The sequence below is a fragment of the Halarcobacter ebronensis genome, from assembly GCF_013201825.1.
In the GTDB taxonomy this organism is placed as follows: Bacteria; Campylobacterota; Campylobacteria; order Campylobacterales; family Arcobacteraceae; genus Halarcobacter; species Halarcobacter ebronensis.
The window spans coordinates 1,095,757-1,326,442 of the sequence record NZ_CP053836.1 but is presented as its reverse complement, the minus strand read 5'-3'; the positions used below and the strand labels follow the sequence as shown (position 1 = coordinate 1,326,442).

At 29.3% G+C, this 230,686-nt stretch carries 223 protein-coding genes, 1 tRNA gene and 1 pseudogene (2 of these 225 running past the window's edge); 77 read left to right on the top strand and 148 right to left on the bottom strand.

Features of this window, described 5'->3' with window-relative positions:
• Both selA and selB read left to right on the top strand, forming a co-directional pair.
• Positions 1–485: the final stretch of an L-seryl-tRNA(Sec) selenium transferase gene (gene selA / locus AEBR_RS06475; protein WP_129087601.1), read on the top strand. 865 nt of this gene lie to the left of the window's left edge; the window shows 485 of its 1,350 coding nt (coding positions 866–1,350); its start codon lies off the left edge, out of view; the stop codon is at positions 483–485.
• A complete protein-coding gene (gene selB / locus AEBR_RS06470) occupies positions 478–2,310 on the top strand; it encodes a selenocysteine-specific translation elongation factor (protein WP_129087602.1) in 1,833 nt (610 codons plus the stop codon). Before selA ends, selB begins: the two co-directional genes overlap by 8 nt.
• 17 nt (positions 2,311–2,327) lie before the next feature.
• Here selB and AEBR_RS06465 read toward each other — a convergent pair whose 3' ends face one another.
• Positions 2,328–3,662 (bottom strand): SLC13 family permease, encoded by a 1,335-nt coding sequence (locus tag AEBR_RS06465; protein WP_128982940.1) that lies wholly within the window; start codon positions 3,660–3,662, stop codon positions 2,328–2,330.
• A 268-nt stretch (positions 3,663–3,930) separates the two neighbouring features.
• Between AEBR_RS06465 and AEBR_RS06460 the strand changes: the two genes are divergently transcribed.
• Together AEBR_RS06460 and AEBR_RS06455 are read left to right on the top strand one after the other, a co-directional pair.
• Positions 3,931–4,311, top strand: a complete 381-nt coding sequence (locus AEBR_RS06460) for a PAS domain-containing protein (protein WP_129087604.1) — start codon at positions 3,931–3,933, stop codon at positions 4,309–4,311.
• Positions 4,312–4,321: 10 nt separating this feature from the next.
• Positions 4,322–5,575, top strand: a complete 1,254-nt coding sequence (locus AEBR_RS06455; RefSeq protein ID WP_129087605.1) for a methyl-accepting chemotaxis protein — start codon at positions 4,322–4,324, stop codon at positions 5,573–5,575.
• A 22-nt stretch (positions 5,576–5,597) separates the two neighbouring features.
• Here the strand turns inward: AEBR_RS06455 and mog are convergent, their stop codons facing one another.
• The 7 genes from mog to AEBR_RS06420 form a co-directional block, all read right to left on the bottom strand.
• Positions 5,598–6,137 carry a molybdopterin adenylyltransferase gene (gene mog, locus AEBR_RS06450; protein ID WP_129087606.1) on the bottom strand — a complete coding sequence of 180 codons (540 nt, stop codon included), beginning with the start codon at positions 6,135–6,137 and terminating at the stop codon, positions 5,598–5,600.
• Positions 6,134–6,646: a pimelyl-ACP methyl ester esterase BioV gene (bioV, locus tag AEBR_RS06445; RefSeq protein ID WP_172658863.1), complete on the bottom strand. Its 513-nt coding sequence runs from the start codon at positions 6,644–6,646 to the stop codon at positions 6,134–6,136. The genes mog and bioV overlap by 4 nt, the downstream gene beginning before the upstream one ends.
• A complete protein-coding gene (locus tag AEBR_RS06440; RefSeq protein WP_228712187.1) occupies positions 6,636–8,114 on the bottom strand; it encodes an AAA family ATPase in 1,479 nt (492 codons plus the stop codon). Before AEBR_RS06440 ends, bioV begins: the two co-directional genes overlap by 11 nt.
• Positions 8,074–9,342: a tRNA (N(6)-L-threonylcarbamoyladenosine(37)-C(2))-methylthiotransferase MtaB gene (gene mtaB / locus AEBR_RS06435; RefSeq protein WP_129087607.1), complete on the bottom strand. Its 1,269-nt coding sequence runs from the start codon at positions 9,340–9,342 to the stop codon at positions 8,074–8,076. Before mtaB ends, AEBR_RS06440 begins: the two co-directional genes overlap by 41 nt.
• 6 nt (positions 9,343–9,348) lie before the next feature.
• Positions 9,349–11,046, bottom strand: coding sequence for a mechanosensitive ion channel domain-containing protein (locus AEBR_RS06430; RefSeq protein ID WP_129087608.1), 1,698 nt, complete (start codon positions 11,044–11,046; stop codon positions 9,349–9,351).
• Entirely contained in the window at positions 11,043–12,083 is a 1,041-nt protein-coding gene (gene aroB, locus AEBR_RS06425) for a 3-dehydroquinate synthase (RefSeq protein WP_129087609.1), read from the bottom strand. The genes AEBR_RS06430 and aroB overlap by 4 nt, the downstream gene beginning before the upstream one ends.
• 170 nt (positions 12,084–12,253) lie before the next feature.
• Complete coding sequence (locus AEBR_RS06420) at positions 12,254–12,895, bottom strand: DsbA family protein (RefSeq protein ID WP_129087610.1); 642 nt, start codon at positions 12,893–12,895, stop codon at positions 12,254–12,256.
• 156 nt (positions 12,896–13,051) lie between these two features.
• Here AEBR_RS06420 and AEBR_RS06415 point away from each other — a divergent pair, with 156 nt between their 5' ends.
• Positions 13,052–13,816, top strand: coding sequence for a sulfite exporter TauE/SafE family protein (locus AEBR_RS06415; RefSeq protein ID WP_129087611.1), 765 nt, complete (start codon positions 13,052–13,054; stop codon positions 13,814–13,816).
• 192 nt (positions 13,817–14,008) lie between these two features.
• Complete coding sequence (locus AEBR_RS06410; protein WP_128982920.1) at positions 14,009–14,458, top strand: Fur family transcriptional regulator; 450 nt, start codon at positions 14,009–14,011, stop codon at positions 14,456–14,458.
• A 97-nt stretch (positions 14,459–14,555) separates the two neighbouring features.
• Here the strand turns inward: AEBR_RS06410 and AEBR_RS06405 are convergent, their stop codons facing one another.
• Together AEBR_RS06405 and AEBR_RS06400 are read right to left on the bottom strand one after the other, a co-directional pair.
• Positions 14,556–15,242 (bottom strand): phosphatase PAP2 family protein, encoded by a 687-nt coding sequence (locus AEBR_RS06405; RefSeq protein ID WP_129087612.1) that lies wholly within the window; start codon positions 15,240–15,242, stop codon positions 14,556–14,558.
• Positions 15,223–16,827, bottom strand: coding sequence for a phosphoethanolamine transferase (locus AEBR_RS06400; RefSeq protein WP_129087613.1), 1,605 nt, complete (start codon positions 16,825–16,827; stop codon positions 15,223–15,225). The genes AEBR_RS06405 and AEBR_RS06400 overlap by 20 nt, the downstream gene beginning before the upstream one ends.
• A gap of 250 nt (positions 16,828–17,077) precedes the next feature.
• On the opposite strand from AEBR_RS06400, the gene AEBR_RS06395 reads away from it, so the two are divergent.
• The 3 genes from AEBR_RS06395 to AEBR_RS06385 all read left to right on the top strand — a co-directional run bounded on the left by AEBR_RS06395 (position 17,078) and on the right by AEBR_RS06385 (position 18,498).
• Complete coding sequence (locus AEBR_RS06395; RefSeq protein ID WP_129087614.1) at positions 17,078–17,458, top strand: tautomerase family protein; 381 nt, start codon at positions 17,078–17,080, stop codon at positions 17,456–17,458.
• A gap of 3 nt (positions 17,459–17,461) precedes the next feature.
• A complete protein-coding gene (locus AEBR_RS06390) occupies positions 17,462–17,863 on the top strand; it encodes a cupin domain-containing protein (RefSeq protein WP_129087615.1) in 402 nt (133 codons plus the stop codon).
• Between the two features lie 71 nt (positions 17,864–17,934).
• Positions 17,935–18,498 carry a TetR/AcrR family transcriptional regulator gene (locus AEBR_RS06385; protein WP_129087616.1) on the top strand — a complete coding sequence of 188 codons (564 nt, stop codon included), beginning with the start codon at positions 17,935–17,937 and terminating at the stop codon, positions 18,496–18,498.
• A gap of 110 nt (positions 18,499–18,608) precedes the next feature.
• Here AEBR_RS06385 and AEBR_RS06380 read toward each other — a convergent pair whose 3' ends face one another.
• Both AEBR_RS06380 and AEBR_RS06375 read right to left on the bottom strand, forming a co-directional pair.
• A complete protein-coding gene (locus AEBR_RS06380; protein WP_129087617.1) occupies positions 18,609–20,438 on the bottom strand; it encodes a sensor histidine kinase in 1,830 nt (609 codons plus the stop codon).
• Between the two features lies 1 nt (position 20,439).
• On the bottom strand, positions 20,440–21,114 hold the full coding sequence (locus tag AEBR_RS06375) for a response regulator transcription factor (RefSeq protein WP_129087618.1): 675 nt from the start codon (positions 21,112–21,114) through the stop codon (positions 20,440–20,442).
• A 146-nt stretch (positions 21,115–21,260) separates the two neighbouring features.
• Here AEBR_RS06375 and AEBR_RS06370 point away from each other — a divergent pair, with 146 nt between their 5' ends.
• The 3 genes from AEBR_RS06370 (at position 21,261) to AEBR_RS06360 (ending at position 27,124) form a co-directional block, all read left to right on the top strand.
• A complete protein-coding gene (locus tag AEBR_RS06370; protein WP_129087619.1) occupies positions 21,261–22,577 on the top strand; it encodes a tetratricopeptide repeat protein in 1,317 nt (438 codons plus the stop codon).
• Between the two features lie 9 nt (positions 22,578–22,586).
• Positions 22,587–24,113: a FecR family protein gene (locus tag AEBR_RS06365; RefSeq protein ID WP_129087620.1), complete on the top strand. Its 1,527-nt coding sequence runs from the start codon at positions 22,587–22,589 to the stop codon at positions 24,111–24,113.
• A 914-nt stretch (positions 24,114–25,027) separates the two neighbouring features.
• Positions 25,028–27,124, top strand: a complete 2,097-nt coding sequence (locus tag AEBR_RS06360) for a TonB-dependent receptor (RefSeq protein ID WP_172658862.1) — start codon at positions 25,028–25,030, stop codon at positions 27,122–27,124.
• Positions 27,125–27,240: 116 nt separating this feature from the next.
• On the opposite strand, the gene AEBR_RS06355 is transcribed toward AEBR_RS06360, so the two are convergent.
• From AEBR_RS06355 to AEBR_RS06335, 5 genes are all read right to left on the bottom strand, one after another.
• Positions 27,241–28,227: a helix-turn-helix domain-containing protein gene (locus tag AEBR_RS06355; protein WP_129087622.1), complete on the bottom strand. Its 987-nt coding sequence runs from the start codon at positions 28,225–28,227 to the stop codon at positions 27,241–27,243.
• Positions 28,228–28,478: 251 nt separating this feature from the next.
• Positions 28,479–28,554: transfer RNA gene (locus AEBR_RS06350), tRNA-Glu, on the bottom strand.
• Between the two features lie 56 nt (positions 28,555–28,610).
• Positions 28,611–41,855 carry an Ig-like domain-containing protein gene (locus tag AEBR_RS06345; protein ID WP_172658861.1) on the bottom strand — a complete coding sequence of 4,415 codons (13,245 nt, stop codon included), beginning with the start codon at positions 41,853–41,855 and terminating at the stop codon, positions 28,611–28,613.
• Between the two features lie 116 nt (positions 41,856–41,971).
• Positions 41,972–44,161 (bottom strand): type I secretion system permease/ATPase, encoded by a 2,190-nt coding sequence (locus AEBR_RS06340; RefSeq protein WP_129087624.1) that lies wholly within the window; start codon positions 44,159–44,161, stop codon positions 41,972–41,974.
• Between the two features lie 6 nt (positions 44,162–44,167).
• Positions 44,168–46,387: a TolC family protein gene (locus tag AEBR_RS06335; RefSeq protein WP_129087625.1), complete on the bottom strand. Its 2,220-nt coding sequence runs from the start codon at positions 46,385–46,387 to the stop codon at positions 44,168–44,170.
• Positions 46,388–46,506: 119 nt separating this feature from the next.
• Here AEBR_RS06335 and AEBR_RS06330 point away from each other — a divergent pair, with 119 nt between their 5' ends.
• Positions 46,507–48,237, top strand: a complete 1,731-nt coding sequence (locus tag AEBR_RS06330) for an HlyD family type I secretion periplasmic adaptor subunit (RefSeq protein WP_129087626.1) — start codon at positions 46,507–46,509, stop codon at positions 48,235–48,237.
• On the top strand, positions 48,234–48,842 hold the full coding sequence (locus tag AEBR_RS06325) for a response regulator transcription factor (protein WP_129087627.1): 609 nt from the start codon (positions 48,234–48,236) through the stop codon (positions 48,840–48,842). Before AEBR_RS06330 ends, AEBR_RS06325 begins: the two co-directional genes overlap by 4 nt.
• 3 nt (positions 48,843–48,845) lie before the next feature.
• Here the strand turns inward: AEBR_RS06325 and AEBR_RS06320 are convergent, their stop codons facing one another.
• The 18 genes from AEBR_RS06320 to AEBR_RS06235 all read right to left on the bottom strand — a co-directional run bounded on the left by AEBR_RS06320 (position 48,846) and on the right by AEBR_RS06235 (position 68,497).
• Positions 48,846–49,289 carry a Sua5 YciO YrdC YwlC family protein gene (locus AEBR_RS06320; RefSeq protein ID WP_129087628.1) on the bottom strand — a complete coding sequence of 148 codons (444 nt, stop codon included), beginning with the start codon at positions 49,287–49,289 and terminating at the stop codon, positions 48,846–48,848.
• Positions 49,289–52,528: a carbamoyl-phosphate synthase large subunit gene (carB, locus tag AEBR_RS06315; RefSeq protein WP_129087629.1), complete on the bottom strand. Its 3,240-nt coding sequence runs from the start codon at positions 52,526–52,528 to the stop codon at positions 49,289–49,291. Before carB ends, AEBR_RS06320 begins: the two co-directional genes overlap by 1 nt.
• Positions 52,529–52,657: 129 nt before the next feature.
• On the bottom strand, positions 52,658–53,329 hold the full coding sequence (locus tag AEBR_RS06310) for a HesA/MoeB/ThiF family protein (protein WP_129087702.1): 672 nt from the start codon (positions 53,327–53,329) through the stop codon (positions 52,658–52,660).
• A 125-nt stretch (positions 53,330–53,454) separates the two neighbouring features.
• On the bottom strand, positions 53,455–53,727 hold the full coding sequence (locus AEBR_RS06305) for an addiction module antidote protein (protein WP_129087630.1): 273 nt from the start codon (positions 53,725–53,727) through the stop codon (positions 53,455–53,457).
• Positions 53,724–54,020, bottom strand: coding sequence for a type II toxin-antitoxin system RelE/ParE family toxin (locus AEBR_RS06300; protein WP_129087631.1), 297 nt, complete (start codon positions 54,018–54,020; stop codon positions 53,724–53,726). The genes AEBR_RS06305 and AEBR_RS06300 overlap by 4 nt, the downstream gene beginning before the upstream one ends.
• A gap of 145 nt (positions 54,021–54,165) precedes the next feature.
• The gene (locus tag AEBR_RS06295; RefSeq protein WP_129087632.1) at positions 54,166–54,786 is read right to left on the bottom strand and encodes a Fic/DOC family protein; all 621 of its coding nucleotides are present in this window, start codon (positions 54,784–54,786) and stop codon (positions 54,166–54,168) included.
• Positions 54,758–54,910: a hypothetical protein gene (locus tag AEBR_RS06290; protein WP_164969501.1), complete on the bottom strand. Its 153-nt coding sequence runs from the start codon at positions 54,908–54,910 to the stop codon at positions 54,758–54,760. The genes AEBR_RS06295 and AEBR_RS06290 overlap by 29 nt, the downstream gene beginning before the upstream one ends.
• Positions 54,911–54,942: 32 nt before the next feature.
• Positions 54,943–58,002: a type I restriction endonuclease subunit R gene (locus AEBR_RS06285; protein WP_129087633.1), complete on the bottom strand. Its 3,060-nt coding sequence runs from the start codon at positions 58,000–58,002 to the stop codon at positions 54,943–54,945.
• A gap of 10 nt (positions 58,003–58,012) precedes the next feature.
• Positions 58,013–58,996 (bottom strand): RhuM family protein, encoded by a 984-nt coding sequence (gene rhuM, locus AEBR_RS06280; protein ID WP_129087634.1) that lies wholly within the window; start codon positions 58,994–58,996, stop codon positions 58,013–58,015.
• The gene (locus AEBR_RS06275) at positions 58,997–60,307 is read right to left on the bottom strand and encodes a restriction endonuclease subunit S (RefSeq protein ID WP_129087635.1); all 1,311 of its coding nucleotides are present in this window, start codon (positions 60,305–60,307) and stop codon (positions 58,997–58,999) included.
• Positions 60,304–62,523, bottom strand: a complete 2,220-nt coding sequence (locus tag AEBR_RS06270) for a type I restriction-modification system subunit M (protein WP_129087636.1) — start codon at positions 62,521–62,523, stop codon at positions 60,304–60,306. The genes AEBR_RS06275 and AEBR_RS06270 overlap by 4 nt, the downstream gene beginning before the upstream one ends.
• A 599-nt stretch (positions 62,524–63,122) precedes the next feature.
• Positions 63,123–63,578 (bottom strand): type II toxin-antitoxin system PemK/MazF family toxin, encoded by a 456-nt coding sequence (locus AEBR_RS06265; protein WP_129087637.1) that lies wholly within the window; start codon positions 63,576–63,578, stop codon positions 63,123–63,125.
• Positions 63,575–64,237 (bottom strand): RadC family protein, encoded by a 663-nt coding sequence (radC, locus tag AEBR_RS06260; RefSeq protein WP_129087638.1) that lies wholly within the window; start codon positions 64,235–64,237, stop codon positions 63,575–63,577. Before radC ends, AEBR_RS06265 begins: the two co-directional genes overlap by 4 nt.
• Before the next feature lie 78 nt (positions 64,238–64,315).
• On the bottom strand, positions 64,316–64,540 hold the full coding sequence (gene xseB, locus AEBR_RS06255; protein WP_129087639.1) for an exodeoxyribonuclease VII small subunit: 225 nt from the start codon (positions 64,538–64,540) through the stop codon (positions 64,316–64,318).
• Positions 64,537–65,643 carry a homoserine O-acetyltransferase MetX gene (gene metX / locus AEBR_RS06250; RefSeq protein WP_129087640.1) on the bottom strand — a complete coding sequence of 369 codons (1,107 nt, stop codon included), beginning with the start codon at positions 65,641–65,643 and terminating at the stop codon, positions 64,537–64,539. The genes xseB and metX overlap by 4 nt, the downstream gene beginning before the upstream one ends.
• A 4-nt stretch (positions 65,644–65,647) precedes the next feature.
• Entirely contained in the window at positions 65,648–66,907 is a 1,260-nt protein-coding gene (locus tag AEBR_RS06245) for an O-acetylhomoserine aminocarboxypropyltransferase/cysteine synthase family protein (protein ID WP_129087641.1), read from the bottom strand.
• A gap of 66 nt (positions 66,908–66,973) precedes the next feature.
• Complete coding sequence (locus AEBR_RS06240) at positions 66,974–67,420, bottom strand: protein tyrosine phosphatase family protein (protein ID WP_129087642.1); 447 nt, start codon at positions 67,418–67,420, stop codon at positions 66,974–66,976.
• Between the two features lie 69 nt (positions 67,421–67,489).
• Positions 67,490–68,497 (bottom strand): adenosine deaminase, encoded by a 1,008-nt coding sequence (locus AEBR_RS06235; RefSeq protein WP_129087643.1) that lies wholly within the window; start codon positions 68,495–68,497, stop codon positions 67,490–67,492.
• 157 nt (positions 68,498–68,654) lie between these two features.
• On the opposite strand from AEBR_RS06235, the gene AEBR_RS06230 reads away from it, so the two are divergent.
• The 4 genes from AEBR_RS06230 (at position 68,655) to AEBR_RS06215 (ending at position 71,180) form a co-directional block, all read left to right on the top strand.
• Positions 68,655–68,915 (top strand): hypothetical protein, encoded by a 261-nt coding sequence (locus AEBR_RS06230; RefSeq protein WP_129087644.1) that lies wholly within the window; start codon positions 68,655–68,657, stop codon positions 68,913–68,915.
• Between the two features lie 133 nt (positions 68,916–69,048).
• Positions 69,049–70,128: a YeeE/YedE family protein gene (locus AEBR_RS06225; RefSeq protein ID WP_129087645.1), complete on the top strand. Its 1,080-nt coding sequence runs from the start codon at positions 69,049–69,051 to the stop codon at positions 70,126–70,128.
• Between the two features lie 132 nt (positions 70,129–70,260).
• Positions 70,261–70,512 carry a hypothetical protein gene (locus AEBR_RS06220; RefSeq protein ID WP_129087646.1) on the top strand — a complete coding sequence of 84 codons (252 nt, stop codon included), beginning with the start codon at positions 70,261–70,263 and terminating at the stop codon, positions 70,510–70,512.
• A gap of 53 nt (positions 70,513–70,565) precedes the next feature.
• Entirely contained in the window at positions 70,566–71,180 is a 615-nt protein-coding gene (locus AEBR_RS06215; protein ID WP_129087647.1) for an ACP phosphodiesterase, read from the top strand.
• Between the two features lie 6 nt (positions 71,181–71,186).
• On the opposite strand, the gene AEBR_RS06210 is transcribed toward AEBR_RS06215, so the two are convergent.
• From AEBR_RS06210 to AEBR_RS06200, 3 genes are read right to left on the bottom strand one after another with little or no spacing between them, the layout of a single operon-like run.
• Positions 71,187–71,612 (bottom strand): GNAT family N-acetyltransferase, encoded by a 426-nt coding sequence (locus AEBR_RS06210; RefSeq protein WP_129087648.1) that lies wholly within the window; start codon positions 71,610–71,612, stop codon positions 71,187–71,189.
• Positions 71,613–71,623: 11 nt separating this feature from the next.
• Positions 71,624–72,559, bottom strand: a complete 936-nt coding sequence (locus AEBR_RS06205) for a matrixin family metalloprotease (protein ID WP_129087649.1) — start codon at positions 72,557–72,559, stop codon at positions 71,624–71,626.
• A gap of 9 nt (positions 72,560–72,568) precedes the next feature.
• Entirely contained in the window at positions 72,569–73,180 is a 612-nt protein-coding gene (locus AEBR_RS06200) for a LysE family translocator (RefSeq protein WP_129087650.1), read from the bottom strand.
• Between the two features lie 175 nt (positions 73,181–73,355).
• Between AEBR_RS06200 and AEBR_RS06195 the strand changes: the two genes are divergently transcribed.
• Positions 73,356–73,778: an FKBP-type peptidyl-prolyl cis-trans isomerase gene (locus tag AEBR_RS06195; RefSeq protein ID WP_129087651.1), complete on the top strand. Its 423-nt coding sequence runs from the start codon at positions 73,356–73,358 to the stop codon at positions 73,776–73,778.
• 1 nt (position 73,779) lies between these two features.
• Here the strand turns inward: AEBR_RS06195 and AEBR_RS06190 are convergent, their stop codons facing one another.
• The 10 genes from AEBR_RS06190 to AEBR_RS06145 form a co-directional block, all read right to left on the bottom strand.
• The gene (locus AEBR_RS06190; RefSeq protein WP_129087652.1) at positions 73,780–74,670 is read right to left on the bottom strand and encodes a polysaccharide deacetylase family protein; all 891 of its coding nucleotides are present in this window, start codon (positions 74,668–74,670) and stop codon (positions 73,780–73,782) included.
• 58 nt (positions 74,671–74,728) lie between these two features.
• A complete protein-coding gene (locus tag AEBR_RS06185; RefSeq protein ID WP_129087653.1) occupies positions 74,729–75,322 on the bottom strand; it encodes a hypothetical protein in 594 nt (197 codons plus the stop codon).
• Positions 75,323–75,331: 9 nt separating this feature from the next.
• Positions 75,332–76,381 (bottom strand): lipase family protein, encoded by a 1,050-nt coding sequence (locus AEBR_RS06180; protein ID WP_129087654.1) that lies wholly within the window; start codon positions 76,379–76,381, stop codon positions 75,332–75,334.
• Between the two features lie 102 nt (positions 76,382–76,483).
• Positions 76,484–76,795 (bottom strand): cupin domain-containing protein, encoded by a 312-nt coding sequence (locus AEBR_RS06175; RefSeq protein ID WP_129087655.1) that lies wholly within the window; start codon positions 76,793–76,795, stop codon positions 76,484–76,486.
• Between the two features lie 53 nt (positions 76,796–76,848).
• Positions 76,849–77,259 (bottom strand): DoxX family membrane protein, encoded by a 411-nt coding sequence (locus tag AEBR_RS06170; protein ID WP_129087656.1) that lies wholly within the window; start codon positions 77,257–77,259, stop codon positions 76,849–76,851.
• A 110-nt stretch (positions 77,260–77,369) separates the two neighbouring features.
• Positions 77,370–77,645: a hypothetical protein gene (locus AEBR_RS06165; RefSeq protein ID WP_129087657.1), complete on the bottom strand. Its 276-nt coding sequence runs from the start codon at positions 77,643–77,645 to the stop codon at positions 77,370–77,372.
• 140 nt (positions 77,646–77,785) lie between these two features.
• The gene (locus tag AEBR_RS06160) at positions 77,786–78,238 is read right to left on the bottom strand and encodes a cupin domain-containing protein (RefSeq protein ID WP_172658860.1); all 453 of its coding nucleotides are present in this window, start codon (positions 78,236–78,238) and stop codon (positions 77,786–77,788) included.
• Between the two features lie 166 nt (positions 78,239–78,404).
• A complete protein-coding gene (locus AEBR_RS06155) occupies positions 78,405–78,929 on the bottom strand; it encodes a hypothetical protein (protein ID WP_129087659.1) in 525 nt (174 codons plus the stop codon).
• A gap of 191 nt (positions 78,930–79,120) precedes the next feature.
• Positions 79,121–79,477: a hypothetical protein gene (locus AEBR_RS06150; RefSeq protein WP_129087660.1), complete on the bottom strand. Its 357-nt coding sequence runs from the start codon at positions 79,475–79,477 to the stop codon at positions 79,121–79,123.
• 114 nt (positions 79,478–79,591) lie between these two features.
• Entirely contained in the window at positions 79,592–80,548 is a 957-nt protein-coding gene (locus AEBR_RS06145) for a D-2-hydroxyacid dehydrogenase family protein (protein WP_129087661.1), read from the bottom strand.
• A gap of 194 nt (positions 80,549–80,742) precedes the next feature.
• Between AEBR_RS06145 and AEBR_RS06140 the strand changes: the two genes are divergently transcribed.
• Complete coding sequence (locus AEBR_RS06140) at positions 80,743–81,255, top strand: hypothetical protein (RefSeq protein WP_129087662.1); 513 nt, start codon at positions 80,743–80,745, stop codon at positions 81,253–81,255.
• A gap of 96 nt (positions 81,256–81,351) precedes the next feature.
• Here AEBR_RS06140 and catB read toward each other — a convergent pair whose 3' ends face one another.
• The 3 genes from catB to AEBR_RS06125 are packed head-to-tail and all read right to left on the bottom strand — an operon-like array spanning position 81,352 to position 83,367.
• Entirely contained in the window at positions 81,352–81,984 is a 633-nt protein-coding gene (catB, locus tag AEBR_RS06135) for a type B chloramphenicol O-acetyltransferase (protein WP_129087663.1), read from the bottom strand.
• A 21-nt stretch (positions 81,985–82,005) separates the two neighbouring features.
• Positions 82,006–82,779 carry a class I SAM-dependent methyltransferase gene (locus tag AEBR_RS06130; RefSeq protein WP_129087664.1) on the bottom strand — a complete coding sequence of 258 codons (774 nt, stop codon included), beginning with the start codon at positions 82,777–82,779 and terminating at the stop codon, positions 82,006–82,008.
• 42 nt (positions 82,780–82,821) lie between these two features.
• Positions 82,822–83,367, bottom strand: coding sequence for a dienelactone hydrolase family protein (locus AEBR_RS06125; RefSeq protein WP_228720445.1), 546 nt, complete (start codon positions 83,365–83,367; stop codon positions 82,822–82,824).
• Between the two features lie 195 nt (positions 83,368–83,562).
• On the opposite strand from AEBR_RS06125, the gene AEBR_RS06120 reads away from it, so the two are divergent.
• On the top strand, positions 83,563–84,168 hold the full coding sequence (locus AEBR_RS06120) for a TetR/AcrR family transcriptional regulator (protein ID WP_129087666.1): 606 nt from the start codon (positions 83,563–83,565) through the stop codon (positions 84,166–84,168).
• A gap of 54 nt (positions 84,169–84,222) precedes the next feature.
• Positions 84,223–84,531 carry a hypothetical protein gene (locus AEBR_RS06115; protein ID WP_129087667.1) on the top strand — a complete coding sequence of 103 codons (309 nt, stop codon included), beginning with the start codon at positions 84,223–84,225 and terminating at the stop codon, positions 84,529–84,531.
• Between the two features lie 25 nt (positions 84,532–84,556).
• Here AEBR_RS06115 and AEBR_RS06110 read toward each other — a convergent pair whose 3' ends face one another.
• The 6 genes from AEBR_RS06110 to AEBR_RS06085 all read right to left on the bottom strand — a co-directional run bounded on the left by AEBR_RS06110 (position 84,557) and on the right by AEBR_RS06085 (position 89,760).
• Complete coding sequence (locus AEBR_RS06110) at positions 84,557–85,174, bottom strand: hypothetical protein (RefSeq protein WP_129087668.1); 618 nt, start codon at positions 85,172–85,174, stop codon at positions 84,557–84,559.
• A gap of 131 nt (positions 85,175–85,305) precedes the next feature.
• Positions 85,306–85,755: a hypothetical protein gene (locus AEBR_RS06105; protein WP_129087669.1), complete on the bottom strand. Its 450-nt coding sequence runs from the start codon at positions 85,753–85,755 to the stop codon at positions 85,306–85,308.
• The gene (locus tag AEBR_RS06100) at positions 85,755–86,444 is read right to left on the bottom strand and encodes a DUF4198 domain-containing protein (RefSeq protein ID WP_129087670.1); all 690 of its coding nucleotides are present in this window, start codon (positions 86,442–86,444) and stop codon (positions 85,755–85,757) included. The genes AEBR_RS06105 and AEBR_RS06100 overlap by 1 nt, the downstream gene beginning before the upstream one ends.
• A gap of 235 nt (positions 86,445–86,679) precedes the next feature.
• Entirely contained in the window at positions 86,680–88,563 is a 1,884-nt protein-coding gene (locus tag AEBR_RS06095) for a glycoside hydrolase family 17 protein (RefSeq protein ID WP_129087671.1), read from the bottom strand.
• Positions 88,564–88,736: 173 nt separating this feature from the next.
• Complete coding sequence (locus AEBR_RS06090) at positions 88,737–89,108, bottom strand: hypothetical protein (protein ID WP_129087672.1); 372 nt, start codon at positions 89,106–89,108, stop codon at positions 88,737–88,739.
• 328 nt (positions 89,109–89,436) lie between these two features.
• Complete coding sequence (locus AEBR_RS06085; protein ID WP_129087673.1) at positions 89,437–89,760, bottom strand: hypothetical protein; 324 nt, start codon at positions 89,758–89,760, stop codon at positions 89,437–89,439.
• A gap of 1,083 nt (positions 89,761–90,843) precedes the next feature.
• On the opposite strand from AEBR_RS06085, the gene AEBR_RS06080 reads away from it, so the two are divergent.
• Positions 90,844–92,760 carry a methyl-accepting chemotaxis protein gene (locus AEBR_RS06080; RefSeq protein WP_129087674.1) on the top strand — a complete coding sequence of 639 codons (1,917 nt, stop codon included), beginning with the start codon at positions 90,844–90,846 and terminating at the stop codon, positions 92,758–92,760.
• An 8-nt stretch (positions 92,761–92,768) separates the two neighbouring features.
• Here AEBR_RS06080 and AEBR_RS06075 read toward each other — a convergent pair whose 3' ends face one another.
• From AEBR_RS06075 to rpmJ, 10 genes are all read right to left on the bottom strand, one after another.
• Positions 92,769–93,116, bottom strand: coding sequence for a rhodanese-like domain-containing protein (locus AEBR_RS06075; protein WP_129087675.1), 348 nt, complete (start codon positions 93,114–93,116; stop codon positions 92,769–92,771).
• A 345-nt stretch (positions 93,117–93,461) separates the two neighbouring features.
• Positions 93,462–93,989 carry a hypothetical protein gene (locus AEBR_RS06070; RefSeq protein ID WP_129087676.1) on the bottom strand — a complete coding sequence of 176 codons (528 nt, stop codon included), beginning with the start codon at positions 93,987–93,989 and terminating at the stop codon, positions 93,462–93,464.
• Positions 93,990–94,214: 225 nt separating this feature from the next.
• A complete protein-coding gene (gene guaB / locus AEBR_RS06065) occupies positions 94,215–95,660 on the bottom strand; it encodes an IMP dehydrogenase (RefSeq protein ID WP_129087677.1) in 1,446 nt (481 codons plus the stop codon).
• A 23-nt stretch (positions 95,661–95,683) separates the two neighbouring features.
• Entirely contained in the window at positions 95,684–97,042 is a 1,359-nt protein-coding gene (gene gatA / locus AEBR_RS06060; protein ID WP_164969503.1) for an Asp-tRNA(Asn)/Glu-tRNA(Gln) amidotransferase subunit GatA, read from the bottom strand.
• Positions 97,043–97,195: 153 nt separating this feature from the next.
• A complete protein-coding gene (rplQ, locus tag AEBR_RS06055) occupies positions 97,196–97,546 on the bottom strand; it encodes a 50S ribosomal protein L17 (protein ID WP_128980988.1) in 351 nt (116 codons plus the stop codon).
• A gap of 13 nt (positions 97,547–97,559) precedes the next feature.
• On the bottom strand, positions 97,560–98,558 hold the full coding sequence (locus AEBR_RS06050; protein ID WP_129087678.1) for a DNA-directed RNA polymerase subunit alpha: 999 nt from the start codon (positions 98,556–98,558) through the stop codon (positions 97,560–97,562).
• A gap of 18 nt (positions 98,559–98,576) precedes the next feature.
• Positions 98,577–99,203, bottom strand: coding sequence for a 30S ribosomal protein S4 (gene rpsD, locus AEBR_RS06045; protein ID WP_129087679.1), 627 nt, complete (start codon positions 99,201–99,203; stop codon positions 98,577–98,579).
• Between the two features lie 10 nt (positions 99,204–99,213).
• Positions 99,214–99,606, bottom strand: coding sequence for a 30S ribosomal protein S11 (gene rpsK / locus AEBR_RS06040; protein ID WP_129087680.1), 393 nt, complete (start codon positions 99,604–99,606; stop codon positions 99,214–99,216).
• Between the two features lie 9 nt (positions 99,607–99,615).
• Positions 99,616–99,984 (bottom strand): 30S ribosomal protein S13, encoded by a 369-nt coding sequence (gene rpsM / locus AEBR_RS06035; protein ID WP_128980980.1) that lies wholly within the window; start codon positions 99,982–99,984, stop codon positions 99,616–99,618.
• Positions 99,985–99,986: 2 nt separating this feature from the next.
• Complete coding sequence (gene rpmJ, locus AEBR_RS06030; RefSeq protein WP_004509205.1) at positions 99,987–100,100, bottom strand: 50S ribosomal protein L36; 114 nt, start codon at positions 100,098–100,100, stop codon at positions 99,987–99,989.
• A gap of 388 nt (positions 100,101–100,488) precedes the next feature.
• Here rpmJ and AEBR_RS06025 point away from each other — a divergent pair, with 388 nt between their 5' ends.
• A complete protein-coding gene (locus AEBR_RS06025; protein WP_129087681.1) occupies positions 100,489–100,857 on the top strand; it encodes an HIT family protein in 369 nt (122 codons plus the stop codon).
• Here AEBR_RS06025 and pepV read toward each other — a convergent pair.
• The 6 genes from pepV to AEBR_RS05995 all read right to left on the bottom strand — a co-directional run bounded on the left by pepV (position 100,854) and on the right by AEBR_RS05995 (position 106,750).
• A complete protein-coding gene (pepV, locus tag AEBR_RS06020) occupies positions 100,854–102,254 on the bottom strand; it encodes a dipeptidase PepV (RefSeq protein WP_129087682.1) in 1,401 nt (466 codons plus the stop codon). The genes AEBR_RS06025 and pepV overlap by 4 nt on opposite strands.
• 80 nt (positions 102,255–102,334) lie before the next feature.
• Positions 102,335–103,135: a transporter substrate-binding domain-containing protein gene (locus AEBR_RS06015; protein WP_129087683.1), complete on the bottom strand. Its 801-nt coding sequence runs from the start codon at positions 103,133–103,135 to the stop codon at positions 102,335–102,337.
• Between the two features lie 288 nt (positions 103,136–103,423).
• Positions 103,424–104,089, bottom strand: coding sequence for an amino acid ABC transporter permease (locus tag AEBR_RS06010; RefSeq protein WP_129087684.1), 666 nt, complete (start codon positions 104,087–104,089; stop codon positions 103,424–103,426).
• A 1-nt stretch (position 104,090) separates the two neighbouring features.
• Positions 104,091–104,843, bottom strand: a complete 753-nt coding sequence (locus tag AEBR_RS06005; RefSeq protein ID WP_129087685.1) for an amino acid ABC transporter ATP-binding protein — start codon at positions 104,841–104,843, stop codon at positions 104,091–104,093.
• Positions 104,844–105,179: 336 nt separating this feature from the next.
• On the bottom strand, positions 105,180–106,247 hold the full coding sequence (gene leuB, locus AEBR_RS06000) for a 3-isopropylmalate dehydrogenase (RefSeq protein ID WP_128980968.1): 1,068 nt from the start codon (positions 106,245–106,247) through the stop codon (positions 105,180–105,182).
• A 2-nt stretch (positions 106,248–106,249) separates the two neighbouring features.
• On the bottom strand, positions 106,250–106,750 hold the full coding sequence (locus AEBR_RS05995; protein ID WP_129087686.1) for a 3-isopropylmalate dehydratase small subunit: 501 nt from the start codon (positions 106,748–106,750) through the stop codon (positions 106,250–106,252).
• A gap of 167 nt (positions 106,751–106,917) precedes the next feature.
• Here AEBR_RS05995 and rpoD point away from each other — a divergent pair, with 167 nt between their 5' ends.
• Complete coding sequence (gene rpoD, locus AEBR_RS05990; RefSeq protein ID WP_129087687.1) at positions 106,918–108,816, top strand: RNA polymerase sigma factor RpoD; 1,899 nt, start codon at positions 106,918–106,920, stop codon at positions 108,814–108,816.
• A 5-nt stretch (positions 108,817–108,821) separates the two neighbouring features.
• Positions 108,822–109,508 (top strand): hypothetical protein, encoded by a 687-nt coding sequence (locus tag AEBR_RS05985; RefSeq protein ID WP_128980963.1) that lies wholly within the window; start codon positions 108,822–108,824, stop codon positions 109,506–109,508.
• Here the strand turns inward: AEBR_RS05985 and AEBR_RS05980 are convergent.
• The 4 genes from AEBR_RS05980 to hemL are packed head-to-tail and all read right to left on the bottom strand — an operon-like array spanning position 109,480 to position 111,968.
• Positions 109,480–110,034: a hypothetical protein gene (locus tag AEBR_RS05980; protein WP_228712188.1), complete on the bottom strand. Its 555-nt coding sequence runs from the start codon at positions 110,032–110,034 to the stop codon at positions 109,480–109,482. The two genes, AEBR_RS05985 and AEBR_RS05980, sit on opposite strands and share 29 nt — an antisense overlap.
• Complete coding sequence (locus AEBR_RS05975; RefSeq protein ID WP_128980959.1) at positions 110,027–110,338, bottom strand: AtpZ/AtpI family protein; 312 nt, start codon at positions 110,336–110,338, stop codon at positions 110,027–110,029. Before AEBR_RS05975 ends, AEBR_RS05980 begins: the two co-directional genes overlap by 8 nt.
• A 7-nt stretch (positions 110,339–110,345) precedes the next feature.
• The gene (gene ppnP / locus AEBR_RS05970) at positions 110,346–110,672 is read right to left on the bottom strand and encodes a pyrimidine/purine nucleoside phosphorylase (protein ID WP_129087689.1); all 327 of its coding nucleotides are present in this window, start codon (positions 110,670–110,672) and stop codon (positions 110,346–110,348) included.
• A 12-nt stretch (positions 110,673–110,684) separates the two neighbouring features.
• Positions 110,685–111,968 (bottom strand): glutamate-1-semialdehyde 2,1-aminomutase, encoded by a 1,284-nt coding sequence (hemL, locus tag AEBR_RS05965; RefSeq protein WP_129087690.1) that lies wholly within the window; start codon positions 111,966–111,968, stop codon positions 110,685–110,687.
• 77 nt (positions 111,969–112,045) lie between these two features.
• On the opposite strand from hemL, the gene AEBR_RS05960 reads away from it, so the two are divergent.
• Both AEBR_RS05960 and AEBR_RS05955 read left to right on the top strand, forming a co-directional pair.
• Positions 112,046–112,843 carry an energy transducer TonB gene (locus tag AEBR_RS05960; protein ID WP_129087691.1) on the top strand — a complete coding sequence of 266 codons (798 nt, stop codon included), beginning with the start codon at positions 112,046–112,048 and terminating at the stop codon, positions 112,841–112,843.
• Between the two features lie 71 nt (positions 112,844–112,914).
• Entirely contained in the window at positions 112,915–113,835 is a 921-nt protein-coding gene (locus AEBR_RS05955; protein ID WP_129087692.1) for a methylenetetrahydrofolate reductase, read from the top strand.
• Between the two features lie 14 nt (positions 113,836–113,849).
• Here the strand turns inward: AEBR_RS05955 and AEBR_RS05950 are convergent, their stop codons facing one another.
• From AEBR_RS05950 to phsA, 6 genes are read right to left on the bottom strand one after another with little or no spacing between them, the layout of a single operon-like run.
• A complete protein-coding gene (locus AEBR_RS05950) occupies positions 113,850–114,668 on the bottom strand; it encodes a cache domain-containing protein (RefSeq protein ID WP_129087693.1) in 819 nt (272 codons plus the stop codon).
• Positions 114,658–115,830 (bottom strand): sensor histidine kinase, encoded by a 1,173-nt coding sequence (locus AEBR_RS05945; protein ID WP_129087694.1) that lies wholly within the window; start codon positions 115,828–115,830, stop codon positions 114,658–114,660. The genes AEBR_RS05950 and AEBR_RS05945 overlap by 11 nt, the downstream gene beginning before the upstream one ends.
• Positions 115,814–116,479: a response regulator transcription factor gene (locus AEBR_RS05940; protein ID WP_128980945.1), complete on the bottom strand. Its 666-nt coding sequence runs from the start codon at positions 116,477–116,479 to the stop codon at positions 115,814–115,816. Before AEBR_RS05940 ends, AEBR_RS05945 begins: the two co-directional genes overlap by 17 nt.
• A 44-nt stretch (positions 116,480–116,523) precedes the next feature.
• On the bottom strand, positions 116,524–117,492 hold the full coding sequence (gene nrfD / locus AEBR_RS05935; RefSeq protein ID WP_129087695.1) for an NrfD/PsrC family molybdoenzyme membrane anchor subunit: 969 nt from the start codon (positions 117,490–117,492) through the stop codon (positions 116,524–116,526).
• Positions 117,485–118,054: a 4Fe-4S dicluster domain-containing protein gene (locus tag AEBR_RS05930; protein WP_129087696.1), complete on the bottom strand. Its 570-nt coding sequence runs from the start codon at positions 118,052–118,054 to the stop codon at positions 117,485–117,487. The genes nrfD and AEBR_RS05930 overlap by 8 nt, the downstream gene beginning before the upstream one ends.
• Before the next feature lie 9 nt (positions 118,055–118,063).
• A complete protein-coding gene (gene phsA / locus AEBR_RS05925) occupies positions 118,064–120,358 on the bottom strand; it encodes a thiosulfate reductase PhsA (RefSeq protein ID WP_129087697.1) in 2,295 nt (764 codons plus the stop codon).
• A 153-nt stretch (positions 120,359–120,511) separates the two neighbouring features.
• Here phsA and AEBR_RS05920 point away from each other — a divergent pair, with 153 nt between their 5' ends.
• From AEBR_RS05920 to AEBR_RS05890, 7 genes are all read left to right on the top strand, one after another.
• Positions 120,512–121,777 carry a coproporphyrinogen III oxidase family protein gene (locus AEBR_RS05920; protein ID WP_129087698.1) on the top strand — a complete coding sequence of 422 codons (1,266 nt, stop codon included), beginning with the start codon at positions 120,512–120,514 and terminating at the stop codon, positions 121,775–121,777.
• A 474-nt stretch (positions 121,778–122,251) separates the two neighbouring features.
• Complete coding sequence (locus tag AEBR_RS05915) at positions 122,252–123,223, top strand: IS110 family RNA-guided transposase (protein ID WP_129088458.1); 972 nt, start codon at positions 122,252–122,254, stop codon at positions 123,221–123,223.
• Positions 123,224–123,997: 774 nt separating this feature from the next.
• Entirely contained in the window at positions 123,998–124,894 is an 897-nt protein-coding gene (locus AEBR_RS05910; protein WP_129087342.1) for a hypothetical protein, read from the top strand.
• A gap of 1 nt (position 124,895) precedes the next feature.
• Positions 124,896–126,635, top strand: a complete 1,740-nt coding sequence (locus AEBR_RS05905; protein WP_164969487.1) for an RNA-directed DNA polymerase — start codon at positions 124,896–124,898, stop codon at positions 126,633–126,635.
• Positions 126,636–126,750: 115 nt separating this feature from the next.
• Positions 126,751–128,106, top strand: coding sequence for a hypothetical protein (locus AEBR_RS05900; protein ID WP_129087340.1), 1,356 nt, complete (start codon positions 126,751–126,753; stop codon positions 128,104–128,106).
• A 78-nt stretch (positions 128,107–128,184) separates the two neighbouring features.
• Complete coding sequence (locus AEBR_RS05895; protein ID WP_129087339.1) at positions 128,185–128,400, top strand: hypothetical protein; 216 nt, start codon at positions 128,185–128,187, stop codon at positions 128,398–128,400.
• 20 nt (positions 128,401–128,420) lie between these two features.
• Positions 128,421–128,981, top strand: a complete 561-nt coding sequence (locus tag AEBR_RS05890) for a hypothetical protein (protein WP_129087338.1) — start codon at positions 128,421–128,423, stop codon at positions 128,979–128,981.
• A gap of 128 nt (positions 128,982–129,109) precedes the next feature.
• Here AEBR_RS05890 and speB read toward each other — a convergent pair whose 3' ends face one another.
• Together speB and AEBR_RS05880 are read right to left on the bottom strand one after the other, a co-directional pair.
• A complete protein-coding gene (gene speB, locus AEBR_RS05885) occupies positions 129,110–129,961 on the bottom strand; it encodes an agmatinase (RefSeq protein WP_129087337.1) in 852 nt (283 codons plus the stop codon).
• The gene (locus AEBR_RS05880) at positions 129,961–131,067 is read right to left on the bottom strand and encodes an FtsW/RodA/SpoVE family cell cycle protein (protein ID WP_128980931.1); all 1,107 of its coding nucleotides are present in this window, start codon (positions 131,065–131,067) and stop codon (positions 129,961–129,963) included. The genes speB and AEBR_RS05880 overlap by 1 nt, the downstream gene beginning before the upstream one ends.
• A gap of 19 nt (positions 131,068–131,086) precedes the next feature.
• Between AEBR_RS05880 and AEBR_RS05875 the strand changes: the two genes are divergently transcribed.
• From AEBR_RS05875 to AEBR_RS05845, 7 genes are all read left to right on the top strand, one after another.
• Complete coding sequence (locus AEBR_RS05875) at positions 131,087–132,073, top strand: RluA family pseudouridine synthase (protein ID WP_129087347.1); 987 nt, start codon at positions 131,087–131,089, stop codon at positions 132,071–132,073.
• Complete coding sequence (locus AEBR_RS05870) at positions 132,021–133,298, top strand: fibronectin type III domain-containing protein (protein ID WP_228712179.1); 1,278 nt, start codon at positions 132,021–132,023, stop codon at positions 133,296–133,298. Before AEBR_RS05875 ends, AEBR_RS05870 begins: the two co-directional genes overlap by 53 nt.
• 4 nt (positions 133,299–133,302) lie before the next feature.
• Positions 133,303–134,499, top strand: a complete 1,197-nt coding sequence (trmB, locus tag AEBR_RS05865; RefSeq protein ID WP_129087336.1) for a tRNA (guanosine(46)-N7)-methyltransferase TrmB — start codon at positions 133,303–133,305, stop codon at positions 134,497–134,499.
• A complete protein-coding gene (locus AEBR_RS05860; RefSeq protein ID WP_128980925.1) occupies positions 134,496–135,158 on the top strand; it encodes a cell division ATP-binding protein FtsE in 663 nt (220 codons plus the stop codon). Before trmB ends, AEBR_RS05860 begins: the two co-directional genes overlap by 4 nt.
• Positions 135,145–135,963 carry a cell division protein FtsX gene (locus AEBR_RS05855; RefSeq protein WP_128980923.1) on the top strand — a complete coding sequence of 273 codons (819 nt, stop codon included), beginning with the start codon at positions 135,145–135,147 and terminating at the stop codon, positions 135,961–135,963. The genes AEBR_RS05860 and AEBR_RS05855 overlap by 14 nt, the downstream gene beginning before the upstream one ends.
• The gene (locus AEBR_RS05850) at positions 135,956–137,251 is read left to right on the top strand and encodes a murein hydrolase activator EnvC family protein (RefSeq protein ID WP_129087335.1); all 1,296 of its coding nucleotides are present in this window, start codon (positions 135,956–135,958) and stop codon (positions 137,249–137,251) included. The genes AEBR_RS05855 and AEBR_RS05850 overlap by 8 nt, the downstream gene beginning before the upstream one ends.
• A 62-nt stretch (positions 137,252–137,313) precedes the next feature.
• Positions 137,314–139,152 carry a GGDEF domain-containing protein gene (locus AEBR_RS05845; RefSeq protein ID WP_129087334.1) on the top strand — a complete coding sequence of 613 codons (1,839 nt, stop codon included), beginning with the start codon at positions 137,314–137,316 and terminating at the stop codon, positions 139,150–139,152.
• Positions 139,153–139,220: 68 nt separating this feature from the next.
• Here the strand turns inward: AEBR_RS05845 and AEBR_RS05840 are convergent, their stop codons facing one another.
• From AEBR_RS05840 to hypB, 17 genes are all read right to left on the bottom strand, one after another.
• Complete coding sequence (locus tag AEBR_RS05840) at positions 139,221–140,408, bottom strand: tetrahydrodipicolinate N-succinyltransferase N-terminal domain-containing protein (RefSeq protein ID WP_129087333.1); 1,188 nt, start codon at positions 140,406–140,408, stop codon at positions 139,221–139,223.
• A gap of 69 nt (positions 140,409–140,477) precedes the next feature.
• Positions 140,478–142,325: a primosomal protein N' gene (locus tag AEBR_RS05835; protein WP_129087332.1), complete on the bottom strand. Its 1,848-nt coding sequence runs from the start codon at positions 142,323–142,325 to the stop codon at positions 140,478–140,480.
• Entirely contained in the window at positions 142,322–142,753 is a 432-nt protein-coding gene (locus AEBR_RS05830; protein ID WP_129087331.1) for a hypothetical protein, read from the bottom strand. Before AEBR_RS05830 ends, AEBR_RS05835 begins: the two co-directional genes overlap by 4 nt.
• A 3-nt stretch (positions 142,754–142,756) precedes the next feature.
• Positions 142,757–142,966 carry a hypothetical protein gene (locus AEBR_RS05825; RefSeq protein ID WP_128980910.1) on the bottom strand — a complete coding sequence of 70 codons (210 nt, stop codon included), beginning with the start codon at positions 142,964–142,966 and terminating at the stop codon, positions 142,757–142,759.
• A complete protein-coding gene (locus tag AEBR_RS05820) occupies positions 142,956–143,159 on the bottom strand; it encodes a cell division protein ZapB (protein ID WP_129087330.1) in 204 nt (67 codons plus the stop codon). Before AEBR_RS05820 ends, AEBR_RS05825 begins: the two co-directional genes overlap by 11 nt.
• Positions 143,160–143,210: 51 nt before the next feature.
• Positions 143,211–143,615: a TerB family tellurite resistance protein gene (locus AEBR_RS05815; protein WP_128980906.1), complete on the bottom strand. Its 405-nt coding sequence runs from the start codon at positions 143,613–143,615 to the stop codon at positions 143,211–143,213.
• 86 nt (positions 143,616–143,701) lie between these two features.
• Positions 143,702–144,397: an ABC transporter ATP-binding protein gene (locus AEBR_RS05810; protein ID WP_128980904.1), complete on the bottom strand. Its 696-nt coding sequence runs from the start codon at positions 144,395–144,397 to the stop codon at positions 143,702–143,704.
• Positions 144,390–145,157 (bottom strand): ABC transporter ATP-binding protein, encoded by a 768-nt coding sequence (locus AEBR_RS05805; RefSeq protein ID WP_129087329.1) that lies wholly within the window; start codon positions 145,155–145,157, stop codon positions 144,390–144,392. Before AEBR_RS05805 ends, AEBR_RS05810 begins: the two co-directional genes overlap by 8 nt.
• Positions 145,154–146,194: a branched-chain amino acid ABC transporter permease gene (locus AEBR_RS05800; RefSeq protein WP_129087328.1), complete on the bottom strand. Its 1,041-nt coding sequence runs from the start codon at positions 146,192–146,194 to the stop codon at positions 145,154–145,156. The genes AEBR_RS05805 and AEBR_RS05800 overlap by 4 nt, the downstream gene beginning before the upstream one ends.
• A 2-nt stretch (positions 146,195–146,196) precedes the next feature.
• Positions 146,197–147,093, bottom strand: a complete 897-nt coding sequence (locus AEBR_RS05795; protein WP_129087327.1) for a branched-chain amino acid ABC transporter permease — start codon at positions 147,091–147,093, stop codon at positions 146,197–146,199.
• A 110-nt stretch (positions 147,094–147,203) separates the two neighbouring features.
• Positions 147,204–148,319 (bottom strand): ABC transporter substrate-binding protein, encoded by a 1,116-nt coding sequence (locus AEBR_RS05790; protein WP_129087326.1) that lies wholly within the window; start codon positions 148,317–148,319, stop codon positions 147,204–147,206.
• 120 nt (positions 148,320–148,439) lie between these two features.
• Positions 148,440–148,781, bottom strand: coding sequence for a hydrogenase/urease nickel incorporation protein HypA (gene hypA, locus AEBR_RS05785; RefSeq protein ID WP_128980894.1), 342 nt, complete (start codon positions 148,779–148,781; stop codon positions 148,440–148,442).
• Between the two features lie 117 nt (positions 148,782–148,898).
• Positions 148,899–149,897, bottom strand: a complete 999-nt coding sequence (hypE, locus tag AEBR_RS05780) for a hydrogenase expression/formation protein HypE (RefSeq protein ID WP_129087325.1) — start codon at positions 149,895–149,897, stop codon at positions 148,899–148,901.
• Positions 149,887–150,606: a glutamine amidotransferase gene (locus tag AEBR_RS05775; RefSeq protein ID WP_129087324.1), complete on the bottom strand. Its 720-nt coding sequence runs from the start codon at positions 150,604–150,606 to the stop codon at positions 149,887–149,889. The genes hypE and AEBR_RS05775 overlap by 11 nt, the downstream gene beginning before the upstream one ends.
• Positions 150,607–151,731, bottom strand: coding sequence for a hydrogenase formation protein HypD (gene hypD / locus AEBR_RS05770; RefSeq protein WP_129087323.1), 1,125 nt, complete (start codon positions 151,729–151,731; stop codon positions 150,607–150,609). It lies immediately after the preceding gene.
• Between the two features lie 2 nt (positions 151,732–151,733).
• Complete coding sequence (locus AEBR_RS05765; protein ID WP_129087322.1) at positions 151,734–152,018, bottom strand: HypC/HybG/HupF family hydrogenase formation chaperone; 285 nt, start codon at positions 152,016–152,018, stop codon at positions 151,734–151,736.
• A 52-nt stretch (positions 152,019–152,070) separates the two neighbouring features.
• Positions 152,071–152,886 carry a hydrogenase nickel incorporation protein HypB gene (hypB, locus tag AEBR_RS05760; protein ID WP_129087321.1) on the bottom strand — a complete coding sequence of 272 codons (816 nt, stop codon included), beginning with the start codon at positions 152,884–152,886 and terminating at the stop codon, positions 152,071–152,073.
• Between the two features lie 138 nt (positions 152,887–153,024).
• On the opposite strand from hypB, the gene AEBR_RS05755 reads away from it, so the two are divergent.
• The 6 genes from AEBR_RS05755 (at position 153,025) to AEBR_RS05730 (ending at position 157,897) form a co-directional block, all read left to right on the top strand.
• Positions 153,025–154,134 carry a DUF808 family protein gene (locus AEBR_RS05755; protein WP_129087320.1) on the top strand — a complete coding sequence of 370 codons (1,110 nt, stop codon included), beginning with the start codon at positions 153,025–153,027 and terminating at the stop codon, positions 154,132–154,134.
• Positions 154,131–154,775: a hypothetical protein gene (locus AEBR_RS05750; protein ID WP_129087319.1), complete on the top strand. Its 645-nt coding sequence runs from the start codon at positions 154,131–154,133 to the stop codon at positions 154,773–154,775. Before AEBR_RS05755 ends, AEBR_RS05750 begins: the two co-directional genes overlap by 4 nt.
• A gap of 61 nt (positions 154,776–154,836) precedes the next feature.
• Entirely contained in the window at positions 154,837–155,724 is an 888-nt protein-coding gene (locus tag AEBR_RS05745; RefSeq protein ID WP_129087318.1) for a hypothetical protein, read from the top strand.
• Entirely contained in the window at positions 155,721–156,986 is a 1,266-nt protein-coding gene (locus tag AEBR_RS05740) for an HD domain-containing phosphohydrolase (protein WP_129087317.1), read from the top strand. The genes AEBR_RS05745 and AEBR_RS05740 overlap by 4 nt, the downstream gene beginning before the upstream one ends.
• Positions 156,987–157,122: 136 nt before the next feature.
• Positions 157,123–157,416 carry a DUF3817 domain-containing protein gene (locus AEBR_RS05735; RefSeq protein ID WP_129087316.1) on the top strand — a complete coding sequence of 98 codons (294 nt, stop codon included), beginning with the start codon at positions 157,123–157,125 and terminating at the stop codon, positions 157,414–157,416.
• A 1-nt stretch (position 157,417) separates the two neighbouring features.
• A complete protein-coding gene (locus AEBR_RS05730; protein WP_129087315.1) occupies positions 157,418–157,897 on the top strand; it encodes a DUF420 domain-containing protein in 480 nt (159 codons plus the stop codon).
• On the opposite strand, the gene hypF is transcribed toward AEBR_RS05730, so the two are convergent.
• The 14 genes from hypF to AEBR_RS05660 form a co-directional block, all read right to left on the bottom strand.
• Positions 157,894–160,113 carry a carbamoyltransferase HypF gene (hypF, locus tag AEBR_RS05725; RefSeq protein WP_129087314.1) on the bottom strand — a complete coding sequence of 740 codons (2,220 nt, stop codon included), beginning with the start codon at positions 160,111–160,113 and terminating at the stop codon, positions 157,894–157,896. The two genes, AEBR_RS05730 and hypF, sit on opposite strands and share 4 nt — an antisense overlap.
• An 18-nt stretch (positions 160,114–160,131) precedes the next feature.
• A complete protein-coding gene (locus AEBR_RS05720) occupies positions 160,132–161,757 on the bottom strand; it encodes a hypothetical protein (RefSeq protein WP_129087313.1) in 1,626 nt (541 codons plus the stop codon).
• Entirely contained in the window at positions 161,741–162,304 is a 564-nt protein-coding gene (locus AEBR_RS05715; RefSeq protein ID WP_164969486.1) for a HyaD/HybD family hydrogenase maturation endopeptidase, read from the bottom strand. Before AEBR_RS05715 ends, AEBR_RS05720 begins: the two co-directional genes overlap by 17 nt.
• Positions 162,301–162,972: a Ni/Fe-hydrogenase, b-type cytochrome subunit gene (gene cybH / locus AEBR_RS05710; RefSeq protein WP_128980871.1), complete on the bottom strand. Its 672-nt coding sequence runs from the start codon at positions 162,970–162,972 to the stop codon at positions 162,301–162,303. The genes AEBR_RS05715 and cybH overlap by 4 nt, the downstream gene beginning before the upstream one ends.
• Positions 162,973–162,981: 9 nt before the next feature.
• On the bottom strand, positions 162,982–164,712 hold the full coding sequence (locus AEBR_RS05705) for a nickel-dependent hydrogenase large subunit (RefSeq protein ID WP_129087311.1): 1,731 nt from the start codon (positions 164,710–164,712) through the stop codon (positions 162,982–162,984).
• A 5-nt stretch (positions 164,713–164,717) separates the two neighbouring features.
• On the bottom strand, positions 164,718–165,875 hold the full coding sequence (locus AEBR_RS05700) for a hydrogenase small subunit (protein ID WP_128980867.1): 1,158 nt from the start codon (positions 165,873–165,875) through the stop codon (positions 164,718–164,720).
• A 395-nt stretch (positions 165,876–166,270) separates the two neighbouring features.
• Positions 166,271–167,806 carry a Kae1-like domain-containing protein gene (locus tag AEBR_RS05695; RefSeq protein ID WP_129087310.1) on the bottom strand — a complete coding sequence of 512 codons (1,536 nt, stop codon included), beginning with the start codon at positions 167,804–167,806 and terminating at the stop codon, positions 166,271–166,273.
• Positions 167,797–168,372 (bottom strand): HyaD/HybD family hydrogenase maturation endopeptidase, encoded by a 576-nt coding sequence (locus AEBR_RS05690; RefSeq protein ID WP_129087309.1) that lies wholly within the window; start codon positions 168,370–168,372, stop codon positions 167,797–167,799. The genes AEBR_RS05695 and AEBR_RS05690 overlap by 10 nt, the downstream gene beginning before the upstream one ends.
• A 135-nt stretch (positions 168,373–168,507) precedes the next feature.
• Complete coding sequence (locus AEBR_RS05685) at positions 168,508–169,233, bottom strand: cytochrome b/b6 domain-containing protein (protein WP_128980861.1); 726 nt, start codon at positions 169,231–169,233, stop codon at positions 168,508–168,510.
• Between the two features lies 1 nt (position 169,234).
• Positions 169,235–170,971: a nickel-dependent hydrogenase large subunit gene (locus AEBR_RS05680; protein ID WP_216843183.1), complete on the bottom strand. Its 1,737-nt coding sequence runs from the start codon at positions 170,969–170,971 to the stop codon at positions 169,235–169,237.
• A complete protein-coding gene (locus AEBR_RS05675) occupies positions 170,971–172,212 on the bottom strand; it encodes a hydrogenase small subunit (RefSeq protein ID WP_129087307.1) in 1,242 nt (413 codons plus the stop codon). The genes AEBR_RS05680 and AEBR_RS05675 overlap by 1 nt, the downstream gene beginning before the upstream one ends.
• A gap of 268 nt (positions 172,213–172,480) precedes the next feature.
• A complete protein-coding gene (locus AEBR_RS05670; protein ID WP_129087306.1) occupies positions 172,481–173,836 on the bottom strand; it encodes a nickel-dependent hydrogenase large subunit in 1,356 nt (451 codons plus the stop codon).
• Between the two features lie 366 nt (positions 173,837–174,202).
• The gene (locus AEBR_RS05665) at positions 174,203–175,129 is read right to left on the bottom strand and encodes an NADH-quinone oxidoreductase subunit B family protein (RefSeq protein WP_129087305.1); all 927 of its coding nucleotides are present in this window, start codon (positions 175,127–175,129) and stop codon (positions 174,203–174,205) included.
• Positions 175,083–175,673 carry a TetR/AcrR family transcriptional regulator gene (locus AEBR_RS05660; protein ID WP_172658859.1) on the bottom strand — a complete coding sequence of 197 codons (591 nt, stop codon included), beginning with the start codon at positions 175,671–175,673 and terminating at the stop codon, positions 175,083–175,085. The genes AEBR_RS05665 and AEBR_RS05660 overlap by 47 nt, the downstream gene beginning before the upstream one ends.
• A gap of 192 nt (positions 175,674–175,865) precedes the next feature.
• On the opposite strand from AEBR_RS05660, the gene AEBR_RS05655 reads away from it, so the two are divergent.
• Genes AEBR_RS05655 through AEBR_RS05630 form a run of 6 tightly spaced genes read left to right on the top strand, consistent with a single transcriptional unit; the run spans position 175,866 to position 181,473 of the window.
• Positions 175,866–176,642, top strand: a complete 777-nt coding sequence (locus AEBR_RS05655; RefSeq protein ID WP_129087304.1) for a DeoR/GlpR family DNA-binding transcription regulator — start codon at positions 175,866–175,868, stop codon at positions 176,640–176,642.
• Positions 176,642–177,715 (top strand): ABC transporter ATP-binding protein, encoded by a 1,074-nt coding sequence (locus AEBR_RS05650; protein ID WP_129087303.1) that lies wholly within the window; start codon positions 176,642–176,644, stop codon positions 177,713–177,715. The genes AEBR_RS05655 and AEBR_RS05650 overlap by 1 nt, the downstream gene beginning before the upstream one ends.
• A gap of 27 nt (positions 177,716–177,742) precedes the next feature.
• On the top strand, positions 177,743–179,011 hold the full coding sequence (locus AEBR_RS05645) for an ABC transporter substrate-binding protein (protein ID WP_129087302.1): 1,269 nt from the start codon (positions 177,743–177,745) through the stop codon (positions 179,009–179,011).
• Between the two features lie 8 nt (positions 179,012–179,019).
• On the top strand, positions 179,020–179,883 hold the full coding sequence (locus AEBR_RS05640) for a carbohydrate ABC transporter permease (protein ID WP_172658858.1): 864 nt from the start codon (positions 179,020–179,022) through the stop codon (positions 179,881–179,883).
• A 7-nt stretch (positions 179,884–179,890) separates the two neighbouring features.
• Entirely contained in the window at positions 179,891–180,688 is a 798-nt protein-coding gene (locus AEBR_RS05635; protein ID WP_129087300.1) for a carbohydrate ABC transporter permease, read from the top strand.
• Entirely contained in the window at positions 180,688–181,473 is a 786-nt protein-coding gene (locus tag AEBR_RS05630) for an HAD-IIA family hydrolase (RefSeq protein WP_129087299.1), read from the top strand. Before AEBR_RS05635 ends, AEBR_RS05630 begins: the two co-directional genes overlap by 1 nt.
• Positions 181,474–181,485: 12 nt before the next feature.
• On the opposite strand, the gene AEBR_RS05625 is transcribed toward AEBR_RS05630, so the two are convergent.
• Positions 181,486–184,062 carry a bifunctional aconitate hydratase 2/2-methylisocitrate dehydratase gene (locus AEBR_RS05625; RefSeq protein WP_129087298.1) on the bottom strand — a complete coding sequence of 859 codons (2,577 nt, stop codon included), beginning with the start codon at positions 184,060–184,062 and terminating at the stop codon, positions 181,486–181,488.
• Between the two features lie 333 nt (positions 184,063–184,395).
• Between AEBR_RS05625 and AEBR_RS05620 the strand changes: the two genes are divergently transcribed.
• Positions 184,396–184,839 (top strand): YiiD C-terminal domain-containing protein, encoded by a 444-nt coding sequence (locus AEBR_RS05620; protein ID WP_129087297.1) that lies wholly within the window; start codon positions 184,396–184,398, stop codon positions 184,837–184,839.
• Here the strand turns inward: AEBR_RS05620 and yddG are convergent.
• A complete protein-coding gene (gene yddG, locus AEBR_RS05615; protein WP_129087296.1) occupies positions 184,826–185,722 on the bottom strand; it encodes an aromatic amino acid exporter YddG in 897 nt (298 codons plus the stop codon). The two genes, AEBR_RS05620 and yddG, sit on opposite strands and share 14 nt — an antisense overlap.
• A 105-nt stretch (positions 185,723–185,827) precedes the next feature.
• On the opposite strand from yddG, the gene AEBR_RS05610 reads away from it, so the two are divergent.
• Entirely contained in the window at positions 185,828–186,634 is an 807-nt protein-coding gene (locus AEBR_RS05610; protein WP_129087295.1) for a M48 family metallopeptidase, read from the top strand.
• Positions 186,635–186,639: 5 nt separating this feature from the next.
• On the opposite strand, the gene AEBR_RS05605 is transcribed toward AEBR_RS05610, so the two are convergent.
• Positions 186,640–187,347, bottom strand: a complete 708-nt coding sequence (locus AEBR_RS05605; protein WP_129087294.1) for a YebC/PmpR family DNA-binding transcriptional regulator — start codon at positions 187,345–187,347, stop codon at positions 186,640–186,642.
• 211 nt (positions 187,348–187,558) lie between these two features.
• Between AEBR_RS05605 and AEBR_RS05600 the strand changes: the two genes are divergently transcribed.
• Genes AEBR_RS05600 through AEBR_RS05580 form a run of 5 tightly spaced genes read left to right on the top strand, consistent with a single transcriptional unit; the run spans position 187,559 to position 192,240 of the window.
• A complete protein-coding gene (locus tag AEBR_RS05600) occupies positions 187,559–188,407 on the top strand; it encodes an MlaA family lipoprotein (protein ID WP_129087293.1) in 849 nt (282 codons plus the stop codon).
• 2 nt (positions 188,408–188,409) lie between these two features.
• Positions 188,410–188,982 (top strand): Tgt2/MlaC family protein, encoded by a 573-nt coding sequence (locus AEBR_RS05595; protein WP_228712178.1) that lies wholly within the window; start codon positions 188,410–188,412, stop codon positions 188,980–188,982.
• 9 nt (positions 188,983–188,991) lie between these two features.
• A complete protein-coding gene (locus tag AEBR_RS05590; protein WP_129087292.1) occupies positions 188,992–191,463 on the top strand; it encodes an efflux RND transporter permease subunit in 2,472 nt (823 codons plus the stop codon).
• Positions 191,464–191,468: 5 nt separating this feature from the next.
• Complete coding sequence (locus AEBR_RS05585) at positions 191,469–191,663, top strand: zinc ribbon domain-containing protein (protein ID WP_129087291.1); 195 nt, start codon at positions 191,469–191,471, stop codon at positions 191,661–191,663.
• A gap of 1 nt (position 191,664) precedes the next feature.
• A complete protein-coding gene (locus tag AEBR_RS05580) occupies positions 191,665–192,240 on the top strand; it encodes an LOG family protein (protein WP_129087290.1) in 576 nt (191 codons plus the stop codon).
• A gap of 18 nt (positions 192,241–192,258) precedes the next feature.
• Here the strand turns inward: AEBR_RS05580 and AEBR_RS05575 are convergent, their stop codons facing one another.
• Together AEBR_RS05575 and AEBR_RS05570 are read right to left on the bottom strand one after the other, a co-directional pair.
• Positions 192,259–194,490 (bottom strand): methyl-accepting chemotaxis protein, encoded by a 2,232-nt coding sequence (locus AEBR_RS05575; RefSeq protein ID WP_129087289.1) that lies wholly within the window; start codon positions 194,488–194,490, stop codon positions 192,259–192,261.
• Positions 194,491–194,498: 8 nt separating this feature from the next.
• A pseudogene (locus tag AEBR_RS05570) lies at positions 194,499–194,885 on the bottom strand (PAS domain-containing protein).
• Positions 194,886–195,326: 441 nt separating this feature from the next.
• Between AEBR_RS05570 and AEBR_RS05565 the strand changes: the two are divergent.
• Positions 195,327–195,734: a ModE family transcriptional regulator gene (locus AEBR_RS05565; RefSeq protein ID WP_228711990.1), complete on the top strand. Its 408-nt coding sequence runs from the start codon at positions 195,327–195,329 to the stop codon at positions 195,732–195,734.
• A gap of 68 nt (positions 195,735–195,802) precedes the next feature.
• A complete protein-coding gene (locus AEBR_RS05560; protein WP_129087288.1) occupies positions 195,803–196,438 on the top strand; it encodes an HAD family hydrolase in 636 nt (211 codons plus the stop codon).
• Here the strand turns inward: AEBR_RS05560 and AEBR_RS05555 are convergent.
• Positions 196,424–197,539 (bottom strand): pyridoxal phosphate-dependent aminotransferase, encoded by a 1,116-nt coding sequence (locus AEBR_RS05555; RefSeq protein WP_129087287.1) that lies wholly within the window; start codon positions 197,537–197,539, stop codon positions 196,424–196,426. The genes AEBR_RS05560 and AEBR_RS05555 overlap by 15 nt on opposite strands.
• Positions 197,540–197,868: 329 nt before the next feature.
• Here AEBR_RS05555 and AEBR_RS05550 point away from each other — a divergent pair, with 329 nt between their 5' ends.
• Together AEBR_RS05550 and AEBR_RS05545 are read left to right on the top strand one after the other, a co-directional pair.
• Positions 197,869–198,615 carry a hypothetical protein gene (locus tag AEBR_RS05550; protein ID WP_129087286.1) on the top strand — a complete coding sequence of 249 codons (747 nt, stop codon included), beginning with the start codon at positions 197,869–197,871 and terminating at the stop codon, positions 198,613–198,615.
• A gap of 75 nt (positions 198,616–198,690) precedes the next feature.
• Positions 198,691–199,158, top strand: a complete 468-nt coding sequence (locus tag AEBR_RS05545; protein WP_129087285.1) for a ferritin-like domain-containing protein — start codon at positions 198,691–198,693, stop codon at positions 199,156–199,158.
• 18 nt (positions 199,159–199,176) lie between these two features.
• Here AEBR_RS05545 and AEBR_RS05540 read toward each other — a convergent pair whose 3' ends face one another.
• The 6 genes from AEBR_RS05540 to AEBR_RS05515 all read right to left on the bottom strand — a co-directional run bounded on the left by AEBR_RS05540 (position 199,177) and on the right by AEBR_RS05515 (position 203,773).
• Positions 199,177–199,470, bottom strand: coding sequence for a hypothetical protein (locus tag AEBR_RS05540; RefSeq protein ID WP_129087284.1), 294 nt, complete (start codon positions 199,468–199,470; stop codon positions 199,177–199,179).
• Positions 199,470–200,636 (bottom strand): hypothetical protein, encoded by a 1,167-nt coding sequence (locus AEBR_RS05535; RefSeq protein WP_129087283.1) that lies wholly within the window; start codon positions 200,634–200,636, stop codon positions 199,470–199,472. The genes AEBR_RS05540 and AEBR_RS05535 overlap by 1 nt, the downstream gene beginning before the upstream one ends.
• A 101-nt stretch (positions 200,637–200,737) precedes the next feature.
• Positions 200,738–201,298, bottom strand: coding sequence for a TlpA family protein disulfide reductase (locus AEBR_RS05530; protein WP_129087282.1), 561 nt, complete (start codon positions 201,296–201,298; stop codon positions 200,738–200,740).
• An 8-nt stretch (positions 201,299–201,306) separates the two neighbouring features.
• Complete coding sequence (locus AEBR_RS05525) at positions 201,307–201,735, bottom strand: disulfide bond formation protein B (protein WP_129087281.1); 429 nt, start codon at positions 201,733–201,735, stop codon at positions 201,307–201,309.
• 62 nt (positions 201,736–201,797) lie between these two features.
• Positions 201,798–202,823, bottom strand: a complete 1,026-nt coding sequence (mltB, locus tag AEBR_RS05520) for a lytic murein transglycosylase B (protein WP_164969485.1) — start codon at positions 202,821–202,823, stop codon at positions 201,798–201,800.
• Positions 202,824–202,846: 23 nt separating this feature from the next.
• On the bottom strand, positions 202,847–203,773 hold the full coding sequence (locus tag AEBR_RS05515) for a methyltransferase domain-containing protein (RefSeq protein ID WP_129087279.1): 927 nt from the start codon (positions 203,771–203,773) through the stop codon (positions 202,847–202,849).
• A gap of 139 nt (positions 203,774–203,912) precedes the next feature.
• Here AEBR_RS05515 and AEBR_RS05510 point away from each other — a divergent pair, with 139 nt between their 5' ends.
• A complete protein-coding gene (locus AEBR_RS05510) occupies positions 203,913–205,289 on the top strand; it encodes a PhoH family protein (RefSeq protein ID WP_129087278.1) in 1,377 nt (458 codons plus the stop codon).
• 72 nt (positions 205,290–205,361) lie between these two features.
• Positions 205,362–205,721 carry a hypothetical protein gene (locus AEBR_RS05505; protein WP_129087277.1) on the top strand — a complete coding sequence of 120 codons (360 nt, stop codon included), beginning with the start codon at positions 205,362–205,364 and terminating at the stop codon, positions 205,719–205,721.
• Here the strand turns inward: AEBR_RS05505 and AEBR_RS05500 are convergent.
• The 5 genes from AEBR_RS05500 to AEBR_RS05480 form a co-directional block, all read right to left on the bottom strand.
• The gene (locus AEBR_RS05500) at positions 205,718–206,311 is read right to left on the bottom strand and encodes a pentapeptide repeat-containing protein (protein ID WP_129087276.1); all 594 of its coding nucleotides are present in this window, start codon (positions 206,309–206,311) and stop codon (positions 205,718–205,720) included. The two genes, AEBR_RS05505 and AEBR_RS05500, sit on opposite strands and share 4 nt — an antisense overlap.
• Positions 206,312–206,319: 8 nt before the next feature.
• Positions 206,320–206,700: a thioredoxin family protein gene (locus AEBR_RS05495; RefSeq protein ID WP_129087275.1), complete on the bottom strand. Its 381-nt coding sequence runs from the start codon at positions 206,698–206,700 to the stop codon at positions 206,320–206,322.
• 123 nt (positions 206,701–206,823) lie between these two features.
• Positions 206,824–207,105, bottom strand: a complete 282-nt coding sequence (locus tag AEBR_RS05490) for a peptidylprolyl isomerase (protein WP_128980784.1) — start codon at positions 207,103–207,105, stop codon at positions 206,824–206,826.
• Between the two features lie 43 nt (positions 207,106–207,148).
• Positions 207,149–208,516, bottom strand: coding sequence for an ATP-dependent RNA helicase DbpA (gene dbpA / locus AEBR_RS05485; protein WP_129087274.1), 1,368 nt, complete (start codon positions 208,514–208,516; stop codon positions 207,149–207,151).
• A gap of 1 nt (position 208,517) precedes the next feature.
• Complete coding sequence (locus AEBR_RS05480) at positions 208,518–209,054, bottom strand: DedA family protein (RefSeq protein ID WP_129087273.1); 537 nt, start codon at positions 209,052–209,054, stop codon at positions 208,518–208,520.
• Between the two features lie 548 nt (positions 209,055–209,602).
• Here AEBR_RS05480 and AEBR_RS05475 point away from each other — a divergent pair.
• Positions 209,603–210,754: an EAL domain-containing protein gene (locus AEBR_RS05475; RefSeq protein WP_164969484.1), complete on the top strand. Its 1,152-nt coding sequence runs from the start codon at positions 209,603–209,605 to the stop codon at positions 210,752–210,754.
• Positions 210,744–211,541 carry a diguanylate cyclase domain-containing protein gene (locus AEBR_RS05470; RefSeq protein ID WP_164969483.1) on the top strand — a complete coding sequence of 266 codons (798 nt, stop codon included), beginning with the start codon at positions 210,744–210,746 and terminating at the stop codon, positions 211,539–211,541. The genes AEBR_RS05475 and AEBR_RS05470 overlap by 11 nt, the downstream gene beginning before the upstream one ends.
• Here AEBR_RS05470 and AEBR_RS05465 read toward each other — a convergent pair.
• The 8 genes from AEBR_RS05465 to AEBR_RS05430 form a co-directional block, all read right to left on the bottom strand.
• Positions 211,531–212,451 (bottom strand): 5-oxoprolinase subunit C family protein, encoded by a 921-nt coding sequence (locus AEBR_RS05465; RefSeq protein ID WP_129087270.1) that lies wholly within the window; start codon positions 212,449–212,451, stop codon positions 211,531–211,533. The two genes, AEBR_RS05470 and AEBR_RS05465, sit on opposite strands and share 11 nt — an antisense overlap.
• A complete protein-coding gene (pxpB, locus tag AEBR_RS05460; protein ID WP_129087269.1) occupies positions 212,448–213,131 on the bottom strand; it encodes a 5-oxoprolinase subunit PxpB in 684 nt (227 codons plus the stop codon). The genes AEBR_RS05465 and pxpB overlap by 4 nt, the downstream gene beginning before the upstream one ends.
• Positions 213,131–213,862 (bottom strand): 5-oxoprolinase subunit PxpA, encoded by a 732-nt coding sequence (locus tag AEBR_RS05455; protein WP_164969482.1) that lies wholly within the window; start codon positions 213,860–213,862, stop codon positions 213,131–213,133. The genes pxpB and AEBR_RS05455 overlap by 1 nt, the downstream gene beginning before the upstream one ends.
• A gap of 42 nt (positions 213,863–213,904) precedes the next feature.
• Positions 213,905–215,239, bottom strand: a complete 1,335-nt coding sequence (locus AEBR_RS05450) for a TRAP transporter large permease (RefSeq protein WP_129087267.1) — start codon at positions 215,237–215,239, stop codon at positions 213,905–213,907.
• Entirely contained in the window at positions 215,232–215,714 is a 483-nt protein-coding gene (locus AEBR_RS05445) for a TRAP transporter small permease subunit (protein ID WP_129087266.1), read from the bottom strand. Before AEBR_RS05445 ends, AEBR_RS05450 begins: the two co-directional genes overlap by 8 nt.
• A 4-nt stretch (positions 215,715–215,718) precedes the next feature.
• Positions 215,719–216,675 carry a TRAP transporter substrate-binding protein gene (locus tag AEBR_RS05440; RefSeq protein WP_129087265.1) on the bottom strand — a complete coding sequence of 319 codons (957 nt, stop codon included), beginning with the start codon at positions 216,673–216,675 and terminating at the stop codon, positions 215,719–215,721.
• 74 nt (positions 216,676–216,749) lie between these two features.
• The gene (locus AEBR_RS05435) at positions 216,750–217,436 is read right to left on the bottom strand and encodes a response regulator transcription factor (RefSeq protein ID WP_129087264.1); all 687 of its coding nucleotides are present in this window, start codon (positions 217,434–217,436) and stop codon (positions 216,750–216,752) included.
• A 3-nt stretch (positions 217,437–217,439) separates the two neighbouring features.
• Entirely contained in the window at positions 217,440–218,957 is a 1,518-nt protein-coding gene (locus AEBR_RS05430; protein WP_129087263.1) for a cache domain-containing protein, read from the bottom strand.
• Between the two features lie 106 nt (positions 218,958–219,063).
• Between AEBR_RS05430 and AEBR_RS05425 the strand changes: the two genes are divergently transcribed.
• Entirely contained in the window at positions 219,064–219,864 is an 801-nt protein-coding gene (locus AEBR_RS05425; RefSeq protein ID WP_129087262.1) for a DUF4197 domain-containing protein, read from the top strand.
• 13 nt (positions 219,865–219,877) lie between these two features.
• Here the strand turns inward: AEBR_RS05425 and AEBR_RS05420 are convergent, their stop codons facing one another.
• Complete coding sequence (locus AEBR_RS05420) at positions 219,878–220,498, bottom strand: hypothetical protein (protein ID WP_129087261.1); 621 nt, start codon at positions 220,496–220,498, stop codon at positions 219,878–219,880.
• Complete coding sequence (locus tag AEBR_RS05415) at positions 220,488–221,042, bottom strand: hypothetical protein (protein WP_129087260.1); 555 nt, start codon at positions 221,040–221,042, stop codon at positions 220,488–220,490. Before AEBR_RS05415 ends, AEBR_RS05420 begins: the two co-directional genes overlap by 11 nt.
• A 139-nt stretch (positions 221,043–221,181) precedes the next feature.
• Between AEBR_RS05415 and AEBR_RS05410 the strand changes: the two genes are divergently transcribed.
• Positions 221,182–221,574, top strand: coding sequence for a NifB/NifX family molybdenum-iron cluster-binding protein (locus tag AEBR_RS05410; RefSeq protein WP_128980753.1), 393 nt, complete (start codon positions 221,182–221,184; stop codon positions 221,572–221,574).
• Positions 221,575–221,577: 3 nt separating this feature from the next.
• Here AEBR_RS05410 and AEBR_RS05405 read toward each other — a convergent pair whose 3' ends face one another.
• Positions 221,578–222,528, bottom strand: coding sequence for a tetratricopeptide repeat protein (locus AEBR_RS05405; protein WP_129087259.1), 951 nt, complete (start codon positions 222,526–222,528; stop codon positions 221,578–221,580).
• Between the two features lie 82 nt (positions 222,529–222,610).
• On the bottom strand, positions 222,611–223,090 hold the full coding sequence (locus tag AEBR_RS05400; protein ID WP_129087258.1) for a GNAT family N-acetyltransferase: 480 nt from the start codon (positions 223,088–223,090) through the stop codon (positions 222,611–222,613).
• A 201-nt stretch (positions 223,091–223,291) separates the two neighbouring features.
• On the opposite strand from AEBR_RS05400, the gene AEBR_RS05395 reads away from it, so the two are divergent.
• The 5 genes from AEBR_RS05395 to AEBR_RS05375 are packed head-to-tail and all read left to right on the top strand — an operon-like array spanning position 223,292 to position 228,349.
• Entirely contained in the window at positions 223,292–223,717 is a 426-nt protein-coding gene (locus tag AEBR_RS05395; protein ID WP_129087257.1) for a MarR family winged helix-turn-helix transcriptional regulator, read from the top strand.
• Between the two features lie 4 nt (positions 223,718–223,721).
• Positions 223,722–225,152, top strand: a complete 1,431-nt coding sequence (locus tag AEBR_RS05390) for an efflux transporter outer membrane subunit (protein ID WP_129087256.1) — start codon at positions 223,722–223,724, stop codon at positions 225,150–225,152.
• On the top strand, positions 225,139–227,244 hold the full coding sequence (locus AEBR_RS05385; RefSeq protein WP_164969481.1) for an FUSC family protein: 2,106 nt from the start codon (positions 225,139–225,141) through the stop codon (positions 227,242–227,244). The genes AEBR_RS05390 and AEBR_RS05385 overlap by 14 nt, the downstream gene beginning before the upstream one ends.
• Positions 227,244–227,444 carry a DUF1656 domain-containing protein gene (locus tag AEBR_RS05380; RefSeq protein WP_129087254.1) on the top strand — a complete coding sequence of 67 codons (201 nt, stop codon included), beginning with the start codon at positions 227,244–227,246 and terminating at the stop codon, positions 227,442–227,444. Before AEBR_RS05385 ends, AEBR_RS05380 begins: the two co-directional genes overlap by 1 nt.
• A gap of 8 nt (positions 227,445–227,452) precedes the next feature.
• Positions 227,453–228,349: an efflux RND transporter periplasmic adaptor subunit gene (locus AEBR_RS05375; protein ID WP_129087253.1), complete on the top strand. Its 897-nt coding sequence runs from the start codon at positions 227,453–227,455 to the stop codon at positions 228,347–228,349.
• Between the two features lie 10 nt (positions 228,350–228,359).
• Here the strand turns inward: AEBR_RS05375 and AEBR_RS05370 are convergent, their stop codons facing one another.
• Positions 228,360–229,178: a LysR family transcriptional regulator gene (locus AEBR_RS05370; protein ID WP_129087252.1), complete on the bottom strand. Its 819-nt coding sequence runs from the start codon at positions 229,176–229,178 to the stop codon at positions 228,360–228,362.
• A gap of 170 nt (positions 229,179–229,348) precedes the next feature.
• Complete coding sequence (locus AEBR_RS05365) at positions 229,349–230,092, bottom strand: sulfite exporter TauE/SafE family protein (protein WP_129087251.1); 744 nt, start codon at positions 230,090–230,092, stop codon at positions 229,349–229,351.
• A gap of 152 nt (positions 230,093–230,244) precedes the next feature.
• Between AEBR_RS05365 and AEBR_RS05360 the strand changes: the two genes are divergently transcribed.
• Positions 230,245–230,592 (top strand): DUF6172 family protein, encoded by a 348-nt coding sequence (locus tag AEBR_RS05360; protein ID WP_129087250.1) that lies wholly within the window; start codon positions 230,245–230,247, stop codon positions 230,590–230,592.
• Positions 230,593–230,655: 63 nt separating this feature from the next.
• On the opposite strand, the gene AEBR_RS15485 is transcribed toward AEBR_RS05360, so the two are convergent.
• Positions 230,656–230,686: the final stretch of a nucleotidyltransferase domain-containing protein gene (locus AEBR_RS15485; protein WP_228712177.1), read on the bottom strand. Its footprint extends 161 nt past the window's final position; 31 of the gene's 192 nt are visible here — the last part of the coding sequence; the start codon falls outside the window, past its right edge — the gene reads right to left on this strand; the stop codon is at positions 230,656–230,658.

Here is a 230,686-nt window from a genome sequence, read left to right as displayed (position 1 = left end):
GTTCTGTTCAAGCGGGAATAATAGTTGGAAAGAAAAAATATATTGAAAAACTAAAAAAGAATCAACTTCTTAGAATGTTAAGGGTTGACAAACTAACTTTAGCGCTTTTAGAAGAGAATATGAAAGCCCTACTTTTAGAAAAATATGAAGAGATTCCAACACTTAAGATGTTATTTAAAACTACTGATGAATTAAAAGAAAATGCTACTAAATTAAAAAATGAGATTGACTCTTTATGTAAATGCTCTCTTGTAAATACATCAACACTAATAGGTGGAGGAACAACGCCAAATCAAAGAATCCCTTCTGTTGCACTTAGTATTCAAATAAAAAATTATAAACCTAATAAAATAGAACAACTATTTAGAGAAAATAAAATTATTGGACGAATTGAAAATGATAAGTTTTTACTAGATTTTAAAACTATTCAAGATGATGAGATAAAAATAATTGTAGAAAAAATTAAAGAGATAATAAATGGCTAATTATATAATAGGTACTTGTGGTCATATTGACCATGGGAAAACTTCACTTATCAAAGCTTTAAATGGTTTTGAAGGAGATAGCACAAATGAAGAGAAACAAAGAGGAATCACTATTGATTTAAGCTTCTCAAATATGAAAAGAGATGATAAAAATATAGCTTTTATTGATGTACCAGGACATGAAAAACTTGTTAAAAATATGATTGCTGGTGCTTTTAGTTTTGATTGCGTTATGATTGTTGTTAGTGCAAATGAGAGAATCAAACCACAAACAGTTGAGCACCTTGAAATTCTAAATCTATTGGGTGTTAAAAATGCAGTTTTAACTATTACAAAAAAAGACTTAATAGAAGAGTCTGAACTTGAATTTGCAATCAGTGAAATTGAGGAGTTTATTAAAGAGTTTGATTTTAATCTTCTTTTTACATCTGCTGTTTCAATTTATGATGAAAAATCTATTAATGATTTAAAAGATAGACTTTTTGCATTAGATGCAAGTACAAAAATTGAAGAGAACTTTTTTAGATATTATGTTGACAGAATATTTTCAATACAAGGAGCAGGAACTGTTGTAACAGGAACTGTTTTGGGAAAACCTATTAAGTTAGAAGAGAAAGTTTTTATTTGTGATACTAAAAAAGAGGCAAAAATAAAGAAACTTCAAGTTCACGGTAAAGAGGTTGAAGAGTCAAATATTTCAAATAGAACAGCTATAAATTTGGCAGGAATAAAAAAAGAGGAGATTCAAAAAGGATTTGTAATCTCTAAAAAAGGATATTTAAGAGGTTTTTCTATTATTGATATCTCTTTTAATACTTTAAAAAACAAAAGTTTAAAACACAATACAAACTACTCAATATTTATTGGCTCAAAAAGAGTTGAAGGAAAAGTTTTACTTTTCAATAATTTAGATTCACTTGAAAGTGGTTTTGCAACCCTTAAGCTTGAAGAAGAGATTTTTAGTATCTATAAAGAGAAACTTATAATTAGACAAGGAAATCATACAATAGCAGGGGCAAAAATTTTATCTCCTATCTCTGATCCATTAAAAAAGAGTCAAAAACTTCAGTTATTACAAGTTTTAGAAGAAGAGAATATTAACCAAGCATATAAAATACTTCTTGATGCACATAAGAAAGGTTTGGGACTTATCTCATCTGCTCAAAGATTTGCCCTTAATCATGAAAAAGCTTTAGAGTATGCAAAAGAGTTGGAAGATGTATTTATAGATGAACAAGCTTTAATTATTTATCCTATTGAGACAAAAGAGTTAATAAAGGATTTTATTAAAGAGATATATATGAAAAATCAGTTTGCATTTTTATCTAACCAATCAATTGCTTTAAGACTTAAGTGGGCAAGTCAAAACTTTATTCAAATTGCTCTAAATGAGTTAGTTAAAGAGAACTTTTTAGTAATGGATCAAGCTTTATATAAAAATCCAAATATAACAATTGACTTTAAAACTTCTTTGGAAACACAAATATTAAAGAGATTGGAAAATGAGAGTATTACTCCAACTGCACCATATAATATCTATGATGAGATGGATTTAGATAGAAAAGTTGGTGATGATATTTTAAAATCTTTATGTAACAAAAAAGTGGTATTAAGACTGCAACATAATATATTTATCCATGCTCAAAGCTTAACAAATCTCGTAAATGAGATGAAAAAAATTATAAAACAAGATGGATATATTGATCTTCAAAATTTAAAAGACAAATATCCAATAAGTAGAAAATATCTAATTACATATTTAGACTATCTTGATAATTTTTCTGAGATTAAAAAAGAGGAGGATAAAAGAGTATTTATAAAATAAAATACTCTTTCTATCTTCTATAAAGCATATTGCCAATAAAGAAGTGCAATAGCTGTAATACTTAAAATTCCTAAAATATTAAATATCATTCCAAATTTTGCCATATCTTTTACTTTTACAGCACCACTACTCATTGCAATTGCATTTGGTGGGGTTGCTATTGGAAGCATAAAGGCATAAGAGGCACAAATTGTTGCAACAAGAAGAATAAGTGTTGTATCAATATTTGTAACTTGGCTTAATGAGTAGATTATCGGAAGTGCAATTGAGATTAATGCTGTATTTGAAGTGATCTCTGTTGTAAAAGTAATTAGTGCAGCTACAAGCATTATTAAAAGTATAACTGGTAAATTTGTTAACTCTAAAAGATATTTTGCAATCTCTAAAGCTAAACCTGTTGAAGAGAAAGCTGCAGCTATAGAGAAACCAGCACCAAAAAGGAAAATTATCTCATAAGGGATTTTTTTCATATCTTCCCACTCTAAAAATCCAACTTTTGGGACTAACATCAAAAGTCCGTAACTTAATAAAATACCTTTTTCATTTAATCCCAAACCTGAATAATATGGTTCAATTTTTGAATTTACCAAAAGAAGAAGAACTAAAGAACCTAAAATATATAGAAGTCTTTTTTGATCTTTTGTAAGTTTCTCTTTATGTGATAACTCTGCATCAAATCTAATATCATTTACTCCTATTGAAAGAAAGAAAGGGATTATCAATAACATAAAAAAAGCTAAAGGAGCTGTTAAAAATATCCATTTAATAAATGGTATTGCCTCTAAGGCATGTTGATCCATAAATCCAAGAAGGATTAGATTTGGTGGAGTTCCAATAGGAGTTACAATTCCACCTATACTTGCTCCATAGGCAATAGATAAAACTAATCTCATTTTTAGTTTTATATTATCTGTTAAATACATAGCAATTGGTATCAACAAAAGAGCTGTTGTAGTATTAGAAATAAGAGAACTTAAAAAAGCAGCTGTAATTGAAAGGGAAAATAAAATTCCTCTTGGTGTATTAGGAAAAAGTGTTAACAATTTATTTGAAATATACACATGAAGATGGGTCTTTTGGGTAGCAATTGCAATTATAAAACCACCTAAAAACAAAAAGATAATTGATTTTGAGTAATTTAAAGAGGTTGCTTCAGTACCTAATATACCAAAACTAGGGAAAAGGACAATGGGTAGCAAAGATACAACCCCTATAGGCAAAGCTTCATTTGTCCAAAGAACCACTAGCATAACAATCAATGCCAATAGTATTGAATGTTGTGTATTAAATGCAATAGTTGCCAAAAAATAACTAGCAAAGGTAAGAATTGCAGTAAATAAAATTTTATTCATATATTGCCTCATTTTGTTTTTTATTTATATTAAGTAAAAAAACTTAAAAGTAAAGCCAAATTTGATAAAAATAGAAAACTATTTTTAAAATAGTGTAAAAACTTAATAAAAAAATTAACTTATATATAATTAGTGCATTTTATTTACATATTATAACTTTTAAACAACTAAATAAATTAAATATGAAATAATATTATAATTTACACTTAATTGTCATTAAAGCTAAGAAATAATATTCTAAGTAATATTATTCTTCAAGGACTTTGAAATGCATGAAGTTAAACTCGACAGAAAAATAATGATTGTTTCAGAAACCGACGCAAAGGGAACAATTCTCTATGCCAATGAAGATTTCTGTAAAATATCTGGTTATACAAAAGAGGAGCTTATTGGCAAACCTCACAATGTGGTAAGGCATCCAGATATGCCAAAAGCTGCCTTTAAAGATTTATGGGAAACAATACAAAGGGGCGATATCTGGAAAGGTATAGTTAAAAATAAAACAAAAAATGGTGACTATTATTGGGTAAATGCAACTGCTTATCCTTCTACTAGCCCAAATGGAAATAAACGATACATCTCAATAAGAATTATGCCAACCAAAGAAGAGATTGAAAAAGCAGAAAAACTCTACAAAACCCTAGATTAAAGGATTAGCAATGTTTTTATTAGATAAATCAAAAAATAAGCATATTTTTGGTGCCCTAAAATTAATAGATGAGTATATAAAAAATGAGATAAACTCTATTGAAATAGTAGATTCAACTCTTGATAAAGATAGAAAAAAGATTATGGATACTATTCAAGAATTAGCCAAAGTAATTGAATCAAAACAAACAGAAGATCTAACACTTTATGGTGAAGTAATGCTTGCCACTGAAAAATTATCAGATGGATATACTGATGATAAGATTAGTATAATAACGAGTAATGAAAAACTAAATTATATTGCAAAATCAATCAATATAATGACCGAAAAAATTGATAAAAGTATAAGTGAGATATGTAGTGTTTTAAAAGAATATAGTCACCAAAACTATATGGATTCTATTGATGAAAAGTTATTTAAAGGTGGAAAATTAAAAGAATTAACATTGGGGATAAACTATCTAAGAAGTGAAATTACAAAAAATCTAAAAAACTCCTATGACACTTGTATGATTTTAAAAAAAGAAGCAAAATTATTACAAAAAGATTCATCTTCTTTATTTGATGCAACCTCCTCTCAAGCTGTTGCCCTTGAAGAAACATCAGCTGCAATTGAAGAGATAACAGCTACAACTTCAAACAATACTAAAACAGCACAAATGATGTCACAACAAGGAAAAATTGTAAAGGGTTCTGTTGATAGAGGATTAAATCTTGCAAAAAGAACTGTAACATCAATGAATGAGATAAATGAATCAACAAATTTAGTAAATAATGCAACAAATATTATTGATCAAATTGCCTTTCAAACAAATATTCTCTCACTTAATGCCGCTGTTGAAGCAGCAACTGCTGGTGAAGCTGGAAAAGGTTTTGCTGTTGTTGCCCAAGAGGTTAGAAATCTTGCTACAAGAAGTGCTGAAGCAGCAAAAGAGATAAAACTTCTTGTGGAAACAGCAACAAAAAAAGCAGATGAAGGTAAACATATTGCCGATGAGATGATAAAAGGTTATGAGGAGATTAATAGTAATATTGGGAAAACAACAGTTTTAATAGAAGAGGTATTAACAGCTTCACAGGAACAAGAAAATAGTATTATTATGATTAATAACTCAATTACCCAAATTGATACACTCACTCAAAAAAATGCAATAACTGCCCAAGATGTAAAAGAGATATCAATGGAGATAAGCAAAATTGCAGATCAAAATGCTGAATTAGTAAATAAAGCAAAATTCCAAGGGAAAAAAGAGATTAACACTTAAGAGATAATTCTCTTAAGTATTTTTATTTTTGTTTTGGTCTAAAAGGTTTAATAACCTCTTCATTACACTCTAAATATGGACCTTTCATCAGATCTATACAATATGGAATAGCTGGGAAAACAGCATCTAGACACTCCCTTATCGATTTTGGTTTTCCTGGAAGATTTACTATTAGAGAACTTCCTCTAAGACCTGCTGTTTGTCTAGATAAAATTGCAGTTGGTACAAATTTTAATGATTCGGCTCTCATAAGTTCACCAAATCCTGGCATCATTCTATCACAAACAGCTTCTGTTGCTTCTGGTGTTACATCTCTTTTAGCTGGTCCTGTACCACCTGTTGTTACAACTAAACAACACTCTTCATTATCAACTAAATCTTTGAGGGTCTCTTCAATAGTTTTTTGATCATCTTCAATACATCTATAAACACTCTCCCAAGGAGAAGTTAAATATTCATTCATAGTATCTTCAATAGCTTTCCCTGAGATATCTTCATAGATCCCTTTACTAGCTCTATCTGAAGCGGTTATTATTCCAATTTTTGCTATTTTTTTATTCATAAAATATGTCCTTTATCTTTTATATAATATACAGTTGCAAACTCTTTAAAGAACTCTTTTGCACTATTTGCATCAATAATTTTATCTTTTGCTCCAAGATAAACTTCTATTTTAATGCCTCTTTGTAGAAGCATTTCTAATTTCTCTTTATCCCATGTATAATTTAAAAGTTCATCAAGCTCTTCATAAGTTCCTGCTTTTAGATAGTTATACATCTTCATATTAGAAGGATAGGCAATATTTTTTAAAAAAGTTTCCATATAATCACTACTATTTTTTTTAAAAAACATTAGTTGCAACCTCTTCTCTTTTTTATCAAAATTATGGAAAAAAGCTGGAGAAAAGAGTTGTAAAGTATCTACTCTTTTTGTACTCTTTAAAGCATATTCAAATGCTTTTATTGCTCCATAAGAGAACCCTGTAATTGTAAAATCATTTCTAATTAGATATTCACTAAAAAGTTCACTTTCGTTTTCTAAACAAAAGCCTGAAAAATATCTAAAGCTCATTTGTATCAATCACTTCATTTTTTAACATAAGTTCTTTTAATCTATCTATTGTTGTAACATTTTGAGATAACTCTGTTCGTAGATTGTTTCTTACCTCTTCAATTAAAACTTCAATATCTTTTGCCATTTTGTATTCATCAACAATCTTATTAGCTAAAGAGTAGGCTTGTTCTATATCATAAGAGTTAATTGCATATTTTTGTTTTTTTATTACTTCTACTCCTATTGAACCAGCTAGATATCTTTTTATATTCTCTAAAAGTTGATTATATGAAGGATAGACTAAATCTAAAGTTGAAACTTTTTGATCCAATAAAGCAACTTTACTTTTTGTTATAAAAGCTTTACTTGCTTGATAAATAGCCAAAATCTCTTTTTGCTCTTCATCTAAAAGAAGTGTCTCTTTTTTTCCAAATTCCAATTTATTTTTTGCAACTTCTATATCTGATTGATTAAGAACTTTTGCATCCCTTTTTATCATATTTAAAAGAGCTTCATTTACCAATGTTGCAAGGGCAGCAGAAGAGAATCCAGAAGTTAAAGATGCTAACTTATCCAAATCAAATTCAAAATGTTTTCCTTTTAGATAAAGTTCTAAAATCTTTTTTCTATCCTCTATATTTGGTAGATTTAAAAACACCCTTCTATCAAATCTTCCAGCTCTAAGTAAAGCCTCATCTAAAACCTCGATTTTATTTGTTGCAGCTATTACAATAACTCCAGAATCACCTTCAAACCCATCCATTTGTGTTAAAAGTTCATTTAAAGTTGATTCTCTCTCATCATTTGTTTTTCCACCTCTTTTTTTACCAATTGCATCAATTTCATCAATAAATACAATAGCAGGAGCACTCTGTTTTGCTTTCATAAAAAGTTCTCGTACTTTTTTTGCACCCATCCCAACATAAATTTGAACAAAACTTGCACCACTTTGATAAAAAAACGGAACCTCTGCTTCCCCTGCAACGGCTCTTGCAATAAGGGTTTTACCAACACCAGGAGGTCCAACTAAAAGTACACCTTTTGGAAGTTTAACTCCAAACTCAAAATATTTTTTTGGTTTATTTAAAAAATCAACAATCTCTTCAAGTTCAGCTTTTACTTCGCTAATTCCAGCAACATCTTTAAATGTTGTTGTAGAGTTAACAGCACTAATATTTGAGCTAATCTGCTCTTTTGATTCTTGCGCTTGATCTAATTCTTGAGAGAAACTTTTATCATTACTATTTTTTTTGATAAATGTTTGAAGTTTTTTTTGTTTTATTTTTGCAAAGATAGCAAAAGCAAGCAAGAAAAGAAGAAAAACAATTCCAAAATAATAAGAGTTTGTTTTTATATGTTCACTACTTTTATATAAAGTATATAAAAAAAGCACCAATAAAATAATAGCTGATAGAGCCATTAACTTCATATTTTTATCTAGTTTATTATTTGAATTCTGCGACATTTTTATCTCTCTTTGCTTCATACTTCTCTATAGTTATCCAATCCCCAACTAAATCAGCACTACTTTTAACTTCAATATGATTAAAGTGTTGATCAAGCCCAACATAAACACCATCTTTATATGACTCAATTAATATATTCAAACTCTCTTTATTGTTTTTTCTAAAGTTATAATTTTTTTCATCTATTATTCCAACGAGTTCATTGTATCTAAGTTTTGCCACATCACCTTTTACAATATCTTTCATGGTTGCACTTGGTGTTCCATCCCTTTTTGAATAGGTAAAAGCATGAATATGTGTCAAAGGAAATCTTTGTAGATTTTCCATTGCTTCTCTCCAAAGCTCATCTGTTTCACCTGGATGTCCAACTATAAAATCAGTTCCAAGGGCATAACCTTTCTCTTTTAAAAACTCAAATAGTTCTAAATCAGATAAAACCTTGTTTCTTCTATTCATAATCTCTAACATCTTTTTAGAAGTGTGTTGTAAAGCAATGTGAAGATGTTTTGCCATAAAAGGTTCATCTATTATCTCTTTAAACTCATCATCAATTTGGATTGGTTCAATGGAACCTAATCTAACTCTTCTAACACCTTTTATTTGAGATATTTTTTTAAGCAATTTTGCTAAAGAGGTATGTTGTTTTTTACCATAACTTCCAACATTTGTTCCAGTTAGAATAAACTCTCCAAAACCATTACTAGCTAAAGTTTCAATTTGTTCTAAGATATTACTCTCTTTATAACTTCTTGCATCACCTCTTACATAAGGGATAATACAGTATGAACATCTAAAATCACACCCCTCTTGTATTTTAATAAATGCCCTACTTTTACCTACAAACTCTTCAACTATAGTTTCATCAATATGGGTTAAATCACCTGCATCAAAAAATCTCTCATTTTGTTGAAGAAGCTCATTTATATGCTCTTTTTGGCTATGCCCAAATAGTGAATCTATTTTATTCTCTTTAAAAAGGTTCTCCCCTTTTGTCCAAACTCCACACCCTGTAAAGATAACCCTTGGAGGTTTTTCAAATCTATTTAGTGAGTTTATATAACCCCTTGCTGTACTATCTGCACTATTTGTAACAGTACAAGAGTTGATAACTACAATATCTGCCTCTTTTTCATTTTGGGTAACCTCAAAATCTTTTAGATTGCTCATCATAACTTGAGTATCAAAAAGATTTGTTCTACATCCAAAGGTTTTAAAAAAAACTTTTTGTTTAGTTGTTGAAAATTGCATAAACTCTTATACCTCTGGTAGATCTGCTGGAGGAGTTCTAAAGTTTTGCGCCCCGTCTCCAACATTGATAGTTTGTGTTGGGTATGCAATTGTTATATCATCCTCTTTCATAAAGGCTTCTAAAATCTCAGGAGACATTGTACTTCTTAAAACTAAAGCTGCATATGAATTTGTAAGATACCAAGATGAAATTACAATCCCATAAGGTTCAACAAAAGTATATACTCTTGGCTCAACTCCAGTAGCTCTTAACTGATACTTATTTCTCATTTTAGAGAGCTGTTTTCTTGTAATATCAGTATAACCTTTTGAGTAGTGTTTTAATATCTCTTTTGCTATATGTTGTGCTTTTTTATAGTTTGAATCAAAGGTAATTGTAATATCAATACCATCCCAAACAGTTCTAAGTCCAGAGTGTGTATAGTTTGCAATCATTTCTGAAAAAATATAGTTGTTTGGAATAAAAAAGATTCTTCCTGTTCTTCTATTTACCATATAAGAAGTTAATGTAATATCTTCTCTAATTGTAATTTTAAATAAAGAGATATCCAAAACATCTCCCACAACTTGTTGACCATCCCTTGTAACTTTTATTCTATCTCCCACATGAATTGATCCAGAAGTTACTATTACAAGCCATCCAAAAATAGACATAAACCAATCTTTTAAAGCAATAGCAATCCCAGCTGATGCGAATCCTAAGATTGTAACTAGATATGAAACATTATCAATGTATGAAAAAAGTACAACAATTAAAACAAAAAAAACCAAAGTAAAGTTGATAACTTTATTTGTCATATAGTAGTTTTCATTTTGTGAATAATACTTTTTAAGACCAAGTTTTATTAAAAAAGTTAAAATAAAAAATACTACGATTATCAAAGCTATATTAAAAATCTTTTCAACTTGAATAGAGATTTGAGATTTTGTTTCTAAAATCACTTGTTCAATCTTTCTTGTATAAACCTCTTCTGTTGTTGAAACAATCTCCAAAACCATTGTGAAATCTTTTTTCTCTTTATCTAAAAAATTTATCTCATCTTTATATTCAGTTTTTGGATCAAGATTATATAACTCCAAATATGCATAAAGTTTCTCTTCCAAAAGATTTGTTAATTCTCTAATTCTTTTTTCAACAGAAACAAACTCTTTTTTATTTGTTTCTAGTTTTTTTATATATGAAAAAGCATTTATAATTCCAAATGGATTTTTAATAGACTCATAATTCTCTATCTCAGGGGGATTTATAAGGGAACCAATTGGGGAACCTTTGTATTCTGAAATAAGTTCAAGCTCATTCTCTTTGATTCTTATTTTATTTGTTAAATTGTGAAGTTGCTCTTCATTTTTATTTTTTGTATTTTTTAAACTCTCTTTTAACTCCGCTAACTCTTCAGTTATTTTTATATAAGCATTATAGTTGCTATATCTTTTTAAAAGAATACTATCTTTGACTTTTTCATCTATAGAGGAGATTTTACTTTTTAGTTCTGTAATTTGTGCTTCTAATAAAGCTCTTTTTTCATCTTCAATTTTCTTCTTCTCTTCCTCTTCAAGTTTTGCTTGCTGTTCAGCTTTTTTCTCTTTTTCAATTTGAACCAAATCTTGAAGTTTATTTGAAACAATATTTGAGTTCTTTTCTTGGGCATTTAAAGAACCAAAACAAAATATTGCTATAAAAAGCACAACTAAAATATTTTTCACTTTAAAAAACCTTTTAAAACTTCTATTACTATATCTTTTGAAATCTTATCTGTGATTTCACAATCCCCAATCCCCTTTGGAACAATAAATTTAATTCTATTATCCAATGACTTTTTATCTAAAAAGAAATGCTCATAAAAATCCTCTACATCTTTGATTTTATATTTTGTGGGAATATCATATTTTTCTAAAACTTTTTTTACTCTAAAAGCTTCATCTTCACTCATAAGTCCTACTTTAACAGCAAGTTCATTTGCCATAACCATACCAATTCCAACGGCTTCACCATGTAAATAGGTATTATAGTTTGTCTCATTTTCTATAACATGTCCAAAAGTATGACCATAGTTTAAAGCTGCTCTTAAACCTTTCTCTTTTTCATCTTGCGATACAACCCAAGCTTTTGTCTCAACTGATTTTTTAATGGCAATTTTAATATTCTCTTCACTATTTAAATCATTTTCTTCAAGCCAGTTAAAAAACTCTTTGTTAAAAGTTACTGCCATTTTTACTATCTCTGCAACTCCTGCACCAAACTCTCTTTTTGGCAGAGTTGAAAGGAAATAAGGATCAATATAGACTGCAATTGGTTGATGAAAAGCACCAACTAAATTTTTTCCATATTTATTATTTATACCTGTTTTACCCCCAACACTTGCATCAACTTGTGACAACAAAGTTGTAGGTATTTGAATAAAATCGATTCCCCTTTGGTAAATTGAAGCGGCAAAACCTGTCATATCACCAATAACTCCACCACCAAAAGCAATAAGAAGAGAACTTCTATTTAATTTATGTTCAAAACAGTGAGCTAAAATACTCTCAATTGTACTCATATTTTTGTACTTTTCCCCATCAGGAATAGTTACAACACTTAACTCTTTTGCATCTAATTTATCTATCAAATAGTCTAAATGAAAACCACTAATTGTTGGGTTTGTAACCACAACAACTTTTCTATCAAACGCCATTTTTTTCAGGCTATCTATTGTTATATCATATGAAGTATTATCTGGTAAGGTAATATTTACAATCATTAAAATTCCGTCTATTATAATTTACTTGATACTATCTTATTTTTATTGAAAATGTACTGAAATTGGGCTTTATATTAAAGTTTATAGCTATATTAAAGTTTTAGTAAAAGGAGGTTTTAAATATTAAAAAAAAGTTTTCAAAACCTAAAAAAGGTTTTGAAATTTTAAAGTTATAGATGTGAATCAATAAGTTTTACTAAATTGTCCCAACCAAAAACTTTTAGCTCTTCACCATTTACAAAATATGATGGTGTTTTATCAATTTTTAATTTTTCGACATCTTCTAAATCTTGTCTTATGATCTCATCTGCTTTATCTTCATTCATAAAAAAGGCTAATTTATCCATATCAAGACCTTTTATATTTGGAAGAAGTGCCCATAGTTTTTGGGGATTTACCACATGATTTTCAATCCATTGTGATTGAGTTTTAAACATATACTCTAAAGTCTCGATAAATAAACCTTGTTCTCTAGCACCTTCCAACATTTTAACTGCATAATTTGAGTTTTTATGAAAAGGGGCATATCTTAAAACTAATTGCATTTTACCCTCTTTCTCTTTCATCAACTCTTCAACTTTTTCATAAAAATATGCACAAGCACCACAAGCTGGGTCAAAGAATTCTACTATTTGAACTTTTGCTTTTTTATTTCCAATTACATAAGAGTAAGGTTTTTGAAGAAGCCAAGCCTGCTCATCTGAAATTTTTGTTACTGAAGTTTGTTTTGAGTTTTTGTATAAATAACCACCAATAAAGAACAATCCTAAAAGAATCAGGACTGAAAAAATAACTAATTTTCTATTTTGCATATCTACTCCGATTAAAATTTGGTAGATTTTAGCAAACTTATGTGTAGTAAATATGTATAAGCACTATTTATTTTTTTTATATCTATAGATTATATACAAAAAGTAGCAGTAATTTATTTCTAATTGGATATAATAACGTTTTTTTAAGGAATAGATATGGAAATGGTGACTGATATATCAATATCATGGATTTTAATTTTTATTTTTGTTGGCTTTATAGCAGGTTATATAGACTCAATTGCTGGTGGTGGTGGAATGATACAAGTTCCTGTTCTACTTTATAGTGGAATACCTCCTATTTTTGTTTTAGCAACAAATAAAATGGCAGGAATGTTTGGTGCATTAATGGCAACAATAAAATACTCTTCTAGTAAAAAAGTAAATTGGAGAGTTGTTTCAATTGCAATTATTCCTTGTCTTTTGGCTTCATATTTAGGAAGTAGTCTTGTAATGTATATTCCTGAATATATAATCCAATGGGCAATTTTAATCTCAATTGCTATAGGGATGATTGCACTATTTAAAAAGAGTAAACATTTAAAAGAAGAGAATACAGAATTAACTAATAAAAATATTGTTTTAGCTACAGCTCCTATTGGTTTTTATGATGGTTTATTGGGACCTGGAACAGGTACTTATCTTACAATATCAATGAAAAAGTTTCTGCATTTGGATTTTTTAGTTTCAACAGCTTCAACTAAACCTCTTAATTTTGCAACAAACTTTGGTTCAGTTGTAGCTTTCTTCTTTGCAGGAAAAATTTTATGGACAGTTGCACTTCCAATGGCTTTAGCAAATATAATAGGTTCTTATGTTGGTAGCCACTATGCAATAAAAGGTGGAGAGGGTTTTATAAAAAAAATTTTAGTTTTAGTACTTGTTTCAATGCTTTTTGCAAACATTCTAAAGATGATCTTTTAGTCCAGAAATAGTGCATTATTTATCTTTTTATAGTAAATAAATTTAATAATTATCATTCAATTATTGTTAAGTTTTTGCTTGTATAATTTTATGAACCTGAGTAAAAATAAAGAAATTTTTTGATATTAAGTTATCTGTTTTTCTTATATTTAATGGTTCAATTATAGATAATAAGTACAGGAAAACTTAACAATGACAATTGCTGAAGAAAAAAAATTTGAAGCTTTTTTAAGTGAATTTAAATCACTTATTTCAAAAAAAGGATTTAAAAACACTGTTCAAAAAGATGCAGTACTTAAAATACTATATTTTAGTAATGAGCATTTAAGTGCAGAAGAGATTACAAAAAAAGTTCAAGATGAATTTGACTTAGATATAGGTATTGCAACTGTATATAGAAGTCTTAATTTTTTTGAAGAGATGAATGTGGTTGAAGCCCTTGATATTGGTGATGGAACTAAAAGATTTGAGTTTAAAGTTGAACAACACCATGACCATATGGTTTGTACACAATGTAGTGAAATCATTGAGTTTTCAGACAATTTTATAGAACTGAATCAAATAAAAATTGCAGAAAAAAATGGCTTTATTTTAAAAGATCATGTTATGACAATTTATGGTTTGTGTAAAAACTGTCAATAGATAATATCATTATAAAAATAGAACCTTTTTAATATAAAACCTTCTAAACCACTTACAACAAAGTAAAAGAAAAGCAACTCCTATTAAGGAGCGCTTTTTAGAGTTGTTTTACCTTTGAAAGAGATTTGACAATAATCAAAATCTCAAGCCATGCAATTAGCATTGTTATTATTGTATGACTTAAAAAATGATCTCCAATTATCATCTTATAAACTCCCATTATCCATCCGATTGAAACTGCTACGCCAAGAGCTATAAATCTATTTTCTCTTTTTTTAAAAAGGAAAAAAAGTGACATCAAAGCAAAACCTCCACTTGCATGTCCTGCAGGCCAGCATCGTATTTTCCCCTCTTGAACAAAATCTTTGGGATAAGAGTCAAAAACTTTTATATCAGGGTAATTTCCTCCAAAATATTCAATATTTTTTGGACAAGGAGTATTTGTACTATTTTTTAAAGAGATTACTGTCATTGGAACTATAATAGCTGAAAGAACTATAACTATCATTCCAAATCTATACTCTTTTATAAAATCTCTTTTCCAAAAAAGTATTAAAATAAACAGAACTATAACAGCAAAAATAATAAGTGCTTTTTTAAGTCCAGTATAAAGGATGAACTTGGATATTGGTTCTGTTGCATCCCAAATCCAAGTTGCTGTTTTAAAGTCATAAAAAAAGCTTTGAAATGCTATATCCAAATTGGTAAATTGAAAAAGTGCTAATACAAAAATCAGTAAAATAGCTGTGACAACTATCTGTTTATTAATCAACTCTTGATTCATTTAATATATCCATCTCTTTTTTATAACTTTTTGTTTCAACTTCAAATAATCCTAACAATGTATGAAAAAGATTGTCTTGGGTAAATTCTCTATTTGAATAACTCCTAACTTTTTCAAGATCATAATCTTCTCTCATTTCCCCCTCGCCTAGCCATAAAACCGCTGGAATATGTTTTTGAACTTCAGGAGCTATCATATAAGGCATTCCATGAAGATAGATACCATTTTCTCCCAAACTCTCTCCATGGTCACTTAAATATATCATTGCTGTTTCATATTTTTTTGAGTATGGTTTTAAAAAGTTTATAACCTTTGATAGGAAATAATCAGTATATAAAATTGCGTTGTCATAGGCATTGTTTATCTCTTCATTTGTACAATTTTGAAGTTCATTTGTTTTGCACACAGGGGTAAACTTTTCAAACTCTTTTGGATATCTTTTATAGTAAGCTGGTCCATGATTCCCCATTTGATGAAGAACAATCAATATATCTTTTCCTTTGTTCTTTTCAATATATTTATCAAGTCCTACAAGCATACCTTCATCTCTACACTCTTTATCACAAATTGTATTGTTTTTTGGTGTTTTATAATCTTCATAATCAACTCTTAAAGCTACACCTTTTGAATCTGAGTTGTTGTCACGCCAAAGAATCTTAATATCTTTTGTATCATTTAATACATCTAAAATATTTTCAGTCGAAACACCTTTTTCATAATCATAATCACTCTTATCATAAATTGAAAACATACAAGGAACTGAAACGGCTGTAGATGTTCCGCATGAGTACATATTTGAGAAGTTTATAATCTCTTCTTTTTTTAAAAGTGGATTTGTCTCTTTTGTATAACCATTTAATGAAAATCTATCTGCTCTTGCAGTCTCTCCCACAACAAGTATAATTAGCTCTTTATCTTCACTCTCTTCTTCTACAACTTTTGCATCCTCTCCAATAGTTTTAAACTCCTCTTTTGCCCCTTTACTTAAACTACTAACATATTTACCAACACTATATATCCAGTATGTTGGGTTAACATTATATCTAAGAGGTTTATGCTCCCTAAAAAATGATGAATAAAACTTGCTAAAACTAAAGATTATTATTGCTATTAATAGCAGACTTAGGATTATAGAATTCATCTTTGAGATAAGCTCTTTTTTTCTTGAAGTATAATAAATTTTAGTTTTGTAAATAAGAAATGCAGGTAAAAGCCCCAAAAAGAAAAAGTAAATAAGCAATTTGAAATTAAATAGATCCATTGATTCATTTAAGTTTGTTTGTAGAGTATTTCTTATCATCTCCGTATCAACAACTATGCTATAACTATCCATAAAATAGGCAACAAAAGATGAAACAATAACAACTATTAGTAATAGAGGTTTTATCAAATATTTAAAACCAAATAGTGCAAACAGAAAATTGTTTAATAAAAAAACAATAACTACAACTGAAAATATATTTATATAATTCATACCTTCCAAAGGATAAGCATCAAGCAAACTTCTGAAAAAAGTAAAATTATAAAATAATGTAAGATAAAGTGAAACCAAAAGTATTAATTTTGTTCGGCTGATTGTTAACATTTAACTCCTTTAAAAATCAAATATTAACAGCCAATAATAAATCAGCGATAAATAAAAGGTTAATGAATAATATATGATATAAATTAAAAAGGCTATTTGTTCTATTTTTATATTAATTAAGATAAGTATTTTACTTTGAGATTATTTATGTTTTAAAATATTTTTAATTTAGTATTGACAAAAGAAAACTAAAAGCGTACAATTTCTACAGACAGACCGGTCTGTATTTTAATTTAAAAGGATTTATAATATGCCATTCGTAAGAATATATACAAATACAAAATCAAAAGAAGAAAAAATGAATATATCTGATTCGATTCATTCTTCACTAATGAAACACTTTCATATTCCATTGAAAGATAAATTTCATGTATTTACACAAGTAAATAAAGAAAACTTAGTATTCCCAGATGAGTATTTAAATGTAAAATATAAAGAGATAATCTATATAAATATTTTATGTAAAGAGGGAAGAACAATAGAACAAAAGAAAAATCTATACAAAGCTTGTTCAGAAGCTATAGAAAAAAGTACTAGTTATTCAAAAAGTAGTGTTTTTATATCAATAAGTGAAACATCTATAGAAAACTGGAGTTTTGGAGATGGACTTGCTCAAATGTTGGAGATATAAAAGATGCAAGACATTATAAATATAGAACATGCACTAAAAAATGCAGTTTATGATGAAAAAGTTGGTATAAAAATCTCATCTTTGATTGAGGGTGAAACTTTTAATTTATATGCTTTACAAATCAAATCAAAAAATAAAATTGGTGCACACTATCATCAAAAGGGAAATGAAACTTACCAAATACTAAAAGGTGAAGGAATAATGATCTTAGGAGAAGAACAAAACGGTAAAATAAATTGGCAACAACCAAGATATATAAAACAAGGAGAATGTATAAATGTAAAAGCAAAACAAGTACATCAACTAATAAATACAAGTGATGAGAATCTTATTTGTATTGCTGGATGTAGTCATACACATACCTCAATTGATAGATTTATCGTCGAGGATTATGTTGACAATTAAATCAAATAAATATATACTCCTTTCTACAGACTAAATAGTCTGTAGAAAATTTAATATAAAGATATTAAAAAATGAGTTCGTTAAGAGATAAAATATTAGATATTGCATATGAAGAGATATATACAAATGGTTATAATGCAACAGGTCTTAGTACAATACTAACAAAATCAAATGTTGCAAAAGGTGGATTTTATCACCATTTTAGTTCTAAAAAAGAGTTAATAATAGCAATAATAAATGAAAGAATTTATCCTCAAACAATAAAAAAATATGAAAGCTTAGAAACACTAAAAAAAGACAAACTAAAAGAACTTCTAAAAATACTAGAATTAAGAAAAAATAATTTTGATAAAGGGTGTCCTTTAGGAAACCTTATCTTAGAGTTATCAAATATAGATGAAGATATATCAAAAGCCTTACAAGAGTGTATAAACTCATGGCAAAGTATTTTTGAAAATTGTATAAAAGATGCTATAAAAAATAAAGAGATAAAAAATGATATAGATGTTTACTCATCATCTTTATTTATCATATCTACTATTCAAGGTGGACTACTTTTATCTAAACTTTCAAAATCAAATAAAGAATATATCAAATGTATAGAGTGCTTATATAAATACTTTTTCAAACTTTAAAATTAGTTTAGATGCAAAGAATAAATATAAAATTAAAATATTTGTTTATTGTTTAATGCCAAATCATTATCATCTTCTGTCCCCTATTTCAAAAAGAGGCTTTCAATTTTTTAAATAACTATTTTAAAAGATAAGCCCTCATTTTTATTTTCTGCTGTTATTTGACCATTTAGCTTTTGAGAAACTATCTCTTTTGCTAAATACAAACCTATTCCCGTAGAAGAGCTCTCTGAAAAATCTTTTTCAAATATCTTTTCTATAAAATCTTTACTTACTCCACCTGCATTATCTTCAAAAATAATTTCGAGTTTATTTTCTATTTCTTTTACAAAAATTCCTATTTTAGGATTTTTTATCTTTCGTCGTTCAAAAGCTTTTAGGGAGTTTTCAAATAAAATCATTAACACATTTAGAAAATAGTTTTTCTCTATTTTTATTTTTAGCTTATCATTACAATCAAAACTTATCTTAATATCTTTTTTTATAAACTCCTTTTCCATAAGTCTTATTACATAGTTTATCTCTTCACAAAACTCAACTTCTTCAATATTTTTTTCTTCTTTATAAAAATGCAACTGCCCAAGGGCTGTCTCTTTTAAGTAAGAAGTTGTCTCTTTTATAATTTTAAGATTATTATCAATAATTGTATCTATATTTTTATCTTTGAATTCACGAGCAGCTTCTATATAAGTGATACTGCTATAAATATTATTTATAGGTTCTTTCCACTGATGGGAGATATTTACCATGGTTTGCCCTATAAAACTAAGTTTTGAATATTCACCTAAAAGTTCAATATTTTTCTCATTTCTTTCTCTCATTACATATACAGAATAAATCAACCCAATAGCTAAAACCATATCTTGCCCAATGGCTCCTATTGAAATGAAGTAATATAAAAAACCTTCATATTTTAAAATACCAAAAGCGACGAGTATATACAAGACTCCAAAAAAGAAGTAAACAATATTTGCCAATAAATAAAAAATAGAACCATCTTTTTTTAAAAGAAACATTCGAATTGAAAATATCAAAATAGTAAACATAAGTAAAAAGATAATCAAAACATAAAATTTACTAAAATAAAATACATCAGGATAAATACGATAAAAGAACTGTGTGAAAGCAAAAATAGTAAGTAAAATAATAGATATTTTTATAATTATTTGTGTAATTTTAAATTCATTTTTTTGGATATTGAAAAAATATAAGGGAAACAAACCAAATAAAATCATTGCAAAAGCAGGAATAAAAAAGGTGAAAAATTTATTTAAATCAAGTGGAATACCCAATTGATATAAAAATCCAGCTATGGTAAGTTGAAAAATTCCAACAGATAAGGTAAATAAAGAATAAATTAAAAAATGCTTCTTTTTAAAAATAAAATAAAGAGTAAAACCAAGAACAATCATCACAAGTAAAATACCGGTAAAAAATGCGTATATCAATCCTTGAAGAAAATAATACGTTTCAAAATCTTTGATATTAACTATATTCCACCTTATTTCCATAGTGCCATAAGTTTTTTGTTTTATAAATATCTCTACTTTTTGTAAAGGTTGAAGTTCAATATCAAAGTAAGAAATCCTAAAATCATTCTCTCTTTTATTATGTTCTCTTAGATTTCCTAGTTTGTAAGTTTTTGTTATTTGATTATCTTTTACTAAAAAAACATCAATTAAATTTATTCCTGCCATTTTATTATTTATTCTTTTTTTTAAATTCTGTTTTGTGTTATTTTTTAAATCGATTTTTATCCAAACAGAACTTTTTATTATCCCTAAATTGTACTCTTTTATAGGAATAAAATCATCTTTGTGCTTCATTATCTCTTGTATATTTAAAGAGTTATTCGTATCTACAAAATACTTTTCTACAACATCTAAATCATGGGCAAAAATTGAGGTAATAAAAATAAAAAATAAAATAAAAAACTTCATGCTATCTTTTCAACCAATATCCCATATCTTTTACATTTTCTATAAGTTTGATATTTAGTTTTTTATTTATATTATAAACTGAATTTATCAAAGATTTTTGATTAGTTGATTCTAAAATATATAGAAGGTCATCATATTTAATAACTTGATTTTTATATCTAAAAAGATATTCGATAAGTTTTATTTCATAAGAGGTAAATTTATACTCTTTTGAGTCATCAATGAAAGTCTTTTTTAATCTATCGTAAAAAAGAGTCTCAGTAACATAGTACCTTAGTAGCTCCTTTTTTTCTAAACTTTTCACAAATTTATTTAGAACACCTTTTAATTCATTCAAACCATAAGGTTTGACAAGATATTCCAAAAGATTTAAGCCAATTGCATTTTTGAGTTTAACTTTATCATCATAAGAACTTATAATCATAGCAGATATTTCATCATCCTTTTCTCTTATTTTTGACAAAAATTCATAACCATTCATAATAGGCATATCATAATCTACTATTAAAAGATGACACTCTTTTTTATTATATACCTCTAATGCTTCTTCTCCATTATGAGCTATAAATACATTCTTAAAATAATATTCCAAAGTCTTTTTGATATTTTCACAAGCTTGAATATTATCATCTACATTTAATACATTTAATTCTTTTAATATATCTAAGTTATTCATAGAATAGATTATATCATTAAAAAAAATAAAAATAAAAATAGATTCTAAAATTTACAAATCTTTTGCTTTTCTAATGATTTTGCAATGATTTTGAGTTGCTAATATTTAACTATTAAAAATTATTTCACAAAAAAGAAGTTTCCTAAATGACAAAAAAAATATTATTTCTAACACTTTTTATAACATCACTACTGTTTTCAAAAGAGAGTTTAACCTCATATGATCAAGCAGTAAAACTGTTTAATGAAAGAAACTATAAAGAAGCTTACGAAATATTTATTTCTTTATCAAAAAATGATTTGGAAAATCAAAATCTAAACTTCTATCTTGGAAGATGTAAATATGAGCAAGGTGAATATGATATAGCAATAAGTTATTATGAGAGAATACTTTTTGCTCAACCAAATAATCTAAGAGCAAGAATAGAAATAGCCCAAAGTAATTTGATGCTAAAAAACTATACTCAAGCAATAAAAGATTTTAATTTTGTTTTAGTAAATGCAAATACTCCAGCTGATGTAAAAAAGAGTATTGCATCAAGACTTATTTACATAAAACAAACTATGCAAAAACATTTTATAAGTGGAGCTTTAGTATTTGATCTAAGTTATGATTCAAATGTAAATAACTCAGCAACAGCAGGTGAATACTTAGTTTTTGTACCCCAATTAGGAACTGATTTAACTTTAAATAATGATGCTAAAGAAGAATCTGATTATTATTATGATGTGATTGCTGTTATAAACCATGTATATAAATATAATGAAAATTTCTCCTTAAATAATAGCCTTGTAGCTTATACCCAAGATTATGATACTAAAAAAGATAGTAATATTGATGTTATCTCATTTACTTCTACTCCTACCTTTTACAAAGGAGCAAATAAATATGGCATTGGACTTGGAATAGATTATGTTAGATACAATGATAAAGACTATTTAAAAAACTATAATTTAATATTTTCAAACTCTCATATTTTTGCACAAACAACTTTAAATGATATTACTTTTAAACTAAGTAAAAAACTCTATGACCAAGAAGAAGATAAACAAAAAAGTGCCTATGTATTTGATTTAACAAATAGTTTAAAATATAAAACAGAAAACTTTGGACTTTTTACTTTAGATACTTCATATAGCAAAGAGTTAGAAATATATGAACAAAGAACAGATATAAGTAAAGAATCATTTGAAATAGGCTTAGAAAATAGTTTAGCTTTACCATATAAATTTAATCTGAACACAAATATAAATAGTAAAAAAGTAATCTATAGGGATAGGGATGTTAACTTTTTATCGAGAAGAGTTGATAAGATAAATAGTGTCTCTATTGGAATAAGTAGACCAATAAAAGAAAACTTAATCTTTGCCCTAAAAGGAACAGTTACAAACAATATGTCAAACCAAGCACCCTTTGATTATAAAAAACAAGTTATTAAATCTTCATTGATTTATACATTTTAAGGATTTAACATGAAAAAAATACTCTTATTACTTTTTATCCTTGCAAACTTTTTATTTGCTAGTATAGGACAAATAACAGCTTTAGTTGGTGATATTAAAATCTCTAGGGATTCAAATACTATCCTAGCTAAACTTGGAGAGAAATTAGAAAAAGATGATGTTATAAATTCTTCTAAAGGCTCTAAAGCACAAATTACCATGAATGATAATACTATTATTACTATAGGACAAAATTCTACTTTAAATATCTTTGATTATGTTTATGATGCAAATAAACCAGAAGACTCTAAGGCTAGCTTTGGCTTTATGAAAGGCTCTTTTAAATCTATTACTGGAGCAATAGGTAAAATCAATAAAGAGAGATTTAAGCTTAGAACTAAAAGTGCAACTATTGGTATTAGAGGAACTACTATTATAGGAAATCAACAAATCATTATTTGTACTGATGGTGCTATTAGTGTTACTGCAAATAATTTTACTGTTAATGTTGATAAGCAAGAGTTTACAAGACTTCCACAAGGTAAAGCCCCAACTCCTCCAGAGTCTTTAGAACAAGATACCTTAGATAGTGTTCAAAAAGGTTTAAATGCTAAGTCTAGTGATAGTACAGAGTCAACAGAAACTAAAGAGAGCACTACTTCTACTGAAGAAGAAAAAGCAGGAGCTAAGGATGATGAAGATGGAACCCTTACACCTAGTAGTGAAAATGACGGAACTACGCCTAAAGAAAAGGTTACACCTCCTAAAGAAAATATTACTACACCTCCTACAGTTTTAGAAGATACACCTCCTCTTAATCCTGAAAAACCTGAGATTCAGCCTGATATCCCTACAGAACATACTAGTTTTTCTGGTTTTTCAACACTTGGGTATGTAATTACAGCAAAGGATGATGGAAATTCTTATTCTCTTCAAACTGGAGAAGTGGGGAAAAATGAAAATGGCTCTCTGATAATTATAAATAACCAAAATATTACTGATGCTGCTTTTACGGAAATAAGTACTTACTCTTATATAACAACAGATGAGAAATTCCTAGCAGATGGAACATGGCTTTCAGTAGAAAATCCTTATAACAAAACATATTGGATTGCAGGTGTTAAAACTGATACAAGTTATATAAGTAGTTTAATAAATAATACTTCAAAAACTACTAAATCATTTGATACCGATATTGCTGGATATATAGGTGGATATATAGTTGATAATAATACTTTATACGACATTGATAGCGGTGGTTCATCTTTGAACTTTAAATTTGATTTTGGTGCAGGGATAAACTCTTTTACAGGGAGTATGAACTTAAAATATGGTGTGATTAATGATGAAAAAAACTATGACATAGGGTTTAATAATGGCAAAATAAATAGTTCAGGTTATTCATCAAAATTAACTCATGAAAATAACCCTATAAATGGAAGCTTACATGGTTCTTTTTTTGGAAGTGGAATGGAAACAAGTGCAGGAAACTTTAACTTTGATGATGAAACAAATAATATACAAGGGGTTGGGATATTTTTAGCTACACCTAAATAAAAGGGATTAAAAAAATAAAAAATACCATCGCCACTTCATCACAAACTGGGAAAGCTATAAATTTCCAGTGTAGGGGATATTTTATGTAACCTTATTATTGAGTTCACTAATTTTCCCTAATACTTTATACAATAATTCTTTATTTTTTGGTATAACTATAAGATGTAAGACAGTAAGTCTTACATTGAGTAAATATGAGTTCTTTATAGCATTGATAATCATCATTTTTAAAAAAAATATTCTGTAAGCGAACACCTCTTTGTGTTACATGATGGGGAGTATTTGGAAGTACGATTCTTCTTATTCTTGCCATTTTAATCTCCTTAATTTTAGGTATAAAAAAATGATACAAAAATTAAATCTATCTATTAAAAATATTACAATTTGCAATTAATTAGTATCCTGTCCCCGGATTTTTAAAAAAGCTGGTGAACTTTCTTATGCCAGTAACAGCTGTTGCTTACTTAAAACTTGGGCTATGGGGTTAAAGTTTAATGAATAAAATAGCCATTCTATAGTAATTTTAGATTGGCGACCCCAGGATGATTCGAACATCCGTGTTCAGGAGGAAATCCACTTTTTTTATGTTTCCTTAAGATGTATTTTAGTTCTTTATAGCCCTAAAATAGGGTCTTCTATTTTCTCTTAACTTTTTATGATATATAATAATTCTTACAAAGGTGTCACCCAAAAGTGTCACCTGTTTAACCTTATATAAAGAAATTAATACATTTTATTAGAATGAAAATTATCATATATGTCTTAACGACAAGACAATTAATTATTATTTTAATTATTAATAATATCTACAAATTTTAACATTTAACAATACAAATAATCCCTATAACGTTATTAAGAATATTGATAATTAATTTCATTTATATTATTCTAATTTTTTAATTTTAGGAGAAAAAATGACAAAAAAAATATTGAAAGTAATCAAGATTCTTATTATCATGACAAATATTGTTTTTGCTGACAATGATATAGAGAACCTTGAAAATGTAACTGTAACTGCAAATAAAATAGAGGAAAATATTCAATATATTCCACAAAGTATAACTGTACTTGACCATGAAGAGATTGAAGCAAAAGAGATAAAAACTATTTCTGATGTAATCAATGAAATCCCAAATATGACTTCAACTCCAGACAGAGGTATAAAAGTAAATTTTAGAGGAATAAATGCTTCACTATTTACAGAAAATAATCCTGTTGTAGTTTATATAGATGGTATTCCAATATCTGCCAAGAGGTCTTACATTACTTCTTTTGAGAATATTGAAAGAGTTGAAGTTTTAAGAGGACCACAAAGTACACTTTATGGTAAAGATGCCATAGGTGGAGTTATAAATATAATAACAAAAGAGCCTAACAATGAAACTAATGGAAGTATTGGATTTGAATATGGAAGTGATAATTATATGAGAAATACTTTTAATATAAATACACCAATAATAAAAGATAAACTTTTTTTTAATATAAATGGTGACATATTTTCTGACAATGGATGGATAACTAATACTTATAATGGAGATGATAAGGCAGCAAAAGAAAATAATAGAAATTTTAGTACCTCTTTATATTATAAAGTTACAGATAAATTATCTACCAAATTAGTATTAAAAAATAATCGAAGTAAAAATTATGGATTTAATGGATATGGTATTGCAACAATAGATCCTTTTGGTACGCCTATTTATCCTAATTTTTCTGATTTTAAAAGAGATGCTGCAGAAAATCATGGTTTTGAAATGTCATCATATGAAAAATATACTATTAATTCTCAAGCTCTAAGTATAAAATATGATAATGAAAATTACACTTTTAATTCTACTACAACACATAGTAAAACTAATGTAAATGGTAAATATGATGCGGATTACACAAATGGTACTTATTTAGATAATTCAACTATGTTCAATGATGAAACTGCAGATAATTATTCACAAGAATTTAGAATATCAAATAAACAAGATAATGGTATTCGTTGGTTAGGAGGTATTTATTTAGATACAGAAGATAAAAATTATGATCCATATGGAACTCATACTATAATGTATGGTACTGACATAGGGAAAACTAATATGAAATCAAACTTAGATAGTGATACACAAGCAATTTTTGGTCAAGCTATAATACCTTTAGATGAGCAATTTGACTTAACTTTAGGGGCAAGATATCAAAGGATTAAGAAAAAAATAGATTATGAATATTATAACAATAATGTTAAACTACTTGGATATAATAGCGAAAAAACTTGGAATACTTTTATTCCTAAAATTGCATTAGATTATAAATTAAATGATAATTTTTCACCATTTATTTCAATTTCTAGAGGATATATGCCAGGTGGATTTAATACAGCTGCCACTACTTCAAATATTGATGATAATACATTTGAGCCACAACAATCAACAAATTACGAAATGGGAATAAAAGGAGATTTTAAAGATTTCTACTTTACCGCTTCTTTGTTTAGAATGGATATAAAAGATATTCATGTTTATAGAAGACTAACATCTGGGCAAGTTTATACAGATAATGCAGATAAAGCACATTCACAAGGGATTGAATTTGATTTTCACTATTTCCCCACTTCTAATTTAGAAATTACAGGGGCCTTTGGTATTATACAAACAGAATATGATTCTTATAATGTAGGGGATTATAATTTTAGTGGGAATAAAATAGAAACAACTCCATCTCATACTGCAAATTTGAGTATTATATACAATAACCCAAGTGGTTTTTATGCACGTACAGATGTAAGGAATCAGGGATCAATGTATTTTTATGATGATTTAAATAAAAGTTTTGTCAAAGAAGACAGTTATACTTTAATTAATGCCAAAATCGGTTACAAATTTTCTGATTGGGATATCTATATATTTGGTAAAAATTTAACTGATGAAAAATATATAAATATGTATGAAACCAATAGCTATTTTTCATATGCATCTTTTGGAGATCCAAGATTTTTTGGATTGGGCATAAAATATACATTTTAAAAAGATTAGGAGGGAAACTTCTAATCTTTTAAAGATAAATAATTTATTTCAAAATATACAATCAAAACAGACAAATATTTTAGGATTACTGAATGGAAAAACATAATATAAATATATTAAATAAAAACTTTTTTTTGATTTTTTTTTACTTGTGCAGGAGTTAATCCAAAATGTTCTTTAAAAATTTTACTAAAATGGCTAACATTTTTATAGCCAACCATGTAAGAGACTTCATTAATATTTATTTCATTATTCATAAGTATTTTTTTAGCTTCATTGAGCCTATACTCTTGCAAAAACCCAAATACTGTGTTCCCAAAAAGCTTTTTAAACCCCTTTTTCAATTTGTATTCATTAATTGCAGATTGATGCGCAATCATTTTTAATGAAGGAGGATTTGCAATGCTTTCTGTTAAAATATCTTTTGCTTTAAACAAAGATTTAATATCTTTAGAACTAAAATAAATATTTTCTTCTAAATGTAATTTTTTTATGCTATTTACTGTTGTATAAATCAAATCAGTAATTTTTGATTCTAAATACAATTCTTGCAATTTTCCTTCTAAAAAAAATAATGTTGGCAATTCTTCTAAAATTAAATTTTGTTTTATACTAATAGGCATTTCAAATTTTATTGAAAATCCATCTACGTCATATAATGTTTTTTTAGATGAATAATTTATAATTAAATCATCAAGTATCTGGTTTTCAAATAAAACATAGTGTGTACAATATTTTTTGTTTGCTAAATATTTATTTAGTGATTCAAAATTTTCACTAATTTTTCCAATTACATAGTGTTTAGGTTTAAAAATGAATTCATTATTTTTATCAAATTCTTGGATACTGCTACTACTATAAGAATCATTAAACATTATAAAAGTTACATCTTTAAATTCATGTTTTGATTCTAAAATGATGTCATCTTTAAAATATGCTTTGAATAACATATAAGAGATACCAAAACTTGTTCGATAATGTTTAAGAGAGTTATCAAAAAAATTTTTGTTTTTAAATTTTATACTTTTTTTTTGTGCTATATCTAATGGATATATTTTTTCCATTTTATCTAAATATACTTTGCGTTCTAACAAAATTGACATAAGAGTCCTTATATAATAATGATTATCAATGTTATTATATATTATTCAAGCTTTTTTATACTTTAATATTATATATGTTCATGTAAAACCAAAATATCTTGGTTCTTTATAGCCTAAAATAGTCTCTTCTATTTTTCTTTACTTTTTTATAACATATAATAATTCTTACAAAGATGTCACTCAAATAAACCTTAAATAATTTTGTCAGTGTGATAAATGAATAAAATAGCCATTCTATAGTAATTTTAGATTGGCGACCCCAGGATGATTCGAACATCCGTGTTCAGGAGGAAATCCTGACGTCCTTGGCCTCTAGACGACGGGGTCATTAAATAAAAGATTGAAATTATATAAAAAAGGTCTTTAAAAAGACCTTTTTTTCTCTATTGATGATGATTATTTGAGTCATCAAATGAACTATCATTCATATCCATATCTGCTCTTAGATTGTCTCCACTTTCTTGTAATGCTTTAAATGGATCATAATCATTTGTAGAACTTGAACTTCCATCATCTGTAGATTGAGAATCACCTAATGGTGAGTCTGATGAATTTGCTGCCATTCTATCTGCTTCTGTTTCACCTAAAAGATTTGACAGACTTTCATCTGTATCATCTTGTTGTAACATATCAGACAATTCAATATTATCAATATCTCCATCATCTTGACTTAAACTTCCATCATCAGCTTCTGACATATCAGCAACTTTATCAAAATCTAATTCTAAGTTATCGAAATCAACATCAGTTGTTGTATCAATAGGTCCTTCACTATTTACAACTACACTTGCTGTATCGTCCCCACTTGTTGCTGTAACACTTGCATTAATATCATTTAAAGAGTCTTGAGCCAATTCAGTATCACTAACTAAAGTTACAGAAGCATCATGGTTAGCATCAGTTTGAATTGTATAACTTCCATCATCATTTGCTTGGATTTCATTTCCATTGCTATCTAATAAAACTGCACCTTGAGGTATATTATTAAGGGTTATATCGCCTAGTTGTGATTCACTTCCATCCTCTAAACTGGCATTTAAATCAATAGTATATTGGTATGATTGTGAAGCGTTTAGATATTGTTCTGCAAGGGAACCATCACCTATATAAGAACCATCTCCAAAAACTATTGCTTCAGCACTTGTTACTGTACTCCATTCACCACCTTGTACCCATTTAGAATAACCATTGTCAATTACTTGAAAATCTCCTGATACTATTCTATAATTTCCAAAACCATAATCTACTACATAATAATCGCTTGGATTACCTTCTAATTTAAGGACATCATCTCCAAATCCAAGATTAATATTTGAACTTCCTACATCTCCTAATTGAACATAGTCATCACCTAAACCTGTATTAATATTTCCACCACTTAATTTTCCATCAATAATAACTTTGTCATTATCTGATCCCCAAATACCAGATGTATCAATTGTAGTTTGAGAAACATTTCCTTCCACATATATTGTGTCATCTCCACTTCCCATGTTAATGTTTGCATTATTAACACTTGCAGCAGTGAGAGTATCATCTCCTCCATTCATATATATTCCCGCTGAACGTACATCTTTAAAATCAACAGTACTATCTGAACTTCCATCAATTAATGAATTATTATAAAAATTATTAGTTCCATTTGCTTCAAGCGCATCACCAAGAGAACCACCAACAACAGTTACATCTCCTATATTCATATCTAAAGTAGGAATATCAACTAAATCTGGTACATCAACCAATGCACTATCAGTTGCAGTATTTGTATCTCCACCATTTGTTTCTGTTCCTGTTGCAACAATTCCCAATTCAAAATCATCTATTCCTGAAGGAACAATAAGTGTTAAGGAATCGGCAATTGAAGTATCACCTTGTGGTATTACTATAGTCCAAGTACCATCACCATTATCAATACCTTCACTTAAAGTAGCACCTTCTGGTACTCCTGTTATAATTACACTTAAAGTTTCACTTCCATCTATATCAGATAAAGCTGCACTTATATCTACAGAGTAAGCATGTCCTACTACTTCAGTTTCGCTGGTCATATTTGGCTCAACTTCTACTTCTTGTGATATATAAGGAATTTCACCAGGTATTTCAGAAGGATCAACTTGTTCAGCTGGAGCATCAACAAGAACAGATTCTGTATAAGTTTCAGTCTCTGTAACCTCTTTTGTCCATCCAGTTTCACCTTCATATACAACTTGAATATTTTTAACATCTATTACTTCGTCATCTGCAGTTGAAGCAACCATAAAATCAAGTTGAACTTGTCCATTATCATCTAAATATACTTGATATTCATAAGTAAAGCTTTCATTATTATCCCATCCTATATAACTAACATCATCAGATTCATATGTTGAAGAGTTGCTATTATTTGAGTAGAAATTTACATCTATTTCTTTACCATTTGCACTTACACTAAAGTAGTCATTTGTACTTGTTACATTGTTATCCCAACTTCCTTTTACAGTCAAATCTACAGTAATAGTTACAAGTCTATTTGCCATATCAGGACCAAAATCAAAAACTTGACTTGTCTCATGGTCTTCAGGGTTAAATCCATCAACTTTACTATTTCCAATATTACCAATATTGTTTATATCTGCTGTTTGAGTTATAACTTGATACTCATTTGAACTCCAAGTGATTCCTGCATCTGCCATTGCTTCATAATCAGGAACTAACCCTCCAGCTTCAACAGTAACTGTTTCAGGTAAACCTCTTCCACTTATAGACTCAACTTCAACATTTGAACCATATGAAGTCAATCTAACAGAGCTAAACTCTTCACCAATACCATAACCTCTCTCTCCATCACCTGCAGGGAAAGTAGTTCTTGTTCCTATTACATCACCATTTTCATCTAAAAACTCTATTTTTAGAGTTCCACTATTAAAGTTGTTAAAATCAAGTTCAATATTTTTTGTTGGTTCATCTAACTCAATTGTTGTTGGACGCCAAGTTTGCACAACACCAACATCTTGAGTAAATTCTTGACCCAAACTTTCAAAAGTTGTTGTTTCAGTTGCAACTTTCATAATAGGTTCAACATCAACTACACGAGTAACTTCTCTTGTCATCTCTTGTTCAACAAGAACTTTTGGTGCATCTTCATTTATTTTAAAGAAGTTTCCATTACTATCAATTGTATATCCCATCTCTCTTAGAGCTGCAGTATCAATTTGTGAAGTCTCTTGCATTTGATAGTAGTTACCATCTCTTTCATAGATTCCTTCTGCTTCATTTGCAGATGTATCTACAACCTCTTCTTCATCTATAACATTAGTTGCAGCACTAACTTCTATTGAAGCAGTTAAAGAGTCTGCTTGTGTATCAAAAGAGGTAAAAGTTCCGCTACCTACATCATAAGTTCCATCTTCAAACTCTATTGTTTCTACATTTCTAAGCTCAATTGTGTCACCTATACCATCGCCATTACTGTCACTAGCAGAACTTTCTGTAACAATTACATTTCCATTTGCATCTGTAGTAAGGGTATAGTTAGACATATTTCCACCAAAAGTAACAGTATCATTACCATCACCAGCATCAATAACTAAAGAGTCATTTGTATCATTATTATCACTTGTAACTGTTCCATTTTCATTTGTTCCAGAAAGTATAGCATCAGTATTGATTGTATCATTTCCAGCTCCTGTCATAATAAAGTCATCAGCTGATTCTGTATTTGTATTTGACCAATTACCATGCCAATAGTGTGTAGTGTCTGTTTGCGCTGTTTCATTACCTGCTGCATCAGTCTCAGTTACACTAAAGAACTCATTATCATTCACTTTAGTATTGTTAAGATTTGAGATATCTACACTCCATGTTCCATCTTCTTGAACAGTTGTTGATGCGACTGCATTTCCATCTTCATCATATAAAGTAATTGTATTCCCACTTTCTGCGCCAGTACCAACCATAGTTACTGATGAATAATCACCATTATTGTCAATGATATTTGTAATCTCTAAATTAGTTGTATCACTTGCTGTTGTATCTATAGTAATTGTCTCTGTAGTTGAGTTAGTATTCCCTGCTAAATCTGTAGCTGTTATTGTTAATGCTTGCTCTCCGTCTGGTAATTCAGTTGTTGTAATAGAGTAGTTTCCATTTTCATCTGCTACTACACTTCCAACAATAATACCACTTGCGGTTGTAATTACAACAGTAGCTCCAGCTTCAGTTGTACCATTTATAGTTGGAGTATTGTCGCTTGTGATATTGTCACTATTACTTACTCCTGTATCACTTGCAGCATCTAAGTCAGAACTAATATCAACTGTTGTATCTACACTTATATCTCTTGAACCTTCACTTGTTACACTATTACCTGCTGCATCTGTTGATACTACATCTACTTCTACACTATTATCTGCTAGTAAATCACTTGTTGCTACATCAACACTATATGTTCCATCTGCTTGTACTGTTGTTGTATAATCTGTCCCATTTACACTTACTGTTACACTATCTCCAGCTTGGATATCTCCACCTGTTGCTGTCCCTGATACTGCAATTGTTTCTGCTCCTGATTCACTTGCATTGATTACATCATCACCTGCTATTGTATTTACTGTTACTGTTCCTGATTCTGCTTCTAAATCTACACTTATATCTCTTGAACCTTCACTTGTTACACTATTACCTGCTGCATCTGTTGATACTACATCTACTTCTACACTATTATCTGCTAGTAAATCACTTGTTGCTACATCAACACTATATGTCCCATCTGCTTGTACTGTTGTTGTATAATCTGTCCCATTTACACTTACTGTTACACTATCTCCAGCTTGGATATCTCCACCTGTTGCTGTCCCTGATACTGCAATTGTTTCTGCTCCTGATTCACTTGCATTGATTACATCATCACCTGCTATTGTATTTACTGTTACTGTTCCTGATTCTGCTTCTAAATCTACGCTTATATCTCTTGAACCTTCACTTGTTACACTATTACCTGCTGCATCTGTTGATACTACATCTACTTCTACACTATTATCTGCTAGTAAATCACTTGTTGCTACATCAACACTATATGTCCCATCTGCTTGTACTGTTGTTGTATAATCTGTCCCATTTACACTTACTGTTACACTATCTCCAGCTTGGATATCTCCACCTGTTGCTGTCCCTGATACTGCAATTGTTTCTGCTCCTGATTCACTTGCATTGATTACATCATCACCTGCTATTGTATTTACTGTTACTGTTCCTGATTCTGCTTCTAAATCTACACTTATATCTCTTGAACCTTCACTTGTTACACTATTACCTGCTGCATCTGTTGATACTACATCTACTTCTACACTATTATCTGCTAGTAAATCACTTGTTGCTACATCAACACTATATGTCCCATCTGCTTGTACTGTTGTTGTATAATCTGTCCCATTTACACTTACTGTTACACTATCTCCAGCTTGGATATCTCCACCTGTTGCTGTCCCTGATACTGCAATTGTTTCTGCTCCTGATTCACTTGCATTGATTACATCATCACCTGCTATTGTATTTACTGTTACTGTTCCTGATTCTGCTTCTAAATCTACACTTATATCTCTTGAACCTTCACTTGTTACACTATTACCTGCTGCATCTGTTGATACTACATCTACTTCTACACTATTATCTGCTAGTAAATCACTTGTTGCTACATCAACACTATATGTCCCATCTGCTTGTACTGTTGTTGTATAATCTGTCCCATTTACACTTACTGTTACACTATCTCCAGCTTGGATATCTCCACCTGTTGCTGTCCCTGATACTGCAATTGTTTCTGCTCCTGATTCACTTGCATTGATTACATCATCACCTGCTATTGTATTTACTGTTACTGTTCCTGATTCTGCTTCTAAATCTACGCTTATATCTCTTGAACCTTCACTTGTTACACTATTACCTGCTGCATCTGTTGATACTACATCTACTTCTACACTATTATCTGCTAGTAAATCACTTGTTGCTACATCAACACTATATGTCCCATCTGCTTGTACTGTTGTTGTATAATCTGTCCCATTTACACTTACTGTTACACTATCTCCAGCTTGGATATCTCCACCTGTTGCTGTCCCTGATACTGCAATTGTTTCTGCTCCTGATTCACTTGCATTGATTACATCATCACCTGCTATTGTATTTACTGTTACTGTTCCTGATTCTGCTTCTAAATCTACACTTATATCTCTTGAACCTTCACTTGTTACACTATTACCTGCTGCATCTGTTGATACTACATCTACTTCTACACTATTATCTGCTAGTAAATCACTTGTTGCTACATCAACACTATATGTTCCATCTGCTTGTACTGTTGTTGTATAATCTGTCCCATTTACACTTACTGTTACACTATCTCCAGCTTGGATATCTCCACCTGTTGCTGTCCCTGATACTGCAATTGTTTCTGCTCCTGATTCACTTGCATTGATTACATCATCACCTGCTATTGTATTTACTGTTACTGTTCCTGATTCTGCTTCTAAATCTACACTTATATCTCTTGAACCTTCACTTGTTACACTATTACCTGCTGCATCTGTTGATACTACATCTACTTCTACACTATTATCTGCTAGTAAATCACTTGTTGCTACATCAACACTATATGTCCCATCTGCTTGTACTGTTGTTGTATAATCTGTCCCATTTACACTTACTGTTACACTATCTCCAGCTTGGATATCTCCACCTGTTGCTGTCCCTGATACTGCAATTGTTTCTGCTCCTGATTCACTTGCATTGATTACATCATCACCTGCTATTGTATTTACTGTTACTGTTCCTGATTCTGCTTCTAAATCTACGCTTATATCTCTTGAACCTTCACTTGTTACACTATTACCTGCTGCATCTGTTGATACTACATCTACTTCTACACTATTATCTGCTAGTAAATCACTTGTTGCTACATCAACACTATATGTCCCATCTGCTTGTACTGTTGTTGTATAATCTGTCCCATTTACACTTACTGTTACACTATCTCCAGCTTGGATATCTCCACCTGTTGCTGTCCCTGATACTGCAATTGTTTCTGCTCCTGATTCACTTGCATTGATTACATCATCACCTGCTATTGTATTTACTGTTACTGTTCCTGATTCTGCTTCTAAATCTACGCTTATATCTCTTGAACCTTCACTTGTTACACTATTACCTGCTGCATCTGTTGATACTACATCTACTTCTACACTATTATCTGCTAGTAAATCACTTGTTGCTACATCAACACTATATGTTCCATCTGCTTGTACTGTTGTTGTATAATCTGTCCCATTTACACTTACTGTTACACTATCTCCAGCTTGGATATCTCCACCTGTTGCTGTCCCTGATACTGCAATTGTTTCTGCTCCTGATTCACTTGCATTGATTACATCATCACCTGCTATTGTATTTACTGTTACTGTTCCTGATTCTGCTTCTAAATCTACACTTATATCTCTTGAACCTTCACTTGTTACACTATTACCTGCTGCATCTGTTGATACTACATCTACTTCTACACTATTATCTGCTAGTAAATCACTTGTTGCTACATCAACACTATATGTCCCATCTGCTTGTACTGTTGTTGTATAATCTGTCCCATTTACACTTACTGTTACACTATCTCCAGCTTGGATATCTCCACCTGTTGCTGTCCCTGATACTGCAATTGTTTCTGCTCCTGATTCACTTGCATTGATTACATCATCACCTGCTATTGTATTTACTGTTACTGTTCCTGATTCTGCTTCTAAATCTACGCTTATATCTCTTGAACCTTCACTTGTTACACTATTACCTGCTGCATCTGTTGATACTACATCTACTTCTACACTATTATCTGCTAGTAAATCACTTGTTGCTACATCAACACTATATGTCCCATCTGCTTGTACTGTTGTTGTATAATCTGTCCCATTTACACTTACTGTTACACTATCTCCAGCTTGGATATCTCCACCTGTTGCTGTCCCTGATACTGCAATTGTTTCTGCTCCTGATTCACTTGCATTGATTACATCATCACCTGCTATTGTATTTACTGTTACTGTTCCTGATTCTGCTTCTAAATCTACGCTTATATCTCTTGAACCTTCACTTGTTACACTATTACCTGCTGCATCTGTTGATACTACATCTACTTCTACACTATTATCTGCTAGTAAATCACTTGTTGCTACATCAACACTATATGTCCCATCTGCTTGTACTGTTGTTGTATAATCTGTCCCATTTACACTTACTGTTACACTATCTCCAGCTTGGATATCTCCACCTGTTGCTGTCCCTGATACTGCAATTGTTTCTGCTCCTGATTCACTTGCATTGATTACATCATCACCTGCTATTGTATTTACTGTTACTGTTCCTGATTCTGCTTCTAAATCTACGCTTATATCTCTTGAACCTTCACTTGTTACACTATTACCTGCTGCATCTGTTGATACTACATCTACTTCTACACTATTATCTGCTAGTAAATCACTTGTTGCTACATCAACACTATATGTTCCATCTGCTTGTACTGTTGTTGTATAATCTGTCCCATTTACACTTACTGTTACACTATCTCCAGCTTGGATATCTCCACCTGTTGCTGTCCCTGATACTGCAATTGTTTCTGCTCCTGATTCACTTGCATTGATTACATCATCACCTGCTATTGTATTTACTGTTACTGTTCCTGATTCTGCTTCTAAATCTACACTTATATCTCTTGAACCTTCACTTGTTACACTATTACCTGCTGCATCTGTTGATACTACATCTACTTCTACACTATTATCTGCTAGTAAATCACTTGTTGCTACATCAACACTATATGTCCCATCTGCTTGTACTGTTGTTGTATAATCTGTCCCATTTACACTTACTGTTACACTATCTCCAGCTTGGATATCTCCACCTGTTGCTGTCCCTGATACTGCAATTGTTTCTGCTCCTGATTCACTTGCATTGATTACATCATCACCTGCTATTGTATTTACTGTTACTGTTCCTGATTCTGCTTCTAAATCTACGCTTATATCTCTTGAACCTTCACTTGTTACACTATTACCTGCTGCATCTGTTGATACTACATCTACTTCTACACTATTATCTGCTAGTAAATCACTTGTTGCTACATCAACACTATATGTCCCATCTGCTTGTACTGTTGTTGTATAATCTGTCCCATTTACACTTACTGTTACACTATCTCCAGCTTGGATATCTCCACCTGTTGCTGTCCCTGATACTGCAATTGTTTCTGCTCCTGATTCACTTGCATTGATTACATCATCACCTGCTATTGTATTTACTGTTACTGTTCCTGATTCTGCTTCTAAATCTACGCTTATATCTCTTGAACCTTCACTTGTTACACTATTACCTGCTGCATCTGTTGATACTACATCTACTTCTACACTATTATCTGCTAGTAAATCACTTGTTGCTACATCAACACTATATGTTCCATCTGCTTGTACTGTTGTTGTATAATCTGTCCCATTTACACTTACTGTTACACTATCTCCAGCTTGGATATCTCCACCTGTTGCTGTCCCTGATACTGCAATTGTTTCTGCTCCTGATTCACTTGCATTGATTACATCATCACCTGCTATTGTATTTACTGTTACTGTTCCTGATTCTGCTTCTAAATCTACACTTATATCTCTTGAACCTTCACTTGTTACACTATTACCTGCTGCATCTGTTGATACTACATCTACTTCTACACTATTATCTGCTAGTAAATCACTTGTTGCTACATCAACACTATATGTCCCATCTGCTTGTACTGTTGTTGTATAATCTGTCCCATTTACACTTACTGTTACACTATCTCCAGCTTGGATATCTCCACCTGTTGCTGTCCCTGATACTGCAATTGTTTCTGCTCCTGATTCACTTGCATTGATTACATCATCACCTGCTATTGTATTTACTGTTACTGTTCCTGATTCTGCTTCTAAATCTACACTTATATCTCTTGAACCTTCACTTGTTACACTATTACCTGCTGCATCTGTTGATACTACATCTACTTCTACACTATTATCTGCTAGTAAATCACTTGTTGCTACATCAACACTATATGTTCCATCTGCTTGTACTGTTGTTGTATAATCTGTCCCATTTACACTTACTGTTACACTATCTCCAGCTTGGATATCTCCACCTGTTGCTGTCCCTGATACTGCAATTGTTTCTGCTCCTGATTCACTTGCATTGATTACATCATCACCTGCTATTGTATTTACTGTTACTGTTCCTGATTCTGCTTCTAAATCTACACTTATATCTCTTGAACCTTCACTTGTTACACTATTACCTGCTGCATCTGTTGATACTACATCTACTTCTACACTATTATCTGCTAGTAAATCACTTGTTGCTACATCAACACTATATGTCCCATCTGCTTGTACTGTTGTTGTATAATCTGTCCCATTTACACTTACTGTTACACTATCTCCAGCTTGGATATCTCCACCTGTTGCTGTCCCTGATACTGCAATTGTTTCTGCTCCTGATTCACTTGCATTGATTACATCATCACCTGCTATTGTATTTACTGTTACTGTTCCTGATTCTGCTTCTAAATCTACGCTTATATCTCTTGAACCTTCACTTGTTACACTATTACCTGCTGCATCTGTTGATACTACATCTACTTCTACACTATTATCTGCTAGTAAATCACTTGTTGCTACATCAACACTATATGTCCCATCTGCTTGTACTGTTGTTGTATAATCTGTCCCATTTACACTTACTGTTACACTATCTCCAGCTTGGATATCTCCACCTGTTGCTGTCCCTGATACTGCAATTGTTTCTGCTCCTGATTCACTTGCATTGATTACATCATCACCTGCTATTGTATTTACTGTTACTGTTCCTGATTCTGCTTCTAAATCTACGCTTATATCTCTTGAACCTTCACTTGTTACACTATTACCTGCTGCATCTGTTGATACTACATCTACTTCTACACTATTATCTGCTAGTAAATCACTTGTTGCTACATCAACACTATATGTTCCATCTGCTTGTACTGTTGTTGTATAATCTGTCCCATTTACACTTACTGTTACACTATCTCCAGCTTGGATATCTCCACCTGTTGCTGTCCCTGATACTGCAATTGTTTCTGCTCCTGATTCACTTGCATTGATTACATCATCACCTGCTATTGTATTTACTGTTACTGTTCCTGATTCTGCTTCTAAATCTACACTTATATCTCTTGAACCTTCACTTGTTACACTATTACCTGCTGCATCTGTTGATACTACATCTACTTCTACACTATTATCTGCTAGTAAATCACTTGTTGCTACATCAACACTATATGTCCCATCTGCTTGTACTGTTGTTGTATAATCTGTCCCATTTACACTTACTGTTACACTATCTCCAGCTTGGATATCTCCACCTGTTGCTGTCCCTGATACTGCAATTGTTTCTGCTCCTGATTCACTTGCATTGATTACATCATCACCTGCTATTGTATTTACTGTTACTGTTCCTGATTCTGCTTCTAAATCTACGCTTATATCTCTTGAACCTTCACTTGTTACACTATTACCTGCTGCATCTGTTGATACTACATCTACTTCTACACTATTATCTGCTAGTAAATCACTTGTTGCTACATCAACACTATATGTCCCATCTGCTTGTACTGTTGTTGTATAATCTGTCCCATTTACACTTACTGTTACACTATCTCCAGCTTGGATATCTCCACCTGTTGCTGTCCCTGATACTGCAATTGTTTCTGCTCCTGATTCACTTGCATTGATTACATCATCACCTGCTATTGTATTTACTGTTACTGTTCCTGATTCTGCTTCTAAATCTACGCTTATATCTCTTGAACCTTCACTTGTTACACTATTACCTGCTGCATCTGTTGATACTACATCTACTTCTACACTATTATCTGCTAGTAAATCACTTGTTGCTACATCAACACTATATGTCCCATCTGCTTGTACTGTTGTTGTATAATCTGTCCCATTTACACTTACTGTTACACTATCTCCAGCTTGGATATCTCCACCTGTTGCTGTCCCTGATACTGCAATTGTTTCTGCTCCTGATTCACTTGCATTGATTACATCATCACCTGCTATTGTATTTACTGTTACTGTTCCTGATTCTGCTTCTAAATCTACACTTATATCTCTTGAACCTTCACTTGTTACACTATTACCTGCTGCATCTGTTGATACTACATCTACTTCTACACTATTATCTGCTAGTAAATCACTTGTTGCTACATCAACACTATATGTCCCATCTGCTTGTACTGTTGTTGTATAATCTGTCCCATTTACACTTACTGTTACACTATCTCCAGCTTGGATATCTCCACCTGTTGCTGTCCCTGATACTGCAATTGTTTCTGCTCCTGATTCACTTGCATTGATTACATCATCACCTGCTATTGTATTTACTGTTACTGTTCCTGATTCTGCTTCTAAATCTACGCTTATATCTCTTGAACCTTCACTTGTTACACTATTACCTGCTGCATCTGTTGATACTACATCTACTTCTACACTATTATCTGCTAGTAAATCACTTGTTGCTACATCAACACTATATGTCCCATCTGCTTGTACTGTTGTTGTATAATCTGTCCCATTTACACTTACTGTTACACTATCTCCAGCTTGGATATCTCCACCTGTTGCTGTCCCTGATACTGCAATTGTTTCTGCTCCTGATTCACTTGCATTGATTACATCATCACCTGCTATTGTATTTACTGTTACTGTTCCTGATTCTGCTTCTAAATCTACACTTAATGATGTAGCGCTAATCTCTTCAGATACATTACCAGCAGCATCACTTAATTGTGCAGTTATTGTTGTATTTGGTTCAACATTGAAAGTTATTCCATCTGCTATATCATCAGCAGTTAAAATAATAGTTGTTTCAACTCCATTAATTGTATAAGTTAAAGTATCACCAATTTGTGATCCTGTTACTGAAATTGTTACACTAACAGTTCCATCTTCACCTAACTCTTCAGCATTATAAATTCCATCACCATTTAAATCTGCATTTTCAATAGTTATTGTAGGTGTTGCAATTGATGTATCTAAATCTGGAGTTTCTGGTGTATTTGGAGTTGTATCTTCAGTTGGAGTCTCTTCATTATTTATAGCAGTATTATTATTTCCAGTTGCTGCTGTTACTTCTTCTGCTCCACTACTAGGTGCTGCTTGAGAATCAAGTTCTAAATTATTGTTAGTAATAGCTGAATTTAACTGTTCACTCTCTAAATTAACAACATTATTATTTTGTTCAGCTAAATTATCATTTAATACCACTTCTTCTAGTTGGTTATTGATATAATCTAGGCTAGCTAAATCACTTATTTGTGTTATTGACTCTTCAAAGGTTCCTTCATTAAAAAATGTACTATCAAGATTAAAGGTAACTGGTCCAGTTACTTCTACTTCTCTTCCATCTTCAAAGATTATCTTTGCAAATTCATGAATTGTTAGTATTCCACCATGATCAGAAATTTCATCTCTGTTTTTTAAAATTTCCTCATTTGTACCATCTAATGTTACTAAACCTCTAATGTCTGTGATTCTTGCAATAGCCATAATAGATCCTTTCTATTTTATTCTTACTATATGTTATAAGAATCGGCTATTTTTGTAAAGTATACTTTGGTATAAATTGTTAGTTAAATTATTAGTTTTACTTAGTAGAAAGAGTACTATTTTCTACTAAGTTTGTTTAAAATCATATCTTTTTTGCCATCAAGGACAATTTTACCATCTTCTAAAACTATTACTCTATCTACAAGTCTTAAAAGAGAAGTCTTGTGCGTTACTAAAATTACAGTTTTATCATCTTGATAGGTTCTTATGCTATTTATAAATTTTGTTTCCGTTGAAGAGTCCATAGAGCTTGTTGGTTCATCAAACAATACTATAGGATATGGCAATAAAATTGATCTTGCAATTGCAATCGCTTGTTTTTGTCCTCCTGAAAGATAAGAACCTCTTTCCCCCACAGGCATATCAAGACCTTTTGGATGTTTATTAACAAAATCCAATACTCCACTAATATTTGCTGCTTCTAAAATCTTATCATCATCAATATGTGGTGTTCTATATACAATATTCTCTTTTACTGTTCCATCAAAAAGAAGGCTCTCTTGAGATACATAGGCTATATTTTTTCTAAGTTCAGAAGGGTCAAGCTGTTTAATATCAATATTATCAATTAATATTGAACCATCATCTGGATGATACAAAGATACAAGTAGTTTTTGAATTGTACTTTTCCCTGATCCAATTTTTCCAATAATAGCAATTTTTTCTCCAGGTTCAATGCTAAAAGAGATATTATTTAAAGTACTTTTATCTGCATTTGGATAGGTAAAAGATACATTTCTAAAATCAATTTTCCCTCTATACTCTGGTCTTGCAACAAACTTTTTACCCTGAGGGTGTTCAACAGGAAGATTCATAATATCATTAAGTGCTTCATATGTTGTTTTTGTATGTTGAAAAGTTGAAAGCAAAGATGAAACTTGTCCCATAGGAGAGATTGATCTTGATGAGATAATAATAGTTGCAATAAGTCCTCCCATAGAGAGATTATTATCTGCAATCATATATGTTCCAATAATTACAAGAGCAACAGTATTTAACTGAACTAGAAAAGAGGTAACAGAGGTAATAGATGATGATATCATCTTAGATTTAATACTCTTATCAGCAATTTTTGAAGTTGCCTCTTCCCATCTCCATTGTGAATATCCAGTTGCACCAAGAGACTTAATAGTCTCAATAGAAGAGAGACTCTCAATCAAAACTGCATTTTTATTTGAACCTGCATCATAAGACTCTTTGATACTATTTGCAAGTTTTAATTTTGCATAATAAGTATATATCAAAATAATTACAATAATACAAATTGGCACCATTACAAGAGCACCACCAATAAAATAGATTGCAGTTAAAAAGATAAAAATAAAAGGAATATCAATCAAAAGAGCAATTGTTGAAGAGGTTAAAAACCCTCTAATACTCTCAAACTCTTTTAATACATTTGCTAGTGACCCAACTGAGTTTGGAACAGAAGACATTTTTAGGTCAAGAACTTTTTCAAAAATTATTGATGAAGCAATAATATCTGTCTTTTTTGCAGCAGTTTCCAAAAAATATGAACGCAAAAATTTCAAAGCAATATCAATAACATAGATTACCAAAACTCCTATTGCTAAAAGCCAAAGGGTATCTTTTGCATTATTTGGAATAACTCTGTCATACACATTCATTGTAAAAAGTGGAGTAGAGAGTACAAAAAGGTTTATAAGAAGTGAAGCAATAATTACATCCCTGTAAACATCTCTTACAATCTTAACACTTCCCCATAACCAGTGGCTCTCTTTAATACTTGAAAGGGCTGAATCATTCTCTTTAAACTCAAGCTCTTTTTTAAGCAAAATTGCAAAGTTATAGTATCTTTTTTCTAACTCTTCAATTGGAACAACACTCTCAACATTTGAGGCTTCAGGAAGAGTTATTCTTGCATTTTTCATCTCATCATCAAAACCTAAAAGAATACAAGCTTCCAACTCATCATTTTTATTACCATTATCAAGAAGTAAAATACATGGTAATAACAAAGGGTTTATTTTTTCTAATTTTGTTCTTAAAACTTTTGTTTTAAATCCAGCCTTTGCTGCTGCTCTTGAAAAAAGAGAACGCGAGTTATATTTTGAAAAAAGAATTGGAGTATTTCTTCCCTCTTCCACAGGAAGTCCTGCTATTAAAGAGTCTTTTGAATAAGGTCTTCCATTCATTTTACAAAAGATTGCCAAACAATCTAAAATAGAATCCTCTTTTTTATACTCTTTAATAGAGTTTAAATTTAATTCGTCACTACTTTGCATACTTTATTAAATGCTCCCTGCTTGAATAGAGTTATTATAATCTTCTGGGTGATATTTTTTATATAATTTCTGTTTTATACTCACTCTTTCAACTCTTGGTTGATTTCTTTTTAACTCAGAAGGCAAGTTATCTAAAGCTTTAAGAGCCTCATTTTCATTTTCATATATTCCCATCATAATCTTTTGAAGAGGGTTTTCATATCCAAAACTAAAAAAGAAAGCACTATTACTTATATTATATTTGTCAATAAAATTTTGTGCACTTTTTTGGCTATTTGAAAGGGCTAAATTAATAGTATATTTTCCATTTGAAGCCAATAAAAATCTTTGTTTAAAAGAGATGTTTTCTCTTTTTTCTTCTGTTTCATCTTTAGAAAAAGAAACTCTTTTTATTTGTGCTTCTCTACTTTTTGCAAAAAACTCTTTATCCTCTTTTGGTAAATTGTTTCCATGATATTTACTATATAATTTCTGTTTTATAGAGATTTTTTCAATCTTAGGCATATTACTTTTTAATGAAGCATTTAAGTTGTTTAAAGCCTCTTGTACCTCTTTTTCACTATCATATATTCCCATCATAATCTTAATATATTTATTCTCTTTACCAAAACTAAAATAGAAAGCATTTGAGTTTAAATCATATCTATCCAAAAATCCTTGTGCATTTGCTTCACTATAAGCAAGAGCCAAATTAATAGTATATTTATCTTTTGAAGCCTTTAGAAATCTATCTTTAAAATCACTTTGTGTTAACTCTTGGCTAAAAGAACTTTTTTCTATTTGAGGTACTTTTTCCTCTTTCATATCAACATTTTTAACTTGTGGTTTTATTATCTTATATTTATTTGAATCCAATTGTGAATCATCATCATAGTTATAACTTGGATTTTTTAAGATATCCAAGGTTTCACTATCATACTCTTCTCCTGTTTTTAGAGTTGGAAGTTTATCCATCAAAGAATCAGGAAGTTTTCCAATACTAGCTAAAAGATTATATTTTGCATAGAGCAAATCATAACTATTTGAAATCAAATCTTTTTTAACATCTATATACTCAATATACTCTTCAAGAAGCGTATTCAAATCTTTTAATCCTAAATCAAACTCTTTTAACATAGAATCAAAAATATCTTTTTTTACTACAATATACTGTTTTAGACTTCTGTTTTTTTCTCTATTTAATTTATAACTATTCCAAGCTAGTCTAACACTATTTTTAATCTGATATTCGCTTTTTGTAATAAGATATTTTTTCTCTTTTATATTTTGTAAAGCTTTTTTAACAGCAGCTGTATCTCTTCCACCATTATAAAGATTGTAACTAAGTTCAAATCCCAATGAATACTCATTATACTCTTGGTCATCTTCTGCATGTTGAGAATTGTCTAAATTGTATGTACCCACAAAATTTACTGTAGGATAAAACTCTTTATTTGCTTTTTTCTCTTCTGCAATGGCTACATCCAGATTTGCTTTTGCAACATTAACTGTAGGATTTTCTCTTAAAGCTGTTGTAACAGCTTCATCTAAACTCTCTGGTAATTTGGTATAAAAAGAGGGTTTTATAAGCTCAGAAGAGTCAAAATCTTTTTGAATATAATATTTAAGTCCTTCTAGTGACTCTTTTAAATTTATTCTTTGAGTATCAACATTCACCCTACTTTCAGCCAAATTTCCTTTTACTTGGTCAAACTCAAGTTTTGTTCCATAACCCAATTCAATTTTTTTATAAACTTTTTTAAAAATATCTTCACTAATTGTAACACCTTCATTAGTTGCACTAAGAAGATCTTTGTCCCTTAAAACATTTATATAACTTTGTACATAATTTTGTGCCAAATTATTTTGGCTCTCTTTTAAATAATATACCGCTGAGTCATAGGTCTTTTTTTGTAGTTGCTTCTCATATTTTGATTCAAAACCGTCAAATACTGGTTGAGTTACTTCAAATTTATACTCATCAGATTTTGAAGAAGTGCCATCCCCTGGGGTTTTATGGTCTTCGGTTCTTTTTGTTGTTTTTGCATTTGCGGTAAAGTCTAAAGTTGGATAGAGTAGTGAATTTGCAATATCAATATCATACTCAATGTTTTTTAAATTGTTCTCATTTACTTTTGAGTCCATATCATTTTCAATAGCTAATAAATAACCATCTTTTAAACTAAAAGCAGATGCATTTGTTAGATTTAGTAGAAATATAGTAGAAATTAGAATGACTTTTTTCACATTTACCTCCAAGACTCTACAAAATTGTAATAGATATTACCAAATCTTTATATATTTTTTTATAAAATTATTTGATATTTTTAATATTTTAATAATTTTATCTAACCTTAAGGATAGAAGTGGATCAACTATATGATGAACAACTAACAAAAAGTTTCAGATTTCAAAACAGAGAGCTTCTTGACACCTATGTTATTCTTGCTGTTACAAACAAAGATGGTGTGATTAAACACGTAAGTACTCAATTATGTAATACTTTTGGTTATAAACCCTCTGAAATTTTGAATCAGCCTTATACTTTTTTAATAAAAAAAGACTCAATTACTAACTTCAATAACCAATTTGAAGATGAAAAAGTATTAAAGACTATCTGGAAAGGTGAATTAAAACATGCCTCACATAGAGATGCAACAATTTGGACAGATACAGTTATAACTCCACTATTCAATGATGATAATGAACATATTGGATTTATTCTAGCAAGCCAAGATATAACAAAAGAGAAAACATTAAAAAGAATTAATGAAGAGAACCTATTAAAAAAGAAACATGACAGGGTTGTTCTTGATTTTATGCCTTCACTCTCTTCTGCTGTACTTCTTAGAACTCCAAGTGGTTTACATAAAGTATTATGGTTAATCTCATTTACTGTTCTGTTTTTATTAGCTTGGTCGTACTTTTCAAAAATTGATGATATTGTAAAAACCCAAGGTAAAATAATAACAACCACAAATATTCAAACAATCTCTTCACTAAATGGTGGAGTACTTAAAGAGAGTTATGTAAAAGAAGGTGACCACGTAAAAAAAGGTGACCTATTATTCAAACTATCTGATTTGGATTATAAAAAAGATTTTGATAAAAACAGATTTAATCAAATGGCACTTTTAGCAAAAATTGCAAGATTAAAAGCTCAATCAGAAGGTACAAAAATAGAGCTTAATAATGAAGTTGTTGCATTTGATAACTCAATTATGCAAAATGAGATTGAGCTATTTAATACAAATAAGAAAAAATTTGAAGCTTCAATTCATATACTAAATGAGCAACTTACACAAAAACAAAATGATTTATCTGATGCTTATAAAAATCTTGAGATAAATGAGAGCAATTATGAACTTATAGAGAATGAGATGAAAATAAAAGCACCTCTTGTTGAAGAGATGATTATTTCAAGAGTTGAGCTTTTGGATCTAAAAAGAAAAAGAAACGACACAATTGCTGAACTAAAAAAAATCAAAGGTTCTATCCCTACACTTAAATCAGCAATTAATGAGATTAAAAGAAGTATTGAAGAGACAACACAAACTTACTACTCAAGTTCAAAAGATGAGTTAGTTGTTGCATATAACGACTTAAATCAAGTGAAAGAAGACCTAAAATTTTTATCTGAAAAAATCACTGAAACACTTATTAAATCACCAAATGATGGTGTTGTAAATAAAATAAATACAAAAACAAAAGGTGAAGCTGTTTCCCCTGGAGTTGTAATTGCTGAAATTATTCCTGAAAGTAAATATGCCCTTGCAGAAGTCAAAGTTGACCCAGCAGATATTGGATTTTTATATATAGGGCAACCAACAAGACTTAAACTTAAACCTTATGATTTCTCACTTTATGGAGCTGTAAATGGAGAGATTAGTTATATCTCTGCTGATACATTAAAAGATGAAACAGATGAGAAAAAAGAGGTTTATATTGTACATATTAAAGCAGATACTAAATATTTAAATAATAATAAAAAATTAGAGATAAAACCTGGTATGTCAGTTGATGCTGATATTATAACAGGTAAAAAAAGTATCTTAGATTATATCTTAAAACCAATAGTAAGGTCACTAGAAATATGAAAATAGTTCTCTTTTCAAAACAATCATTTTTGGTAAATGAGGCAAAAAAATCTATTCATTTAGAGGATTTTTCTTTTGTTAATAAAATAGAGAATCTATTTGAAACCTTGAATTCAAATACAATTTTACTCTATCATATTGATTGTGATGATAATTCTGAAGAGAATTTAAAAGAGATAAAAGAGGATTTTGAAAATATCAAAATTGCTATTTTTAGAAACAATACAAATAATATTGAAGGTTGTAGTCTCTTAAAAAAAGGTTTTAAAGCCTATGCTCATGCTATGTCAAATATCAATATTATTGAAGATATTATAAAAGCTATTTCAAATGGAAATATTTGGATGTATCCAGAATTAATGCAATTTCTAATCTCAAGTGTGCCTGTTGAAAATCAAAATGAAAAAGAACTTTTAAAAGAGCTGACACCTAAAGAGTTGGAAGTTTTAGAGCTAGTTGCCCAAGGGTTAAATAATGCAAAAATAGCTCAAACTTTGGATTTGGCAGAAGTTAGTGTAAAAAAATATATTAGTTCTCTTTTTAAGAAATTGGATAAAAAAGATAGACTATCTTTGGCACTTTTGTTTAAAAGTATCTCAAAATAGTATTTATCTAATTTTTTTTAGTTTTCTTTTGTTTAATTTATAAATTGAAGATGAGATTTTTTCACTAAATCCATCTTTAGTTAAAACCTCAGTATCACAATTTTCTAAAGCAAACTTCTCATCAAATTTAGTTCCAGTAAGATTTGCAGAAGTTGAATATAAAGAACCTACTTTTTTCATAAAATCATAAAAAGCACCATCTTTTTCAATAACTCTAAATGATTTTAAATTTGGATAAATAAAAGTTGTTTTCATAGAATTTCTCACCCTTTTTCTATGCTCTTTGGGAACTCTTGTTAAGCTATTCAGTGTTGAAAAACTATCAACAGTTTGAAGCATTTTTTGAGAAAGAGGTCTTTGCTTTATTTTTGAGAGTTTCTCATCATTAGCTGATGAGAAACCTACAGTAGTGTCTGTCTGTATTAAATAAACGCTATTTTTGTCCATTAGTCATTTAAAAACTCTTGGATAGATTTAACACCTACTCCATTTTTTTGTTTTAAAGCTTTCATAGCTTCAACACAAGCTAAAGCAGCTGCTGCTGTTGTAACATAAGGGATTCCACCTTTTAACACTGCTCTTCTAATATTTTTACCATCATCTTTTGATGACTCTTTATTATCACTTGTATTAAAAGCAAGTGCAATCTCACCATTAGTGATTGAGTCAGTAATATTTGGTCTACCTTCACTTATTTTAAGAACTTTTTCACACTCAATTCCAGCATCTTTTATAACCTTGTATGTTCCACCAGTAGCTACCACTTTGAAACCTTGGTCAACTAAACCTTTTGCTATTTGAGCTGCAAACTCTTTATCTAAATCACAAAGAGAGATAAATACTTTTCCTTCAAGTGGAAGGTCATTTTTAGCTGCACTTTGAGATTTTGCATATGAGATTCCAAAACTCTCAGAGATACCCATAACTTCACCAGTTGATTTCATCTCAGGAGTTAATATCATATCAGACCCGCTTAGTTTTGTAAAAGGAAATACTGCCTCTTTAACTGCAATATGATCTTTTAAAATAGGTTTTAATACTCCATTATCTTCCCATACTAAATCAGCATTATATGTATCAAGAGCATTTCTTAAACTCTCTCCCCACATAACTCTAGTTGCAACTTTTGCCAATGGCATACCTGTTGCTTTAGATACAAAAGGAACAGTTCTAGATGCTCTTGGATTTACCTCAATTAGATAGATTTGACCTTTATGAATAGCATATTGTGTATTCATAAGACCAACAACCCCAAGACCTAAAGCCATATTTTTTGTTTTTACTTCAAGCTCTTTGATTAACTCATCGCTAATTGATACAGGTGGTAAAGAACAAGCTGAATCTCCTGAGTGAACCCCTGCTTCTTCAATATGTTGCATAATTCCACCAATATAAACCTCTTTTCCATCACAAATACAATCAACATCAAGTTCAATTGCTCTATCAAGGAATTTATCAATAAGTACTGGTGCATCATTTGATACTGAAACTGCTTCATCCATATACTGTTTTAACTCAGAAGTTGTATAAACAATTCTCATACCTCTTCCACCAAGTACAAAAGATGGTCGAACTAAAACTGGATAACCAATTCTTTCAGCTATTGCTATTGCCTCTTCAACTTCAACTGCTGTTCCATTATCTGGCTGTAAAAGTCCAGCTTTTGTAACAAAGCTTGAGAACTTCTCTCTATCCTCTGCTAAATCAATTGTTGCAGCTGTAGTTCCTATAATTTTTGCTCCTGCTTCTGTTAGTGCATTTGCAAGTTTAAGAGGAGTTTGTCCACCAAAGTGAACAATAACACCATCTGGATTCTCTTTTTCAATAACACTTCTAACGTGTTCAAAATCAATAGGTTCAAAATATAGAATATCTGAAGTATCATAATCTGTTGATACCGTTTCAGGGTTACAGTTGTACATAATTGTTTTTACACCCATCTCATTTAGTGCAAAAGAGGCATGAACACAACAGTAGTCAAACTCAATACCTTGACCAATTCTGTTTGGTCCTCCACCAATGATTAAAACTTTTTTATCTGTTTCAGTTTTTCTAGTTGGAAGACCTTTTGTGATATTTGTAGTTGAGTAAAGATATGGTGTTAAAGCTTTGAACTCAGCTGAACAAGTATCAACTTCATTGTATTCAAAATCAACACCTAAAACTTTTCTAGCTTCATAGATATCATTCTCTTTTTTTCCTATAAGTTTTGCAATCATCTTATCTGAGAAACCATTTGATTTGATTTTTCTCATTTTGATTTCATCTGTTAAAATAGATTCATCAATAGATTTTTCTAATTCATAAATCTCTCTAAATTTCGATAAGAACCAAGGATCAATAGCACATAATTCAAAAATCTCTTCATTTGTTAAACCATGTCTCATACCATCCATTAAGTATCTTAATCTATCAGCATTTGGTCTTCTAATCTCAGCTTTGATTTTGTCAATATTTGTACAGATTGGATCAAATCCTACAATTCCTGTCTCCATAGAACAAAGTGCTTTTTGAATAGACTCATTAAATGTTCTACCAATAGCCATAGCTTCACCAACAGATTTCATACCTGTTGTAAGTGTTGAGTCAGCTTTTGGAAATTTTTCAAAAGTAAATCTTGGAACTTTAGTAACAATATAGTCAATAACTGGCTCAAAAGATGCAGCAGTTCCTGTAATATCATTTGTGATTTCATCTAAAGTAAAACCAACAGCAAGAAGTGTTGCTATTTTTGCAATAGGATAACCTGTTGCTTTAGATGCAAGAGCTGAAGATCTTGAAACCCTTGGATTCATCTCAATTACAATCATTCTTCCAGTTTCTGGATTGATTGCAAACTGAACATTTGAACCTCCTGTATCAACACCAATCTCTCTTAAAATGGCAAATGAAGCATTTCTCATCTCTTGATACTCTTTATCTGTAAGAGTAAGTGCAGGTGCTATTGTTACAGAGTCACCTGTGTGAACTCCCATTGGATCAAGGTTTTCAATAGAACATACGATAATACAGTTATCTTTTCTATCTCTGATAACCTCCATTTCGTACTCTTTCCATCCTAGCATTGACTCCATAATTTCAATTTCATTAATTGGAGATGCTTCAATACCAGCTTTTGCTAAAGCTTCAAACTCTTCCATATTGTATGCAACACCAGAACCACCACCTGCTAGAGTAAAAGAAGCTCTTGAGATAACTGGGAAACCAATCTCTTTTGCAACTCTCATTGCCTCCTCTACCGTATATGCATTTGCACTTTTTGGTAAATCCATACCAATTTTTATCATCGCTTCATTAAAAAGATGTCTATCTTCACCTTTTTTAATTGCATCAGGATGAGCTCCTAAGAATTTAACTCCCTCTAACATCCCTTTTTCGTACATTGAAGTTGCAACATTAAGTGCTGTTTGTCCTCCCATTGTTGGTAAAATAGCATCAATATTCTCTTTTTCAATTATCTTTGCAACAACCTCTTCTGTAATAGGCTCAATATATGTCTTGTCTGCAAACTCTGGATCAGTCATAATAGTAGCTGGATTTGAGTTGATTAAAACTACTCTATACCCTAACTCTTTTAATGTCTTTGTTGCTTGTGTTCCAGAATAGTCAAATTCGCAGGCTTGCCCAATAATAATTGGCCCCGAACCAATAAGTAAAATAGATTTTATGTCTTCTCTTTTTGGCATTTAAGTTCCCCGTATATTTCTTATAATTTCCATGTTAAAAATCCGCATAGTATATCCAATAAGCCCTTAAATTTTTGTTAGATGAAAAGAAGAAAAAGAGTGAAATCAGTATCTATTTTTGATACTGATTTATTTAGTTGGAAGTTTAAATCTTTTGCTCTCTAAAACACCTTCATCTGTAAAAGAAAGATAATATAAAATATCTTTTTTAACTGGAAGTCCAGTTAGATGTCTAATAGCTAGATTTGCTTGAAGTGAAGCTATGTGCATAACAATAGGACAAGCGATACCATTTGGTTTTCTATCATTTACAACAAAAATTGCTTCATAAGAGGCTTTTTCAAAAAAACAAACTTGCCCATGAAACTCTTCAACTGTACCATAAATCCAAGGTTGATTTTTATTTATGCAATATTCATTTATGGCTGCTCTTGTTGGAAGATTATCTGTTGCATCAATGATTAAATCAAAAGTCAAATCTCTTTTTGCAAAATCTTGGAAAGACTCTTTATATGCTGTAACTTTTGTATAAGGGCATCTACTTTCCATAAGCTCTTTTAGCACATCAGCTTTATATTTTCCATCATCACCAACTTTAAAACCTATTTGTCTGTGAATATTGTGAACGCCAACCTCATCAAAATCCACTAAAATAAACTCACCAATTCCAGAAGCACCAAGGGCAATACCTAAAGAACACCCTAAACCACCACTTCCTATAATTGCTACTTTTTTATCTTGTAATGAATCTTGCGTCTGCTCACCCCAAAGTTTTATCTGTCTGTTGAAAAATTCATGCATCTCACTCATAATAATCCTTAGTAAATTAGTAATATTTTTTCATATCTATATGTATAATAATAGCAGATTTTTATTAAAGTTAAATGACCTAAATCAAAGATAAAAGTTGAGTAAATTAGTGTGGTTTAAGCCACGGCTTGGAGTTTTATTCCTAAAGAGTTTAGAACCTTTAGTACTGTTTCAAATTTTGGCTTTGAACCCTTTGCAAATGTTTTATATAGACTCTCCCTACCCAGTCCTGTATCTTTTGATATTTCAGTCATTCCTTTTGCTTTTGCAATATATCCTATGGCATTTAGAAGTTCATCCATATCACCATCTTGTAAAACTTGTGATAAATACTCTGCAATAATCTCTTTTGAATCCAAATAGTTAGAGATATCAAAATCTTTTATCATTTTAACTCCTTTAGCACTTTTATTGCTTTTTCTATATCTTTAGCTTGAGTTGACTTATCTCCACCAAGTAGAAGTATAATTATCTCTTTATCTCTAATTGTATAATATACTCTATATCCTGCACCAAGTGTAAATCTAAGCTCCGAAAGCTCATCACATAAACTTTTGTGGTCACCAAAGTTTCCATTCTTCATTCTTTCAATTCTACGAAGAATAGCTACTTTTGCTTTAATATCTTTTAGTTTATACAACCATTTACTAAAATACTCAGTCTCTCTAATCTTATATGTCATGATTGTATCCTATAAGATACACTTTGTCAATAAGTCTATCTTTTAAAATTTTAAAAGATATTAACCTATTCTCAACTTTTTATAAAAATATATATCAAAATGTAATATTTTTAATTATATTTTTGTTTTGGTTGACTATTTTGGATTACAAATTAAGTTTATTTAACCCATTAAAAATTATTTTTTCAAATCCAGATTCATCTGCATATTGAACACACTCAATAGCACAATCAATATATTGTTTTGGTGTTACGGTCGAATAATCTATAAATCTATATCCATTGTATGCAACAATCATATCAAAAAACATTCTTGTAATTCTTCCATTTAGTTCATAAAATGGGTGTAATGCATTTATTTCACACTTATAATAAGCTATTTTTTTAGCAAACTCTTGTTTGGATTTATTTTCATAATCTTTTAAGTAGTTATCATTTTTAAGTTCTTCAAATATCTTTTTTGATGAACTTTCTACAAAAGAGCCTTGACAAAATCTACTTTCACCTTTTGCCATATTAAAATCTCTATAAGCCCCTGCCCACTCATATAAGGATTCAAAAGTTCTTTTATGTAAAGATATAAAATAGTTTTCATCAAAAAGTGTTTTTTCTGTTAATTCTTCATAAAAAATATTATAAGCATCTTCTATAAGCTCTTTTTCTATTTCATGGATAAGTTCACTATTTCTAATATCAAACTTGTTTTTAGGTATATCAGTACCTTCATAGTAAAAAGAGTTATCTTTTAGCTGATACTTTGATGCCATACTTTTTTCTCACAATTTTAGCTTCATCTTTTACTTTTTTTGAAGCTTCAGAATATCCTTCAATATGTTGGGTAGTATCTACTATCTTTTTTATATTTTGTTTGTCTAATACTTTTTTTGTCATATTTTTCCTTGAAATATATTATAACAAAACTTTTAATTATACTCTGGTTTAGGTTGGGCTACTAATTGGTTATAATTATATTTTTTATTATTTGCATATCTTTTAGCTTCTTCTAGCAAAATATCAAATATATATTCATTATATCTATTTTGAAAACTACCTTCATTGTTCATGTATATTTTAAATATCTCTGTATTTGCTCGTATAAAAGTTTGCATTATCTCTTTTACTTTTTTATCACTTGCATCTTTTGCATTATCCCTTGAACTATTTGCAATTGTTTCAATTACTGCAGTATTATTTCTTAGTTCATTTGGTATCTCTTTTACTAATACTTCTTGTACCTTGTCAGGATTATCCCAAGGGATATTCCCAAACCTATCATTAAAGGCTTTTAGAATATTGTCTAATGTATCTAATTCTTCTTCATTTAATCCACCACCAATACTTACAGGAACTGGTTCTATAACTCCTATGCTATCATCTAAAGCTATTTTTTTTGTTCCTTCATCAATTAGCTTATAACTATCCATATCAATAGCTTCTAGAATATTCTCATCTTCTTCTTTATCATCATCTATTTTTAACTTTGTAACCAATAGTTTGAGATATAACCACATCTTTTCCCAAGTTTGGTTTTCAAAATCTATAACTTTAGATAGATAACTATAAGTTCTTAAAAATGATTTAGCATTGCTTTTAAATTCAACTTTTTCTTTTAGTGATAACTCATCATCAAAATAAGTAACTGATTTATTGATTATCTTTTCTAAAGCACCTCTATCTTGTTCTTTTCCATAATAGACACTAAATAATTCATCTAAATCTTGTTCTTCATAAACATGTGTATTTTCTAAATCATCTTGCAAATCATTTAGTTTATTTACATCTGTTTCTTCACTTAATACTGTGGTTGAATAATAGTTTTTAAAAGCCTCTTTTATATCTTCTGTTTTATTAAAGAAGTCCAATACAAAAGTATCTTTCTTATATGGTTTTTTAGCTCTATTTAGTCTTGATAGAGTTTGTATAGCTTGTACTCCATCTAGTTTTTTATCCACATACATTGTATGTAAAAGTGGTTCATCAAAGCCTGTTTGATATTTATTTGCAACAATCAAAAATCTAAACTCATTTTTCTTAAACTGTTTTGGGATATTGTTATTACCATCTTCAAAACTGTTCATCGAGTTTTCTGTGTAATCTATACCTTTATATGTTTTCTTTCCTGAGAATGCAACTATTGCTTTACAAGGCATTTTTAACTCAATTAAATACTCATCAAAAGCTTGTTTGTATTTTATAGCAGATTCTATGCTTTTTGTTACTACCATTGCTTTTGCTTTTCCATTTATTAAAGTTCTTACTTCACTTAAAAAATGGTCAATCATAATTCTAGCTTTTTGTTTGATAGAGTATTCATGTGCTTCTACATAACTTCGTAGTTTTTTTTGTGCCTCTTTGGTATTAAATGTTGGGTTGTTTTGTACTGCTTTTACAAGCTTATAAAAGCTTTGGTATGTTGTATAGTTTCCTAATACATCTAAAATAAACTCTTCTTGTATGGCTTGTTTCATAGAGTATGTATGAAAAGCATAAAAGCCTCCATCCTCTTTTTTCTCACCAAATATTTCCAATGTTTTATTTTTTGGTGTTGCAGTAAAAGCAAAATATGAAGCGTTTGAAAGCATTTTTCTATTTTGAATAAGTGCAGAGATTAACTTTTCATTGTCTATCTCTCCAAACTCATCTTTTATCTCTTCTAAGTTTACATCTGATAACACTGCATTTAAACTTTTGCTAGTCTCTCCACTTTGTGAAGAGTGTGCTTCATCTATAATAATTGCAAATTTTCCATCTGTTATACTATCCATTTGTTTTAATACATATGGAAAAGTTTGTATAGTAGAGATAATTATTTTCTTCTTATTTGCCAAAGCTGTTTGAAGTTGATTTGTTTTACTATCTCCACCATTTTCCATAATAGCACCTACTACTTTTGGATTTTCTGCGAAGCTTATGACATTGTTTCTTAGTTGTTTATCTAAAACTGTTCTATCAGTAACTATGATAATACTATTAAAAATATTTTCATCTTCACTATTATGAAGTGCTACTAACTGATGAGCCAACCAAGATATAGAGTTACTTTTTCCACTTCCTGCACTGTGTTGGATAAGATATCTTTTTCCTATTCCGTTATCTTTTACATCTTTTAAAAGATTTCTTACTGCCATTAGTTGGTGGTATCTTGGGAAGATTAGTTTTTGAGTTACTTTTTTTGTATCTTCATCCTCTTCATCGATTAGTTTTACAAACTTATCTACAATATTTGATAAACTATTTTTTTGTAAGATTTCATTGTAAATATAACTTGTTTTAATCCCATCTTCACTTTCAGGATTTCCTGCTCCAAAAGGTTCAAATGGTTTTCCATCATTAAGCCCTTTATTAAAGGGTAAGAAAAATGTTTTTCTACCAGAGAGTTTAGTACACATATAAACACTATCTGTATCCATAGCAAGATGTAAAAAACATCTCTTAAAATTAAAAATCTTATCTTTTGGGTCTCTATCGTTTTGATATTGTCTTATGGCATCTTTCACAGCTTGTTTTGTAAAAGCGTTTTTAAGTTCAAAGGTTATAATAGGAAAACCATTTAGAAAAATCACTAAATCAATTCTGTTTTTATGTTCAGTAGTATAAATCAACTCTTCACATACACTAAAGATATTTTCATCATAGTTTTTATTGTCTTTTTCATTTAGTTTACTAACAGGTTTTGAATAGAAGAGTTTTACAGTTTTATCAAAGTATTTTACACCTTTTTTTAAAGTGTTTACGATACCTTCTTTTTGGATTTTTTTATCAACTCTATTTAAAAAAGCTTGTTTGCCTTTTGAGAGTATCATCTCATATATATCTTCTTGGGTTTGTTTTAAAAACCTAAAAAGATGCTCTTGATTTATACATAAACTTTTATCAAAATCACTACTAAATGAGAGTTCATAGTCTTGACTTTGGGTAAGCTCTTTTAAAATAAGTTTTTGAAATCCTCTTTCACTTGTATCAACTGTTTCTAAACTTGCCATAAAATATCCTCTATTTTAGTTTTTTTATATCCTCTTCTAACTCTTTTAGACTTTGTACTTTTTCTACTTGTTTTTTGTTTTCTTTATATTTTTTATACTCTAATTCACTTTTTTCTTTTGCTATATGATGAGATATTTTACCAGCATTTTTCAAAAGTTCTCTTCCATTCATAGATAAAATCAAATCAAGTCTTTCAATCCAATCTTTCATATACATAGGTGTTTGCTGATTTGCCATCGTTTCTGCAAAAGCTAAGTATTGTTCTACCAAAAGTCCTAGAAGTTTTATCTCCTCTTCATTTAAATAGTTTTTTGCAACACTTACATCTTTTTTTGTGATATTTTTATTTTCACCATCATATGAGCTCATACCTAAAAGTGGTTTTGTTATATCTACACGATTGTGTACAAGTTCGGCTGCTGTTTGAGAAGATACTGCCCATAAAAGTTTGTTTTGAACTATTTTGAAAAACTCTACTGTTTTTTCATCTTTTGGATTATAATCTATACTTGTCATATAGATATCTTTGATTTTTTGATAAAAAAACTTCTCACTAAGTCGTATCTCTCTAAGACGATTTTGAAGCTCATCAAAATATGACATTTGATTGCCATTTTTAAATCTATCATCATCTAGAACAAAACCTTTTGTGATGTACTCTTTTAGCTTTTGATTTGCCCAGATTCTAAACTTTGTACCAGTGTTTGAACGAACTTTAAAACCTAAAGCTATAATAACATCCAAGTTATAATACTCAACACTGTAGTTTTTACCATCATTTGCAGTTGTTCGGAAATTCCGAACAACTGAATTTCTATCTAACTCTTCATCTTCAAAAATAGCTTTTATATGCTCACTTATGGTTGATTTAGCCTTGCCATACAGCTCACATATTTGGGATTGACTTAGCCATATAGATTCATCTTCAAATCTTACATCAACTTTGATATTTCCATTTTGGTTTTTGTAGATTAAGATGTTTTGATTTTCCATTTAAGATACCTTTATTTTCCCAGTAACTGCACTGCTTATAAGACTTTGTTTATACTCATCTAGTAATTTTATCTCATCCTCTTTTGTGCTTATCACTTTATCTATTTTTGAACTCTCTTTTTCTATGTATTCTACTATTTGTTGTTGTTCTTGTTTTGGAGGAATTGGAATCAAATTAGATAAATAACTATTTATATCCAAATTTTGTATACCTGTTGTTTGTTTAATACTATAAATTACTATTTTATTGATATATAAAATATGAAACATTAAAACTAGAAAATTAGATATTATTTTTTTATCAATTATTTTAATTTTATTCATAAAATTTGAACATACTGCATCATAGTCTAAATTAAATTTAACTACTCTACCAACTGGAGTTTTTTCACCACCTCCAGATTTTTCTATTATCAAGTCTCCTTTTTTCAAAACTCTATTATTACGTTCATTATGTAGAATATTTCTAATAGTTAGATTTTTATCAGAAAAATTAAAATTATTATAATCCATATCTGCTACTCTTACACATATAATATCAGATGAGTTTAACTTTTTTTCATTTCCCCAAATACCACCAACAGTATATGTTATTAATCTTTTTATTTTTATTACTTCCCAATGTTTTGGTATTTTTCCAAGCCACTCTATACCACTCTCTTTATACTCTACCTTTGGGTCTAAGCCTTTTGTAACTGCTTGGTTTATAAGTGAGTTTTTTTTCTCTTTTAAAAGCTCTATTAACTCTTTTTGTTTAAAGATATAATTATCTACCTGCTCTAGTTTTTCATCTAAAAAATTGGCAATAGCCTCTTGCTCGTTTTTTGGAGGTAAAGGTAAAAAAAAGTTATTAAATTCTTCAGAAGCAAATCTCCATCTTCCAAGTTGGGAACTTCCTTGTCCTTGAGCATAAAATATTTTATTTTGATATCCCATTTGCATTAAATATAAAAAATATTTTGGAGCACTTTCTTTTTCAGTTAAATAAAAAACTCTATAATCAGGACTTGTTACTCCATCATATTTTGAAATATCAACATAACCTGTTAATAAGTCCATGTGATTCATTGCAAAATCGCCTTTTTTTACTAACTGATATTTAGAGTAATCCATAGAAAGTTGTCCTCCACCACTTTCTATATCTTTAATTTTAATACCTTGTTGCGTTATAGATAAGACATCAAATCCTACAGTACCTGCAATTTGTTTTTTTATTTTAAATATATATTTTATTTTCTTATTTTCCCAATGACTAGGTATCTCGCCAAGCCACTCTATGCCACTTGATTTATATGAATCATACTTTATCATAAACCCAACTCTTTAAGCAGTTGTGCTGAACTTTCAAAGGCTTTTTTTATATCCTTTTCTATCTTTTCTACATCTCTTAGAGGTGTAAACTTATAAAACTGTTTGGTAAAGCTTATTTCATAGCCTTTTAGAGTTTTATCTTTGTTTATCCAAGCATCATCTACATGGGGTAGAACTTCACTTTTAAAATACTCTTCAATATCCTCTTTTAAAGGAATATTTTCATAATCTCTTAGCTCACTATCACTCTCATACTCTACAAAGTTTCTACCCTCTACAAATAGTCCATAAAGTTCTGGCTCTTTTTCTACACTTGATTTATGTACTTTTTTTATAACTTTTTTTATAACTTTTTTTGCATTTTCATCTTTTGAAGAGATTGCATTTAGTATCTTTTTCTTTTCATTTGCACTTAGTTTTATATCTAACTTTTTAAGCTCTTTATCAAAATCTTTTATAAAAAGATTATAGTCCATAAAGATTTCCTCTTTAAATACTTCAAAAAGCTTATTTGCAATATCTTGTAAATATCTTTGATTTTCCCAAAGTTTTATATCAAGTAGTTTTTTTAGTTCTGCTGGTTTTACTTTGATTTCATTCTCTTCAAAATATTTCTCGATAGCTTTTTTCTCATCTTTTAAACCAATATAAACCTTGTCTTGATATCTTTCATAAATTAGCTTCATAAGTTCAGTCAAAGCACTGTCAAATCGTAAACTTTCAATAGCTGTAAGAGTAAACTGCACTTTTAATCTCAAAGGTCTTTCAACTGTGATTTTGTAGTATCCAAAATCTTCATTATCAAAGATTTTACTTTGTTGTGTAGGTTCAAAATCCAAATATAAATCAGTGATTTGTTTGATATGCTCTTTTTTTAGTTCATAAGATTTACTTCCAAGTGATTTTCTCATCTTTGAGTAGATTTCTGTAGAGTCTATTAGTTGAACTTTTCCTTTTCTTTTTTTATCTTTTCTATTTGTAAGTACCCAAATATATGTATTAATACCCGTATTGTAAAACATATTTTTAGGAAGTCCAATAATAGCTTCTAATAAATCATTTTCAATAATATATTTTCTTATCTCACTCTCACCACTTCCTGCATCTCCTGTAAAAAGAGAACTTCCATTGTGAACTGAGGCTATTTTACTTCCAAGTTCAGTTGAGTCTACCATCTTTGAAACCATATTCATAAGAAACAGAAGCTGTCCATCACTGCTTCTTGGAACACCCACATAAAATCTTGGGTCATGTATCTCTTTTTTGTCTCCAACTATATAGTCATAGTCATTTTTCCAACTCTTTCCATATGGTGGGTTTGATAACATAAACTCAAATTTTTTGGTAGGGAAACCATCTCTTGATAGAGTTGAACCATGATAAATATGCTCTGGATTTTTATCTTTGATAAGCATATCTGCTGTACAAATAGCGTAAGTCTCACCTTCACTCTCTTGTCCATAAAGAGAAAAGTTCAAAGTATCGTTTAACTCATGTGCAAATTTTTCTGACTCTGTAAGCATTCCACCACTTCCACAACATGGGTCATAGATACTAAGTTGTTGATTATTTTTAAGTTTGTCTTTTATAGGAAGGAAAACTATATTTGTCATAAGACTTATAATCTCTCTTGGGGTAAAATGTTCTCCCGCTTCTTCGTTATTTTCTTCATTGAACTTTCTTATAAGCTCTTCAAAAACATATCCCATACCAAGATTTGTAAGAGCTGGAAGTTTTTCCCCTTTTGTATTTAAAGAGATATTCGGACTAAGGTTTATATCTTTTGAAACAAACTTTTCTATGAGTGAATATGTTATATTCCCTTCTGCCATTGTTTCAAGTTGATTTCTTAGTTTAAATTTTGAGATTATCTCTTGAACATTGTCACTAAAACCATCAAGATAGTTTTCTAAATTTGACTCAATATTATCAGGATCATTTAATAGTGTTGATAAAGTAAATTTAGAATGATTATAAAAAGGGTATTTTGTAACTTGATAAAGAGTAGTTTTATCTTCTATTTCTTGTTTTTCCAAAAACTCATAAGTTTCTAAAACCTTATCTTTTGTACTTTCAAGTAAGACATCAAGTCTTCTAATAACCGTAAAAGGTAAGATAATATCTCTATATTTACCTCTTTTGACAACATTTCTTAAAACATCATCTGCAATACCCCAAATAAAATTTATAGTTTGATTTTGTACTTTATGATTCAAATTTGACCTTGTATAATTGTTTGTATTTTAAAATATTATTTTACAAAAAAATAGTAATGAAAACGGTTAAGACATACAATAATTTAATAAGAGTTAAAATATTTACAAAAAATCAAAAAAGAAAACAACCTTATCCCAATCCAACCTCTACAGAAGCCGAGCGTTTATTTTTCTCTTTTCTAAACAAGATTGGTAACTGTTTGAGTATTTAAAAGTTGCATGCTGGAGTGAAACGACTAAATTCCAGAATGGACAAAATGCAAGTTTTAATAAATGAGTTTTACCAAGCAGAAAAGATAAAAATAATAAGTAAGGGAACCTTTGGCTTCGTAGCCGTTGGTGGTTTTTTATTTTACTTTTTGCCACCAAAAAGTGAAGAAATATAAAATTAACATTTAAAATATTATTTTACAAAAACTTATCCCTATATTGGATAAAAGGAGGAGTTAAATTGAGGGTAAAGTATGTGAGTGTGGAGATTTCTGGGCATAAAAAAAAGGGTGCCTTTTCAACACCCCTGCCATCGGCGAGCCCGCCACATATGTGACCGCCCAAATTCCTTAATGTAAGATTATATCAAAAAAAATAAAAAATTTCAATCACATATGAAAGATATTTTGAATTTTTTTCTTCAACAAGCTCTTTAGTGTCCTTGATACTAATTTTCTTTCAACTTTTATTATTCTTGATTTATCAACAAATCTTAATTGGTCTAGCTTTACAGAACTTTTTTTAATTAGTGGCAAACCAAATTCATTTACTTCTAACACTATATTAAGCTCTTTGAACTTTTCATCATTTTCTTTATACTCAGTTATAGGTACAACTGCTATCGTGTCATTTACTTTATTACTAACTACAAATGCCATATGAAAATAGGAAAATTCATGCAAAAGATTTAACCCATGAGGGCAATCATCTAAAGAGAAACACTCCTCTTTTAGTTCTCTTTCCATTTGTTTTAAAAATATATGTTTAGTCTCTCCAAACTCTACCCAAACCAAGGAACCTATCTCTATATCATAGAGTTTTATTTTTTTATTAAACATCTTCATAAAACACCCTCTTCTTTTAGGCTTACAAAGGCTTCTTTTGTAAAGATGATATGGTCAAGTAATTCTATACCAAGTATTTTCCCAGAGTGTTTTAGTCTTTTTGTTATCTCTATATCTTCAAGGCTTGCTTCTAAGATACCACTTGGATGGTTGTGAGCTACTATTATGCTGGCACATCTTTTTTCTATTGCATGGCAAAATACTTCCCTTGGATGAACTAGACTTTGGTTTAAAGTACCTATTGTTATAACTCTTGTTTCAATAAGTTTGTTTGCTCCATCAAGATATAGAGTTAAAAAATACTCTTGGGTTTTGTTTTTATATGGTTTTAATTGTTCATACACATCATTTGCACAAGATATTTTCTTATGTGGTTCTTTTAAAAGATATCTTCGGCTTAGTTCTATGGCACTTAATAGTTGACCAGCCTTTACACTTCCAAGTCCATGTATATTTTGTAAGGAGTTTAAATCTATTGTCTCAAAGTTTAAGTCAAGGAATTTTTCTATCTCATGGGAGAGTTTTATAATATCTTTTCCCTTTATCCCACTTCCTAAAAGTATAGCTATTAACTCATAGTTTTTAAGGGCACTTAGACCATATTTTAGAAGTCTTTCCCTTGGTTTGTCTATTGATTGTAGTTGATTGATTGTTTTCATAAACTTCTCCCAATATTTGAGAAAAGTTTATCAAGTTTTAAAATGTGGGTTTAAAAATATAACATTATGCAATATTTTTTAAAAAGGTTCAGCTAAGTTTTTATCCTCTTTTGTAAAGATAAGTTTTGCTTCATCTAAAAGTTTTTGTGCCTCTTCAAGCTCTTTTATTCCCTCTTTGTAAACTTCAAGGGAATCACTAAGTGTTATTTTTGAATCTGATAGTTTTTCCAAAAGCTCTTTTGCTTTCTCTATCTTTTTTTCAAAACTTAGGTTTTCTATCTCTTTTTTTGTCTCTTTACTCATTTGCTCTCCAATAGTTCAACTATATATTTATCAAATTTTTCAACCTCAACCAAAAAGGAATCATGTCCAGATTGACTTTGAACCATTTTGTATGTAACTTGTTCACTTTTGCCTAGTTTAATCATTATATCTCTTATCTCTTCCATCTCTTCTGGGAAAAAAAGCATATCATCTGAAAAAGAGATTAAATGAAGTTTACACTTTACCTTTGAAAAAGAGTGTTCTAATGTATCTTCATTTCTTCCCGCATCAAAGATATTCATTGTTTTGCAGATATACAAATATGAAAGTGGGTCAAAAACTTTTGGGAAGTTGTAAGCATTGTATTCTAAATATCTTTCAACTTCAAATCTTCCAAAAAGCTCATAAAGCCCATCTGTTCTTGAATAATCTCTTCCAAACTTTTTATTAAAAAGATTTGGGCTTAAATAGGCAATAAGTCCTGCCATTCTTCCAATTGCAAGCCCAGGCAAACCATTTGCAAGTAAATCATCTTTTTTATATAACCCATCTTTAAAAGCAGGATCATGTCTAATAGACTCTATTGCAAGTTTATTTATTGATATTGCCCAAGGTCTTGTATAAGCTGTTGTTGCTAAAGCAAATACATGTTCTGCAAAATCTGGATGTTCTATTGAATAACAAAGAGCTTGCATTCCACCCATACTTCCACCAATTACAGCTTTGGCTTTTTCAATTCCAAGTTTTTTATAAAGTTTCATTTGTGCTTTTACAATATCAGAGATTGTAAGAACAGGAAACTTAAGTCTATACTCTTTTTTTGTTGTTGGGTCAATGCTTAATGCATTTGTTGAACCAAAGTTACTTCCAAGATTGTTTGAACAAATTACAAAATACTTAGTAGTATCTACTGCTTTGCCATCACCAATAAATTTATCCCACCAGCCTGGTTTTGCTTCATCGGCATATCTTCCAGCAGCATGGTGGCTACCTGCTAGGGCATGGCAAATCACTATTACATTTGACTTATCTTCATTTAATTTTCCATAAGTCTCATATACAATTTCAAACTCTTCTAAAATTCTACCACTCTCTAAATAGAGTGGTTCATTAAATTTTATCTTATCTTTTTTTATTTCCATCTGTCTATTTTAGTGCATTATCCAAATCATTTATCAAATCATCAACATCTTCAATACCAACAGATAATCTAATAAGCCCAGGAGTCACCCCACAAGCTAATAAATCCTCATCGCTTAGTTGTTGGTGTGTTGTTGATGCACTATGAGTTACAATAGATTTTGTATCACCTATATTTGTTACAAGTGAGAATATTTTTAGTCTATCTATTGCACTCTTTGCAATATCAAAAGAACCAACATCAAAAGATAGAAGTCCACTTGCTCCACCTTTTAGATATTTTACTGCGTTTGCATAGTTATTATCACCTTCAAGAAGTGGATATTTTACCACTTTTACTTTTGGGTGAGCTTTTAAGAATTTTGCAATTTTCATTGTATTTTCACAATGCTCTTTGATTCTTACTTTTAAAGTCTCCAAACCTTGAATCATTAGCCAAGAGTTAAAAGGTGCTGGAACAGAACCTAAGTCTCTCATTAGTCCTAATCTTGCTCTTAAACAAAAAGCAGGAAACTCTAAATCTGTATAAACAAGTCCATGATATGACATGTCAGGTTCATTGAAGTGTGAATATCTATCATTTCCTTTTAAGAACTCATTTAAACCTTTTCTCTCAACAATAATTCCACCCATTGCAAGACCTTGTCCTGTTACATATTTTGAAGTTGAGTGAACAGAGATATCAATTCCCCACTCAAAAGGTCTAAACAAATATGGTGTTGCAACTGTATTATCAACTATTGATAAAACATTATGTTTTTTTGCAATATTTACTATAGTTTCAATATCTGGTATATCTATAGATGGATTAGAGATAGATTCAAAGAAAATTGCTTTTGTATTTTCATCTATTAATTTTTCAGCCTCTTGTACATTGAAAGTATCAAAAAATCTAACTTCAACTCCAAATCTTTTTAAGGTATGAACAAACTGATTGTATGTTCCCCCATAAAGTTTATCAGTAGCAACTATGTTATCCCCTACTTTAGTACAGTTTGCTATTGCATAAAAAATTGCTGCCATCCCTGAAGCAGTTGCAAGTGCTGCAGCTCCCCCTTCAACTTCTGCAAATCTTCTTTCGAAAACATCAGTTGTTGGATTTGATAATCTTGTATATATATTTCCTAACTCTTTTAGTGCAAATAGATTAGCTCCATGCTCTGTACTTTTAAATTCAAATGCAGTTGTTTGATATAAAGGTACAGACATCGTCAGTTGTTCATCTTTTTCATATCCTGCATGAATTGCTAAAGTATTTGGTTGCATAATTATCCTTTTTATATTTTAAAGTTGGATATTTTATCAAAAAGTTACTAAATTTGTAGAGATTTTTTATAAGGATAATTCTTCGTATGAACTTTTCATTAAGTCCTGCCATTGCTGGCTTGGAGTCCACTCATCAAATACTGATAAATCAATATTTTCAAAGGGAGTATTTAGTATATGTTTATGGTACAAATAAATAAAAGCTGTAACCCTATAATTTTTTGCACAATGTACCAATATTTTTTTACCTCTTAAACAAAGCATTATTGAGAGGAAAAGAGCAGCATCACTAATTTTTGGCTCTTCAAAATCTACTGGAATATGAATATAACTAAGTCCTAGATTAGTTACTATTTTATCTTCGTTTTCTAAAGCATTTGAAGAAGAGGATAAAGCTAGATTTATAATCACTTCAAAGCCTTCATCTTTTATCTTTTCAAACTGTTTTATTGTGGGTTGCCCAGAAGTAGAAATAAACTCATCTATTTTTATATAGTTTGATATATCATGCATGTTCAATCCTTTTAACAACTCGACTACTATAATCTTATCAAAATATACATAAACTAATATTATTTGAATTTATTCAAATGATTTTAGAACTTCATCAACTCTATATAAATACTCTTTTTTTAGAGCTTTATCAATAAAGGCTGAATTAAATGAATTTTTTACAAGTTTTACAATATCTTCTTTTGAGAGTTTTAAATTTTCATAGATATTTATATAGTTTTGATTTAAATAACCTTTGAAATAAGCAGGATCATCAGAGTTTACTGTAACATTTAGACCAAAATCCAAAAGCTCTTTTATATTGTGTTTTTTATAGTTTTCAAAAACTTTTAACTCAATATTTGAGTTTGGGCAAACAGTTAGAGGAATTTGTTCCTCTTTTAATCTTTGCATCAAAGCTTTAGAGTGCATTGCTTGTACTCCATGATCCACTCTTTGAACTTTTAAAATATCAAGAGCCTCTTGAATATATGAGACATCTGCCTCTTCTCCTGCATGGGCAACTATTTTGAAACCCTCTTTTCTTGCTTTGTTAAAAAGCTCTTTAAATTTTGATGGTGGATTTCCAAGCTCTGAAGAGTCAAGTCCAACACCTATAATATCGCGCTTATATTCAATAGCTTCATCTAAAGTCTTAAAACACTCCTCTTGGTCAAGGTGTCTTAAGAAACATACAATTATATTTGAAGTGATACCAAACTCTTTTTTTGCATCATTTAAAGCCTCTTTTATTCCTGTTAAAGCTGTATAAAATGAGACTCCTCTTTTGGTATGAGTTTGAGGGTCAAAGAAGATTTCAGTATGGATTATATTGTTATCTACACACTTTAAAATATACTCCCAAGTTAGAGAATAGAAATCCTCCTCTTTTAGAAGTACACTAGCTCCTGCATAATAAATATCTAAAAAACTTTGAAGATTTGTAAACTCATAAGCTTTTTGTATATCTTCAATATTTGTATATGGAATTTCCACACTATTTCGTTGGGCAAGTTCCAACATCAATTTTGGTTCTAAAGTACCTTCAATATGCAGGTGTAACTCTGCTTTTGGTAAACTTTTAATTAATTCAATCATAACTCTACCCTACCTTTTTTTTATTATACAATTTTTTAAAATAAAGAAAAAGAATAATCAGTACTATTATTTTAATATATAATTTAGCTTGACTTAATTATAGTTTACAAAATTTATATTTTGATACAATTATATAAAATATTACAAAAGGCATATAATGGATTATATTAAACAACTTGATGAATTATTAAAAAAAGATGTGTTAGTAGAAGTAAATGAAAATATAAAAGAGATTGAAGAAGAACTTAAAAAGAAAAAAGACAAAGCATTAAAAGAGGAGTTGGAATATATGTTGCAGGTAAAACTCTACTTTGATGAAGTATTAGTTGATATAAAAAACAACTCTTTAACACAAGAACAAGCCCTTGATATTTTAGAAGGACTTGAAGATATGAAAATTGAAAACCAAGAGGTCTAAATTATAGTTGACTGTTTTAATCATATATATTTTAGCTTAAATAAAAACTCTAACAAAAAGCACCTATAATACTTTTATTATTTATATTATAATATTTTAAAATTAAAACTATATCAATTTAGTAAGGTTTAGTATGCATGAATTTGAAATATATGAGATTATAAATATTCTTGGGTTTCTAATAGGTTTGGCTTTTGGTGCTATTGCTCAAAAACAACAATTTTGTTTCAGTGGTTCTATTAAAGATTTTATTTTGACAAAATCTACAATGAGGGGCTCATCTGTTATTATGGCAATGCTTATTGCAATAATTTCAACATATATTGTTGCTTTGGTTTATGAGCTTGATTTAACACAATCAAACTATTATAAAGAGAATATTAATTATTTTGCAATAATTCTTGGGGGAGTTCTATTTGGTATTGGAATGATGCTTTCTGATGGTTGTAGCAATAGACACTTAATTAAATTTGCTCAAGGGGATATAAACTCTCTTATAGTATTGGTTTTTATTGCAATTTTTGGATATGCAACTGCAAAAGGTTTATTGGCAGAACTATTTAATCCAATTATAAATAACCCAACTTTAATACAGTGGTCATCATATATTGGTAATGTAACTATGAACATCTATGTTTTAAGTGCAGCTCTTCTTGTTTTATTATACTTTTTAGTAAAAAAGATAAAAAGATTACCAACCTTATGGGATGGAGTTCTAATTGGACTTCTTATTGCTGTTTCTTGGTATGTAACAGGAGTAATTGGACAAGAGAGTATGGAGAGAGTAATTGAGTTAAATGGTGTAACTTTTGTTTATCCAGCAGCAAAAACAATGGAGTTTTTTACATATTATCAAATTTCAGAGTTGAACTTTCCAATTAGTTTAGTTTTTGGTGTATTAGCCGGAGCTTTTATTATGTCAAGATTTAATAGAAGATATAGTTTTGGATGTACAGCCTCAAAAGGACAACACAAATTAAAATATAACATTATTGGTGGAAGTTTGATGGGTACAGGGGGAATACTTGCTATTGGATGTACAGTTGGACAAGGATTAACTGGTATGTCAACTCTTGCTCTTTCATCTTTAGTTGCAATTATCTCTATTTTTATCTCTGGAACAATTACAGCTCTTATTTTAGACAAGAAAAGTAAACTCCCAATGTGTTTTATTTTTGAGTGGAAAGATAATGCTCCTGATTATCAAATCTAGTTTTATAATCTGTTACTTTATGTAAAATTATGTATAAATTATGTATGAAAGAGTAAAGATTCTTTTAATAATCTAAAAAATTTGTTATCATAGTTATAAGTTTTTGCTAAACTTACAATATAAGGATTACTTATGGCTATGTTAATTTACGGTTTTATGATGGGGATTATAGTACCGTTGATTGGTATAGTTTTACACTCTAGCATTTCTACAATGGTAGGGGATGTAATACTATTACCAATTTATATGCTTTCAAGTATCTTTGATGAACCATTTTGGTATCTTAGTACACTAAAGCAATCCTTGCTGTTTTTGATTTGCGGAGTAGCTTTTGCCTTCTTTGTATGGCATATTGAAGTTGCAGCAAAAAAACCAAGAGGATAAATTTTACAAAAGTTTACTTTGTTTTTAAAGTAAACTTTTGTACTCTACTATCCATGAATTGGATAGCTCACATTTTCTTATCTGAATACAATATAAACTTTCAAATTGCAAACTACCTAGCAGATCCACTTAAAGGACGAATTTGGGAAAAAGCAAATGAAAATATAAAAAAAGGTATGTCAACCCATAAAAAAATTGATGCCTATACAGATTCCCATGAAAAATTTAAAAAAAGTAAAAACAGATTGGGAGAGAAAGGTCTACTTAAAGCTGTAGTAATGGATTTAACATATGACTATTTACTAACTAAAAATTGGAATAAATTTTGCAATATTCCCCAAAAAGAGTTTTTGGATACTTTTCACTATAACGCAAAAAAAGAGCTAAAAAATATTCCACAGGAGGCAAGTTTTTATCTAAAAAGATTGATTGAGCATGAAATACTGCATCAATACAATAGTTTAGAAGAGTTACAAATTGCTTTTAATAGAGTTGATTATAAACTCTCTTCAAGGCTTAAAAGCAGAGATAACTGCAGTAGGTACCTAAATATAGTAGAAAAAAATATAGAAGGGATAGAAGAGGATTTTTTACTCTTTTTCCCCCAACTTTGTTTTGAAATAAAAAAATCTCTTGATAAGACAAAAATAGATCATTGGAAGATATAATCTAAGTTATAACATCTTCATCAGATATTTTGGAGACTCAATATAGTTTTGTCTATAATAAAACCTATGAGCCTCTTTTCTTCTTTCATTGCAATGCACTTCTATTCTATTACAATTTCTCTTTTTCGCTTCATCTTCAACATAAGATTCAAGCATTGCGCCAACTTTTTTACTTCTATATTCTTCTAAAACACAAAAATATGTAATTCTACAAAAATCATTCTCCAATCCTAGTTGAACCATAAAACAAAAAGAGATAAAACCCACAATCTTTTCATTATCACAAGCAACTACTAAAGCATCATTACTATTTGAAAGTAGTTGTGAAATTCTCTTTTTTATAAACTTTTCTGTATTTTCATAACCTAAAGAGTCAAGTAAAGGAATAAGAGCCTTTGCATCATCTATTGAGGCTTCTCTAATTTTAATCATAATCTCTCCTATTAAAAATATTTTTCAAAAGCTGCAATATCCTCTTTTGTTAGATAAAGATTATCTATTTGATTTTTTTGTAAAACTGGATTCATCAATGAGCCCTTTGAATCAACATGAGGAATTCCTACTAAATGGGCAATTTCATGTGCTAATACTGCTTTTAACTCATTTAAACTCTCAAAACCATAAATCTCAATTTTATTCATTGATACTGTTGTATTAGTTTCAATTTCGCGTGTTTTTCCATCTTTGAAGCTAATTTTTTTAATTGTTTTTTTCTCTCCAAAAGTTTGACCTCTAACTTTCTTATTGGTTCTGTTAAGCCTCTCAATATCTCTGCTTAATCTGTTATAATCTAGAACTATTCTATTATATTTAATTACATTTGCATTGTAAAAGTTAATTTCTTTTCGCAATTCTTTTTTATCATTTTTATACACTTTTAGATGTTCATTTAAAACTTTTTTTCTCTTATCAATCTCTTCTTTTATGGTTTGATACTCCTCTTTTGAGAGCTTCTTCTTTTTATTTTGTTCATTTACATAACTATTATAAATTTCAATTTTTTTATCCATTTGAGCTTTTTTATCTTTAAACTCATCTTTTAAACTATTAATCCGCTTCTGGCTTGAAGCTAACTGTTCTGACAATCTTTTTGCCAGATTCTCTTTGCGTTGAAGTTGTTCTTGATTTCTTGTAATAAGATTTTCAATTTTTGATGTGGGAATATAGACTAAATTAATTGGTTTTCCATTTGTTGAGTAATCAAAAATATCTTTATTTAATTGCTCTTTAAAACTCTTTTTTATCTCAAGAATAATATCTTTTAACTGCTCTTTTGTAATCTTGTGTTCATAATAGGGATCAATATTTCCAATTGTAACTTTTTCATAAGAGCAATATGCAAATGAAGTTAAGAGAAAAATAAATAGACTAAATTTCATAATTAATTTTTACCTTTGTGAAGTTGTAATAGCTACTCCAAAGCCAATAAACAAAGAACCTAAAACTCTATTAAACCACTTTATTACTTCTTGTTTTAAAAGATAGACTTTTATATTTGAAGCAAGGGCAGAATATAAAGATAAAAATAGAAAAGAGAAGAATAAAAAAGTACCACTTAAAACTAAAAATTGACCAAATATAGATTTTTCTAAATCTAAAAACTGAGGGAACAATGCAGTATAAAAAACTATTGCTTTTGGATTACTAACTCCAACAAAATATGCCTCTTTGAAGAGTTCAATTCCTTTTTTATTTTGAAAAATATCATTTTGTCTGTTTATAAAAGAGTTGCTTCTTATCGCTTTTATTCCTAAATATATAAGATAAAATCCTCCAAGTATTTTTATTATAAAAAAGAGGTAAGAAGAGGACAAAAGTAGCGTACCTAATCCTGCTGCACTAATTGAAGCCATTGTAAACATTGCTGAAATATTTCCTAAAATACCCAGAAGAGATTTTCTGAAACCATAAAAAGCACCATTTCTTATTGCTAAAAATACTGCTGGTCCTGGAGTTGCCGTTGCGATTATACAAAGAGTCAAAAAAATCCAATAGCTCATAAAAATCCTTTTGAGATATTTTATATAAATTAACAAAAAAATAGCTAAGGTTTATTGTTTAAATTTAACACTTTTTTTTACAAATTAAAAGTCGATGATTTTTTAAACTCAAATTTTACTTATTTGTTATCAATTTTTGATATAGTTTGAAAAGATTATAAAAAGGAAAATTAATATGCCAATCAAAAAAAATCAAATTGTAGTTATGAACTATGAACTAAAAGTAAACAATGAAGTAATTGAAAGCAATCTTGAAGAGGGAAATCCAATTGAATTTGTATTTGGTTTAGGGCAAATATTACCAGCTCTTGAAAAGACAGTTTCACTTATGGAAGTTGGAGAGACAAAAGTGGTGAAAATACCTGCACGAGATGCTTATGGAGAGTATGATGAAAGTTTTACAGAGACTCTTCCTATTGAAGAGTTTGAAGATATTGATTTAGAGATTGGTATGGTTTTAGAAGCTGATGATGAAGAGGATGAAGTTGTAAGAGCAACAGTAATTGACGTAACTAAAGAGGATGTGACAGTTGATTATAATCATCCATTAGCAGGATGTGACTTAGAGTTTAAAATAGTTATAAAATCAGTTAGCTGATTTATAACTCCTGCAAAATTGAACCTAAATTAAAATCATCTTTTTTTATTAGAAAATCCCTTGCTTTTTCTATTCCTTTAGGTTCATTTTTATTTCCATGAAGAAGAATTATACTTCCCTCTTTTATAACTTCATCTTTAGCTAACCAAGCATTTGAACCAACAGAAATCAAACCAAGTTCTTTTATAATACTAATACTCTTTTTGTCTGAAACAAGACCAGGAAACCTGAAAAGAATTGAAGGAGTAATATCATAACTAATCAGAAGTTTTTCCAAATCTAAAATCTCTTTTTTTAGATCTGTTTTAGGGGCAAGTATAAAGTTTTTTTCTAAAGAACAGTTTGGGTAATAGAAGTGATTAAAAGTATGATTTCCCCAAGTTATATCAAGCTTTCTTTCTTTTTGTAACTCTCTTAACTCAAGAAACTCCTTTTTATGTTTTTCAATCCATCTACCTGAAATAAAAAAAGTAATAGGAACAGTTTTATATTTAGAGATAATCTCTGCTAAAAAACCATCTTCATAACCGATTTTTGAAGAGGGACACATATCCATTGTAAGGAAAATATTTTTTGAGTCTAACTTTTTAAGCCCATAATTTTGAAGATTAAAAGGAGCTTTAGAATAAGAAGATAGAACCTTCTCATATCTACTTTTTTCTTCTGTTTCTTCTCTTAGAAAGGCTTTATTCTCAATGATTTTTGTAATAAGATTCTTGCTATTAACAGCTAAATAATATCTTTTGTTGTCAATATTAAAACTTCTAATTAAAATATAGGGCTTTTGGTGATAAATTATATTTTTATGTATAACTTTGTAGTTATAAACACTTTTTAGGTTTTGTGCAAAAATATTTACCAAAATAGAAATAAATACTAAAAATATCTTCATGTAAACTCTTTAAAAAAGAGAAAATTATACCATAAACACATAGGTTTATGGTATAAACTTAAAAGGTAGTTACTAAAGAACAACTTCTATCATACTCTATAAAATCCACTAAGATTTCATTAATAGTACTATCCTTAGAGCCTTTACTTACTTTTGAAATAATGCTCTTTTTTATCTCTGCTCTTTTATTTAGATTTGCATTTAATGTATCACTAAGCCTAACAAACTGTTCATTTGCTAAATCACCAATAGTACCAATATTAAATCCCAAACCAAAAATATTTAGATTTAGAAATTTGCCTGTTACATCTTGTTTAATATAGTTAAATTTAAACCTCTCAACATATTTTCTACAATTCATATCTGAGATATAAAAAAGATCATTTACCATTGTTTCAAGCTTATCTTTATAGACCTCTTTTACATCTTGAGCACTTACAGTAATATATCCTTCGCAGATATTTTGTTTTAAAATCTCTATCTCAGTGTATGCTTTTTCATCAAAATTTACGCAATGATATTTAAGCTTTCCATCTGAGATTTTTTCTTGCATATCAAGAAAAGTTGTTGGTTTGGTTCTTAATATTTTTTCACTATAACAACCCGAAAAAAGAACAATTACAAAAGTAATAACTAAAAGATTTCTAAACATATTTCCTCCTTATTGATTTCTTTTAAAAGCTATAAAATGTAGTTTTTTTCTATATACACTAATTGCATGATCAGCTGGAATACTTGAAAATGGTATTTTCCTTAATATATAAGCCCTTATTCTTCGTAAAAAACTAACTGAATATACTAGCTCTGCCTTTTCAAACTCGCCATTTTCAATATTCGTCAAATATCTCATATATCCTGAATGGGAATAACCACTAAAGTTTGACTCTAAATATCTGCTAATTTTCTCTCCAATATATGGAACAAATCTAAACAAAAGAGTTAATATATCAACTGCTTCTGTACCAAAAGGAAGCATCGTAACAGGGTCGGCTGAATTTACAATTCTATATACAGGAGCTTTTATTCCAAGCATCCATATCTCATCTCCCACACGGGGAGAACCAAAGGTATAACAAGCTGCTATTTTTTCATACTTTAAACTTTTTGTTGCAACAGTTGCAAGTGCACCACCCAAACTATGTCCAGTAATAAGAAGAGGTTTATCCTTTAGATTTTCATCAATGTAGTCCTGTATCTCTTTTTGTACTAACTCAAAAGCTTCTTTAAAGCCAGTATGGATTTTACCTCCAAGTTCACATTTTGTCTGTTTTGCTTTTAAATCAGATTTTATATCCGCTATACTTGTTGCTTCTGTTCCTCTAAAAACTAAAGCATAAAACTTTGAAGTGGAAACAATCATAGCTTGCGTTCCCTCTTTATTAAAAAGTTTGTCAATTTGAAAATCTAAAATATCTAACTCTTTTTTTAACTTCTCTTTCTCCTCTTCATGGTTATAAGAGAGTAGCTCTAAAAGTTTATATAAGTTTGAAAGTTTACTCTCATCTACTAAAAGATTTGAAACTTTTTTAACTAGTTCTTTGTCATTTGGATCTAATATTGGTTTATTAAATTTTAGATAAACAAGTTCGGATAAACAAGCCATAATAAAACAAGTTCTATCACAAAAAGCTTCTCTATACATTGGAAGTTCTTTTTCAAGGACTAATTTTATCTGTTCAAGGCTACTTGAAGTTTCAGCAAGAATTGACATGAAAGATCCTTTAAATAAGTTTAAAGATTATTTTAATGCAATATCTCTTAAATATAAAGATAATTTATTTATAGATTTTATAGATTATTTAAAAAAGAAGGTTTAATAAAAAATTGCCAACCAGATTGTTGGTTCATTTTTAGAAGTATATTTGACTCTATGTCTAATTTTTTTGGGAATATTTAGATAATCTCCCTCTTTTAGGCTATACTCTTTATCTTCAAATTCTAAGATAGCTTCACCCATTAGAAGAACTACAAACTCATTTTCATCTTGCTCATACCAAAAATCTTTTGGTGAGGATTGCCCATTTGATACTATTTTCTCAACTCTTATATTATCACTTTTTAATAGTTCAAAAAATTGCTCATCTTGTTTGTTGATTTTTATATTTTCAAAAATATTATTTAACATAATTAAGCCTTTAAAGAAATTTACTATTTAAAGACTTAATTATCTATTTAATTTTATATTCTACTTTTATCAAAATTATTTTTATATATCATTATTCCCATTAATATGAAAATTACATTTTTTACTATATATTGTCCCACAAGGGTAAAAGCAAATGGAGCATGAGTAAAAGAGAGTTCAGGAAGCAAAAACAGTGGGGTAAAAGTCAAAGTCATATGTACAAAGAACAGTAACAATGCCCATCTTAAATAGAATCCAAACAATAAACCTATTCCAACAAAAAGTTCCCAAATAGCTAAAAGTTTAATAGAGATATTTGCAGGGATCAAATTGAAAAACAATATATCTATAGTTTTTGTAGCTAACACTTCTGCAGGGCTTAAATTTGGGAAAAATTTCAAAATCCCATACCAAATAAAAATAGCTCCAAGGGCTATTCTACTAATTTTTAATAAATTATTCATCCTTCATCCTTAAAAAAATGAAAGTATATCTTTATAATTCTTAATTTTGATAATCATTCCTATTTATGAAGCTGTTTTTTATAAAAATTTATAAACTTGCAATGTAACTATTAATTTTTATCTTTCTTTTTTGGAGGAGGAAGAAGTTTATTAAAATCATAGGGAATAATATCTCTCTCTATTTTTTCAGAGAAATCATATAGTTTTATAAAAACTCCTATAAGAATAAACCAAGCAAATATTTTATTTATAAGAGGTACAGAAAAGTATAAACCTATAACAACACCTAAAATACCAACAAGTATTAAGTAGATATGTATCTTTTTTGTTTTTATTAATCTGTAATAATATTTTATTTTTTCTAAAAATTGATTGTATCTTAACATTTTAATTCCATTATCTATTTGACTAATACTACCATTAAAAATTTAGATTACTCTTGAAATAGTTTTTATCTTCTCTTTTTAATTTTTGGTTAAATTGATAAATTATTAAAAGAGAAAGAGGTAAATCTCTCTTAATCCTTTTACCATTTTGGATTAAAATCTACCCTTTTGCCATCATCAGTTGTATACTCTTCTAAAGAGTTCTCTTTTGATTGAACTACCAGGTATATCATAGTTTCATCAGAATCATTTCTTATACCTCTTTCACCATTGGGTGCAACACGTATTACAGAACCTTCTTTAATTTCAAAGCAGTTATCATCTACTTGAAAAAAACCATAACCTTTTAAAATAATATAAGTCTCTTCATTTTTATAATGGATATGAAAATATGGTTGTTCTGTTTTTGCAGCTAAAGAGTTAAAAGAGATTTCAGTTCCAGTAGAGTTTGTTGGTTCTTTCAAAAATACTTTTCCTTCAATTTTCTGTTTATTTACTTTATGTATTAGTGAGTATTCCATTAACTCTTCTAGTTTCCCCAAATTAATGGCGGTATAATTTCTATTTTCACTTAGTTTTTCTATTGTTTTCATTCTAAACTCCTAAAGAATTTTTAACAACAAGTTTTATTAATTGTTAGTTTATAATTTAAATATTTATTGTTATTTTCAAAAGAGATTATAACTAGATTCGTATTAATATAAAAAGGCTATTTTCAAGTTTAAAATAGCCTTTTTATTTGAGATTTAATTTTAGATATTACCAAACACCACTTCCACCAACAAGTAACCAACCTCCATCATAAAAACCGTATTCTTTCCCATCTTTTTCAACTATTACTGATGTACACTTTGAATAAGTATTATCAGTATAATAAGAAGTTACCTTACCTCTTGGAGCATAAAGTTTAATATCTTGTGTCTCTTCATTTTGATGCAATTTGGTTTTTAATGCTCTTGCAAAATTTTCTGTAACTGAGTTGTCTTGCTCTTGCATACCAACAAAACAAGGCATAAGCCATATCTCACTAAAATGTTCTGATGAAAGACCACAATCTATAAGAAAGTTATACATCACCTCTGCACTTTGCCCCATATAAGAATCCGTTGAACCATGTCCAAGAATAAAAAGTTTTCTTTTTTTACCTTGTACCATTTTTTTTGGATCAACTAATGTGTATTCATAAGCCTCAGCTTCTACACCAAATTCTGAACTTAGATATTCAATCTGAGCTAACCTTTTTGTTTCAGTATCTCTTCCTGGCATTACCATATATAGAAACATCTTCTATCCTTTGTTTTAATTTTGTAATTTAGAATCACATCTAAATACAAATCTAATTCTAAAGAATAGAAGTTTGTAAAAAATTCGTTTTAAAAAAGATGAAAGGTTTTCTGTTTTTTTAAGCTTTTAAATCAAATTGAATGTTAAAAAACATTAAATTCGATTTATTTTTATTAAAATAGAGTTATGGTTTACCAATTACATTTATCTTTTCTTTTAGGGTCAAGTTTTAAAGTTGCCGTTGTAAACCAATCTTTTGTAAATTTATCAGCAGGAAACAACTCATCTTTATTTTCTGATATTTTAAAAGTAAATTTTCCATTTGAATTTAATATAACAAATTTTTCATCACCTTTATCAACAATCTCATATTTTCTAGGTGCCATTCCCGCATAAGCTTTTCCATCTTCACAAAAAATAACTTCGTCCATAAAAGATTTTTTATCTTGATTTATATATACACCACTTAACCAATCCGTTGCAAACATTGAGACAGAGGTAGTTCCTAATAGAAATAATCCTGTTAATAAATTAAAAGATTTTTGCATTTTTTCTCCTACTAATTTAAATTTTTAATTAAATAATTATTTAATAATATAAAATACTATATAATTTTTACTAATTTGTCTCTTAAAATCATCTCTCAACTAGCAATTGTCTTACTACTTAGAAGAGTATAAAGAGTTTGCATATTCAATAATTTTTTCAAAAGCTACTTTAAAATATATCTCATAATTTGCTTTTTCCACATATCCTAAATGTGGCGTAGCTAATATATTTGGAAGTGTTAAAAGGGGTTCATTTTTAGGTAAAATTGGTTCATCTTCAAATACATCAAGTGCAGCAAATTTATTTTTGTTTGTACTATATACTTCAAATAAAGCATTATGTTCTACCAAATCAGCTCTACTTATATTAACAAAAATAGAACCATCTTTCATAAGTTCTAAATCCTGCTTTGTAACACAATATCTTGATTTATCACTTAGTTTTAAATTTATAGAGATAATATCGCAAGATGAAAAAAACTCTTCCTTTGAATGACTTGCACCAAAACCATCTTCAAGTGCTTTTTTTCTTGACTCTTCACTTCCCCATATAGTAATATTCATCCCAAAAACTTTTGCATACGAAGCAACTCTTTGCCCTATTTTTCCATATCCCCAAATGCCAAGTGTCTGCCCATATAAAGATTTTCCTAAACCTTTGTAAGAACTATTTTGCCAAATATTGTTTTGAAAATTCGAGATATAATCATACAAATGTCTTGAACTATTCATAATAAGTGCCCAACAAAGCTCTGAAGGGGCAATAGGCGAACCAATACCATCTACAACTTTTATACCAAACTCTTCACAAGCTTTTAGATCAATATTAGAGCTTAATCTACCTGTTTGGCATATCAATTTTAATTTTGGAAGTTTCTCTAATAACTCTTTATTAATAATTGTTCTTTCTCGAATAAGTACTAAGATACTTATATCTTTTAATTTTTCTGCCAAAAGATTTATATCTTTGAAAGTTTCATTTAATATTGTTACATCATAAGCATTTAATAAAGAAAAACAATCTAAATCTTTTACCACATCTTGATAATCATCTAATATTGCAATTTTCATGTTTAAACTCCTAAAATGAATTTATATGATTATACTAAATTTTGGAAATATATCAATATGAACACAACTCTTTCATATTTTTAAAAAGAGGAAAAATAAGTGAAAAAATTCTGTGAATATTTATTCATTTTCTCTTGCTTATTTATTTCTATTGTGCTACTATTCGCAAAATTAGTCATGCCCAAGGAATTAAAGTGACAGAGCCTTCTGAAAAAAATCTACTTGAAAGAGTTTTTAGTAGATTAAATCAATTTGATAAACTTTTAGAGAATAGAATTGATATTATATTTTTACGTATAATAAACCTTTTAAAACACGTATTTATCTTAAGTATGATACTTTATTTAGCAATTTGTATATTAAGTTTGTCTCACAAAATGATATCTTTGACGCTTAATCAAGGTGCGCTAGATTTTATCTCTATAAAAATGATTTTAACAGATGGATTGTTTACACTAATTGTACTTGCAATTGTTAAAACACTTTTTATAAAAAATGGTTTTGAATATGCCCTAACCTTTTTAGAGATTGCTTTTGTTGTAATTATAAGAAAACTTATATTACTTGAAACTGTACCAGAAGAGACAAGTTTGTTATTGGTATTAGGAGTAACTTCAGCAATATTTTTTATTTTAATTGTTTATATACACAACTTAAAAAAAACTTGGCAAAAAGAAGAAAAGCAAGATAGTAATACGCAAAGCTAAATTAAAAAGAAGGGAATGTCCCCTCTTTTTTCTTAAAAGCTGAATTTTAATATTAGAGTAAAATTACAGATAATTTGTTCTTGTTATAATTCTCTATTATTCTCTTGTATTTTGCCAAAAATGATACAAACCAACAATATCGGAAGAACAAAGAAGGGGCATTGCCTTTTTAATTTTATCCAATGACCAATCCCACCATCTTATCTCTAAAAGCATTGAAATTTCTTCTTCGGAAAATCGTTTTTTTATTACTTTCGCTGGGTTTCCACCAATAATTGTATATGGTTCAACATCTTTTGTAATCAAAGCACGACTTCCAATTACTGCACCATCTCCAACTTTTATTCCTGGCATAATCATCGCCTCTGAACCAATCCATACATCATTTCCAATAATCGTATCACCCGCTTTTTGAAATGCATCAACGGCTCCTGCAAACGAAGGTTCTTCATCCATATAAAAAAAAGGAAATGATGAAACCCAATCATAACGATGCCCTTGATTACCAGCCATAATAAAAGATGCGCCTGTTCCTATAGAGCAAAAACTACCAACAATCAGTTGATCTACATCATTACGATCAGCTAACAAATATCGGGCACAATCATCAAAAGAGTGACCATGATAATAACCAGAATAGTAACTAAAACGCCCTACTTTAATATTTGGATTTTTAACCTGTTCTATTAAAAGCTTCCCTTTAAAAGGACTTTCAAAATAATTCTCCATAAATCTACTCCAATAATTTTATTAGGCAACTCTCTTTGCTTTGATTGAATATACTAAAGGAACGTGTTGCTCTTTGTGTAACATCTGATATCCCAAATTTGGAACAAACTCTAAACCTTCAAAGCAGTTATAAGGACTATACGGGTACTCATAAAAAGACTCAATAGTTAATCCTGCATTGATTAATGCAGTGATAACTTCACTCATTGAGTGAGACCACGTGACAATCGTAGATGTTGTACCATCACAGTTCTCTGTATAAGTGCCCTCTTGCTCAATATCAGGTGTACTCTTTTGGAAATAGGAATATCCTGATAACAGATCAAAAAATGGATGAAACTCTACTAGATGAAACTCCCCACCTACTTTTAAAGCATTGGCAATGGTTTGTGCCCAATCATTTAAGTTTTCCAACCAAGATAACACACCATACGAAGTAAATACAATATCAAATTGCTGTTTATTTTTTTGTCCAAACGTGCAGACATCACTTTCAATAAAATGAGCTTCCAAACCTAAAGACTCTTTTAGTACATTTGCTTCTTTTATGGCTTCAGAAGAGATATCTACTCCTGTAACTTGTGCTCCTAATCTGGCCCAAGACAAACTGTCTTGTCCAAAATGGCATTGTAGATGTAATAAAGACTTTCCTTGAACATCACCTAGTTGTTGTAGTTCTATGGGATTTAATGAGCACTTCCCTTTTTTAAATGCTTCTATGTCATAAAACTCCGATTTTATATGTACTTTTGTTCTGCTATTCCATGCTTCTTTATTTGTATTTAAATAATTCATCTTTTAGTCCTATATTTGTTTGTATTTTTTATTTTAAACCTATTACTTTTTATCTAAGTCATTAATCAAGTTTTTTAATTCTAATGCATAGGCATTTAAATCAAAATTCAGAGATTTTTCATTCATAAAACCATGAAGAAAAGGAACTTGACGCACAGATGTATTTTCAATGTCAGATATATTATCAATTAACTCTTTTATTGAAAAATGTTCTTCACGTGAAGGGAAAACCAAATTTATTGGGAATTTTGGTTTTATATTAAGATTGTACCTAATTTGTGAACCATAATAACAAAATGCATTTTGAACACTCCTTAAGTCATTTTCCTCAGATATATTCCAAATTGCAGTTGCACCAACACTAAAACCAATCAGAATCATTACTTCTGTTTGAGCTTTAATATACTCTTTTAGTTTTTCAGAATAAGACTCCAAACCCACATTTTTTATAAAATATTTATATGCACTTTTTTCATCTGCAAAATCTAAAACTGCACCTTCGTAAGGGTCAAATATAACTGCTTTGTTATCAATATCCAAAGCAAGTTTTTTAAAAGCTTGCGTTATTCCAAAAATATCTGATACGATTATTATTTTTATACTATTTCCTTGCTATGTTAATTCATTTTATTATATATTTAATTCTTTGTCATCTATATTATACTTTAGAAGAATCTTTGTAATTTTGAGTCTATTCTTATGAATTTCCCCCTATTTTTATGATTGAGTTTTAAGTTTGATGAGTGTAAAATTTTATCAACCAAATAGTTAGTTAGGATAAATATGAAAAAAAGAAATGCAGAAGAAACAAAAGCTTTAATCCTCTCAAATGCAATATTATTATTTGCAAAAAGTGGATATGATGGTATGAGAGTAGATGATTTAGCTTCAATTTCAAAAGTTAACAAAGCAACAATTTATTACCATTTTAAGGATAAGAGTTTTATATTTGAAACAATACTATTAGAGATGGCAAAACTGATTTTAGATGAAGTAACAATAAAAATCGAAAAAGCAACTACAATCGAAAAGAAACTTGAAGCATTTTTAGATGCCGTTATTTATATTATTACAACAAAACGTGATTTGGCAAGAATTCTTATGCAAGAGTTGGCTTTAAATAGTAAAAATCTATCAGAAAGAGCCAAAGAAGAGTTTTTTAAAATTATAGAAATCTTATCTACTATTTTAGAAGAAGGGAAAAAGGAAAATAAATTTATTGAAATTGATCCTTTTTTAGTCCATTCAATGCTCATAGGAAGTATCAATTATTACTACTCTATGAAAGAAGCAAATCAAGAAGAGACAAATAAAAAATTTAAAGTTGATTTTTATGAAAATGGCGCTTCATATATAAAAGATATGGTTTTAAAATATATCCTAATATAGGATATATTTTTTTAATTTATTATTAAACCAACCAGTTAGTTATAAAGAAAAACAATGTTTGAAAAGATTATGGAAAGAAAAATAAAACAGTGGGATGAAGAAAAAAATAAACCAGGATGTGTACCACCTCCGCCAGTAGATAATACTTTTGGTAAACCAATAGAACAGGAATATATTGAAACAATTGAAGCTTTAATAATTAAAGCATCAAAAGAGAATGAGATTGAAAAAAAAGAGACTATCCTAAAACAAGTAAAAAGTATTGAAATGAAATTATTGATTTCATATGAAAACCAAGGTCTACATTTAATTGCACAAAAAATGCAAAAAAGAGTTCAAGAGTTTAGACAAAAAAATTTATAAAAGCTATAAACTATAAATTAAACAATTAATCTTTTAAAAGATATTTGACTAAAACCTCTTTTGTTTTTATATTTAAAAGCTTAAAAACAATATCAAATCTTTCATCTGGCTTTAGTGGACATGGACATAAAAATTCTCCACTTGTGTGAAAGGAAAGTTTACCACTGTGAGCTAGTAAACCTGCCACTTTACCTTCAAGTTCAAAGGCAAGAATTTTTTGACTTTTATTTATCTTTTCATATTCACTTAAACTAATATTTTTAAAAATTATACTATTTACTTTTTGAATAGCCTCTGCTTTTAAACTTTTAAAATAATTTTTATTTATATATTCATTTTTTAGATAAACACTTTTATTCTCAAAAATAGATATTAAATCAGCAAAATCCTCTTTTAAATATACTTTTAATTTTTTAAATTTTTTATCATACTCTAAAATAAGAGGTTTATTACTTCTAACTTTTATATTATTAAAACAGAATTCAGTACTATTTTCATGGGATTTATTACTCCACCAATTTAAAATTTTATATAATAACACTTCATTATTATCTAAATAGTACAAGTCAGATTCATATAATTCACTATAAGCATAAATATTGATATTTAAAAATACAAAGATTAGACAAATAAATTTTTTCATTTGATAAAATCCTAGAAGTATTGAGTTAGTTAGGTTCTAATTATAGCAATAAAAACTTTTAAAAAAATGCTAAATACAATAAAAGGGGAAGATCCCCTTTTAAAAAATCAAAAGTTAAACTCTGAAAAAATTTATAATTTTTTTTCCAATTTTCTTCGTTTATACTCTCTATAAAAACTAAATATTCCAAAAACTCCAAGCATTATTCCTAATACACTAAAAAAACCAAGATATCTTTCCACAGGAACTCTATCAAAATCTTTTACTTTATAATCATCACTTAGTTCAACATTAAACTCTTTGTCATGGTTTCCGTGATCACTTGGAACTATAACTTTAACATGCCATTTGCCACCGCTATCAGGCATAAATGCAAAGTTCCCATTTACATCTGTAAAACCTCTTGCATAAGCTAGATTTCCACCTGGCGCAAAAACTTCAACATTTGCATTACTAATACTAAGATTATTAGCTGTAGAGATACGAATATTTACTGCTCCTTCTGTAACATCATAAAAAATACCATGGGCAAATAGAGAAATATTTGATAAAAAAAGTATTAATAAAAATCTTAAATGCACTATTTCACCTCAAAAGATATGCTACTTTGAATAGTTACATTATTTACATTTGAATCATTAATCTCATTTGTATAATATTTTGCAGCAATAATTTGAAGTCCTGATGATTTTACAGGAATATTTGCAATTCCATAACTATTTGTTTTTACATCCAAATCTTCATAATCAGATGTTTCAAAACTTGCATTTGCCAATGCTTTTCCATCTTTTATAACCAAAACTGGAAGTTTTTCACCTTTTTTAATTGAAAAAGGATTTATCAAAGGGATAACTTCCAAACTCAAACCAATAGGATTAGTAAAATTATCACTCCATTTAAAGTATCTTTTCCCATATTTAATACTTTTTAATGTATTAAAAACTATCCCTTTATATTTTTTTGGATCTATATTTTCATAACCCTTTTGAGTTTGGGTCCAATATCCAGCATCAAAAGATAAAGCAATCATTGATGGAGTTTTTGCTATAAAAAGTGTAGAACCCTTTGAATAATCTATTCCCGTTGCTATCTCTTTATTATTTTCATCATAAGCTGTTGCACCTTTTAATTGAGTTATATTAAAAGTGTCATATTTTCCATGTGCCCAAAACTGTGCACTATAATGGTTGTTTGAATCCAATTTTGCTGTAATTTGATGTGCAAAAACACAACTTGTTGCAATTAATGCCGACAAAACTATTTTTTTCATATTCTCTCCTTGATAATTTGAAGAATGAGTTTAGCAATCAAGAATTGAACAAGGAATAAAGATATTTAACACTTATGTATTTTTAGAACTTTTTGGTTGAATTTGTAGGATTTTAAAGAAAGAAAGATAAGATTTGTGGAAAAGTGGATAGGAAGTTTGGAATAAATTACAAGGATAAGTAGAAGAGGATGATTTTCTTTTCTTATTATCTGCCCTACTTTCCTATTTCAATTTTTTAATTTAAACCTTTCATTTCATCTTTTGTAAGAAGATAAACAGCTAGTAAAAATGAAATTGAACCTAAAAAAGTATTTGTAAGAATCAACGAACCAATACTAAAAAATAGAGCAATTAACGAGTATGGTTTTTTATTTATAATATATGCAATTACAGCAATTAAAACTGTAACAAAGCCTATATATCCAAAATAGACAGCTAAACCAATAGATTTTTTTAATTCACAAGGCAAAGTTGTTGGATTTAGATTACACTTTAAGGCTAAAGTATTATTTGATACAAATCCATATTTAAAGGCAAGGAATATTGCTGCAAACAGTAATATATAAACCCCTAACTCTTTTAAATCCCAAAAGGAGATATTTTTATTTACACCCTTATTTAAAATATAGACGAAAACTAAAGCAATTATTACCCAAATATTAGAAAAAATATTTAAAAATGTTTCATTGTATATTGTAAGAATTGAACCAATAAATAAAACTATGGCTACTACTTTTTCAAATTTACCAAAATTTAGTTTTGAATATTGATTTTTATAAAGCCAAAGGGAAGAGAGAGCTAAAATAGTAAATCCATAGACTTCAAAATTTTCATATCTTCCATTAAAAACCAGATTCATAGTTAAAATAAAAGCAATAAATGAAGCTAAATAAAACAGCACACTTGGAATAATATTTGTTCTTTTTTCTTTTACTATAGATAACAGCATAAAATAATAGACAAAAAGTTGTATTAATAACACAACAGTTGCCCAAATAAACTCTAAATGGTTTCTTGAAATAATATTATACTGTTCAACTTGTAGCATATAAAGTATTGCAAAAGAGGTATTTATAAAACTAAATAAGAAGATTTTTTTAGTTGAGATATCTTTTTTTCTAAGTAATAAAGAAAACAAAAGAACTAAAACAAATGAACCAAATGCTAAATATTTATAATTTGGGAAATTGGAAACATCCCCACTAAATACACTTTTATCTTCTCTATTTTTATCAAACAATCCCCAATAACCACCAACAGCACCTTCACTAACTCTCTTCCAAGGTTGGTCAAAGGCTTCAATGATATTATAATTCCAGTTTTTCTCTTTGGCTAAAGAGACAAAATCTCTTATAAATTTTGCTTGGTTTATTTTGCTAGGAAGTGCATCTTCTCTCATCCTTCCTTCACTTGGCCAACCTGTCTCACCTATTAAGATATTTGAAGTTCCTAAAATCTGTTCAACTTCCTGCCTAACATTTGCTAAATGTTTAATTGATTCATTTATATTTGCAGGTTCATCTTCCCAATAAGGTAAAATATGGATAGTTACAAAATCTGTCACCTCTTTTATGCTTGGATTTTTTAACCAAAATTCCCAAACATCAGCATATGTTACTTTTAGATTTGGTAGGGCAGTTTTTACCTCTTTTATATAATCATAAAGTTTTTTACTAGATATATCTCCTCTTAATAAAACTTCATTTCCAACAATCACAGCTCTTATGATTTCATGGTATTGCTTTGCCAATTTAATCAAAGTAGTTATTTCATTTTTTGTCTGTTTTTCATCTGAACTAACCCAAGCACCCATTAGCATTTGAAGCTTTAACTCTTTTGCAATTTTTGGAATAAGCTCTAAACCAACTGTTGAATAGGTTCTAATACAAGATGTATATTTAGAAAGAAGTTTTAAATCATTTCTTACTTGGTTCTCTGAAATCACCAAACCTTTATCAAATAAAAAAGGTGATTCATCTTTTGCAAAAGGAGCATAAGAGACACACTGAAGTTTTGAAAAAGAGTTTGAATCATCTTTTAATATAACTTTCGCACCCAAGTAGTACCAAAAAAATATAGCAACAATCATACTACAAAGTGTAAAAAATATTTTTTTCATTTTTTTCCTAAATTCTAACTTGACATGAACTGTAAATTTTATAATTTAGAGATTTTATCATAGAATTCTTTATCTGTACTTTGTTTGAGTATCTCCTTTGTTATTTGCTTTTATAATGAAAGTCCCCTTTATCTAAAAGATAAGCTCAAGGGAGAGATTCCCCCAAGTTTATTTTAGAGTTCTTCTCTGTCTTCTAGAGTAATTGAGTAGTTTTCAAGTGTTTTATCACTATCACACCATGTAAAAAATACAGAACCATTTTCGCAGGCACGTCTCATATCTTCTTCAGATAGTACATTATCTGTAAGTTCAATAAGTGTTACATTCCTTAAACTATTTGCCATTTCATTTGTAGCTGCCCACTCCTCTTCACTGAAGTTATGATCAAATGCTCCATTAGTCTTTCCATGTACACCTGCATAAACAGTAAAATCCTCAATTTGCCTAATGATACTAATCACCCCTCTAATCTCTTCGATAAATCCATCTACATCCGATTGCCCATCATGGGTAAAGATATTATTTTTATATCTTATTATTGCCATCTTTTCTCCTTTAAAATTTTCTTTTTACAGCTTTGCTATAAAAGATTTTAAAATTATAGAGAAGGAAAATTTGTAAATAATTTGAATTTTAGAGAATATGAATTGTTATTACATTGTGGAAGGGATCAAAAAGTTTTTTAAGACCATTTTATATTTCAATTTGAGTAAGTTCTTTGGTTTGACTGTTTTTTAAATTATTTTGAATCTTTTTTCAGCTTTTTTCTTTTTATCTCTTTTTGCACTCATATACAGTTCCTTTTTTATCAGCTAACGGTTGAGTTGAGAAATATTTTAGCCGCAGGGTCAAATATTTCTCTCCAATGATTTGTTAGATAGTGAATGGCCATACTAATGAACAAAAACCGATAATCAAAGATACCCAACCGATTATAAAGACAAAGCTATATATCAATGGTAAGACATCATTGTTATTATTATTTCTATGATTAATTAATACTGTATGAAATATTAATAAAGAAAATAGTGATAACAAAAATGAGTTAGTTGCGATATTAACTGACAAGTGAATTATATTATTTTCTAAACTTGTCAGCTTGAAGAACAATGCACCAATTGCTGATGAATTAATTCCAACAAGCAGTTTATTCCAACTTAATACATCATCAATTGTATTTTTTGCTATTCTAATCATTTGAATCCTTTTATACTTATCTAATAATTTATTGAATGCATATTATATAAATAAAGTACTTAAATCTACTTATTTATTATATATTCTTAAAAGATCCTATTTTATGTATGTTTGTAAAAATTATATTACAATATGCAATAATTTTTATCTATATTTTTATTATAAGTTATAATTTTTTTGTTTATTTTATATCGATACTTAGAACTTTAATATACATAATGTATGTAAAAAGTAAAAAATCAACTTTAAACAACACTTATATTATTTAGGAGTAAAAAATGGGCAAAAAATTACTAGATATTATGAGAGATAAATTCTAAATATTCACTTTTTTATTGAAAAAAGTAAAATAAAAAGCAACCCGCGGGTTTTGAAGGCAGAAGCTCCCCTCTCTTATTATTTATTGTTTCTGTTTTGTAAAACTCACATAAAAATATGCTCCCAGCATATTTTTTATGCTCAGACAGTTACAAAACTCTTTATAAACAATAAATAAACACTCGGCTTCTCAAATGCGGGAAGGAGGGAAAACGACCTTTGCATTTTTTAGTACCATTTTGTTTTAGTTGGTGTGATACTCAACAATTGTTTTAGAAGTGGAGATTCATCCTCTGGGGTGTTATTTATAAAAGTTATCGTTATCACCTGACCCTTATTTCTTATTTCTTATATTATAATAAAAAGATTATTATAAGAATATTTATAAAAAAATACCTTGTTTTTTTGATTATTAAAAAGTTATTAAATATATTAATATGCTTAATTAGTATTAGAAAGCTTTAGAATTTAAAGAGTCAAGGCAGGCAAGTTTTTAGAGGCAAGAGCTTACAAGAGCTAAGTGGCTGTCTCTAAAAATGATTTTAACGAAGAATATTTAAAAGCTAAAAAGGTACTTGAAAAAAGGTGCCTGTCCCCTTTATTTTAATAAGTGAATAAATAATTTTAAAATAATTATTTATTTTTAGAAATCCTATTTCTTCTAATAATTTATAATATTAAGTTTTATTTAATTTTCATATTATAAGTGTGTTATTTTTACAAATTACAATTATTTATAATGATTTAATATGGAGATATAAAATAATGACACTACGGAATACTTCAACTCGCACAAAATTAATGGTGTTACCCTTTCTTTTTATAATAATAGTTGCAATTGCAGGAAGTGTGTATGTGCACTTTAATTCAAAAAGTGAAAAAATAACTAAAAACTCCCAAGAAATACAATCTTTTATAACAGATTTTGAGAAAGCAAGAGCTCTTGTTTTCAAATTTGCAAAAATTTCAACAGAAAAAAATGCTGATGATGTGGAAAAGGCATTTAAAAATTTATCAAATAAAATATCTATTTTTAAATCTAAACTCGAAGATATACCTGGGGAGAAGTTAGCAGACAATATTATAAATTATATAAATGAGTATTTATCATATTACTCTGAATTAAAAGTAATAAAAATAGAAGAATATGTAAGTGGAATTAATAAAGCAAGTCCTAAACTTTCAAAAAAAATGATTGAAATATCAGAAAATTTACTGAATGGTCTGCATACTCTAAATGATAGAGGAACTAAATTAGTTCATAAAATTGAAAATAATATGAATATAGCATTAGCAATAGTTACTATCCTTGCAGCCACGCTATTTATGATAATTTCTTTAGTGGTATCAAATATAATTACTTCATCACTTAAAAAATTCCAAGACGGCTTAGATGGTTTTTTTAGTTATTTAAATAAAGAGAGTTCTAGTGTAATGAGATTAGATGATTCTACAAAAGATGAATTTGGTCTCATGGCAAAAATAATAAATGCTAATATTGAACGAACCAAAAGAATATTAGATGAAGATAATGAAGTTATTGCAGATGCAAAAGTTGTAATGAAAAGGGTAAGAAATGGTTGGTATGGTCAACTAATTGAGAAAAAAACATCAAACAAATCTTTAGAAGATTTTAAACAAGGAGTAAATAGTATGATTGAATCTACTAAAAAAAGATTTGAAGAGGTAGATGAAGTTTTAATCCAATACACAAACCTTAACTATTCTAAAAAATTAGTAATGAAAGAGACCGACGAAAAAAATGGTGTTTTAGAAAAACTAATAGAAGGTATAAATACCCTACAAAGTTCAATTACACAAATGTTAGTAGAAAATAAAGAGAATGGACTTACTTTAAATCAAAGTTCAAATATTTTATTAAAAAATGTTAATACTTTAAATAAAAACTCATATGAAGCAGCAGCAGCTTTAGAAGAAACAGCAGCAGCTTTAGAACAGATTACAAGCAATATTGCAAATAATACAGAAAATGTAATTAAGATGTCTAATTATGCTAATAAAGTAACAAACTCAGCAAATGATGGAGAAAGACTTGCAAATGAAACAACGGTTTCTATGGATGAAATTAATGCTCAAGTTACTGCAATCAATGAAGCCATTACAGTGATTGATCAAATAGCATTTCAAACAAATATTTTATCCCTAAATGCAGCAGTAGAAGCTGCAACTGCCGGTGAAGCAGGAAAGGGTTTTGCAGTTGTTGCAGGAGAAGTTAGAAACCTTGCAGCTAGAAGTGCTGAAGCAGCTAGTGAAATAAAAAAATTAGTTGAAAATGCAACACTGAAAGCTAATAATGGTAAAAATATAGCTGATAATATGATTAAAGGATATAATGAATTAAATCACAATATCTCTAATACAATACAACTTATTAAAGATATAGAGATGGCAAGTAAAGAACAACAAAGTGGAATACTACAAATAAATGATGCAATAACTTCTTTAGATGAACAAACCCAACAAAATGCAATGATAGCATCACAAACACATGACATAGCACTACAAACAGATGAAATAGCCAAATTAATAGTGTCAAATGCAGATAAAAAGGAGTTTATAGGAAAAGATGAAGTTAAAGCAAAAAAGTTAAAGCAAGAAGAAGTAGAAAAACCTATTGAAAAAACGAAGGAAGAACCTACAAATATAGTTGATAATGAATAGGAGAGATTCTAAAACTTTATAAGAGACTTCCAATTACCTGCATTATGTACGTTTTCAAAACCTTTTGTAATTAAAAGTCTTCTTGCTAAAGCACTTCTACTTCCACTAGCACAACAAACAATTATAGGTTTACTATTATTTAGCTCATTCACCCTATTTTCAAGTATATCTAGTGGAATATTGACACTACCTTCTTTGTGAGCTAAAGTAAACTCATCTTTTGTTCTAACATCAATGATTTGTCCACCCTGCATTAAAAGAGATGGCACAAGTGTTAATACTTTGTAATAACTATATTTTTTGTAAGCTATAAAAGCTATTATTACAAGAATTGGATAAATTATAGTTTCGTTCATAAATTTTTCCTAAGTAAACTTTTTGGAAAGTAGATTATATCTATTTGAGTTTAATTCTTGCTCTTTATTAAGTATATATTTTCAATATAACATTGAAGAATAAGGGGAAAATAGAGATTCTTTCACTGATATGTAATTCTTAATTAAAAAGGTGCCTGTCCCCTTTATTTTCCTTTATTTCTGTCCCCTTTATTTTTTTTTAGTACCATTTTGTTTTAGTTGGTGTGATACTCAATAATTATTATAAAAGTGGAGATTCATTCTCTGGGGTGCTATTTTTATTTGCTTTCAATATTTTCATTTACTTCTTCTATTAAAAGTAATCTTTTATTAAACATGTAATGCTTATATTTTATCTACTTCATTCCAGTTAAAACTCATTCCAGTTGTATTTTCTTCATAATATAAAAAGCTTTTATTTCTTACTTTATATTTAAAAATAAAAGAAATTAATTTTGGATTTATTTTAGTTTGATCAATTTCAACATTTGAATTATTACTTGATATAAATCTATCAATAACTAATTCTTCTTGTGTTATCCCATTAGGTTGAACAATTCTATTCTTCAAAGTATCATACTTTTTTACAAAATCACTACCCAATTTTAAAGTTGCAATTTGGAAATTATCTATTACTGCTGTTGATTTTCCAATATTTTTTAAACTAAATTTAAATTTTATTTTATTTTTGCTATATTGAGCATCAAAATTTTCGATTGTTAATATAGGTCTTATTACTTCTTCATTAATTAAATTAGCTTTTTTATTTTCATTAAAAGATAATATACTTACATATAATGCTACTATTGAAATAAAAACACTGATAATTTTTCCATATTCATCATAAATAATTTTTAATTTATTTCTATCCATTACTATCCTTATAATAATATTCTATCAAAATAATTATAAAAATAATAAAATCTAAATACAAAAGATGTTAAAAAAGTGATGTTATAAATATTAGATTTTAGTTTTAATCAAGGCGAAGTGAAAATTTTAAGAGAAGCGTACACGCAAGTACGTGAGCATTAAAATTTTCAGTTCAACGCAGAGTAAAGCGAAAAGATGATGTTTAAAACATCACCTTTTCACTTTCTAGATGTGGTAATTAGGAGCTTCATTTGTGATGGTAACATCATGCACATGACTCTCTTTAAGCCCCGCACTCGTAATCTCTACAAACTCTGCTCTTTGTTGGAATGTTAAGATATCTTTACTTCCTAAGTATCCCATTGAGCTTCTTAATCCTCCAACAAATTGGTGGATAATATCCCCAATAGCTCCTCTATATGGAACCATTCCTTCAATACCTTCAGGTACAAGTTTATCTGCAGCTGTTCCCTCTTGGAAATATCTATCTGTACTTCCTTTTGTCATAGCTCCAATTGAACCCATTCCTCTATATGTTTTAAATTTTCTACCATGAGATAAAATAACTTCACCTGGAGACTCTTCTGTTCCAGCCAAAGCACTTCCCATCATAACGGCACTTGCACCAACTGCTAAAGCTTTTGCAACATCACCAGAAAACTTAATACCCCCATCAGCAATAATTGGAACTCCATGTTTAGCACCCTCTGCCGCACACTCATCAATTGCAGATATTTGAGGGACACCAACACCTGCAACAATTCTTGTTGTACAAATAGATCCAGGTCCAATTCCAACTTTAACAGCATCTGCTCCACAAGCTATTAAATCAGCTGTAGCTTCAGCTGTTGCAACATTTCCTGCAATAATATCAACTTTTAGTTCTTTTTTAATTGCTTTTACTGTATCTAAAATACCTTTTGAGTGTCCATGAGCTGAATCTAAAACTAAAACATCAACTCCAACTTCTACTAAAGCTCTTGCTCTATCTAGTTGTCCTACACCAATTGCTGCTCCAACTCTAAGTCTTCCAAACTCATCTTTATTTGCATTTGGATATTCTCTTTTTTTGTTTATATCTTTGATTGTAATAAGACCAATTAGTTTATTGTTTTTATCAACAATTGGTAATTTTTCAAATTTATTTTGGTGCATAATATCAGCAGCTTCATCAAGTGTTGTTCCCTCTTTTCCAGTAACAAGTGGCATAAGAGTCATTTTGTCTTGTACTAATTGAGAGTAATCTTTAGTAAATCTCATATCTCTATTTGTTAGAATTCCTAATAAAATATTATTATCATCTACAACTGGAACTCCAGAGATTTTATAAGATGCCATAATATCCTCTGCATCTTGTAGAGTTTGAGTCTTTTTAATTGTAACTGGATCTATAATCATTCCAGATTCACTTTTTTTAACTTTTTTACATTGTAGTACTTGTGACTCAATATCCATATTTTTATGAATAATACCAATACCACCAAGTCTAGCCATTGCAATTGCCGCTTGATACTCAGTAACTGTATCCATAGCTGCACTTACAAAAGGAATATTAAGTGAAATATTTTTTGTTAATTTTGATTTTAAACATACCTCTTTAGGTAAAACTTCTGATTTTGCAGGAACCAATAAAACATCTTCAAATGTCAATGCTCTTTTTCTAATTTTCATACTATGCCTTTTGTAATTTTTAATTATTTGTAATTAACAGCTTTTTCTAATGCTAAAGCACCATCAAATAGAGTTTGCTCATTGTAAGCTTTTCCAATTAATTGTAAACCTATTGGCATACCCTCACTGTCTCTATCAACAGGAAGTGAGATTGCTGGAAGACCAGCTAGATTTACTGAGATTGTATAAATATCACTTAAATACATCTCCAATGAAGTTTTAAAACTTCCAAACTCAGGAGCAGTTGTTGGTGCAACTGGAGAAAGGATTAAATCTGCATCTTTAAAAATTTGTTCATACTCATCTTTTATTAAGTGTCTTACTTTTTGTGCTTTAATATAATAAGCGTCATAATATCCTGAACTTAAAACAAAAGAACCTAACATGATTCTTTTTTGTACCTCGTCACCAAAACCTTGAGATTTTGTTTGAGTATACATATCTTTAAGTCCACCCTCACCTTTTCTATTTCCATATCGTACACCATCAAACCTAGATAGATTTGCACTAGCCTCTGCAGTTGCAACAATGTAATAAGATGAAAGAATCTTATCAGTATCAAGCATATTTTTGTGAACAATCTCATGCCCAGCTTCTTCAAAAGCTTTAACTGCTTTTGCAAAACCTTGTTTTATCTCATCACTTGCTTGTTCAACAAAGTTATCAATAACTGCAATTTTTAGTTTTCTATTGCTGTTTAAGTTAGGAGCTACAGGAGTATAATCAACATTTGCAGAAGTTGAATCCATTGGGTCATGCCCAGAGATAATATCGTATAAAATTGCCGCATCTTCTACATTTTGAGTTATAGGTCCCACTTGATCAAGAGATGAAGAGTAAGCTGTTACTCCATATCTTGACACTCTTCCATATGTTGGTTTCATACCAACACATCCGCAATATGCTGCTGGTTGTCTAACAGAACCTCCAGTATCAGTTCCAAGTGCTGCGACTGCAATACCTGAAGCTACTGCTGCTGCACTTCCACCACTACTTCCACCAGCTGTTTTCTTAGGATTATTTGGATTTAAAGTTTTACCATAACAAGAAGTATCTGTACTACTTCCCATAGCAAACTCATCCATATTTGCTCTACCAAAAGGGCTAAGTCCTGCATCTCTAAGATTTTTAATAACAGTTGCATCGTATGGACTTACGTAACCTTTTAAAATATTACTACAACAAGTAATGTTCCAATTTTTAACATTGATAATATCTTTAATAGCTATTGGAATACCTTCACCTGAAGTTGTAATATCACAGTTAGTTAATTGTTCTACGTAAGCACCGATGTTACTGTTTTTGATTTTTAAGGTCAAATCTTCTCTTAGTTTTTTTATTTCTTCACCGTTTAAACTTAGTGCTTCTTTTAGAGTTATCAAATCTATCTCCTAGGATTTACAAATAGTATATTGCGCGAAATTATACAAAAATGTTGATTAAAAAGGGGTAAAGTAATTTAGTTAGGGGAATATTTGGGGAAATAAAAAAGGGAGGCAAGAAACTCACCTCCCTTTTAGTTTTGCAACTATCTACTATACAAAAGAGATAAATGCCATAGGTGTTGCGTCACCTCTTCTAATTCTTGTTTTAACAATAGAAGTGTAACCACCATTTCTCTCCAAATATTTTGGAGCAACTTCGTTAATAAGTTTTTTTGTAGATTCTTTATCTTGTAATAAAGCAAATACAGCTCTGTGAGTGTTAAGATCTGCATTTCTTGCAGTTGTAACTAATCTCTCAATATATCTTTTTAACTCTTTTGCTTTTGGAACAGTTGTTTCTATCTTCTCTCTTTCAATTAAAGCGATAGCTAAATTCTTTAGTAACGCTTTTCTATGAGAAGAAGTTCTGTTTAATTTTCTATATCCGTGCTTATGTCTCATATCAAACCCTTAATTATGCTTTTAATTGCTCTAGCTTTCTTCTTAAAGCTGAAGCAACATTTTCAGGAAGTGTATTCTCAATTGGGAAACCTAAAGAGTCTAATTTCTCTGCGATCTCATCAAAAGATTTTTTTCCTAAATTTTTAATATTCTTAACTTCTACTTCACTCATAAGTACTAATTCACCAAGGAATTTTAGTCCAGCTCTATCTAAAGAATTGAAACTTCTAGCACTTAGGTTTAAATCGTCAATTTTTACAATTAAATCTTTTAATTCAACTGGCTCTTCACCAGAATCATTAACTGTAACTTCAGATAAATCAAATACTTTGTTAAATACTGACATTTGTGAGTACATAATTGATACTGCTTCTTTAAATGCAGCAACTGGAGTAATTTGTCCATTTGTTTGTACTGTAAATACAGCTTTTTCAAAGTTAGGATTATCTTCAACTAACATTTTTTCTATATTATAAACAACTTTTTTTACAGGAGTAAAGAAAGCGTCAAGTGGAATATAGTCTGTACTTACCATATCTCTAATATCTTCAGATGGCATATAACCAATACCTCTTTGGATAATAACAGAGAATGTTAAGTTACAGTCAGAGTTAATTGTTGCTAAGTGAACATCTGGACTTACAACTTCTACATCAGAGTTTACCAAATCTTCACCTTTAATCTCTTTTGGACCATCAAAAGAGTATTCAACAATAACTTGTTCTTCATCACCATTAATTTTAAACTTAATGTTTTTAAGATTAATTATAAAAATAGCTATATCTTCAAGCATTCCTCTTAACGAGTCAAACTCGTGAGAAGCACCTTCAATTTTTACTGCAATAGGAGCATACCCAACTGAAGAACTTAATAAAAGTCTTCTTAATGGGTGCGCTAATGTGATAGCGTAACCACTCTCAAATGGATATGCTGATATTTTAGCTTCATTGTCACTGATAGCTTCTATCTCAACCTCTGTTGGTAAAAATGGTGTATCTGCAAATTTTTTCATAGCTTACCTTATTATTTATTATTTAGAATATAACTCTACAATTAATCTTTCTTCCACTGGAATAACAACTTCTTCTCTTGTTGGGATTCTTGTAAAAATTCCAAATACTTTATCTTTATCTACATCAACCCAGTCAACCATACCAGTTTGGTTTGTAAGCTCTAAAGCTCTTACGATTTGTGGGTTAGTTTTAGATTTTTCTTTAATTTCAACTTTTTGACCTGGTTTTACCACGTATGATGGAATATCAACTTTTTTACCATCTACTAAAATGTGACCGTGAGTTGTAATTTGTCTAGCAAATGCTCTAGTTGTAGCAAATCCCATTCTAAATACAACGTTGTCTAATCTTTGCTCGATAAAAGTAATAAGGTTTGCCCCTGTGTTACCTTCTCTTCTTGCAGCTTCTTTAAAGTATTTTCTAAATTGTTTTTCAGAAACACCATACATAAATTTAGCTTTTTGTTTTTCTCTTAGTTGTAAACCATACTCAGAGATTTTTGCTCTTCTTTGTCCGTGTTGTCCTGGAGCAAATGGTCTTTTTTCTAATGCAGATTTTCCGTTAAGTCTTCTTTCACCTTTTAATCCAAGGTCTGCATCCAATCTTCTTTCAATCTTTTCTCTTGGTCCTCTATATCTAGCCATTAACTACTCCTTACACTCTTCTTCTTTTAGGAGGTCTACATCCGTTGTGCGGTAATGGTGTAACATCTTTAAACCATTTTACTGTAATACCTTCAATTGATCCAACAGATTTTACTGCTGTGTCTCTACCTGAACCTGGTCCTTGGATTTTAATCCCAACGTTTTTAATACCGTGCTCTTTTGCTTTGTTCATTGCATCTTCAACTGCTTGTTGAGCTGCAAATGGAGTAGATTTTTTAGAACCTTTAAACCCTAAGTTTCCTGCACTTGACCATGCGATTGCATTACCTGCATTGTCAGTAACAGTTACCATTGTGTTATTGAATGATGCTGCTATATGTACGATACCGTCAGCAATATTCTTTTTTACTACTTTTTTTCTAGTTACTTTTCTTTTTGCCATACGTTATCCTTATTTAGTTGCTGCACCAACAGTTTTCTTTTTACCTTTTCTAGTACGTGCATTTGTTTTAGTTTTTTGCCCTCTACAAGGTAAACTTTTTCTGTGTCTTAAACCTCTGTATGAACCTAAATCCATAAGTGATTTAATATCCATAGCAACTTTTTTTCTAAGATCCCCTTCCACCATATAGTGTTCTTGAATCTCTTTTCTAATAGCTGCTGCTTCATCTTCTGTTAACTCATGTGCTCTTTTGTTGTAATCAATTCCAACAGCATCTAAGATAAGTCTAGAATTATGTAAACCAATACCATAGATGTATGTTAATGCATACTCCATTCTTTTTTTATTTGGTAAATCAACACCTGCAATCCTAGCCATGATTATCCTTGTCTCTGTTTATGTTTTTTGTTTTCGCAGATTACTCTTACGATACCTCTTCTTTTGATAACTTTACATTTATCACACATTTTCTTTACTGAAGCTCTAACTTTCATCAGTTGTCCTTTTTGTGTTATTCCCACAATCCAACAGGCAAGAGGCGTTAAGAAAACATAAACTGCTTTACGTTTTTTCTGCCTAAACAGCTCTAAATAAGAGCTGTTTGAATCCTCTTTGAATAAATTCAAAAGCCTATTTCCTAGGTAAGTTCAAGGCACAAGCAGTTGTTTTTGCTCGTTCTCTCCCCTCTTACCAACTTTTTATAAAACACAAAAATTTTATAAAAACTTCCTTGATGGTTGGAAAAATGGAAACGGATTATAATTAATTTTAGCTTAAATGTTGTTTAACTAGTCTATGCTTATAGGAATAAAGATGAAATTCTATTAAGTAACTTTATTATATTATTTTCAAATCAAAACTTGATATAAGAAGAGTAGTAAAATGACAATATATAAAAATGATTTAATAAATATCCAAATAGAAAAAAGCGAAATCCCTTGGTTAAAAATATTTACTAATAGAGAGTATAAAGAGTTTAGTCAGTGTCCAAGTGATGTAAAAGAGCAAATATTAAGAGCTTTAGATGTTATTGAAAAAGAGATGCTTGAATACTTTAATCCTGAAAAAATAAATATTGCATCTTTTGGTAACTATGTTGCCCATGTACATTTTCATATTATGGCAAGATTTAAAGAGGATTCATATTTCCCTGAATCAATGTGGGGAATAAAACAAAGGGAAGCAGAGTTAAATCTTCCCTCTTTTGATGAGTTTTATAAAAAAATCTCTAAAATTCTTCAAAAACTTTAATTATTACTTAGCTCATACATCGCTGTAGCGATAATTTGTGCATTTTTTAAAAGTGAATCGATATTTATATATTCATTTACTTGATGTGCCATTATCTCTTCATTGGGGAAAACTGCACCAAAAGCTACAGCATTACTTAAAGCTCTAGCATATGTACCTCCAGCAAAAGTTAAAGGTTCTGTATTATCATTTGTCAAATTTTTATATACAGAGCTTAATGTTTTAACAAGTTTACTATCTTTTGGAATATATAAAGGGTAATATATTTTTTTTACCTCTAAAGTTATATCTTCATTTTTGATTGTTTCATTTATTTTTTTTACCACCTCTTTGTCGGTTTTAGTAATGGGATATCTTATATTAAAAGTTAAAGTCACCTTATCTCTAATCAAATTTATAACCCCAACATTTAAAGTCAGTTTTCCCGACTCTTTATCTTCCATTTTACAACCAAGATTCTCCCCATCCACTTGCATACCTATTTTATTAGTATAAAAAGAAAAAAAATCATTAATTGTTTCTGAAAAGGTAAAATTTGATAAAAGGATCATTAATTGGGAGATTGCATTTATACCTTTTTGTGGTTCTAAAGCATGGGCAAAAATTCCAAAAGATTTAATTAAAAGTTTATTGTTATTTAATTCTAATTTTATATTGTAGCCCAGTTTTTTTATTAGAGTTTGAAAATTCCCATATAGCTTCTCTATATCTTCATTTAATACAAGTAAAGCTTCGCAATAATTTGGAACCATATTAGACAACTCACCACCCTTAATATACTCTATACATATATGTGATTTTTCCATTTGAACAAATTTTTTCTCTAAATCAAGGGTTAAAATCCCTTTTTCGCCATAAATAACAGGATAATTTGCGTCAGGTGTAAAGGCTACTTGTGGAGGTTTTACTTCTTTTAAATAATAATTCATACACTCCCAACCACTCTCCTCATCGGTTCCAAAAATTATTCTAATTTTTTTATTTAGTTTTACTTCACTCTCTTTTAGAGCTTTCATTGCATATATTGCAGCAATTGTTGGTCCCTTGTCATCAATTGCTCCCCTACCATAAATACGGTTATTCTCAATAGTTGCACTATAAGGGGGATATTTCCACATTTTTTCATCACCTTCAGGAACCACATCAAGATGAACTAAAACTCCAACTATATCATCACTATTACCTAAATCAGCGTGTCCTGCATAACCATCAAAATTTTGCGTTTCAAATCCCAACTCTTCACAAAGATTTAAAGTGTACTGCAAAGCCTTATCTACACCTTCTCCAAAAGGCATATTAGGTTTTGCACTACTCTCTACACTTTTTATTTGTATAAGTTCTTGTGTTTTTTGAATAATCTCGTCTTTATATGATTTTAATAGTTTGTTAAAAGGCATTTTGAATTCCTAGTGTGTTTCAAAGTTGAAGTGATTGTATTTTACATACCCTAAAAAAGGGTATGTATATTTGATTTAAATTATTTTATTAATTTTGCATCTTTTGGTTCATTACTAAAATCCATTCCATACCATTTTTCATAGATTTTTGTTAATGTACCATCTGCTTTCATCTCTTGAATTGCTTTTGTAACAATCTCTCTTAATTTTTTTGATCTTTCATTGCTTTTTACAAAAGGATAAGCTTTTAATCCAAGAGTTACATTTTCTTCAGCCATTCTAGCTTTTAAGTATCCATTTTTAATTTTAAATGCAGTCTCACCAGCAGAAAAAATCATAACATCAACTTTATGTCTTCTAAATGCTTCTGCTAAAAGTTCTGAACTATCATAAGATACAAGATTTATTTTGATATTCTGTTTTTTAGCAATTTGTTCAAAAAGATTTCCCCCATTAGATCCTGCTGAATATCCACAAGTTAGACCTTCGATATCTTTAAGTTTTTTAATATCTTCTCTTTCGGGTTGAACAACTAATTTTTCTGGAATATAAGCATAAGGTTCAGAAAAATCATATTTATCTAATCTCTTTTGATTTATTGTTATTGTATTACCAACAGTATCAGCTTTCCCTGAATCTAAGTAACCAAATAAAGTGTTAAATTCACCTGTGATAAATTTAACTTTTAAACCTGTTTTTTTTGAAATTTCATTCCAAATATCAACCTCGTGTCCTGTATGTTTACCACTTACAATGTATGAATTAGGTACAGAAGTAGAACCTGAAGCCACCACAATCTCTTTTAACGTAGAATCATCTGCATGTACACATATAGATAAAGCAAAGATTCCAGCCACCACTAGTTTGAATAATTTTTGCATATTGTTTCCTTTGAAAACGTGTAGTTAATTTTATCTATTTAAAATTAGAGAATAAGAGAATTACTCTTATGCTAACTAGAAGTGTTCACCTGAACATATCAAATCTACTAACCGAGTCTTACAACTCTTTTTCAATATATTAAAAAGATTATTACTATAAAAAAGTTGCCAGCTAAATTATAGTTAATGTCGCGTAGTTTAATTATATTTTACTTAAAAGCCTATAAAAATTATTAATTTTAAATTAACTTTTATATTAAGGCTATTTAAGTATGTATAAATATTATTTTAATAAGCTTTTTGGGTCTTTTTTTCCAAATATTTTAAAATCTGTTCAACAATTAAAACTAAAACCAAATAGATTAAAGTAACACATAAATAAGCTTCAAAAAATCTAAGGCTAAGGGCTGCTTCAATTTTTGATTTAGCCATAATATCAGCTAAACCAACAGTAAATCCTAAAGCAGTTCCTTTTATAATACCTATAAATCTATTCCCTATTGAAGGAAGAGCAATTATAAAAGCTTGAGGCAAGATAACCCTTTTCATAGCTTGAAACTTAGTCATCCCCATAGAGAAACAAGCTTCTTTTTGCCCCTTGTCAATTGAATCAAGTGCACCCCTAAAATCTTCAGCTAAAAAAGCTGAAGTATTTAGAGTAAGGGCTATAATAGTTGCTTGATATGCTGTCATTGATTCTAAAATAGGGAAAATACTTGGAAGTCCAAAATAGAGTATAAAGAGTTGTGCTACTAAAGGAGTTGCTCTAAAAAAACTAATAAAAAGCCCGAAAAAAAGATAAAGTCCTTTTATTTTATAATACCTAATTACTGCAATAATCACAGAAAGGAATAAGGTTAAAAAAAGAGATATTAATGCAACAGAGATTGTTAAACCAAGTGCAGGAAGAACTATAGGAAAAAGGTTCATAAACCATACAAAATCAAAATTCATTTTAAGCCTTTAAATTATTTTCAGTCATTTTATTTACAAAATTTGACACTCTTGTGTTTTTTGATTCAACAAATATCTCGTTTGGAGTACCATCAACAACAATTGAACCATTTTCCAAAAAAACAATCTTGTCAGATACCTCTTTTGCAAACTTCATTTCATGGGTAACAATTAACATGGTTTTTTGTGTTTCAATTGCTAGTTTTTTTATCACCTCTAAAACATCACCTACTAACTCTGGGTCTAAAGAGGATGTTGGTTCATCAAACAGAATAATATTACTATTTACTGCCATAGCTCTTGCAATACCCACTCTTTGTTGTTGTCCCCCTGATAATTGACTAGGATATGAGTTTTTATGATTTTTAAGACCAACCCTTTCTAAAAGCTCCAAAGCTATAGTTTCAGCCTCTTTTTTATTCATTTTTTGAACAGTAACCATAGGCTCCATAATATTACCTAAAGCTGTCATATTTTTAAGAAGATTATAATTTTGAAAAACCATTGCAGTCTTTTGTCTTAATGAAAAGATATCTTTTTTTGAAACATCTGTTACATCTAAGTTAATCCCATCAATATTTAAACGTCCACTTGTTGGTTTCACTAAAAAATTTAAACATCGAAGAAGGGTTGATTTTCCAGAACCTGATGGTCCAATTAACGCAACCACTTCACCTTTTTTTACTGTAAGGTTTATATCTTTTAAAACCTCTTTATCTCCAAAATGCATATTTAAATGCTCAATTTTAATCATTTTTGCCCCATAAAGTTATATTTATATCTCTTTTTATTTTAGGAATTAGAACAATATATGCACTATTTTTAAATAAAAAAAATAATAAAAAGAAATTATATTTTAGAAGTAGAAGATATACTTCATGTTTAATTGGTCTTGATAAAAAGTAGTTTTATTAAAATCTCTAAATACTCAAGTTGTAGCACGTACAAATCAACTTATTATTACTTTTGATTATTATCAAAAAAAATTTGCCTTTGATTTTAAAAGTAATGCTAAAATTCTAACATAAAAAAATAATAAATTTATTAAGTGAAACAAAAGAGATAATTTTTATAAATAAGAGGGAACCTCTTATTTATTTATGTAGTTTGCTATTATATCACCCATTTCAGATGTAGATACAATCTCTTTAGCATCATAAGCTGCTAAATCTTTTGTTCTATATCCATCTTTAAGTGCTTTTTTAATTGCTGCATCAATTTTATCTGCTGCTTCATCTTCACCTAAAGAGTATCTAAGCATCATTGCTGCACTAACAATTGTTGCTATTGGGTTTGCAATCCCTTGTCCAGCAATATCAGGAGCTGAACCATGAATTGGTTCATAAATAGCAGTTTTTTCTCCTGTTGAAGCTGATGGTAAAAGTCCAATTGAACCAACCACCATTGAAGCTGTATCAGAAAGAATATCACCAAAAATATTCCCTGTTACAATAACATCAAACTGTTTTGGATTTCTAACAAGTTGCATAGCTGCATTATCAACATACATATGAGAAAGTTTTACTTCTGGATAATCCTTTGCAATCTCTTCCATTGTATCTCTCCAAAGTTGAGAGACTTCAAGAACATTTGCTTTATCTACAGAACATACTCTTTTATCTCTTTTCATAGCTAATTCAAAGGCTGTTTTTCCAATTCTTTGTATTTCTGGTTTTGTATAAACCATTGTATTGTATGCTTTAAAACCATCATTAGCTCTTGGTTTTCCAAAGTAGATACCACCAATAAGCTCTCTTACAACCATAATATCAACACCCTCAATTACTTCAGGCTTTAAAGTTGAAGCATTTACAAGTTCATCATAAATAATTGCAGGTCTAAGATTTGCAAAAACACCCATTTTTTCTCTAAAATTCAAAAGTCCAGTTTCAGGTCTTAACTCTCTTGGAAGTGTATCCCATTTCTCACCACCAATTGCTCCAAAAAGACAAGCATCAGAGTTTAAAACACCTTCAACAGTTTCATCTGGAAGAGGAGTTCCTGTAACATCAATAGCGATCCCTCCCATTAGGTACTCTTTATACTCTAAAGCGAAACCACAAGAGTAAGAAACTGCATCTAAAACTTTAATAGCTTCATCTACAATTTCAGGACCAATTCCATCACCTTTGATAATAGAGATATTATATTTCTTCATTCTTAGTTATCCTTTTTCATTTCTGCTTTTGCATAATTTATCAATCCACCAGTTGCAATTAACTCTTGCATAAAAGGAGGAATTGGAATAAATTTATATGTTTTTTTTGTAGTATTATTGGTGATGATTCCACTATCTAAATCAATAGAGATCTCTTCACCCTCTTTTATCTCCAAAGACTCTGGAAGTTCGAAGATTGGAAGTCCCATATTAAAAGCGTTTCTATAAAAAATTCTTGCAAAAGAAGGAGCTACAACGGCTGCAACACCTGCTGCTTTTAGTGCGATTGGAGCATGTTCTCTACTTGAACCACAACCAAAATTTTCACCCGCAACAATGATATCGCCCTTTTGAAGTTTTTTAGGAAATTCAGGGTCTGCATCTTCCATTACATATTTTGCTAAATGTTCAGGATCTGAACTGTTCAAATATCTTGCAGCAATGATAATATCAGTATCAATATTTGCTCCAAAATTCCAAACTTTTCCAGTAATCTTACTCATATTATTTGTCCTTAAATTAAATACTATTTAAATTTCTTTTTTCTAAAGTTTTGCATTTTATCTAAAATTTGAAAAATTATAGATTAAAGAGAGTCACTTAAACTGATTTTTAACTAATTTGGATATAATATCTGACTTATCTTTAAAGACATGAGGAATACCTGTTAATGAGCACAAAAGATTTAAATAAAGATATTGAAGGCATTGTAAAAGAGTACAAAGATTCAATTTTAACCTACGAAAAGCTAATCAAAATCTTTCCGAAGGCTCCCTCAACAGCAAACATCAAAAAGCTTATAGCTCTTATCCAACTATATAATGTAACACTTATTAGTTCACAAGAACAAGCTAAAAGAATGAATGCAGAAGAGGCTAAGAAAAAAGAGGACTTAAGAAATAAATTAAAAGAGAGTGATGATGATGTTTTCGATTTATTGAAAAATAAAGAGTTACTAGAATGGTCAAGATCAGATTCACCTGTTAGAATGTATCTAAGAGAGATGGGACAAATTCCACTTTTAACAAAAGAGGAAGAGATAGAGATCTCTAAAAAAATTGAGATGGGAGAGGATGTAATCCTTGATGCTATCTGTTATGTTCCATATCTAATTGATTTTATTTTAGAGTATAGAGAACCTTTAGTAAATAGAGAAAGAAAAGTTAAAGAACTTTTCAGAAACTTTGATGATGAAGACTCTGATGACGATGATAATTTAGATGATGACGATGACAATGACAACGATATTGATGATGACGATGATAACGACAATGACAATGACATTGACGTGGATGATGACACTCCTAAAAAAAGTAATAGAAAGCTTGATAAAAGAGCTGAAACAATTATTGTTGCTTTCAAATCTTTGGAAAAAGCAAAAAAAGAGTGGCTTAAATTTCAATCAAAAGAGACTGCAAAATCTGATGAAGAGTATGACCAAATGCAATTTAATTTGGCTGTTGCTTTTAAAAAGAGAATTTTAAAAGAGGCTCTTTTGGATTTAGGTCCAACTTCAAAATTGATTACTGAGATTGTAAAAGCAATGGAAACTGCGCTTAAATCAGAATCAGGATTTGAAACAGAATTAAAAAAATTAGAGTATAAACTACCACTATTTAATGATACATTATTAAAAAATCACCAAAAGATTTTAGATAATATTGTAAACTTATCTAAGGTACAAATTACCTCTATGGTTCCTGAAGCTACTATGGTTTCTACATATATGGAGATTAAAAAACTTTTCCAAACAGCAGAAGCATCTAAAGGTGGATTTGATTTAGAGCCAGAAGAGTTATTGGATGTTCTAGAGCAGATTAAAAGAGGTAAAAAGATTACCGATGAAGCAAAAACTAGAATGGCAAAATCTAACCTTAGACTTGTTGTATCTATTGCAAAAAGATATACAAACAGAGGTTTACCTTTCCTTGACCTTATCCAAGAGGGTAATATAGGTCTTATGAAAGCTGTTGACAAGTTTGAGTATAAAAAAGGGTATAAATTCTCTACTTATGCTACTTGGTGGATTAGACAAGCTATTTCAAGAGCAATTGCTGATCAAGCAAGAACTATTAGAATTCCAATTCACATGATTGAGACTATTAATAGAATCAATAAAATCATTAGAAAAGGTATTCAAGAAAATGGTAAAGAGCCAGATGTAGAGGAAATCGCAAAAGAGGTTGGATTACCTGTTGATAAAGTTAAACAAGTAATTAAAATCACTAAAGAGCCTGTATCTCTTGAAGCACCTATTGGTTCAGATGATGATGGTAAATTTGGAGACTTTGTTCCAGATGAAAAAGCACCAACACCAGTTGACCATATTATGAAAGAGGATTTACAAGGACAAATTGATCAAATCTTAGCTCAATTAAATGAGAGAGAACAAGCAGTTGTTAGAATGAGATTTGGACTTATGGATGATGCAAGTGATAGAACACTTGAAGAGATTGGTAAAGAGCTTTCTGTAACAAGAGAAAGAGTAAGACAAATTGAATCAAGTGCTATTAAAAAGTTAAAGCATCCAAAAGTTGGTAAAAACCTTAAAAATTACGTTGAGAGTTAAATCTAATGAACTTTTACGAAGAATGGGTTGAATTAGATTTAAACCCAATAATATCTTTCTCTTCAACGGGAAAATTAGTTTATTCAAATCAAGAAGCTCAATTTTTGCTTAGTAGAATTAAGCAAAAAGAGCTTTTTGATTTAGCTTTAAAGTATGCTCCAAAAACTTACGGAGTTGAAACAACATATATTGACTTATCAGTAAAAAACTACACTTTTTATGCAGTAACTGTAAAGTATCATGATGAAGATGAGATCCATATGAAACTTTATAAAAGTGCTATGGTAAAAAAAGATTCTCAACTTAGTACAAAAAATACAAATATTACAAATATCTTCACTCTAGTTGATTTAGCTATTTCAACTAAAAAAATAAAATCAGAAGCTAGATTTATTAAAAACTATGATCCATCAATTCCAGAGTTTAAAATAAATGCAAGTGAATTTATTAAAGCACTAAACCTTATATATGATGCATTTCATGAATCAGATATGTTAACTACCTCTGTTATTTTGAAAATTGGAGAGTATATAAGAATAAATGGGAAAAAACACTCTATTATTAGTGTTGAAGTACTCTCAAGCACAAAATGTTGCATAGAAGGCTTTGAATACAAAGATGAAAATGCTTCATTTATAGTAACAAAAGACGAAAATAAAATTATTATCGATCTTCCTCTAATTTTAAAGTAAATTTAGAAATCAATACAGAAATTGGAACTATTGCTAATCCTATTAAAAATGGGATTGGCAATAGTGTTTTGCTATTATTTAAAGCAAAAAAACCAATTATTAGTGCCAAATATCCCACAACCCTATAAATAGATATAAATCCAGTTGCTGAAAAAAGTGTATTTTTAAAAGAGTTTCTCTTTATCTTTGACTTCTCCTCTTTTATAATCTCTTTGATTTTTGAAGGAGTTAATTCTTCCTCTTTAATCTCTTCATCTTCACTATATAAATCAAAAGGGTCATCAATTTCATCAATTTTGTCCCTATCTTCAACTTTTAGATTTGCTGTTGATGTTTCAAAGTTAGAGAGTCTATTTTGTACATTCTTTTTATATGATAAGAAAGAGGCTAAAGTAACAAATAAAGAACCAATAAAAGCAACTTGGGTATTTAAAACCCAAGTTGGAGTATAAAATATCATACCAAATATAATAAGGCAAAGGTCTACTAAAATAAAAACCTTTGCAAATTTTAAAATCTTATTCATCTTCGTCGTAAGACTTATCACCATATTTTGCTCTATAAGAGTATCTTGGGTCATTTTCTAAACCTTCAAACTCTTTTTGAGCTCTCTTATAAGCTTTGTAGATATTTAAACCTGCGGCTGCAATTCCCCAAAAAACTCCAAGCCATAAAGTCCAAGTATATCCTGTTAAGCTTTTAAGGGCATAACCTATAAAAAAACCAATCAAAACAGCTGCAACAATAGAGATACCTAAAGATAAATTATCTAAAGCTTGAAGTTTCCCTCTGTGCTTTGGAATCTCTTTTTCTTGATTTTTGTTTTCCATAATTTGCCTATGATAAATATGTACAACAATAATCAGCTAGTTCTAAAACTTTTATCTCAAAACTAGAGTTTCCTGGAACTTCAAAAGTTTCACCTGCACCATAAGTCTCCCAGTTATTATCAAGACCTGAAAGAATTAAAACTTCAACTTTTCCACCAAGAATCTCCATTGATTCTGGAGCTTTTGTATTAAAAGTATACTCACCTGGTAACATAACACCTAAAGATTTTACTACACCATCTTTATCTGTATAGTTTCTACTTGTAACTCTTCCATCAAAGTAAACATTTGCTTTTTTTAGCAAATCAACATTTTTTTCAATAATATTACTCATTAACTCTTTTCCTTATAAATTTTTCATAATTTCATCAGCAGCAGTTAAACACTCATCAATCATCTCATCAGTCATAACAGTAGAGATAAATCCTGCTTCATATTGACTACAAGCGAAATAGAAACCTTTTTTTATCATCTCATGGTGAAATTTTGCAAATCTATCAAAATCACAAAAAGCAGATACCTCTTTAAAGTTTGTAGGTTGTTTGTCTGCAAAAAAGAAACCAAACATTGAACCTATTGTAGTAGCTTGAAAACCTATAGAGTTCCTATTTGCAATCTCTTTTAAACCTTCAACTAATTTTTTAGCTTTTCTATTTAATTCACTATAAACAGCTGGATTTGCTTTTAATTTTTTTAAACTAACCAAACCTGCAGCCATAGCAACTGGATTTCCACTTAATGTTCCAGCTTGATAAACGGCACCTTCTGGTGAAAGATGAGACATAATCTCTTTTGATGAAGCAAATGCACCAACAGGCATACCTGCCCCAATTACTTTACCAAATGTGATAATATCACCTTTTATGTCAATAACCCCATGAGCACCTGTTAAAGAGACTCTAAATCCTGTCATAACTTCATCTAAAATTAATAAAGCATTATTTTTATCACATAACTCTCTACACTCTTTTAAAAACTCTGCTGTAGCTGGTAAAAATCCCATATTCCCTGCAATTGGTTCAATAATAATACAAGCAATATCATTTGAATCTTCAAAACATTTTCTTAGATTTTCTATATTGTTATATTCACAAACAATAGTATGTTTTGTTAAATCAGCAGGAACACCAGGAGAACTTGGAGTTCCAAAAGTAGCCAATCCAGAACCAGCTTGAACAAGAAGAGAATCTGAGTGTCCATGATAACACCCTTCAAATTTTATAATATCAGTTTTTCCTGTAACACCACGTGCAAGTCTAATAGCTGACATAGTAGCTTCAGTCCCACTACTTACAAATCTTACTTTATCTATATGGTCATACATTTCAACAATTTCACTAGCTAACTGGGTTTCCAAAACACTTGGCGCACCAAAAGAGAGACCTTTTTTAACAGTTTGCATAACAGCATCTTCAATATCACTATCACAGTGACCAAAAATAAGTGGTCCCCAGCTTTGTACAAAATCTAAGTATCTATTTCCATCTATATCAAAAAGATATGCCCCCTCACCTTTATCAATAAAAGGGGGTGTTCCACCAACTGATTTGAAAGCTCTAACAGGAGAATCAACTCCCCCTGGAATCACTGCTTTTGCTTCTTCGTAAGCTTTAATTGATTTATCAAACATTAACTATCCTATAAAATTTATTACAATAAAAATAGTATATCTATTTTTTAAAAGCAATATTCTACTATAATTCCGTTATGAAATCGATTATACTTGCATTCATTTTATCAATTATTATTCATATTCTCTTAATTTTTCTTCCATTGGATTTTTTCAAAAAAGATGAAAAGAAGATAGAGCCTCCTAAAAAGGTGGAGAAACAATCAACAGTTAAGTATGTAAAGTTGCAACCAAAGATTGTGCCACAGCCTAAAAAAGAGGAAAAAGTTGTAAAACAAGAGGAGATACAAAGACCACAACAGTTTAAAAAAGTTGAGCCTAAAAAAATTGTACCCCAAAAGAAAACAACAAAAAGTGAACCTTCAAAAACTATTCCTAAAGAGCCAATAAGTAAACCTATAATAAAAGCTATTCCAAACAAAGAGGTTGTTATAAAACCTCAAGAGAAAAGAAAAACTATAGAGAATAGAAGTTTGGAAAACTTTTTATTAAGTGAGCCTGTTCCTGTAAATAAAAAGATGCTTGACAAGATAACACAAAGCTATATTGACCTTTATGGAAAAGAGTATGAAAACTTTACTAATGTACAAAAAGTATTTATTCAAAACCATATTAGAACTATTGTAGAGATTACAAGAAGTTACTTTAGTTTCCCAGATTTAGCTATAAAAATGAATCTAAATGATTATAATGAAATAGAGTTTGTCTTATATCCAAATGGTGATATTAGCGGACTTAAAATAATCAAAAATGGTGAATACAGTGTTTATGATAAAGCAATAATAGAAACAGTTCAATATGCCTATAAAGATTATCCTAGACCAAAAGAGCCAACACAAATAAGAATGTTTATTAACTACATTACCCATCACTAGATATTTTTACACTTTTTTAACTATAAAAAAAGTAAAATAATAAGACTTTATAAATTTTATTAGGATATTTAATGTTAACAGACAAAATCAGAGAGAAGCAAAAAGGGATTCTTCTTTATGGTATTACTCCGCCAAAAATAAATCATAGTGATGAAGAGATAAAAGAGATTGCCAAAAAACATATTGAAAGAATTTCCAACCTTGATGTGGATGGTTTAGTTTTATATGATATCCAAGATGAATCAGATAGAACAGATGAAAAGAGACCTTTTCCTTTTATAAAAACTTTAGACCCATGCAGATATTCACATGACTATTTACAAGAGTTAAAAATTCCAAGAATTGTTTATAGAGCTGTTGGGAATTACACTAGCCAAACTTTTACAAAGTGGTTAGAGTTTACAAAACAAAACCAAGTACACTCAGTATTTGTAGGTGCGGCATCCCATGAACAAAAAAATCCTTTAAGTTTAAAAGAGGCATATCAACTTAAAAGAGAGGTAAATGACAACCTCTGTCTTGGCGGAATTACAATCCCAGAGCGACATACAAAAAAAGGTGATGAGCACTTACGAATTTTCTCTAAAATAGATGAATCTTGCGAATATTTTATTACCCAATGTATCTATGATTTAGAAGCAGCAAAAATATTTTTAACTGATTATGCAAAATATGCAAAAGAGAACAATTATGAGATGGTACCAATAATTTTAACTCTGACTCCTTGTGGAAGTACAAAAACTTTGGAGTTTATGAAATGGCTTGGAATAAATATTCCAAACTATCTAGAAGAGGAGTTAAAAGAGTCAGGAAATATTCTTCAAGACTCAGTTAAACTGTCAAAAGATATTTTTAAAGAGTTATATCAATTCGGGACAAAAAAAGGTATACCAATTGGTTGTAATATAGAGAGTGTTGCAATTAGAAAAGCCGAAATTGAAGCCTCAGTTGAACTTCTAAATGAGATAAAAGAGATTATGAAAGAGAACTAATCTCTTCTACTCTTTTATAAAACTACTTTTAGTACATAATAACCTATAATTGTATGGTTTAAATCATAAATTGGAGTATTTATCAAATAAAAATACCCCACTTTTTGATAAGAAGTTTTTTTAAACTCCATATCTTTTAAAAATGAAATATCCTCATTTGTCTCATTTAAAAGAGTATAATTCTTAAGTTTTTGTTCCTCTTTAAACTTAATTTTTGAGACAATATATTCATACTCTTTATTCATCAAAATAAAAAGTTTTACTCCCTTTTTATTAAAATGTTTTATTACAGAATCAAAATTTGTAATAGCCTCTATTGAACCCAAATACTCTCCCTCTTCAATAACAGGAGTTATCCCTCTTATTAACATAGAGTATCTTCCTATTTCAATACAAGAGAGTGATTTTTGAGTATTTTTAACTTGATTTAATGAATACCTAAAAGAGGAAAGGGAATCATTATCTTGGTTATTACTCCAAAGCCTATAAAAACTTTTTAGATTTCTATCATGGATATGTATTTTCAAGTCATCAAATACAAGAGTATCAAGAAGCCCTTGTTTTGATTTTGTCAAATATTTAAAACAGTTACATCTTTTGTTTGTTTTTAAACACCTTTTTATTGCTTCATCTTTTGCTAAAAGGACAGATGCTGTTAAAACTAGATTTCTATTTTTATTAACTAATCCTGTTAACTCATCTAAATAAAGATCAATGATTTTCTCATTTTTCTCTTGATTTTCATACTCCAAGTAGTTGTTAAATACCCAAACTAAACCCCCGCAACTTATTAATACAATAAAAGTTAATAATATAAATTGTCTATTTTGCATCTTCAATTCTATCCAAAAATTTTATTTTGTAAATCTCAAATCTATAAGAGAAAGTTGAACCAAAATTCTCTTTTGATTCCACACTTATTTTTATGCCATCTTTATTACATATTGTTTTTACAATATTAAGCCCTAAACCAAAGCCACCTTGAATTGTATCTTCCCTTGAAAATCTATCGAAAATGGCATCTGTATCTTTTATTCCATAACCATAATCTTTTATTGACAAAAGTGCATAATTTTTATTCTCATCCAAAGCTAAATTAATCTCAACATTACTTTCGGGTCTTGAGTATTTTATTGCATTCATTAATGTATTATCTATAACTCTTTGAAGTTCCAAACTATTCATATAAACATAGATTTTATTCTCTATTTCTGATCTGATTTTTATAAATTTAGAGTTTGCTATATCTTCAAAATACTCTATTCTTGACTCCAAATATGTTGATAGATTGATTTTCTCTTTAGAGTATTTTATTTTTCTATTTTTTATATAATATTCAATTGATTCATAATTTACTTGTATCTGTTTTATTGCAGTTTTCATTCTCTTTACATATTTATTTGGTTCACTATTTCTTGAGAGTAAATCCAAATTTATATTTAAAATTCCAAGTGGTGTTTTCAGTTCATGCATAGTGTCATTAAAGAGTACATTTGTATATTTTTGAAGTATCTCATAAGGTCTTGTTGCACTTCTTATAATACTCTTGTTTAAAATATAAATATTCATAAGAACAACTATAAATAGAAGTATCGCAAGAAGTATCGCTTTTGAATAGTTAAGTTCAACTTCACTTACAATAAATGAAACATCATAGATATTTTTATTAACATCTTTTCTATAGTACAAATATGGATACTCTTCATAGACTCTAAAGTTAAAATTATCTAAATCTTTAGATAGATTATTAAGTTGAATCTCTCCATCTTTATTAACAAATGCAAAATTCACTTTTACACTTCTTACAAGTCCTAACTGACCTGAATATAAACTCTTTTCAACTTCATTTGAGAAGTTTTTTAAAGCCATCTCTTTTATTATTAGTTCATTATTTACAGCAAGATTAAGTGCAAAATATACAGGAATACTAAAAAGTATCATAAGAAGCAGAGTATAAAAATATGCAAGTTTTTTTTCACTACTTTGTAACTTCAATTTTGTACCCTACTCCCCTTAATGAGATTATAAAATCCTTATGAGTTTTCAGACGAATTTTCCTAATATACATTCTTATATCTGCATGATGTATCTCTTTACCTTCCCACACATTTTCTCTAATATTCTCTATCTCACAAAAACAGTTTGCATTTTTTATAAGAAATAAAATCAGATCTTTCTCTTTTGAAGTTAAATCAATAACTTCATCTTTGTATTTTAATAATCCTGAAATAATATTAAAAGTGTAATCATTTTTTAGATTACAAATATTCTCTTTGTCAATTTCATAGTGTGAATCAAGTAAAGAGTTTATTCTTAATTCTAACTCTTTTAACTCAAAAGGTTTTTTTAGATAGTCTTTACATCCTAACTGATATCCAATAGTAATATTATCAATATCAGTTAGTGATGTTGTTATTATAATAGGCGTTTTATCGCCTATATCTTTTAAATATTTGATTACTTCATGCCCATTTAATTTTGGCACTTTTATATCTAAAATTGCCAAATAGTAATTATTATCTATGATTGAATCAAGAGCTGATTCTCCATCATAAAAGCTATCTACTTGAAAACCTAAATCCTCTAAATACTCTTTTATGCTCTCATTATAAACATAATCATCTTCTAATAATAATATCTTCATAATAATAGTATACAACTAGAAAGGTTAATCTCTCTAGTTATATTTTAAACTCCTGTAAATAGTTGCCCTGCATAAACAACATAGAATCTTAATAGGATTACACCCACTATTACAACAAGTGAATTTATTATTATAAATCTAACTTTATATGCATGATTTTTCAAAGCAGTAAATGCTATTAAAAGTGGAGTTAAAAGCCCAAAAGCAATAACACCAACCCAAAAAATCATTGCCCAGTTTCCTATTGTCAAGGCTTGCATAGCAGAGATTTTTGAAGCTCCGCCTGTGTAGATCATTCCAACAAAAAGGATAAGCAATAAAGGAATCTCAACTAAAATAACTCTTAAATCCAACATTAAAAGATATTTGATACTCTCTTTGTTGATACTACTTTTAAAGAACAAAAGTCCAACTAAAATATTTCCTGCAATTCCAGCAGAGATACCTGAAGCCAAAAATAAAATTGGTAAAACAGGTGAATTCCACATTGGAATACTCATATTTGCAGATAATAAGAAACCTGTATAAGCTCCCACAACAATTGCTAAGAAAAACAGAATATACTCAATATTTTTTGAGTATCTTGAGTAACTTTTTATATAACCTATAATTGGATATAAAAACGATAAAAAACTATTTTTAATTTTATCTTCAAAAATCAAACCTGCAAAGATAAATGCAAAAGGTGTGTAAACAAATAGTGCTAAAACCCCTAAGGTCATTACTGAACTAAAGTTATAGTTTATAAGCAACAAATAAAAAGATAGAGGTTTCCCTAAATCACCAATAAGAAGTAATAATCCTACAACAATAGTTAATGGAGATATAATTGCACCTGCTTTAACCATAGCATCCCAAATTGTTGGAACTTCATTATCATGTTTATTCCATTTAACAAGTAGTGCAATTATGATTGCTCCTGCACTAATTCCCGCTAAAAACAGATATACTGCAATTGGCCATGGCCAATTTATAATCTCATATTGAGACATACTTCCCCATATATTATTCATAACTTACTCCTTTTTTGTTAGGAACAAAGGCTAATTTTGGCTTAGTACCTAAATGTGCTTTAGGATATACAAGAGTTGACTCTTTTGCTTTTTTATAAACTTCTGATGTAGTATCATTAATATCCCCAAAAACCAAAGCATCAGTAGGACATACTGTAACACATGCTGGATCTTGACCTTTTGAAACCCTATTTGAATAACAAAAAGTACATTTATCTGCATTTTTTGTTACTGGATTTATAAATCTTGCTTCATAAGGACAAGCAACAATACAATATTTACATGAAACGCAAAGTTTTGGATCAACTTGAACAAGCCCATCTTCTGTTTTAAATGATGCTCCTGTTGGACATACAGTTACGCAAGGTGTATCTTCACACATTACACAAGAGTGTCTTTTCATATCCATTCTCAAATCTGGAAAAACACCTTCTGTTTTTACTCTAACTTGTAATCTAAATAGATCATCAGGAACTTTGTTTTCACTTCTACAAGCAACACTACACGCTTGACAACCTATACAAAGATTTTCGTCATGTATCATTCTATATTTCTTTTTCATAACAGCTCCCTATGCTTTTGTGATTTTTACACCAATATTTGTAATCATTGTAGAACATACTGGTCCTTTATCTAAAGAGAGTAGCTTAGATTGACTTGTTCCTTTACCATTGGCTCTTTTTAATTCCTCAGACTCTCTACCAAATCCCATATAAACAAATAGAGTATCAGGTCTAATAGCCTCTGTTACAAACACTGTAGCTTTCTCTTTACCAATATTATTTTCCAAATAGATTAAATCACCATTTTTTATATTCTCTTTTTTTGCTGTAAGTGGATTTACCCATACAGGATTATCACTCATTAACATATTTAAAAATGGTATATTTTGAGTATGCCCATTTGTATGAAGAGCAGTTTTACCTGATGTTATAATATATGGATAACCTTTTGCCACATCTGTATCATGTTTTGCTGGAACGCCATAACCTGGGAAATTTTCTTCAACCTCTTCTGAGAAGATTTCAATTTTTCCACTTGGTGTTTTAAATTTAAGCATATTTGCAAATAGTCCATCACTATCAAGATTTGATGCAGCACTTGGATATTTTTTTACAAAATTATCCACATATGATTTTTCTCTATATAATAATGAAGGTACTCCAAAACTAACATAACCATCTTTTGCTAGTTTTTCTAAAAGTTCACTATTCCCTTTTGCTTGTTGTACTCTAAAATTTGTAACTGTTTGCCATTTATAGTTAGAATCCAAATCCAATCTTTTTGCAAGAGCTCTTAATATTTCAGAGATTGTTTGTGTTTTATTAATTGGGTCAACAACTTTATTTCTCATCATATAAGCTGGTGCCATAGATGAAACATCTGCAATACCTTCATCTCTCTCTAAATAAGTTGCTTCTGGAAGTACAACATCTGCCATCATCGCTGTTTCTGACATATAAACATCATTTACAACAATCAAATCTAGTTTTTCCATTGCTTTTTTCATTTTTTGAGAGTTGGCAACTGTAATTAAAGGGTTTGTTCTTGTCATTATCCAAGCTTTTACGGGATATGGTTTTTGAGATAAAATTGCATCTGGAATATCCATTAAAACGCCCATTTTTCTAGAAACAAAAACATTCGCACCTTTTTGCGTTGCATGGTCAATTCTCTCCTCTTGAATATATTTTATATGCCCGTCAGGATTTGTAATAACAGGAGCAATATCCATATTTGCAATTTTATTTACCGATTTTGCTTTTTTACCAAAAAAGAGTCCTCCAGCTTTTTCAAGATTACCCATTAGAACATTTGCAACTAAAATTGCTCTTGTTTTTTGATACTCACTTGCTCCTGTTGTTGTTTTATGTCCCCAATCTATAATACAATTTGGTGCAGCTTTATATATCTCATTTGCTACTCTTTCAGCAACTTCGGCTTTAATACCTGTGATTTGCTCTTGCCATTTTGGAGTTGTATCTTTTGTACTCTCTATTAGTTTTTCAATTCCAATAGTATATTTTTCAACAAACTCTTTATCATATTTTCCATCTCTTAACCAAACATGAATTAATGATAAAACAAAAGCCAAGTCAGTTCCTGGTTTAACTGGATACCACTCATCAGCTTTTGAAGCAACAACTGAAAATCTTGGATCAAGCACAACAAGTTTTGTTTTTTCACTATTTGCAGCATGAGCAAGTTTTTTTGTTTTGCTAACAGCAATCCCTTCAAAAAGATTGTGTCCAAAGTTTAAAATATATTTTGCATTAGAGAAATCTCTTTTTAATTTTCCTCCATATGTATGTTCAAAAGCTATATCATAAGTTATTGGACAAGTACTAACATGGGAAAATATATTTGGACTACCAAAAATATTTGCAAATGTAGCTATATGATTAAAGTTTTCTCCAGTTTTTGAAGAGAACAGAGTTGCTTTTGCTCCATACTCATCAGTGATTTTTTTAAGCTTTTCAGCAATAAAATCATAAGCTTTTTCGTAAGAAACAACCATCCATTTATCTTCTCCTCTCTTTCCTACTCTAATCATTGGTTTAACCAATCTTTGATTATCATAAAGTTGTGAATGACCAGATGCACCCCTTGCACAAACAGAAGTGCTCATTCCTTTAGAATGTTTGTTTCCTTCTATAAATGAAACTTTGCCATCAACGACTTTACATTCAATTTGACATCTACTACTGCACATTTCACAATATGTATTAACACTCTTTGTAACTCCACCATTTATAATATTATTATCAAGTGAACCTAGTTTGGCTGCCATACATGATGAACCTGCGATTATAGCAGTGCAAGAAGTAGTTTTTAGAAAATCTCTCCTACTATAAGTACTACTCATTTTTGATCCTTCTTTTAAAATATTAAAGGAATCTTAATATTTAAATGTAAATTCAATGTAAATTTGAACAACTATTCATTCATAAAATAATTGTTTACTCAAAATTTACGGTGATTGAATATAATTACAAATAAGATTTAAAAAGGATATAAGATGAAAAATAGCATAAAAAACACCTTTTTATACAATATAGCAGATAGTTTGGTAACTAAAACATTTGAATCATCAGTAAATATTATAAGAACATCTAAAGATGATTCAAAATTTAATCATATAAATAGCAAACTATCTTATCTTTTATATATACATGTTCCATTTTGCGATAATCTTTGCCCATTTTGTACCTTTCATAAGTATCAACACAATATAAAAGAGTCAAATAACTATTTTAAAAATTTACGAGAAGAGATAAAAATACTTAAATCTCATAATGTAAAAATCAACTCAGTATATATAGGAGGAGGAAGTCCTCTTATAAATGCAGATGAATTAATAAAAACAATTAAATTAGTAAAAGAACTCTTTTGTGTTGAAGATATATCTTGTGAAACTGACCCAAATCATATAGAGTTAAATACAATAGAAAAACTAAAAGGTCTGGTAAAAAGATTATCTATTGGAATACAAAGTTTTGATGATACACTTTTAAAAAGTATGGGAAGATATGATAAATTTGGAAACTCAGAGAATATAATAAATAGAATAAAAAAAATAGTTGGAGTAGTTCCTCAAACAAGTATTGATTTAATCTTTAATCTGCCAAATCAAAGTGAAGAGAGTTTAAGAAACGATATTAATATATCAAAATCTTTGGGAGTTGATCAAATAGTAACCTATCCTTTGATGAATAGCAAACTAAACAGCAAATTTTTGGAACAGTTTATACCAAATACAAATAGAGAAAATTTTTACAATATAATCTGTGAAATGTTAAAAGATTATAATCAAAATAATATGTGGTCATTTTCAAAAGATGAGTATAATTTGGATGATGAATATATCTCAAAACATAATGAATATATTGGTTTGGGAAGTGGTGCTTTTTCATATTTACAAGGGAATCTTTTTGTAAATGCATTTAATCTAAAAGAGTATGAAGAACTACTAAAATCTAAAAAAGATACAATAATTGCAAAATCCACTTTTAGCCAAAAAGAACAAGCATTGTACTATCTTTTATCAACTCTGTTTTCAGGAAGTCTAAGCCTTGAAAATTATAAAAAAATGTTTGGAAAAGAGTTGGAAGTACAACTAAATAAAGAGCTTGCCTTAATGAAATATTTTAATTTAATCCATATGGAAGATGAGACAATTTTTCTTACAAAAAAAGGCTCTTATGTATTTATAATTATGATGTCTAGTTTTTATTCTCAAATGGATAGAGTAAGAGCGATGTTTAGGCAAAAAAGGGTTTTATAATTTTTTGGAAAAATTATTGTAAATAAAACTTCACTTGCACTCTTTACAAAGAGTTGCAAACATAAAACCTACGGTTTTATAATCTCTCTTGTGCACACGTGCGTATGTCACGCTTACAACCTTTTTATTGAAAAAGGTTGCGCCAAAAGCAACCAAACAGTTGTTAAAGCTCTTACAGAGTCCCTTCAATTTTTATTTTTTAAAGCTAGTCTGCAAAACTTATATAATACATTTAAGGGAATATGATAATATATTTCCTTAGAGTTTGAAAGATAATATATCGGTGCGGAACTAAAGCAATTATAAAAAATAATTAGCTTGATGGCGAGTTTGATAGTTATACTTTAAATTTGAGTGGCAACAAGAACAGCATTGCTAGTTCGTATTTTATAAGTCTAAATTTGGTGTAACAATTATCAGGTAGGAGAAATCCTACCCTAACGAACTCTTTATCCTAAAATAAAGGTTCTAGAAATGTATTCTATCGGATTAGATATTAGTAAGTCAACAATCAATGTGTATGTTCCATATAATGATTTAGATTTGATTATTGAGAATAATCTAAAATCAATAAAAAGTTTATATTCTAAATTAAAAAAATATTATAAAAAAGAACTGGATAAATTAGTGTTTGTTTATGAACCAACTTCTAATTACTCTTTTTTATTAAAATCTTTTTGTGCAAATCAAAATATAAAAAGTTTTATTGTCAATCCTAAAAAAAGTGCAAGCTTTGCGAAAGTAATCGGACATAGAAATAAAACAGATATAAAAGATGCTAGATTACTTTCTAAGATGATTGTAACAGCTAAAAATGAAGATATTAAAGTACCTATAATTAATTCGGTTGAAGAAGAGTTAAAAGAATTAATAGCCTGTTATAAACTTATTATTAAACAACAAGTAATAGCCAAAAATCATATTGCAGCTTTAAAAGCAAAAAGAGAAAAGAGCTATTCAATTAAAGAGTTAGAATCACAGTATCAATTTTTAAAAAAGCAAGAATTAAAACTTATTAAACAAATTAAATCTATGATAAAAAAAGATGAGAAACTCCAAGAAGCATTTAAAAATATTCAAACAATTGATGGTATAGGAGAAATATCTGCAATAGTATTATTATCACATTTCACACAATATCCAAATGCCAATCAAAAACAAATAGTATCCCTAGCAGGATTAGATCCAATAGAAAAGAGTTCAGGAAGTTCAGTTAAAGGTAAGACTAAAATATCAAAAGCAGGTTCAAAAATATGTAGAGGTACTTTGTTTATGCCAGCAATGACATCTGTACGACATAATGAAAGATTAAAAAGTTTTTATGATAGGTTAAAAGAGAATGGGAAACACACAACAGTTATACAAGTTGCAATTATGCGAAAATTATTAATTATTGCTCATTCAATTTATAAAAATAATGAAGTCTATGAGCCAAATAGGATTTAATTCTTTTAATGATTATATTTATGTTTTTTTAAGGTGGCAACTCGCTAAAATGTGATATTAAATCACATTTCTTAACGCTCAAACAGTTTCGACTTTTTTCGCTTTAAATCATAAAAATATCGGCTTTACCAAAGTCTGGACTATCCTAGCCGCAAAATTTTAGTCAGTAAATTTACTGAGACACAAATCTAAATAAAATGGTATTAAAAAATCAAATGTCCTTATCCCATTCCCTACATTTTTGAAGCCGAGTGTTTATTTATCTCTTTTGAAAACAAGTGAGTAAACTGTTTGAAGCGTTAAAAAGAGTGCTTTAATGCACTCTTTAGCAAGTTTTTACTCACTCAAAAGAGATAAATAATAAAAGAGGGAAGCTACGCCTTCAAAACCTTGTAGGGTGATTTTTTTGTTACTTTCTTTTTCACAAAAGAAAGTTGTTTAAAGTTTAAGTAAACTCAATTATTTTGAAAATTATTTTTACAATAATATATTTATCATTTTGTTAAACTATCAAGTTTTTCATCTAATAGTCATACAAAATGATAAAATATTAATGATATACCTTGATAATCTAACATAAATAATTACATATTTCTTGATGTCATTTTATATTTCATTGAATTTAGACCATTTATCATCTAATTGAGTTAATATCTTTACATTTTTAATGTTAAGATATTAGATATTTTTATATATTATTTATATATAATGTATTACTAATAATTAGTTAGTCTGAAATGTGCCCCATATTAAAACACAGTGAATAGGAAATCTATGACTCCAGATAGTTTATGGAAAGATAACATTCTTTACCAACCAGAAAGCCTCATAGAGGTTTATAAAAACAAATTAATTGCATTATCTATGTATGAGCATGCAAAGAATCATACAAACAATTCTGTAGGAGCCACTGGTGGTAGAAATGATGATGAAACAAAAAAACATTTTGCAGAAAGATTTTTAACTTCATCAGCTCGAACACAATTTGTTGTAATTGATCCAAGAGAAGACTTCAAAACAGTTTCTAATAATTTAAAATCCACATTTAGTAGTGGGGAAATATCTATATTAGATATCCCTGCGGGTACGGGTGCGGGGATACTGTCACTGCTTACAAGTCTCGCAGAATTACGGTTCCATTCGAAACTGCCAAAGTTGCCATTGCATGTAAATATAGTAGGAGCTGACTTTTCAACATCGGCATTAATGATTTATAGCCAGTTGTTGCAAGAGATAGAAAATGTTCTTAAACAACATTTGATTTTTATTGAATACGAAACTTGCGAATGGGACGCGACAAACCCACAATCAACGAATTTATTAATAAGGCAGTTCTTAAAAGAAGAAGACAAATATGAAGAGCATTATGTCCTCATGTCGGCTTTTAGCGGTGTAGGTAGCAGTAATTATAAAAAATTTGATAAATCCTTTGACTATATACAAACTGCCTTGTCACATTTGCATACAACTATATTGTATATTGAACCCAACACGAATGAAGCAAGTACCTTTTTAGGGTTTATAGACAAACTCCATAATAAATTGACAACATGGTTATCCAAAGTAATTAATCTTTCAATTAATCCTGATGCTAGATTTCAGTGGCATGATCCAATTACAGGGAATACGCCAAAAAGTGCGATTATCCTCAAGCAATATTCAAGGGAATAACATGAATAATTACCATAATATTGCTATGAGGTCACTCAATCAAGTAAAAACTTTAAATCCAATTTTGTATTTAAGTATACGTTGCTTCTACGAAGATTTTTCAGAATCATCAGTGAGAAACAAGTTGTTTGATGAGTTAATAAAAAGAAAGCTTCAAGTTAGAAAGCATTGGGCAACAAAAAGAAATAAATTATATAAAGAAAAAAGTGAAAATGATTTCATTTACAGAGACATATTATCTCTATCTCCTTTTGGAATAATCTCAGAATCATATTTGATGAGATTGATGTCTCAAGAAAATTTTATAGAAAACAAAAAATTTATTTACAGTTACTTACTTCCTGAAAACACAAAATCTACTAGAAATTTTCAATATTATTTTAATGGTTATAAACGAAGAAATGAAGATGTATACAAGGCTTTACTAGAAAATCAAAATTCAATAGCACTTGTATTGGATTTATCAAAATTTTATCCATCAATTAATATTGAAGCTGTCAAAAATCAATTTATTGCAAAGCTTGAAGAGAACACTGAACCTCAAATTTTTAAGTTAGCAAGCAATATAACAAACTCAATTCTTGAACAATCTTCAAAAGGTGTACCTATAGGTACCGAATTAAGTCATCTAATGGCTCAGATTTATTTAGAAGACTTTGATACTAAACTATCTGAACAATTTCCAGAAAAATATTTTAGATATGTTGATGACATTATTATAATATGCAAGGCAATAGAAAAAGATGATGTCATTGAATATGTAAAAGCTTCATTACCAAATGAGCTAAATATCAATACCGAAAAAACTGATCAATTGACTTTGGATGAATGGAAATTGCTGCATTCAAACAATGATCTTGAAGAAGGTAATTTATTTGAAGTTCTGAATTTTATTACTGCATATGTATCGATGCATCCTTCAAAAATTGATAGTTTGGAACAAGACATTAAATCGTTGGGTTACAATATTCCATTGAGTAGAATCAAGAATCAAGCCAAAAGCAAAGGGTTTATGTCCTATATAAAGAGTTTAATCAAGAATGAAAAAAGATATAGCACTTTTGAAATTTACTTTACGAAAAATGAATACATTGTAAAACAACTCATCAACCTACAAAAATTTTATTTGATTGAATTCAATAAGCTTTTAAAGCTAGATTATGACAATTCAAGTAGCGCTGAGAATAGAGCAAATACACAAAAATTAAAATTTGTTACAAATAGGCTGTTGTATCTTTCTACATTGGAAGACTTGGAAAGAATAGGGAAAGCTCTTCCAGAAACAGAGAAATTCGAAGATACTAAAGAAGTAATAAATGCATTGGTTTTAAAAAACCTAACAAACTCAATTCAATATGGTGGTAAGGTTATTCAAACCATATGTGAACTATGGATAGAAAATGATTATGAAACCATTGAATTTAAAGATAATGATTTCACCAATATCAAAAATATTGATGATGTCATTGATTCGCTAATAGTTTTGTTTTTGTATAAAGTTGTAACTTTCAATGTTACAGAATTGCTAACCTTACTTAATGACTACAATGAAGAGTATATACAAGTAGTGCTGTGTGATGACTATGTAGTCAAAAATAGACAATATGACTTTTTAGTAGAATTACAAGGATTATTGCAAGGTCGAGACTTAAATACTAAATATGACTTGCTAACGACTAGATATGATAATGACGAAACTATTCAACTTGCTGGCTTGAATTTAGGCTTGTCATATTCTTAATAAATAGACTAACAAAGCCTTGCACCGAACAGCTAAACCTGTCGGTGAAGTAAACCGTTATGTATAAAATTGATACTTTAGTAATTTATGTATATGAATATTCAAGGAGTTAAGTTTGAAAATCAATAAAGACGGAATTAATGTTAATGATTATGATTTATACATAACTAGATTTTGTAGTTCTTGTAATAATCCATATAAAATCATTGATACAGATATTAATAGCAGTCATTTTTATCCTCCCTATGACTACATCAAAGGGTGTAGCGAATACTGCTTACATTGTTGGTTGCTTCCAGATGATGAGCCATCTAAGATAGCCGTAGAAAACGAGCAGGATATTGAATTAATATTTCCAGAAAATCATCAATATTGGTACGACACTAATGATTATGAAAAGATAGACTTAGGAGACTTACAAACTGCATATAAAAAATATATAGAAGATGGTTTTCAAATTGCTATACTACCAATCTCGAGATTGGCAACAAATAGAAGTATTTTTCTTCCTGAAGGAATAATGATTTATCCTGAAGGTAGATTGGATTTGTCAAAGTATAAACTCATAAATACAGAGATCTCTAAATTAAGAGAAAAACATCCATCAGAACTTTCAATTTCAGAATTATCATCTTTACAATCTCAGCTTACTGGTATATCAATAGAAACTTTAAATCAATATGCACTTATTGTCATACCAATAAAATTATCATTGGATACTATTTTTAATTACAGCCATGAAAAACATTTAGAGCTAATATCTAACTTATCCGAAACAATAACTCAAAAATATCTAAATTTTTTTATATATAAATACTGTAAAATTTCACATATTTCTAATGATAAACTTCCTTCTTCTCCTAGTCAAACTCTTGTTAACAATATGTCGGCTGTACTTTTTGTTAATCTTAATAGCAATGAATCAAAATTAATTTCTGGTGCTGTTTTTAACGCTCAAGCAACAAAAGGATTAGGACTTGCTTTATCGCAACCAGAATGGGATATATTCCCAAAAAATGGAGAAGTTGGAAAGTTAGTTAATCATGCTATGATTTTATATTCACAAATCATTAAAACAGAATCTTCAACTTCTAAATTTGTTCAAATTTTAAGCTTGTTAGAATTTCTAGCCTATCCTACAGAGTATAAAAAATTTCAAGATGTTAAAAAAGTTATTTCAAGATACATAATACAAGATACAAATTCTTCTGAATACCAAGACTTACTAAAAAGATTCGAAGAACTAACTGGTAAAATAGATTCTCTAACTGGCGAACAAGTAGGATTAAGAACAAGAATAGTTCATATTGGCGATCGTTTAGAAAACTTATTACCTACTACAAATGTGAGAAAACAGCTGTTCGAAGAATTAAATGGATATGTTAGATGCATAATAGACCATATGATTCATTATTCAGATTTATCTTTTGAAGATTATCTTGATAAAAGAAAAGAGTTAATAAATACATAACAAATCAGAGGAGCCAATAAATTACCCTGCGGGAAATTTATTGGCTCATTTCAAACATTATATTAAAGGAATCAACATATGGAAATGACATTTAAAATTAAATATGACTCTGGATTGGTTGAATTTGATGGCTTAGATATGTACTATGGAACACATTCATTAAGTGCGTTGTCTGAATTTCTGATGATTTCAACTCATGCATTTATTCACAATGAAATCATTGTTAAAGCTCCAGCTTCAAAAGGATTTCGTCTAGTATTAAAGAGGGTTCTCTTGAACAGGTTATACAATTAATCATTGCCGATCCTGACATATTGGAACTTGTAAAAAACCTTGGTACTAATGGTCTGTATGATTTATTAAAATATATGTTTAGTAGTTTGCTTGGGATTCCTTTTATTATAAACAACAGAAAAGCAAAAAAGAGAATTCGAGAACTTGAAAAAGGGAATGAAGATTTGCATCATAGGCTTGAAAATGCTTTAATGGCAGCTCATATGCCCGTTAAAAAACAGGGTTATTCCATTGCAATGTCAATGGGAAATAAATTGTTAATTGAATTCAATGATGAGACATTAAAATATTTAGAAACAGAAGAAGAAGCAGAAAATTATGAAGTTGTTGATGTTGCAGTAAGTCGTTTTAATGCTCGAACAGGCTCTGGTCGCTTTATTACATCTATTGATTCGACATCGTACAGTTTTGAGTTGGAACGCGAGTTAACGGATCGTGAGAAGATGCTAATGGCTGATAATTTAGCAGAAGTCACAAGAGGAAATTTCAAACCATTAAAAGCTGTCGTAAAACAAATATTTTCCCGAGATGGAAAACTTAAGCGATATAAATTAGACAGTATTAGCGATGTCAGTATATGACAAATATAACAAACCAAAGGAGACCAATCAAAAACCCGCGAGCGGCTTTTTGATTGCTCATTTTAAACGTTATCGGCTCGCCTACGGCGACCCGATAACGGCAGTACTGAGCGAGTTCTTGTCATCCCCTACTTAATAGTAGCTAAAACCAACTCTCTCAAAGTTTTACAAGCAACAGCAGTTGAAACCCCACTAGCATCATATTTAGGACTAAGCTCCACAATATCCAACCCTACTACATTTTCAAGTCTTCCCAAAAAGCTAATAATCTCTAACATATGATGAAAATTTATTCCTCCTGGTTCAGGTGTTCCAGTTCCAGGGAAAACTGAAGGATCAAATACATCCAAATCTATTGTTATATAAACAGGTTTATCTTTTAATCTTCTTACACATGACTCTAAAGTATTATAAGTAAATTTTTCTAAATGAGTATGTTTTTTTGCCCATTCAAACTCCTCTTTCAGTCCACTTCTAATACAAAATTGATTTACTTTACCATCGCCTAATTGGTCATATATTCTTCTAATTACTGTTGCGTGACTTAAAGCTTCACCTAAATAATCTTCCCTTAAATCTGTGTGGGCATCAAAATGAATAACATTTAAATCTTCATATTTTTTACTTAATGCTTTTACAGGAGCTAGTGAAACTAAATGTTCTCCACCAATCATAATTGGTATTTTTCCTGCATCAATAATACTTTGAGTCATCTCTTGTATCATTCTAAGAGCATTTTTTTTATCCCCAAAAGGAAGTTCTAAATTCCCATAATCAAAAAGTTTTAAATCGTTTAAATCTTTATCTAAATAGGGACTATAACTCTCTATTGCCCAAGAGTCTTCTCTCATTGCATTTGGAGCAAATCGTGCGCCTGGTTTAAATGATGTTGTCCCATCAAAAGGGGCACCAAATAAAACTGCCTTTGACTCCTCAAATTCATTTTCAAAACCAATAAAACAGGTTAATTGCGCTTCCACTATAGTCTCCTTTCAAAATTATACATATCCATAAACCTAAAGGCTAACAGATTTTCTAAAATTGCGAATAATACAATAAAATTAATAAAAGAACTTCCTCCATAGGAAAATAGTGGCAGAGGCAGACCTACAACGGGGGCGTAGCCTATAACCATTAAAATATTTACGCTCATATTAAAGAAGATCAATAGTCCTAAACCGGAGGCAAAACTACGGATTACATAATCATCATAAAAATAGTAGTTCAAGGAGAGTAGATGCAAAATCAAAAGGGCATATACAATTATCAATCCAAAAGCACCTAAAAACCCATATCTTTCAACAAAAAAAGCAAAAATAAAATCACTTGTAGCAATTGGCAAAAATTTCAACTGGGTTTGTGTTGCATCTTCTGCCTCTTTTCCAACTAAACCTCCATTACCAATTGCAATAATTGATTGCTGCACTTGATAACTAGGCTTTTCTGAAAGGAAATCTTTAATTCTTTTTTTCTGATAATCTTTAATTAAGTAGGTGTAAATAAAAGGAGAAGCAAGACCAATTATAAGAATAATTGTTGCCCAAATTTTCCAGTTAACTCCAATAATAAATAAAATTCCATATCCAACTAAAAGTAGAACCAACGCTGTTCCTAAATCTGGCTCTTTAGCTATTAAAAGGAAAGGAAGTAAAATATAAAAAGAGAAATAGATAAAATCTTTTAGTTTATAACCGCCATCATCTGGCTGTCTATTTTGGATTAAATATCCAATCATAATAATAAAAATAGGTTTAAATAATTCACTTGGCTGAATTGTCATGCTCATAAAAGGGAGACTAAGCCATCTTTTTGCTCCAAGTTTGGTAACACCCCAAAACTCAACTGCAAGAAGTAAAAATATTCCAATCCAATATAAAAAAGGGATTAGCCTAATATTTCTTCTTATTGGCAAAATAAAAACAAAAAGAAAAACAGCAATTGAGAGAGAATAATATATCAATTGTTTATTGGCCAATGTTGTATTGGTTTCACTAATTAGATTATATGAAAGTAATACCAGAGGTAGTATGAATATAATCATTAAATAATCAAAATGAGATATAATTCGTTTATCTATTAAATGCATAATGAAAGAGTATCCAAATATGTATAAAAATTTTATTGTTTTAGAAGAGAATCGACTAGATAAATTTTTGACTATAAATATTGAAGCTTCTAGAAACCAAATTGAACAGTTAATCAAAAAAGAGTTTGTAAAAGTTGATGGCAAAATTATCACCAAAGGTGGTACAAAATTAAAAGTTAATCAAAACATTGAAGTTGAACTTCCAGAAGCAACTTTTGATAATGTTAAAGATGAAAAGTTTTTAAAAGAGTCTCTCAAAGATAAAGAGGTTGAATCCATTTATGAAGATGAACATATTTTAGTAATAAATAAACCTTATAACCTAACAGTACACGATGCTCCAAGTGTAAAAGATGCCACCTTAGTTGATTGGTTAAAACTAAAAAATATCTCTTTATCTACAATTAGTGGAGAAGAGAGACATGGCATTGTTCACAGACTTGACAAAGGCACAAGTGGAGTGATGGTTGTAGCTAAAACCAATGAAGCCCATATAAATCTATCAAAACAACTAGAAGATAAAAGTATGGGAAGATATTATCTTGCAATAATTGATTTACCTCTAAAAGAGGATACAATTATTGAAAAACCAATAGGAAGAAATCCAAATAATAGACTTAAAATGGCTATTATAGAAAATGCCAGAGCAGCAAAATCAGCATTTAGTAAAATAGCTTTATCTAAAAATGAAAAAAATGAGTTAATTGCTTGTAAACTTTTCACAGGAAGAACCCATCAAATCAGAGTACACCTAAGTTCGATAAATAGGCATATATTAGGGGATAATTTATATGGATTTAAGGGCGAATTAAATAAAATAAATAGATTTTTTTTGCATGCATATATTCTATATTTAATTCATCCAATTACGAATAAAAAAATGAGTTTTAGAGCAAAGCTTAGTGAAGATATGCATCAATACCTTACAGAAAATTTTTATATGGAGAGTATAGATGACAAAATTGATGAAAATAACATTACTAACAACTTCAGTTTTACTAATTAGTGGATGTAGCCTAAAAAACGTTAATGAACCCCAAAAACCAAAAATAGATGAAACCTTAGAAGTGGTTGATTCGTCATCAATTAGATCCATTCCTGATGTAAATGCAATAGCTTTTGAGTGGAGAAAAGTTGATGATCCAAGAGTTGTAGGATATCACTTTTATAGAGCAAATCTACAAAAAGATGGCGCAAAATTAAGACAGATTGATACAATAGAGAATAGATATACAACACACTATGTTGATGAAAATCTAGAACCAAATACAAAATATGTTTATAAAATTTCAGCAGCAACAAAAACAGATGTTGAATCAAAAACAACAGATGATTATGTGGTTTCAACACTTCCACTTATGGAAGGAGTTACTTTTATCCAAGCAATTTCTAATCTTCCAAGACAGATAAAAATTATTTGGAGACCACATCCAAATGAAAGAGTTGAGTCTTATAGAATTGAAAGAACCTCTCCTAGAACAAGTGAATGGGAAAATTTAAAAACTGTTAATGGTAGACTTCAAGCTGAGTTTATTGATATGGATTTAGATGATAATGTTATCTACCAATATAGAGTTACAGCTATAACTTATGATGGTTTAGAATCAATGCCAAGTGAGATTGTTCAAGCGCAAACAAAACCACTTCCTGAAGGTGTAAGTGCTGTAAATGCAACAAATGATTTACCAAGAAAAATTGCTATTAATTGGCAAGCTTCAAATGCAAGTGATGTTATAAAATATAATATCTACAGAAGTAGCAATGCAACAAGTGGTTTTGATCTACTTCATTCAGTAAACGTAAGCACTTTAGAGTACGAAGATTTTATAAATGAAGATGGAAAAGTATATTTTTATAAAATAAGAGCTGTTGATAAAGATGGTTTAGAAAGTAGTGAACATGTTAATTCTGTAATGGGAAGTACTTTAAATAAATTAAATAAACCTATTCTTACTTTAGCTCAAATTCAAGGTCAAAAAGCAATCTTAAACTGGCAAGCTGGTGATAATAGAGCTGTTTCATATACTATTTACAAAACAATAAAAGAGGGATTTTTCAAAACTAAAACTGTTAAATTCCAAAATATTCAAGCCCTAAGATTTGAAGACAAAGATATTGTAAGAGGTGTTGAGTATAGCTATGCTGTTCAAGCTGTTGACCAATATGGAATTGTTTCAGAAATTACAAGCAAAACAGAACTTGTACTACCTAAATTAAAAGAGATGAACTAAATATATGCCACATGTAGTTTTTGACAAGTCTAATAGAGATTTAACTACACCATCAAGTTGTGATGGTGTAGATTTTAATTTTATTGCAAAATCATATAACTTCACTCAAAAAAAAAGAAAAAGTGAATATAAAATTGCAGTAAAAAAAGATGAAAAAGAGTTCTTTTTAACTCTTAAACCAAAAGATGAAAAGTATCTTTTAAAAGCAGATAAAATAACTAGAGTTACTCCTGTAGATATTGTAAAAGATGCAATTAACAGTTATGCCAAGCACGTTGAAGCTAATATTGTTTTTACAAATACACAAAGTTTTAATCAAAAAATAAAACCTGATCAAAAGTATCTTAAAAATATAGATTTTTTTGTAAATGATTTTAAAACAGACAAAGAGATTCAAATTGAGATTGGATTTGGAAGTGGAAGACATCTTCTTCATCAAGCAAAAAACAATCCAAATGTTCAGTTTATAGGACTTGAAATACATACTCCCTCTATTGAACAACTATTAAAACAAGTCAATATCCAAAATATTGAGAATATTTTAGTAGTAAACTATGATGCAAGACTCTTTATGGAGTTTATCCAATCAAATAAAGTTGGAAAGATTTTTGTTCATTTTCCTGTACCTTGGGATAAAAAACCCCATAGAAGAATCTACTCTAATGCTTTTGTAAATGAGGCTTTAAGAGTATTAAAAATTGGTGGGACTTTAGAACTTAGAACTGATAGTAGAAAATATTTTGATTTTTGTACTAATCTTCTTACAAATCTTCCAAAGGGAAAAATATCAATTGATATAAATAGAGACTTGGCAATCTCAAGTAAATATGAAGATAGATGGAAGAAACAAGGAAAAGCTATTTATGATGTTCTTCTTTATGCAGAACAAGAAGATAAAGATATTGATTTAAACTATGATTTTACCTTTAATGAAAAAATAGAGTTTGATGAGATAATAAAAACCATCTCAACAAAAGCTGTAGTTGATGAAGACTTTTTTATTCATATTGAAGATATTTTTACAATAGAAGAGATGCCAAATTCTGGTCTTATTCAAGTAACTTTTGGAAGTTTTGATAGACCAGTTAACAAATATATTTTAGTTGAAAGTAGAGATGCTAAATATTTCCAAGACTCACCTCTTCCAACAAGTGCAAATATAAAAGCTCATAATAAACTAAAAGAGATGCTAACAAAATGATAGAAGCTAAAAATATCTATCTCTCTTATGATGAAAATAAATACATTATAAAAAAAGGAAATTTTTTTATAAAAGAGAGAGAGTTTATATTTATTGGTGGAACAAGCGGTAGCGGTAAATCTACCCTACTAAAGTCATTTTATGGAGATATTACCTTAAAACATGGAAGTTTAAATATTGCAGGGCAAGAGCTATTTGGAATTAAAAGTAAACCTCTAAGAAGAGTAAGAAAAGATATTGGTATTATTTTCCAAGATTATAAACTAATAAACGAGTGGACAATTGAAGAGAATATTATGATTCCTCTTAAAATAAACGGCTACTCAAATGATGTTTCAAAAGAGCAAGCGATAAAACTATTAACTCACGTAAAACTTAGCCATAGACAAGGGTATTATCCAAATGAGTTAAGTGGAGGAGAACAACAAAGGGTTGCAGTAGCACGTGCATTAGCACACAATCCCAAAATAATCATTGCAGATGAACCAACAGGAAATCTTGATGATTATTCAGCTGAAGTTGTATGGAACTTATTAAAAGGGGCAAATGAACAACTAGGTATTACTGTTGTAGTTGTAACCCATAGGGTTCCAAAAAACTTTGGTATTAGATTTAGACAACTATCAATAGAAGATGGAATAATATATGAAGTTTCTTAAAAATAGTTTCGCCTTTATTGTTCCATTAACTGCAATGTTAATCTCTTTTATCATATATATTTTTTCTGCAAATATATTAGAAAACTATAAAAAAACTATTGCAAATGATTACTCTATTGTAATAATAACAAATACTCCACTAATAAAAGAGAAGATAACAAAACTGGCAAATATAAAAGTTGATAAGATTATTACTTTGAAAAACGAGAATATTATTAGTAACCTAAGTTCAAGTCTTTCAGATACTTCACTTCAACTTTTAAGAGAGAAACTTCCAAATTTTTATAAAATCAAACTTGAAGTTTTCCCAACAACAAGTGAACTTGAAGTGATAAAAAATCAACTTTATGAGAATAAAAATATAAGAAAAGTTGAGATTTTTTCAAAAAACCACAATAGTATCTATCTTCTTTTGCTCTTACTTAGTCAAATAAGTATGATACTTTTTACTATTATCACTATTTTTGCAATTATTATGATTTCAAAACAGATTAGAATTTGGTTCTATGAACACCATGAAAAGATAACAATATTAAAACTTCATGGGGCTTCAATATTATATAGTTCTTCTACAATACTAAGATATGCAATCTTTAGTGCTCTTATCTCTTTTGTTATTGTTTCTTCAATTTTTACTTATTTAGTAAATGATATTGGCGCAATTTTACCTAATGATTTAATTAATATTGTAACTGTAACTTTGGATTTAAATGAATCCTTACTTCAAATATTTATACTCTCATTTGGTATCTCTATATTAACAATAATAGGTGTACTTTTTAAGTACAAAATAAAATATGACTAGATTTTTTTATATATTTATCATTCTTATCACTTTCCTAGATGCCTCTTCTAAAAATATAGATAAAAAGATTGAAGAGAATCAAGAGATTTTAAAAGAGAGTCAAAATAATCAATATAAAGCAGATTTACAGATAAAAATCCTTGCTTCTGAGATATCAAAACAAAATGGAGAATTAACCCAACTTGAAAAAGATATCTCAGTTGTAAATGATGATATAAAAAACCATGAATCTAAACTAGATGAAGCAAAAAAGAGTCTTAGTGCTTTACAAGAAGATTCAAAATCAATTATGCAGAAAAAAGAGGAGAATGAGCAACAAATCATTAAAGTAATTATTGATGATTTCTCCTCTTCAATTGCTTTAAAACTAGCAGGAGAAAGTACTCTTCAAGAGTTAATTGATTCAGAAATCTACTCTTTATTATCTCAAAACTCAAAAGATGAGATATTAAAACTAAATAACAATTATGAACTTTTGACCCAAAATAAAAAAGAGAATCAAAAAAAAATCAATGAAATCTCTGCATATATTGAAAAAAGAAAAGAGAGAAAAGATCAACTAAGCTTGCTTAAAAAGAAGTATTCAAGATCTTTGGTGCTTCTTGATAAAAGACACAAAGATTACCAAGCAGAACTTAAAAAGAGTGTTCAAAAACAAGAGTCTTTAAAAGATCTTTTAGGGAAACTTAATATTCTTAAAAAAGAGGAACTAGAAAAAGAGAAAAGAATAAGCAGAGAAAAAGCACAACGTCTTGCACAACTTAAAAAAAGAAATGTCAAAGATAAAAAAGAGAAAGATTATAGTGTAAATGATGTAAGAAATGAGAGATATGCCAATGATATTGATGTAGATGTAAGAATGATTGGTTCATCTACTTCAGGAATTGAGATAACAAAATATAGTGGTAGAAAAACTATTGCACCTTTAGACTCTTTTACAGTTGTTAAAAAGTTTGGAAAATATTTTGATCCTGTTTATAAAATTGAACTCTTTAATGAATCTATTGTTTTAAAAACAGAAAAACCAGAAGCAAAAGTAAAATCTATCTTTAATGGAAAAATAGTTTATGCAAAAAAAGATGCGGGAATGCTTGAAAATGTTGTTATTATTGCCCACAAAGATGGTCTTCATACAATCTATTCACATTTAGATCAGATTTCACCATCACTAAAAGTTGGAAGATGGGTAAAAAAAGGGTATGTGGTTGGAAGAGTAAATGATACTCTAACTTTTCAAGCAACAAAAAATGAAAAACATGTAAATCCTCAGGATCTATTTAAAATATAAGTTAAAATTAATAAATTAAGAGTTTTTTATATAGAATTATCTGTTTTTTTAAAAGGTTATTAATGAGTCGTAATATAGTTATCAATTCTGTTTTAATAGTTATTGCCTTGGCAATCTCTATTACGGCATTAAGTCTTTATAATTTAAGAAATGCAGGAATTAAATCTGCAATTCATAATGCAATAACAATCTCAGAGACTGTAAAAAGTGGTCTAACTTCATATATGGTAAATAATAATATGCACCAAGTAGATACTTTTATACAATCAATCTCAAATATGAAAAATGTGGATAAACTATGGATTTCAAGAAGTGATATAGTAAATAAACAGTTTGGACATACAAGAGATAGAGCAAAAGATAAAATAGATGAAGATGTTTTAGAAACAGGGAAAATGTATTATGAGCTTGAAGAGTCATTGGCTAGAACAATTGTAAGGGTTACAATTCCTTATAATGCTGTTGCAGAAAAAGGTATAGATTGTCTAAAATGTCACAATGTAGCTCAAGGAACAACATTGGGAACTATATCATTAGTTCTTGATATTAGTACTCTAAAAGAGATTGGAATTGAGTCAATTTATGTTGTATCACTTTTTCTTTTGGTAACAATTATTTTCTTTTTACTTTATAACAAAAAATATATAATGCCATATTTTAGACTTTATGAAATCTTTAAAATAAATATTTCAAAAGCAACAAATGGTAGTTTTGAAAAAATTGCTGCTCCTAAAGGTTTATCAACAGATATAATTAGCCTAACAGATGAGTACAATAATCTACTTCAAATTTTTAAAGATACAACATCTGATATTGATAAAAAGCTTCAAGTTTATACAGGATATAAAACTTCAACAATGATAAGAAATCCTTTAAAAGAGTCTAGAGAGATTGTTGATAACCTTTCAAATCTTTATCAATTCAAAAAACAAATAGAGTTAGATAGTACAATTGATGAGATTTATAATAGACTAAAACAGATACTAATAAATAGATTTCATCTTAAAAACTTTACTTTTGTAGAGATTGATAATAAGAAAAATAAGACAAGAAAAGTTGTTGAAAAGGGTAACTCACTTTATTGTGAAAAAGTTATAAAAACTACTCCTGAATTTTGCAGATGTGCAAGAATAAAAAATGATGTAGTTTCTATTAAATACCATAACAGCTGTCAATATTATGATAGTGACAAATATTACTACTGTATTAATCTTGATATCTCTAAAGATGTAACTTTGATTATCCATATCACTTGCGATACTATTGAAGAGTTAAACCATTTAAAAGAGAGAGTTACTTTTATAAAGAGTTATTTAAGTGAATCTGCTCCTGTTTTGGAAGTTAAACTTCTAATGAATGCTCTTAAAGAATCAGCATTTAAAGATGGTTTAACAGGATTATATAATAGAAAATTCCTAGATGAACACTCTAAAAAACTTATTCCTCAAATAAGAAGAGAGAATTTAGATATTGGTGTCTTAATGTTAGATATGGACCATTTTAAAGCTGTAAATGATGAGTATGGACATGATATTGGAGACAAAGTTTTAAAAGAGTTAGCAGTGATTTTAGAGGATACAGTAAGAGAATCAGATATTGTAGTTAGATATGGTGGAGAAGAGTTTATTGTTTTACTTGTAAATATTAAATCTGAGGAGAATGCTCTAAGTGTTGCAAATAAAATAGCACAAAGAGTAAGAGAGAATGAGATTAGTGTTTACGCAGGTAATAAACTTAAAAAGACTATAAGTATTGGATTATCTATGTTTCCTAAAGACTCAAGTAGTTTTGATACTATTATTAAAAATGCAGATATGGCTCTATATGAAGCTAAAAATAATGGAAGAGATAAGGTAGTGAGATTTAGAGAAGAGCATGTAACAAGTGTAGAACTCTTCTAAAAAATAAGAGCATAAAAAAAGGGGATAAGTTAAATCTTATCCCCTTTTTTATTTATTATCAAAAGTTTTTAGTGTAAATCAGCGTTTAATTTGATTTCTCTAGTACTTCTCATAGCAATAGTTTGACCATTTGTAGAGTTAACTCTAAAATGAACTCCATTTATATCTTGGAAATCAGAACCTTTCATAACTGTAGTTATCTCTTTCCCAGGATTTATCTCTTTAAGTGCTGCAACTGCTTTTTCAGATAGTGAGATTTTAGTACCAGGTAAAATTGTTACACCAGCATCTAAAATACATCCATCTCCAATTGTTGTACCTGTACAAGAGTTTGCACCAAGAAGTGTATTTTCACCAATAGTAACAGGAACACCGTCAGTTCCAGATAGAACTCCAAGAATTGAAGCTCCTCCTCCAACATCTGAACCTGCTCCAACTTTAGCTGAAGATGAAATTCTTCCTTCAACCATAACTGCACCCTCTGTTCCTGCATTAAAGTTAACATAAGCAGCACCAGGCATAACAGTTGTACCAGCAGCTAATTGTGCACCAAATCTAACTTTACTTGTCTCTAAGATTCTTGTGTTATCAGCTGGAATTATATGAGATAAGAATCTTGGGAATTTATCTACCATTGTAATTTCTGGATATTTACCAGTTAGTTTTAATGTAATCTCATTTTCCCTTAACCATTCAAGCTCAATAGGTTGATTCCCAACCCAAGCACAGTTTGGAAGTGTTCCAAAAATACCATTTAGATTTAATGATCTAAGAGCAGCTTTTCCAGATGATAGTGCATAAAGTTTCATATATGCTGTCTCAACTGACTCAACAGCAGCATCTTCAAAAATAAACACTATTTTATAATCATCTGCTGTAAATCCAGAATCAATTGGAAGTGAAGCTAGTTTTGAAACTACCTGAACATTTTTATGTTCTTGTCCTTTTGCTTCAGGAATATATGGTCTAAAAGTCTCAATACAAGAAGTTAAGAATTTATCACTTATACTACATACAAACTCAGATTTTGAAGTATCAACTTCAACTTCTGCCTCTTTTAATGCATTTAAAAATACAGCAGCTGATCCAAAGTTCTCTTTCCAGTTTACTACAGGATATGTAGCTTGTAAGATTTTATCTTTGTTTAATTGTCCTCTGTCAACTCTTGCAATACCAAACCCTAAAGGCTCTTTGTACCAAGGTTGCGATTGAATATTTTCAATTTTAGCTTTAAAATCGTCTTTAGTAAATGCCATAACTTTTCCTTATAAAATTTTGTGGATTATACATAAATTTGTCATAAAAGATGATAAAGCAGATATTTACTAGAAGTTTGTATCCATATCAATTGTTACCATGGTTGACTTAATTGAGTGTAATACTTTTAAAAGCTCTTTTATATTTGAAGAACGAATAATTATCTCATATCTATATTTGTTTGCAAGTTTAAAAATAGGACTTTGACCAAAACCAACAACCTCAATATTGCCATTTTGTTTTAGAAGTTTTACATATCTATCAAGTTCATCTTTTACTTTTAAGCCATTTGCATGGGCAAAAATAATCTTTGCCATTTTTAGATAAGGGGGATATAAACCTTCCCTAAACTCCAACTCGCTCTTTAAAAACTCCTCATAATCACTGTTATTAATATAATAATCAAAGAACTCTTCATTTTGAGTCTGAACTATCACTTCCCCTTCACCTTTTCTTCCACTTCTTCCTGCTATTTGAATTAGTAAAGACAAAGCTCTCTCTCTTGATTTGTAAGAGTTCATATTAAGTACTGAATCGATTCCCAAAACAACTGCAAGTTTTACATTGTGATAATCATGACCTTTAGAGAGCATTTGAGTTCCAACTAAAATATCAATTTTATTGCTATTAAACTCGTTTAAAACACTTTTTAATTTATTATCTGTTTTTATCTCATCCCTATCAAATCTTTTAACAATTTTTTGAGGGAAAAGCTCTTTTAATCTCTCTTCAACCTCTGCTGTTCCAACTCTTAAGTTATGAATTATTCCATTCCCACAAGATGGACAAGAATCAGGTATTTTTTGAGTATATCCACAATAGTGACACTTCAAAGCCAAATCATTTTTATGCAAACTCATAGAAACAGAACAATAAGGACACTCAACAGATTTTCCACAACTTGTACAGATTTGATATTTAAAATTTGCCCTAGTAGGTAAAAAAACAATTACTTGATTTCCTCTACTTAATGTTGTAGAGATTTTTTCAATTATAGCTACAGATAATTCCTGTGAAGAGTTATCAAAATATACTCTTTTACTTGTATCAAAATAGGTCTTTTTTAATCTAATAAAAGGTAGTTTATGAAAAGAGCCTATAGAAGCAGTGGCACTTCCTAGAATGAGATTTAAGTTATATTTTTTTGCAATATAAATAGATAAGTCTTTTGCATTATATCTTGGTTTACTATCACTTTTATATGATTCATCATGCTCTTCATCCACAACAATTAGTTGAAGATTTTTAAAGGGTAAAAATAGAGCTGATCTAGCTCCTGCAACCACTTTTATATTTCCAGTGTAAATACCTTCTAAAACCTGCTCTTTTCGCTTTTTACTAACTTTTGAATGCCAAATGGCAACGCTGTTTCCAAAAACTTTTTCAAGTCTATTTTCCATTTGGGGAGTTAGTGATATCTCTGGCATAAGTAAAATTGCATTCGCTTTTTCATTTAAAACTTTTTCAATAGCTTTTATATATATCTCTGTTTTTCCACTTCCAGTATTTGCAAAAAGTAAAAACTGCTTTTTTTGTAAATAGAACTCAAAAGCTTTCTCTTGTTCATTTGATAAAACTATTTTTGAATCAAAGAGTTGTTGTTCTTCATTTATCTTTATCTCTTTGTTAAAAGGAGTGTATAAAGAGATTGCTTCACCAAAAGAACAAACATAATATTGAGAGATAAAAGTAGCTATTTCTAACATCTCTGTGCTATAAAAAAAAGAAGTTATTTCACCAATATCACTACACTTAAAAGTTGGCTCTTCAACTTTTTTTACCACAACAGCTTCAATTAGATTTTTTCTATTTCGTAAAGAGATTAAAACTTTTGTCCCATTTTCAATTTCATCTAGACTTTGATAAGTTAAATTTTCTTGGGGAGATTTTAAAATTGCTACTTCATAATAATTCATTCATACTTCTCACATAACTCTTTATCACTTAGACATTTAAAAACACCATTTCTATAAGAATAATCCAAAAAACCTTCTTGTGAGAAATAGATTCTATATCTATTTTTAGATATCTTTATCCATCTTCCTATCTCTTTTTTTGATAGGTTTGTAGACAAAAGGGGAAAGTCTAAAATATTAGAAAAAAGTTTTGAGTTTTGAGCTTGAACACTCTCTTCATCTAAGTTAAAAGTTATATCTTCTCCTAGAAGTCTATTTTTAGTTATTTTTTTTAAAATTCCATTTCTAATAAGTGCAAGTTCTGATTTTATTTGAGAACTATTTGCAAAGTTAAGAGACTTTTTTGCCTTTGGTATAAAATAGGCAATTAAAATTGAAATAATTACTATGACCAAAATAGTTTCTAAAAGAGAAAACGTTTTCTTCATAGATTATAGTTTTGGGATTTTTTCAGAAATCTCTTCTAATTCATTTTTAAATGACGCAAATTCCTGAGCTATTCTTATATAAGCAGCAAGTAAATCTCTGGTATCCATACTCTTATTTACATCTAAAAATTTAGTTAATTCGTGAGAAAGAGTTTCATCCACAACAATTGTATATGCCATATTATTTATATGAAAAGTTAGTTTATTTTCCAATATGTTTAGCCTCAACAAAAGTTAAAGTACTATCAATTCTAAGTAGCATATCTTGATTGTTTCTCTCTAATTCATCATTCTTATTTTTTAAAATATCTAAGTCTTGACGCAAGTTTTCATTCTCTTTTTTCAAGAGTTCATATTCATATATTAACTTATCAATTTTTGTATTTAATTTATTAATGATTTCCATGAACAATATTTTATCTAAATAAACCTAGAAAAATTGTTTAACCAAAAAACACTATACTTGATTTATAAAAAGTTTACCTTGAGAATAGAGTGCGGCAACGCCTTTTCCCCATTGTGAACAAAACTCCAAACTATCTGGTTCTAACTTAAAAGTATCATTTATTTTAGAGATTAACGCTCTCTCTTTTAAATCAAATCTATCATCGGCATGAATTAGTATCATAAGTTCTAAAATTACAATTTTTTTGCTTTTTATTGATTTAAAATCTTTTAATGTATCTTCTAAAGAAAACTCATTAATATCAAAATCATTATCGTTGTCTATACCCATTTCTGCACAATATTCCAAAATAATCTCTTGCTCTTTTTCACCATAATCATTATCTATTCGAGCCAAATAGTGTGCAAGTTGCAAGAAAGAGAATTTCTCTTTCGCTTCAAGTTTCATTAAAAGCATTTCATTCCTATAAATTTTCTATGATTTATTATTCTAATATAAAAAAGTTAATCGTTTATAAATGTAAGTATACAATATTTAAGTGGTTATCCACCTAAATATTTTTTTCTGATTTCATCAGAACTAATTAAGTTTGAAGCCTTATCTTCTAGTGCTATTTTCCCATTTTCCATTACATAAGCATAATCAGAGATCTCTAATGCAGCAAAGGCATTTTGCTCTACTAAAAGAATAGTAATACCATTCTCTTTAAGTCTTGTAATAATCTCAAAAAGCTCTCCAACTATTTTAGGAGCAAGCCCTAATGAAGGTTCATCAAGCATTAATAGTTTTGGATTACACATTAAAGCTCTTGCTATTGCAAGCATCTGTTGTTCCCCTCCACTCATTGTTCCGCCAAGTTGCCCTTTTTTATCAATTAGCCTAGGGAAAAGTTTAAACATTCTCTCTTGATACTCTTCATAAATATCATCATTATTAAAAGCACCCATTCTAAGATTCTCTTCAATTGTCAAATTTTGAAAAACTCTTCTTCCTTCAGGAACTAAAGAGATCCCCTCTTTTACAATTTTATGGGTTTTATGGTTTGAAATATCAACATCATTAAAAAGTATTTCACCTTTTTTCTTTACATCATTTACAATTGATTGTAGTGTTGAAGTTTTCCCTGCTCCATTTGAACCAATTAAAGATACGATTTGTCCTGCTTTTACATTAAAATCTACACCTCGAACAGCTTTGATAATTCCATAAAATACTTCTAAATTTTTTACCTTAAGCATGTTTGAAATCTCCTAAATAAGCTTTTATTACCTCTTCATCTTTAATTGCATCTTTAATATCACCCTCAAATATAGTTTTACCATAATCTAAAACCATTACCCTATCACAAAGTTTATTTACAAACTTCATATCGTGTTCAATTAATAAAATTGTTACATCAAATTCATCTCTTATTTTGAAAAAAAGATTTGCCAGTTCATCTGTTTCATGGGGATTCATACCAGCAGCTGGTTCATCTAAAAGCAGAAGTTGAGGAGAAGCAGCAAGAGCTCTTGCTATTTCAACTTTTCGCTGACTCCCATATGAAAGTGAAGTTGCTTTTTCATCTGCATATTCAGAGATTCCCAAAACTTCCATAATTTCATAGGCTCTTTTTTTAATTCTTCTCTCCTCTTTAAAAAATCTAGGAAGCCTAAAAATCGTCTCAAAATAGCTATACTCAGCTTGATAATCAAACCCTATTAGAATATTCTCTAATACACTCATAGAACTAAATAGTCTAATATTTTGGAAAGTTCTTGCAATTCCTCTATGAACAATTTTATATGGTTTTATACCATCAATTCTTTGTCCATGAAATTTAATCATCCCTTCTGTTGGTTCATAATTACCAGTAATAATGTTAAACATGGTTGTTTTACCAGCACCATTAGGACCAATTAAACCATATATCTCTTTTGAATTGACATGAAAAGAGGTATCTTTTATTGCTGTAACTCCACCAAAATTTTTTGTTATATTACATACCTCTAAAATCATTTATTCACCTTTTTCTTTTTAAATAGGTCTTTTAACTCTTTTTTACCCATTAACCCTTCCCTTGCAAAAAGCATTACAATAATTAGAATTAAAGAGAATACAACCATTCTCATTCCTGGAGTTCCTTCTGTTTGGAAACCAAAAATATTCATTGGTTCATCTAAGAATCTCATCCACTCTAAACCTGCCATAACAAAGATAGTTCCTAAAATTGCGCCTGTTGTACTTCCTAGACCACCTAAAACTATAATAATTAGAAGTTGGAAAGTTAAGAAGAAAGTAAATAGATCTGGTGAAATAGAAGTTAAAAGTGCAGCTAATAATCCTCCACCAATTCCTTCAAAAAAAGCTGAAGTTGTAAAAGCCAAAGTTTTGATTTTAAAAGTATTTACACCCATTGCAATAGCAGCATCTTCATCATCTCTAACTGCTTTCATGGCTCTTCCATATTTTGAGTAGATAATATTTAAGATGGCTAATACAGCAAAAATGGCAAAACCACCTGTCCAATACAGGTTTGAATACTCTGGAATATCATTAATTCCCAAAGAACCATTTGTAATAGAAGGTGAGTTAATAGCTAAAATTCTAATAATAAATCCAAATCCAAGAGTAACAATTGCAAGATAATCTCCCCTTACTCTAAATACAGGAAAAGATAAAGATAGAGCTAAAAGAGCAGAAAAAGCTCCAGCAATAAGAAGTGCCCAAAAGAAATCTGTTTGAAGGGCAAGTATCCACTGTGCAGGCTCTTCTATATCATATTGATAAAGCATACCCTCCGCATCAACTGTTAAAATAGCTGTAACATAAGCTCCAATTGCAACAAACCCATTTGGCTCTAGTGAAAACTGCCCAGTTACACCATTAATCAAATTATATGAAACTGCTAAGATAATAAAAATTGCAACATTGTTTATAACTCTAACTGTATACTCATCAAAGAAATTTTGGGCAAACCATGTAAACCAAATTGCAAGAACTATAATAAATAAATTTATTAGTCTATGTTTTGTAAATATTTGATTCTCTACCATGATTAAAACCTACTCTTTTCTAAATCTTCACCCATAATACCTGTTGGTTTAAAAAGTAATACTAAAATCAAAAATACAAATGCAAAGGCATCTTTGTATCCACCAAGTTCTGGGAAAAATGCAATTACAACTACTTCTGTAAATCCAATAATAAATCCTCCAATAACAGCTCCTGTTACTGAACCAATTCCACCAACAACAGCTGCAGCAAAAGCTTTAAGACCAACTAAAACTCCCATCATAGGTTCAACAGAAGGATAATTTATTGCCCAAAAAAGTCCACCAACAGCAGCTAAGGCTGAACCCAATGCAAATACAATTGAGATAATTAAGTTTGCATCTATTCCCATTAAATTTACTGTTTTAATATCAAAAGACAAAGCTCTAATAGCCATACCATATTTAGTTTTATATAAAACATAAAGAATACCAAGAAGTAAAACTAAAGTAACAAGAGGAACAGTTATTGATGATACTGAAAAAGTGATATTTGCAACATTTATTACATTTTCCATGTATGAAGGAACTGGAAAAGCTCTAGGAACTCCACCTGCAAATACTGTAAAAGCGTTTTCTAGAAAGAATGAAATACCAATTGCCGTTATAAGAAGGGAAATTTTTGGTGCTTCTCTTAATGGTTTATAAGCAATTTTATCCATAAAGATTCCAAGCAGTGATGAAACTACAACTGCTAATAATATACTCAAGGTAAAAGGTAATTGAAAAACCTCCATAAAAGTGTAACCTAAAAAGGCTCCAACCATCATAATATCCCCATGGGCAAAATTTATAAGCCTTAAAACTCCATAAACCATTGTATATCCAATTGCTATTAAGGCATACATTGATCCTAGGGAGAAACCATTAACCATCTGTTGAAAAAACGTTAATACATCCATCTATACTCCAAAAATATTTATAATAAAAAAAACAAACCATTTTATCTTTTTTATGACAAAAAAAAAGTCTAGCAATAAATATTGCTAGACTTCAACACAAAAAACTGTAATTACGGGTTAACAGTTGCTTTATAAACCATTTTTCCGTCTTTAACCTCTTTGATAACGGCAGATCTTGTAGAGTTACCCTCTTTATCAATTGAGATCATACCTGAAACACCATCAAAGTTTTTAGTCTCTTTGATTTTTTGGTTAATACAAACTGAATCAGTTGGATCTTCACATCTATTCATAGCATCAATTAAGATATTATAAGTATCTGCTCCAAGAGCTGTAAAAGAATTAACCTCTTTTTTACCTGTTTCTTTTTCATGGAATGCAACAAAATCAGCTGAAGTTTTTGATGGAGGATTTGTATAGTCAAAGAAGTCAGTAAACATATAACCTTCAACTGCATCACCACCTAAATCAATAAATGTTTGGTTTGCAACACCATCTCCACTAAACATTGGTTTGTTTACTCCAAGTTGTTTAGATTGTCTAGCAATCATAGATGCTTCTGGGTGATATAAAGGTAAGAACATAAAATCTGGATTTAGTTGTTTAATTTGAGAAACAACAGCTTTAAAATCTTTGTCCCCTGATGTTACTTTAATTTTTTCTAAGATTTTTCCACCTTTAGCTTTAAATGCATGTTCAAAAGCTTTTGCAAGTCCAAGTGAGTAAACTTGAGCTTGGTCAACTACAACAACTGCTGTTTTATAACCTTGAGAAATTGCATAGTTTGCAACAACTTCACCTTGGAATGAGTCAGTAAAACAAACTCTATTTGCATACTCTCTTTTTGCAGTTAATTTATCATTTGTAGCAACTGATGCAATAACTGGGACTTTTTTCTTTTCAGCAATAGCAATTGTTTGAGCTGTATTTGTAGAAGTTAGTGCTCCTAAAATAGCAACAACATTATCAGAAGAGATAAGTCTAGTTGTAGCTGTTGCAGTTTCAACTTTATCACCTTTGTTATCAGCTAATACAATCTTAATTGTATCACCATTTTTAAGTGTTGGTTGAAGCTTATTTGCCAACTCTAAACCTAAATAACATACTTGACCATATTGCGCTATAGGTCCAGACATTGGCATAACTGCCCCAACTTTAATCTCTTTTGCAAATGTGATACCGCAAGTTAAAGTTGAAGCAACAGCTAAACTAATTATTTTTTTCATATGCACTCCTTGTAAATTTTATCCAAAGATATTAGCATAAAGTTTCAAAAAGTTTTTATAAATGTTGTATAAATTATAGATAAATTATAAAAATAAACTTAAAGTAAGGCTTTTAAGTGGTTACTCCATTTCTAGACTCATTAGAAACATCTCCTCCCCATCAATCACTTTTAAGTGGGTTGATTCACACTTTGGACAAGCGAACTCATGTTTCTCTAATGTAGACTCTTCCCCACAGGAATGGCAATGGACAACTATTTTTTGATGATTTATTATAAACTCTGCATTTTCACAAACTGTTTTTTCTTTGAAGGTATCAAAAGCTGTTTGAAGTAAATTTGGTTCAACTCCAGATAAAACTCCAATTTTTACTACCACTTTGGTAACCTTTGTTGAGTCATTATTTTTTGCATGCTCCTCACAACTATCTAGAAGTGATTGAACGATACTGTATTCATGCATCTATATGTCCTTTTAAAATGTCCCATTTTAAAAGGGACCTTATTCTTCTCTTTCTCTAAAGGGTTTAACGAGTTAAACCTTTGTAAAATGTCCCATTTTTAAAGGGACTGTATTCTTTTAACAAATTCTTGGTAATAGTTCGCCTGTTGGCAAATCAATAAATCTTTGAGTTCCCCAAGCTGTATTTAGTATAACTTTACCTTTGTGTTTAGAAGTTACTGTTCCAATAATACTTGCTTCACTTGAGATTTCCATTTCTTTTAATACCTCAATAGCTTTTTCTTCTTGCTCTTTTGAGATTGCCATTACAAAAGTTCCTTCATTTGCCAAACTTAAAGCTTCAAAACCTAAAAGTTCACAAACTCCTTTTACCTCATCGCAAACTGGAATTTTCTCCTCTTCAATTTCTACACAGATATCTGATTGTTTAGCCCACTCATTTAAAACAGCACTAACGCCACCTCTTGTTGCATCTCTTAATGCTCTTATTTGAATTCCAGATTCAATAAGTTTTTTAACAACTTGCCAAAGTGAAGCACAATCTGATTTAAGATTTGTAGAGAAATCAATTCCCTCTCTGGCTGCAAAAATTGTAGCTCCATGTTTTCCAATTGAGTTTGAAACAATTATTGTGTCACCCTCTTGGATACTATTTGAAGAGATTCCTTTTTGTTGTATCTGCCCTATTCCTGTTGTATTAATAAAAATCTTATCAACACTTCCTTTTGGAACTACTTTTGTATCGCCACTTACAACTATAGCACCATTTAAAGCTAACTCTTTTTCCATACTATCAACTATTCTTTTTAAAACCTCAACTTCAAAACCCTCTTCAATAATAACTGAACAAGTAAGATATTTTGGTTGTGCTCCCATCATTGCTAAATCATTACAAGTTCCACAAACAGCAAGTTTTCCAATATTTGCTCCTGGAAACTCTATTGGGCTTACTGTAAAAGAGTCAGTTGAAAAAGCAAGTGTTCCATCTTCTATAACAGCAGCATCTTCACTTTTTGCTAATATCTCATTTTTAAAAGCTTTATAAAATATTTTTGTAATTAATTCATTATTCTCTTGTCCACCATTTCCATGGGCTAGTGTTATATTAGTCATTATTAACCTCTTTTGCTACAAGTTCTCCAAATCTTTTTAGAATAAGATTTGCATTTGGTGTCTCTTCTGTCTCTTTAAGTAGTTTCTCTGTTGGAAGCACTTTTGCTTTTGATACCTCTTTTATATATGAATTCATAACATTTTTACTATATTCTGGATGAAATTGAACACCCCAAGCATTTTTACCAACTCTAAAAGCATGGTTTGAATCATGTTTATTGAAAGCTAGTCTTATTGCATTTTTTGGAAGAGTTAAAGCTGTTTGAGAGTGTATGGTATGAGCTTTAAAATTTTTAGGCAAATTATTAAAAAGGCTATCCTCTTTTGCTTTCTCTTCTAACTCTATTTCTACAGTTCCAATCTCCATTCCATCTTTATGATAAGAACTTACTCCACCTAAGGCTTTTGCCATTAATTGATGTCCATAACAAATACCCAAAAGTGCAATCTCATTTTCAACTAAAGAGGGGATCCATTTTTCTAACTCTACACTCCAAGGCTCTTCATCTGTAACCATTGAATGAGAACCTGTTATAATAACTCCTGCGCAATCTTCCAAAGGAGGAAGTGCCTCTTTAGCTTGTACATCTATAATTTTTATATCAAGATTTTCATTATCTAATTTTTCTATAACCCAATCTTCAAAATCGCCATAGTTTGAAACTGTATTTTTAAAAGTAGTTCCCGCTTTAATAATAAATAGTTTTTTCATCTATAGTAAATTCCCATATTTATAATATGCGCTACAAGCGCCCTCAGAGCTAACCATACAAGAACCAAGTGGAGAGCTAGGTTTACAAGCTGTTCCAAAAACTTTGCAATCATTTGGTTTAGCAACTCCTCTCATAATATCTCCACAAATACAAAGTTTATGATCATCTATCTTCTTATTTGGCAAGATATCTTTATATATAATTTCGGCATCAAGATAAGAGTACTCATCTTTTAGTCTTAAAGCAGAATCAGGAATATCTCCCAAACCTCTCCATCTAAAGTGTGTTGCTCTTGTGAAATATTTATCATTTAATCTTTGTGCTGCTAAATTACCATCATAAGATACAGCTCTACTGTACTCTATCTCTAACTCACATCTTTGTTCATTGAACTGTTTTGTCAAAGCTAAAATTGATTGCATTACATCAACTGGCTCAAACCCTGCAACAACAACTGGCTTATTATAATTCTTTACAAACTCTTCATAGATTTTTGAACCTGTAATTACGCTAACATGAGATGGACCTATAAAAGCATCAATTTTGCAATCATCGCTTTCAAGTAAAACTCTCATAGGTTCTGGAACAGTTATATGATTTATATGAAAAAGAATATTCTCTATTTTGTTTTTTGTTACATGTTCAAGTAGTGCTGCTGTCATTGGTGTTGTTGTCTCAAAACCAATTGCAAAAAATATAATCTTTTTAGTTGGATTCTCCAAAGCAATTTTAATTGTATCAAGAGGAGAATAAACAAATCTTACATCTGCTCCTTTACTTCTAGCATCTTGCAAACTTCCATTACTTCCTGGAACTTTTATCATATCCCCTAAAGTTACTAAAATCACATCATCTTGCAAACTTAAAATATAAGCATGGTCAATTCTCTCTTTTGGCATTACACAAACTGGACAACCTGGACCATGAATAAACTCAATATTTTTTGGCATAAGCTGATTTAATCCATACTTCATAATAGTGTGGGTATGTCCTCCACAAACTTCCATTACATTTATTTTTCTTGGAAGTTTTAAAGACTCTTCATCTATTAATTTTTTTAAGGCTTTTATAGCTTTTGGATCTCTAAAACCATCATATAAATCTTTTAGTTTTAATTCAGACATCTCTACGCCCTATTAGCACAAGCATCATCCTCTAAGATTGCTTGACGCCTGTCATCCTCTTCCATCTTCTCTATAATCTCACGATATACTTCCAAAGAGGCTAAAGCATCCTCTTCATCAATTTTATTCATTGCAAAACCAATATGTATAAGGACATAATCCCCTACTTTTACCTCTTGGTCAATTAAGTCTAAACTAGCTTGTCTTTCAACTCCCATTGTATCAACTGTTGCAATATTATTCTTTTCATCTATACTTGTAATTTTTGATGGTATTGATAAACACATACTATTTTCTCCTAAAAAATGTTCATTTTTAAATGTAATTACTTACACTTTTTTATCTAAATTTTCTTTTATAGTTTATCCAATCAACTACTGCTTGCAGTGATTCTTTATCTTTTGTTGATACCTCTAAAATATCCACATTTGGTTTTAGTTTTCTAGCAACCTCTTTCTCTTTTTCTAAATCATATTCAAAATATGGAAGAAGGTCAGTTTTAGTAAAAAGTATTAAATCAGCAGCTCTAAACATTACTGGATATTTTGCTATTTTATCTTCCCCTTCTGGAACTGAAACTAAAACAATATTTAAGTGTGTCCCCACATCATATGAAGCTGGACATACTAGATTTCCTACATTTTCAACAAAACATACATCAATATCCTCTAACTTCACATCGTGAAGTCCTTTATGTACCATAAATGCATCCAAGTGACATGCACTTCCTGTTTGGATTTGTACAGCTTTTATACCTTTTTTAACAAGTCTATCTGCATCTTTATTTGTCTCTAGATCACCTTCAACAACAGCATATTTAAAATCTGCAATATCTGCTAAATGTTCAAGTAGTGTTGTTTTCCCACTTCCTGGACTACTCATTAGATTTATTCCTAATACTTTATGCTCATTGAAGTGTGCTCTATTATGAGCTGCCTCATGGTCATTCTTATCTAAAATCTTTTGAATAACAGAGATAGTTTTACTATCATTTAGTTGTGGATTATGATGAAGAGTTTCATGGGCTGCTTGATGAGATGATGAATCTCCATGATGATGGTGTTCGTGAGAGTGGTCATGATCGTGTTCATGGTCATGGTCATGGTCGTGATGATGGTGGTGGTCAGTTATACTACATCCGCAATCTTTACACATATTTTATCCTTTATGAATATTTGTTCATTTTTTCACAGTCTAGTCTATGTAAACTAAAATTAAACTAATATTATGGTACTCTTATGTATTATTTGGACTAAGAAACCCTAAGGGTAACAAAATAGACAAGGATAGATAATGTCAGGTATATTGGGATATCTCTCAATTTTAGCAGATGATATAAGCTCATTAGCTGGAAAATCAATGGCAACAACTTCAAAAAGTTTGGCTACAACATTTGATGACATGGGAGTTCTTTTTGATGATATTGCTACATATACTAAATTAGCAAGTTCAAAATCTTCTGGATTATTAATAGATGACTTAGCTGCAATATCAAGTTTTACAAGTGAAACTACTTCTGATATTTTAAAAAAAGAGCTTGAAAAAGCTTCAAATATAAAAGAGTTTAAAAACAATATTGAGAACCTTGAAGAGAAGAGTAAAAAAGAGCTTTTAAGTGAACTTGAAAAGATAAGAGATAAAGCCATAAAAGTAGCACAAAAGAATGCTGCAAAAAGAGAACTTCCTATTGTTTATAAAATTGCACTTGGAAGTTTAAAAAATAAATTTATAATTATTCCAATAGTTCTTATATTAAACTTTTTTGCTCCTTGGTTAATAGCTCCAGCTCTTATTTTAGGAGGTATCTATTTAGCCTATGAGGGAGTTGAAACTGTTTTAGAAAAACTTCATAATCATAAAGAAGAGATAAAAGAGGAGAAACAAACTTCAAAACTAAGTAGTCAAGAGTTTGAAGCACAAAAGGTAAAGAGTGCAATTAAAACAGACTTTATTCTCTCTTTTGAGATTATTGTAATAGCACTTAGTATTCTCTCTCAATCGGAATTTTCTGTTAAATTAACTGTTTTAATTATAGTTGGTATTTTAACTACAATTGCTGTTTATGGAATTGTTGCACTTATAATAAAACTTGATGATATAGGTTTTTACCTCCAAGAAAAAAAATCTTTATTGATGAAAAAAATAGGCAACTCTCTTGTTTCATCAATGCCAGTTATTATAAAAATCATCTCAATTATTGGTACTGTTGCAATGCTTGCAGTTGGAGGAAGTATTGTTGCCCATCAAACCCATGCATTAACTTTTTTGGAAGAGTTTATAAATAGTAATTTTGGAAATTTTTCCTCTTTTCTATTTTTTATAGTTGAGATTCTTTTTGGAGTAATAATAGGTTTTATTGCTCTAAAAGTTATAGATTTTGCAAAGCCTATTCTAAAAAAATGATTTGCCCATACTGTAATAGCAAAAGAATCTATCATTTAAGAGATGAGAATAAAAAATGTAGTGTTTGCAAAAGAAAATTCTCACCTAGAAAAATAGATACAGATTTAAGAGTAATTGAATTTTTTTGTAATAATATCAATGCCAATAGTTGTGCTAACAGACTCAAACTAAACTATAGAACAGTACAAAATAGATATATGCTTTTTAGGAAACTTGTTGCATACTATTTAGAAGAGCAACACTATAGTTCTATATTAGATAATAGTTCCTATGAAGAGTATTATTACTTTACAAATAGACAAAAAAGAGATAAAAAACGCTCTTTATATGAAGCAGTTAATATTATAGGATTCTATTCAAATAGAAAAGTATTTACACTTTTAATGCCAAAACTAAGACGTTATGACAGAGGAGAAGATAATAAAAGCTTTGAAAACTACCTAAAGTGGCATAAAATTTACTCTCAATATGCCTATTCCACACCACTTAGTGTTTTTTGGAAATATTTAGAAGAGAACCTAAAAAAATACAAAGGTATTACAGAAGATAATTTTTTCTACTATTTAAAAGAGTGTGAATTCAAATTTAACTACTTACAAAATAAACAAATAGAGATCATCAAAAAATTATATTTTCAATAATAAATTATAAAAAATAAATCAAAAGAGTGTATAATTATTTTATAACATAAATAGCGAGTATATGATGGTAAAATTAGTTATTTTATTCTATTTTTCTCTTTTATTTGTTAATTCCCAGAAACTATATTCAAAAACTATCTTTGTATATAACAATAATGAAAATAAAGAGGATACTGTTTTACATAAATATAAAAATTATGATTACAAACTTTTAAAACTTGCTTTGGATAAAACAATACCCCTTTATGGAGAATATGAGTTAATTCCTTCAGAGAAAATGAATAAAAAAAGAGCAATTTATACTGCAAAAGAGAATAAAATAAAAAACTTTATTTTAAATGCTTCTGCTTCAGATGATTTACTATTAGGCAACCTTATATATGCAAATGTTCCTACTCAAAGGGGAAGTTATGGATATAGAATTGCATTTATTTCTCCAAATCTTGAAAATCATCCAGAAAAATATGATACTCTAGAAAAAATAAAAAACTTAATAATAGGACAAGGTGTTGGTTGGTTAGATATTGATATTCTAAAATTTCATAACTTTAATGTAATATCATGCCCAAATAATGAAAGCACTTGCCTAATGTTAGCTAAAAATAGAATTGATATCTACTTACAAGGGATTTTACAAGTAAAAAAACAGTTAGAAAGGAATAAAGAGATGAATCTAAGATATGAAAAGAGTTTTCTCATCTATTATCCCCTTCCAAAGTTTTTTTTTACTCACAAATCAAATAAAGCTGCAATCAAAAGAATAGAAGAGGGTTTAAAAATGGCCTTTGATGATGGTTCATTTAATAGACTTTTTAATATAGAGTTTAAAAAAAACATGTCAATTATAAATATGAAAAATATGAAGATATATAGGTTAACTAACCCTTATATCAGAAACTTTGACAGTAGTTATGAAAAATATAATATTAAGTTGGAGAATTATAGATGAAGCTCTTTACAAAAATATTTGTAATTCTATTTCTAACAACAATTGTATCTTTTTCAATATACTCATATTTTATTATTTCAATAAAAAAAGAGAGTTTAGAAAAAGAGTTAAATCTAAAGATAGAAGATAATAAAAAGCTTTACAAAGAGTCTGTCTCTGCACTCTTATATGAGTTTAATAAAGAGGTGTTAACTCTACTTTTAGACTCCCTTTATAGGGATACAGAGATTGTAAAAATTAAACTACATGATTTTAGTAATAATATAAATATAACTTTAGATAAAAAAGAAAAAAATGAAGAGAATCTAATCATAAGTAGCATCAATTTAAAATACAAAAATGAAAATATAGGTACTTTAGATATCTATTACACAAGAAAAAACATAATAGAGCTTATGAATCTTTATAAAAATACAATATTTTCTTTTAGTATATTTACTTTTATTATAATTATAATTTTTCTCTACTATCTTGTAAAAAAGATTACTAGTTCTATTGATTACTTATCTAGTGTCACAAAACAAATTGCACTTGGTGATTTTACAAAAGAGATTTATCTTGAATCAAATGATGAGATGGGAGAACTTGCAAATAAATTTGAAAAGATGAGAGTCTCTTTAATTCAAAGGGAAGAGTTAAATGAAAAACAAAGTAAAAAGATAATTTTACTTAAAGAAGAGATGCTTAATACTCAAAATAAACTAATTGAAATACTTGGTGAAATTATAGAGAAAAGATATATAGATGATCCTTATCATATTAAAAGAGTAGCTAAAATCTCATATCTTTTAGCACTAAAAGTAGGAATGACTGAGGAGTATGCACAAACACTAAAGACTGTTTCACCTATGCATGATGTGGGTAAAATAGGAATTTCTGACGCAATCTTACTTAAACCAGGGAAATTAACCAATGAAGAGTATGAAGAGATGAAAAAGCACTCTGAGATAGGATACAACTTTTTAAAAGATACAAAAAAAAGTACTTTGGATATGGCCGCACACGTTGCCTATGAACACCATGAAAGATGGGATGGAACAGGTTATCCAAGGGGAATAAAGGGTGAGGAAATCACTCTTCATGGGAGAATTACAGCCCTTGCAGATGTATTTGATGCTCTTACAAATAAAAGATGTTACAAAGAGGCTTGGGAAAAAGAGAAAGCAAAAGAGTACATTATTAAAAATAGTGGAACCCAGTTTGACCCAAATTTAGTAAAAATTTTTATTGAAAATTTTGATGAATTTTCAGAAATCAATTAAAACAACCAATAAACATCATATCTACAATAAATCCACAAAATAAAATTATAATTTTATAAAAAGAAAATTTTTATTATTTATATAATCTAAATATAATTTTTTCTAACTATAATATCAAAAAAAATCGAGGAATATTATGTTTAATGACTCAGTAAATAGATTTAGAATTATCTCTGCAATAGAAGGAATCTCTTTTTTACTACTTATTTTTATAGCCATGCCAATCAAATACATAGGTGAGAATCCTTACCCTGTAAAAATTTTTGGAATGGTTCACGGAATTTTATTTATATTTTTTATGCTTTCTTTATTTCAAACAAAAATTAATAAGAACTGGAATAAAGGTTTTATGTTTCAACTTTTTGTATTTTCACTTCTACCTTTTGGTGCCCTATTAATTGAGAAAAGAGTAAAAGCTCAAAGAGATTAATATGTTTTTCTTAAAAGAGGGTTTTTTAGGGGCAAAAGCGCCTCTATTTTTAGACTTAGTTACTATATATTTTGCAATACTGCCAATACTTTTTGGAATTAGCATACTCTTTGCAGTTAAAAAAATGTATAAAATTCATTTTATAAGCCAATCAACTCTATTGGCAACTACTGTTATTTTTGTAATTTTTTTTGAAATATATATTAGAATGATTGGTGGTTTTACAGAATTAACAAAAGATGAAACGGGTCTTTATTTCTACTTCCTTATCTCTATTTTAAGTATTCATATAATAATTGCTTTTCTAACTGTTCTTTGTTGGTTTTATCTATATATTACAACTTACAGAATCTATAAACAAGAGGGAATAAAAGCAATTGAAATAAAAAGACACAGAAAAATTGGTAAACTTGTATTTGATGGGTTGATTACAAGTTGTTATATGGGTGTTATGATCTATATACTTATTTTTTTAGCTTAAGATTGCGAATATATCTGCCCAATAGAGATACCTCCATCATTTAGAGGAACTCTTTTTGAGTAGTAGTATTTTCTTTTATTTTCTTCTAGCTTTTTAGTAATAAGCTCTAAAAGTGTTCTATTTTGAAATACTCCACCTGTTAGAATAATTGGCAGGTTATAACTTTTTGAAATATCCAAAACAATCTCTACTAACATATTAATAAATTTTGAACAAATCAACTCTTTGTTATTATCTTTTACTATTTGTTTAATAGCTTTTTCAAGTGAAATAATTCCATCTATTAATTCATAAGAGTAAGACTCTTTTATCTCATTATTATATGCCATCTCAATTTGAAGTCCAGTTTCTCCCTCATAACTTTGGGTTTGTACTATATTTGAAAAAGAGGCTATTGCATCAAAAACTCTTCCTAAAGAGCTTGTAAGTGGAGCGTTTAAACCTTTTTGCCAAATTGTATGCATTAGTTTTATCTCATTTTCTAAAAAGGCTTCAACTGTTGGTATTTTAAGTTCCAAAATCTCTTCTAAAGAAAATGTATCAAAAAGCAAAGAGAGAGCTACTCTTTTGGGTTCTTTTATTGATTTTTCACCACCTAGAAGTCTAAAATATTTAAAATGGTTTACTCTTTTGTAGCTTCTTTTATTGGCTAAAAAAACCTCTCCACCCCAAATATTTCCATCATCTCCATACCCAGTTCCATCAAAAGAGAAAGCTAAAACCTCTTCATCTAATTTGTATTCTGCCATTGTTGATAAAACATGGGCATAATGATGTTGAATTTGAACTACTTTTATATCTTGGTTTAAAGCCCACTTTACACTCTCATAGTTTGGATGTTTATCACAAACAATTAATTCAGGTCTAAAATCATAAAAACTCTCAAAGGTTTTAATTGTTCTTTGAAAATATTCCATAGAAGTAAGAGAGTTCAAATCACCAATATGGGGAGATAAAATAAGATTATCTTCAAAAGCTAAAGCAATTGTAGATTTTTGATTTGCTCCAAGAGCTAAAATCTTTTTATCTATCTTTTTATCAAGTTTTAAAGAGGTTGGAGCATAACCTCTTGCATCTCTTAAAACCATAAGTTCATCATTTACAACTTGAACCACAGAGTCATCACAGGCATTTATAATCTCTCTGTCAAAATCAAGTACAAAATCCACAACATTTCCAAGTTTTTTTAAAAGTTCATCTTTACTTCTAATAATTGGCTCATCAGATAAATTTGCACTTGTTGCTACTATTGGATTATCTAAATAGTTAAATAAAATTATATGCAAAGGAGTGTAAGGGACAAAACAACCAACTCTATCAATATGTGGTGCAACTTCAAAGCTTAGGAGATTTTTCTTAGATTTTACCAAAGTTATTGGTTTTTCCTTTGATAAAATAATCTCTTGCTCTTTTATTGAAATCTCTGCAAACTCTTTTAATTGTTCTATATCTTTAAACATTACTGCAAAGGGTTTTGAAGGTCTGTTTTTTCTTTTTCTTAGCTCTTTTAAGGTTTTATCATTTGTTGCATCGCAAATTAAATGAAAACCTCCCATCCCTTTTATGGCAACAATCTCTCCACTATTTATCTTATTTGCAATCTCTTTTATTGCTTCAAGTTCTGTTGCTAATATCTGGTTTTGTTTATCAAAAAGTGTTATTTGTGGTCCACATTTCTGGCAAGATACTGGTTGGGCATGATATCTTCTATTTGTTGGATTTTCATACTCTTTTTTACAATCATCACACATCTCAAAATTTGCCATAGAAGTGTTAGCTCTATCATAAGGAACCGTTTTTATTATTGTATATCTAGGTCCACAGTTTGTACAGTTTGTTAAAGCATAGTTATATCTAAAGTTGTTTTTATTTTTTATATCATCGATGCACTCTTGACATATTGCCATATCTGGAGAGATTATAGTACTTTTGTTTGAAGTTGTTTCACTTTTTATTATCTCAAAAGAGTTATAGTTTTTAATTTTAATATTTTTTACACTTATAGAGTCAATTTTTGCTAATGGTGGGGGATTTTTTTTAAGTTCATCTAAAAAGTTTTTGATATTAGGAGAGTTACCTTCAAGATGTATATTAACACCTTTATCATCATTATTGACCCATCCAAACAGCTTGTTTTTAAGTGCTAAAGTATATACAAAAGGTCTAAATCCAACACCTTGGACTATTCCTTTAACTTCTATGTAAAGAGCATCCATCAACTTTCCAAAACTTTTCTATAATTGTATTGGAAAATCCTTATTATAATATAATTTTAAACTCTTAGTAAAAGTTTTATTGATAAGTTTGTTTGTGAAATCATCTGCAATCATATCCCCGCAAAGAGATATTCCATCTAACTTTTGCTCTTCATTTACACTATCAACCAAATCTGAAAGCATATAAAAGAAGTTTTCAACATAACCTAATGAAAGAGTTTTTTCATCAACTCCTGCTAATTTAAAACTCATACCACTTTTGATAAAACTAATAAAATCAAACTCTTTATTAAAATTTTTATTGCTCTGTTTTAATTTATAATCAATTCTTGGTCCCTTTTGTAAAAGAGAGTGTGAAGCTTTTTTATAGATATTATCTATTCCTAAAACAATCTCGGCAATTTTCCATAAATTTAAAATTGATTTAGTTTTTAGATCTGAAATATCGCTATTTAATGCTTGTTCATAAAGCTCTGGAAATTTATTTTGATAGTTTTCAAGTAGAGTTTTTCCATTTTCCATTTTTGAAATATCATGAAAAATAGAACTTATATTTTTGGGTAAATTGTAATCTAATATATCGACAAAACCACCAATTTCTGGATTATAGAAAGTTACGGCATCATTGTATTTTGATGAAATAAAAATATTTAATATAGATTTTTCATAAAGTCTATTTTCATCTAAAAGAACTAAAAACTGTGATTTTGAAGGTTCTTCAAATTTATTATAAACTTCATCTAATCTTTTGTCATAACAACTGTTTTCAAGAAGAAAAATTCTATCTTCACAAAAAGATATTTTAGGTGGAGTAATACTATTTTCATAATTTACTTCAATATCTGCCTTTGAATCCTCTTCTACAACTAAAAAGTTAACTCCTAAGATATGTAACTCTTTTGATAAAAGATATAAAACCAAATCCCAAGGATAAGTTATATCTACAGTTTCAAAATCAACTTTATGATTGTTTTTATAAATTGTATTAATATTAAATTTTATTGTAGGTTTTTCCAAACTTAATAGTGCTATATCTTTCTGTTTTGAGCCAACAACCAAAGTTGAAAGAGAATCTATATTTGTACAAAGTAAAGATTGTTGCTCTTTTTCTATCTCTTTAAATCTTTTTAATGTAAATTGCATTTGAGAATTTTTTATTTTAACTATTTTATTCTCATATATTTTTTTAGCTAAATACTCAAAACTCTCTTTAAAAGTTTTGAAATTTAGTAGGTGATTATTTTCATGTATATCTAATGATTTTGCATTGGAAGTTGTACCACAAATTTGACAACTTATGAAGGGATTATAATAACTTGTCAATTCTTTTTTTTTGATTTCTGCTAAACAATTTGAACAATAAGACTTTTGGCAACTATCTAGGGTATTATGATAGTTTTCTGGAGGTATCTGTGGTACAACTTCCAATGCAAAATCTTTTAAAAATATTGATAAAGGTAACTCTTTTGAGAGTTCATCTGATATTTTTAGTAGACTTTTTTCCTCATCTTCAACAAAAAGTGTTATATATTCATCATCTTTTTTTATTTTGTAATTCGTATCCTTTTTTTTTAGTATATTGTCTAAAATTTTGGCATATCCATAATCATTTGATGAATATTCAAGTTTATATCTTAGGACCATTTACTATATCTCTTTTAAATGAAATTTTTGCAATATCTTCTATTGTCAAATTACTTTGTCTAACTCTAAGTTCTACACCTAGATTTTCTAATGATTCAACCATAACTTTTTCCATAGTAGCTGTAGCATTTACAATTTCACTACTTAAGTCAAAAGTTGTATCATCTGCAACTCTTTTTGGAATTACTCCAACAACTTGAGTGTCAGGTAAGTCGCCATTCATCTTAATCATATTAAGAGTTTGAAGCATCTCAACTTCATGGGCACTACCTTGCCAATCAATCTCTGCTGGTGCCTTTAGATAATCAAAGAAATATACATCTCCAGCTTTACTATCTAAGGCATCAATACAGTCAATTACATAAACTTTATCATACTCTATAATCAAAGGAATCAATCTTTGAGCCAATGTTCCACCATCAACAATACTAATTGTATGTTTATCTGAAATGAACTCATATTTTTCATCCAAATAGTGGATAAAGTGTGCTCCGATTCCTTCGTCTTGGAATAGGATATTTCCTATTCCTAATATTAGAATATTCATTTTTCTTCTACTTTGTCCCATCTATATCCGCTGATAATAGAGTCCATAGCACCATTTTTTCCATGTACTGCATTAAATACAGCTAGGTAAACGTGAATTGGTAAGAAGATTATGAAAATCCACATAAAGATATGGTGTAACTCTCTAACAAAAGCCAAACCACCCATCATAACTTCAAAATATCTCATAAAATCATAAAATAGTCCACCCATACCTTCATGATACACATGAACATAAAGAATAAGTCCAGTTAATGAAATCATAACAACAGAGATATAAATTCCTAAATAAGCCATAAATTGTAATGGATTATATACCCCTTTACCGTGTGGATGTTTAGATACTAATAGATAGTATCCAACTTGTTGTAACCACACTTTAGGATTAATAAAATCCCAAAAAGAGTCTCTCTCTATTTTACTTTGTTTATCAAAGATAAAAAGATAAAATTTTCCAATTGTAACAGCAATTAAAAGAAATCCAAAAACTATATGCCATGATCTAAAAAGAGCATTTAAAAAATTAACAGGCTCCCCTCCATTATTGCTAGGACTTATAAAAGGATACGCAATATAGAATCCAGATACAACTAAAACTATAATTGCAATAAATCTTACCCAGTGAGTTATTCTTAACCAGTAAGAAAACTCATAATGCATTTTAATCATAATATACTCCTAACAGCTAGTGCCATATACAGGATCAACTTTATAAACACCTAAATTATTACCTTTTTGATCCATTACATGAACGGCACAAGCAATACAAGGGTCAAAACTATGAATAACCCTAATTATCTCTAAAGGTTTAGAGATATCTTCAACTTTTAATCCAATTAGATTTGATTCATAAGGACCTTTTTGTCCTTTTGCATCTTCTGGACCTGCATTCCATGTTGATGGAACAACAGCTTGGTAGTTTTCAACAACACCATTTTTAATTCTAATCCAGTGAGATAACATACCTCTTGGAACATCTCCAATGAATCTTCCTTTATACTCTTTATTTTTATCAATTTTATAAGGAGCACAAGTATCTTGGTCAACTTTTAAATTTTCAATAAGTGTAGTAAATGTTTCTAAACCATTATCAATAATAGCCATTGCTTGAAGACATCTTGCCGCTGTTCTTCCTAAAGTTGTAAATAGTGCTGCTGTTGGAAGACCTGTCTCTTTTAAGAACTCATCTACAACTTTAACAACTCTTTTATTTCCTTTTGCATATGAAACTAAAACTGATGCTAATGGTCCAACTTCCATTGGTTGACCATCATATCTTGGAGATTTCATCCAAGTATATTTACCCTTATCATCAATCGATTTTGAAGGAATTTCAGTTCCATCAGGTCCAATAGTCATTTTATCTTGTAATCCTGTATAGTTAGGATTTGTTTTACCATTATATGGATGTAAAGGCTCATTATCTGCATACCATGCATGTGTTGCTTCTTCTGTAATTAAATCTTCATTTATTGGAAGAACATTTGATAAGTCACCATTCATAATAATACCAGTATCAAAAAGATATTCTGTTCTATTTAATTGCATCTCTTGGTGAGACATAAAGTTCATAGTTCCAGCTTTTTCAGTTACACTTTTTTCACCAGCATAAGCTTTTGCAGCCATTTTAATATCTGCATAATAAGCATTTTTAATAAAGTTAGAAACTTCTTTATATTTTGTTAAATATTCACCCATTCTTGAAGGATCAAGTAGATCCATAACACAAGTAACTCCACCAACAGTTAAACTTTGTGGATGTGGTTGTTTACCACCAAATAGTGCCATTAATTGAGCTGCTGTTCTTTGAACTTCTAATGCTTTTAAATAGTGTGAAAGCGCAATTAAGTTTTGTTCTGGTGTAAAGTTAAATGTTCCATGTCCCCAATATGCATTTGCAAAAGGTCCAAGTTCACCTTTGTCAACAAAAGCTTTAACTCTATCTTTTACTTGAATTAAATCATTTTCACCAGTTGCAATTGGATATTTTGTATATTGGAATGCTTCTTTAGCAGCTTTTGCTGGATCTGCACTAAGTGCTGAAACAACATCAACCCAATCTAATCCATGTAAATGGTAAAAGTGAATTACGTGGTCATGCATAAATAGTGCTTGGTTCATTAAACTTCTTGTTAATTTTGCATTTAAAGGAGGAACAATACCAAGTGCATCCTCAACTGCTTCAATACCTGCTCTATAGTGTGAGAAAGTACAAACACCACAGATTCTTTGCATCAAAAATCCTGCATCTCTTGGGTCTCTATTTTTTACAATAGTCTCTAAACCTCTCCAAAGTGTTGCAGATGAGAAGGCATTTTGAATTACATTATTTTCATCAACCTCTACTTCTATTCTTAAATGTCCTTCGATTCTTGTAATAGGGTCTACGATAACTCTTTTAGTTGCCATTTTTTTTACTCCTCATCTTTTGGATGTTTAAATTTTGAAATAGCTGCGTGTGCTGCAATACCAATACCGGTTACTGCAAGAAGCCCAACACCAATTTTATCTGCTGTTGCATCTGCTCCTAATCCACCAAATACTGTATTGTATAATCTGTCTGCAACAGGCTCTTCAAATGGTCCCATTGTATCCCAGAAATCTGGCTCACTACAACCTATACAACCATGTCCAGCTTGAATAGGCCATGATGTATGTTGATTAAATCTATTTTTACCACAGTTATTAAATGTATAAGGTCCTTTACATCCAACTTTATATAAACAGTAACCTTTTTTTGCACCTTCATCACCAAACTCTTCTACAAACTCACCAGCATCAAAGTGCCCTCTTCTCTCACATAAATCGTGAATTCTAAGTCCGTAAGCCCATTTTGGTCTATTATATGCATCAAGGGCGGGTAGTGTACCATAAAGAATAAAATGTAATAGAGTTCCAACAATATTTTTTTCACTTGGAGGACATCCAGGTACATTTATAACTGGTTTGTTTGTAATTTTGCTAAGTGCAACTGCTCCTGTTGGATTAGGAATAGCAGCTTGAACACCACCAAAAGAAGAACATGTACCAATAGCAAAAATTGCTTTTGCACTTTCACATGCAATTTGTGCAGTGTGCTCACCTGTATGTCCTTTTCCACCAACAGTTAAATAGAAATCATTTTGTCCACTAGGAATACCACCTTCTACCATTAAGATGTAGTTACCTTTATGTCTTTCAATAGCATGTTCTAAATTGTGTTCAGCTTGCCAACCTGCACTTGCCATTAATGTTTCATGATACTCTAAAGAGATGTAATCAAATATTAAGGAATCGATTGTTGGAGCATCAGTTCTAAGTAGTGACTCAGAACATCCTGTACACTCTGCCATATGCAACCAAATGATAGGTAATCTATCACTTAACTCTGCAGCCTTTGCAACAAGAGGAGAAAAGTTACCTGGAAGTGCTAACATTGCAGTAATTGCTGTTGCCCACTTCATAAAATCTCTTCTTGATACACCTTTCTCTTCTAACACCTTAGGTATAGACTTGTTTTCGTCTAACTTTGGTAGTTTTTCAAGAGTTTCTAACCTTTTCGAAAGTCTGTCAAATAAACTTTTTTCTTCCACAACCAATCCTTTTGAATAATTGTTCGTTCAAACATCAAATTTTAATAAAAATTGTTTCAATAAAAATTGACTCAAATCAAATTTTTGAATGAATATTCATTGTTTAGTAGAAATATTACACGACTTAAACTTAACTTTAACTAAAAGATTAATAATTTTTTTAAATTTATATAAATTTATAATTCTTTTTTATATTTTGTGTCAAAATAGTGACAAAGGTGTGCCTAATTTCCTCCCTTTTTTCTCCCTTTTTATTACATTATTTTTACACTATTTTTTAATATTGGTTATTTTTTTGTGATTTTCATAATAATTAGATTTATTAGTAAAACTAATAAATCTAATTTTAGAAGATAAAATAATGATTTTTAATTAATTTGGTAATTTATTTTTTACTATAAATCTATTGGATACTCTTTAGAGATAAGAATATTTACATTTTTTAGATTCTTATTTAGTTTTGTTAACAGTATTGTATTTGCAAACATATTTCCACAAAGAATTAAATCATTGATTCTTATCTCTTTGTCTATTTTATTAATATTATCCACTAAAAACTCTGATAAACTTTCATAGAATGAGTAAGCAATCATACTCTTTTCAACTCCAGCTAAAAGATAGCTCATTGAACTTTGTATAACTCTTCTATAATCTAAATAGTTTTTGCCATCAATTTTTATTAGATTCATATCAATTTGAATACCACCTTTTGCACTATACAATAAAGCCGTATCTTCAAACTCTTTATAATCTCTCATTCCTAAGAGATAAGATAAAATATTTAAAATTGTCCCAAATCCATTACTATTTCTATTATTAAACTCTTTTTCAAAAAATTCAGGAAATTTTATTTTATAATTTTCAACTAATCTATTGCAATTTTCATCAATTGATTTTATATCTTCTAAACAGTTATCAACACTACTTACAATATTTGGAATATGTATAATATCTTTTTGACCAACTTCAGGAAGATTTACTAAAATAGAAGAGTTCTCACTATTATATGAAAAATATGCTCCTGCAACTGGAACATCTTTTTTATTAAACTGACAAAGAGTAGCTCTAAAAACTGATCCATATTCATCAAAATAGTCTTTTGCACAAATTACTTTTCTATTTAATTTATAGTCATATTTAGGAAATAGCGTTTTTTCTCCATGGATTATAATGTTTTGTTTATCATTATATGTAACTTTTAATCCGTTTTGATAAATATCATCATTAATATATAAAACAAAATCAATTCCACTGTTTTTTAAAGCATTTGAGAATAACACTGTCTCTTTATCATCAGGAATTTTTGCATAGATAAATCTTGTGTTTGAGTACTCTTTATCCCTGTTTTCTAAAAGTTTAAATTTTAGTTTTACTAAAGGTCTCTCTATTGAACATAGAAGTTGTAAATCTTTTTGAGAAATCTCCAAAAGGTTTGAGGCTGCATTTATATTTGTAATTAAAAGTTTAACTTCATGTCCCCTTGATTCAAAAAGCTCTCTTAACTTCTTTGATGGAAGGAAAAAATCTTTTAAGCCATTATTTGTTTCAAATCTTGAAATTCCGCCCTCTTTTATCTTATTTATATCATTTGAAAAGTCTATATGATTCTCTTCTAGTATCTTTTTTATTTGATCATTTGTCATTAATGTAAGATTAATTTTAATATCTTTATCTTCAATCTCTTCATATTTTTCATAATCAAAGCTCTCTAATACTTCAGAATTTGATAAAAAAATAGATAAAGGAAGTCTAGTCTCTAACTCTTTAAATAGTTTTTCTATATTCTCTTGAATATCGTCACATATTAAAAGGATAAAACCTTTATACATTTTAGAGTTAGCATTAACTTTTGATTCTTTTATTATACAATCAATGATATTTTTAAAATAAAAATTTGTACTATTAAAATCTATTTTATAAATTAGCTCCATGTGGTATCTTCCTCATTTGGAATCCTATTTAAATGTTCCCCGTTGTAACTTCCAATTAGTTCTAAAGCAATATCTTTTACACTTTTATTATTGATTTTTTCAATTTTACTTCCAGTTGTTTCAATCTCTTTTAAAGCTTGTGCTATATACTCTTCAAATTTGTCCTCTATTGTTTTGGTAAGTCCAATTTCAACAGTAACAATATCTTCTGGAATTATTCCTAAAATAGTAACTTCTGCATGTTTATCTAAAACTGAGCAGATCTCAAGCATTTCAACAATCTCTACTTCGTGTGCAGTTTTTCTATATTGTCCAAGTCCCAACAATACATCAGAAGGGAGTCTATATATCTCCCCTGCTCTATCTTCAATAGAGACAGTATCTAAAATTATTACATTATCATACTCTTGAAAGTAAGTCATTAGTTTAAAACCTAATGTTCCACCTTCAATAATCTCTAAATTGTCGTCAAATTTAAAATTCTCTTTTAAATATTTTGCAGCATAAATACCTACACCCTCATCTTTGAATAATAAATTCCCAACTCCAATAACTATATTGTTCATAAAAATCCCTAAACTTTAAAAATTTATTAAAATTAAATATTATATTTATAATTTATATTTTAACTCAAATAAACTTTTATAAAAAAATAGGCTGCAACATTTTGTCACAGCCTATTACAAATAGAAACAAATTTTCTATTTTCCGTGAGTTTCAACTTCACCTTTTGAGTTAACAATGCTTTTGTTAACAAATTTTGTACCACCAAATACAATATTAATATCACCCTCTCTCCAGAAGATAGTTCTCCAGATTTGATAATAAATATGTGACATAACCCACATAATCAAAATATACATTGCAGTGTGGTGAGCAATTCTAACACCCATATTTCCACCAAATACCCAAAGTGTCCAATCAGTAGATACGTGAAGAATCCAAGGCCACCATGCACCAATTGAACTATGCCCTGAAGCTAGCCCATGAACATACATTTGAAGACCAGTTAACAACATAAATACTAATAGAATATGAAATAGAGTAAAGAACATAATGTTATAACTATCACTATACTCTGTATCAAATTTTTTTCTTCTATTAAAAGTAATTAAGTTGAAGAAAACCTCACAAAACTCTACAAAATTTCTTTTTGTTGGCAAAATCTTTTTATATGGTTTTTCAAATCTAGAGAAAAGATACAAATAACCAATTAAAATTGCTGTAACATCAAATATAATAGCAACAATAAAATGTCCCCATCTATTCCATGCCATCACATATTTATCAACTGCAGGATCTGCAATAAATGTTTGATAATATGGATGACCTATATATAGCCCGGTTATAACTGCAACAACCATACAAATAGCATTCATCCAGTGAATGGTTCGCATGATTGGAGTCATTCTCTCAACCCGCTTCATTTTAGGCACGGCATCCTCCTACTGGATCTACTTTGTATACTGCCAATTCTTTGCCTTTTGTATCTACAATGTGAACTGCACAAGCGATACAAGGGTCAAAACTATGCACTGTTCTAATAATCTCTAATGGTTGATCTGGATCAACTACTTTAGTTCCAACTAAAGAAGCCTCATAAGCTCCCATTCTACCTTTGTAATCTTTTGGAGCTGCATTCCAAGTTGATGGAACAACTGCTTGATAATTTACAACTTTTCCATCTTTGATTTTAACCCAGTGACCCAAACCACCTCTTGGTGCTTCAGCCATACCATAACCTTGCGCGTCTTTTGCAACTTTGTCAAAATCAAACTCTGTCCAAGTAGATAAATCCCCAGCTGCTGCATTTTTAGCTAGTTCATCACACCACTCTAAAATTGCTTCTGCCATAAGTTCTGTTTCAATAGCTCTTCCAGCTGTTCTTCCTACAGTAGAGAATAATACAGAAGTAGGAAGATTTCCATTTTTAAGGAAAGTTGTTACATATTTTGTAATTCTTTCATCCCCTTTTGCTACACCAACTATCATTCTAGCTAGTGGTCCAACTTCCATTCTTTGATCATCATAAAGTGGTGATTTAATCCAAGAGTATTTTTTCTCCACATCTAAATATGCAATCCCATCTTTTTTCTCTTTAAATCCTGTATAGTTAGGATTTGTTTTTCCATTAAATGGGTGAAGATTATCAGTTCCCTCATACCAAGAGTGAGTAACATCTTCAGTAATTTTAGATTGGTCTAAATCAAAAACTTTTGTTAAATCTTTATTTAAAACAATTCCACTAGGGAAAAGTTTTTTAGCTTCATAAAATGGTGTATCATCTAAGTTAAAGTCACCATAAGACATATAGTTTCCTAAACCACCACCAACACCTTCAAGTGCTTCATCTGCATACATAGTTCCAGCCATATAAACATCAGGTAAATATGCTTGTTTGATAAATTTTTGTGCCAATTGAATAATATCTTTAAACTCTGCAATTCTTGCAGGATTTTTAATATCTTGTACACAAGTTACTCCACCAACAACAATTGATTGTGGATGTGGATTTTTACCACCAAAAATAGCTTGAGCTTTTGCAATTTTTCTTTGTAAATCTAAAGCATCAAGATAGTGAGAAAGACCAATTAGATTTTGCTCAGGAGTTAGTTTATAAGCTTTACTTCCCCAATAAGCATTTCCAAATACCCCAAGTCTTCCTTGTTTTACATATTTTGTAACCCTTGCTTGTACTTCTGCAAATACATCTTCACTAGCATTCCAAGGTCTTTGTCCAGACAATTTAGCCCATTTTTGAGCTTCAGCAACAGCTGCTTTTGGATCAGCTTCTAAAGCTTTTGTAATATCAACCCAGTCTAATGCATGTAGATGATAGAAGTGAACAATATGGTCATGAAGATATAAAGCACCTTGCATTAAGTTTCTAACAATTCTAGCATTTTTAGGAATTGTAACACCAAAAGCATGCTCAACTGCTTCAATACTTCTTTGGTAGTGAGTACCTGTACAAACACCACAGATTCTCATTGCTAAAAGACCACAGTCTCTTGGGTCTCTTCCTTTTAAAATCTCTTCAATTCCCCTAAACATTGTAGAAGAACTGTATGCCTCTGTGATCACATTATTTTCATCAATAACTGCTTCAATTCTTAAGTGCCCTTCAATCCTTGTTATTGGATCAATTACTACGTGTTTACTCATTATTCATCTCCATCTTCGCTATGAACTGTTCTTTTTCCAATTGCAGCACTTGTAACTGCGTGCACACCAATACCAACTGCTGTTGCTGTTAATAATCCAAGCCCGAATTGATCAACTGTTTTTTCAACTCCACCTGTTGGAGCCTTAATATTTGCATCAGCCATTGGTCTTTCATATGCATATTTATCCCAAAAATCAGGTTCAGAACAACCAATACATCCTCGACCTACACCAATAGGCCAGTTTGCACCTTCGTTATATCTAATGATAGAACAGTTATTAAATGTCATAGGACCTTTACATCCCATTTTATATAAACAGAAGTTGTTTTTAGCTCCAATATCTCCCCACTCTTCAACAAATTCACCAGCATCAAAGTGAGCTCTTCTTTCACAGTTATCGTGAATTCTATAACCAAATGCAAATTTTGGTCTTAATAGTGAGTCAAGTTCTGGAACTTGTCCAGTTAAAACATAATGTAAAACAACACCGACCATATTAGCTGGGTTTGCAGGACATGCAGGAATATTAATAACAGGTTTACCTTTTACAATATTCATAACTCCAACTGCACCTGTTGGATTTGGAGCAGCAGCAGGAATCCCACCAAAAGTTGCACAGGTTCCAACAGCAACAACAGCAGCAGCATCTTTTGAAAGTCTCTCTAAATGCTCTTTAAAGGTTTCACCACTTGCACCTATTGTTCCATATTGTCCATTCATAGCTGTTGGAATTGCACCCTCAACAAAAAGAATATATTTACCTTTAAAGTGTTCAATTGCATCTTCTAATTGTGCATCTGCTTGATGTCCAGAAGCAGCCATAATAGTTTCATGAAATTCTAAACTTAAAACATCAAATATTAGATCATCAACTGTAGGAGCAGAAGATCTTAATAGAGCTTCTGAGTTACCTGCACAGTCTTGTAACTCAATCCAAATTACAGGAACTCTGTTCATAAGTTCTGTAGCTTGTGCAACAAGTGGAGTAAACATAGGAGGTAACATTAATGTAGCAGTTGTTGCACTTGCCCATTTCATAAAATCTCTTCTATTTACACCTTCACTTTCAACAATACCCATCATATCAATGTCTTTAAGCGCTGGTTGCTTTCTTAATGCCTCTAATCTAGTTTTTGCTTTTTCAAAAAGCGAACTATAATATGCATCACCTTTATTTGTATCGACTCTAGCAGAATTCTGGGTAAAAACTTTTTTTACCATCTCATGAGAATCAACCATATAACCTCTCCTTTGTCTTATTTAAATGAATATTCATTTAGCAGTAATGAAAAAATAACTTTTAGGTACTTAAGTTTTTCTTATAATAAATAATTAATTATTTTTATATATTTTTAATAAATTATTTAATTTTTTTGAGAAGAGATAAAAAGTGCTATAGGATGGATGTTACATAAAGTAGACATAATTTGTCGCAAACTAAGATAACTTTTTTTATATTAGATTTAAGTTTTATTTTATATTTGTATTGTTACTAAGAGAAACATTTTTAGTGTGTAGTACATACAGAACAAACATCAAAACTTCTTAAAACTATTTGTGCTTTTTCAATTGAGTCTAAGCCAATTATTGCTTTTTGTGCAATTGATTGATTATCTAAACTTCCAGGACCTAGATTCCATACTGTTGGTGTAATTACATCATATTTCTGAATTTTTCCCTCTTCTATTGTTACTTTATGGTATAAAGAACCTCTACTTGCTTCAACAACACCTTGACCTTCTGCACTATTAATATCATTTAAAGAGTAACTAACTTTTGTTGCTGATTCTTCACTTATATTTATCTCTTTTATAAGTTTTTTTGTATTGTAAAGAAGATGTGCCAACTCATCCATTCTTGCCATAACTCTAACTAAAACAGAGTCTTGATAGTTTTCATATAGAGCTGAAAGGAACTCTCTTTTTGAAACTACAGCTCTTGAAAGAGGTCCTGTTTCATAAAAATTGTTTCCATACTTTACACTTTTTGACCAAGTATAAGAGTTACTATTTTGCAAATTCTTATCTACATTAAAAGTGTAATCACTATTCTCCTCTATTCTTTCAAAATCTATTTTATTAGTCAATCTTTTATTAACTTTTCCCATTTTAAAAAGGGAACTTGAAGATAGAACAATATGTCTATTGTGACTTCTACCTATTTCATTAAAGTTATTTTCATAACATAAATCTATAAAATCTTTAAAATCACCTTTTATATTTGTTAGTTCATCTATTTTTGAAAAAGAGAGATAAGTTTCAAAATCAACTCCAACAAACTGTTTCTCAAAAAAATTTATTGCACTATCTAAGTAGTTGTTCATTGTAGTTAAATCAAAAAGTGTAGGATCACTTACAACTCCACCTGGAATCATATATGAGGTATGGGGCCACTGTCCACCAATAACAGCTAAAGCTTTTATTGTTTCACTTGCTGTTGATAAACCTTTAAGCCATTTTTCACCATGAAGAGGTTCATAACTAGAAAAATCTCTTTTTGAAAGTTTAATCATATCTGGCATAATAAACATGTAAAACCATTTTATATGTGAATCAATAATCTCAATATTAAGCCCAATTTCTCTTAAAAGTTTTGCTTTTTTTGTAACTTTAAGTTCAGCTCCAATATTTTTATAAATATCTTCCAAAGCTTCAACAGTAGCTTTCAAATGGGCTTGACCACAAATTCCACAAATTCTTGGCGTATAAACTAAAGCATCAAGTGGCGCTTTATTTTCTAAAATATACTCAAAACCTCTAAAGTTTAAAAACTCTATTCTTGCATCTTTGATTCTATTATTATCCCATTGGCATACAAGTTTTGCTTCGCCTTCAATTCTTTCAATAATATCAACTGTTTTCATTATGACCTTTCAATATGGAAAAATTTTAGCATATTTTTAATATAAGTTAGGAATTTGGTGTTTTGGGTTTAAATCTCTTTTACACTTGCTTCGCAAAGTGTTTACAATCTTTTATGCCAAAAGATAAAATCTCTCTTGTGCCTAGCGTAGGTCACTCTTACAACCTTTTTATTGAAAAAGGTTGCGCCAAAACAACCAGACGCGTTGTTAAAGCTCTTTGAGGGTATTTGCGTAGCAAACAGTGAAGCCGTTGGTAGTTTTTTTCAAAGAGAGTGCAAGCACAGGCAATACTTTTTTCTATAAAAAAGTATTAAAAGCACTCCTCTCGCAAGAGAGTTTGTACACCACGCAAGTGGGCACAAAAAACTAATCTATAAGCTTCTTATGCAACCTATCTATTTTAAAAGTCTTAGCAACTCCTGAGATTGACAAATATGCTCTTTTGCTAATACCTAAAGGAACTTCTGCTGGAATTCCTATATTTTTTTTAGTTTCAAGCATATTGTCCCTTGGAAAGTCAAACTCAGTACAACCAATACAAGGCATTCCTGCTCTTGTTTTTGTACTTACATCATTCCATAAAATTTTATTACAATTAGAGTGTGTCATAGGACCACGGCAGCCTTGTTCATAAAAAAGACAACCCTCTTTTTTACCAAAGTGTCCTTCAATCTTCCATTCAAAATACTCATTTCTTGTACATCCATGGTGTGCCAAACCATAATATATCTCTTTTGGTCTTCCCCTCTCATCTAAAGATATTTTTCCATAATCTTTTAGGGAAAAAAGTGTTTGAAATATCCACTCAGGATGAACAGGACAACCTGTTAGATTAACTACAGGATGCGCTAAACTATATATATTTTGACTATCTAAAGAGTCACTTAATCCTTTGATTTGATTATTTTGTTCAAACTTTGCATGAACTCCTCCATAAGAAGCACAAGAACCAACGGCAATAATATATTTTGATTTTTTTACTAATTTATTAAAAATCTCATAAGGTGTATAGCCTGAGATTGAAAAAAACTCTTTTTGAGGAGTAATTGCTCCTTCAACAAGTAAAAAATCAATATCTACTTTAGAATTTAAAATCTCTTTGATTGTTGTGTGGGTTGTAATTGATGGATGATATATAAGATCAAAACTATTTAAAAATAGTTTCATTCTATTATCATTTGCACTTAAAAAAGAGTGTGTGTTACCATTACAGGTTATGGCTTGAAGCCACAACACTTTTGGTTTTTTACTCTTCGTATTTAAGTGCTCTAAAGATGTTTTCTGCAACTGCATCAGAATACTCTAATATATCTTTTTCTAAAACTTTCTCTCCACTTAAAAAAGCAAAACCTCCTAAAGCTCCCATAATCAATGCGAAAGCTGGGAAAAAGTCTTGTTGTCTAAACTCTTTATTAGAAGCTCCATCATCAAGTAGAATCATAACTTCTGTAACAAATTCACTTACACATAAAAACCCTTCACATCCCTCTTGGAAAACCTCTCTATTTGATAAGTAAACCCTTAAAAAGTACTCAATCACTTCAGGTGCTTTTTTTACACTTTCCAAATATTTTCTAGTGAAAAGATAAACCTTGTCTTTTGAATTAATATCCATTTGGTTTATTGTTTTAAGCTCTTTTGCTAAAACATTTGTTGAGTATTTGATTGCATATTTTGCCAACTCCTCTTTTGATTTGAAGTAGTTGTACATATTACCAACACTCATTTTCATTGATTTGGCTATATCTGGAATTGTTGTATTGTAAAAACCATTTTTAGAAAACAGTTTCAAAGAGTTTTCAATAATTGTATTTTTTTTCTCTTCTTTTGCTGACAATATCAATCCTTCATTTTAATTTTTTATAGTCGATTATATTATTAAAAATATTAATAACGAATGAAAATTCATAAATTGACCTAATAATTATCTACAATATGGTCATGTAATCAATATGTAACACTTTGAACTTATAATTCCACTAATTTTATTTCGAACGAAAGATTTTTATTAAAACAACGAAAGATAAAGATGAAACCAAAAGAGCGACAAGCGTACATATTAGAAAAAATCAGACAAGAAAAGTTTGCTTCAGTTGAGGAGTTAAGTAACATTTTTTGTGTATCACTACAATCCATTAGAAAAGATGTAAATGATTTATGCAAAGAGGGACTTCTAAGAAGAGTCTATGGAGGAGTTGAAATTCCTGTTCAACAAGAGAATATCTCTTATAATAGTAGAAAAATTATTCATTATGATGAAAAAAAGAGTATAGCAAAACTAATTGCTAAACAGATACCTAACAATAGCTCTTTGTTTTTTTCAATCGGTACAACACCTGAGATAATTGCAAAAGAGTTAATAAACCATGAAAATCTAAAAATCTTTACTAATAATATAAATGTGGCACTTGTTTGTTGCGAAAATCCCACTTTTGAGGTTGTTCTTCATGGGGGATTAGTTAGAAATAAACACAGAGATATTTTGGGAAATGATATAGAGAATTTTTTTAGTAAATATAGTGTTGATTTTGGAATATATGGAGTTGGAGCAATAGAAGAGGATGGTTCTTTGCTTGATTTTACCCATGAAGAGATACAAGCAAGAGAGGCAATAAATAGATATAGCAAAAGGGTATTTTTAGCTGCTGATTTTTCAAAGTTTGAAAGGAAAGCACATATAAGGGGAGGAAATATCTCAATGGTTGACAACTTTTTTTGTGATAAAAAACCTCCACAAAATATCTATGAAATATTAAAAAGAAATGAAGTTGAACTTCATTTCCCTACTTATGAAGGGGTTAATTAATGGCTTATATAAAATTAAAAAATATAACAAAAAAATACAATAAAAAAATGGTAATTGAAGATTTAAATTTTGAGATAAAAAAAGGGAGTTTTACAGTTTTATTAGGACCCTCAGGATGTGGAAAATCGACAACACTTAGAATGATAGCTGGACTCGAAGAGATAAGTTCAGGGCAGATTTTAATAGATGGGAAAGATATTTCAAAACTTCCAGCATCTAAAAGAGGAATCTCTATGGTATTTCAATCTTATGCACTTTTTCCTCACTTAAGTGTTAAAGATAATATTCTTTTTGGTCTAAAGGTACGAAAAGTTGCCAAAGACGAGAGAGAAAAAAGACTTAAAAAAGTTATTAAACTTGTGGGACTTGAAGGTTTGCTTGAGAGTAAACCTTCACAACTATCAGGTGGACAAAAGCAAAGAGTTGCTCTTGCAAGGGCATTTGTGGCAAAGAGCAAAATTTGTCTTATGGATGAACCTTTGTCTAATCTTGATGCAAAACTTAGACATGAGATGAGAATAGAGATAAAAAAATTACAACAACAACTAAATATGACAGTTTTATATGTAACCCATGATCAAACAGAAGCCATGAGCATGGCTGATCACATAATCTTATTAAACAAAGGAGTAATTGAACAACAAGGCAGTCCTAAAGAGTTATATGAAAATGTAGCAACAACCTTTGTGGGCAAATTTATTGGTACACCACCAATGAATATACTAAATATAAAAAAGGAGAATGAAAAGATATTAATAAACAATCAAGAGATTAATACAACTTATTCAAGCCGTATTACTGATGATATATGTTTTTTAGGAATCCGTCCTGAAGATGTATATTTTGAAGAGAATAATAGTGGATTAGAAGGGGAGATAATTTATCAAGATTATCATGGCTCAGATACTATTTTAGGAATTCAAACTCTAAATAGTAACTTAGATAATCCAATATTAATGAGAATACAAAAAGCCGAAAACTACATAAATGGTGATAGGGTTTGGGTAAATTGGAGTGAAACTAAAATTAACTTTTTTAACTCACAAGGTGAGAGAAGAGAGATCTTATCTTAAATAAATCTAATTAGTAGGAGAAAATATATGTTTAGATTTGTAAAAAGAGCTGCATTAGTTAGTGTTTTAGCTGCAAGCTTTTTATCAAGTGCAAATGCACAAAAAACTGAATTAACGATGTACTATCCAATTTCTGTCGGTGGACCACTAACAAAAATTGTTGATTCTATGGTAGAAGAGTTTGAAAAACAAAACCCTGATATTGATGTAAATGCAATCTATGCAGGAAACTATAATGATGCAAGAATTAAATCACTTGCTGCATTAAAAGCTGGTCAACCTGCACAATTAGCTGTAATGTTCTCTATTGATACTTATGACTTAATTGAACAAGATGCAATTATCTCATTTTCAGATATTGTTAAAAGTGACAAAGATAAAGAGTGGTTAAACTCTTTTTATCCAGCATTAATGGAAAATGGTACAACTTTAGGAAAAGTATGGGCTATCCCTTTTCAACGTTCAACAATTATAATGTATTACAACAAAGATGCTTTCAGAAAAGCAGGACTTGACCCAAACAAACCACCAAAAGATTGGGATGAAATGGTAACAATGGGTAAAAAACTTACAACAAATGACCAATGGGGACTTATGATTCCTTCAACTGGATATCCATACTGGATGTTTGGAGCATTAGCAAAACAAAATGGTGAAATTCTAATGAATAGTGAAGGAACAAAAACATATTTTGATAACCCAAATGTTGTAAAAGCTTTAGAGTATTGGAAAGATTTATCTAATAAGTATAATATTATGCCAAAGGGAACTATTGAGTGGGGAACACTTAGAAAAAATTTCTTAAGTGGAAAAACTGCGATGATGTGGCACTCTACAGGAAATTTAACTGCTGTTAAAAACGAAGCAACTTTTGATTTTGGTGTTGCAATGCTTCCTGCAAGTAAAATGAGAGGAACGCCTACTGGTGGAGGAAACTTCTATATCTTTAAAAAAACCACTCCTCAAGAGAGAGAAGCTTCTATGAGATTAATCAAGTTTATGACAAGCCCTGAAAACTCTGCAAAATGGTCTATGGGAACAGGATATATTGGTATTTCAAAAGCTGCATACAATACTCCTGATCTTAAAAAATATGTTGAAGAGTTCCCTCCTGCAAAAGTTGCAAGAGATCAATTAGAGTTTGCAACTGCTGAACTTTCTACTTACCAAACAGGAAGAGTTAGAAAAATATTAGATGATACTATCCAAGCTGTTTTAACAGATAAAAAAGAGCCAAAAGAGGCTTTAGAAGAGGCTCAAAAAGAGGCTTCTAAACTATTAAGAAACTATAAATAAGGATTAATATGAGACATGTTTACGGTTGGTTGTTACTGCTTCCTGGATTTACTCTTATTGTAGCATTTACACACTATCCAACTGTAACGACCTTTATTAACTCTTTTTTCTCAAACCAAACAGTTATTAGGCCCAAAAAATTTGTTGGGCTTAGTAACTATGAGTATATGTTAAATGATCCTGTATTTTTACAAACATTTAAAAATACTATCTATTTTGCACTTACAACTGTTCCTTTATCTATTGCTCTTGCTTTAGCAATGGCAGTTTTTGTTCAAGAGAAAATTAGAGGTCGTTCTGTTGTAAGACTTGCATACTTTACACCAACAATCCTACCTATGGTTGCAGTTGCAAATATTTGGCTCTTTTTTTATGCACCTGAAATTGGTCTAATAAATCAGATATTTCAATATTTCAATCTTCCTCAACAAAACTTTTTGGGAGATACTAATATGGTATTGGAAGCAACTATAGTTATGACTGTTTGGAAAGAGGCTGGATTTTTTATGATTTTCTACCTAGCTGCACTTCAAAGTATTCCAAAAGAGTTAAATGAAGCTGCAAAAATAGAAGGTGCATCTGCTTGGACCAGTTTTTGGAAAATTACTTTTCCTCTTCTTATGCCAACAACTTTTTTTGTAATGGTAAATGCTCTGATTAACTCTTTTAAAATGATTGATCACCTCTTTATTTTAACTAAAGGTGGTCCTGATAATGCCTCAAATCTACTGCTTTATTACATTTATGATGTGGCTTTCTCATTTTTTGATTATGCCTATGCTGCCACACTTACTATAGTACTTTTAGCACTTTTGATTGTTGTTTCACTAATTCAGTTTGGATTAGTAGAGAGAAAAATACACTATAAATAGGAAAAAGATGAAATTATTACAAAAAATTGCAACCTATACTTTGGCTATAATTTGGATACTTCCACTAATATATACCTTTTGGGCAGCATCTCATGAAGAAAAATACTCTTCTGATTTTACCCTTTTTGCACCTTTGAGTGGTCAAGCTTTTTTTGATGCTTGGATACAAGCACCATTTTTACAATATTTAACAAATACCTTTTTTTTGGTAACTATTATTTTAATAGGGCAGATGGTTCTTTGTACTTTAGCAGCTTATGCATTTGCAAAATTTGATTTTTATGGTAAAAATATAGCTTTCTTTTTAGTTCTGATGCAATTAATGATAATGCCTGAAAATTTAATAATAGAAAATTATAAAACTGTTGCAAATTTTAATTTAATAGATACAACATGGGGAATGGCAATTCCTTATATAGCTTCAGCCTTTGGAATTTTTCTATTAAGACAAACTTTTAAAACTATTCCAAGTGAGTTAGATGATGCGGCAAAAATAGAAGGATGCTCTCCTATTGGAACTCTTTTTAGAGTCTATATTCCCTTGTCAAAACCAACATATTTAGCCTATGCATTGGTTTCAGTTTCATACCACTGGAATAACTTTTTATGGCCACTTGTAATTGCAAACTCAAATGAAGTAAAACCACTTACTGTTGGACTTGCAATTTTTGCAGCACCTGAATCAGGAGTTCAATGGTCTACAATCTCTGCTGCAACTCTAATCTCAGTTGCTCCACTCCTAATCGCTTTTTTAATTTTCCAAAAAGAGTTTGTTAACTCATTTTTGCACACAGGAATCAAATAATGTATGAGATTTTAAAAGATATAGATTTTATAATTTTTGATTTGGATGGTGTTTTTTATAGAGAAGATGAGAAAATTGAAGGAACAAGAGAGATAATTAATTTTTTAGATTCACAAAAAATTGAGTACTGCTTTTTTACAAATAACTCAAACTATAAAACAAGCAGATACAAAGACAAACTGCTTTATGGTGGTGTTGATGTAAGTGAAAATAGAATCTTTACAACCACAAAACTAATTGAGCACTATCTTTTTGAAAACTTTGCAGATAATATCTATGTTTTAGGAAGTATGCAGCTTCAAGAGAGCCTTTATAGTAAATATAAAAAGTGTGAAACTAATCCTGAATATATAATTATTGGTATGGAAAACTCTATAACACTAAAAGATATCTCAAACACAATAAATCTTATTGGAGAAAATACAAAAATAATAGCTGCTAATCCTGATAAACTAATCCCATTAAAAGGTAGATTTGAGTTAGAGTGTGGGGTCATAAATAGTATAATTGCACAATTTACAAATAAAGAGATAAAGATAATAGGGAAACCAAACACTTATGGATATGAAACAATTTTAAAAAAGTTTAATAAACAAAGTCATAAAACAATGATGATAGGAGATACTTACGAAACAGATATATTAGGAGCAAAAAACTCAAAAATAAATCCAGCATGGATAAAAACAGGGAATGAGCTTCCAAATTATGTGGTAAAAAAAGATTTTATGATTTTTGATTCATTAATAGATTTAAAAGAGAAGTTAGAAAAAACAAAGGGGTTTTAAAACCCCTCTATCTTATGAGTGAACTAAGTTAGTTAACTCTTTGTCACTTAGAGTATGGAAGTTAAGATATTTGTAAATATCGTCTCTTTTCTCTGGAGTGATTTTTTTAGGTACCATATTTAAGTACTCTTCTTTAGTTGGAAGTCTTCCAAGAAGCGCCGCAAGAGCTGCCATTTCAGCAGAACCTAAATAAACTTTAGAGTCTTTTCCAAGTCTGTTATCAAAGTTTCTTGTACTTGTAGAAAATACAACTGCACCTTGAGCAACATTTGCTTGGTTACCCATACATAAAGAACAACCAGGAATCTCTAATCTTGCTCCTGCTGCTCCAAATACTGAGTAGTAACCCTCTTCAGTTAATTGTTGTTGATCCATTTTTGTTGGAGGAGCAATCCAAAGTTTTGCTGGAACTGGTCCTTCACCTTTTAGAACTTCACCTAAAGCTCTAAATAGTCCAATATTTGTCATACAAGAACCAACAAATACTTCATCAATTTTTTGAGTTGGTCTATTTGGATCATTTAAAATGTTTGTTAATGTATCAACATCATCTGGATCGTTTGGACAAGCTAAAATTGGCTCAGTAATCTCATTTAAATCAATCTCAATTGTTGCCGCATATTCTGCATCTGCATCTGGCTCTAAAAGCTCTGGATTTTTAATCCACTCTTTCATTTTATCAGCTCTTCTTTGAAGAGTTCTAGCATCTTGGTAACCCTCTTCAATCATTTTTTCAATTAGAGCTATATTTGAAGATAGGTACTCAATAATTGGCTCTTTGTTTAGTTGAACTGTACAAGCAGCAGCTGATCTCTCAGCAGATGCATCTGAAAGCTCAAATGCTTGCTCAACTTTCATATCTCCTAAACCTTGAATCTCAATTACTTTACCAGCAAAAATATTCTTTTTGTTTTTCTTAGGAACAGTTAATAGTCCTTGTTTAATTGCATATAATGGAATAGCATTAACTAAATCTCTTAGTGTAATTCCTGGTTGTAGTTTACCTGTAAATTTAACAAGAACAGACTCAGGCATAGTTAAAGGCATCATTCCTGTAACTCCTGCAAATGCAACAAGTCCAGAACCAGCAGGGAAAGATACTCCAATTGGGAATCTTGTATGTGAATCTCCACCAGTACCTACTGTATCTGGAAGACAAAGTCTATTTAACCAAGAGTGAATAACACCATCACCTGGTCTTAAAGTAACACCTGCTCTACTTGTAATAAACTCTGGAAGTGTATGTTGTAGGTTAATATCTGCAGGTTTTGGATAAGCAGCAGTGTGACAAAAAGATTGCATAACCATATCTGCACCAAAAGATAGTGCAGCAAGCTCTTTAATCTCATCTCTTGTCATAGGTCCTGTTGTATCTTGAGAACCAACAGTTGTTGCAATTGGTTCAACATACATACCTGGTTTTACACCTTCAACTCCACAAGCACGTCCAACCATTTTTTGAGCTTGAGTATACCCTTTTCCATTATCTTCTGGTTGTGTTGGAGCAATAAACATATCAGAAGCACCTAAACCAAGTACTTCTCTTGCTTTTGCTGTTAAACCTTTACCAATAATTAGAGGAATTCTTCCCCCTGCTCTCATCTCATCTGTTAAAGTGTTTGGCTCTAAAGTAAAAGTTGAAACAACTTGACCATTTTTAAGAATTTCTCCAGAATAAGGTTTTAAAGTAATAACATCACCAGTTTCTAAGCTATCAACATTTGCTTGAATTGGTAAACATCCTGAATCCTCTGCTGTGTTGAAGAAAATTGGAGCAATGATTGAACCAATTACAACTCCACCTGTTCTTTTATTTGGAACACCTGGGATATCTCTACCCATATGCCATTGAACAGAGTTGATACCTGATTTTCTTGATGAACCAGTACCAACAACATCACCAACATATGCCAATGGGTGACCTTTCTCTTTTAGTTTTGCCATCATTTCAAGTGGTTTTTCCATTCTTGATTGTAACATTGCAGTTGCATGAAGAGGAATATCCGCTCTTGTAAAAGCTACAGTTGCAGGAGATAAATCATCTGTATTTGTTTCACCAGGGATTTTGTAAACGGTTAAAGTAATCTCTTCTTCTAATGCAGGTTTATTTGTAAACCACTCTGCATTTGCCCAAGATTGAATTACCTCTTTAGCCTTTGCATTTCCAGCATCTGCTAACTCTTTAACATCATTAAATGAATCATAAACTAAAATTGTATTTTTTAATTGAGTTGCTGCAGCTTCTGTAATATCATCTATTTTTAATGCTTCTACAAGTGGAGTTACATTAAATCCACCCATCATTGTTCCTAAAATCTCAATAGCTTCTAACTTTGAGATCACTGAACATGCAACTTTTCCTTGTACTATATCATTTAAAAATGCCGCTTTAACATATGCTGCATCATCAACACCTGGGTTGATTCTATTTGTAAATAAATCTAAAGCGTATTGTGCATCTTCCACATTTTTTGCTTTTAATAGCTCAACTAATTGTGCAGTTTGTTCTGCAGTTAAAGCTAATGGTGGTAACCCGCCCTCTTTTAATCTTTCTTCTGTATGTGCTTTATAAGTAGCTAATAAACTCATATATACATCTCCTATATAATTTGTAGCACAAGTATAGCATAATGTAAAAGACATCCAATGTACAATTTTTGTTAATGATGGGACAATTTTTTATTCTTTGTACAAAAGTTACTAAAAGTAATAAAAAAAAATTGTGTGCTAATTTCAAAACTATAATATCGTGTAATAAATAAAAGTTAATAAAAATTAATCAAATTCCTTTAAGTTAAGAAGAGGTTTTATGTACAATTATTGTACATTAATTTTTTAATTGTATACTCTTTTAGTTGACTATTAAGTTTTATATTTTTTATATTAAATTAATAGTACTATTAAAATAAAAAAAGAGTATAAATGCTAAAAGAATTAGAAGATAAACTCCATTTAGAGATACCCTTAACTAAATATATGCAACTAAAAATTGATAAAATGGATGAAACCTCTTTTTATACAAGTGCTCCACTTCTTCCAAATATAAATGACAAAGGTACAGGCTTTGCAGGAAGTTTAGGAACATTAGTTACAATTTCTGCTTGGGGATTATGTTATTTGAAAGCTAAAGAGCTAGGATTTGATAACTGCATGATTGCTATAATCAAAAGTGATATTTCATATAGAGCTCCCGTTACAAAAGATATGATTTGTCAAACTTTAATTCCATCAAAAGAGCAATTACACTTACTTGAAAACAAACTAAAAGAGAAAAAAAGTGGTTCAATAAAGATTGAATCTAAAATTATTCAAGATGATAAAATATGTGTAGAGTTCAAAGGGGTATATGTAATTAAGATTTTATAAAAAATTTTTTAATTACTTTTATATACTCTTTTGAGCTAATTATTGAGCCTAATACAATCAATATACAAGCAAAAATAACAGAACTTGTTAAAGGAGCAATCCCCATAAAAACTAAAATTAAGGTAGAAAGAAGAGGAGCAAGATAAGATAGTGAGCCTAATATCTTTATATCACCATTTTTAACTGCAAAATCCCAAAGATAAAATGCTCCTCCTACTGGACCTAATCCTAACATAATAGAAGCAAAAAGCTGTGTAGCGCTGGGAATAATAGTTTGTTCTAAAATAAGATGGGCAATCAAAGAAAAAAGTGCTGTTAAAAGACAAAACCCAGTAACAGCAAAAGTTGGTATATGTTTTAATGTTTTTGAAATAACAGAGTATGAAGACCAGATAATTGCTGCAGCTAAAGCACAAGCAAATCCATAAAAATATTGCTCGTCAAACTCAAATTTTCCACCTTTTGAAACTAATAAAAAAGCCCCAACAAGAGCTAAAAATGTCCCTACAATATGGTACCATTTTAGTTTTTCATTTGGTAATAATGCCGAAAAAACCACTATTAATAAAGGCCAAAGATAATTTAACAAGTTTGCTTCAATTGCAGGTGCATTTTTAATTGCAACAAAATAAAAAAAGTGATAACCAAAAAGACCATAAAGTCCTACTAAATAGATTTTAAAAGGTATTTTAAAAAGTTCTTTGAAACTTCTTTTTTGTTTTTTTAACATAAAAAGCCCAATAAAAGAAGCTATAAAAAAAGATATTGCAAGAAGTTGAAAAGGGGGGATAGAACCAGATAAAACTGTAAAAAGTGCTAATGATGACCATAAAAGTATCGTTAAAAGTCCTAAAATATTACCTTTAGCGTGTGTATTGTCCAAATTTTATCCTTCAAAAAGATGATTATATAAATTAAACTCTTAAAAAGTAATTGTTTAACTTAATAGATTGTAAAATTACTTTAAATAAATTTTACAGGACAGTTAATGTATAAAAAAGTAATCCTAATAATTATAACAATATTTTTTATAGGGTGTAACAGTAAAGCCCCTGTAACAAATAGAGACCAACTTATACTTATCTCTCAAACAAATGAATTAGCTTTGGGTGAACAATCATACAAAGAGGTACTTAAAAATTCAGAAGTTATAAATAATACAGTAGATGCAAAAAGAGTAAAAGAGATAGGAAGAAAGATTGCAAATATAGTTGATAGAACAGATTATAAATGGGAATTTAATTTAGTAAAAAATGAAGAAAAAAACGCTTTTTGTCTGCCTGGAGGAAAAGTTGTTGTTTACACTGGAATACTTAAAGTTGCTAAAAATGATGATCAACTAGCAACTGTTATTTCCCATGAAATTGCACATGCACTAGCAAGACATGGAGCAGAAAGAATGACAACAGGACTAATATCTCAAGGGGTACAACTATTAGGAAATATCATTTTAAGTACTCAAGCTTCACATGTACAATCAACTTTTAATGTAGCCTATGGACTTGGTTCTCAATATGGAGTAGTGCTTCCTTATAGTAGAATGCAAGAAAATGAAGCAGATGAGATTGGGATTCATTTAATGTTTCAAGCTGGATTTAATATCTATGAATCTTTAAATTTTTGGGAAAATATGAGCAAAGACAGTAATCAAAGTAACGAGTTTTTCTCAACCCACCCAAGTTCTCAAACTAGAATAGAAAATATAAAAAGAATAATAAAAGAGTTAGAAGACAAAGAGGGAAAACTTCCTCCAAGAGTTCAATTCAATGAATCTCTTGGAAAAAGAATTTATTAAAGTGATTAAGCTATATTAGTATATATAGCTTGTACATCCTCATCATCTTCAAGTTTGTCAAAAAGTTTTTCCATATCTGCTTGTTCTTCTTCTGTAAACTCTTGTGGATTATTAGGAATTCTTTTAAGTTCAGCTTTTGTAAGCTCAATTCCAAGCTCTTCAAATTTGCTACTCATATTACCAAAATCTGTATAGTTTGCAAATGCAATAACTACTCCATCTTCCTCTTCAAGCTCCTCTAATCCTGAATCAATAAGTTCAAGCTCTAGCTCTTCTAAATCCATATCTGGCATTGCAAATTCAAAAATTGCTTTTCTATCAAACATAAATTCTAAAGATCCTGTAGGAACAACTTGTCCACCATTTTTATTAAAATACATTTTAATATTAGCAACTGTTCTAGTATTATTATCTGTTGCACATTCAACAAAAACTAAAACACCATGAGGACCTTTACCCTCAAAGTTTACATCTGCATAATTTGTTGCATCTTTTCCAGAAGCTCTTTTGATAGCGGCGTCAATATTCGCTTTTGGAAGGTTTTGTGCTTTTGCATTAAGTATTGCAGTTCTTAAAGCAGGATTCATATCAGGATCACCACCACCTGCTTTTGCTGCCATTTCAATTGCTTTTGCTAATTTTGGGAAAACTCTTGACATATTTCCCCATCTTTTCATTTTAGCTGCTTTTCTATATTCAAAGGCTCTACCCATAAATAACACTCCAATTATTTTACATTTTCGGGATTATACCAATTTTGAAATTAAGATGCAAAAAGATCTTTTTAAAATAGTGTAATAAAGTTATTTTTACAAATAATGATTAAATTTAAAAAAGATTATTAAGTAACTTTTATACAAAAATTAGATAACATCTTAGTTACACACAATACACACAAAAAAAGAAACAAGGTACAAAAATATTATGAAAAAGGTAGGATTAGCCGTTTTAACAACTTTTACTGTTGCGCTAAATGCTGCAACAATTACAACTCATTATAAAGTTAACTCAAATTTACAATTTGAGCTTTTACCAGAAGATCAATGGGTTACTTATGAAGTCTTTACTAAAGAGAGACTTTTTAAAAAAGTTGAGATAAATAGTAAAAATGAAGCTTCATTTGATGAAGAGTATTCTAATAATCTAAAAGATGACTCTTTTGAGGGTTATAACAGAGCAATGACAAGCTTTAATGATTATTTCTATATAAATGTATTAAATCCTGTCGCAAAGGGTTATAAAGAAGTAATTCCAGAACCAGGAAGAATTGCAATTGCAAACTTCTTTGACAACTTAATGTTTCCAATAAGATTTTTAAATAACATTTTACAATTTAAGTTTCAAAATGCTTTAGAAGAGACAGGAAGATTTGTAGTTAACTCAACTATTGGTATAGGTGGACTTTTAGATAGAGCAAGTGAAAATGGTTTAAAAGAGCACAAAGAGGATTTTGGTCAAACATTAGGTTATTATGGATTTGGTAGTGGTGCACATATAGTACTTCCAATACTTGGACCATCTAATGTTAGAGACATTGTAGGATTAGCAGCAGATATGTATATAAATCCAGTGACTGATTTAGGAAAACATGATATAGATTATAAAATTCCAGACGAAGGTTGGGAAACTATCGCAATTGGAACTTTTCAAACTATTAATAAAACATCTCTTAACATTGGGCAATATGAAAACCTAAAAAAAGATGCAATTGATTTATACCCATTTTTAAGGGACATATATGAACAAAATAGAGAGAAAGCAATTAAGGAATAAAGGTGATTAAGAAATTTTTATTTTTAAATTTGTTAGTAAGCACACTACTGTTTGCCCTAACAAAAGATGAAATTCAACCAGAAATGACAATAAAAATAAACAGTGTATTATCTGTTTTAAAAGATTCAAATTTAACAAAAGAGGCAAAAAAAAATAAGATTATTCCAATAATAGATCCTCTATTTGATTTTACTTTGATGTCTAGACTCTCTTTAGGAGCTAAATGGAAAGAGCTTGATAAAGGGCAAAAAGATAGATTTACAGAACTATTTACAAAAAAACTAAAAGAGTCATATACAGATAAACTATATCTTTATACTGACCAAAAAGTTGATATTTTGGGAGTTGACCAACCAAAAAATAATAGAATAGTTTTAAAAACTCAATTAATTGGGAAAGATGATAAATATGACATTGGATATAAGTTCTATGAAACTAAAGATAGTAGTTGGCTTATTTATGATGTTGATTTATTAGGTGTTAGTATTATCCAAACATATAGACAACAATTTGCAGGATTTTTAAAAGATAAATCTTTTGATGATTTGTTAACTAATTTATCAACTACGAAGTAATTTTATCTAATGATTAAAAAGTTTTTCGATAATTTTATTTTAAAACATCCATTAAAAATTCTATTTTTATTGATAGTTGCTGTGGCATATCTTGGATATTATGCCACAAAGCTTGAGATTGATGCTTCTTCTGAAACTCTTCTTTTAGACAATGATAAAGATTTAAAATTTTTTAGAGAAGTAAATCAAAGATATCATGCACCAGATTTTTTATTAGTTACATTTAAACCTAAAGAGGATTTATTATCACAAAGTAGTTTAGATACTATAAAAGAGTTATCAAATGAGTTTTTAAAACTTGATAAAGTTGTCTCAACAACTTCTATATTAAATGTTCCTCTTTTACAATCTCCTGTTCAAGAATTAACAAAACTTTTAGATGGAGTTAGAACTTTAGAGAATAGTCAAGTTGATAAAACATTAGTAAAAAATGAGTTTTTGAACTCAGAACTTTATAAAAATAGTTTAGTTAGTGCAGATTTTAAAACTACTGCTATATTATTAAACCTAAAAGGTGATAAAAAATATTTTGAAATTTTATATAAAAGAAATGACCTTTTAAAAAAGAAAAGAGAACACAGTGCAACTCCTGAAGAGCTTGAGGAATTAAAACAAACACAAAAAGAGTTTAAAGAGTATAGGGAAAATATCAGAAAAACAGATCACGAAAATATTTTAGCAGTAAGAGCAATTGTAGAGAAATATCAAGATAGAGGACAACTTTTCCTTGGTGGAGTAAGTATGATTGCTGATGATATTATTGGTTTTGTTAAAAGTGACTTACTAATTTATGGTTCAACACTTATATTCCTTTTAATAGCTATTTTATGGCTAATCTTTAGACAACTTATTTGGATATTACTGCCAATTTTAATCTGTACTTTATCTGTTTTATCAACAGCAGGTGCACTTGGATTGTTTGGATGGGAAGTTACAGTTATATCTTCAAATTTTATTTCACTACAACTAATTATAACAATATCAATTGTTCTTCACTTAATAGTAAGATATAGAGAACTAACTCAAAAGTATAGCCATGCTTCACAGTATAAACTTGTAATAAATACTCTGCTTTCAAAACTAAACCCATCTTTCTTTGCAATTATTACTACAATTGCTGGATTTGCATCTTTAGTCTTTTCTGGAATTCAACCTGTTAAGAATCTAGGATGGATGATGAGTACAGGGATCTCTATCTCTTTGGTTATCTCTTTTATAGTTTTTGCAACGGTAATGATTGCTATAAAAAAAGTTGATGAAGTATCTAGTTCTAAATTTAAACTATCTCTTATTTCAATAACAGCTAATTTAGTTGAAAAAAGAGGAAAAGCTATAATTATTGTATCAATAGTAGTTGTTCTTTTTTCACTAACTGGAGCTTCAAAACTTATAGTTGAAAATAGTTTTATAAACTACTTTAAAAAATCAACTGAGATTTATAAGGGGATGGAAGTGATAGATAATCAATTGGGTGGAACCACACCTTTAGATGTTATATTAACTTTTAAAACGGAAGAACAAAAACCCAAAAAAGAGAAGAGTGATGATGAATTTTCAGATTTTGAAAATGAGTTTGCCCAAACACAAGATGACAATAAATATTGGTTTACCGTTGATAAAATGGAAGTTATAACTAGAGTACATGACTATCTTGATTCTCTTTCAGAAACAGGTAAAGTTTCATCTCTTGCAACTCTTTTAAAAGTAGGAAAAACTTTAAATGGTGGTAAAGATTTAGATGGTATTACTTTGGCACTATTATATGAAAAACTTCCACAAGAGTATAAAGATCTTATTTTATCTCCATACATTAGTATTAAAGATAATCAAGCAAGAATAAATACAAGAATAGTTGATTCAAATCCAAAACTAAGAAGAGAAGAGTTGATTGAAAAAATCAATACTGAACTTCCTAAAGTGATAAATGATGAGAGCGTAGAGTTTAGACAATCAAATCTTATGATTTTATATAACAATATGCTGCAATCACTTTTTGATTCACAAATAAAAACTTTAGGTTTTGTAGTTGTAATACTATTTGTTATGTTCTTAATCCTTTTTAGATCAATACTTATAGCTTCAATTGCTATTATTGCTAATCTTGTACCAATCTCTATTGTATTTGGTATTATGGGTTGGTCAGGAATTCCTTTGGATATTATGACCATTACAATCGCTGCAATATCTATTGGAATTGGAGTTGATGATACAATTCACTATATCCATAGATTTCATGAAGAGTTTAAAAAAGATCATAACTATATAAATACAATGAAAAGATCGCATGAAAGTATTGGATATGCTATGACTTATACCTCTTTAGTTGTTATTGCTGGTTTCTCAATCTTGGTTTTATCAAACTTAATTCCAACAATATATTTTGGACTTCTTACAGTTATAGTAATGGCTACAATGTTAGCTTCAGCATTACTTCTACTACCAAAACTAATAGTTCTTTTAAAACCATATAAAGTCAAATAAATTTTATGTTTGAAAAAGAGCTTATTTGTCCATATTGTATGGAAAAAATTACAATTTTACTTGATATGGGGAATGATGAAGATACAGAATTAATTGAAGATTGTGAGGTTTGTTGTAGACCTATTGAGTTAAAATACAGCTTTGAAAATGAAGAGTTAATCTCTTTTTTTTATAAAAAAATTGAAGGAAATGAATTTTAATATGAAAATAGCAATATATTGTGGTACAGCATTTGGAGCGAGTCCAATTTATAAAGAAAAAGCAATAGAAATGGTTCACTTTTTAAAAAGCAAAGAGTGTTCAATCGTTTATGGTGGAAGTAAAGTTGGTCTTATGGGAGTTATTTCTAATGAAGCTATGAGTTTGGGAATGAATGTTTATGGCGTAATTACTTACGGTTTAGCTGATAAAGAGTTAGAAAATAAAAATATCTCAGAACTACATCATGTAGAGACTATTAGAGAGAGAAAAGCCATAATGGAAGAGAAAGCTGATGCTTTTATTGCACTTCCTGGAGGATTTGGAACGCTTGAAGAGATTACAGAGATATTTACTTCAATTCAAATAAGTGATTCAAATAAACCTTGTGCACTTTTAAATATAAATGGTTATTATGATAAGTTTTTAGAGTTTTTAAGAGCTTGTGAAAAAGAGGGATTTTTATTAAAAGAACATATTGATGCAATTATTGTAAGTGATAGCATAGAAGAGATATATAACTCTTTTAAAAATTACACACCTCCAAGAAGAAAATGGGATATTCTACAAGCTAAATAGGACCTCTCTCCTATTTAGTTAAGCCTCTTTAAATTTTTTATCTTTTGTAGCATTTACAACATTATTAGCCAACTCTATTGTCCCTTGAGCAATATCATTTGTCTCTGATGCAATATTTGCATTTATTTGTGTCTGTTTATCCAAACTATTTACCGCATCACTTATTTGTTGAATTCCATCCCTTTGCTCTTTTGCAGAGTGATCAACATCTTTTATTAAACTTATTGTGTTACTAATATTTTCATTTAGTTGATTATAACCCTCAATCATTTTAGAGGCTATATTTTTACCATTATTAGCTTTTATTGTTGCATTCTCAACAATATCCTTAATTGATTTTGCAGCCTCTGCACTTCTACTTGCTAGATTTCTAACCTCTTGGGCAACAACGGCAAAACCTTTTCCTGCTTCACCAGCAGTTGCAGCTTCAACTGCTGCATTTAGTGAAAGAATATTTGTTTGGAAAGATATTTGATCAATAACAGAGATTGCCTCATTAATAGCTGTTACTTGTGAATTTATATCATCCATAGAGTTAACTGTCTCATTTGCTAATTTCTCTCCATCATTTGCTGCTTTAGTTAGTTTTTCTACAAATTGAGCCATTTTAGCAACATTTTCTGTACTTGATGCAATATTGCCTGTTATTTGTTCTATTGCTGCTGCTGTCTCTTCAAGTCTTGCTGCTGCATCATTTGAAGCGCTATTCAATTTATCAACATTTCTAATAAGTTTATTTGAACCTTTTAACAAAATCTCTCCACTTTTTTTGTTATCTCTTAACATAGAGGTAATTGCATCACCTAAAATATTTATGCAATCTACCATCTCTTTTGATTCACCTGTAATATTGTTATTTACATGAATTGAATTCAAATAGTTATAATCTGCATACTCTTTTAATGTTTTTAAAATACTTCCAATAACTTCTTGTTGATTATCAAGCATTTTATTTATTGTTTTAGCAAAAGTTACAACTTGTGGATTTGCAGCTTCTGACATAACTCTACATGAGTAAATTCCTTTTTCAACTTTATCTAATGTGATAATTGCCTCGCCAACACAGAGTAAATCTTTTTCCAAATCTCCATTTATCCTATCTATATTTTCATTGACTAACCTAGCTAATTTCCCTAATTCTCCATTATCATGAATATCAACATAATTTAATTCATTAATATCTTTATTTAGATATGCCATAAATTGTTCTATTCCAACATACATCTTATTAATTGAATCCATAATATTTTTATTAAAAAATAATACTAATGATATTGTTCCAGATACAACAATTGCTAATATAATGGATAACATATTAACTAAATTTGCACTTTTATCAATTAAAACATTTGCTTCATTTTTTATATTATTGATTAAATAATCATCAATCTCTTTTAAAATATTAATCTTTTTTGTAATTGTTTGAAACCAATATTTAGCATCAACATCAAATTTTGCAGCTGGATTCCCCTCTGAACTAAAAAGTATATCTCTCATTTTTTGTACTTCTTCTATAACTGGATTATCTAATTTTTCTTTTACATAATCTTTATATATAAAACCATAAATGTAAAAATTATCTAAAAAAATATTTTGTTCATCAACTAAATTTACAAACTTTATAAACATTCCTTTTCCAAAAGTTTTTTGTGCAAAGGTATTTGAACCAACTGCTCTTTCAATACCAGCTCTCTCTTTTGACATAAGAAAAGAGTAATAAGCACTTATATCATTGATAATATGTTGATCAACACCAATTGAAGCAAGACTTGCCACAAAATCTAATAACAATTTATTAATATTTGTATAGTATCCAATAGCTTTTTTTGTCTCTATATTAAGATTATCAATAGAACCTCTAATTGCTGAAATTTTATCAAGCTCACTTAAAGCTGTTGATATATACTCTTTTCCACTATCTGGAAATTGTGTAGCATCAAGACTTTTTGTAAAACTTATAAAATCTTGAGCTTTTTCATTTGTTAATTCTCTCTGTTTTGCAAGAATATCTTTAAAATCTTTTCCTGAACTACCCAAAAAACCCGCACTGGCTCCTCTTTCTTTTTGTGTTTCATGAACCAATAATGAGATTTTTTGACTAAATGTTAATAGTGTATTTAACTCTTCCAATTTTGTTTTTTTATCATATGCTAAATATATTACAAAAATAGAAACTATAAAAAGAATAATTACAGGTGTTGTACTTACTAATCGTATTTTATTTTTTATTGTCATATTATTAAGAGTCATAACTATTCCTATTTCATTGTTTTATAAAGATTTTCATATTTTTTAATCTCATCATTTGAAGCCATTCTTCTACATGAAATATAACCTTTACTACCATCACATGAATTAAAAGGGAATACTGTGGCAAAAACCCAATAATATTTTCCATTTTTAGATTTGTTTTTTACAAAACCTTTCCAAGGTTTTCCCCCTTGTATTGTTGCTCACAAATCTGCGAAAGCAGCTTTTGGCATATCAGAATGCCTTACAATATTATGAGGTTTACCTATTAACTCTTCAAGTGAAAAACCTGAAAAAATGCAAAATTCATCATTTGCATATCTAATTATCCCTTTTTCGTCTGTCTCAGACAATAAAAAAGAGTTTCTTGAAAGTTTCAATTCTAAAGAATCCATTGCAACTCCTTGCTAAACTATAGATTATTATATTTAAAAATGAAAAATTATTATTTGATATTAATCACAATAAAATAAATTATTTATATATTAATTGATTATATATTAGATTAAAAATTATTATCTTTAATAAAAGAAATTAATTTCAATTTTAAGTTAATTTTCTATTAACTCTTTATTTTTTCTTTGTTAATAGTCATTGATTATAATTTTTATAAATAAGTAGAGCGAACTACTTATGAAATTTTGCGAAGATTTCTCCTAAGAAAAAGACAAAATTTGTTTAGTTTTGTCTTTTTTTTCTACACTTTTATCTATTGTCTATAATTTATTCTTAAAAATCGCACAATTTTAATTTAAAAATCGTATAATTGAAAAATGAATGGAAATTCAATTTTCTTAAAATAAACTAAAATTATATAATAAAAGGTTATGTTTTTTATGAGACAATTAGATGACACCCAAATGGATTTACTAATGACTAACTTAGATGAAGATGGTAAGCTATCTTGCCTAAAAGCATTTAAAGTTGCACGGTTAATTGGTGTAAAACCTAAAGAGATGGATTCAATTACTAAAGCATTAAATATCAAAATCACAAACTGTGAACTTGGAGTTTTTGGTAAACTTAAGTTTGTTGATATGGATGACAAAATATATAATAAACTCTCTGAAAACTTTAATCATGGCAAAAAAGTTGAGTGTCAAGTTGCTTGGCATACAGCAAGAGAAAAAGGCTCAAGTCTTAAAAAAGTTGGTTCAACAATAAATAACTCTGATATTAGAGTAACACACTGTCAGCTTGGATGTTTTTACGACGAAGAGTTTGAAAAATATGATGACGCGTAAAATTAAGAATTAAAACTTCTATTAGCTAACTTTAGTATACTTTCAAAAAATCACAAGGCTTCTCTTTTTTGAAAAAATTTATTCTATTTGACAATGATGGTGTATTAGTTGAAACAGAACCTCTTTACTTTGAAGCTAGTAAAAAAGCTTTAAAAGAGTTCTTTGATGTAAAGCTTCACTTTGATCAGTATATGGATATTATGACAGAGGGTAATGGAGTCTGGGTTGCAGCACCGAATGCAACAAAAGAAGAGATAATAAGAGCAAGAAATCAAAGAGATATTTACTATCAAGAGTATTTAAAAAAAGAGGATATTGCAATAGATAATATCCATGATATTTTAAATGCACTTAGTAAAAATTACAGAATGGGAATTGTAACAACTTCAAGACGTGTTGATTTTGAAATAATCCATAACAATAGAGGAGTTACAAACTTTATGGATTTTGTTTTATGTGTAGAAGATTATAAAAGAGCAAAACCCTACCCTGATCCATATTTAAAAGGTCTTAAATTATTTAACGCCCAAAAAGATGAAACAGTTGTTGTTGAGGATTCACAAAGGGGTTTGATTTCTGCAAATAGTGCAGATATTGACTGTATTATTGTTCACAATGAATTTACAAAAACACAAGATTTTTCAACAGCAAAACATAAAATAGGAAGTTTAAAAGAGTTAATAGATTTTTTACCTACTCTTTAAATACTCTTTTAATCTTCTAATTCCCTCTTTCATATGTTTTATATCTCTTGTATAGGCAAATCTTAAATATTTATTTGTATTGTTTGAACCAAAATCAATTCCTGGAGTTGTAGCTATATGGATATTTTCTAAAAGCTCTTTTGCAAAACTAAAACTATCGTTTGTATATTTTGAAACATCTGCCCAAAGATAAAAAGCACCATGGGGTTTTGCATCAATTGGGAAAATCTCATTTAACTCATTATACAAATAATCTCTTCTCTCTTTAAAAGTATTTTTAATAGAGTCTAAATATTCATAATCAAAAGCTTCAAGAGCAGCATATTGAGAAAGAGTTGGAGCAGAGATAAAAATATTTTGAGCAATAATTTCTGCTTCTCTACTTAAATTTTTAGGAACAATAATCCAACCAAGTCTTAGTCCTGGCATACAATAATATTTGGAAAAGCCATTTATTACTATTACATTACTGCTGTATTGTAAAGCTGAACTTGCTTTTTTTTCATATACTAATCCATGATAAAGTTCATCAGAGATAAATGCAATTGAATTTTTATCACAATACTCAATCAACTCTTTTAAATTATCTTCACTATAAATATTTCCTGTTGGATTAGAAGGAGATGAGATTTGTAGCGCATCAATTTTGTTTGCTTTTAAATGATTTACATTTAACTCATAATTACAAGATTTATCAATATTCATAAAAACAGGTTCAATATCAAGCATATGGGCAAAGTTTTTATAACAAGGGTATGAAGGATCACTTAAACCTAATTTTTGTTTATGTTTTAAAGTCAAAGTATAGGCAATTAAAAAAGCTCCTGAAGTTCCAGGGGTAAGTAAAATTTGTGAAGGCTCAATATCTACGTTATACTCTTTTTTATAATGCTTTGCAATCTTCTCTCTTAATTCTAAAAGCCCTAAACTCTCTGTATATGAAAACTTGTCATCATTTAAAGCTTTAGCTAGACTCTCTTTTACTTTTGGTGTTGGATTTAAATCAGGTTGCCCTATTTCAAAATGTATTGTATCTTCATACTTTTGTGCTTCTCTTACTATATCCATTACAATAAAAGAGCTCATTTTTTTATATCTCATAATTAATCCTAAAAAAGAAGAATTATAACTAAAGAAAGATAAGTTGGATTTTAAAATTGAAAATGCAAAGAAATTAACAAAAGCGAAGGAGAAGAATAAATACTTTGTTAATTTCTATTGCGTGTTTTGGCTGTGTTATTTTTACATCAAATTTTTAATGTATTGAAATCTTAACAGATTAGACTTAAACATTTTCATTTAAAAAAAACAAATAGGATATTTTTAGTCTTATTTAAGGTTAATGATAATTTTTATCAATAAAGAGAGTTTTACTCAAAAATATGCTCTTTTTTGCTAATATTTTAAAAAATAAACTTTCAAGGGTATATATGCAATATTTTGGTGTAATTGAGACTAAATATGAAGAGATCTTTGTAACTTCTAGTTTTTTGTACTTTAATAAAGAAGATGAAACAATAAGTGCTAAAGAGTTAAAAGATATGATTAAAACAACTAAAGATAGAAAAAAGAATATTGTTGGAACTATCTTTTTATATAATCCTGTTGTAACTCCTATGGGATATGACTCAAATAAATTTTTACTTGACCAAGAGTTTGATGATTTTGGTGACTATATAGAACTAAAACAAGAGAACTATATAACTACTTTTAAACAGGCAATGAAAAATAGTTATGAAGGTAAATTAGTTGAAATAAAAAATCTATTTAATCTTAATGAAGAGCATATAGATTCAGCACAACTTCTAACAAAGTTTAATTCAGATTTGGAGACATACAACTCTTCACAAAACACAGAGTTTGAAAGAGAGATAATGTATTTTGATGCACAAACTTTTATTCCAAGTGGCAAATTTGTATTTTTTGCGTGGGGAGAAAAAATCAACTCTAAAGAGTTCCCATATATCGACAGTTATGCAAGAACTATCTATGAAAGAGTTGTACAAATGGGGAAAAAAGTTGCTTTTGTGTATAAAAAAGAGAAAACAAAAGAGTGGTGTGAGCAATATTTACAATTTGCAGCAATTGGACAAAATGCAAAATATAAAGCTTCTATTTCAAGTGCAGTAAAAGCCTCTTTTGAGCACAATCCTCCTATAATAGTATCTTATGAATAGAGTTAATAAATTATTCATTGACTTAATTAATATTGTGTGATATTATATAACAAATTTTAAATAGAGAGGTATAGTATGAATGTATATGAATACGCTATGAAAGTAGAAAAAGAGGGAGAAGCTTACTATAGAGAGATGTCTGCAAAAGCATCTAATCCTGGTCTAAAAAGAGTTTTTACAATGTTAGCAGAAGAAGAGGTAAAACACTACAATATCTTCAAAAATATGATGAAAAAAGAGAATATTGATTTAGATAAACTTGATATTATTACCGATACAAAAACTATTTTTCAAACCCTTTTAGAGGAAAAAGATAATGTTAGTTTAGATAGCGAACATTTAGAGTATTATAAAGATGCAATTGCAAGAGAAGATAACTCTTTTGAATTTTATAAAGAGAAAGCCTGTGAATTAGAGGATGAAAAAGAGAAAAAAGTTTTTCTTCAAATTGCTCAAGAAGAGAAAAAACACAAAAGAATTTTAGAAGAGATTGTAATCTTCTTAGAAGAGCCTGCTGACTGGGTTGCAAGCGCAGAATTCTAAACTATAGAAGTTTCACTTCTATAGTGAAGCTAATCTTGATATAAGAGCCTTTATTTCAGACTCATCAAAAAAGATATTATTATTTAATTCAGCATTTGCCTGTTTTATAAACTCCAATTTTTTCTCTTTTAAAAGAGTTTCATCTTTTTCATATGTTGATATAAGTTTTAATAACTCATATTCATACTTTTTTGAGATCTCCTCTTTCTTTAGATAACTAGGCTTTTGATTAATTGAAGATTTTTTAAATAAAAGTAAGATTACACCCAAAAGAAGAATAAACATTACCACATAAACAAAGAGATTTTCCACTATTTACCTCTTAAAGATTTTGCTTCAAGGGCAATTGTTTCTGCTCTTTTTGCTATTTTTAGTGCCTCTTGTGCAACTTTTTTATTCTCTTCCTCTGCTGCAATTGAATCAACTCTCTCAATTAGTGTTCTAAACTCCATATGTCCAAGGGTTTCTAAAACTCCTTTTGAGTTTGAGATAAACTCAATATGTTTTGAATCTCTCCAGTTTCTTGTTAAAGAGTTATCAATATAGTTTTTATAATCACTATCTATTTTCAAAGGATTCGCAATAAAAGATAAATCTAAATTAAGGTCATCTTTTTTATTGAAAAATTGATCATGTAACTGTTGAAGATAGCTTTCTAGTTTTAAATTTGAAATATAGTTGTAAGCTTTTTCTTCTTTCCAATTATTTAATAGATACTCTAATATATTTATTGATAGCTCTTTTTGCCCACCTTGTTCAATTTCATCTATTTTTGCTCTACAAAATCTATATACTTGTTTTGCCTCTTTTATCTCAAGTTTTTCAATAAATTTATATAAATCAAGATTGTAGCCAAAGCTAAATTTACTAAACTCTTTTAAAAGTTGTTCAAAAATCTCATCTTTATTGTTTAATGTATTTATATACTTTACAACTGCATTAATATTATCAATTTCATTGATTGTCAAATCAACATTTTTATAATAAAACTCTATCTCATCTTTTAGAGTTTTTTCTAAAAGTTCTTTTGCTTTTCTTTCATAAAATTTAATTAACTCTGTTTCATTATATTTTTCACAAGCATTTGCAATCAAAGAGTAGTTTTTACTAAGACTTTTATAAACTTCAATTTTTTCTTTTATAGAAAATGTAGAGATTTGTTTAGAGATTTTAAATAGTATTTTCTCTTTTAAACTATTTAAATGTAAAGCTACTTTTTTCCCTCTTTTTGAGATATCTTGTGCAATAAAAGAGATTTTTTCATCATACTCTTCATAAGTTTTTGTCTCTAAAATTGTATTAATTGTATTTATAAGATTATTAATTTTATATATTCTTGCAATAAGAAAAACAGCAACTAAAATAATTAATAGAATAATTGCAAAAGCAATCAAAGTCTCATTTGGAGCTTTGCTGTAAACTTCTAGGATATTAAATTGTGACTCTTTTAGGGTTGAAAAAAATTGAGAGATAGACATCTATTTCCTTTAAAAATAATCTAAGTAATAGAGTATACAAAAATAAAGCTGATAATAATAAGTAAATAAATAACTAACTTTATATGAAGTATATTAAAAGTTTAATTACTTCTAATATACTCTTCTAAATCCTCTTTATTAACCTCTCCAATGTAACTTTTAACAAAATTTCCACCTTTTGAGTAGAGGTATGACTCAGGAACTTTTTGTACATTATTAAAGGCTTTTGCCATTCTAAAGTTTTCATCCCCTACAGTTATAGGAAATTTGATATTGTATTTTTCAATAAAGGCTTTTAATTCATTTGGATCTTTATCCTTTTCAAAAAGAACTCCAATTATCTCAAACTTATCAGAGTATTTCTCATAAAGTTCGTTAAATACAGGAATCTCTTTTATACAAGGAGGACACCAAGTAGCCCAAAAATTTACCATTACAATCTTTTGTCCGTTATAATCTTTCGAAGTTAAGATATCATTTTGAATTGTTAGTTTTATCTCTTTACCTTGGGTTGTTTTTAAAGTATAATCTTTATTACTCAAGGCTTTTAACTCTTTAAAACTTTGTGAGTTGTCAACAACTGCTTTTGCTTCATCTTCTGAACCACAACCAACAAATATAAATGCAACTAAAACAGTAAATAGAAGTAAAAACTTTTTCATAAATCTCCTTAAAATCTTTTTGCCCTATTTTGTCCAACAAGTAATAAAACTAGGATTAAACTAAAAGCGGTAAGGGATAAAAATGGAATATTTATAAACCCTAAATACTCTATATATTCCGTTGAGCACGGAACACCATGTTTACAAGGAACAATATCTTCACTTATAATGCCCCACATCAAAAGATTATGGTAAAAAGCAAAACCAAACCCAACCAACGCCAAAGGAATCGCGTATTTAAAAATATTTTCATCACTCTCTAATAAATTTGTAAGAAAAATAAAAACTAAAGGATACATAAAAATTCTTTGATACCAGCACATAGTACATGGAATAAACTCCATAAATTCACTAAAAAATAGTGAGCCCAATGATGCAACACTTGCAACTAAAAAACAGTAAAATACTACTGTTGAAATGATTCTTTTCTTCTGCATATCTAATCCATAAAATAAAATTATTTTATCTTAAAAGTGTGTAGATTCTGTGTAAGTTAGAACTATATTAGTTTTTTATATTCACTTTTTATCTTTTTAGCCAATTGATAAACTGCCATAGCATAGTAAGTACTTCTATTATAAGTTCCTATAACATAGAAATTTTTTGTACCATACCAAAGTTCATCATATTTTATTCTATCCAATCTTACTAGGTGAACTTTATTAGGATAATGGAAATTTTTACTTCTTGGTTTGATTCCAACAAGTTCAATTCGCTCATATTTATACTTAAATCCTGTTTGAAATTTTTCAAATCTTTTACCTTGATAACTAACTCTTGTTGCAACAGGTATTTTTTTGTCCCAACCAGAAATATAAAAGTAGTTTGCCACACTTCCTATGGCATCAGCTTCATTATTCAAATCAACTTTACCATCATTGTTAAAATCAACTGCCACTTTTTTTAAATTGCTTGGCATAAATTGTACCATTCCAGTTGCTCCAGCATAAGAGCCTTTTATTTCCCTTGGATTAAAATCATTTCTTTTTGTATGTAATAAAAACTCTTTTAACTCAGACTTAAAAAACTTATTTCTACTATTTTTTTCAAAAGCTAGTGTTGTTAAAGTATCAAAAACAGGATATGCTCCTGTATGTTTGCCATATTGACTCTCAATTCCTATAATTGCTGTTATATATTCAGGTTGAACTCCATACTTTTTGTAGGCTTTTAAAAGCTCTTTTTTATGTTTTTTCATAAATAAAGCTCCACTTTTTGCCCGTTCATCTCCTATAAAACGCTCTTCATAATCATCCCAAGTACCATATCTTGTTTTTTTTAGTTTTCTTAAATCTTCATTGGTTTTTATCTCTTTTGTTGGAAAGTAATACTTCAAAACTTTCTCTTGAGTTTTAACTTTTGAAAAGAGTTTGGCTAATTTTTCCTTCTCAAATTTATAGCTTTCTACCAATTCATTTATAAACTCTTGTACTTCAGAGTTTTTTGTATAGTCTTTTATATTGTTTGCAAAAATAGAAGTTGATAATATTGGTATTAAAAATAGTTTTAAAAAAATCTTTTTCATTAAATAATCCATGTGAAATTCTATTACTTCTTAATTGAAGTAGCAGTTAAAAAAATATAGTACTTTCCTGTTAAAGTTACTCTAAATTTTTTTTGTTGCAAATACTTCTTGCAAAAAACTGCATCTTTAAATAGAGTTGATAGTTCACTATAGTTATAGTTTGGAACTCTTGCTCCATAAACAATCTCTCCATCAATCCATCGACAATTTGGAAACCCTAATATCATTGCTCCATCTTTTTTCAAATAGTTTTGAACTATATGCATAAACAGTGTATTAAATTCTAAATTTGAACTTTGAAGTGTTCCAATTGAGATTATCAAATCAAATTCACCTAAATTTAGTTCATCTAAACTATTTATATCTTGTGCATAAAAAGTACAATTTTTATCTTCAATAAAATACTTTTTTGCTTCATTTATTGCCGAAACACAATAATCAATTCCCACAAACTCTATTTGGCAAAAGGTCTCAAAATATTTTTTTATTATTTTAAACTCATCAGCACTGTTTACTCCAAGATTTAAAACTCTTTTTCTTTTTTTTAAATCAACACTATTTAAGGCTTCTAAATAACTAAGCAGAATCTCTGGTTCTTCATTTTTATCAATTCTGTTAAAGATTGAAGAGCTACCATATTTCTCTTGATTATTTTCTGTTTTATGAAAAGAGTCTTTATCATCTAACTTTTCAAAAACTATTAGAATTGTATGTTTTGACAACTCTTTTATTTCAGATATTCTACAAAAAAGTTTTTGTGCTAAATCACTCCAAACTCTGTAATTTCTATATCTATACTCCAAAGTATCAAGATTTACAAACTCCCCTGAATAATGTGGTTTGACAAAAGCTGGATTTAAAACTTCAATTGAAGCACTCTTTTTACTGTTTAACTCTTTTTTTAAATATAAATATATTTGATAAATATCTTCTGTTGTAAATCTTTTCATAAAATCTCATATCTTTTTAGTGGAATTATAACCAAAAAAATCCAAACATAATTTACTTTTGTAGCCTATCAAATATTGATTACAAAAAATATACATAGTCATAATATGATTATTAAGTTTTAATGTTATAATTAATTCCATGAAAGAAAAAATTTATGTTATTGACACAAATATCATCTTACAAAACGTACAAAACTTAAGTAGATTATCTGACAACAAAACTAACAATATTGTCGTTCCAGAGACAGTTTTAATAGAACTAGAGGATAAGAAAAAACTGCCAAATGAGTTAGGTTACTATTCAAGAGAATTTGCACGACTTTTAGCAAAGATGAAAATCAAAGAGGTTGACTATAAAATTGGCTTTAAAGTTGTGAAACTTTTTAACGAAGAGCTTAATCTTCATATTATTTCAAAAGATAAGTATGAATCAGAGATTGAGCAAGTTCACTTAAGTGAAAGCAATGACAAAAGAATAATTGAAGTTGCTGCAATTGCACAAGATTATTACAAAGGAGCCCAAACAGTATTTTTATCTTTAGATGTATATGCTAGAACTTTTGCTCTGTTTAAAGGGATAAAAGCTGAAACACTGCACGATGATAAATCAACAGTTCCAACTTTTGAATTTGTAAAACATATGAGTTTAGATTCCTCTTTGTTTAACTCTTTAGAAGGCAGTGATATAAAAAAGATTGATGAAGAGTATCAAAATGAAAACTTCTGTTATGCTTTTGAAAGTTCCGATGGGAATACTGCATATGCAATAGTAGTAAATGAAAGAATAAATGTTTTAGATGATTCAGATTTTAAAACATTACAAGTGCGACCAGTTAATCTAAAACAAAAACTCTTTATGAAAGCAATTTTAACAGATATGTTTGATTTGCTTGTAATTGATGCAAAAGCTGGTTCAGGAAAAACTTTGATGTCAATAGTTAGTGCTATGAGACTAATTGACCTTGGACACTATGATAAAATCGTATATGTTAGAAACTCTATTGAATCCCTTGACAAAGGGGCAGAAGTTGGTTTCTTAGCTGGAAATGATGAAAAATTTAGAATCTATAATATGGCTTTACAAGATACTTTAGAGTTTATTGCTAAAAAGTATCTAAAAAAGAGTGAAAATAGAGAGAACAAAGAGTCAATTGAGTCAAAAATCTCTGAGCTGACTTCAAGATACTGTATTGAGACTTTATGGCCAGGGGAAGCAAGAGGAAGAACTCTATCTGAAGCAATAGTTATTATGGATGAGTGGCAAAATTCAAGTGAAAAAACTACTCAACTTATTTTAAGTAGACTTGATGAAACCTGCATGGCAGTTGTTATTGGATCAAATAGACAAATAGATAATCTTTATTTAAATAAATATAACAATGGTCTTACAACGCTATTAAAACAAACTAGAGAAAAACATCCTGAAATAAATATGTTTGCAATTGAGCTTGAAAAAGCTGTAAGGGGTAAATTTGCAGAGTTTACTGAAAGAATTTTTGAAAACAAAAAATCTTAATCTTACAAATTGAAATATTTTTAAACCCATTTAAAAAAACTTGTTAAGATTCCAATAAAAGGAGTCTTAACAATGTCAATTTTAGGCAAATGCCCCTACTGTAACGGAGCTGTAATCTCAAAAAAATTTATTACAAATGCAAAAGAGATAAAACTTTATAGTTGTGAAAATGCAAAAAAAGAGTATGACGAGAGTGAACAATATGTTTTTACTTCAGATTCAACATGTACCTTTAGAGTTTATTCAAACGCTTTTTTAAGATGGAACAAAAGAAGTTTTTCTGAAAATGAGATGAGAAGACTTTTAAGTGAAGGACAAACAAAAGTTAGACTGCACGGAAGAAAAGGAAGTAAAGAGTATTATAAATACGTGGTTCCAAATGAAGAGTATGGAGTTACAATTCTTTGGGATGAAGAGGTTGAGAGTGCTTAATTGCACTCTGCTCCATCTAAAATAGCCTCTTCAGTTTTTAGATACTTGCACTGAGTTTTTGTAAAAGTTGAATTTATAAATTTTGCATTCCAAAATATACCGCCTTCTAAAACTGTTTTAGAAAAATCTACACCATTGAAATTTGCATAGGCTGCTCCTGCTTTTGAAAAATCAACCTCTTCTAAAGTTGTATCCAAAAAGGTTGCTCCCCAAAGTGAAAGGTTTTTACATTTTATATTTGACAAAGAGGCATTTGAAAGATTTGCTCCTTTTAGTGTTGTATTATTACAATTTACATTTTTAAACTCAACTGCTGAAAGGTTTGAAGCTCTTAAATTTGTATCACTTAAATTTGCATTTGTAAGATTTGCACCCCAAAGATTTGATTTTAAAAAATCGCTTTTACTAAGGTTTGCTCCACTCAAATTTGTCCCACTTAAATCAGAATTTTGAAACTCTTTGCCACTTAAATTTGCATTTGACAAATCACAATTTTGACACACCTTTGTATTTAGAAACTTATCTAAATCTTTTTGGTTATAGGCAAAAAGTGATGAGATTAAAAAAAACAGAACTAATATGGTTTTCATTTTTTCTCCTATTTTACACTTTTTATAGTTTCTAAAAACTCATCTTCTCTCGAACCACCTATTTTTTTTGCCAATAAATTCATATTTTTATCTGTAAAATAAAAAGTTGGTATACCAATAAAATCAAAAGGAAGTTTATCTTTATCTTCATTTATATCCATAACAACTGAAATATAGTTGTTGTTTAAATAAGAGATAATATTTTTATCTTTAAAAACTTTTTTCTTCATGTAGTTACACTCAGGACAAGTTGGAGTTGAGTACATTATCATAATTTTTTTGTTTTGTGTTAAAGCTTTTTCTTTTGCAATATCTAAACTCTTTTCAAAATTTATTCCACTTGCAAAAATTGAACTTGCTAATAAAAATATTGTTATTATTATTTTCATAATTTCCTCCTAAAAGAATAATTATAAATGATTTTTTTAAAAGGTTAATAAAAGTTATAAATTAGTTAGATTATTATATAAGAATGTTTAGTTTATTAAAAAACAAGGGAGTTTCCCTGTTTTTTAGTCTTCTCTGTAAGTAGTCTCTAATAGGTGATAACCAAATTGTGTTTTAACTGGTCCATGTACAGTATTTATTGCTTCATTAAATACTACTGTATCAAACTCAGGAACCATTTCACCTTTGTGAAATACACCTAAATCTCCACCATTCATTCCTGATGGGCATTGTGAATACTCTTTTGCTAAATCTTCAAATTTTTCACCATTTTCGATTCTTGTTTTTAGTTCATTACATTGTTCAACAGTTGGAACTAAAAGGTGTCTTGCAGCAGCTCTTGCCATAATTTCTCCTATTTTTTAAAATAAAGTGGTGATTTTAACATAACTATTTTTCATAGAGTTTAAAATACTTTCCTTTTATTTTTCTTTTTTGTAATTTATTAAAAGTTGCTTCAAAAACTTCACTTTTTATTGCCACATAAGATACAAAATCCAAAATATTTATTTTTCCAACATCCTCTTTTTTTAAACCAATATCTGCTGTTAGTGAACCTAAAATATCCCCTGCTCTTAGTTTCTGTTTTTTCCCACCTAATATCATCATTGTTCTAAAAACTGGTTTTGGCAAAGAGATTTTATCAACTTCTAAATTGTAAATATCATTAAACTCAATATCTGAAAATTTTTCTTTTATTGGTTTTACTTTATAATTTTCCTCTTCACTGTAAAGGGTTATTGAAACTCCATTTGCTTCTCCCCTTGCTGTTCTTCCAATTCTATGAGTATAGATAGTTTCATCTTTTGGAATATTGTAATTTATTACATATTTTATATCTGTAATATCAATACCCCTTGAAACTATATCAGTTGCAATTAAAATTGGATATGAGCCATTTGAAAACAAAACAACAGTTTCATCTCTTTGTTTTTGGTCTAAATCAGAGTGTAAAAGCAGAGTATCAACTCCAGCATCACTTAAGTCATCAGCAAGTTCATTACACATCACTTTTGTACTGCAAAATATCAAAATAGACTCCATCTTATAGTATGAAATCAATCTTAAAAGAGATTCTAATTTACTACTCTCTTCTACTTTATAAAACTTTTGTTCTATTGAATCTTGTTTATGAACTTCTTCATTTTTTATATAAAGTGGATTTGTTAAAACACTATTTGCAAGTTCTTTAATATTCTCTTCATAGGTTGCAGAAAAAAGCATAGTTTGTCTTTGTTTTGGCAAAACTTCAACTATTTTTAGAATATCTTCATAAAAACCCATATCTAGCATCTTATCTGCTTCATCCAAAACAAAATTTTCTATAGAAGATAGATCAATTTTTGTTTCATAAATATGTTGCATAACCCTTCCAACAGTTCCTACAACAATATGTGCACCATGTTCAAGTGAAGCCACTTGGGGTTTAAAAGGAACACCTCCACAAAGGGTTAATACTTTTATATTTGGAATAAACCTACAAATTTTTTTTATCTCATCGGCTATTTGATTTGCTAACTCCCTTGTTGGAGCTAAAATTAGAGTTTGAATTCTATATTTTTTTATATCAAGAAGATTTACAACAGGAATTGCAAATGCCAAAGTTTTACCTGAACCTGTTTTTGATTGAACAATTACATCTTTTTTCTCTAAAGTATGTAGTAAACTTAAATCTTGAACCTTTGTCATATTTTTATATTCTAAAGTATCTAAAGCCTCTAAAATCTCTTTTTTTATTTCTAAACTACTAAATTGCAAACTAAATTTTCCTTAAATAATATGAGACAGTAAAAACTATAAGTAGAATAATTGCAACTCCATAATATTTGTACTCATCTGCGTATGTTAGAATCGCTTCACCTAAAATATAACTAGCATATCCAACAACTACTGCCCAAAGTGCTGCCGCAATTGCATTGTAAATTGTAAATTTTTTAAATGAGTATTTTGTTAACCCCATTGCTAAAGGTATTAAAGTTTTAATCCCATAAATATATTTTTGAATAAAAACAACAGGTGAACCATATTTTCTCATCCAAAGATGAGCTAAAGCCACTTTCCTTCCATATTTTTTCATAGTCTCTTTTGCATACTTTTTATTTGTTCTTGCCATATAAAAAAGAAATTGATCCCCTATGAAATTTGAAGTTCCAGCCACCAACATACAAATATATAAATTCAAATCTCCTGTCCCTGTAAAAGAGAGTACACTTGCAACTACAAGTCCAACAAAACCACCACCAAATGAATATAAAAATAGAGCTAAATAACCCCAGTCTTTAATTATATCTTCCAAAGAAACCCTTATAAAAAAATTATTTTTAAAATATTTAAATGATTTTTTCTAAAAAATTTTTATCAAGCTTTATAAAAAATATCTTATTAATAGATTAGTTAATAAAATAATGTTATTAGTTATATAAAAAATATTTATACACTCTAACAATCATAAAATAATAAAAATTAACTATAATAAATTTAACTCAAATTTAGCTATTATTCTTTTTGCAAAAAATCAATTTTTATATTTATATAAAGATTGTACAATAAAAAAAGAATTTTATTGATTCTTCCAAAGTCAATCCTTTTAAAAATAGGATTAATTTTATCTAAAAATCTTTAAAAGAAATTTTTTTATACAATTTGTATACTAAGTTAAATTTTTTTTGATTTTTTTCTAAATTTTTTAAGATTTCTTTAATATATATATACATTTCTTAAGATTAAATAACTTATACTGAATTTATTGCTTTAAAAAGGTAAAAGATGTCCTTGTTTCAAACGTTTTGTAAATATTTTTACAAAAATAAAACAAAAACGATATTTATAATTGACATATTGTATATGAAAGATATAAACGCCTTTTATGGTTTTAAAAATGGTGATTATATACTTTCTCAACTATGTAAATTACTAAAAAATAAGATTAGGCGTGATATTAATCACTGTTTAGAAAATCCCTCATGTATTGAGATAAAAAAATCCCATGTTGATGTGTTTACAATTACTATTTATGATGACTTAGTTGAGACAGACATTTTAAAGGTCAAAAATATTATTTTTGATAATATTGTTGGTTCTGAGTTTAAAATATTAAATTCAAAAGTAGCAATTGATATTGATATAACCATTGGATGTTCTAAAGGGGAAGATAAAGATCTTTTAGTTTATGCAGAAAGAGCCCTTCACAATGCGAAAATGAACTATATCCATTTTATGTATTATGATGCAAAACTATATAAAAATCAACTTGTAAATGAAGAGCTTGTAAAAACCCTACATAGAAATATTGAAGAGAAAAAAGTTGAGCCATATTTTCAACCAATAATGGATAATAAAACTCAACAAATTACAAAATATGAAGCATTGATGAGAATATATGACAATGAGGGAAATATAATAATGCCTCAAGCTTTTATTGAAAAGGCTAGAAAATATAGACTTTTTAATAAATTAATGGAGCTTTTGATTCTAAAGGTCATAGAGTATATTAAATTATATAAAATATCAGTTAGCATCAATTTAGACTATACAGATATTTTAAACCCCACAATGAAAAATTTGATAATTGAGAATTTAAGAAACGATGATATAGGACACTATCTTACAATTGAGATTTTAGAAAGTAAAAAAATAAGTAACTATTATTTGGTAAATGAATTTATTAATGACTTAAAAGCTTATGATGTAAAGATTGCAATTGATGATTTTGGTAGTGGATTTTCAAACTATGAACATATACTTAATATAAATACTGATTACATTAAACTTGATGGAAGTTTAATTAAAAAAATTGATGAAAATGTATATTACAATCTAGTAAAAAGTATTGTACTTTTTTGTAAGGAGCAAAATATAAAAGTTGTTGCCGAGTTTGTTAGTGATTTAAGAATCCACAGATATGTCAAATCGTTGGATATTGATTATTCACAGGGTTACTATATAGGGAAACCTCAAAAAATAAATGAAATTATTGAGAGTAGAAATGAAAGATAAATTAAAAAAAATAACAGATTTAACAATAAATGAACTTCTTCCACAAGAGATAATTTTACCTTCAAACTATTTCCAATGTTTTGATAAACATGCAAAAATGATCGATATTGACCTAAAAGATGAAAAATTTGAAAAAGATATAAATGAGGTATTAATAAATGAATTTGCTCAAATTGACAAATATGTAAAAGATGCTTCTGTAACTATACAAGAGGTAGAATTAATCACACAAGATGCTCAAGAGGCAATTAAAAACAAAGATGAATCTGCCCTAAAAGTTCTTTATAAACAAATAAATACTTTAAAATCTGAACTAAACAGTATGACCGAAAATATATACAAAGATCATTTAACAAAATTTTATAACAAAAAATGGTTATATCATAAAATGTTAAATGAACAAGCAAAATTTAAAAAAACTAATATAGTTATGCTTATTAATATTCAAGATTATGAATATATTGTAAAAACCTATAACAAATTTATTGCCGATAATCTTATCCTTTACATAATAACTTATATGAATGACAAATTAAAAGATGAATCCTTAGAGTTTGAAATTGTCAGATTTTTAAATGATAAATTTTTGATAATCTTTGATGATATTGATATAAATCTTGTAAAATCACTTGCAAACTCAATATCAAATATTTTGTATGATACTGTATTAAAAAGCCATTCTGGTGTATTTTTGAAACCAAAATTTAATTATTGTTTGGAAAAAGTAAATAAAAATGAATCTTTTCACGAACTATTAGATGATTTATACAAAAAAATTATTGTATAAAGTTTGAATAGAACTTTTTTAGTTTTTCTTGGGCAAGGCTTATAGATATCTCTTCAAATCTAATTTTTTGCCCAGGTCTCATTTGAGCTAACTTAAAACAATCTATACTTAAAACTGAACCAATTTTAGGATAACCACCAATTGTTTGTCTCTCTTTTAAAAGAATTATTGGTTGACCATCTTTTGGTATTTGGATTGCTCCAAAAGCTATACCTTCTGAGATTATTCCATTAAGTTCTGATTTAATACTCTCTCCACTTAACTTACAAGCCATTCTATTAAGATCTGGTGTTATTGTATAAATTGAGTTAAAAAATTTCTCTTTTTCTTTAAAACTAAAACTATTTTGTTGATATGATAAAACTACTCTTAATACTAATTCATCTTTATATTCAGGGATATACTCTTTTTTTAGTCTCTTTTTTAAAAAATTCTTTTGTTCACTAAAGGGTAAATAATCACCATTTTTTAGAACTCTGCCCTCAAAAGCACCTAATTGTTCTTTTAGCGTAGTTGAGTAACTTCCCAACTCTTTAGTTATTGTAAAACCATCTTTAACTGCTAAATAGACCCTCTGCCCTTTTAAGATTTTTGTAATCTCTAAAATGTCATCTTTTTTTATATTATATGATTGCCAAGTAGATTTTTCTATTGAATTGATTTTAAACTCACACTTTGCCCCTGTAATAGAGACAATAGTATTTGCTGTTGCTTTTAACTTTATTCCTGCAAAAGTTATTTCTAAAAGGTTGCAATCATAGCTATTATTTAAAATTTTATGGGCTTTTAATGCTGCAAACTCATCCAAAAAACCAGAGTTTGTTACACCAATATTCATAAAAGAGAATCTTCCTTTATCCTCTATTAGTGTAAAAGCACCTGCTTTTATCACTTCAAAACCACTACTCATAACTCTCCACCTTGAGATAAAAACTGCTCTTTTGTTATGGGATTAAATTTTACCTTTGAATCAATGGTAATTAAAGAAAGTGTCTCCAAACTCTTATCAAAAAGTTTAAAAGCAGTTCTTCCTAAAATATTCCAACCCCCTGGGCTATCTTTTGGATAAACTGCTGTTTGAGTATCTGCAATTGCAACACTACCTTTTGGAATCTTTTTTCTTGGTGTTTCAAGTCTTGAGGTTTTTAATCTTTCATCAACACTTGCCAAATATGCAAATCCTGGCAAAAATCCAATTGCATATACATCATATAGTTTACTGCTATGCAAAGCTATCACCTCATCAACACTAAGATTAGATTTTTTTGCTACCTCTTCTAAATCAAAACCAACCTCTTTGTCATAATAGACATCAATAGTTACAATATTTTTTGACTCTTCATTTATAGAAGAAATTTTTATATCTTTTAACTCTTTTTCCAAAAGCTCTTTTATCTCTTTGTAGTTATATTTAAAAGTATCATAGGTAAGTAAAACAGAGACATAAGAGGGAACAATCTCTATTAAAGCACTATTATTTAACTCTTTTAATATTTTATAAGCTGCTTTTACTTTTAAAGAGTTCTCTTTGGTGATAGTATCACCAAAGTAGATTATTACAGAATCAACAGAAGCAATTTCAATATTCATTAATTTAACACTTTTTGTAATGCCTTAATAAAAATAAGAGCATTCTCTCCATCTCCATGAACGCAGATCGTATCAGCTTTTAAGTAGAGTTTTTTTGAATTAATACTTTCAATATAACCATTATCTCTTAGTGTTTTAACTCTTTGCATTACTTCTAACTCATCAGTTATAACTGCATTATCTCTCATTCTTGAGACTAAACTTCCATCATCGTTATAGTTTCTATCTGCAAAAACTTCATATATAAGCCCTATGTTATACATCTTTGCTGTATATTCATAGGCTTCATTATCGGGAGTTGAAAGTACCATAAGTTTTATATTTTTATCAAAAGATGAGATTGCACTTAGAACTGCTTTTAAAATATTTTGATCTCTCATCATATCATTATACAAAGCTCCATGGGGTTTTACATAAGATACAGTTGTCCCATTTGCTTTGCAAAAAGCAGATAAAGCTCCTAGTTGATATAAAACTATTGATTTTATCTCTTCTAAAGTACAAGTAACACTTCTTCTTCCAAAACCTATTAAATCTTGATAACCAGGATGCGCCCCTATTATTACATTATATTGTTTTGCAAGTTGTACTGACCTTGACATTGTAACGGCATCAGAAGCATGAAAACCACAAGCTAAATTTGCTAATGAGATATAAGGCATAATTTGTTCATCTTGCCCCATTTTCCAGATACCAAAACTCTCACCCATATCGCAATTTAATCTTATCATTGTTTGACCTTCCATATTAATTAACCTATTTTACCATAATAACTATTTAATCATTTTATTAGGCAAATAGTTCACTATTTCAGGGAAGAAGGTAATTATTGCCACAGTTACAACCATAAGAACAAAGAAAGGAAAAGTTGCTTTTACAATAGTCTCTATTTTTTCACCAGAAATACTTTGAATTACAAAGAGTGAAAATCCAACAGGTGGAGTAATTTGTGCCATCTCAACCATAAATACTAAAAATACTCCAAACCAAAGTGCATCAAAACCAGATAATAAAATAATTGGTAATACAATAGGAAGAGTCATAACAACAATAGAAACACCCTCTAAAATCATTCCTAAAATAATATACATAACTCCAATTAGTAAAATTAGTACCAAAGGACTAAGTCCAAGACCAATAATAAACTCACTCATTGCTCTTGCAATTCCTAAAAATCCAATTACTTGAGATAAAAATACAGCTCCAGCTATAATAAAACTAATCATACTTGAAGTAACAACAGTATTCATAATAGCATTTTTAAAAATCTCATAATTAAAACTTTTAAAATATAGTGCCAAAAGAATTGAACCTAAAACTCCAAGAGCAGCAGCTTCTGTTGGAGTTGCAATACCACCATAAATAGAACCTAAAATAACAGTAATAAGAAGTAAAATAGGAACTAAGTCTTTTAATGAATCAATCTTTTGTTTAAGGGTAAAACTCTCTTTTACTTTAGGTTCTGCTGTTTTATCAATTTTAGAGATAATCATAATATAAACAGAATACAATGTTGCAAGTAAAAGACCTGGAATAATACCAGCAATAAATAGTTTACCAATAGAGGTATCAGCTAAAACTCCATAAATAATCATAATAAGTGAAGGGGGAATTAAAAATCCCAAAGTTCCAGCACCAGCTAGAGAACCCATAGCTATACTTTTTGAATATCCTCTTTTTTTAAGTTCATCTAATGTAATTTTCCCAACTGTTGCAGTAGTAGCCGCACTTGAACCAGAGACTGCTGCAAACAGCGAACATGCTGCAACATTTACATGAAGTAAACCTCCTGGAATATAATTAAGCCAAGGTTTAAGTCCATTTAAAAGTTTAGTTGAAATAGATGATTTATATAAAATCTCACCCATTAAAATAAACATTGGAAGAGCAGCTAATGACCAAGAGTTTAAAGCATCATATAAAGAAGAAGCTAGCAAATCCCCTATTTTGTCATAAATACTAATTATTGGAGGTAAATGGTGTTCATAAATCAACATTCCAATAATACCTGTTAGAATTAAGGAAACTCCAATCCATAAAGAGGTTAAAAGAAGTGAAAACATCACTACTAAAATCACAATAGTTAATATAAGTGGATCACTAATCATTTTTCACCCTTTTGATAATAAATGAAACTGCTGCAAGAATAAAAAATATAGCTCCTAAAGGCATAACTATTTGTGTTAAATATAGTGGTGTTTCTGAAACCGCTTCAGATAACATATCTAAACTATATGAATCATAAGCAAAAAGCGCTGTTCTATATGCAATAAAAGCAAAAACTAAAAGGGTAACAACTCCTGCATATATATCAATATACCTATTTGTTTTATTACTTAATTTTGATGTTAAAATATTAATCCTAATATGCCCATCTTTTAAAAAAGTGTATGAAATACCTAAAAAAATTGAAGCTAAATACAAGTATCCACTATATTCATCTGCAATCATTGTAGAGGTGTTGAAAACAGCCCTTAAAAATATCTCACACAAGATAAGTAAAACAAGTGATATTAAAAGTAATCCAGAAAGATAGGCTATAACTTTGCATAGCCTATCTATAATATGTGAAATTAGTTGCATCTAATTACTTTCTATATTCTTGAAAAATTTTTTTGATTTGTGAATCTGCATCTTCTAAATACTCTTTTAACATTTTATCTGCAATTTCATCTAATCCTTTTTTCAACTCATCCGACTCAGAACTTACTTTCATTCCATTAGAAACAAGTAAATCAAGTGCAATTTTATCCTCTTCTTTTGAAGCATCCCATTGAGCTTTTTCTATCTCAGTTGCAGCTTTTAACATAGCTTGTTGTTGCTCTTTTGACATACTATTCCAATAGTCAAGGTTGATTGTAACTGCTTGTAATGGATATGCATAATTGATTTTTGTAAAGTGAGATAATACTTCCCAAAATTTTCCATCTTTTCCTGAAGCTGATGAAGTTACAACTGAGTCAACCATCCCTGTTCTAAGTGAAGAGTAAACTTCTCCCCAAGGAAGAGCCACTGCATTTCCACCAGCTAGATTTACAAAGTTTGCTGAGTTTTTATCATATGTTCTAGTTTTCGTACCTTTAAAGTCTTCAATAGTTTTAATCTCTTTATTTGAATAAAACCCTGATGGAGGCCAACTTACTGCATAAAGAAGTTTTTGATTCCATTTTTTTGCTGTTGCTTCATAAGCTGGTTTAGAGATTTGATATAACTTATAAGCATCATCATATGAGTGAGCAATAAAAGGTAAAGCAGATATTCCAAAAACTTTTCCCCCACCTGAAGTAAATGGGATAAACATATCAGTCATAGCCACTGTTCCATCTTTTACAGCTTTTAAAGGGTTACCTTTTATTAAAGATGAACCAGCATGAACAGTGATTTCAACACTTCCATTGGTATAATTTTTTACTAAATTTGCAAAATTCTCTGCACCTATAGTATGGAAGTTATTTGCTCCATATTTTGCATTTAGATCCATTTTAATATTCGCTGCCATTAAAGAGGCTGCTAATCCTACAAGTAATAAACTTTTTTTCAACATTTTATTTCCTTTGTTAGTTAATATATCAACTATATCACTATAAGGTGAGTTTGTAGTGAGTTTTTTTTAGAATCTTATAAGATGCTGTTTAATTTATAACCAGTTTGGGAAATATTCTCAATTAAATTTATTGGTAATTTTTGTCTTAACTCTTTTATAAAGGTTTTTAATGCACTCATTGTCATATTTTTATCTTTCCAGATATACTCATCAATTATCTCATAACTTACTATCTGATTTTTATATCTATAAAGAAGAAGTAAAAACTCCTTATCTCTTTTTCGTAAAGGCACAACACTCTCTTGATAGATAAACTCATATCTTTGAACATCAAAATAACAATCTTGGGTAAATATTAAATTTGAAGTAAGTCTCTCCCCTAAAGCTTTTATTATTCCACTAAAAAGGTTTTCAGAGTTTATTGGTTTTAAAATATAGTGATTTATATTTAGATTTATTAAATCAAGAAGATACTCCTCATTTGAGTAAGCTGTAACCATTATAATAATGGTATGAAAATCTTTTTCTCTAATTTTTTTAACCATTTCAATACCATTTTGTTCTGGCATCTCTATATCACTTAAAATAATATCTGGTTTATACTCCAAATAGAGTTCATAACCCTCTTCTCCATTTGCAGCATCAACTACATCATCAAAGTAGTATTTTAAAGTATTTACCAATCTTTTTCTAATACCTGCTTCATCCTCTACACAAAGGATAGAATAGTTACTAAATCTCTCTAATATCTTCTCATCCATTTTTTATCCTATTTGAATCCTAAAGAGCGCACCATTTTTTCTATTTTCAACGCTAATCTCTCCATTCATATTTTTTTCTATAATCATTTTTGACATATATAGTCCAAGACCTGTACCTTTTGAACTCTCTTTTGTAGTAAAGTATGGTTCAAATATCAACTCTAAATGTTTTTCATCAACTCCACCACCATTATCTTCAACACTTATTATTGAGTGCCCATTTTTATAATCAATTACAATCTCAATTTGTGGATTTTTTACCATTCTTTGATTTAAAATATCTTTTGCATTTGAGATTAGATTTAACATAACTTGAGCAAACTCTCTTTCATAACCCAAAATAATACTATTGCATTTTACTCTTTTTATCAACTTTATATTAGAACTTTTAATTGAAGCACTAGCAAGAGAAATAGCTTCACTACAAGCATCATCAACATAAAACTCAACTTTTTGTTTATCGGGTTTAAAGAAGTTTCTAAAATCATCAATAGTATGGGACATAAATTGTATTAATCTATTTGACTCTTTTACACTATCTTTTAGAAGTTTATCATCTAATTTTCCAAACTTATTTGCAATCTCCAACTCCATTAATATTGCGGAAATTTCACTTAAAGGTTGTCTCCATTGGTGGGCAATCATACTAAGCATTGCTCCCATTCTTGCAAGTCTTGATTGATGAAGCATTGCTCTATCTTTCTTTTTTGCATCGTTTAGAGCACTATTTATTTTTATTTCTAGGTTTTTGTTTACATCTTGAAGCTCAAGCTCTTTTTTCTTTACATTCTCTTTATAAGTAGCAAATACTCTATTGATTTTATTGGAAATCATAAAAGAGACAATACCAATTAAAATAATTATACCTAAAGAGATTTTTACAATTGTTTGAATATATCTATCAATTTTTTCTTCTAAAGCTCTTTTATTTTCTGCAATTGATTTTTCTATATCATCAATATATAAACCAGCCCCAATAATCCAATTAAAAGGTTTATATAGTTTTAAAAAACCAAGTTTTTTAGAGAACTCTTTTTCATTTGGTTTTTGCCAGTAATACTCCATGAAATTTCCATCAGGTTGAGCTAAAGTCTCTTCAACAAATCTTTTTGTGATATAACCACCTTTGGCATCTTTTAACTCAATATCATAGTTTCCAATACTCTCTTTCCTAAAAGGGTGTCCAACTAAATAGTAGTCTGTGTTGTGTATCCAAATATATCCATGTTTTTCATATCTTATTGTCTCAATATATCCAATAAGTTCTTTTTTTAACTCCTCTTGTGAGAGCTTTGTATTTTTTTTAACATGATAATTTATATAGTTTATTACACTGTTAATCTCTTTAACTAAAATATCTTTTTGTTTTTGAATATACTCTTTTTCAACCCTTTTACTCTCCTCTTCAAAGTAGCTATTTTGGCTTTGAACAAAAAAATAGATTGTAAAGAATGAACTTAAAATTACTGTAAAAACAGGTGTTAATATTATAAGTTTTGATATATTCTTTTCACTAAACAAAAATCTCTCCTAAATTAATTATAAACTCTACTTAAATATAGTGTGATTTTAGTGAGTTTTATCTCAATTTACCTATAATAATAAAAATATTTATAAAAGGCTTACAATGAGAATTTTCACACGAATATCACTTCTAACATTAGTGTGGGTAAATTTTGGTTTTAGTTTTGATTTAAACTCTTTTGCAAAAGATGTAATAAGTGGAGTTAAAGATAACTCAACAAAAGAGTCAAGCACTACTTTGAGTAACTCTACAATAACAGATGGATTAAAAGAGACTTTAAAAATTGGTGTTAATTATGCTGTTGAGACTTTGGGAAAAGAAAATGGATATTTGAATAACTCTTTAGTAAAAATCCCTCTTCCAGAAAATTTACAAAAAGCAGAAACAATTATAAGAAAAGTAGGTGGAGACAAAGTTGCAGATGAGTTAATAGCTTCAATGAATAGTGCAGCTACACAAGCAGCTCCAAAAACTGCAGATATTTTTGTAAAAGCCATTGAAAAAATGAGTTTAGAGGATGCAAAAAAGATTTTAGAAGGTGATAATAATGCTGCTACTGAATATTTTAAAACAAATACAAGCAGCTCTTTAAAAAGTGTAATCAAACCAATAATAGAAAAAACAATGGAACAAAATAGTGTTGCAGGATATTATGATAGTTTTAACAGTTACTATAAGCAGTATGCAAAAGATTATGTTAACAGCACTTCTGTAATGAGTTTGGCAAAAAATTTTGGTGTTGATTCATATCTTCCAAGTAGCAGTAATGAGAACTTAAATGATTATGTGACACAAAAGGCAATTGATGGACTTTTTTCAATGATTGCTAAAAAAGAGGCAGCAATAAGAGAGAACCCTGTTGAACAAACTACCTCTTTATTAAAACAGCTTTTTTCAAAGTAGTAGATTTTCTCTACTACTCGTCAAATTTTTCACTCTCTTTTGAGTAGTAGCCATTAAACATATTTTTTCTAACTAAACTCTCATCATAAAAACCATAAAATCTCTTTTTATTTAGATATTTATTTACATAATCTTTTTTAAGGCTTTTTAACAGTTTATCATAGAGTTTACCCTCATAATCCACAATAAAAGTCTCATTTTGACCTAAATATCTACTTATGATGCTGTAATACTCACCATCTACTTCAAAGGTTCTAAAGGTATATCTTCCAACTTCAATACTCTCTACAGTTTTTACATCACTTAGTTTTAATTTCAATTTGAAATTATATTCAAAGAAACCACTTGGCAAACCATTCCAATGACATCTAAAATCTAAAGTAATTGATTCAAGGAACAAATTTCCATAAACGCTATCTTTTTCATTTAGAGTATATGCTGAATCTATACACCAAGAGGGATAGACTTTATAATCTGCATTTTCTACTTTGACAACTACTGGATTCTCTTTTTCTCCTAGAATTAATGTACTATTTTTATGACTGTACAAAGATTGGCTTTGAACTGAACATCCCACATAAAATAGCCCTATAGTTAAAAAAACTATACTATTTTTTAAAAATTTATAATCCAAAATAACTCCTCATACTATTCTCTTTTATTATTGATATATTAAAATTTATATCGCCTTTTTGTTCCTCTTTATACTTATACTCGTATGTTGAATCAAATCTACTTATAAGCTCTTTATATAAAGTACCTTTTGTATCAATAATTAGTAGATTTGAAGATGTTGTATATATAAAAATAAGATGAAAAACAAAAGAGTCATCTGCTTTATAGGTTTTAAAAGTATAGGTTTTAATATTTTTTTCTTCTAATACTTTCAAACTACCTATTTTTAGCTTCTCTTTTATCAAATCCTCATAAGCTGATACAACTTCCACATTCCAACTTACATCACTCTCAACTTTTATATACTCCAAATGTATATCAGCGTTGCTTAGAGTATACCCTTCTATTACATAAGAATCATGTCTGGTTTTAATATCATAATCTAACAACTCATATTTATAATATTGGTCATTGTCAAATCTAAAATATAATCTATTGTTTTCAAATCTATAAATAGGAAGAGTAGCTTTTGCCAAATATTCAAAGAACTTTTTAAAAAACATTTTAGCTCCTCCCTTTTTTAGTCATTAATTAAGTGATTGTATCATATTCTTATTAAGTAATTAAATTTTTTAACTTATGGATTACTAATTGCATAGTTTAAAGTTCCAAAGGTAATATTGAAGAAAAAAAAGGATAATAATGAAAATAGCAATACCAGTAAAAGATGAAAATCTAATGTTTTTTCCAAATGCAGGTCATACTCCAAAATTTGCAGTCTTTTCAATGAGTGGTACAAGTATGTTCAAATCATTTAAGCTTGAAGAGATAAAAAATAACCCAAGAACAGATATAGATCATGATCATCCTGAAGAGGATCATGCTTGTGACCATGATCATGATGATCAAGAGCATATTGAACAGCACAATAAAATGGGAAGAGCTTTAAAAGAGTGCAACTATGTAGTTGTAAAAACAGCTTGTAAAAATACTGCAAAATCTTTCACAAGTGAAGGAATAAAAGTAGTTAAATACAATGGTGAGTCATTTTTAGCTGATGATATTTTAAAAGAGGTATCAACTAAATTTATCTAAAACCTAAAAGGAGTTGTTGCTAAAACGCTCCTTATCTTTTATAACCCCTGCACTTGCAACAACATTTAAAATCATCTCATTGTTACTATTGGCAAATTTATCAATAATGGCATCACAAAGTTCAAAAAGCTCTTCTTCTTTATTTAATTCACTAAGAAGTATTGATTTATTGTGCATTGCTAAAGCAACTTGATTTAAGAGCTCTCCACCATAACTTGAAAATCTACTAATTACTTTGTCATAAAGTTTTAGTGCCTCTTCATAATTGTCTTCCATTTTTATTCTTGAAGCTTTATTTATCAATGCTTTTGCCACATACTCTAAAATCTCTTCTATTTGACTATTTTCAAAATGTTTTATTACATAAGCATAAGACTCTATTGCTTTCTCATTATTCTCACTTTGAGCATAAATCAAAGCAACATTATAAGCAGCTTGAGCTATTTGAATTTGAATATTCTCATTTTCTGAATGTTCAAAATTGTGAATAAGTTCCTTATAAACATCCAAAGCTTTTAGAGGTTCTTGCAACTCTGATACACAAATAGCTCTATTCATATAAGATTTTACTAAAATAATCTCTGTATCTTTTGAAATATCACTGATATATTTTTCAAGTAGTTTATTATATGTTTTTAACTCTTTATCAAAATCTTTTTGTTTTGCATAAGCTAAAGCTTTATTGAAATAGGCATAAATTAAATATTTTGAAATAATTTCATCATTTTCATTTTTAAATTGATGAATTATCTCTTTATAGGTCTCTATCACTTCATCATTTTTATCAATATTAGTTAAAGCTGTAGCTTTACCCATAAGAGAATAAAATATATCTATATTGCAAGTTGCATTTTCAAGAAGGTCAGGAACAAGGTATAAAGCCTTTTCAAACTCCCTACTCTCTAACTTGCTGTTAAACTCTTTATAGACTATTTCAAAACTTTTTAAACTCAAAAAAGAATCCTTATTTTTAATATTTTTTTGTACTACTGTTATTATACAAAAAGTGACTTAAGGAGTTTGAAGATAAAAAAAATTAACTTTTTGCAAAGTTAATTAAATCTTCACCTTCCAATCTATATCCAACCCACTCATCAAGTGATTTTGCACCAAGACTCTCATAAAAGTTTCTTGAAGGAGTATTCCAATCTAAACAAGACCACTCAAATCTACCACAATCTTCACTTAATGCTTTTTTTGCAAGATATTTAAGCATTGCTTTCCCAGCACCCAAACCTCTTTTTTTCTCACTAACATATAAATCTTCTAGATAAATTCCATTTTTTCCAAGCCAAGTTGAGTAGTTATAAAAAAATATTGCATGACCAATTGGCTTGCCATTCTCTTCACAAATAATTGCTTTTACTGTTGAGTTCTCTCCAAAAATTTTCTCTCTTGTCTCTTCAACTGTTGTTTTAACTGCATTTGGCTCTTTCTCATAAAGGGCAAGTTCCACAATAAAATCATAAATTGTTTTAGCATCATTTGAAACTGCTTCTCTAATAATTATTGACATACAAATCCTTTTATTATAAAGATAGATTTTAACATATAGATTATTAATGCTATTGAAATAATATTTTTTTATCGGTTTAATAATTTTTTTAACTAATTAGTAAATTATAATTTACTTTAAGTGTAAATATATTAATATTCTTCATCTACTAATTATTAACATACTAACTAATTTAGAAATCAAAATTTTTTAAGGAATATTATGTCGTTTGAATCAGACAATATATTTGGTATTTTAATTGCCAATATAAGAAATTGTGTAAAAAATAATTTAGAAAAACTATTGTTGGAGCACGATATCTCACCTGCGCAAAGTATCATAATAAGAAGACTTTGTGAGAAAGATAACTTAACACAAGTTGAGTTAGCAGAAGATACTTACTTTAAACCCTCAAGCCTAACTTTAATGATAGATAAGCTTGAAAAAAAAGGTTTTGTTAAAAGAAAAAATAAAAAAGATGACAGAAGAGCTTTTTTAATTTGTTTAACTCAAAAAGGAAAAGAGCTAGAAGAGATTATAAAAAAAGCAAGTAATGAAGTTGAATTTGATGCTTTCAAAGAAATTTCTTTAGAGGAAAAAGAGCTTTTAATAAAAATCCTAAGTAAAATTTATAAAAATGTGAAGTAAAAGAATGAGAGTATTTATATTAATAACTCTGAGTCTATATTTACTAACAGGGTGTGTACCAAAAATTGAAAAAACAGATACATTAACAAATAGTGATGTTAATAATGAGTTAAAAAAAGATTTAGGAAATTTCAAAAGCTCTAACTTATCTTTAGAAAAAAACTGGTGGACAAAATTTAATGATGAGCAGTTAAATAGACTACTTGATGAAGCTTTAAATAATACACCCTCTTTGAATATTTTAAAAATAAGATATGAAAAAGCAAAATCACAATTAAATATAACAAAAGCTTTAAAAGAACCAACTGTATCAATAGGAGGAAACGTATCCAGACAAAGATATAGTGAAAACTATATTTTCCCTGCTCCACTTGGTGGAAATTACTATAATCTTTATGAACAAGCTTTAGGTTTAGATTATGAGTTTGATTTTTGGGATAAAAACTCATCTCTTATAAGAGCTGCATTAAATGAGGCAATGGCTCAAAAAGTATATATACGAGTAAAAGAGTTGGCTATTAGTACAACAATAGTAAAACTATACGACACTTTAAATTATCAAAAAAGTAAACTAAATAAATTTGAAGAGCTAAAAAAAGATATTATTGAAAAACACCATATTTTAGCAAAACTTCATGAACTTGGACTTGCAAATAAAATAGAGATAAACACAAGTGCAACTTCACTTGATAGGGTTAATAACGAAATTTTTGATACAAAAATAGAGATTGAAAACCTAAAAAATTCCCTTGCAACTATTGCAGGAGTTATGCCTTCAAGAATTGAAAATTTGAAAAAGAGTAATAGCTTTGATAATTATAAAGTTTTTGTGCCCGAAAATATTCATTTGGATATTCTTTCTCATAGACCAGAAATTGCTATGCAAAAATATCTTTTACTTAGTAAAGAAGATTATATTCAAAATGCAAAGGCACAATTCTATCCAAATATAAGTCTTAGTGGTTTATTAGGTTTTACATCTTTTTCATGGGCTTCACTTTTTGAAAAATCTTCATCTGTACCATATATAGGTACTGCAATATCTTTGCCACTCTTTGATGGACATAAAAGAGAAGAGAATTTAAATGTAAAAGTTGATGATTATAATATTCAAGTGCAACAATACAACCAAAGCATAATTGAGGCTGTAAATGAAGTTGTTACTTCACTTAAAAAATTAGAGTTAAATCAATCAAAATTAAAAATACAAAAGAGTGTTTTAGAGAATAATAAAAAAAATGTAGAGATTCAAAAAAGAATCTATGAGCTTGGACTTAAAAATAAAGTATCTTATATAGACTCAAAAATAGTTCTAATAAATGATGAAATAATAAAATTAGCTCTAAAAAATAGCGAAGTTAATGCACATATTGATTTAATAAAAGCTTTTGGTGGTGGTTATGAAAACAAAGGAGAAACCTTTGACAATAACTAGAGATGATTTTAAAATAGCAACTGGTGAGTGGATTAATAAAGATTTACCAACTCTTTTATATGTTTTTAAATCTGTTTGTGCTTGTTTATTGGCTTTAAGTTTGTGCATGGTGTTTAATCTTTCTATGCCTCAAACAGCTGTTTTTACAGTTTTTATTGTAATGCAACCCTTTAGTGGACCAGTTTTTTCAAAAAGTTTTTATAGACTTATAGGAACTGTAATTGGAACAACTATGGCAATTACATTTATTGCACTTTTTGCTCAAGATAGAGTTGCTTTTACTCTATTTTTTGCTCTTTGGGCAGGATTTTGTGCCGCAATTGGATTTATGGCAAGAAATTTTATGTCATATGGTTTTGTAATGAGTGGATATACAATTGCTGTTGTAACAATGCCAATAATCCAAACTCCTGAAAGGGTTTTTACTTTTGGTATTGATAGATTTTTTGAGGTTATTATTGGACTTATCTCTGCAAGTTTTATAAGTGAAGTACTGTTTCCTCAGAATTTAAGTAAAAGTCTTAGAAGAAGTGAAAACAATAAATTCAATCTTCTAATGGAAACCTTTTCAAATATGAAAAATATCTTTACTTTTAATGCCCAAGCAGTAAATTTTAATAGGGATATTTTAGGTACAGATACTTTAAGAGTAAATAGTAATTTTGAAACAAATATTAATAAAAGAGATAGTGTATATCTAAAAAGACTTAACTATGAATTTTCTCATATTAGTACAACTTTCTTATCACTAAGAAATATTATAAACAATAGTAAAAACAACGAAGAGTTTATTACAAGTTTACAAAATATCTATGCAAATTTAGAAGAGGTTTTAAAAGATTTCCATGAAAAACCCATTGACAATAAAAACATTGATAATCTATTATTTGAATTAAGAAGAATAAAACAACTAAGCTATGAAAATATTGAGAAAGAGAAAAACAATCTAAAATTTGAAAATAATTTTGAACTTAAAAATGATTTCAAAACAATCTGTATTTTAATAAATAGATTACAAGATGAACTTTATGAATATTGTAATACCTATTTGGGTTTTATAAATAAAGACAAAAAAATAAAAATTGATGAAAATTTTGTACAAAATATCAAATTCTCAACCTATAGTGATAATCTTTTGATAATGTTGATGATTGTAAGAGCTACCTCTGCAATGATTGCAATGATGTGTTTATGGATGGTTTCTGGGTGGCAATATGCAGCCTTTGGGGTAATCCCTGCAATTGCAAATACTCTACTTTTAAGTACAGCTCCAAATCCACAAGGGATCATAAAAAGTACCATAATAGGAGCAACTATAGGGTTGGTAATCACACCAATTTATAATTTTTATATTATCCCCTCTTTTGTGACAGATCTGCCAACCATGTGCCTTGCACTAACACCAATATTGGCAATATTATCCCTTATGATGATTTTACCTGGAAAAAGTTTTATTGGATTTGGTATTTTATTAGTATTTATTACAACAGTTGCTGTAAATAGCTCATATCATTCAGATTTTGCTTTCTTTTTTGGAACAGCAATGGCAACAATAGTTGGGCTTATGATGTCAACTCTTAGTTTTATACTTTTTGATTTTACTTCAAATTCTTGGATTGAATCAAGGGTTAGAAAAGTATTAAGCAAACAGATAAATATCTTGATTAAAGATGACTTAGCTCTTCAAAGGGCAAAGTTGGAGATGTTAAACTTTGATTTAATGCAAAGATATTCAGTTGTTGGTAGACTTGATACAAATACAAACTCCAAAATATTTACTTGGATTTTATCAACTGTGGAGATTGGAAAAGCAATTATTAATATAAGAAAAAAAGCCACGTTGATTGAGGGAAGAAAACCAATACAAATAAGATTGATATTAAACTATTTGGAGAAAATGTTTGATCAAAAAGATAAAGAAGATAAAAATGTATATAGAAAAAAAATCGAGAAATTAATGCATGATTTAGAAAATAAAAAACTAAAATCTGCCAATGGGCAAAAAATATTAAATGATATAAGTACAGAGATAGGAATCATCTACTCTATTATAAAAAATAGAGAGTTTCTACCTATTCAAGGAGAGAGATAATGGATCAAATCATATCACTTTTTGGAGTACAAATTCCTGCACTAATTGTTATGTTTGTTTTTGCAGGTATTATACAAATAGCTCTAAACAGAGTTTTATTGGACTTAAGGGTTTATGAGTTTGTCTGGCACCCCGGACTTTTTAGAACAGCACTTTTTATGTGCATATTTACATCTATTTCACTACTAATTTATAAATAAGGATATTAATGAATAAAACAATTATTAAACTAATAAGATATCTGATTACCTTTGCAATTGTTGCTGTGGCATCAATATTAACAATACATTTATGGAATAACTATGCAGATTCAACTTGGACAAGAGATGGAAGAATAAGAGCTGATATTACCCTTGTTGCTCCAGATGTTTCAGGTCTTATAACAAATATATATGTAAAAGATAATCAATATGTAAAAAAGGGAGATAAACTTTTTGAAATTGATAAAAAAAGATTTGAAACAGCTATAAACTCTTTGGAATCAACCCTAAAAGCAAAAGAGGCTAACTATCTAATGAGAAAAGCTGAGTATGACAAAAGAATAAAAGCAAATGATGCAATTGTTCCAAAAGATGTAAAAGATGATGCAAAATATAATCTAATAATGGCAAAAGAGGATTACAATGAAGTAAAAGCAAGACTAGATTTAGCAAAACTAAATTTGGAACGTTCAACAATCTACGCACCAACAAATGGCTGGGTAAACAATCTACTTTTAAAAGTTGGTGATTTTATTCAAATAGGTCAAAGCCATCTTTCAATTTTAAATGACAAAAGTTTTTGGGTATATGGTTATTTTGAAGAGCACAAAATACCAAAACTAAATATTGGTGATATAACTATTATGAAACCTTTGGGAACAAATTATGAACTAAAAGGTCATATTGAGAGTATTGCAAGTGGTATTACAGATAGGGACAATGACAGAGGAAGCGGACTTTTAGCAAATGTAAATCCTTCATTTACGTGGGTAAAATTAGCTCAAAGGATCCCTGTTAGAATTGCAATAGATGAGATCCCTGAAAATTATATACTAAGAGCAGGAGTAACTTGTACAATTGAAGTGGTAAAAAAAGGTAACAGTTCTAAAGAGAAAACTCTTTAGAATAAAACTTTTAAAGCTCTATTTTTCTTAAATAATCCTCAATCATAGGAAAATAATCTTTTCTACAAACTAAATAAGTATCCAAACTAAAATCCATAGTTGTGATTTTTAGTTTGTTTTCATATCCAAATTTTTGAATTATCTGCCTTGAAAAAAGAGTTACCCCATAACCTGCTTTTACACAAGCCAATATTAACTCATAGTTTTCAAGGTTTACTTTTTTATATTGGGTTTTTTTCTCTTCTGTTAAATATTTTTCTAAATATATTCTATTTATACACCCATTTTTATAAGCATAAATAGTGTTTTGAGGCTCTTTCTCTTTAGATTCGACTAAAACTATATCCTCTTTAAAACTATTTAAAACTTCCAAATCTTTGTGTTTGGGATCACCATTTACAAAAGCTATATCAAGTTTATAATCCAATAGTTGTTCAATAAGATTTAAACTACTATCAACTACAAACTCCAACTTCATATCTTGGAAATCCTCATTTAATCTATCAATAAATTTTGAAAGTCTAATAGTTGCATTTGATTGAGTTGAACCAATTCTTAATAACTCTTGATGGTCTATATTTCTCATTTTTAGAGTTGCTTCTTCAACCTTTTTTACAATATCAATTGCATAAGGAAGAAACTTTTGCCCCTCTAAACTTAAAACAACTCCTCTATTTGTTCTATGAAAAAGTTCATATCCAAGAGATTTTTCCAACTGTTTTATCCGTAAAGTTACATTTGATTGTGTAAAACCAAGTTCTTTCGCACCTTGTGAAATACTTTTTGTATTTGCAACAGAGATAAAGACTTTTAAAAGATTTGAATCCAAAGTATTGTCCTTTTAAAATGTCCCATTTTTAAAGGGATCTATTTCATTTTTATCTTCTTTTATCATCTTAGGCAAAGCACAAGATTAAAGAAGCAAACTCTAAAGGGAACAACGAGTTGTTCCTATATTTTAAAATGTCCCATTTTTAAAGGGATCTATTTCATTTTTTCTTAAAATTGTACCGTTTGAAATACAAGCATTGAAGCTATTATAAAAAGTAAAACTTTTAATATCTTCACATAGAGTTTTGCATCAATTAGTTTTTTAACTTTTATTCCTAAATACATTCCTATAAATGTTGCCGTAAGCCCAATCATTGAGATATTAAAATCTTCCATAGTAAAACTTCCATGAAGTAAAAATACAGATATTTGACCAATTTTTGTAAATAAAAAACAAAGATTAGATAACTGAACAGTATCCTTTCTTGTATATTTTAACTCTAAAGTGTACATTATCATAAGTGGTGCAACAATATTTGTAAGACCAGATAACATTCCACCAAAGATTCCTAAACCATAAGTAGAAGATTTTGGATATTTTGATACAAAAGTAGCTTCAATTTTTACAACAGATTGAAGAAGATACAAAAATATAATTGCAGCAAGTAAGAGTTTAAAAAGATTTGAATTTGTATAAAGTAATAAAACCGTACCTAAAGCACTACCTATTACCATCAAAGTTATAATAAACCAAAACTTTTTCAAAGCCTCTAAAAAATTACCCTCACTTGAAATACTTACAATATTTGCACCCATAGTTGGAATAAGCATATATAAAATAGTAGTTTGCATATCAGTAAACAAAGCCACAATAGGAGTAGAAATCATCCCAAAACCAAAACCAATAGCCCCATGAACAATAGAAGCAAATAAAAGAGTTAAACAAAGAATCAGTATAAAACTGTTTTCCATATGAGAATCCTTAATATTACATATAATTATTAGTAATACCAAATGATATTACTGATAATTATAGCTAAAAAGAATAAAAAATAAAAGAGATAAAAAGATATATATGCAATAAAAAGTAGGAAACTTAGATACAATTGCAAAAAAGGAACAATGTGAAAAAAACTTTTATACTACAAGTTGAAAATAAAGCCGATGATAGAGTAGTAGAATCTATTAAACACGAAATAAGAAAATATATAAAAAGAGAACAAAGAAAACCTCTACCAGAGGGAAAAGATTTTTGGTTTTTTGATTGTAAATTTGCAAAAGAAGAAGAAACACCTCAAGATATACCATTTTCAGATATTATAAAATGCATAAATGAAGCTGCAAATGAAAAATGCAAAACATTTTACCTAGAGATACTCTCAAGAGCAGAAAAAAGACCTGAAAAAGAAGTAGTAGGCGATATTGAAAATATTGAAGAACTCTCTTCTGAAGATGAAATAAAAGAGGATTAATATTTATATATTAGTCCCCTCTTTTTTATTGCTTGAATAATAGAGAGTAAAGAGAGCTTTGTCTTAGACATAAACAACCTCTTTTAGAATCTCA

Coding starts and splice junctions, on each gene's coding strand:
- selB (WP_129087602.1), top strand. CDS start 478: ATGGCTAATTATATAATAGGTACTTGTGGTCATATTGACCATGGGAAA.
- AEBR_RS06465 (WP_128982940.1), bottom strand. CDS start 3,662: ATGAATAAAATTTTATTTACTGCAATTCTTACCTTTGCTAGTTATTTT.
- AEBR_RS06460 (WP_129087604.1), top strand. CDS start 3,931: ATGCATGAAGTTAAACTCGACAGAAAAATAATGATTGTTTCAGAAACC.
- AEBR_RS06455 (WP_129087605.1), top strand. CDS start 4,322: ATGTTTTTATTAGATAAATCAAAAAATAAGCATATTTTTGGTGCCCTA.
- mog (WP_129087606.1), bottom strand. CDS start 6,137: ATGAATAAAAAAATAGCAAAAATTGGAATAATAACCGCTTCAGATAGA.
- bioV (WP_172658863.1), bottom strand. CDS start 6,646: ATGAGCTTTAGATATTTTTCAGGCTTTTGTTTAGAAAACGAAAGTGAA.
- AEBR_RS06440 (WP_228712187.1), bottom strand. CDS start 8,114: ATGAAGCAAAGAGAGATAAAAATGTCGCAGAATTCAAATAATAAACTA.
- mtaB (WP_129087607.1), bottom strand. CDS start 9,342: ATGCAATTTTCAACAACTAAACAAAAAGTTTTTTTTAAAACCTTTGGA.
- aroB (WP_129087609.1), bottom strand. CDS start 12,083: ATGATTGTAAATATTACCTTACCAGATAATACTTCATATGATATAACA.
- AEBR_RS06420 (WP_129087610.1), bottom strand. CDS start 12,895: ATGCAAAATAGAAAATTAGTTATTTTTTCAGTCCTGATTCTTTTAGGA.
- AEBR_RS06415 (WP_129087611.1), top strand. CDS start 13,052: ATGGAAATGGTGACTGATATATCAATATCATGGATTTTAATTTTTATT.
- AEBR_RS06410 (WP_128982920.1), top strand. CDS start 14,009: ATGACAATTGCTGAAGAAAAAAAATTTGAAGCTTTTTTAAGTGAATTT.
- AEBR_RS06405 (WP_129087612.1), bottom strand. CDS start 15,242: ATGAATCAAGAGTTGATTAATAAACAGATAGTTGTCACAGCTATTTTA.
- AEBR_RS06400 (WP_129087613.1), bottom strand. CDS start 16,827: ATGTTAACAATCAGCCGAACAAAATTAATACTTTTGGTTTCACTTTAT.
- AEBR_RS06395 (WP_129087614.1), top strand. CDS start 17,078: ATGCCATTCGTAAGAATATATACAAATACAAAATCAAAAGAAGAAAAA.
- AEBR_RS06390 (WP_129087615.1), top strand. CDS start 17,462: ATGCAAGACATTATAAATATAGAACATGCACTAAAAAATGCAGTTTAT.
- AEBR_RS06385 (WP_129087616.1), top strand. CDS start 17,935: ATGAGTTCGTTAAGAGATAAAATATTAGATATTGCATATGAAGAGATA.
- AEBR_RS06380 (WP_129087617.1), bottom strand. CDS start 20,438: ATGAAGTTTTTTATTTTATTTTTTATTTTTATTACCTCAATTTTTGCC.
- AEBR_RS06375 (WP_129087618.1), bottom strand. CDS start 21,114: ATGAATAACTTAGATATATTAAAAGAATTAAATGTATTAAATGTAGAT.
- AEBR_RS06370 (WP_129087619.1), top strand. CDS start 21,261: ATGACAAAAAAAATATTATTTCTAACACTTTTTATAACATCACTACTG.
- AEBR_RS06365 (WP_129087620.1), top strand. CDS start 22,587: ATGAAAAAAATACTCTTATTACTTTTTATCCTTGCAAACTTTTTATTT.
- AEBR_RS06360 (WP_172658862.1), top strand. CDS start 25,028: ATGACAAAAAAAATATTGAAAGTAATCAAGATTCTTATTATCATGACA.
- AEBR_RS06355 (WP_129087622.1), bottom strand. CDS start 28,227: ATGTCAATTTTGTTAGAACGCAAAGTATATTTAGATAAAATGGAAAAA.
- AEBR_RS06345 (WP_172658861.1), bottom strand. CDS start 41,855: ATGGCTATTGCAAGAATCACAGACATTAGAGGTTTAGTAACATTAGAT.
- AEBR_RS06340 (WP_129087624.1), bottom strand. CDS start 44,161: ATGCAAAGTAGTGACGAATTAAATTTAAACTCTATTAAAGAGTATAAA.
- AEBR_RS06325 (WP_129087627.1), top strand. CDS start 48,234: ATGAAAATAGTTCTCTTTTCAAAACAATCATTTTTGGTAAATGAGGCA.
- AEBR_RS06320 (WP_129087628.1), bottom strand. CDS start 49,289: ATGGACAAAAATAGCGTTTATTTAATACAGACAGACACTACTGTAGGT.
- carB (WP_129087629.1), bottom strand. CDS start 52,528: ATGCCAAAAAGAGAAGACATAAAATCTATTTTACTTATTGGTTCGGGG.
- AEBR_RS06310 (WP_129087702.1), bottom strand. CDS start 53,329: ATGCATGAATTTTTCAACAGACAGATAAAACTTTGGGGTGAGCAGACG.
- AEBR_RS06305 (WP_129087630.1), bottom strand. CDS start 53,727: ATGATAAAAGATTTTGATATCTCTAACTATTTGGATTCAAAAGAGATT.
- AEBR_RS06300 (WP_129087631.1), bottom strand. CDS start 54,020: ATGACATATAAGATTAGAGAGACTGAGTATTTTAGTAAATGGTTGTAT.
- AEBR_RS06295 (WP_129087632.1), bottom strand. CDS start 54,786: ATGGCATCAAAGTATCAGCTAAAAGATAACTCTTTTTACTATGAAGGT.
- AEBR_RS06290 (WP_164969501.1), bottom strand. CDS start 54,910: ATGACAAAAAAAGTATTAGACAAACAAAATATAAAAAAGATAGTAGAT.
- AEBR_RS06285 (WP_129087633.1), bottom strand. CDS start 58,002: ATGGCAAGTTTAGAAACAGTTGATACAAGTGAAAGAGGATTTCAAAAA.
- rhuM (WP_129087634.1), bottom strand. CDS start 58,996: ATGGAAAATCAAAACATCTTAATCTACAAAAACCAAAATGGAAATATC.
- AEBR_RS06275 (WP_129087635.1), bottom strand. CDS start 60,307: ATGATAAAGTATGATTCATATAAATCAAGTGGCATAGAGTGGCTTGGC.
- AEBR_RS06265 (WP_129087637.1), bottom strand. CDS start 63,578: ATGAAGATGTTTAATAAAAAAATAAAACTCTATGATATAGAGATAGGT.
- radC (WP_129087638.1), bottom strand. CDS start 64,237: ATGAAAACAATCAATCAACTACAATCAATAGACAAACCAAGGGAAAGA.
- xseB (WP_129087639.1), bottom strand. CDS start 64,540: ATGAGTAAAGAGACAAAAAAAGAGATAGAAAACCTAAGTTTTGAAAAA.
- metX (WP_129087640.1), bottom strand. CDS start 65,643: ATGGAAATAAAAAAAGATAAGATAAAATTTAATGAACCACTCTATTTA.
- AEBR_RS06245 (WP_129087641.1), bottom strand. CDS start 66,907: ATGCAACCAAATACTTTAGCAATTCATGCAGGATATGAAAAAGATGAA.
- AEBR_RS06240 (WP_129087642.1), bottom strand. CDS start 67,420: ATGCATGATATATCAAACTATATAAAAATAGATGAGTTTATTTCTACT.
- AEBR_RS06235 (WP_129087643.1), bottom strand. CDS start 68,497: ATGATTGAATTAATTAAAAGTTTACCAAAAGCAGAGTTACACCTGCAT.
- AEBR_RS06230 (WP_129087644.1), top strand. CDS start 68,655: ATGGATTATATTAAACAACTTGATGAATTATTAAAAAAAGATGTGTTA.
- AEBR_RS06225 (WP_129087645.1), top strand. CDS start 69,049: ATGCATGAATTTGAAATATATGAGATTATAAATATTCTTGGGTTTCTA.
- AEBR_RS06220 (WP_129087646.1), top strand. CDS start 70,261: ATGGCTATGTTAATTTACGGTTTTATGATGGGGATTATAGTACCGTTG.
- AEBR_RS06215 (WP_129087647.1), top strand. CDS start 70,566: ATGAATTGGATAGCTCACATTTTCTTATCTGAATACAATATAAACTTT.
- AEBR_RS06210 (WP_129087648.1), bottom strand. CDS start 71,612: ATGATTAAAATTAGAGAAGCCTCAATAGATGATGCAAAGGCTCTTATT.
- AEBR_RS06205 (WP_129087649.1), bottom strand. CDS start 72,559: ATGAAATTTAGTCTATTTATTTTTCTCTTAACTTCATTTGCATATTGC.
- AEBR_RS06200 (WP_129087650.1), bottom strand. CDS start 73,180: ATGAGCTATTGGATTTTTTTGACTCTTTGTATAATCGCAACGGCAACT.
- AEBR_RS06195 (WP_129087651.1), top strand. CDS start 73,356: ATGCCAATCAAAAAAAATCAAATTGTAGTTATGAACTATGAACTAAAA.
- AEBR_RS06190 (WP_129087652.1), bottom strand. CDS start 74,670: ATGAAGATATTTTTAGTATTTATTTCTATTTTGGTAAATATTTTTGCA.
- AEBR_RS06185 (WP_129087653.1), bottom strand. CDS start 75,322: ATGTTTAGAAATCTTTTAGTTATTACTTTTGTAATTGTTCTTTTTTCG.
- AEBR_RS06180 (WP_129087654.1), bottom strand. CDS start 76,381: ATGTCAATTCTTGCTGAAACTTCAAGTAGCCTTGAACAGATAAAATTA.
- AEBR_RS06175 (WP_129087655.1), bottom strand. CDS start 76,795: ATGTTAAATAATATTTTTGAAAATATAAAAATCAACAAACAAGATGAG.
- AEBR_RS06170 (WP_129087656.1), bottom strand. CDS start 77,259: ATGAATAATTTATTAAAAATTAGTAGAATAGCCCTTGGAGCTATTTTT.
- AEBR_RS06165 (WP_129087657.1), bottom strand. CDS start 77,645: ATGTTAAGATACAATCAATTTTTAGAAAAAATAAAATATTATTACAGA.
- AEBR_RS06160 (WP_172658860.1), bottom strand. CDS start 78,238: ATGAAAACAATAGAAAAACTAAGTGAAAATAGAAATTATACCGCCATT.
- AEBR_RS06155 (WP_129087659.1), bottom strand. CDS start 78,929: ATGTTTCTATATATGGTAATGCCAGGAAGAGATACTGAAACAAAAAGG.
- AEBR_RS06150 (WP_129087660.1), bottom strand. CDS start 79,477: ATGCAAAAATCTTTTAATTTATTAACAGGATTATTTCTATTAGGAACT.
- AEBR_RS06145 (WP_129087661.1), bottom strand. CDS start 80,548: ATGAAAATTGCAATATTAGATGATTATCAAGATGTGGTAAAAGATTTA.
- catB (WP_129087663.1), bottom strand. CDS start 81,984: ATGGAGAATTATTTTGAAAGTCCTTTTAAAGGGAAGCTTTTAATAGAA.
- AEBR_RS06130 (WP_129087664.1), bottom strand. CDS start 82,779: ATGAATTATTTAAATACAAATAAAGAAGCATGGAATAGCAGAACAAAA.
- AEBR_RS06120 (WP_129087666.1), top strand. CDS start 83,563: ATGAAAAAAAGAAATGCAGAAGAAACAAAAGCTTTAATCCTCTCAAAT.
- AEBR_RS06115 (WP_129087667.1), top strand. CDS start 84,223: ATGTTTGAAAAGATTATGGAAAGAAAAATAAAACAGTGGGATGAAGAA.
- AEBR_RS06110 (WP_129087668.1), bottom strand. CDS start 85,174: ATGAAAAAATTTATTTGTCTAATCTTTGTATTTTTAAATATCAATATT.
- AEBR_RS06100 (WP_129087670.1), bottom strand. CDS start 86,444: ATGAAAAAAATAGTTTTGTCGGCATTAATTGCAACAAGTTGTGTTTTT.
- AEBR_RS06095 (WP_129087671.1), bottom strand. CDS start 88,563: ATGAAAAAAATATTTTTTACACTTTGTAGTATGATTGTTGCTATATTT.
- AEBR_RS06090 (WP_129087672.1), bottom strand. CDS start 89,108: ATGGCAATAATAAGATATAAAAATAATATCTTTACCCATGATGGGCAA.
- AEBR_RS06085 (WP_129087673.1), bottom strand. CDS start 89,760: ATGATTAGAATAGCAAAAAATACAATTGATGATGTATTAAGTTGGAAT.
- AEBR_RS06080 (WP_129087674.1), top strand. CDS start 90,844: ATGACACTACGGAATACTTCAACTCGCACAAAATTAATGGTGTTACCC.
- AEBR_RS06075 (WP_129087675.1), bottom strand. CDS start 93,116: ATGAACGAAACTATAATTTATCCAATTCTTGTAATAATAGCTTTTATA.
- AEBR_RS06070 (WP_129087676.1), bottom strand. CDS start 93,989: ATGGATAGAAATAAATTAAAAATTATTTATGATGAATATGGAAAAATT.
- guaB (WP_129087677.1), bottom strand. CDS start 95,660: ATGAAAATTAGAAAAAGAGCATTGACATTTGAAGATGTTTTATTGGTT.
- rplQ (WP_128980988.1), bottom strand. CDS start 97,546: ATGAGACATAAGCACGGATATAGAAAATTAAACAGAACTTCTTCTCAT.
- AEBR_RS06050 (WP_129087678.1), bottom strand. CDS start 98,558: ATGAAAAAATTTGCAGATACACCATTTTTACCAACAGAGGTTGAGATA.
- rpsD (WP_129087679.1), bottom strand. CDS start 99,203: ATGGCTAGATATAGAGGACCAAGAGAAAAGATTGAAAGAAGATTGGAT.
- rpsK (WP_129087680.1), bottom strand. CDS start 99,606: ATGGCAAAAAGAAAAGTAACTAGAAAAAAAGTAGTAAAAAAGAATATT.
- rpsM (WP_128980980.1), bottom strand. CDS start 99,984: ATGGCTAGGATTGCAGGTGTTGATTTACCAAATAAAAAAAGAATGGAG.
- rpmJ (WP_004509205.1), bottom strand. CDS start 100,100: ATGAAAGTTAGAGCTTCAGTAAAGAAAATGTGTGATAAATGTAAAGTT.
- AEBR_RS06025 (WP_129087681.1), top strand. CDS start 100,489: ATGACAATATATAAAAATGATTTAATAAATATCCAAATAGAAAAAAGC.
- pepV (WP_129087682.1), bottom strand. CDS start 102,254: ATGCCTTTTAACAAACTATTAAAATCATATAAAGACGAGATTATTCAA.
- AEBR_RS06015 (WP_129087683.1), bottom strand. CDS start 103,135: ATGCAAAAATTATTCAAACTAGTGGTGGCTGGAATCTTTGCTTTATCT.
- AEBR_RS06010 (WP_129087684.1), bottom strand. CDS start 104,089: ATGAATTTTGATTTTGTATGGTTTATGAACCTTTTTCCTATAGTTCTT.
- AEBR_RS06005 (WP_129087685.1), bottom strand. CDS start 104,843: ATGATTAAAATTGAGCATTTAAATATGCATTTTGGAGATAAAGAGGTT.
- leuB (WP_128980968.1), bottom strand. CDS start 106,247: ATGAAGAAATATAATATCTCTATTATCAAAGGTGATGGAATTGGTCCT.
- AEBR_RS05995 (WP_129087686.1), bottom strand. CDS start 106,750: ATGAGTAAGATTACTGGAAAAGTTTGGAATTTTGGAGCAAATATTGAT.
- rpoD (WP_129087687.1), top strand. CDS start 106,918: ATGAGCACAAAAGATTTAAATAAAGATATTGAAGGCATTGTAAAAGAG.
- AEBR_RS05985 (WP_128980963.1), top strand. CDS start 108,822: ATGAACTTTTACGAAGAATGGGTTGAATTAGATTTAAACCCAATAATA.
- AEBR_RS05980 (WP_228712188.1), bottom strand. CDS start 110,034: ATGAATAAGATTTTAAAATTTGCAAAGGTTTTTATTTTAGTAGACCTT.
- AEBR_RS05975 (WP_128980959.1), bottom strand. CDS start 110,338: ATGGAAAACAAAAATCAAGAAAAAGAGATTCCAAAGCACAGAGGGAAA.
- ppnP (WP_129087689.1), bottom strand. CDS start 110,672: ATGAGTAATATTATTGAAAAAAATGTTGATTTGCTAAAAAAAGCAAAT.
- hemL (WP_129087690.1), bottom strand. CDS start 111,968: ATGTTTGATAAATCAATTAAAGCTTACGAAGAAGCAAAAGCAGTGATT.
- AEBR_RS05960 (WP_129087691.1), top strand. CDS start 112,046: ATGAAATCGATTATACTTGCATTCATTTTATCAATTATTATTCATATT.
- AEBR_RS05955 (WP_129087692.1), top strand. CDS start 112,915: ATGTTAACAGACAAAATCAGAGAGAAGCAAAAAGGGATTCTTCTTTAT.
- AEBR_RS05950 (WP_129087693.1), bottom strand. CDS start 114,668: ATGCAAAATAGACAATTTATATTATTAACTTTTATTGTATTAATAAGT.
- AEBR_RS05940 (WP_128980945.1), bottom strand. CDS start 116,479: ATGAAGATATTATTATTAGAAGATGATTATGTTTATAATGAGAGCATA.
- nrfD (WP_129087695.1), bottom strand. CDS start 117,492: ATGAATAATATATGGGGAAGTATGTCTCAATATGAGATTATAAATTGG.
- AEBR_RS05930 (WP_129087696.1), bottom strand. CDS start 118,054: ATGAAAAAGAAATATAGAATGATACATGACGAAAATCTTTGTATAGGT.
- phsA (WP_129087697.1), bottom strand. CDS start 120,358: ATGAGTAGTACTTATAGTAGGAGAGATTTTCTAAAAACTACTTCTTGC.
- AEBR_RS05920 (WP_129087698.1), top strand. CDS start 120,512: ATGAAAAATAGCATAAAAAACACCTTTTTATACAATATAGCAGATAGT.
- AEBR_RS05915 (WP_129088458.1), top strand. CDS start 122,252: ATGTATTCTATCGGATTAGATATTAGTAAGTCAACAATCAATGTGTAT.
- AEBR_RS05910 (WP_129087342.1), top strand. CDS start 123,998: ATGACTCCAGATAGTTTATGGAAAGATAACATTCTTTACCAACCAGAA.
- AEBR_RS05905 (WP_164969487.1), top strand. CDS start 124,896: ATGAATAATTACCATAATATTGCTATGAGGTCACTCAATCAAGTAAAA.
- AEBR_RS05895 (WP_129087339.1), top strand. CDS start 128,185: ATGGAAATGACATTTAAAATTAAATATGACTCTGGATTGGTTGAATTT.
- AEBR_RS05880 (WP_128980931.1), bottom strand. CDS start 131,067: ATGCATTTAATAGATAAACGAATTATATCTCATTTTGATTATTTAATG.
- AEBR_RS05875 (WP_129087347.1), top strand. CDS start 131,087: ATGTATAAAAATTTTATTGTTTTAGAAGAGAATCGACTAGATAAATTT.
- AEBR_RS05870 (WP_228712179.1), top strand. CDS start 132,021: ATGACAAAATTGATGAAAATAACATTACTAACAACTTCAGTTTTACTA.
- trmB (WP_129087336.1), top strand. CDS start 133,303: ATGCCACATGTAGTTTTTGACAAGTCTAATAGAGATTTAACTACACCA.
- AEBR_RS05860 (WP_128980925.1), top strand. CDS start 134,496: ATGATAGAAGCTAAAAATATCTATCTCTCTTATGATGAAAATAAATAC.
- AEBR_RS05855 (WP_128980923.1), top strand. CDS start 135,145: ATGAAGTTTCTTAAAAATAGTTTCGCCTTTATTGTTCCATTAACTGCA.
- AEBR_RS05850 (WP_129087335.1), top strand. CDS start 135,956: ATGACTAGATTTTTTTATATATTTATCATTCTTATCACTTTCCTAGAT.
- AEBR_RS05845 (WP_129087334.1), top strand. CDS start 137,314: ATGAGTCGTAATATAGTTATCAATTCTGTTTTAATAGTTATTGCCTTG.
- AEBR_RS05840 (WP_129087333.1), bottom strand. CDS start 140,408: ATGGCATTTACTAAAGACGATTTTAAAGCTAAAATTGAAAATATTCAA.
- AEBR_RS05835 (WP_129087332.1), bottom strand. CDS start 142,325: ATGAATTATTATGAAGTAGCAATTTTAAAATCTCCCCAAGAAAATTTA.
- AEBR_RS05830 (WP_129087331.1), bottom strand. CDS start 142,753: ATGAAGAAAACGTTTTCTCTTTTAGAAACTATTTTGGTCATAGTAATT.
- AEBR_RS05820 (WP_129087330.1), bottom strand. CDS start 143,159: ATGGAAATCATTAATAAATTAAATACAAAAATTGATAAGTTAATATAT.
- AEBR_RS05815 (WP_128980906.1), bottom strand. CDS start 143,615: ATGCTTTTAATGAAACTTGAAGCGAAAGAGAAATTCTCTTTCTTGCAA.
- AEBR_RS05810 (WP_128980904.1), bottom strand. CDS start 144,397: ATGCTTAAGGTAAAAAATTTAGAAGTATTTTATGGAATTATCAAAGCT.
- AEBR_RS05805 (WP_129087329.1), bottom strand. CDS start 145,157: ATGATTTTAGAGGTATGTAATATAACAAAAAATTTTGGTGGAGTTACA.
- AEBR_RS05800 (WP_129087328.1), bottom strand. CDS start 146,194: ATGGTAGAGAATCAAATATTTACAAAACATAGACTAATAAATTTATTT.
- AEBR_RS05795 (WP_129087327.1), bottom strand. CDS start 147,093: ATGGATGTATTAACGTTTTTTCAACAGATGGTTAATGGTTTCTCCCTA.
- AEBR_RS05790 (WP_129087326.1), bottom strand. CDS start 148,319: ATGAAAAAAATAATTAGTTTAGCTGTTGCTTCAACTTTAACTTGCGGT.
- hypA (WP_128980894.1), bottom strand. CDS start 148,781: ATGCATGAATACAGTATCGTTCAATCACTTCTAGATAGTTGTGAGGAG.
- AEBR_RS05775 (WP_129087324.1), bottom strand. CDS start 150,606: ATGAAAAAACTATTTATTATTAAAGCGGGAACTACTTTTAAAAATACA.
- hypD (WP_129087323.1), bottom strand. CDS start 151,731: ATGTCTGAATTAAAACTAAAAGATTTATATGATGGTTTTAGAGATCCA.
- AEBR_RS05765 (WP_129087322.1), bottom strand. CDS start 152,018: ATGTGTTTATCAATACCATCAAAAATTACAAGTATAGATGAAAAGAAT.
- hypB (WP_129087321.1), bottom strand. CDS start 152,886: ATGTGTAAAGATTGCGGATGTAGTATAACTGACCACCACCATCATCAC.
- AEBR_RS05755 (WP_129087320.1), top strand. CDS start 153,025: ATGTCAGGTATATTGGGATATCTCTCAATTTTAGCAGATGATATAAGC.
- AEBR_RS05750 (WP_129087319.1), top strand. CDS start 154,131: ATGATTTGCCCATACTGTAATAGCAAAAGAATCTATCATTTAAGAGAT.
- AEBR_RS05745 (WP_129087318.1), top strand. CDS start 154,837: ATGATGGTAAAATTAGTTATTTTATTCTATTTTTCTCTTTTATTTGTT.
- AEBR_RS05740 (WP_129087317.1), top strand. CDS start 155,721: ATGAAGCTCTTTACAAAAATATTTGTAATTCTATTTCTAACAACAATT.
- AEBR_RS05735 (WP_129087316.1), top strand. CDS start 157,123: ATGTTTAATGACTCAGTAAATAGATTTAGAATTATCTCTGCAATAGAA.
- AEBR_RS05730 (WP_129087315.1), top strand. CDS start 157,418: ATGTTTTTCTTAAAAGAGGGTTTTTTAGGGGCAAAAGCGCCTCTATTT.
- hypF (WP_129087314.1), bottom strand. CDS start 160,113: ATGGATGCTCTTTACATAGAAGTTAAAGGAATAGTCCAAGGTGTTGGA.
- AEBR_RS05720 (WP_129087313.1), bottom strand. CDS start 161,757: ATGGTCCTAAGATATAAACTTGAATATTCATCAAATGATTATGGATAT.
- AEBR_RS05715 (WP_164969486.1), bottom strand. CDS start 162,304: ATGAATATTCTAATATTAGGAATAGGAAATATCCTATTCCAAGACGAA.
- cybH (WP_128980871.1), bottom strand. CDS start 162,972: ATGATTAAAATGCATTATGAGTTTTCTTACTGGTTAAGAATAACTCAC.
- AEBR_RS05705 (WP_129087311.1), bottom strand. CDS start 164,712: ATGGCAACTAAAAGAGTTATCGTAGACCCTATTACAAGAATCGAAGGA.
- AEBR_RS05695 (WP_129087310.1), bottom strand. CDS start 167,806: ATGGAGCTAATTTATAAAATAGATTTTAATAGTACAAATTTTTATTTT.
- AEBR_RS05690 (WP_129087309.1), bottom strand. CDS start 168,372: ATGAACAATATAGTTATTGGAGTTGGGAATTTATTATTCAAAGATGAG.
- AEBR_RS05685 (WP_128980861.1), bottom strand. CDS start 169,233: ATGAAGCGGGTTGAGAGAATGACTCCAATCATGCGAACCATTCACTGG.
- AEBR_RS05680 (WP_216843183.1), bottom strand. CDS start 170,971: ATGAGTAAACACGTAGTAATTGATCCAATAACAAGGATTGAAGGGCAC.
- AEBR_RS05675 (WP_129087307.1), bottom strand. CDS start 172,212: ATGGTTGATTCTCATGAGATGGTAAAAAAAGTTTTTACCCAGAATTCT.
- AEBR_RS05670 (WP_129087306.1), bottom strand. CDS start 173,836: ATGAAAACAGTTGATATTATTGAAAGAATTGAAGGCGAAGCAAAACTT.
- AEBR_RS05665 (WP_129087305.1), bottom strand. CDS start 175,129: ATGCAGTTGCAGAAAACATCTTTAGAGCACTTAAATACGAAGAGTAAA.
- AEBR_RS05655 (WP_129087304.1), top strand. CDS start 175,866: ATGAAACCAAAAGAGCGACAAGCGTACATATTAGAAAAAATCAGACAA.
- AEBR_RS05650 (WP_129087303.1), top strand. CDS start 176,642: ATGGCTTATATAAAATTAAAAAATATAACAAAAAAATACAATAAAAAA.
- AEBR_RS05645 (WP_129087302.1), top strand. CDS start 177,743: ATGTTTAGATTTGTAAAAAGAGCTGCATTAGTTAGTGTTTTAGCTGCA.
- AEBR_RS05640 (WP_172658858.1), top strand. CDS start 179,020: ATGAGACATGTTTACGGTTGGTTGTTACTGCTTCCTGGATTTACTCTT.
- AEBR_RS05635 (WP_129087300.1), top strand. CDS start 179,891: ATGAAATTATTACAAAAAATTGCAACCTATACTTTGGCTATAATTTGG.
- AEBR_RS05630 (WP_129087299.1), top strand. CDS start 180,688: ATGTATGAGATTTTAAAAGATATAGATTTTATAATTTTTGATTTGGAT.
- AEBR_RS05625 (WP_129087298.1), bottom strand. CDS start 184,062: ATGAGTTTATTAGCTACTTATAAAGCACATACAGAAGAAAGATTAAAA.
- AEBR_RS05620 (WP_129087297.1), top strand. CDS start 184,396: ATGCTAAAAGAATTAGAAGATAAACTCCATTTAGAGATACCCTTAACT.
- AEBR_RS05610 (WP_129087295.1), top strand. CDS start 185,828: ATGTATAAAAAAGTAATCCTAATAATTATAACAATATTTTTTATAGGG.
- AEBR_RS05605 (WP_129087294.1), bottom strand. CDS start 187,347: ATGGGTAGAGCCTTTGAATATAGAAAAGCAGCTAAAATGAAAAGATGG.
- AEBR_RS05600 (WP_129087293.1), top strand. CDS start 187,559: ATGAAAAAGGTAGGATTAGCCGTTTTAACAACTTTTACTGTTGCGCTA.
- AEBR_RS05590 (WP_129087292.1), top strand. CDS start 188,992: ATGATTAAAAAGTTTTTCGATAATTTTATTTTAAAACATCCATTAAAA.
- AEBR_RS05585 (WP_129087291.1), top strand. CDS start 191,469: ATGTTTGAAAAAGAGCTTATTTGTCCATATTGTATGGAAAAAATTACA.
- AEBR_RS05580 (WP_129087290.1), top strand. CDS start 191,665: ATGAAAATAGCAATATATTGTGGTACAGCATTTGGAGCGAGTCCAATT.
- AEBR_RS05575 (WP_129087289.1), bottom strand. CDS start 194,490: ATGACTCTTAATAATATGACAATAAAAAATAAAATACGATTAGTAAGT.
- AEBR_RS05565 (WP_228711990.1), top strand. CDS start 195,327: ATGAGACAATTAGATGACACCCAAATGGATTTACTAATGACTAACTTA.
- AEBR_RS05555 (WP_129087287.1), bottom strand. CDS start 197,539: ATGAGATATAAAAAAATGAGCTCTTTTATTGTAATGGATATAGTAAGA.
- AEBR_RS05550 (WP_129087286.1), top strand. CDS start 197,869: ATGCAATATTTTGGTGTAATTGAGACTAAATATGAAGAGATCTTTGTA.
- AEBR_RS05545 (WP_129087285.1), top strand. CDS start 198,691: ATGAATGTATATGAATACGCTATGAAAGTAGAAAAAGAGGGAGAAGCT.
- AEBR_RS05535 (WP_129087283.1), bottom strand. CDS start 200,636: ATGTCTATCTCTCAATTTTTTTCAACCCTAAAAGAGTCACAATTTAAT.
- AEBR_RS05530 (WP_129087282.1), bottom strand. CDS start 201,298: ATGAAAAAGTTTTTACTTCTATTTACTGTTTTAGTTGCATTTATATTT.
- AEBR_RS05525 (WP_129087281.1), bottom strand. CDS start 201,735: ATGCAGAAGAAAAGAATCATTTCAACAGTAGTATTTTACTGTTTTTTA.
- mltB (WP_164969485.1), bottom strand. CDS start 202,823: ATGAAAAAGATTTTTTTAAAACTATTTTTAATACCAATATTATCAACT.
- AEBR_RS05515 (WP_129087279.1), bottom strand. CDS start 203,773: ATGAAAAGATTTACAACAGAAGATATTTATCAAATATATTTATATTTA.
- AEBR_RS05510 (WP_129087278.1), top strand. CDS start 203,913: ATGAAAGAAAAAATTTATGTTATTGACACAAATATCATCTTACAAAAC.
- AEBR_RS05505 (WP_129087277.1), top strand. CDS start 205,362: ATGTCAATTTTAGGCAAATGCCCCTACTGTAACGGAGCTGTAATCTCA.
- AEBR_RS05500 (WP_129087276.1), bottom strand. CDS start 206,311: ATGAAAACCATATTAGTTCTGTTTTTTTTAATCTCATCACTTTTTGCC.
- AEBR_RS05495 (WP_129087275.1), bottom strand. CDS start 206,700: ATGAAAATAATAATAACAATATTTTTATTAGCAAGTTCAATTTTTGCA.
- AEBR_RS05490 (WP_128980784.1), bottom strand. CDS start 207,105: ATGGCAAGAGCTGCTGCAAGACACCTTTTAGTTCCAACTGTTGAACAA.
- AEBR_RS05475 (WP_164969484.1), top strand. CDS start 209,603: ATGAAAGATATAAACGCCTTTTATGGTTTTAAAAATGGTGATTATATA.
- AEBR_RS05470 (WP_164969483.1), top strand. CDS start 210,744: ATGAAAGATAAATTAAAAAAAATAACAGATTTAACAATAAATGAACTT.
- AEBR_RS05465 (WP_129087270.1), bottom strand. CDS start 212,451: ATGAGTAGTGGTTTTGAAGTGATAAAAGCAGGTGCTTTTACACTAATA.
- pxpB (WP_129087269.1), bottom strand. CDS start 213,131: ATGAATATTGAAATTGCTTCTGTTGATTCTGTAATAATCTACTTTGGT.
- AEBR_RS05455 (WP_164969482.1), bottom strand. CDS start 213,862: ATGATAAGATTAAATTGCGATATGGGTGAGAGTTTTGGTATCTGGAAA.
- AEBR_RS05450 (WP_129087267.1), bottom strand. CDS start 215,239: ATGATTAGTGATCCACTTATATTAACTATTGTGATTTTAGTAGTGATG.
- AEBR_RS05445 (WP_129087266.1), bottom strand. CDS start 215,714: ATGCAACTAATTTCACATATTATAGATAGGCTATGCAAAGTTATAGCC.
- AEBR_RS05440 (WP_129087265.1), bottom strand. CDS start 216,675: ATGTTGAAAAAAAGTTTATTACTTGTAGGATTAGCAGCCTCTTTAATG.
- AEBR_RS05435 (WP_129087264.1), bottom strand. CDS start 217,436: ATGGATGAGAAGATATTAGAGAGATTTAGTAACTATTCTATCCTTTGT.
- AEBR_RS05425 (WP_129087262.1), top strand. CDS start 219,064: ATGAGAATTTTCACACGAATATCACTTCTAACATTAGTGTGGGTAAAT.
- AEBR_RS05415 (WP_129087260.1), bottom strand. CDS start 221,042: ATGTTTTTTAAAAAGTTCTTTGAATATTTGGCAAAAGCTACTCTTCCT.
- AEBR_RS05410 (WP_128980753.1), top strand. CDS start 221,182: ATGAAAATAGCAATACCAGTAAAAGATGAAAATCTAATGTTTTTTCCA.
- AEBR_RS05400 (WP_129087258.1), bottom strand. CDS start 223,090: ATGTCAATAATTATTAGAGAAGCAGTTTCAAATGATGCTAAAACAATT.
- AEBR_RS05395 (WP_129087257.1), top strand. CDS start 223,292: ATGTCGTTTGAATCAGACAATATATTTGGTATTTTAATTGCCAATATA.
- AEBR_RS05390 (WP_129087256.1), top strand. CDS start 223,722: ATGAGAGTATTTATATTAATAACTCTGAGTCTATATTTACTAACAGGG.
- AEBR_RS05380 (WP_129087254.1), top strand. CDS start 227,244: ATGGATCAAATCATATCACTTTTTGGAGTACAAATTCCTGCACTAATT.
- AEBR_RS05375 (WP_129087253.1), top strand. CDS start 227,453: ATGAATAAAACAATTATTAAACTAATAAGATATCTGATTACCTTTGCA.
- AEBR_RS05365 (WP_129087251.1), bottom strand. CDS start 230,092: ATGGAAAACAGTTTTATACTGATTCTTTGTTTAACTCTTTTATTTGCT.